This is a genomic window from Streptomyces sp. NPDC096079 (assembly GCF_040303145.1).
Taxonomy (GTDB): Bacteria; Actinomycetota; Actinomycetes; order Streptomycetales; family Streptomycetaceae; genus Streptomyces.
This window is the reverse complement of record NZ_JBEOST010000013.1, coordinates 55,805-221,923: the sequence shown is the minus strand read 5'-3', so window position 1 is coordinate 221,923 and position 166,119 is coordinate 55,805. Positions and strand designations below refer to the sequence as shown.

Genomic DNA, 166,119 nt, shown 5'->3' with positions numbered 1-166,119 from the left:
GTCCCGCGCGGGGCGCCTCGACGGGATCTGGCTCGGATACGGCTGGAGGAACGGGCACCCGCGGGTGGTGACGCCGCGTCAGGCGTGCGAGGTCACTTGCCGAGCCACGCGTCGTGGACGGTCACCGTCGACGCGTTGCCCTGCTTGTCCGTGACCTTGGCGGACAGCGAGACGCCGCTGTCCTTCGCCGGGCTCTTCACGACGACCAGACCGCCCACGACCTTCGCGGACTGCCAGGTCTTCCCGCCGTCGTAACTCACGGACACCGCGAGCGACTTGAGGTTCGCACCGGCTGCCGCGCCCTGCACGGTCACCGGCACCAGGACCGGGACGCGCTCGGGGAGGCGCGAGCCGAGGTCGACGGGGGGCGCGAAGCGGACCATGGACACCGGCAGCGCCGTGGTGGCCGCGACCTGCGCCGAACGGAACGTGAAGCCGGTCTCGATCCGGGTGGAGACCGCGCCGGTCTTCGCCGGGCGCTCCACGGAGGCCGTCAGCCGGTACTCGGCGTCGGCGGCGTCGACCGCGAACGGCTCGTAGCCGCTCAGCGGGTCGGTGCTCTCGGCGACCTTCACCCCGTCGCGGTACAGCGTCGAGGTGGACGAGGAGTACGGGACGCTCCCGGAGTGACCCTCGCCGTCGGAGGCGAGCGGCACGGCGCCGACGATCCGCTGCACGCCCGTCACCGGGTCGACCGTACGGAAGACGCCCATGCCCTGACCCAGCAGCGGGCCCATGACACCGGTGTTGAAGGCCTCGCGGTACGTCCGGCCGGCCTCGTAGCGCTTCGGCTCGACCATCTCCCAGGCACCCTCGAAGGCCGGGTAGCCCCACTCGTCCTTGTCGCCCAGCTGGTTGTACCGGGTGAGCCACGTGGCGCCGTCACCCGTGGACACGTAGAAGGTGCGCGTGCCCGGCGCCGGCTGCGGCGCGGAGAAGCCGTTGCCCTCCGGAGCGCCCGGCAGGTGGGCGTACGGGGAGGCGAGCGCCGTCTTGCCGGGCGCGGAGGCACCGAGACCGACCTTCAGGGTGGCCAGCTCGCTCGACTGCACGTGCCGGGTGTAGCCGGTGGCGACCGTGCTCGTCTTCCCGCCGAAGGCCACCGAGTACTGGCTGGTCGCGTCCTTCAGGAAGTGCGCGTCCCAGGTCTGCAGGAGGGAGCCGTCGGTGACGGCCGGACCCATGTGCGCGGTGCGGAAGCCGGTGAAGCCCCGCAGGACCCAGCCGTTGCCGACCCGGCCGATGCCGGTCGCCACCTCGTAGTACGTCCCCGCGTAGTCGGCCTTGTCGAGGCCGGGCACGGTCAGGTCCACCGGCTTGGTGGTGCGCGCGTCGGAGACGACCGTGGTGTCGCCGGTGATCTCCAGCTTCGGCTGGGCGATCCAGTCGGTGCCCGCCGTGTAGTCCGACGGGTCCTGGTAGACGGCCGTGTTCAGCGTGTACGAACCCTTGGGCACCCGGAAGGTGTGGGCGCCGGGCTCGTCGTCGACCCGGGCCTGGAAGTGCGCCGCGGGACCGCCGACGCCGGTCAGCGTGGTGGCGAAGTTCCGGGCGTCGGCGCCGTCACGGCCGAGCGTCCGGACGGTGAGGTCGTACGACTCCGCCTCCCGTACGGCCACCGCGGCCGTGCGGACGGACTGGCCCCCGCCGGTGGCGGTGACGTAGCCCGAGTAGGTGCCGTCGGCCGTGCCGACGCCGGTGTCGGCGACGAGGTCCGCCTCGGCGGTACCGCCGGCGGGCACGGTCACCTTCGAGGCGCCGAGCGAGAAGAACCCGGCCGGGGCGGGCTTGCCCGACGGGTCGAGGGTGGACACCGACAGGTCCAGGGTGACGTCCGTGGTCCCGAGGTTGCGGTAGACGACCTTCTTGGTCACCGGCTTGTCGTCGTCGTGCGGCCAGAGCGCCGTGCCGTAGTTCAGCGACACCGGCTCGGCGACGACGCTCGCCTTCAGCGCCTGCTCGACCTGGATGCGGCCCGTGCCCTGCTGGAAGGCGGTGTAGGCGCCGCCCTTGGCGGAACCGGTCAGCGCGCCCTTGAGCTCGGCGGACTTCCAGTCGGGGTGCCGCTGCTTCAGGAGGGCGGCGGCACCCGCGACGTGCGGGGTGGCCATGGAGGTGCCGTCGATCTGGAGGTAGCCCGGAGCGGGGTGCGGCGTGCCCGGGCGCGTGTCGATGGCGCTGCCGGGCGCGGCGGCCGCCGTGATGGCGACGCCGGGCGCGGTCACGTCCGGCTTGACGGCTCCGTCGCCGACGCGCGGGCCGGTGCTGGAGAAGGGTGCCAGCTTGTCGTCCTTGTCCACGGCGCCGACGGTCAGCGCGGAGTCCGCACTGCCCGGGGAGCCCACCGACGACGGGCCGGATTCGCCCTCGTTGCCCGCCGCGATCGCGAACAGGATGCCCTTCTCGGCGGTCAGCCGGTCGACGGTCTCCTCCAGCGGGTCGACGCCGGGGCTGTCGGGGCCGCCGAGGCTGAGGTTGACGACGTCCGCGCCTTCGGCGGCGGCCCACTCCATGCCCGCGATGACGGCGGAGTCGTCCCCGAACCCCTCGTCGTCGAGGACCTTCCCGCTGATCACCTTGGCGCCGGGGGCGACGCCCTTGAACCGGCCGCCGGACCGGGCACCGGTGCCGACGGCGATCGACGCGACGTGCGTGCCGTGCCCGACGCGGTCCACGGCGTCGGCGGAGGAGGAGAAGTTCTTCTCGCCGACGACCTGCGTCTTCAGGTCGTCGTGGGTCTTGTCGACACCGGTGTCGAGGACGGCGATCTTCACGCCGGTTCCGTCGAACCCGGACTCCCACGCCTTGTCGGCGCCGATCTGCCGGACGCTGCGGTCGAGGCTCGCGCCCCGCACCCCGTCCAGCCACACCTTGTCGATGCCGGAGGCGGCAGCGCGCAGCCCGCTGGTCTGCCGGTTGGTCAGCGCCTCCCACACCCGGGCGACATCGTCCGGGGACGTACGGATGGCGTCCGCGTTCAGCGTCGGGAAGGTACGGCGCAGCTGGGTCTCGCCGGCCGCGCGCACCTCGGCGCGTGCGGCGCCGGCGCCCCCCTCGTACTGCACGATCAGCTTGAGCCCGGCGCGGTGGCTCTTCCGCAGCCGCGGGTCGGTGAGCACGTCGAGGTCGAAGAGCCGCTGGTCGAGGCGGCCCGATTCGATCAGGCGCCGCGCGTCCGCGGGCACCACGAGCGTGTGGTCCCCGGTGCGCCGCACCTCGACGGGTATGCGTTCACGGCCTTCGGCGGACTCGAAGCCCACCATGTCGCCTTCCGCGTCCACCACCACGCGGTCGCCGGTGACGAGCGGGATCCGCTCGGTACCGCCGGGGCGCGGGGTGTCGTCCGGTGCGGCCGCCGTGTGCGCGGCGATCGCCGGCGCGGGGCCTGTCATGCCTGCCACGAGCGCCACCGACGTGGCCGCTGCGATGGTCAGGGCGCGTGCTCTCTGCACGTGTGCGCGCAAGTCTCCCCCAGGAGCTTGGGATGAGGTCGAATGACGGATTCCGGCCGGGGCACGAGGGCGCCCGTCACCGGTCAGCGCAGTATGTGAGGAGCGAAGGACGTGATCAACGCGGGTGGGGGAGCGGGACGTCGAATCCCATGGTTTCCGGCCATCGTGCGCGGGCCGCGTTCGATGGGACGACGATGACCGTGTGACGGCACCGTGACGGCGGAACGATCCTTGCGCGACGGCGGGCCCGCCGGAACCCGCTCCGGGCCAGGTCAGGCACGCTTTCCGGGGGCCGGCGCCGGGGCGACGCGCGCGCGTGGCGGCCGTTGGCCGTATCCGGACCCGTCGCACGGGAGTTCCCTCCGCGCGGCCGACCGCCCGGAGGGAACTCGTGGGTGCCGCGGCCCCGTTACGGTCGGGCGTCGAGCCGGCTCAGCTTGTGCGCGTACAGCACCCGCTGGCAGTAGTCCGTGCCGTCGGGATCTGAGGCGTCCGGGTTCGCCTTGCAGTCGGGGTCGGACCCCGGACGGTGCTCGGAGAGGGACCACAGACGTCCCGTTCCGCGTTCGACGTAGAGGTCCTCGGCGCCCCGGGCGGTCTTCACGGCCTGTCCGCTCGTGACCAACTGCCCGTCGTTCCACGTGTAGCGCCAGAGGTTGCCGGGCTCGTCCGTGCCCTTCGACTCGTTCACGTACAGCGTGCCGTCGTGGGCCGCCGCGCCCTGCGCGCCACCGCCCGCCAGCGGCAGGTAGTTCGCCCAGCCCTGCGCGGTCACGTCCAAGGAGCGCTGCTCCAGATCCGCCACGGGGTACGAGGCGATGCGGCCGGTGGACTCGGCACCGCTCTGCGGCCGGCAGTACTCACCCATGATCAGGCGGTCCGGGGTGGTGCTGCGGTCCAGCGAGATGTAGGAGGCCTTCGGGGCGCCGGTCGGGACGCAGCCGTAGGAACCGGCGGGATTGCCCTGACCCGCCTTGAACTTCCACGCGGCGACCTGCGGCATCACATAGCGGTAGCCGAAGCTGTACCAGACGTTGTCGTGCCGTCCGACCTTGGTCTTGTCCTCGGTGTTCGCGGTGGTCTTCACCCCGTCGGTGTCGCTGCCCATCGCGTCGTGCGTGCCGGGGTCGCCGTCCGGGTCGAGGTCCATGATGGTGCGCATGTCGAAGACGCGCAGGCCGTTGCGGGTGTCGGCGACGTACAGGTAGTTGCCGTACCAGACGATCCCGCCGGCGTGGACGCCCTTCTGGATCGGGTACTCCGAGGCGTGCAGTCCGTCGAAGGAGACGTGGTCGGCCGAGTTGACGTAGGTCCAGCCCAGCAGGACGTGCCGGTACTTGATCTCGGAGATGCCGGAGGCCGGGTTGACCCGGCTCTGGACGAACGTGATCCGGACGCCCTTCTGGTTGCAGGCGTCGTTGGCCTCCGTCTCGGCCGCGGTGCAGTCGCCGGTCGCCGGGTCCGGGTCGTCCTCCCGGCCCGGGTCCCAGCCGTCGTACGAGGCGAACAGCTGGATGTTCCCGGCCGTGCCCCACAGTTCGTCGTCCTGGGCGTCGGAGACACCCGAGAAGCCCTGCGGGACCCACTCCCGCGAGGTGGAGTCGTCGTTCTGCAGGCAGTACTTGATGTCGGGATCCGGGGCGGTGCCGAACGGATCGCGGGAACACCACGGCGAGACGTCGCGGTTCGCCCCGATCAGGAGGTTCTGCACGCCCGACTTGGGGAGCACCGAGTCCAGGCGGGTGACGCGGGCGGTGGTCTCGGCGTTCAGCGCGCCGGGCGACAGGGTGAAGTCACCGGGCGAGGCCGGACCGCCGGGCGTCCAGGCCGCGGTCGCGAGCGGTGCGGGAGCGGTCTCGGTCGCCAGGGGCTCCTGGACCGTGGCGGACGTGACGTCCTGCGGGGCGTCCTCGGCCTGGGCCGGGGCCGTGAGGCCGGTGAGCGCGAGCGAGGCCGCGGCGGCGGCCGTGAGCCAGGCGCGGCGTATGCGCGGTGAGGGCATGCGGGGTTGCCTCCGTCGTTCGGGTGTGGGGGGAGCCCGACGGAGGCTTCCAGAACGACGGAACGAAAGGCAACGACGCCGAGGTGCCGCCAACACCCCGCTATGTCCGGGGCGGTTGGTGCGAAGTCGCCCCTTTCGACCCTTCCCGGTGCAGGACCTGCCGCCGATCCGCACGAGATCCACACGGTGGCCGGCGGGCGGCGTTCTCCTATGATGAGCGGATGTGCGCCCACCGGATCGACCGCCCGTCCGACCTCGACGTGGTCCGTGAGTCCTACGACCGGGTGGCCGACACCTACGCCGAGATGGTGCGGACGACGGGCATGGGCGACATCCGCCGCCACCCGTGGCTCAAGGCGTCGATCGACGCCTTCGCCGACAGCGTGGGCGGCTGTGGACCCGTCCTGGACGTCGGCTGCGGACCCGGCACGGTGACCGCCTACCTCGCCGAGCGCGGCCTCGACGTGTCCGGGGTCGACCTCTCCCCCCGCATGATCGAGAACGCGCGCAGGTTGCACCCCGAGTGCCGCTTCGCCGTCGCCTCCGCCACCGAACTCGACCTCGCCGAGGAGTCCCTCGGCGGCGTCCTCGGCTGGTGGTCCCTGTTCAACCTGCCGCGCGAGGTCCTCCCCCAGGTCCTCGCCATGTTCGCGCGGGCCCTGAAGCCGGGCGGCCACCTCATCGCCGCGACCCACGTCGGCGAGGAGGACATCCGGCGCACCGAGGCCTACGGGGGCGTCCCGGTCCGGTGGACGACCCACCAGTGGAGCCCGGACCGGCTCGTCACGCTCATCGAGGAGTCCGGCCTCCACCCCACCGCCGAACTCCGCCTCCCCGCCGACGCCCACTCGGGCCCGGGCGTGGTCGTCACGGCCCGACGCCCGGGCTGAGAACGGGACGACGGCCGCGGTCCGGCACCGCGCCCGCCTCCGGGCCCGCCCGGTCAGTCCGTGAAGGCGCCGCCGTCCAGGGTCCAGTGGGGGTCGGGCGCGATCCCGAGCGCCGTGTACACGTGGGCCGCGACATCGGCGTGGCCGAGGCGCGCGGGGGCGCGGCCGGCGGTCAGGCCGGGTCCGCACGCGGCGATCCAGGCGGTGCGCTCCTGGAGGCTCCGTCCCCCGTGACCGCCCTCGTCGCGGTGGCCGTGGTCCGTCACCACGACGACCGTCCACGACTCCGTCCCGTGCCCGGGGCGCTCGCGCACGGCGTCGAGCAGCCGGCCGAGACGACGGTCGGCCGCCTCGATCGCCCGGCGGTACTCCTCGCCGCAGCCGCGGAAGTGCGCGGTCTCGTCGACGGCGCCGAGGTAGACGAAGCCGGCGTGGAGGTCCTCGTCCAGGCCGAGGAGGTGCACGGCGTCGTCGGTGACGAGGTCGTCCACCTCCTCCCACGCCCCGGGGGTGTCCTCGCGGGGAGCGACGTAGCGGAGCCGGGTGGGGGCGACGAAGAGCGGGCCGCCCTGCTGGGCGAGGAAGAGGGGCGCCCAGCCGCCGACCGCGAAGGTGCGGCGTCCGAGGTCACGCGCGAGGCGGGTCGTGAAGTCGGGGAAGACGTCGAGCCGGTTGCCGTCCAGGCGGTTGCCCCACACCCCGTGCTTGGTGACCCCGACACCGGTGACGACGGTGGTCCAGCACGGCCCCGACATCGTGGGCGTCACGGGGTCCACCTCGACCGGGGCCAGGAAGCCGGCGCGGGCGACCTCGTCGAGGCGCGGGGTGTGCAGGTCGGGGAGGAGGTCGAGGCGTACGCCGTCGATGCCGACGACCAGGACGCGAGCGTTGTCCATGGGAAATTCCAGGGGAGTCGGGGGCGGGGCGGGGGGCCGCCGGGTCGCGGGGGAGGAGCCGCGGGGCTTCAGGAGCCGACGCGGCGGAGCCGGATCAGGCTGCCGGCGTGGTCGCCGGCCGGCAGCCGCGGGTCGATCCCGTGGCGTACGAGGGCGGCGCCGCTGTGGACCCGGTCGGAGTCGAGGTCCCGGTAGCGCGCCCCGGGGTCGAGGGCGGGCAGCCGCACCGGGGCGGCGGGGTGCCCGAAGCGGGTCGTGGGGCGCCAGGTGAGGAGCGCGTGCTCGCTGTCGTCCGGTGCGGCGTAGTGGACGGCGGTCACCGGGCCCTCGGCGACCCGGTACTGGAGTCCGCGCTGCACCAGCGGACGGATCTCCTTGTACACGGCGACGAGTTCGGCGGTCGCGGCGAGCTCCTCCTCGGACCAGGACGTCAGGTCTCCGCCGAGACCCAGGGCGCCCGCCATGGCGACGTGGAAGCGGAAGCGCAGCGGGGTGCGGCGGCCGGTGGCCGTGTTGGGGCTGTCGGTGACCCATGCGGCCATGGCCTGGGCGGGGAACAGCTGGCCGAAGCCGTGCTGGATCCCGATCCGGTCGACCGGGTCGGTGTTGTCCGAGGTCCAGGCCTGATCGGTACGGGCGAGGACGCCGAGGTCGACCCGCCCGCCGCCGCCCGCGCAGGCCTCGATGCGCAGCCCCGGGTGGGCGGCGCGGAGCCCGTCCATGACGCGGTGGACGGCCCGCGTGTGGTCGATCCAGAGCCGGTCGGGATCGGGGTGGCCGTCCCAGCCCGCCTCGGTGAAGGCCCGGTTGGCGTCCCACTTGAGCCAGTCGACGTCGTTCTCGCGCACCAGCCGGTCGAGGGTCTCCGCGGCCCAGGCCTCCACCTCGGGCCGGGCGAAGTTGAGGACGAGCTGGTTGCGGAGTTCGGTCGCGTCGAGCCGGGGGGAGTGGAGGACCCACTCCGGATGGGCCCGGTACAGCGCGCTGTCCCGGTTGACCATCTCGGGTTCGACCCACAGCCCGAACTCCATGCCCAGGCCGTGCACTTCGTCGACGAGCGGGCGCAGTCCCCTCGGGAAGGCCTCGGGCCGGGGAGTCCAGTCACCGAGTCCCGAACGGTCGTCGCGGCGGGTGCCGAACCAGCCGTCGTCCAGGACGAACAGTTCGGCACCGACGCGGGAGGCCAGCCGGGCGAGGCGGATCTGACCGGCCTCGTCGACCTCGAATCCGGTGGCCTCCCACGAGTTGTAGAGCACCGGCCGGTCCCGCTCGGGCTCGGGCAGGACGTGCGCGCGGACGTACTGGTGCCAGGCGCGGCTCGCGGCGCCGAAGCCGTGCGCCGTGTAGAGCCCGGCGTACACCGGGGTGCGCAGGGTCTCGCCCGGCCGCAGGGTCCACTGGAGCCCCTCGTGTCCGAAACCCCCCGTCCAGGTGGTGCGCCCGCCGGGGTCGCGGTGCACGGTGACGCGCCAACTGCCGCTCCAGGCCAGTGCGGTGCTCCAGACCTCGCCCCGGTCCTCGGCCGCGGTGCCGTCGTCGAGCGCCAGCCAGGGACTGGCGTGGTGTCCGGTGAGTCCGCGACGGCTGGTCAGGACGGTCTCGGCGACGGGAAGCCGGTCGCGCTGGAGCCGGAACTCGCTGTTCCAGCCGCCGACCAGGTGGCTGAGCCGGTAGTCGGGAAGCGGGGGAGCGGTCCAGGAAGCCGAGTCGAGCCGGTCGACGGTGACCGGGTCCGGCGGCCCGTCCGCGGGCCCGGTGTGGGTCAGTTCGGTCCAGCGCTCGATGACGTCGGTGTCGCTCCGGACGCGGTAGCAGAGGGCGGCGCGCAGGGGCCGGTGCCGGTCGTCGAGGAGAAGTCGCAGTTCGCCGCCGTCGACGCGGTGTCCGGCGAACCGCCACTGGGCGCCCCGGGTCCCGTCGGCGAAGCGGACCTGGAGGCCGGCGGGGCCGAAGCGCGCCCCGGTCTGCGGCGCGAGTTCGTCGGCGGCCGCGTCGGACTCGAAGCTGCTGGCGGCCGGGGAGACCGCGTCGGGGACCTCGGCGAGCGTCGAGGTGTCCACGGGCGGACCCCAGGAGAGGTGCCGGGGGCTGCCGTCGGCGGCGAGGCGCAGCGCGTAGAGGCTGTTCGGGGTGCGGAGGACCGCGATGCCGTGGTCGGGATCGAAGGAGACGGGAGGGAGCGTGGCGTGCACGGAGGGGACCCCTGGGTGTGGTGAGTGACAGGAGGCGCGGAGGCGGGCCCGAGCGTAGGACCGGCCCAACTCCCAAATCAATACTGGAAGAAGTTATTTATTTGCTCTATGTTGCTCCCGTGTTTCGACATCACTCCCAGCCTCTGGTCAGTGCGCCTGCCGAGACCGCGGTCCTCGCCCTGCTGCTCGCGGAGGGCCCCCTCAGCAGAGTGGAACTGGCGCGGCGGACCGGGCTCTCCTCCACGGCCGTCACCAAGGCGGCCAGGCCCCTCATCGACGACGGCTATCTGTACGAACTCCCGCCCGAGCGCACCGCACCCGGTGCCGGCCGGCCGGTCAACCCCCTCGCGGTCGCACCCGACCGCGAGTACTTCATCGGGCTGAAGATCAGCTCCGACCAGGTCTTCGGCGCGGTGTGCGACCTGCGGGCCGGCATCCGGGCCACGGCCGCCCTGCCCCTCGACGACTGCACCCCCGAGGCGGCAGCGGCCGTCACCGCCGCACTCGTCGACGAACTGCTCGACTCCGAACCGGCGTTCCGGGCTCGGACGCGTCACCTCGGCGTCGCCGTGAACGGGGACGTCGACCGGGACAGCGGACGGCTCCGTCACTCCGGCCTCCTCGGCTGGCGCGACGTGCCGCTCGCCGAACTCCTCACCGCCGCCACGGGCCTGGCCGTCACCGTCGAGAACGACGTCAGGGCCCTCACCGTCGCCGAGCACTGGTTCGGCGAGGGCATCGGCACCGAGTACTTCGCGCTCGTCACCATCGGCGCCGGCATCGGTTCCGCCCTGGTCGTCAACGGCCAGCTCCTGAGGGGGGCTTACGGGGTCGCCGGCGAGGTCGGACACCTCTGCGTCGACCCCACGGGGCCGGTGTGCCGCTGCGGTGCGCGCGGCTGCGTCGAGGCCATCGCCTCGACCGGCGCGATCATCACGGCGGTCCGCGAGGCCACGGGCCGCCCACGACTCACCTTCGAGGAGGTCGCCGACCTGGCCCGGGACGGACACATGCCGGCACGGGAGGCCTTCGCCCGGGCCGGTCAGGCCATCGGCGTCGGCATCTCCACGCTCGTGAACCTCGTGGGTCCGGAACGCGTCGTCGTCAGCGGCGAAGGCGTCGACGCCTACGACCTGTTCAGGCGCCACATCCAGGACGCCTACGCCGAGCACGCCTTCGGAGCGGCCTCCCGGTGCCCGCTGTCACTGCGGCCGCTGCCCTGGGAGGAGTGGGCCCGCGGCGGTGCGGCCGTGGCGATCCAGGCGCTCTTCCCGCAGTACGCGACCACCACCACGATCGGCGCCGGCTGAGCGTCCCGCAGCCGTCCCGTACGACTCCCTGGCCGACGCCCTCCTCTGCCGGCAAGCACTGACGAAGGCGCCGGCCAGGCAGCACATCCGCCCCGCCACACCCTCACAGAAGGACGCGACATGAGCACACGCAGACCAGAGCTTAGCCGACGCGGATTCCTCACGGGATCGCTGCTCATAGCCGCCGGAACCGTCCTGCCGACCACCGCGTGCAGCACCGACCCCGTCGGGGGCGCCGCCGGTTCCGCGCACACCACCCTCAACGTCTGGTACCACGCGTACGGAGAGGCAGGCACCCAGCAGGCCGTGCTCCGCTACGCCACGGCCTTCACCCGGGCCAACCCCGACATCGCGGTGAAGGTGACCTGGGTCCCCGGCGACTACTCCGGCAAGGTCAACGCCACCCTGCTGACCGACGCCGCCCCGGACGTCTTCGAGATCGGCGACTTCAGCGAGAGCCTCGCCCGCCGCGGCCAGATCGCCGCCCTCGACGACGTGTACGGCACCGCGCGGAGCGACTTCAACACGAACGCCGTCGAGGCCGTCACCGTCGACGGCAAGCTCTACGGCGTCAAGATGATCGACGACGTCATGATGCTCTACTACCGCAAGAGCGCCCTGGCGAAGGCGGGGATCACCCCGCCCACGACCTTCGACGGTCTCGTCGCCGCCGCGAAGGCCCTCACCACCGGGAAGAACAAGGGCCTGTTCCTCGGCAACGACGGCCTCGGCGACTCCGGAAGCATCGCCGTCTTCGCCAACGGCGGCGACCTCGTCTCCCCCGACGGCAAGGTGGCCTTCGGATCGGCGCAGGCCCTCGAAGCGCTCCAAGGACTGAAGCGCCTGCACGACGACAAGTCGCTGCTGCTCGGCTTCACCACCGACTGGTGGGACCCCGCCGCCCTCAGCCAGGGCGTCGTCCCCCTCCAGTGGAGCGGCCTGTGGGCGATGCCCGCGATCAAGGACGCGCTCGGCGACGACTTCGGCGTGCTGCCGTGGCCCGCCTTCAAGGCCGGCGGCGCCCCCGTCGTCCGCGTCGGCGGCTGGACCAGCTGCGTCAACGCCAAGGGGAAGAACGTGGCCGCGGCGAAGAAGTTCGTCCAGTGGCTCTGGGTCCACCAGGCCGACCTGCAGAAGGACTTCGCCGAGAGCTACGGCTTCCACGTCCCGCCGCGCCGGTCCGTCGCCGCCACCGCCGAGAAGCTCTCCCAGGGCACGGCCAAGGAGACCGTGCAGCTCGCCGAGCGGTACGGGAAGCACTTCCCGGGCACCTGGGACACCGCCGTCAGCAGCACCTTCAACGCCGCCGCGATGAAGATCGTCACGGGTGACGGCGACCCCGCCGCCCTCCTGGCCGACGCGGTGAAGAAGGCCCAGAGCGAGATCGACAAGCAGCTCGGCCGATGACCCCGACGACGGACCTCGCGGTGCGGCGCGGGCGGGATTCCGCACGCGGGGCCGGGCGCCCCGCGGCGCCCCCGCGCGGCGCCGCCCGGACCGGCCGGGCACGTCCCGGCCGGTCCGGCTGGGCCGCCTTCGTCCTGCTCACCGCACCGATGCTGATCGGACTCGGCGTCTTCAAGTACGTCGCCATCGGCTGGAGCTTCCTGCTCAGCCTCAGCGACGCGCGGGGCACCATCGCCCTCGGGCACTGGGTCGGACTCGACAACTACCGCCGGCTCCTGGCAGACCAGGCGTTCCGCGACTCGCTCCTCCAGATCCTGCTGTTCACCGCCGTCATCGTGCCGCTCACCTTCGCCGCCTCGCTCGGCCTCGCCCTGCTCGTGCACCGGATCCGACGCGGCCGGGCCCTGTTCCGCACCACGTTCCTGCTGCCGGCGGCCGTCTCGTACGTCGCCGCGTCACTGCTGTGGAAGATGTCCCTGTTCAACGGCCTTCCCGCGGGGATCGCCAACACCCTCGGAGGCCTGTTCGGAGCGGAACCCGTCCCCTGGCTCCAGACCACCTCGCCGCCCCTCTACTGGGTCGCGCTCGTCACCCTGCGGCTCTGGCTCCAGGTCGGCTTCTACATGGTGCTGTTCCTCGCCGGACTCCAGGCCATCCCCAAGGAGCTGTACGAGGCCGCCGCACTCGACGGCGCCACCGGCCGGCGACTCCTCACCAGGATCACCCTGCCGATGCTCCGCAACACCTCCGTCGCCGTGCTCATGCTGCTCTTCATCGCCGCCTTCCAGGCCTTCGACGAGTTCTACAACCTGTTCAACAGCGGCCTCTCCGGAACGGGCACCGCCCCCGTCCAGACCCCGCTGGTCCACCTCTACAACACCGCCATGGGAAGCCAGAACTACGGCATGGGCTCCGCCGGGGCCTTCGTGCTCACCGCCCTCATCGTCGGAGTGACCCTGCTCCAGGGCCGGTTCACCGGATTCGGCAGGAGCGGAGAATGAGACGCGCATGACCACCCTGCCCGCACTGTCCCGCACCGCGCGCCTCCTCGCCCGCGGACTGCTCGTCGGCCTCCTCACCGCGGCCTTCCTCGCCCCCTTCTACCTCATGCTCCGCAACGCGCTCATGGACTCCCGGAGCCTGACCGCGCCCGAGTGGACGTGGTGGCCCTCGACGATGCACGTCGAGAACTTCACCGAGCTCTTCGCCGACCCCGCCGTCTCCATGGGACGGGCCCTCGGCAACTCGCTGCTCATCGCCGCCGTCACCGCGCCCGTCTCCACGCTCCTCGCCTCCGCCGCCGGCTACGCCCTGGCCCGGATCCCGGTGCCCGGCCGCGGAGCCGTCCTCGCCCTGATCGTGGCCACCCTGATGATCCCCGGTTCCGTCACCTTCGTCCCGACGTTCGTCGTCGTCGGCTCCCTGGGCGGCGTCAACACGCTCTGGGGCATCCTCGTGCCCGGTCTGTTCAACCCGTTCGCGGTCCTGCTCTTCCGCAACTTCTACCTCCAGTTCCCCGCCGAGATCGAGGAGGCGGGACGGCTCGACGGCCTCGGCTGGCTCGGCCTGTACCGCCGGATCGCCCTGCCCAGCTCCGGCGCCATGCTGGCCTCGCTCGGCGCGCTCTCCTTCATCGACAGCTGGAACTCCTTCCTGTGGCCGCTGGTCATCGGACAGGACCCCTCCGCCTGGACCGCGCAGATCGCCCTGTCCACCTTCCTCACCTCGCAGACCGTCAACCTGCCGGGCCTCTTCGCCGGTGCCGTCGTCACCATCACGCCCCTGGTCGTCATGTTCCTCGTCGCCCAGCGGTACATCGTCGAAGGCATCGCCACCAGCGGCCTCAAGGGCTGACCGACCCCGAAACCGCACCACGCGTTCCGCACCCGCACCACGCGATCCGTACGGCGCACCACGCGTTCCGCACCCGCACCACGTCCCACGAAAGGCACCCGCCCCCACCCCTAAGGAGCCCCCGTGACCTCCCGCTTCACCCTGCTCCGACGCGCGACGGCAGTCCTCGCCACCTCGTCCGCACTCCTCCTCGCCACCCTCACCCCGAACCCGGCCGCGGCCGACACCGGTACGGCGCCGCCCCCGGCGCTCACCGGCGCCCAGCTCGCCGCCTCCTGGACCGCGCCCCTGTCCACCCGGGACCGGTACGTCGTCGACGCCGACGGCGACCGGTTCAAGCTCAAGTCCGGCAACTGGGCCGGCGCCCAGGGCACCTGGCAGGGCAGCGGCGACGTCGCCGACGTCGCCAACCACCAGGCCCGGCAGATGTCGCACAACATCCCGCTCGGCCTGGACAGGACGCCGATCGACCGGATCCTGGCGGACTTCCACACCCTCGGTCTCAACAGCATCCGGCTCCCCTTCGCCAACGCGCTGATCCACGACACGAGCGCCGTCCCGGACGCGGCCGTCGCCGCCAACCCGCAGCTCAAGGGCAAGACCCCGCTCCAGGTCCTCGACGCCGTCGTCGCGGCCCTGACCGCCGACGGCTTCGCCGTCATCCTCAACAACCACACCACCAGCTACCGCTTCTGCTGCGGACTCGACGGCAACGAGCGCTGGAACAGCGGGCAGTCCACCCAGCAGTGGATCGACGACTGGGTGTTCCTGGCGAAGCGCTACCAGTCCGACAAGCGGGTCGTCGGAGCCGACCTCCGCAACGAGGTCCGCCGCGACACCTGGAACGACCCCAACTGGGGCTGGGGCAACGACCACGACCTCAACAAGGCCCTGGAAGAGGCCGGCAACAGGATCCTCCAGGCCAACCCCGACCTGCTCGTGATCATGGAGGGCATCAACTGGCAGGGCATCCCCACCGACATCACCCCGCACGGCCGCCCGACCCTCACCCCGGTCGCCACCCTCTCCAACACCCTGATCCGCTCCGACAAACTCGTCTACGCCGCCCACTTCTACGGCTACACGGGCCCGAACCACACCGGCGCCACCGGCACGGGCGAGACGCACGACCCGCGTTACGAGGAGTTCACCCCCGCCCAGCTCGCCCAGGTCGTCGACGACCAGGCCCTGTTCGTCACCCGATCGGGCCAGCACTTCACCGCACCCGTCTGGATCAGCGAGTTCGGCGCCGCCGGCCGTGGGGACGCCGACGCCAGGGAACGCGCCTGGTTCGGCAACTTCACCGACATCCTGGTGCGCAACGACACCGACTTCGCCATCTGGCCCCTGGTCGGCTGGACCGACGCGAGCGGCACGCCGCAGGACAACTGGGCCATGGTCAACTACAGCGCGAACGGCACGCGGCTCGGTGTCATGGACGCCGGTGACTGGCGCGCCACCGACTGGAACAAGCTCGTCGGCGCCCCCGCGCGGACCGGCAGGATCGCCCCCGCGACCCGCTGGAACATGCTCAACCTGGACTACGCCGACTACGACGTCTCCGCCACCATGCTCGCCGGGCCGGACTGGTCCCCCGGCAACCGCAAGGGCAACTGCCCGGACACCCAGCGCGTGACCGGCATCGCCCGGAGCAGCGGCCGGGGCCTGTGCACCGACGCCGGACAGCCCGCGAAGGCGAGCGGCCCCTGGACCGTCGTCACCGACGAGCGGTACGTGACCGGCGGCGACTGGGCGAGCGGCTACAACAAGCTCCAGTGCCCGGACCGCACCTTCGCCGTCGGCTACAGCGTCAAGGGCAACGCCATGGCCGCGCTCCTGTGCGCCCCGGCCGCCGCCGCCCTGCCCACCACCGGCCGCGTCCTGTGGTTCGACCACGGCGACAACCGTCCCGCGACCGGCGGTTCCACCGCCAGCGACTGGGCACCCGGCTTCTACAAGGGCCAGTGCACCGACGGCGAGTTCCTCGCGGGCGTCGCCTACACCTGGAAGTGGAACCACGGCGGCGTCCCCGACGCCCTGCTGTGCCGCCCGCTCGCCTGACCCATCCCACCCCTCCGGGCCGGCCGACCCGCACCCGGGCGGCCGGCCCGTCCTCCGCACCCGAGGAGCACCACCGCCATGCCCCGACTGGAGATCGTCGACGACGGATTCCGTCTCGACGACCGCCCGTTCCGCATCATCTCCGGCGCCCTGCACTATTTCCGCGTCCACCCGGAGCAGTGGGCCGACCGACTCCGCAAGGCCCGTCTCCTCGGCCTCAACACGGTCGAGACCTACGTGCCGTGGAACCTGCACGCCCCGCGCCGCGGGGAGTTCCGCCTCGACGGCGCCCTCGACCTCCCCCGCTTCCTCGACACCGCGGCCGCCGAGGGACTCCACGTCCTCCTCCGGCCCGGCCCGTACATCTGCGCGGAATGGGAGGGGGGCGGACTGCCCTCCTGGCTGCTCACGGAGGACGACATCGTCCTGCGCAGCCGCGACCCCCGCTTCCTGAGCGCCGTCGACGAGTACCTCGGCGCGCTCCTGCCGCCGCTCCACCCCCACCTCGGCAGCAACGGCGGGCCGGTCCTCGCGGTGCAGGTCGAGAACGAGTACGGCGCGTACGGCGACGACACCGCCTATCTCGCCGCACTCGCCGCCCTGCTCCGCCGGCACGGCGTCGACGTCCCGCTCTTCACCTGCGACCAGCCCTCCGACCTCGCGCGCGGCGGTCTCGACGGCGTCCTGGCCACAGCGAACTTCGGCAGCCGCACCGCCGCCGGGCTCGCCGCGCTGCGCGAGCACCGGCCCGAAGGCCCGCTGATGTGCGCGGAGTTCTGGATCGGCTGGTTCGACCGCTGGGGCGGCCTCCACGCCCGCCGCGACCCGGCCGACGCCGCCGCCGAACTGGACCTCCTGCTCGGTGCGGGCGCCTCCGTCAACATCTACATGTTCCACGGCGGCACCAACTTCGGCTTCACCAACGGCGCCAACGACAAGGGCACCTACCGGCCCACCGTCACCTCCTACGACTACGACGCCCTCCTCGACGAGGCCGGTGACCCCACGCCCAAGTACGCCGCCTTCCGCGAGGTCATCGCCCGCCACGCGCCCGTGCCCGCCGACCCGCCGCCGACCGCCGCCCCCAAGGCGGCGTTCGGACCCGTCGACCTCACGCTCACCGGGGGCCTCCTCGACCTCGCCGACGCCCTCGGCACCCCGAAGGCCGCCGACCGGCCGCTGACCCTGGAGGAGCTCGGCCACCCCTTCGGGTTCGTCCTCCACGAGACGGACCTGCCGACGCCGGGGCCGGTGCTGCTGCACGCCGAGGACGTCCGCGACCGCGCCCAGGTCTTCGTCGACGGCCAGCCGGTCGGCGTCCTGGAGCGGGAGAACCACGAGCACACCCTCGCCTTCACCGTGCCCCGCCCAGGAGCCCGGCTCGCCGTCCTGGTGGAGAACCAGGGCCGCGTCAACTACGGACCGGGCCTCCACGACCGCAAGGGCCTGCTCGGACGCACCACCCTCAACGGCACCGCGCCCGCGCTCTGGCACAGCCGCGCCCTGCCGCTGGACGACCTGGAACAGCTCGACCTCCGGCCCTTCGACCCGGCCCGGCCGCCGGTCGGACCGGCCTTCCACCGGGGCACCCTCGTCGTGGACGAGCCCGCGGACACGTTCCTCCACCTCGACGGCTGGACGAAGGGCCTCGCCTGGATCAACGGCTTCCCACTGGGACGCCACTGGTCCCGGGGCCCCCAGACCAGCCTGTACGTCCCCGGTCCCGTCCTGCGCCCCGGGGCCAACGAGGTCACCGTCCTCGAACTCCACGCCGCCGCCACCCGCCGTGTCCACCTGCGCGACACGGCCGCCCTCGGGGCCACCGAGGAATGAACCGGCGCTCCGCTCCCGAGCCCGCCGGACTCCAGGCAGTCCTCTTCGACATGGACGGCACGCTCGTCGACACCGAACGGCTCTGGCGGCGGGCCGTCGAGGAGGAGGCCCGCGGCCTCGGCCTGACCCTCACGGAGGCGGACCTCGCGTTCGTCCTCGGCCGGGCGATCGGGGCCTGCGCGGAGCACCTCTCCGCCCGCGCGGCGGGACGCGCGCGGCCGGAGCGGCTCGCCGACTCCCTCGAACGCCGCTTCACGGAGCTGGTGGAGGGCCGGGTCGAGCCCTTGCCCGGTGCACGGGAACTCCTCGCGGCGCTCCGGGCGGCGGGGGTGCCCACGGCCCTGGTCTCCGCGTCACCGCGGCCGGTCGTGGACACCGTCCTCGACGTCCTCGGCCGCCGGAACTTCACCACCTCCGTCGCCGAGGGGGAGACACCGCGCACCAAGCCGTTCCCCGACCCCTACCGGGCGGCCCTGGCCGGCCTCGGCGCCGATCCGGCCCGCTGCGTGGCCGTCGAGGACACCCCGACCGGTGTCGCCTCGGCCGAGGCGGCGGGCTGCGCGGTCCTCGCGGTGCCCTCGTACGTACCCCTTCCGCCGGCGCCGCGCAGGAAGGTCGTCCGCACGCTCCTGGAGGTGGACCCGGCACTCCTCCGACGGCTGGCCGCCGTTCCGTGAGCCGGTGGGGTGGCCCGGATCACGGAGCGGCGGGGACAATGCGCGCCATGCGGATTCTGATCATCACCGCCGGTTCCCGCGGAGACGTCGCGCCCTTCACCGGCCTGGGGCGGCGGCTGCGCGACGCGGGCCATGAGGTCGCCGTCGCGGCCCACGACTCCTTCGCCGGGCTCGTCCGCGGGTGCGGGCTCGAACACCGGACCGTGCCCGGGGACCCACAGGGGCTGATCCGGGACTGGTCCCGGGCCGCCTCGCGCGAGGAGGTCCAGGCGCTGACCCGGGCGTACGCGGACGGGATCGCCGACGGGGTGGCCCAGGCGGTGGCGGGCGGAGCCGACCTGCTGCTCACCGCCCACGGTCCGGCTCCGCTGAGCCGCACGGCCGCCGCGGCCTTCGGCATCCCGGTCATCGGCACCTACCTCGTGCCGTCCTTCGCCACCCGGAGCTTCCCGCTGCCCAACGCGCGGGGCGCCGTGGACCCGGGACCCGAGGGCAACCTCGCCGCGGGCCGTGACGTCCTGCGGCGGGCCGAGAGCGTCTTCGCGGGCGCCGTGACCCGGCTGCGCGACCGCCTCGGGCTGCCCGACGGCACGCCCTCGTCGGCGGCGGCCATCCGGCCGGCGTTCCACGGCTACAGCCCGCTGGCGCTGCCTCGCCCCGAGGACTGGCCGGCCGGCGTCGAGGTGACGGGCTACTGGTGGCCGGCGCGGCCGGACGGCTGGGAACCCCCCGCCGAACTGGCCGACTTCCTCCAGGCGGGACCGCCGCCGGTGTTCCTCGGCTTCGGCAGCATGGCGCCGGGGGAGGGGGAGCGGCTCGGCGAGCTGGTGACCGGGGCGGTGAAGCGGGCGGGCGTGCGCGCGGTGGTGCAGGCGGGCTGGGCGGAGCTGAGCGGTCGTGGCGCCGACGTCCTGGCCATCGGCGACGTCCCGCACGACTGGCTGTTCCCGCGCACCGCCGCCGTCGTCCACCACGCCGGGGCGGGCACCACGGGGGCCGGACTGCGGGCGGGCGTACCCGCCGTGCCCGTCCCCGTCATGGCCGACCAGCCCTTCTGGGCGTCCCGTCTGCACCGGCTGGGCGTCGCGCCCCGGCCCCTGCCCTTCCAGGACCTGACCGCCGCATCGCTCGCCGACGCGATCACGGCGTGCCTGTCGGAGCGGTCCCTCCGTCACCGCGCGGCCGAACTCGCCCGGGGGATCGCCGCGGAGGACGGAGCGGCCCGGGTGCTCGCCCACGTCGACGCGGAGCACTGACCAGGGCCGAACCGTTCCAACATTTCCCTTGAACAAGGGGGTTGGCATGTGGCTAAGGTGATCTCCGCGCGTCGATCGGGGTCCGACCAACCTCCGGGGCGACGCTCACATCACCGGCGGCCGGGGGAACAGTGCCGCCCACGGGGAGGGACGGACCACCATGCCGCGACCACGGTCCGGCACGCCCTGAGCGAGGCCGCCGAGGCCCCGCTCCGCTTCCGGGCCGGCGGGTGAGCCCGTCGCGCGCCCGGAGCTCCTTCTCCTGACGGACGCCCCCACCGTCCTCGTTCCGTACGAAGGATGCAGTTTTGCGTTCCAGACCAAGGATGTTCGCATCCGGATCGCGGTTGTCCGCGGTCCTCACCCCCCTGACCACCTCCGTGGTCGGACTCGCCGTGCTCGGCGGCGTGGCCCTCCAGCCCGGCCTCGCCGCCTCCCCGCGCATGGGCACGGTCGGAAACGACTACGACTGGTACACGGACACCGAAGCCGAGAAGCTGCGCCAGGACCAGTGCCTCATGGCCGAGGTGCTGCGCCGGGGCGGTCCCGCCATGGCCGGCGTCGCCCAGGGCGCCCTCGGCCTGTCGGCCGAGGGGCTCCGCACGGCCGCCGACCGCCAGTACTGGCAGAACACCCCGCTCTCCACGGCGTTCGACAAGGACAAGGCCGCGGCCGACAAGGAACTCGCGGACATCTACGCCCTCCGGGAGAGCTGGGAGAAGCCGCTCTACGGGCTGAGGACCGTCGCCGGCATCAACGACTCGACCTTCCACTGGCCCCCCGGCACCCGGGACGGCGAGGACTTCCACACCCAGACCGGCCTCACCAAGTGGATCTCGGACCAGTACTGGAAGGACGAGGGCGACTTCTACGCCGACCCCACCCCGAAGGCCGACGAGAAGACCCGCACGGCCGTCACCGATCTGGGCACGCCCCTCTACGGCAAGGCGCCCGACCCGCAGACCAGCACCGACTGGTACCGCGACGGCGCCGAGCACGACGGCTTCGAGCGGCTGAAGGGGGCCGCCTTCGAGCCCACCGGCGCGGACAACGCCCGTCTCTTCCTGGCCAACGGCGGCTTCCCCCGCACGGGCCCGGTCCCGGGCAGCCCGGAGTACCGCATCGCGGTCGAGGACCTCAAGACGCGCTTCTCGACCTGCGCCTGGCGCGACCCGATCGACCCGAACAAGGTCACGGGCCCGGTCGCCGACACCGCCGCCGCCGAGTGGCAGCGGGAGATCGCCTCCCAGGCCGCCCAGCGCAACAAGGTCGTGGACGCGAGCGAGGACGCCACCAAGGCACTCGCCGCAGGCGCCCGTGCGCTCGGCCAGATGCTCGGCCATTCCTGGGTCGCCGACCGCCTCACCCGCTGGCAGGACTTCTGGTCCGCGGGCGGCGTCGGCTGGATCGGCGATTCCGCCGCCACCATCGAGCTGAAGGGCGCGGCCGGCAAGTGCCTGGAGGTCCAGGGCGGCGCGACGGCCAACGGCACCCCCGTCCAGGTCTACACCTGCAACGGCACGGCCGCGCAGCAGTGGCGCATGGAGGGTGACGACCTCGGCCTCCACCTGCGCAACGTCAAGTCCATGAAGTGCCTCGACGTCGCCAACAACGGCTCGGCCGTCGGCACGAAGATCCAGATCTACGACTGCAACAGCAACTCGAAGGCGCAGACCTGGGCGTACACCCCGCGCTCCACCACGCAGCTCAAGGGTGTCGGCTCCGGCAAGTGCCTGAACTTCGCCACGTACGACCTCGGCAAGGACGCGCTGCTCGCCACGTGCGCCACCGCCGCCTCGCAGCAGTTCACCATCAAGCCCTCCGGTCACACCGGCGAGGTGCAGCCCAAGGCCCACCACGACCAGGCGGCCAAGGGCATCACGGACGCCCGGACGGGTGCCAAGGCGCAGCTCGCCGTCATCAAGCAGCAGGCCGCCGCGGCCAGGACGGCCGCGGCCGCCTCCGACGCCGCCGAGCAGGCCGCGTACGCCATCGCCGACGCCGGCGGCGCCCCGCGCGGCCGGGGACTCCTCGTGGGTCTGCAGAAGGCCCAGGTCACCAAGGGTGCCGTCGCCGCGCTCGACGCGATGGTGAAGGCGGGAGAGACCGCCGAGGCCGCCACCCGCGCCGCCGCTGCCGACAGCGAGACGATCGCCCAGCGCGCGCTCGCCCAGGCCGCCCTGTCGAAGGCCGAGTTCCGCAAGGAGGCGGCCCGCGCCGCCGAGGCGCAGGCCAAGGCCGCGGCTGAGGGTGCCAAGTTCCAGCGCGACACCGCCAAGAAGGAGAAGGAGACCGCCGAGGCCAAGCTCGCCGTCGCCGTGCAGGCGGAGGCGGACGCCAAGGCCGCCGCTGCCGAGGCCCGCGCCCGCAGGCTGTCGGCCGAGGCGCAGGAGAAGACCGCCGAGAAGGAGAAGCTGACCGCCGCCGCCAAGCAGGGCGAGGCCGCCGAGCACCGCAGGAACGCCGAGGCAGAGGCGGTGAAGGCGGACGACGCCAGGAAGCTCGCCGAATCCGCCGAGTCCACCGCCGTCAAGAAGAAGGACGACGCCGTCGAGGCCAAGGACAAGGCCCGCGAACTGCGGGACGACGCCTGGGCCGCCGAGCAGCGGGCGGACGCCGCCCGCGCCAAGGCCGACGCCAAGGAGGCCTACGCCCAGGCCCACGAGTCCGACGCCGCCGCTCAGGAGTCACGGGCGGCCGCGGACGCCGCGGACACGCACGCGGACAACGCGGAGGCGGCCGCGACCCGGGCCCGCGGTGAGGCCGACGCGGCGACGCAGGCCGCCGCCGAGGCGGACGCCGCGGCCGGCCGCGCCGAGGCCGCCGCGAAGCGGGCCCGCGCCGACGCCGACGCCGCCCAGGCCGCCAAGCTCAAGTCCGAGGCCGCGGTGAAGACCGCGACCAGCGCCGTCGCCGACGCCCTCGCCGCCTCGCAGCGCGCCGCGGACGCGGCCTCGACCGCGCTGAAGCTCGCCGACGAGGCCGACGCCCGGGCGAAGGAGGCCAAGACCCACGCGGACGAGGCGGACAAGGAGGCGGGCAAGGCTCTCGCCGCCGCCGCCAAGGCCGCGGGCTTCGCCCACGTCACGGCCCAGGCCGCGGTGGACGCGGGGAACTCCGCCGCGCAGGTCGCCCAGCCCGCCAACGACGCGATCCAGCTGGGCTCCCCGTACGTCACGACCGACTCGGCCGCCGGCCTCGTCGTCCTGACCGGCCAGGCGTCCAAGACGATCGCCGAGCAGCAGAAGGCCGTCGCCGACGCCCACGCCAAGAACGCGCAGGAGGAGGCGGCCGCTGCCAAGGCCCTCGCGGACGCGGCCACCGGCGAGGCCAAGCAGGCCTATGTCCACGCCGCCAACGCCGCCGGCTACGCGGCCGAGGCGCGCGGCTACGCCAAGGAGGCCCTCGGCTACGCCGCCGACGCCGCCCGCGCCGCCGCCAAGGCCGCCGATTCCCTGGCCCGTACGGTCGAGTGGGACCGCCAGGCCGGCGAGGACGCCGCCGCCGCCGACAAGGCGGCCGGACGCGCGGAGGGTCATGCCAGGGCCGCCCGCGACTCCGCCGACCAGGCCGCCCTCGACGCCGACGCCGCCCGCGACGCGGCGAGCGCCGCCGAGCAGGCGGCCAGGGACGCGCGCGCCGCAGCCGACCGCGCCGACTCCGCCGCGACCGCGGCCGAGGAAGCGGCCAAGGACGCGCTCCGGTACGCCAAGGAGGCGCAGGAGGCGGCCGAGTCCGCCGCCCGGAAGCAGGCCAACCAGCGGATCAAGGACGGGGCGGGGACGGGAGGACTCGGGAGCACGTTCTACGTCGTCGACGAGGACACCCTCAAGATCACCGACTCCCAGCAGAAGAACCCCTGCGAACTCAAGCCGGGCTTCACCGGCTGCACCGTGACCTTCGCCCTGACGTTCGACGTCGACGTCGAGTTCTTCCTGTGCGGCAACCCGGACGTGCCGGCGACGGAGGAGGGCTGCCCGTCCCAGGACACGCTGCTCCTGGAACGGCAGTCGTTCAAGGGGCTGAAGAAGGAGGTCACCCGCTACTTCAGCAAGTGGGACCTCATCCAGGAGACCATCGCCTACAAGCTCCTCAAGGCGATCCTGCTCCAGGACTTCATCGACTGCTGGAAGGGCAGCGCCGGCGGCTGCGCCTGGGCCGCCAGCAACTTCATCCCGGGCAAGGCGTTCACCAAACTCGGCGAGGCGATCACCGCCCTCCACGCCGCGCTCAACACCGGGATCGGCGTCCGTGACGCGTTCAACGCGCTCAAGAAGCTGGACGGTCTCGACCCGGCGACCCTCGCGCGGCTCGAGAACACGGTCAATCTGTACGAGGACCTGCTGACGTCCTGCAGGGTCAACAGCTTCCCGGCCACCACCCGGGTGCTGATGGCGGACGGAAGCCACAAGGCCATCGGCGACGTCCGGCGCGGGGACCGCGTCCTCGCCGCCGACCCGGAGACCGGGCAGCGCCGCTCCCAGGAGATCTCCTCGACGTTCGCGCACGACACCGAGCGGCTCGTCGACGTCACGCTCGTCGACGGGTCCGTCCTGACGAGCACCGCCGGACACCGCGTGTACGTCGACGGGCGCGGCTGGACGGTCGTCTCCGAGCTGCGCACGGGCGACGCCCTGACCACTCCCGAGGGCGCTTCGGTCGCCGTCGGCGGGCTCAAGGACCGCTCGGGGCTCGCCCCGAGCAAGGTGTACGACGTGACGGTCGACGGCCTGCACACGTTCTACGTGCGTCCCGAGGGCCCGCGGGCGAAGGACCTCCTGGTCCACAACTGCATGAACCTCACGGACGAGCTCCTCTTCCCGAGCACCGAGGCGCACACGCTGAGCCGGCACGTCAATGTGACGCCCCAGCAGGCCGCCGACTTCGCCGCGGAGAACCTGCGCAAGGGCCGGCCGGGGATCAGCAGCGTCTGGACGGACCAGGACATCGCCCAGCAGGCGGTCGACCGGGTCGTGTCGAGCTACTTCTTCCCGAACGGGAAGCGGAGGCAGGCCAGCTTCGACGCCCTGGACAACTGGCTCAACAAGCGGGGCCAGTGGGCGAACAAGGACGAGTTCCCGATCACCGGCTCGTGGGGCGAGTACCCGTCCCTCGGCAAGGTGTACCGGCCGGACGGCTCGTGGACGGCCGCCGGGAACGAGGTCAAGGTCGTCCTCAAGCGGATGAAGAAGAACGGTCACATGGGATACATCATCTACACGTCGTATCCGGTCTGACCGGCTCGGCGGTCGGCCGGTGGCCGGGGATGACCTGACGCCCGGCCGGCCCGCGACGAGGGCCCGCCCCCTGCTCGGGGGCGGGCCCGCTCCATGGCCGGGCGGAATGCGCCCGGCCCGATACCGAGGGAAGTGGCTGATGGCGCGGCGGCGCGAGCGGTACGGGGATTTCTACGAGGGGGACTTCGGTCTCAGCGAGCTCACCGCGCGGGTGTGCGCGTCCCCGGGTCCGCCGCACCTCGATCTCCCGGCGGTGCTCCGGCTCGCCGCGGACGTGGCGGAGGTGTGCGAGGGGGAAGGCGCCGTCGAGCTCGGGAACGACGTCCGCCTCCTGCGGGACTCCGGGGTCCGCGAGGACTCCGTGCGCGCGGTGTGGCTGGCTGCGGTGGGCGGGCGCTTCGATCCGTCCGAGCACGGTCTGGACATGCCCGGCTGGCTGCGGACGCTCGCGGAGCTGTACCCGGCCCGGACCCGCCCGGAGAGCGGCGGGAGCGGCTTCGCCCGGCCCGAGTTCGACGAGGCGCGCTTGCGGCAGGAGGTCGTCACGGAGATCCGGACGGCCGCAGCCGAGGCCGGGGGCGTTCCGGCGCCCGACGCCGGGCCGATGCCCGACGCCGGGCCGATGCCCGACGCCGGGCCGATGCCCGACGCTGGGCCGGCGCCTGACGCCGGGCCGATGCCCGACGCTGGGCTGCCTGACGCCGGGCTGCCTGACGCCGGGCCGATGCCGCCCGGGCCCGGCGGCGCGTCCCTCCCCGGAGTGCCGTCCGCGTCCGCCGTCCCTCCCGCCGGGGCGGCACGGGCGGCGTTTCCCGGGGAGGCGCTGGAGTCGATCGCGGTGGAGGCCGACGCCGACCTGGCGCTGCGTCTCTGTCTGCGGGTCCTCAAGGCGCGGCGCATCCCCGTCGGCACGGCGCAGTTCGACCGGCTGAGGGCGCTCGACGAGCGCCTCGCCTATCCCGGTCCCCTGGTCCAGGACGGCCTCGCCGTGCGCTGGCCCCCCGTGGACCCCGCCCGCCGTGACGCCGAGGGGGACGCCGGTCTCACGGCGCTGGCGTCCCGGTTCGCCGGAGCCTGGCACGCGTCCGCGGCCTCCGTCGTCCTGGACCTGGCCGTGGCCGACGACGAGGCCGGACAGACCCCGGGCTCCGCCGCGGCGCTGCTCCTCCAGGACGTCCTCCGGCTCCTGGACTCCCCGCTGCCCACCGGCACGATCACCACCGTGTGGGGGGCGGCGTCGGAACAGGGGTACGACATCGAGTCGGCCGGGACCGACGGGCGGGAGTGGCTCCGGACCGTCGCGGCGGCCTGCCGCGACCACCTCGCGCGGGTCGCCCCCGCCTATGAGCCCCGTACGGCCCCGATCAGACCCGAACTCGCCGACGCCGTCCTGGACGTGCTGCGGGAGTCGGCACCGGAGCTCGCGCACCGGACCGTGAGCCCGCACGCGCGCCCGCTCGCGGGCGCCGACGCGGCCGAGGCGGTGGCGCGGGTCGTCACCGAGGTGGACCCGGACCTCGGTTTCCGGCTCCTCGTCCGTCTCCTCTCCGTCCTCGCCGTCCCGCTCACCGAGGAGCGGTACGTCCGCTGCCGCACGCTGGGCGAGCGCTTCGGCCTCGGCGCCTGGCACCTGTCCGAGTCCCTCGAACGGCTCGTCGGGCACGAGCGCGGACAGGGGACCTAGGGGGTGTTTCGGAAGTCCCGCACAGCACCCGCGGCGCCCGGCACGCCGAGGGCACGCACCGGACACCGCGGGCACCGCACAGGACTTTCGAAACACCCCCTAGTCGACGGCGTGGCCGGTGTTCCGGAGCATCTGCCGGAGCACCTTCAGAGCGGTGACGTAGTCGGCGTCGTCGATGCCCTCGTGGATGTGCGCGCGGATCGCGGGGGCGTGCCGCTTGAGGTCGACGCGGGCCGCCTCCCCGGCCTCGGTGATCCACAGCCGTCCCTCGTCGTCGAGCCGGAGCCAGCCGCGCTCGACGAGGGTGTGGGCCTCGGTCGTCAGGTCGTCCTCGGACCGCAGGTAGGAGCGCATCGCGTGGCGCAGTTCGGGGAGGGTCATGCCGTGGCCGTCGGCCGAGATGTCGTGCACGGACAGGTTGCGAAGGAGCCAGAACTGGGGCTGGGTGAAGCCGTGTTCGGCCTGGCGGGCCCGCGTGAAGGAGATGAGGGCCTCGTAGGCGAGACCCGTCCAGTAGGCGGCCGGCTGCGTGGCGAGCTGGGCGTCGGAGAGGGGCGTGGTGGTCATGTCGGGTGCTCCGTTCGATCGTTCGCGACGAAGATCACCGTAGAACCTGAAGCAAAGTTGAGGTCAAGTCGCGAGCGGGGCGGGGGAACCGCGGGTCTTCCGGCGCCCCCACCCCCTGTTCACGCCGCCGTCAGGCCCAGTTCGGCGGCCAGACGGGCCCGGTGCCAGGCCGGGGGGCCGAAGAGCTGCGCCGAGCCGTGCGCCCGCTTGAAGTAGCGGTGGGCGTCGTGCTCCCAGGTGATGCCGATGCCGCCGTGCAGCTGGATCATCTCGCCCGCCACCGCCGAGAAGGCCTCCGAGCAGGCGGACTTGGCCGCCGCCGCCAGCCGGCTCAGCTCCGGATCGCCCGCCGCGGCGGCGAAGGAGGCGCCGAGCGCCGCCGAACGGGCCGACTCCACCAGGACGTACGCGTCCGCGAGCCGGTGCTTGACCGCCTGGAAGGAGCCGATGGGCCGGCCGAACTGCACCCGCTCGCGCGCGTAGTCCAGCGTGACGTCGAGGCAGCGCGCGGCAGCCCCCACCTGCTCGGCGGCCAGAGCCACGCACGCCAGGTCGAGGACCTCGGCGAGGATCCGGCCGCCCGCGCCCTCCGCGCCGACGAGCCGGCCCTCCGCCTCCGTGAGCACCACCCGCGCCTGTGCCCTGGTGGAGTCCATCGTCACGGCCGTCTCACGGGTCACACCCGGCGCGTCCGAGGGCACCTCGAAGAGCGAGACCCCCGCTCCGGTACGGGCCGCCACGAGCAGCACCCCGGCTCCGGCGCCGTCGAGGACGTGCTCCTTGGTCCCGCTGATCCGCCACCTCCCGCCGGGCCCCGCGGTGGCCCCGGCCGCTACGGCCGAGGCGTCCCAGGAGCCGTTCTCCGCCCAGGCCAGGGCCCCGACCAGCGAGCCCGAGGCCAGGTCCGGCAGCAGCCGCGCGCACGCCTCGGCGTCGCCGGAGGCGAGCAGCGCCCGCACCACGAGCACCGCGGAGCCGAGGTACGGGACGGGGCTCAGCTCCCGGCCCAGCTCCTCCATCACCACGTGGACCTCCCCGGCCCCGTACCCCGCGCCGCCGTACTCCTCGGGAACGGCGAGCCCCGCGACGCCGATCTGCCCGGTCAGCGGCCGCCAGGCCGCCTCGCCCGGATGGCGCCCGAGCACGGCCCGTACCGCGGACCGCAGTTCCTCCTGCTCCTCGGTCGTCCTCATGCCTCGGCTCCTCTCGATGTCGTACGGGTACGGGTCTGGGCGGGCGGCTCCGCCGGGTCCTCCGCCGAGAGGTCCCGGCCCGTGGTCTCGGCCGTGCGCCAGACGGCGAGCGCGGTCACGAGACCGCAGACGACGGCCAGCACGGCGAGGGGCGCGCTCCGGGCCCCGTCGGAGGAGGAGAGCAGGCCGCCGGCGAACATCGGGGTGAATCCGCCGCCGATCAGCGCGGACAGCTGGTAGCCGAGCGAGGCGCCGGTGTAGCGGACCCGGGTGCCGAACATCTCGGAGAGCAGCGGGCCCAGCGGCGCGTACATCGCGGACTGCACCACCTGGCCGACGACCATGCCGAGGACCAGCAGCGCGGGCGAGCGCGCGTCGACCAGGGCGTAGACCGGGAAGGCCAGCAGCACGACGCCCGCCGCGCCGGACAGCACCACGGCCCGGCGCCCGACGCGGTCGGAGAGCGCGGAGAAGAGGGGGATGGACACGAGACCGGCGACCGAGGTGAAGAGGAGCCCGGTCATCACCTCCGCAGTGGCGTACCCGATGGTGGTGGCGTACGTCAGCATGAACGTGCTGATCAGCGCCGTCAGCGCGAAGGGGCCGATGCCCACGGCGCAGGCCAGGACGAGGGTCCGGGGCCTGCGCAGCACCTGCGCCAGCGGCACCCCGGGGGCCCCGGCCGCGTCCCCGTCGCGCGCGGCCTGCCGGAACAGCGGGCTCTCGGTGACGCTGACCCGCACGTACAGGCCGATGCCGAGGAGCACCGCGCTGAACAGGAACGGGACGCGCCAGCCCCAGGACAGGAAGGACGCGCGGGGGAGCAGCGAGGCGAGGGTGACGGCGACCGTGGAGAGCAGGAAGCCGATGGGGGAGCCCATCTGCATGATGCCGCTCCACAGTCCGCGGCGCCTGGGATCGGCGTGCTCGACGACCATGAGGGTCGCCCCGGCCCACTCGCCGCCGATGGCGAGTCCCTGGACGACGCGGAACAGCACGAGGAGGACGGGAGCGGCGACGCCGATCGTCCCGTACGTCGGGAGGACGCCGATGAGGAAGCTCGCCGCGCCCATGAGGGCCATCGTGAGGACGAGCATGGACTTGCGGCCGAGCCGGTCGCCGAAGTGACCGAAGACGGCGCCGCCGAGCGGGCGCGCCACATAGCCGGCGGCGAGCGTGCCGAAGGCGGCGATGGTGCCGACGGCGGGATCGGACGCGGGGAAGAACAGCTCGCCGAAGACGAGCGCGGCCATCGTGCCGTACAGCAGGAAGTCGTAGTACTCGATGACGGTGCCGAGCAGGCTCGACAGCGCCACCCTGCGCAGCAGGGCGGGGTCCGAGGGTCTCTCGGGGACGTGCGGGGACGGTGCGGGGGACACGCTGACTCCCGGGTGCGGTAGGGATGCTGGGGACGGGGGTGCGGTACGGGGCCCGAGCGGGAACGGACGCCCGCTGCCCGGCGGGGCGGCGGGCGCCGCTCGGGGTGCGGGGGCGCGGGGAGGCGCGGGGACGCGGGCGCCCTCGTCGGGCGGGATCCGGGGACGCGGGCTCCCCCGGGCGAAGGGGCCCGGCGGCGCGGGTGCCCTCGGGCGGGGGGACGCGGGCGCCGTCAGGGTGCGAGGACGCGGGCGCGGCAGGCCGCGGGGGTGCCCCAGGCGTCGCGCAGCGGTCGGGCCTTGCGGATCCACAGGGCGAGGTCGAGTTCCTCGGTGTAGCCGACGGCCCCGTGCAGTTGCAGGGCCGTGCGGGCGGCGGCGTACGCGGCCTCGCCCGCCGTGACCTTCGCCGCGGCGATCTCGGCGGCGCCGTGGTCCGCGCCCTCGGCCAGGGCCAGCGCGGCCGAGTGCAGCAGCGGCTGGGCGAACTCCAGGGCGATGAGCGCGTCGGCGAGGCGGTGCTTCACCGCCTGGAAGGAGCCGATCGCGACCCCGAACTGGGTGCGCTGCTTCACGTAGGCGACGGTCCGGTCGAGCAGGGCGCGGCCGAGGCCCAGGGACTGCGCGGCGGTGGCGAGCGCGGCGACCTCGGCGGCGTGCGCGGCGGCGGCCGCCACCGCCGGCCCGCGCGTCAGGACGGTCCCGCCGAGCGGGCGGGCGAGGCGGCGGGCGGGGTCGGCCGAGGGCTGCACGGGACCGGTCGTCCCGGCCAGGCGCAGGGTGTCGCCCTCGACGACGAGCACGGAGTCCGCGACGTCGGCGTCCAGGGCGTAGGGGGTTCCGGAGGCCGGCAGGCACAGGGAGACGACGGCCTTCCCCGAGGCGATCCGCGGCAGCAGGGCCGCGGCCGCGTCGTCGCCCAGCCGGTCCAGGAGGGCCGCCGCGGCGACCGTCTCCACCACGGGTCCGGGCACGGCGTGGCGGCCCAGCTCGGTGAAGGCGACGGCCAGTTCGACCGGCAGCGGGCCGAGTCCGTCGTGCCGCTCCGGCACGGCGAGGGCGAACACCCCCGCCTCGGCGAGCCGCGCCCACAGCGCCCGGCCGGGTGCGGCGTCGCCCGCCGCCCAGGCCCGTACGGCCGCGGGGGTGTCGGCCGCCGTGAGCATGCCGTCGAGGGAGCGGGCGAACTCCCGCTGCTCGTCGTCGAGGAGGAACCGCATCACCGGCGTCCCTTCGGGAGGCCGAGCAGCCGCTCGGCGATGATGTCGCGCTGGATCTCGTTGGTCCCGGCGTAGACGGGTCCGGCGAGGGAGAAGGTGTGGCCCTCGGCCCAGCCGCCGTGCGCGGGCGCGTCGTCGGCGCCGTCGGACAGTTCCCCGTAAGGTCCGAGGAGGTCGAGGGCGGTCTCGTGGAGGGCGATGTCGAGCTCGGACCAGAAGACCTTGTTGAGGCTGGACTCGGCGCCGATCGCGCCCCCCGCGGCGATGCGCGAGACGCCGCCGTACGCGAACAGCCGGTAGGCGCGCGCCCCGATGACCGCGTCGGCCACCCGGTCCCGCAGGGCCGTGTCGGAGGGGTCGGCGGTCTCCCGCCACAGTCCGGTGAGCCGCTCGGCGGCGGCGGTGAACCGGCCGGGGCTGCGCAGGGTGAGCCCCCGCTCGTTGCCCGCGGTGCTCATCGCGACCCGCCAGCCCTGCCCCGGCGCGCCGATCACGTCCTCGTCGGGCACGAACACGTCGTCGAGGAAGAGTTCGGCGAAGGCGGGCTTGCCGTCGAGCCGCCCGATGGGCCGTACGGTCACGCCGTCGGCGTCCAGCGGGAACATCAGGTACGTGAGGCCCTGGTGCGGCTTCGGGGTGTCGGGCTCGCTGCGGAACAGTCCGAAGGCGCGGTCCGCGAAGGCCGCCCGGGACGACCAGGTCTTCTGGCCGCGCAGCAGCCAGCCGCCCTCGGTCCGCTCGGCGGTGGAGCGCAGCGAGGCGAGGTCGGACCCGGACTCGGGCTCGGACCAGGCCTGGGCCCAGATGACCTCGCCGCTCGCCATGGAGGGCAGGACGCGGGCGCGCTGTGCGTCGGTGCCGTGCTCGAAGAGGGTGGGGGCGAGGAGGTTGATGCCGTTCTGGCTGACCCGGCCGGGGGCGCCGGCCGCGTAGTACTCCTCCTCGAAGACCAGCCACTGGAGGAGCGAGGCCCCCCGGCCGCCGTACTCCTCGGGCCAGGAGACCACCGACCAGCGGTCGTCGGACAGGGTCCGCTCCCAGAGCCGGTGGGCGGCGAAGCCCTCCTCCGTCTCCAGGGAGGGCAGGGGGGTGTCGGGCACGTGGGCGGTGAGCCAGGCGCGGGCCTCGGCCCGGAAGGCGTCCTCCGCCGCGGAGAAGTCGAGGTCCATCAGGCTCCCGCCGCCTTCATCGAGGCGATGTCCATGCCGCCCAGCGCGTCGGGGGCGGTCTCGGCGTTGTGCGCGTGCGCCAGGTGGTGCAGGCCGAAGACCGAGTCCATGCCGGTGTGCAGGCCCTGGAGGTCCTCCGCCTGGTTGACGGCGCGCTTGGTGAGGGCCAGGCCCATCCGTGGCATCTCGGCGACGCGGTTCGCCAACTCCATCGTCCTTTCCCTGAGTTCGCCGGGCGGTACGACCCGGTTGACCATGCCGACCTCGTAGGCGCGCCGGGCGTCCATCCGGTCGCCGGTGAAGAGGAACTCCTTGGCGATGCGCGGGGGCATGACCCACGGGTGCGCGAAGTACTCGACGCCGGGGATGCCCATGCGGACCACCGGGTCGGCGAAGAACGCGTCCTCGGCGGCGACGATGAGGTCGCACACCCAGGCGAGCATCAGGCCGCCGGCGACGCAGGCGCCCTGCACCGACGCGACCATGGGCTTGGGCAGTTCGCGCCAGCGTCGGCACATGCCCAGGTAGACCTCGGACTCGCGGGCGAAGCGGCTCTCCGCGCCCCGCTTGTCCGAGTGGTCCCACCAGAGCCCGGCCCGGCGGTCGAACGGCAGGTGGGCGTCCCGCTCGGGGGTGCCGATGTCGTGGCCGGCGGAGAAGTGCCTCCCCGCTCCGGCGAGTACGACGACCTTGACCTCGTCGTCGTCGGCCGCGCGGTAGAAGGCGCGGTCCAGGGCGTAGGTCATCGCGGAGTTCTGGGCGTTGCGGTAATCGGGCCGGTCCATGGTGACCACGGCCACCGGGCCGAGTCGTTCGTAGCGGACCGGGGCCGTGGATGCGGTGCGGGCAGCGGACATCCGCCCTCCTTCCCTAACAAGTGTTTGGTAGGTTAACGTACGGCCATGAGCAACGTCGAGGAGTTCCGCAGAGAGGTCCGCGGCTGGCTGCGCGCCAACCTCACGGGCGAGTTCGCCGCCCTGCGCGGGCGCGGCGGCCCCGGACGGGAACACGAGGCGCACGCCGAACGCCTCGCCTGGGAGAGGCACATGGCCGCCGCCGGATGGACCTGCGTCGGCTGGCCCAAGGAGTACGGCGGACGGGGCGCGACGCTCGAACAGCAGGTCGCCTTCCACGAGGAGTACGCCCTCGCCGACGCCCCCGCCCGCGTCAGCCACATCGGCGAGCAGCTCCTGGGACCCACCCTCATCGCCTTCGGCACCCCCGCCCAGCGGGAGCGCTTCCTCCCGAGGATCGTCAGCGTCGAGGAGCAGTGGTGCCAGGGCTACTCGGAGCCGGACGCCGGCTCCGACCTCGCCAACGTGCGCACCCGCGCCGAACGCGACGGCGACGACTGGGTGGTCACCGGACAGAAGGTGTGGACCTCACTCGCCCACGAGGCCGACTGGTGCTTCGTCGTCGCCCGCACCGAGCCCGGATCGACACGCCACCACGGACTGTCCTACCTGCTCGTCCCCCTGGACCAGCCCGGCGTCGAGATCAGGCCCATCGTCCAGCTCACCGGCACCTCCGAGTTCAACGAGGTCTTCTTCGACGGGGCCCGCACCCACGCCTCCCACGTCGTCGGCGCCCCCGGCGACGGCTGGAAGGTCGCCATGGCCACCCTCGGCTTCGAACGCGGGGTGTCCACCCTCGGCCAGCAGGTCGGCTTCCGCCGCGAACTGGAAGCCGTCATCGCCCTCGCCCGGCGGAACGGCGCCGCCGGCGACCCGCTCATCCGCGACCGCATCGCCCGCGCCTGGATCGGCCTGGAGACCATACGGTTCAACGCCCTGCGCATGCTCGACGGCGTCGCCGCCGGAGCCCCCGGTCCCGAGGCCTCCATCGGGAAGATCTTCTGGGCCACCTGGCACCGCGAGCTCGGCGAACTCGCCATGGACGTCTGCGGAGCCGCGGGGATGCTCGCCGACGCGGAGCCGTACGACCTCACCGACTGGCAGCGGCTCTACCTCTTCTCCCGCAGCGACACCATCTACGCCGGCTCCAACGAGATCCAGCGGAACATCATCGCCGAGCGCGTCCTCGGCCTGCCCAAGGAGGTCCGCCCATGACCGGCACCCCACCCCCCTACGTGCCGGGCCACGGTCTGCTCGCCGGGCGCGACGCCGTCGTCACCGCCGCCGCCGGCGCCGGCATCGGAGGCGCCACCGCCCGGCGGCTCCTGGAGGAGGGCGCCCGCGTGGTCGTCTCCGACGCCCACGCCCGCCGGCTCAAGGAGACCGAGGCCGAACTGGCCGCCGAGTTCGGCGCCGACCGCGTCGCCGCCCTGCCCTGCGACGTCACCGACGAGACCCAGGTCGCCGCCCTGTTCGACCTCGCCGTCGAGCGCCACGGACGCCTCGACATCGTCGTCAACAACGCCGGCCTCGGCGGCACCGCCGACCTCGTCGACATGACCGACGACCAGTGGGACAGGGTCCTCGACGTCACCCTCAACGGCACCTTCCGCTGCACCCGCGCCGCACTGCGCCGGATGAAGGACGCGGGCGCGGGGGGCGTCGTCGTCAACAACGCCTCGGTGATCGGCTGGCGTGCCCAGAAGGGACAGGCCCACTACGCCGCCGCCAAGGCCGGCGTCATGGCCCTCACCCGCTGCGCCGCCCTGGAGGCCGCCGCGTACGGCGTGCGCGTCAACGCCGTCTCCCCGAGCCTGGCCATGCACCCGCACCTGGTGAAGGTCACCACCCCCGAACTCCTGGAGGAGCTGACCTCCCGCGAGGCCTTCGGACGCTACGCGGAGCCCTGGGAGGTGGCCAACGTGATCGTCTTCCTGGCCAGCGGCTACTCCTCGTACCTGACGGGCGAGGTCCTCTCCGTCAGCAGCCAGCACCCGTGAGACCGGCGCCGGAGCGGCGCCGCGAGATCCTGGACACGGCGGCCGAGGTCTTCGCCGCCCAGGGGTACGACGCCACCACCGTCCGCCGCATCGCCGACGCCGCCGGACTGCTCGCGGGCAGCCTCTACTACCACTTCGACTCCAAGGAGTCGATGCTCGACGAGATCCTCCGTGCCTTCCTGGACGAGCTGTGGGCCCGTTACGACGCCGTGCTCGACGCGGCACTCGGCCCCAGGGAGACCCTGGAGGCCCTCGTCACCGAGTCGTTCCGGGAGATCGACCGGCACCGCGCCGCCGTCGCCATCTACCAGAAGGAGTCCAGGCACCTGCGCGAACAGCCCCGCTTCGGCTATCTCGCCGGCTCCCAGCGGAGGTTCGAGGAGGCCTGGCTCAGGACCCTGGAGCGCGGCGTGGCCGCCGGGGTCTTCCGCACCGACCTCGACGTCCGGCTCACCTACCGCTTCGTGCGCGACACCGTCTGGGTCGCCGCGTCCTGGTACCGGCCGGGCGGACAGCACAGCCCGGAGGAGATCGCCCGCCAGTACCTGTCGATGGTGCTGGAGGGCGTCGCCCTCCGTGACGGACATCGGACGTACGCATCCCGTACGAAGAAGGAGTGACCATGGCCGAGGCCTACATCGTCGAAGCGGTACGGACCCCGGTCGGCCGGCGGAACGGCGGCCTGTCCGCCGTCCACCCGGCCGACCTCGGAGCCCACGTCCTCAAGGCCCTGATGGAACGCTCGGGCGCCGACCCGGCCGCCGTCGAGGACGTCGTCTTCGGCTGCCTGGACACCGTCGGCCCGCAGGCCGGCGACATAGCCCGCACCAGCTGGCTGGCCGCCGGACTCCCCGAGGAGGTGCCCGGCACGACCGTGGACCGGCAGTGCGGCTCCTCCCAGCAGGCCCTGCACTTCGCCGCCCAGGGCGTCCTGTCCGGCACCCAGGACCTCGTGGTCGCCGGCGGCGTGCAGAACATGTCGATGATCCCCATCGCCTTCGCCAGCCGCCAGGCCGCCGACCCGCTCGGCCTGACCGAGGGCCCGTACCTGGGCTCCGAGGGCTGGCGCGCCCGCTACGGCGACCAGCCGGTCAACCAGTTCCACGGCGCCGAACTCATCGCCGCCAAGTGGGACATCTCCCGCCGGGACATGGAGGAGTTCGCCCTCCGCTCGCACCAGCGGGCCGCCCGCGCGATCGACGAGGGCCGCTTCGCGCGCGAGATCGTCCCCTACGGCGACGTCACCGCCGACGAGGGCCCGCGCCGTGACACCACCCTGGAGAAGATGGCCGGGCTGAAGGCGCTGGTCGAGGGAGGCCGGCTGACGGCCGCGGTCTCCTCGCAGGTGTCCGACGGGGCCTCGGCGATGCTGATCGCCTCGGAACGCGCCGTACGCGAACACGGCCTGACGCCGCGCGCCCGCGTCCACCACCTGTCGGTGCGGGGCGAGGACCCGATCCGCATGCTGTCCGCCCCGATCCCGGCGACGGCGTACGCGCTGAAGAAGGCCGGAATGACGCTCGACGACATCGACCTGGTGGAGATCAACGAGGCCTTCGCCTCGGTCGTCCTCGCCTGGCTGAAGGAGACCGGTGCCGACCCGGAGAAGGTCAACGTCAACGGCGGCGCCATCGCGCTGGGCCACCCCCTCGGCGCGACCGGCACCAAGCTGACCACCACCCTCCTCCACGAACTGGAGCGCACCGGCGGCCGCTACGGCCTCCAGACGATGTGCGAGGGCGGTGGCCAGGCGAACGTGACGATCATCGAGCGTCTGTGAAGCCGGCGCCGAAGATCTGCTGCCAGACCGCGTGATCGGTGCGGGGGCCTCCCGGGGTCTCCGCGCCGTACACCTCGATCTCCGCCTCGATGTCCAGGGGGAGCGTGGGGGAGGTCATCGTCGTCAGCTCCCCGGCCACCGCGTGGTCGGGGACCAGCCAGCACACCTCGAACTCGATGCCGTCCGGGTCCCGGGCGTACAGGGCCTTCGTGGAGGCGTGGTTGCTCGCCCCCGTCAGGGCCCCCGCCTCCGCCAGGCGGGTCCGCATGCGCCGCAGCTCGGCCAGGGTGTCCACCTCCCAGGCCAGGTGGTACAGGCCGACCCGCCCGGTGGCGGGCCCGGGGCCGCCACCGGGGGACCGGAACAGGCCGAGGTCGTGGTCGTTGGCGGAGCCCGCCGCCTGGAGGAAGGCCGCCCCGGGGAAGGCCTGCGGCAGCGGCCGGAACCCGAGGACGTCGCGGTAGAAGGCGAGGCTGCGCTCCAGGTCGGAGACGAAGAGGACGGCGTGGTTCAGCCGCTGGATCGGCATGGCGGTTCCGTTCGGTCGGTGCGGTGGGGATCGGTGGAGACACGTGTCCGCCGGGGTGAAGGTACCCCGGCGGACACGTGCGTGAGCGGTCAGTCCGTGGTGGGCAGAGCGCGGAGCGCGGTGTACGCCTCCGCCATCAGCCGGTCCACCAGCTCGGCGCAGGACGGCAGGTCGTCGATCAGGCCGGCCACCTGCCCGGAGGCCATCACGCCCAGATCGGTGCGGCCCTCGACCATGGACGCCTTGAGCAGCATCGGCGTGTTCGCGGCCAGCAGGATCTGGCTCCACGTGAGGTCCTTGCCGTGCTTCATCGCCAGGCCGTCACGGACCATCTGCGGCCAGCTCATGCCGGACTCCCGCCGGAAGGCCGCCGCGTGGCGGACCGCCCGCAGCAGCGAGGCGGCCCGGCCGGAGCGTTCGAGGGCGTCGACCAGCTCGGTGCGCAGCATCCGGTGCGGCAGACCGTCGACCTTCGTGGTGACGGTGACGTCCGTGACCGCCGCCGCGAGATAGCGGGCCTTCACCGCGTCGGGGACCGTGCTGTCGGAGGTGAGCAGGAAGCGCGTGCCCATGGCGATGCCGGCCGCGCCGTAGGCCAGCGCGGCGACCAGGCCACGTCCGTCGTGGAAGCCGCCGGCCGCGACGACGGGGATGTCGACGGCGTCCACGACCTGCGGGAGCAGGACGGTGGTGGCGACGCTGCCGGTGTGGCCGCCGCCCTCCCCGCCCTGCACGATCACCGCGTCGGCCCCCCAGGCCGCGACCTTCTCGGCGTGCCGTCTGGCTCCGATGGAGGGGATGACCACGACCCCGGCGTCCTTGAGGCGGGCGATCAGCTCGCGGGACGGCGCGAGCGCGAAGGAGGCGACCTTCACGCCCTCGTCGATGATGATCCCGACGCGTTCTCCGGCGTCCCCGGCGTCCGCGCGCAGGTTCACGCCGAAGGGCGCGTCCGTGCGGGACTTGACCTCGCGCACCGCGGAGCGGAGCTGGTCGACGGTCATGGTCGCCGAGGCGAGGATGCCCAGGGCGCCGGCGTTCGCGGTGGCCGAGACCAGGCGGGGACCGGCCACCCACCCCATGCCGGTCTGGACGACGGGGTGGCGCACCCCGACGAGCGCGGTGAGCCGGGTGGGGATCGACGCGTCGCTCACGACGGGACCTCCCGGTCGCGCAGCCCCTTCGGGTCGATCTCCTCGCGGATCAGACGCAGTTCCTCGGCGGTGGGCTCACGGGTGTACGGCACCTCGACGGGGACGGTCAGCGCGAAGCCGGTGGCCTCCCGGACCTCCTCGACGGTGACGCCCGGGTGCAGCGAGCGCAGCCGCATGGTGCGGTCCGGGGTCTCGAAGTCGAAGACGCCCAGGTCGCTGATGACGTCCGGGATCCGGTGGTAGCGGGTCGCGGAGGGACCGGCCGCGGCGGCCCGGTCGTAGCCGACGCCGGAGACCATGTCGACCCGCTCGACGAAGACCCGGGCGGAGTGCTTGGGCACCCAGTAACTCGTCGGGTTGTTGAGGGTGTTGACCGGGGCGCCGCGCACCCCGAGGAGCTGGCGCTTCGGCCGCGCCCAGGCGCCGATGCAGCTGATGTTCTGGTTGCCGTACCGGTCGAGCTGGCTCGCGCCCATCATCACGTGCCGGCGCCCGGTGGTGACCAGGGCCAGGTGCTGGCGGTACGGCAGCCAGCCCTCCACCACCCGGGGCGCGGCGCCGACCGCGGGGACGTCGGCGATGAGCAGCGCCTCCCCGTCGGTCAGCAGCAGCTCGGGGGAGAAGGTGAGCTTCGCGAGGCGGGCGCCGATCATCGGGACGGTGCCCATCGGGCTGGCCAGGACCTCGCCCGCGGCGCGCCACGCCTCGGCGCAGGCGATGACGCAGTACTCGGCCCGGGTGGCCGGCGCGGCCTTCGTCGTGATGTCGGTCCCGCTCACGCTTCCTCCTTCTGGAACGCCGCGACCGCGGCCTGGTAGGCGTCCTCGTCGCCGGACAGGAAGCGGGCGGTGAACTCCCGCCAGGCCTCCGGGTCCCGGGCCGCCTTGACGTAGGCGCGCTGGAAGGCCTCGTCCCGGTCGTAGTCCGGGGCGCAGGAGGTGAAGTGCGCGCCGTTCGGGGTCTCGACGACGCCGTCGACGAAGGCGCGCTTGACCAGCAGCGACTGGGGCCCCGCGTCCTTGAGCAGCTCCGAGGTCTCCACGATCCGCTCACAGGAGACGTACGCGGTGTCGGCGGCCTCGCAGAACAGGTCGTCGAAGTACGGGTCGGGGCCCAGGTACTGGCCGTTGCCGTGCGCGTCGGCGCGGTTGAGGTGGACGAGCGCCGCGTCCAGGCGCAGCGCGGGCACGGCGACGAGCTCCTCCCGGTCGTCGTACGGCGAGGTGACCGTGCGCAGCGTGGAGTTGACGGTCATCACGTCCGAGGCGAGACCGGCCCGTATGGGCATGAAGGGCAGCCGGTGCACGGCGGCCGTCAGGCCCCACATGACCATCGCCTCGTCCAGCTCCACCAGTTCGAGGTCGCCGCGCTGGCGGGCCGCGCCGAAGTGCGGCTCCAGGGGGACGGTGTCGAGCGTGGCGAAGGCCGCGACCAGCTTGCGGATCTTCCCGGCCGCGGCGAGGAGGCCCACGTCCGGGCCGCCGTACGACACCACGGTCAGATCGGTGAGGTCGGAGCGCAGCAGTGCCCGTACCAGCGCCATCGGCTTGCGCCGCGAGCCCCAGCCGCCGATGCCGATCGTCATCCCGCTCCGGAGCCGGCCCACGACCTCCTCGGCGGTCATCGTCTTGTCCCTGCTCACGACTGCTCCTTGTCCGTGTCGTCCGTGGCGACGGTGCCGCCCTTGCCGAAGGTGTCGCGCACCCGGTCGGCGACACCGCTGAGGTTGGCCTCGAAGGTGAAGCCCTGCTCGAAGCGGTAGCTGCGGTGGACGTCCACCGGGTCGATGCCGTTGATCGCGGCCTTGGCGAGCCGGATCAGCTGACCGTCCTTCGCGGCGATCTCCCGCGCGAGGCCGAGCGCCGCGTCGAGGAGCTCCTCGCGGGGGACGACCCGCCAGACCGAGCCGTGGCGGTGCAGTTCCTCGGCGGTGACCGTGCGCGAGGTGTAGTAGAGGGCCCGCATCAGCTGCTGCGGGACGAGCCGGGCCAGATGGGTGGCCGCGCCGAGCGCGCCCCGGTCCAGTTCGGGGAGGCCGAAGGTCGCGTCCTCGGAGGCGACGATCGCGTCGGCGTTGCCGACCAGGCCGATGCCGCCGCCGAGGCAGAAGCCCTGCACGGCGGCGACCACCGGCACCGCGCAGTCGTAGACGGCGGCGAAGGCCTCGTAGCAGCCGCGGTTGGCGCCCAGGAGGGCGTCGTGGCCCGTGGTGCGCTGGATCTCCTTGATGTCGACGCCGGCGTTGAACCCCCGGCCCTCCGCGGTGAGCACGACGCAGCGCACCTCGGGATCGGCGCCGGCGGCGCGCACCGCGGCGGCGAGGTCGTACCAGCCCTGCACGGGGAGGGCGTTGACCGGTGGGTAGTCGACGGTGACGACGGCGATGCCCTTGTCCGGGGCGGAGGTGGAGACACCCATGAGCAGATCAGCTACCTTTCCACCAAACGTTTGTTAGGTGGAAGATAGCAGCGGTTCGCGCGCTGCGGGAGGTGTCCCTTGCCAGTCACCATCGATCTGACGGGAACCGTCGCCGTCGTCACCGGCGGCACCCGGGGCGTCGGCGCCGGGATCACCCGGGCCCTGCTCGACGCCGGAGCGGAGGTCGTGACCTGCGCCCGCCGGGCCCCCGAGAAACCCGTCGAGGCGGCGGGGCGCACGGCCCGCTTCCACCCCGTCGACCTGCGCGACCCGGCCGCCGTCGGCGACTTCTTCACCCGGGTCCGCGACGACCACGGCAGGCTCGACGTCCTGGTCAACAACGCCGGGGGGACCCCCTTCCGGATGCTCGGCGAGGGGAACGCCGAGCAACAGGCCCGGGTCGTCGAACTGAACCTCGTCGCCCCGCTGACCGCCTCCCTCGCCGCGTACGAGGTGATGCGGCGGCAGAGCGGCGGCGGCTCCATCCTCATGATCGGCAGCGTCAGCGGCACCCGCCCCTCACCGGGCAGCGCGGCCTACGGGGCGGCCAAGGCGGGCCTGGAGAACCTCGCCCGGTCCATGGCCGTCGAATGGGCGCCCCTGGTCCGGGTCAACACGCTCGTCCCCGGCATGGTCCGCACCGAACTCTCCCACCTGCACTACGGGGACGAGGACGGCATCGCCTCCGTCGGCCGCACCGTGCCGCTCGGCCGGCTCGCCGAACCCGGCGACATCGGCGACGCCTGCGTCTTCCTCGCCTCCGACCGGGCCGCGTACATCAGCGGAGCCAGCCTCCTCGTCCACGGCGGCGGAGAACGGCCGGCCTTCCTCGACGCGGCCACGGTCAACCACTGAAACCCCCTCACCGAAAGGCACCCACCATGACCGGACTCTGCAACGGACGCGTCGTCGTCGTCACCGGCGCCGGCCGCGGACTCGGCCGCGCGCACGCGCTCGCCTTCGCCGCCGAGGGCGCCAAGGTCGTCGTCAACGACCTCGGCGTCGGCCTCGACGGCACCGGAGGCGGCGCGGGGCCCGCGCAGCAGGTCGTCGACGAGATCATCGCCTCGGGCGGCCAGGCGGTCGCCCACGGCGGCGACATCGCCACGACGGACGGCGCGGCCTCCCTCGTCGCCACCGCCCTCGACTCCTTCGGCCGCCTCGACACCCTCGTCAACAACGCCGGGTTCCTGCGCGACCGCATGCTCGTCAACCTCGGCGAGGACGACTGGGACGCCGTCATGCGCGTCCACCTCAAGGGCCACTTCCTGCCGCTCCGGCACGCCGCCGCACACTGGCGCGCGGAGGCCAAGGCCGGACGCGAGCCCGTCGCGCGGGTCGTCAACACCAGCTCCGGCGCGGGGCTGCTCGGCAGCGTCGGACAGGGCAACTACTCCGCCGCCAAGGCCGGGATCGTCGGCCTCACCCTCGTCGCCGCGGCGGAGATGGGCCGGTACGGGGTCCAGGTCAACGCGATCGCCCCGGCGGCCCGCACCCGGATGACCGAACAGGCCTTCGCCGAGACCATGGCCGCGCCCTCGGGATCCGGCTTCGACGCGATGGCCCCCGAGAACGTCTCCCCGCTCGTCGTCTGGCTGGGCTCCGCCGCCTCCGCCGGCGTCACCGGGCGCGTCTTCGAGGCCGAGGCGGGCCGGATCACGGTCATGGAGGGCTGGCGACCGGGCCCGACGGCGGACAAGGGCGCCCGGTGGACCCCGACGGAGGCGGGCGAGACGACCCTGAAACTCCTGTCGGCGTCGGAACCCCCGCAGCCGGTGTACGGCACGAACTGACGCCGGGCGCGCGGGCCCCGCGCGGCGCACCCACCCGGCCCGGCGGGCCCCGCGCCCGGCCGGGCGGCGCGCCCCGCGCCCGCGTGTGCCCGCGCCCGGGCGGGGCGGCGCGCCCCGCGCCCGCGTGTGCCCGCGCCCTGGTGGGGCGGTGCGCCCCGTGCCCGTGTGTGCCCGCGCCCGGGCGGGGCGGTGCGCCCCGTGCCGTGTGTGCCCGCGCCCGGGCGGGGCGGTGCGCCCCGTGCCCGTGTGTGCCCGCGCCCGGGTGGGGCGGTGCGCCCCGCGCCCGCGTGTGCCCGCGCCCTGGGGGGCGTCCCCGCGCCCGCGTGTGTCCGCGCCCGGGCGGGTCGGTGCGCCCCGCGCCCGCGTGTGCCCGCGCCCGGGCGGGGCGGGGCGGTGCCCACCGCCGTGTGGGCAGGTGTCCCGCAGGGCGGGACGGGTGGGCACACGGGACGGCGCCCCTCGCGGCGCCTCCGCGTTCCGCGCCTTGGCCCGCACCGCATGTGTGCCGTCGCCAGGGGTGCGGGTCCAGGCTCAGCAGCCTCTGGCGCCGGCAAGGGCGCCGTCCCGTTGTGCCCACCCGTTCCGCCCTGCGGAACGCCTGCCCACAACGGGCCCCCGCCGGGTTTCCCGCTCACCGGGAACGCGCGCTCCCGGCGGCCCGCGGCACCGGCCTAGCCTCGCCGGACAGCCCCAACCGCCCGCAGGAGGGACCCGCCATGCTCACGGACCGCCAGAGACACGAGGCGGCCGAGCTGCTCCGCTCCGCCGAACAGCACGTCACGCCGGTCGCCCCGCTGATCGAGGCGTATCCCGGCATCGGCACCGAGGACGCGTACGAGATCCAGCTCGTCAACATCCGGCACCGGATCGCGGCCGGCGCGCAGGTGCGCGGTCACAAGGTCGGCCTGTCTTCCCCGGTCATGCAGCGGATGATGGGCGTCGACGAACCGGACTACGGCCATCTGCTCGACGGCATGGAGCTCCGGCAGGAGACCCCCGTCCCGGTCGCCCGCTACTGCCGGCCCCGCGTCGAGGTCGAGGTCGGTTTCGTCCTCGGCGACGACCTGCCGGGCGAGGACTGCACGGCCGAGGACGTCCTGGCCGCCACCGAACGCGTGGTGCCCGCCCTGGAACTGATCGACAGCAGGATCCGCGACTGGCGGATCACGATCGCCGACACGATCGCGGACAACGCCTCCTCCGCCGGGTACGTCGTCGGCGAGGGCCGGGACCCGCGCGAGCTGGACCTGAAGGCGATCGACGCCCGGCTGAGCAGCGGCGGCGAGCTCCTCGCCGAGGGGCGCAGCGACGCCGTGCTCGGTGACCCGGCCCTGTCCGTCGCCTGGCTGGCCCGTACCGTCGCCCGCTTCGGCGTGCCCCTGAAGAAGGGCCACGTGGTGCTGCCGGGCTCGTGCACCCGGGCCGTCGACGTGGCGGCCGGGGCGACCTTCACCGCCGAGTTCACCGGCCTTGGCTCCGTCTCCCTCTCGTTCATCTGAGGTGATCATGACCATCAAGACAAAGGCGACCGCCGCCATCGTCGGATCCGGCAACATCGGCACCGACCTCCTCTACAAGCTCCAGCGCTCGGCCCACGTCGAGCCCCGCTGGATGATCGGCGTCGACCCCGGGAGCGAGGGCCTCGCCCGCGCCGCCCGGGCGGGCCTGGAGGCCAGTCACGAGGGCGTCGACTGGCTGCTCGCCCAGGACGAGCGGCCGGACATCGTCTTCGAGGCCACCAGCGCCTACGTCCACCGGGCCAACGCCCCCCGCTACGCCGAACTCGGCATCAAGGCGGTCGACCTGACGCCGGCAGCCGTCGGCCCGGCCGTCGTCCCGCCCGCCAACCTCCGCGAGCACCTCGACCGCCCGAACGTCAACATGATCACCTGCGGAGGCCAGGCCACCATCCCCATGGTGTACGCGGTCTCCCGGGTGGTCCCCGTGGCGTACGCGGAGATCGTGGCCTCCGTGGCCTCCGTCTCGGCCGGGCCCGGAACCCGCGCGAACATCGACGAGTTCACCCGCACGACCTCGCGCGGCATCGAGACCATCGGCGGCGCCGGGCGGGGCAAGGCCATCATCATCCTCAACCCGGCCGATCCGCCCGTGATGATGCGGGACACCGTCTTCTGCGCCATCCCGGAGGACGCCGACCGGGACGCCATCGCCCTCTCGGTCAAGGAGATCGCCGAGCAGGTCGCCTCGTACGTCCCCGGCTACCGGCTGCGCGCCGAACCGCAGTTCGACGACCCGAGCCCCGAGAACGGCGGGATGGCGCGCGTCGCGATCTTCCTGGAGGTGGAGGGCGCGGGCGACTACCTGCCGCCCTACGCCGGAAACCTCGACATCATGACCGCCGCCGCCACCAAGGTCGGCGAGGAGTTCGCCCGGGCGATCCTCGCCCCGGGCGCGTAAGGAGCACCCCGCATGCCCTACTCGGACACCCTCGACATCCGCGTCACCGACTCCTCGCTGCGCGACGGCTCGCACGCCAAGCGCCACCAGTTCACCACCGACGACGTACGATCCGTCGTCGCCGCCCTCGACGACGCCGGCGTCCCGGTGATCGAGGTGACGCACGGCGACGGCCTCGGCGGATCCTCGTTCACCTACGGGTTCTCCAGGACTCCGGAACAGGAACTCATCAAGGTCGCCGTGGACACCGCGCGGCGGGCCCGGATCGCCTTCCTCATGCTCCCCGGGCTCGGCGTCAAGGACGACATCCGGGCCGCCCACGGCAACGGGGCGGGCATCTGCCGCATCGCCACCCACTGCACCGAGGCCGACATCGCGGACCAGCACTTCGGCCTGGCCCGGGAGAGGGGCCTGGAGACCGTCGGCTTCCTGATGATGGCCCACTCCACGACCCCCGAGGAGCTGGCCCGGCAGGGCAGGATCATGGCCGACGCGGGCTGCCAGTGCGTGTACGTCGTGGACTCGGCCGGCGCCATGGTCATGGACGACGTCACCGCCCGGGTCGAGGCCCTGGTCGCCGAGCTCGGCGACGACGCGCAGGTCGGCTTCCACGGACACGAGAACCTGGCCCTCGGCACCGGCAACTCCCTCGCCGCGATCAAGGCCGGAGCCCTCCAGATCGACGGCTCCACGCGTCGGCTCGGCGCCGGTGCGGGCAACACCGCCGTCGAGGCGCTGGTCGCCGTCTGCGCCAAGATGGGCATCCGCACCGGCATCGACGTACTGAAGATCATCGACGCGGCCGAGGACGTGGTCCGCCCCGTCATGGACGACGAGTGCCGGCTCGACCGCCTCGCCCTGCTGATGGGCCACGCCGGCGTCTACTCCAGCTTCCTCAAGCACGCCTACCGGCAGGCCGAGCGCTACGGCGTCTCCGGCGCCGAGATCCTCCTGCGCGCGGGCGAACGCCGCCTGGTCGGCGGCCAGGAGGACCAGCTCATCGACATCGCCGTCGAACTCGCCGCACAGCGCTGAACCGAACCGAGACAGAAAGAAGGACGAGATGACTGCTCTCCACGACGAGGTCCGGGTCATCGAGACGGGCAGGCCGCCGGCGCGCTTCGCCCGGGGCTGGCACTGCCTCGGCCTCGCCGACGCCTTCAAGGACGGACAGCCGCACGAGATCGAGGCCTTCGGCACCAAGCTGGTGGTCTTCCAGGGCCAGGACGACGGCCTGCTGCACGTCCTGAACGCCTACTGTCCCCACATGGGCGGCAACCTCGCCCAGGGCAGCGTCAAGGGCGACGCCGTCGCCTGCCCGTTCCACGACTGGCGCTGGTCGGGCGACGGCCGCTGCGCCGGCATCCCGTACGCCCGGCGCGTCCCGCCGCGCGCCAGGACCCGCGCCTGGATCTCCCTGGAGCGCAACAGGCAGCTCTTCGTCTGGAACGATCCCGAGGGCAACCCGCCGCCCCCCGAGGTCACCGTCCCCGAGATCGCGGGCATCCACGGCCCCGAAGCCGACCAGTGGAGCGACTGGACCTGGAAGACCCTCCGGGTCGACGGCGCCAACTGCCGCGAGATCGTCGACAACGTCGTGGACATGGCGCACTTCTACTACGTCCACTACGCGTTCCCCGAGTACTTCAAGAACGTCTTCGACGGTCACGTCGCCACCCAGTACATGGAGAGCAGCCCGCGCGGCGACATGGAACTGGGCACCCTCAGCTCCGGCCGGCTGCGCTCCGACGCCTCCTACTTCGGCCCCTCCTACATGATCGACCACCTCTACAGCGACGTCGGCGGCGGCGCCGAGATGGAGATCGTCCTCATCAACTGCCACTACCCGATCGACGAGAACAGCTTCCTGCTCCAGTACGGGGCCATCGTGCGGCGACTCCCCGGGATGACGGACGAGCAGGCCGCCGAGGCGGCACGGCTCACCGCCGAGGGCGCCACCGTCGGCTTCGAACAGGACGTGGCGATCTGGCAGAACAAGACCCGGATCGACAACCCCCTGCTCACCGAGGAGGACGGCCCGGTGTACCAGCTCCGCCGCTGGTACGAGCAGTTCTACGTCGACGTCGCCGACGTCAGGGACGAGATGACCCGCCGCTTCGAGTTCGAGATCGACACCCAGCGCGCCAACACGGCGTGGCGCGCCGAGGTCGAGGAGAACCTCGCGCGTCGCGCGGCGGAGACGGAAACCGGAGCCTGACATGCGAGCGGTGGAGTGCGCGGCCTGCGGCAACCAGGTCCTGTGCGAGAAGTTCAGCGTCGCCCACACCTCCGTGCAGTGGACGGCCGAAGCGGCCGTCGCCTGCGCGGAGTTCCGTGACCGGGTGAGCCCCGGCGGGACCACCGCCCGGATGCGGACCTGCCGGTCGCTGCGGGCGAGCATCGCCCGCGCGGCCGAGGACGGAACCCTGACGGTGAGCACCCTGGAGTCCCCGGAGGCCCTCGATGCCTGAGCCCACCGCCGGGCCCCGCACCCACCGGCTGCGGATCGTCGAGGTCATCGCCGAGACGGCCGACGCGCACTCCCTGGTGCTCCAGGCGCCACCGGAGAGCGCCGACCGCTTCTCGTACCGCCCCGGGCAGTTCCTCACCCTGAGGCTGCCCGGGGCGGACGGGAGGCCCGCGGCCCGCTGCTACTCCCTCGCCAGCTCGCCGCACACCGGCGAGCCCCTGAAGATCACCGTCAAGCGCGTCGCCGGCGGATACGGCTCCAACTGGGTCTGCGACCGGCTCGCGGCGGGCGACGAGCTGGAGGTGCTGCCCCCGGCCGGCACCTTCACCCCGGACTCCCTCGACGGCGACCTGCTGCTCGTCGCCGGGGGCAGCGGCATCACCCCCGTCCTGTCCATCGCCAAGTCCGCCCTGGCCGAGGGCCGGGGCCGGGTGGTGCTGCTGTACGCCAACCGCGACGAGTCCTCCGTCGTCTTCCGCGACGAGCTGCGGACCCTGGCCCAGGACCATCCGCACCGGCTGCTCGTCGTCCACTGGCTGGAGACGCTCCAGGGCCTGCCGTCCGTGGACCGGCTGGCCGCCGCGCTCGCTCCGTACGCCGACCGCGAGGCCTTCGTCTGCGGCCCGCAGCCCCTCATGGACGCCGTCGAGCAGGCCCTGCGCTCGCTCGGCGCGCCCGGCGACCGCATCCACCGGGAACGGTTCTTCTCCCTCGGCGCGGACGTCTTCGACGCCCCCGCGGTACCGGTGGACGCGGAGACGGAGGGCGGGGCCACGGCCGAGGTCGAGCTCGACGGCGAGACCCGCACCGTCGCCTGGCCGGCGGCGGCACCCCTCCTGGACGTGCTCCTGGCCGCGGGCGTGGACGCGCCGTACTCCTGCCGGGAAGGCGCCTGCAGCGCCTGCACCTGCCGGGTCGTGGCGGGCGAGGTCAAGATGCTCCGCAACGACGTCCTGGACGACCGGGACATCGCGGAGGGCTACGTCCTGGCCTGCCAGGCCCTCCCGCTCACCGAGCGGGTCGAGATCACCTACTCCTGACGAGGAATCCGCCATGTCCCGTACCTGTCTGGTCACCGGAGCGGCCTCCGGCATCGGCGCGGCCACCGTCGCCCTCCTGCGGAGGCAGGGCCACACCGTCATCGGCGCGGACCTCGCCGACGGCGACATCCGCGCCGACCTGTCCACGGCCGACGGCCGGGCCGAACTCGTCGCCCGGGCCCGTGAACTGACCGGCGGCCGTCTCGACGCCGTCGTCTCCTGCGCGGGCATCGCGCACTTCGACCCCCGCACCGTCCAGGTCAACCACTTCGGCGCCGTGGCCACGCTCGACGGACTGCGCCCCCTCCTCGCGGCCGGCGCCGATCCCCGGGCCGTGGTCGTCGGCTCGGTCGACTCCGTCCACCCGACCGACCCCGCGATCGTGGACGCCGCGCTCGCCGGGGACGAGGCGGCGGCGGTGGCCGCGTCCCGCGCCGCCGTCGGACGCGGCGAGGGCCACCTCGTGTACTCCTCCTCCAAGGCGGCCGTCTCCCGCTGGGTCCGCCGCGCCGCCCCCACCGACGCGTGGGCCGGCGCGGGCGTCCCGCTCAACGCCGTGGCCCCCGGAGTGGTCGTCACGCCCCTGACCCGGCCGCTGCTCGACGACCCGGAGATGCGGGGGCTCGTGGAGCGGAGCGTGCCCATGCCCCTGCACGGCCACGCCCGCCCCGAGCAGGTCGCCCCGCTGATCGCCTGGCTGGCCTCGCCCGAGAACTCCCTGGTGACCGGGCAGGTCGTGTTCGCCGACGGGGGCGCGGACGCGGTCCTGCGGGGTGACAGCACCTGGTGAGGACGACGGAACCGGATGCGGCCAGGGGCACCCCTGGCCGCACACCCGTACCCGGACCCGAGTCCGTACCCGTACCCCTAGCCCTCCGCGCATTCGTCACGAGGAGACGCCCGTGAACCCCCGTACGCTCGAACGCTCCGCCGTCCTCCCGGCCGCCCCCGACGCCGTGTGGGCGGTCGTCGGGGAATTCGGCGCTCTCGCCGACTGGCACCCCCACCTGCCGCCCTCCACGATCGAGGACGGCGGCGACCCCGCCGCTCCCGGCGCGGTCCGGGTCTTCGCCGTCGACGGCGTGCCCGTCGCCCGGGAGCGACTGCTCGACCGGGACGAGGCCGGCCGCTCGTACCGGTACGCCCTCCTCGACCCCGTCCCGCTCCCGGTCCACGACTACGTGGCGACGCTCGCCGTGCGTCCGCACCCCGAAGGCGCCGAGGTCCGGTGGTCCGCCGCCTACCAGAGCGCGGACGACGTCGCCGCCCGGGTGGAGGAGGTCTTCGGGGACGGCACCTACGGCACCGGGCTCGCCGCCCTGCGGGAGCGCTTCACATCCATTCGCTGACGCGCAGCCAGGCCATCATGCTGTCCATCGAGGGCTGCGCCGGACCCGCGTCGGCCTCCGCTCCGGCCGTCCGCGCCCGCTTCTCGGACTGCCGTCCCGGGCCGAACATCGACTGCCACACCGCCCGCGCGCAGCCGCGCACGGCCGGCGCGAGCCGGTCCATCTCCCGGTGCACACCATGGCCGCTCACCGAGATCGCGGCGATGGCGCGGCCCGCGCCGCGCAGCGGGGCGGCCACGCAGAAGACGCCCCGGTACCCCTCCTCGTGGTCGAGGGCCACACCGCGCTCCCGCGTCATCGCCAGCTCGCGGCGGAAGGACTCGGGCCGGGTCAGGGTGCGCGGGGTGCGTGGCCGCAGCCCGTCCCGGATCACCCGGTCCACCGCCGCCCCGTCGCCGAAGGCCAGGATCGCCTTCCCCGAGGCCGTGCAGTACGCCGGCTGCCGCCCGCCCGTGCGGGAGGGAACCACGGAGTCGTCCGAGCCGCCGATCCGCTCCAGGTACACCACCTCGGAGCCGTCGAGCACGGTGAGGTGCACCAGATGGCCGGTGGACTCGTGGAGCGCGTGCAGGTGCGGCAGCGCGGCCCGGCGGAGCCGGTTGTGGTGCGAGGCCATGGCGCCGAGTTCCAGCATTCCCATGCCCAGCCGGTAGTCGCGGCCCTCCCGCTCCAGCCAGCGCAGCTGCACCAGCTGGTCGAGGATGCGGTGCGCGGAGGAGCGGCGGATGCCCGAGCGCTGCACGACCTCGGTGAGGGTGAGCCGTGGCCCGGCGCTCTCGAAGGCGCTCAGCACCTTCGCCGCCTTCTCCAGCAGGGACAGCGGCGCCATCCCGGCCTCGGCGGCCTCGACAGCACTGGTCGTCATCGGCACCTCCCACACGGACAGCACAGCCGATCGACCCCTGGCCGGGTCCGTAATCTCCGGTATTGCGTGGAGATTGCCAGAGGATGACGGCGCTGTGAAGAGGGAGTTCCGTCTCGGAACAGTAACGCGTAGGTTCCCTGTCGTCACGGCACGACGAGACCGGATTCCGAGAGGGGCACCCATGCGCGACGAGGACGTTCTCGCGGCGGTCCGCGCCCTCGCCCCCGCCCTGCGCGAGCGCGCGGCCGAGGCGGAGGAGCTCCGCAGGATCCCCGACGCCTCCGTGGAGGAGCTCGCGGAGGCCGGCTTCTTCCGGCTGCTCCAGCCCCAGGCCTTCGGCGGCCGGGCCGCCGACCCGGCCGTGTTCTACGCGGCCGTGCACGAGATCGCCAAGGCATGCGGATCCACCGGCTGGGCGGTGTCCGTCCTCGGCGTCCACCCCTGGTACGTGGCGCAGTTCGACCCACGGGCCCAGGAGGAGGTCTGGGGCGCGGACACGTCCACCCGGATCTGCTCCTCCCACGCCCCCACCGGAGACGTCACCGCCGTCGACGGCGGTTACCGGCTCTCCGGCCGCTGGCACTTCTCCGCGGGCGCCGACCACGCCCGCTGGGCGCTGCTCGGCGGCGTCGTCACCGACGAGACCGGCCGGCCCGTCGACATGCTGACGTTCCTGGTGCCGCGCGCCGACTACCGCGTCGACGACGTGTGGGACACCGTCGGCCTGCGCGGCAGCGGCAGCAACGACATCCTCGTCGAGGACGCCTTCGTCCCCGCCCACCGGACCCTCGGCTACGGCCCGGTGACCCTGCTGCGCTGCCCCGGTCACGAGGTCCACACCGCACCGCTGTACCGGCTGCCGTACGCGGCCGTCTTCACCACCGCCATCTCCACGGCGATGGTCGGCATCGCCGAGGGCGCCCTGGAGGACCAGGTCGGCGCGGCCCGCGACCGCCTGCGGTCCCCGCACGGCCGCAGGACCGCCGAGGACCCCTTCGCCCAGACGCGCATCGCCCGGGCGGCCGGCGAGATCGACGCCGCCCGGCTCCAGCTCGCCCGCAACACGGCCGAGCTGTACGCGGTCGCACGCGCCGGCGAGGAGATCCCCAGGGAGCTGCGCGCCCGCGCCCGCCGCGACCAGGCGCTCGCCACCGAACGCGCCCTCACCGCCGTGGACCTCCTCATGGAGAACGCCGGCGGCGGACCGCTCCGGGTGGGCGACGACGTCCTCCAGCGGGCCTGGCGCGACCTGCACACCGGCCGCGGTCAGGCGGCCAACGACGTGGAACGGGCGCTCGTCCTCTACGCCCAGGACGCCCTCGGCATGGACGTCCACGACCCCATGCTCTGACCCCCGGAACCCCCGGGCGCGGGGGGTTCCCGCTCAGTGGGAGCAGCGCATTTCGCTGCCGTACGGCACGCCGTACGGTCCTGGCATTCCCCCACCACGACCCGAAAGGGGATGCCCCATGGCCGATGACGTCCTGGCAGCGATCCGTGACCTCGCCCCCGCCCTGCGCGACCGCGCGGCCGAGGCCGAGACGCTGCGCCGCGTGCCCGACACCTCCGTCAAGGAGCTGGAGGACACCGGCTTCTTCCAGCTCCTCCAGCCCAAGGCCTTCGGCGGCCGGGCCGCCGACCCGGTGGTCTTCTACACGGCGGTCAAGGAGATCGCCAAGGCGTGCGGCTCGACCGGCTGGGTCGCCTCCGTGGTCGGCGTCCACCCGTGGCACGTCGCCCTGTTCGACCCCCGCGCCCAGCAGGAGGTGTGGGGCCAGGACCCCAGGACCCGGATCGCCTCCTCGTACGCCCCCACCGGCAAGGCCACCGCCGCCGACGGCGGGTTCCGGCTCTCCGGCCGGTGGCACTTCTCCTCCGGCTGCGACCACGCCCGGTGGGCCCTCCTGGGCTGCATCGTCACCGACGGCGAGGGCAACCCGGTCGACATGCGCACCTTCCTCGTCCCCCGGTCCGCGTACCGGATCGACGACGTGTGGGACACCGTCGGCCTGCGCGGCACCGGCAGCAACGACGTCGTCGTCGAGGACGTGTTCGTCCCCGAGCACCGCGCCCTGAGCTTCGGCCCCGTCACCGCCCTGAAGGTGCCCGGTCACGAGGTCAACCCCGAGCCGCTCTACCGGCTGCCGTACGCCGGGGTGTTCACGACCACCATCTCCACCCCGATCGTCGGCATCGCCGAGGGTGCCTTCGAGTCCTACACCGAGGCCACCCGGCAGCGCATCCGCGTCTCGTACGGGCAGAAGGTCGCCGAGGACCCCTTCGCGCAGGTCAGGATCGCCCGCGCGGCCAGTGACATCGACGCGAGCTGGCTCCAACTGACCCGTAACATGGGCGAGATGTACGCCCTCGCCGAGCGCGGCGAGGAGATCCCGATGGAGCTGCGCACCCGCGCCCGCCGCGACCAGGTGCTCGCCACCGAACGCTCCGTCGCCGCCGTCGACCTGCTGATGGAGAACTCCGGCGGCAACGCCATGCGCACCGGTCCCGGCCTCGTCCAGCGCGCCTGGCGCGACGCCCACACCGGTCGCGGACACGCCGCCAACGACCCCGAGCGGGCCCTCGTCATGTACGGGCAGGCCGCTCTCGGCATCGACATCCAAGACACCATGGCCTGAGAGGCGTTGACGATGGCAGAGCTCACGTACGAGTCGACCTCCCGCACCGTCAAGGCGGCCGGACTCACCCTCCACCACCACGAGGCGGCCCCCGCCGGCCGCGACGACGCACCCGTCGTGATCATGCTCCACGGCGGCGGCCCCGGAGCCTCCGCCTGGAGCAACTTCGGCCGCAACCTCCCCGTGTTCGCCGCGCGCTTCCGTACGCTCCTCGTCGACCAGCCCTGCTTCGGCCGCTCCGACAAGCCGGTGCTCGACAAGGACTACTTCAGCTTCAGCGCGGACGCCGTCGCCGCCCTCATGGACGAACTCGGCATCGAACGGGCCCACTTCGTCGGCAACTCCCTCGGCGGCGGCACCTCCGTCCGGATGGCCCTGAACCACCCCGACAAGGTCGGCAAGCTCCTCCTGATGGGCCCCGGCGGCGTCTCCGTGAACCTCTTCGCCCCCGACCCGACCGAGGGCATCAAGCGCCTCTTCGAGTTCAACGCCTCGCCCCGGCCCACCAAGGAGCAGATGCGCGCCTTCCTCGGCGTCATGGCGTACGACCAGTCGATCATCACCGACGCACTCGTCGAGGAACGCTTCGCCTCGGCCACCGACCCCGACACCCGGCTCGGCAGCGCCCGCATGGGCGCCTCCTTCGCCGACCCCGCCTGGGCCGAGGACACGATGCTCTGGCGCGAGGCCCACCGGATCACCCAGCCGGTGCTGCTCACCTGGGGCCGCGAGGACCGCGTCAACCCCCTCGACGGCGCGCTCGTCGCCCTCAAGACCATCCCCGACGCGCGCCTGCACGTCTTCCCGCACTGCGGCCACTGGGCCCAGACGGAGCAGGCCGACGAGTTCAACCGGCTCGCCGTCGACTTCTTCTCCCACTAGGGGGGCGTTTCGGAAGTCCCGCACGGCACCCGCGGCGCCCGGCACGCCGAGGGCACGCACCGGAGACCGCGGGCACCGCACAGGACTTTCGAAACACCCCCTAGCCCCCCTTCCCGACCTTCCGTCACGACACGAGAGGTGCACACCATGGACATCCGTGCGCTCGGCTACCTGCGCCTGGAGACCACCACCCTGGACGAGTGGCGCCGCTACGCGCTCGACGTCCTGGGCATGGTCGAGGCATCCGGCACCACCGAGGACACCCTCTGCCTCCGCCTGGACGACCGCGCCTACCGCATCGTCATCCAGGCCGGCGAGAGCGACCGGCTCCTCGCGGCCGGCTGGGAGGTGGCGAACGCCGCGGCCCTCGCCCGCGCCGCCGAGGAGCTGGAGGCCGCCGGGGTCGCCGTCAAGGCCGCCGACCCCGCCGAGCTCGCAGAGCGCCGCGTCCAGGGCCTGATCCACGTCACGGATCCGGGCGGCAACCCCCTGGAGATCTACTGGGGCCAGGCCCAGGACCACAGCGCGCTCGGCACCCCGTACGGCAACCGCTTCGTCACCGGGGACCTCGGCCTCGGCCACGTCGTCGTGCCGGTGCCGGACATCGAGGCCGCGCTCGACTTCTACGAGAACCTGCTCGGCTTCCAGCTCCGCGACTCCATGAAGCTGCCCCCGCAGGCCGTCCCGACCGCCACCGAGCAGCGGGACTTCCACTGGATGCACTTCCTCAGCCCCAACAGCCGCCACCACAGCCTCGGCCTGTACCCCGGCGCCCTGCCCCCCGGCATCGTGCACTTCATGGTCGAGCTGGAGACCCTCGACGACGTGGGCCGCGGCCTCGACCGCATGCACGCCGCGGGCATCCCCATCGCCTCCAGCCTCGGCCGCCACACCAACGACCGCATGGTGTCCTTCTACGCGCAGGCCCCCGGCGGCTTCCAGGTCGAGTACGGCTGGGACGGCCTCGTCGTCGACCCCGCCACCTGGGTCGCGAAGGAGATCACCGCCGACAGCTTCTGGGGCCACCAGTGGAACGGCTGATCCCGCCCTCCGAGTTCCGGGACGTCCTCGGCCGCTTCGCCAGCGGCATCACGGTGGTGGCGACGCTCGACGCCGGCACCGGGGAACCCGTCGGATTCGCCTGCCAGTCCTTCGCCTCGCTCTCCCTCGACCCGCCGCTGGTGATGCTGGCCGTCGGCAAGCACTCCACCAGCTGGCCGAGGATCGAGCGCTCGGGCCGCTTCTGCGTCAACATCCTCGCCGAGGACCAGCAGGGCACCTGCGCCGCCCTCGGCCGCAGCGGCCCCGACAAGTTCGCCGGGGTGCCCTGGAGCACCGGCGAGCACGGCACCGTGCGCGTCGACGGGGCCCTGGCCCACGTGGAGTGCGAGCTCGACGCCGTGTACGAGGCCGGCGACCACCACCTGGTCACCGCCCAGGTCGTGGCGCTCGACGCGGGCGAGGACGGCCGGCCGCTGCTGTTCTTCCGCAGCCGTTACGCCGTGGGCGCCTTCTGATGCCCCTCGACGTCGACAAGGCGACCTCCGCGCCGCCGGTGCGCACGGAGGTCGCCTGGGACGAGCGCGACGTACGGCTCTACCACCTGGCGCTCGGCGCGGGCGTCCCCGAGACCGATCCGCGCGAACTGCGCTACGTGTACGAAGGACACGAGCGGGGCCTCCAGGTCCTGCCGACCTTCGGAGTCGTCGTCGGCGGCACCGGCGGTGTCGGCTTCCAGGTCTTCGACCTGCCGGGCGTCGACATCGACCTCGCGCACGTGCTGCACGGCGGGCAGGAGATCACCGTGCACCGCCCGCTGCCCGCCGCCGCGCGGGGCACGGCGGTCACCCGGGCCGCGGCCGTGTACGACAAGGGCAAGGCCGCCGTCATCGTCCAGGAGTCCACCCTCCTCGGCGCGGACGACGAACCGCTGATCACCCAGCGGAACCAGATCTTCGTGCACGGGGAGGGCGGTTTCGGCGGCGACCGCGGCCCCTCCGAGCGCCTCCCCGCTCCCGACCGGGAACCCGATCTGGTGACGGAGATCCCGACGCTCCCTCAGCAGGCGCTGCTCTACCGGCTCACCGGCGACTGGAACCCGCTGCACGCCGACCCCGCCACCGCCCGCCGCGCGGGGCACGACCGGCCCATCCTGCACGGTCTGTGCTCCTTCGGGATGGCGGTCAAGGCGGTCACCGACCGGCTGCTCGGCGGCGACGCGAGCGCGGTCGCCGGCTGCCGCACCCGCTTCGCCGGGGTCTTCTTCCCCGGCGAGACCCTGCGGCTGCGCGTCTGGGACACGGCCGACGGCTACCGGCTGACGGCCACGGCCGCCGAACGCGGCGACGCGCCGGTCCTCAGCGACGCGCGGATCACCGCACGATGACCCGGCGGCCGGGGCGGGGGACGGCCCGCCCCGGCCGCCGACCCACCCGGGGGCCTGCCGGGCAGGCCCCGTCACGACCAGGGAGAACACGATGAACGACACGTGGGACCACTCGTACGACGTGGTGGTCGTCGGCTCCGGCGCCGCCGGCATGGCCGCTGCCCTCACCGCCCGGCTGCGCGGCCTGACCGCCCTGGTCGTGGAGAAGACCGAGGCCTACGGCGGCTCGACCGCCCTGTCCGGCGGCGCCATCTGGGTCCCGAACAACTTCCACCTGGACGAGGCCGGACTCGGCGACACCCCCGAGAAGGCCCGCGCCTACCTGGACGCCACGGTCGGCGACCGCGTCCCCGCCGCGCGCAAGGACGCCTACCTCACGCACGGACCGCGGATGGTCAGGGAACTCCACGACCGCACGGCCGTGCGGTTCGTCTACACCCCCGGCTACTCCGACTACTACCCCGAGCGGCTCGGCGGTTACCCGCAGGGCCGCTCCGTCGAACCGCAGGTCTTCGACTTCCGGACGCTCGGCCCCGAGCAGCGCGCCACCATGCGCCGCGCGGGACTCCCCACGTACGGCCTCACCATCACCTCCAAGGACTTCCGGCAGCTGAACATGGTGGGACGCACCTGGTCCGGCCGGCGCACCGCCGTCAAGGTCGGCGCCCAGGCGGTCAGGGCCCGGGTCACCGGCCGCGAGCTGCTCTCCCTCGGCGAGGCGCTGATCGCCCGCATGCGGCACTCCCTCGACGCGCTCGGCGCCGACCTGTGGCTCTCCGCCCCCCTCACCGGACTCGTCGAGGAGGACGGCCGCGTCACCGGCGTCCGCGTCACCAGGGACGGCAGGGAGCTGACCATCCGGGCGACGGGCGGCGTCGTGCTCGCCTCCGGCGGCTTCTCCCACGACCAGCGGCTCCGCGAGAAGCACCTGCCGGCGCCCACGTCCACCGAGTGGAGCTCCGCCTCCGACGGCCAGACCGGCGACGCCCTGGAACCGGCCGTGGCGCTCGGCGCCGCGACCGACCTGATGGACAAGGTCTGGGGAGCGCCGTCGGTGGTGCCGCCCGGGAGCAAGCCGTTCTTCCTCGTCGCCGACCGGGGCATCCCCGGCATGGTGATCGTGAACGAGGCGGGGGAGCGCTACGCCAACGAGGCCGCCCCGTACCACGAGTTCGTCGACGCCATGTACGCGAACGACCGGCCCGGCGCGAGCACCGTGCCGTCCTGGCTGATCCTCGACGCCACCGCCAAGGCCCGCTACCTCTTCATGGGCCTCTTCCCGGGCCAGCCGTTCCCGAAGCCGTGGCTGGAGAGCGGCTTCGTGAAGAAGGCCGCCACCGTCGAGGAGCTGGCCGCGCGCATCCGCGTCGCCCCCCGGCGGCTGCGCGCCACCGTGGACCGCTTCAACGGCTTCGCCCGCGCCGGCCGCGACGAGGACTTCCACCGCGGCGACAGCGTCTACGACCGCTACTACGGCGACCCGACGCTGCCCCACCCCAACCTGGCGCCGCTGGAGAAGGGCCCGTACTACGCGATCCCCGTCCACCCCGGCGACATCGGCACCAAGGGCGGCCTGGTCACCGACGCCACGGCCCGCGTGCTGCGGGAGGACGGCAGCGCCATCGACGGCCTGTACGCCTCCGGCAACGTCTCGTCCGCCGTCATGGGGGAGACCTACCCGGGCCCCGGCGCGACCATCGGCCCCGCCATGACCTTCAGCTGGCTCGCGGTCGACCACATCACCCGTACGCGCTCCGCCGATCCGCGGTGACCGGCCCGATGACGGAACCGCGGGAACCGACGGACCTCACCGGCAGGACGGTGATCGTCACCGGCGGGGCCCGGGGGATCGGCGCCGAGGCCGCGAGGCTGGCCGTCGCCCACGGTGCCCGTGTCGTGCTGACCGACGTACGGGAGGAGGAGGGGCGGGCCACGGCCGAGCGGCTCGGCGGCCACGCCCGGTTCCTCCGCCACGACGTCACCTCCGAGGAGGACTGGCGCGAGGTCGTCGACGCCGCGACCGACACCTTCGGGCGGGTCGACGGCCTCGTCAACAACGCCGGGATCTCCGGCGGTTCCCACCGCCTCGAGGAGCAGCCGCCCGAGGCGTTCCGGCGGGTCGTCGACATCGACCTCACCGGTGTCTTCCTCGGCATGCGGGCCGTGATCCCCGCGATGCGGGAGAGCGGCGGCGGCTCCATCGTCAACATCTCCTCCGCCGCCGGCCTCTTCGGCCTGGCCGGCACCGCGGGATACGGCGCGGCCAAGTGGGGCGTGCGCGGGCTCACCAAGCTCGGCGCGGTGGAGCTCGGGCCCGACCGGATCCGCGTCAACTCCGTACACCCCGGCATGATCCACACTCCGATGACCGCGCACGTGGGCATCGAACGGGGTGAGGGGAAGTATCCGGACACACCGATGGGCCGGGTCGGCGAACCCCACGAGATCGCGAGGGCGGTCGTCTTCCTGCTCTCGGCCGCCGCCTCCTACGTCACCGGCGCCGAACTGGCCGTCGACGGCGGCTGGACGACCGGCCCGGCCCTCCGACCGATCGAGGAGAACCCCTGATGCCCGTCGATCTGACAGGAAAGGTCGCGCTGGTCACCGGCGCGGCACGCGGCATGGGCGAGGCCGAGTCCCGTCTGTTCACCGCCCTCGGGGCGAAGGTCGTCCTCACCGACGTCCTGGAGGCGGAGGGCGAGGCGACGGCCGCCTCCCTCGGCGCCGCCGCCCGCTTCGTACGCCACGACGTCACCGACGAGCACTCCTGGGCGGCCGCCGTCGCCGCCGCCCAGGATGCCTTCGGCCGGCTGGACGTCCTCGTCAACAACGCCGCGATCTACTCCACCTCGCCCATCACCGAGGAGGACCCGGCCCGCCTGGAGGCGATTCTGCGCGTCAACCTGATCGGCCCGTTCCTCGGCGTCCGCGCCGTCGCCGCCGCGATGAGGGAGGGCGGCGGCGGCTCCATCGTCAACATCTCCTCGCAGGCCGGCCTCCAGGGCATCTGGGGGCACGGCGCCTACGGCGCCGCGAAGTGGGGGCTGCGCGGCCTGACCAGGACGGCCGCCCTGGAACTCGGCCCCGACGGCATCCGGGTCAACTCCGTCCACCCGGGAGCCATCGCCACGGCGATGACCGCCCACCTGGGCACCAGGGAGCACCCCGCCGCGCCCCTCGGGCGGGTGGGGGAGCCCGAGGAGGTCGCCCGCCTCGTCGCCTTCCTCGCCTCCGACGACTCCTCGTACCTGTCCGGCGCCGAACTCGCCGTGGACGGCGGCGCGTCGGCGGGCCGCATGCCGGCCCTCGCACCGAAGGGAGAGCACGAGTGAACCGAGCCCCGAACGGAGCGGACACGTGAACCGACCCGACCCGGAGGTCCAGGCGGTCATCGACCTGGCCACCGCCGGATTCCCCCCGCTGGCCACCGAGATGACGGACATCGCCGAGGTGCGCGCCTTCTTCGCCGCCCGCCCCGGACCGCACGCGCCCCCGCCGCACGTCGCCCGCGTCACCGACGAGGACGCCGACGGCGTGCCCGTGCGCGTCTACGACCCCGGTCTCCACGAGGCCGCCCCCGTGATCGTGTTCTGCCACGGGGGCGGCTTCGTCCTGTGCGACCTGGACAGCCACGACCCCTTCTGCCGCTCCCTGGCCCTGGCCACCGAGGCCACCGTCGTCTCGGTGGACTACCGCCGCGCCCCCGAGCACCCCTTCCCCGCCGCCCCCGAGGACGCCTACACGGCCCTGCTGTGGGCGTCGGCGGCCTTCCCGGGCCGCCGGATCGCCGTCGCCGGGGACAGCGCGGGCGCCAACCTCGCCACCGTCCTCACCCTGCTCGCCCGCGACCGGGGCGGCCCCGAGATCGTCTGCCAGGCGCTCTACTACCCGATGCTCGACCCCACCCGCTCCCGCCCCTCGCACCGGGAGAACGCCCAGGGCTACTTCCTCACCGCCGACCACCTGCGCTGGTACTGGGACGGCTATCTGTCCTCCCCCGCGGACCGCACCAGCCCCTACGCGGCCCCGCTGGCGGGCGCCGACCTGTCCGGGCTCCCGCCCGCCCAGCTGGTCACCGCCGGCTTCGACCCGCTGCGGGACGACGGCCTGGCGTACGCGGAGGCCCTCACCGCCGCGGGCGTCCCCGTGACGGCCCTTCACCACGCGGGGATGTTCCACGGCTTCCTCTCCATGGCGGGCGCCCTGCCCGCCGCGGCCGAGGCCCGCGCGACGGCCTTCGCCGCCCTGCGCGAGGCCCTCACCGCCCCCTGACCGCCGGTACGCGCACGCGTGCGCCCCGCCCCCTCTCCCGACCGGGAGAGGGGGCGGGGCGCTGTCCGGCGGATGCCGCGGTCAGCCGCGTATCAGCTCGAACCCCTCGTACCCCGAGGCCGCGACGTCCGCGATGATCTCCCCGTACACCCCGAAGCCACCGATGAACGGCATGAACACCCGCGGCTTGCCCGGGATGTTCGCCCCCAGGTACCAGGAGTTCGCCTCCGGGAACAGCGTGGCCGCCGCCCGGTCGCGGCACTGCGCGACCCACTCCTCGACGGCCTCCCCGGTCGCCTCGATCGCGCGGTAGCCGTGCTCGTCCAGATGGCGCAGACAGTCGCCCAGCCAGTCGCCGTGCTGTTCGGCACAGAGCACCACGTTCGCCATGACGGACGGGCTGCCGGCCCCCGCGAGGCTGAACAGGTTCGGGAAGCCGTCGACGCCCAGCCCCAGATAGGTGCGGGGACCCCCGTTCCAGGCGTCCTTCAGACTCCGGCCGCCCCGTCCCCGGACGTCCACCCGGTCGACCGCCCCGGTCATCGCGTCGAAACCGGTCGCGAACACGAGGACGTCCAGCTCGACCCGGGCGCCGTCGGCCAGCACGATCCCGGTCGCGTCGATCCGGTCGACCGGGTTCTCCCGCAGGTTCACCAGCTCGACGTCGTCACGGTTGAACGTCTCGTAGTAGTGCGAGTCGGTGACGATCCGCTTCGTGCCGATCGGGTGGTCCGTCGGCACCAGCGCGTCGGCGGTGGCCGGGTCCTCGATGAGGGCGCGGACCTTCTCCTCCCAGAACGCCCGCGCCTCGTCGTTCGCCGCGCGGTCGGTGAGCTGGTCCGGGAACGTCTTCGAGTACAGGACGCCGCCGAGCGCCCAGCGCTCCTCGAACGCGGCCCGCCGCTCCTCGGCGGACACCGCGAACGTCGCCGACGGGTGCGCCGCGTGCGGCGAGCCGCCGCCGCTGAGCCGCGAGAGCCGCCGCCGCTCCGCGTAGCCGGCCTTCTGCCGGCGGCGCGTCTCCTCGTCCAGGGGCTCGTTGCCCGCCGGGATGCTGAAGTTGGCGCTCCGCTGGAACACGGTGAGGTGCGCCGCCTGCTCGGCGATCAGCGGGACGGCCTGGATGCCGGAGGAGCCCGTGCCGATCACCCCGACGCGCAGCCCCGTGAAGTCGACGCCCTCGTGCGGCCACGCGCCCGTGTGGTACGTGGCACCGGTGAACCCGTCGGCACCCGGGATGTCGGGCACGTGGGTGCTGGACAGGCAGCCGACCGCGAACACGCAGAACCGGGCCGACACCACCTCGCCGCCGTCCGTGCGGACCGTCCAGCGCAGCGCCTCCTCGTCCAGCTCCGCCGAGACCACCGAGGTGGAGAAGGAGTAGCTGCGGCGCAGGTCGAAGCGGTCGGCGACATGGCGCAGATAGCGGATGATCTCCGGCTGGGCGGCGTACTTCTCGCTCCAGTCCCACTCCTGCTGGAGCTCCTCGTCGAAGGAGTACGAGTAGTCCACGGACTCCACGTCGCAGCGGGCGCCGGGATAGCGGTTCCAGTACCAGACGCCGCCCACGTCCCCGCCCCGCTCGAAGCCGCGCACGGCGAGGCCGAGGCCGCGCAGCCTGTGCACGGCGTACAGGCCGGTGACGCCCGCTCCGATGACGACGACGTCGACGGACTGGATCTTGCTGTCGTTCACGTTCCTACACTCCTCGTCGGGTGGTGGTGTGCTCCGCCGACCGCCGCAGCGCCTTCTTGTCGACCTTGCCCGCCGCGTTGTGGGGGAGGGCCGGGAGGGCGTGGAAGGCGCGCGGGACCTTGAAGTTGGCCAGTCGTTCGCGGGTGTACGAGGTCAGCTCGGCAGCGTCGATCGACGCGCCCGCCACCGGCACGCAGTAGGCGACGCCGACCTCCCCGAGCCGGGCGTCGGGCGCGCCGACGACCGCCGCGTCCAGGACGGCCGGGTGGCCGCGCAGGATCTGCTCCACCTCCGCCGGGTACACGTTGAACCCGCCCACCACGAACATGTCCTTCAGCCGGTCGGTGATCCGCAGGAACCCCCGCTCGTCGAGCACCCCGACGTCCCCCGTGTGCAGCCAGCCGTCCGCGTCGACGGCCCGTGCGGTGGCCTCGGGGTCGTCGAGGTAGCCGTGCATCACGTGGTAGCCGCGGGTGAGGATCTCGCCCGGCTCTCCGGGCGGGGCGTCGATCCGCAGCTCCGTGCCCTCCAGGGCCGTCCCCGAGGTGCGGGCCAGGGTCTCCGGCGACTCGTGCGGCGGGCAGATCGCGACCACGCCCGTCGACTCGGTCAGCCCGTACGCGGTGTTGACGCTCCGCGCGCCGAGGCAGGTCCGGATCTCCTCGATGAGCGCGGTGGGGATGTTCGCCGCTCCCGTGACCGCCATCCGCATCGACGTCAGGTCGTACCTCTCGCGCTCCGGATGGCGGATCAGGGAAGTGAAGACCGTCGGCGCGCCGGTCAGGACGGAGATCCGCTCGTCCTCGATCCGGCCGAGGACCGCCCCGGCGTCGAAGACCCGCTCCGGGACGATCGTGGCCCCGTGCAGCAGACAGGCGAGGACGCCGGCCTTGTAGCCGAAGGTGTGGAAGAACGGGTTGACGAGGAGGTGGCGGTCGCCGCGCCGGAGCGTGACCGTGCGGGCCCAGGCGTCGTACACGCGCAGGTTCTGGCCGTGGGTGGTGGGCACGCCCTTGGGGCGGCCCGTGGTGCCGGAGGTGAAGAGGACGTCGGCGGTGTCCGAGGGGTACACCCCGGCCGACCGCGCCAGGCGCTCCTCCCCGCCGACCCGGTCGGCGGCGGACAGGAAGTCCGGCCAGTCCGCCGAGTGCAGGGTCACCGTCCGCTCCAGGAGCGGGAGTTCCTCACCGGACGCGGCGAGCAGCGCCCGGTAGTCCGTGCCCAGGAAATCGTGCTCGGTGAAGAGCAGCCGGGTACGGGAGCGGCGCAGGATGTCAGCCGCCTCGGCGGCCTTGTAGCGGGTGTTGACCGGCACGAGCACCGCGCCGGCCGTCACCGCGCCGAGCGCCGCCAGCACCCAGCGGGCGCTGTTGGGCGCCCACACGGCGACCGAGTCGCCCGGGCGCACCCCTCGCGCGATCACCGCGCGGGCCACCCGATCGATCCGGTCGCGCAGTTCCGTGAACGTCCAGCGCTCCTCGCCGAAGACGAGGGCCTCCTCATCCCCGTACCGCTCCGCGGCCCAGTCCGCGAGCCGGGCGATGGTCTGCGCGCCCCTCATGATCTGTCACGTCCTCCCTGCTGCCCCGCCGCCCCGGTGGGGCGCGGGCGGTGGAATCACAGCGGATCGGAGCCTGTCAGGCGGGGGCGTCCCGGCGCAGGGGGCGGTTCCCGCTCACCGGGAAGGTGCCGGGACTTCTTCGCTCCTCGCGCCGCCCGCGAGGCGACACGACGACGCCGCCGCCCCCGGGGAAGGGGGCGGCGGCGCGTGGTCGCCGCGGTGCGGGACGCGTCAGACGGTGGTCCCGGCCCGCGTGGCGTCGGCGGACGGTGCCGTGAGCGGGGCGGAGGAGCGCGGGGCGGCCGCGCGACGGAGACGGAGGGTGCACCGGATGCCGATCGCGGAGATCACCATGAGCAGGGCGGCGGCCGGCCAGTAGTGGCCGCCGGCCAGCGCCGACAGCGAGACCGCGGCGAGCGGGGCGAATCCGCCGAAGATCATGTTGCAGACCTGGTAGGAGAGCGAGATGCCGGTGTAGCGGACGCGGGGCGCGAAGCCCTCGGCGAGGATCGCGGCGATCGGTCCGTACAGGGCGGACATCACGAGCCGCATGCCGAGCATGGCCGCGTAGACGAGGACGACGCTCCCGGTCTCCAGCGCGAGGAACTGCGGCACGGACAGCACGATCACACCGGCGAGTCCGGCCACGACCACCTTGTGCGCGCCGACCCGGTCGCCGAGCCAGGACAGGGCGGGCGTGACGAGCAGCTCCAGGAACGCCGCCAGCGTCAGGCCGTTGAGCAGCATCGACTCGGAGAGCCGGAGTTCCCCGGTGCCGTACGCGAGGAGGAAGCTGGTCACCACGTAGTAGCCGCCGGTCGCGGTGGCGAGGGCGAAGACACCCGTCAGGACGGTACGCCAGGCGGACTGGAGGACCTCGACGACCGGGAGCTTGTCCTCCTCGGTGTGCTCGGCCCGGATCTCGTCCATGAGCGGCGCCTCCTCCAGACGGAGCCGGATCACGAGGCCGATGATCACGAGGATCGCGGAGGCGAGGAACGGCACGCGCCAGCCCCAGCTGTCGAAGGCCTCGTCCCCCCACAGGTTCATCAGGGAGAACGCGCCGGTGGAGAGCAGGGCGCCGACGGACGAGCCGAGCTGGGCGAACGAGCCGAAGAAGGTCGCCCTGCCCTGCGGGGCGTTCTCGACGGCGACGAGGACGGCGCCGCCCCACTCGCCGCCGATCGCGATGCCCTGGACGAGCCGGAGCACGATGAGCAGGACCGGCGCGAGGACGCCGACCTGCGCGTACGTCGGGAGCAGACCGATGGCGAAGGAGGCGATGCCCATCATCATCAAGGTGATGACCAGGGTCTTCTTGCGGCCGACCCGGTCGCCGATGTGACCGAACACGATGCCGCCGAGGGGCCGGAGCAGGAAGCCGACCGCGAAGGTGCCGAAGGCGGAGAGCGTCCGCAGGAACGGCGGCATGTCGGCGGGGAAGAACACGTCGCCGAAGACGATCGCCGCGGCGGTCGCGAACGCGTAGAAGTCGTACCACTCGATCGACGTGCCGACGAGTGCCGCGAGCGCGGCTCTCATCGGGCTCTGCGGGGCGGGGGTGGGGCGAGGCTGGGACAAGGGTGCCTCCGGGCAGGAGCGGGGGAGCGGAGCGGGCGGGGAGGGTGGGGACGGGGGTGCGGCGGTGCGGGGCGGCCACGGCCGGGGAGCCGTGGCCGGGGGGACCCCGGGGCGCGTCAGCGGCCGGGGGCGGCCCAGGCCCGCGCGCCGCCGATCCAGGTCTCGCGGACGCCGATGGAGGTGAGCTCCTCCGGCGCGGCCTCCAGCGGATCGGAGTCCAGGACGACGAAGTCGGCGAGCATGCCGGGCGCGAGGGCGCCGACCGCGTGCTCGCGGTGGAGCGCGGCGGCCGCGGCGGCCGTGTGGGCGTGCAGGCCGTCGGCGACGGGCAGGCGCAGGGACGCGTCGCCCAGGAGCGTACCGAGGACCGTGCGCCGGGTCGCGGCGGCGGAGACCGCCTCCAGCGGGGCCGGCGGGGCGACGGGGGCGTCCGAGCTGAAGACGACGGGGACGCCGGCGGGCAGGCAGGGGCCGGCCGGGTTGTAGCGGTGGCCCAGGTCGCCGATCGCGGTCAGGGTGCCGTCGCCGGTGCGCAGGTGGTGCTGGGGCTGCATCACCGGGACGACGCCGAGGGCACCCATGCGCGCGATCTGTTCGTCGGTCGGCAGTCCGCAGTGCTCGATGCGGTGCCGCATGTCGGCGCGCGGGACGTCGGCCTGCGCCTTCTCGATCGCGTCGAGGACCATGCCGATCGCGAACGGGGACTGCGCGTGCGTGGCGGTCTGGAGTCCGGCGCGGTGGGCCTTGGCGACGATCTCCGCGTACTCCTGGGCCGAGTGGTAGAGCTGCCCGTGGTGGCAGCAGTCGGCGGCGTACCCCTCGGGGAAGTAGGCGGTCCAGCCGCCCAGCGTGCCGTCGGCGTAGAACTTGACGCCCTGGATCCGGAACAGGTCGTCCCCGAAACCGCGCACGGCGCCGAGTTCCAGCGCGGTGTCGAGGAGCGCCGAGGTGAGGTACGCGGAGACGCGCATCCGCAGCGAACCGTCGGCGCGCGCCCGCAGATAGGTCTCCGTCTCCCGCCGCGAGGCCTGGGCGTCGCCGACGGTCGTCACACCGGCGGCGAGGAAGGTCTCCTGGGCGCGCAGCAGATGGTCGGCCATGATCGCGTCGGGCTCGGAGAGGTGGAAGTTCGGGCCGTGGTTGCCGATCTTCACTCCTCCGGGACCGGTGAGCATGTCGCAGGCGGCGTCCCAGAGCTGTCCGTCGGGCTCACCCGAGGCGAAGCGGCCGACGGAGCCGCCCTCGGGGTCCCGGGTGCCGGCCGTGATGCCGCAGGTCCGCAGGGTGTGGGAGTTGACGACGCCGCCGTGGCCGGAGGCGTTCATGACGTACACCTCGCGGTCGTCGGCGATCCGGTCGAGGTCGTGGCAGGTGGGGTGGCGGCGCTCGGCGAGCCGGCGGTGCTCGTAGCCGAAGCCGCGCACCGGCACTCCGGCGGGCAGGTCGCGGGCGGCCTCGGTCAGGACGGCGACGAGGGTGTCGATGTCGGGGACCCGCTCGGGACGGCAGTCGACCCAGGCGAGGGCCTGGCCGTACATGACGGGGTGGCAGTGGGCGTCGACGAAGCCGGGGTGGACGAGGCCGCCGTCCAGGTCGAGCGTCTCGTCGGCCCGGCCGCCGAGGGCGGCGCGGGCGTCCTCGGCGGTGCCGACGTGGACGACGCGGTCGCCGCGGACGGCGAGCGCCTCGGCCCGTACCGGCGTCCCGGCGGCGGCGACGGCGGCGCCGGTCACCAGCAGGGTGCGATCGGTACGGGACGCGATGAGCGGGTCGTGCATGAGGGGAGCCTACTTTCGGCCAAGGGGTAGCCAGAACGGCTGATTCGTTCGTGAGGAACATAGGCAACGAACGAGAGATTGGCTAGAGGCTCCGTGAAATCATTTTTCGGAAGTGCATGGGGTGGCTGGCTTACGGATCATCCGTGCGCCCGTCAGGGGGTGGAGTTGCCGAGGTCGTAGCGCTCCTTGATCAGCTCCAGATGGATCCAGCTCTCCACGCCCCGCACCCCGTCGAGGGCCCGCATGGCGTCGAGCGTGGCCCGGATCGACCTCATCGAGTCGGCGGTGACGGTGCCGACGAGCTCGGCCCGGCCGACGCAGGCGGACAGGAACGACACCTGCTCCCAGCCGTTCAGCTCCTCGGCGACCGGCTCGCGCGCGCCGTCGACGCGCACGGCGAATCCGCACAGGAAGCCCAGCCCGAGCAGCTCGGGCCTGACCAGCGCCAGCACCTTCACGACCCCGCCGTCCAGGAGGCGCAGGGTGCGGGCGCGGGTGGCGCCCGCCGAGAGGCCGGTGATGGCGGCCAGGTCGGCGAAGGGCAGCCTGCCGTCCCGCTCCAGCGCGTCCAGGATCTGCAGGTCGGTGGCGTCGAGGTCGGCGACGGTCGGCTCGCCGGCCAGTAGGTAGGGGTCCTTCAGGTGTCGGGTGCTGATCAGCGGGTCCACGGCCGAGACCCCCGGCACCGAGCGGACGTGCTCGATCGCCCGGTCCAGTTCGGCGAAGCCGTCGGTCCGCAGCTCGGCCATGATGGCGCGCTGCCCGGCCGTGACCGTCACGAACGGCGCCTGCGGCATCGCGGCGATCTCCCGCGCCACCTCCTCGGCCGCCCCGTCCACGTCGACGGAGAGATGGGCCGAGGCCGTGAGGCCCCGCACGGCCGGGTGGACCACGGCGACGACCCGGACGGCGCCCGAGTCGAGCAGGCGCTGCACCCGGGCCCGGGTCGCCGGTCGGGAGAGCCCGACCCGCTGCGCCAGCGTCTCGTACGTGAGCCGGCCGTCGCTCTGCAGCTCGCGGACGACGGACAGGTCGATGTGGTCCAGGTCCACCTGATGATCCCCTCGGTTCGGCGGCTCCGGGCTCTCCCGGGGCCGCTTCATTGTCGCCCCAGGGGTGCGGACCCTTGATCGATCGTGACACGGGTCACGGACTTCCGCCCCGACTCCGCCTGGACGTCACGCCAGATGAATCGTAAGTTCATGCCATTCATGGCGAACGAATCGCCAGTCCTGACCGAGAGGGGGTCGGGTGCACCCGCCCGTCGCCGTTTTCACCGACACCGAGGACCTCGACCCGGAACCCGGCATGCGCCTGCTCGCCGAGGCCGGCTTCGAGGTGAGGGTCGCCGGGAGCCGTGACCCGGACGTGCTCGCGGCCGCCGCCGAGGACGCCGTCGCGCTCATCGTCGGGTACGCCCGCGTCGACGCCGCGCTCCTGGACCGGCTGCCCCGGCTGCGCGTCCTCGCGACGATGTCCGCCGGCCACGACATGATCGACACCGAGGCGGCGCGCCGGCGCGGACTCTGGGTCGCCAACCTCCCGGACGCCGCGACCGAGGACGTCGCCGTCCACGCGCTGGCCTCCGCCCTCTCCCTCGTGCGCCACCTGCCGCGCGCCGACGCCGTCGTGCGGGGCGGCGGCTGGAGCGCCGAGTTCGTCGCCCCCGGGGAGGGCCTCCCGCTGCCGCGACGCGCGAGCGAACTCACCCTCGGCCTGGTCGGCTTCGGCCGCATCGCCCGCGCCTTCGCCGCCCTCGCCGCACCCGTCTTCGGCCGCGTCGCCGCGTACGACCCGCACGCGGACCCCGCGCACTGGCCCGCGGGCGTCGAGCGGTGCGGGAGCCTCGACGCGCTCGCCGCGACCAGCGACGTCCTCTCCCTGCACCTCCCGCTGACCCCGGCCACGCACGGCCTCGTCGACGCGGAGCTCCTGCGCCGGATGCCGCCCGGCGGCTTCCTCGTCAACGTGGCGCGTGGCGAACTCGTCGACTCCGAAGCCCTCCTGGAGGCCGTCGACACCGGCCGCCTCGCGGGAGCCGCCCTCGACGTCCTCCCCGTCGAACCGCCGCCCGCCGACGACCCGCTGCGCCGTCACCCGCGCATCCGGCTCTCCCCGCACAGCGCCTACCTCTCGGACGCCTCGCGCCGCGCGTACGTGTGCGAGCCCGCCGCCAACGTCGTCGCCTGGCACCGCACCGGCCGCCCGCTGACCCCCGTCGTCGACCCCACCACCGAAGGATCGCCCGCATGAGCACGATCGCGCCCACGCCCGCCGCGCAGACCCTCGCGGACGAGGAGCTGCGCCTGCGGCGCGAACTCGCCGCCGTCTACCGGCTCGTCGCGCACTTCCGGATGACCGACCTGATCTTCACACACATCTCGCTGCGCCTCCCCGGCCCCGACCACCACTTCCTCATCAACCCCTACGGGCTGCTCTTCGAGGAGATCACCGCGTCGAACCTGGTCAAGATCGACCTGGACGGCAACCCCGTCGGTCCGTCGCCTTACCCCGTCAACCCCGCCGGGTTCGTCATCCACAGCGCCATCCACGCGGCCCGCCCCGACGCCCACTGCGTGCTCCACACCCACACCAGGGCGGGCTGCGCCGTCGCCGCGCAGAAGGACGGCCTGCTGCCGCTCAACCAGATGTCGATGGAGTTCCACGACCGGATCAGCTACCACGACTACGAGGGCGTCGCCCTCAACCTCGACGAGCAGCGGCGCCTGGTCGCCGACATCGGCGACCACCCGGCCCTCGTCCTGCGCAACCACGGCCTGCTGACCGTCGGCGAGAGCGCGTCCCGCGCCTTCCTGCGCATGTACTACCTGGAGAAGGCCTGCGAGATCCAGGTGACCGCGCAGGCCGGCGGCGCCCCGCTGGTCGTCCCGCCCGCCGAGGTCTGCGCGTACACGGCCCGGCAGCTCGCCGGCGAGGCCGAGAGCGACTTCGAGGACCTCGACGCCTACGACCTCGCCTGGGCGGCCCTGCTGCGCATGCTCGACCGGACCTGCCCCGACTACAAGGACTGACCCGGCGGACCGATAACCGGGTGCAGACGATACGTATCGTCTTGTACCGTGGGGGCATGCGTCACCACTACTTCCTCTGAGTCCGGACACGGCCGTCGCCGCCGTCTCCGCTGCCCCTCGACACCCAGACTCAGGGAAGTACTACCGCCATGCGCGAACGCGCCCAGCTCGCCGTCCAGGACGTCACCAAGTCCTACGGCCTCCGGACCGTCCTCGACCAGGTCTCCTTCACCGTCCGCCCCGGCGAGAAGGCCGCCGTCGTCGGCGAGAACGGCTCCGGGAAATCCACCCTCCTGCGGCTGCTCGCCACCGCCGAGAAACCGGACGCCGGGGAGGTCACCGTCGCCTTCCCCGGCGGCACCGGCCACCTCGGCCAGACCCTCGACCTCGCCGCCGACCGCACGGTCGGGGACGCCGTCGACCTCGCCCTCCGCGAGATCCGTGCCATGGAACGCCGGCTGCGCGCGGCCGAGGAGCGCCTCGGCGAGGCATCCGCGGACGAACTCGCCGCGTACGGAGAGCTCCTGACCGCCTACGAGGAGCGCGGGGGATACGAGGCGGACGCCCGCGTCGACGCCGCCCTGCACGGCCTCGGGCTCGCCGGGATCACCCGCGACCGGGCGCTCGGCTCGCTGTCCGGCGGCGAGCAGTCCCGGCTCGCCCTCGCCGGCGTCCTCGCCGCGGCCCCGGAGCTCCTGCTCCTGGACGAGCCGACCAACCACCTCGACGCGCCGGCCGTGCACTGGCTGGAGGAGCGGCTGCGCGCCCACCGCGGCACCGTCGTCGCCGTCACGCACGACCGCGGCTTCCTGGAGCGCGTCGCCACCACCGTCCTGGAGGTGGACCGGGACACCCGGAGCGTACGGCGGTACGGCGACGGCTGGGCCGGATACCGCGCCGCGAAGGCCGCCGCCCGGCGCCGCGCCGAGCAGGACCACGCCGCCTGGCTCCAGGAGACGGCCCGCGCCGAGGAGCTCCTCGAAGCAGCCGGACGGCGCCTGGCGACCACCGGCAAGGACCCGGGACAGGGCTTCGGCAAGCACCGCCGCTCGCACGAGGCGAAGCTCGGCGGGCAGGTGCGGGCGGTCCGCGAGCGCCTCGCCCAGCTGCGGCGCGACCCGGTGACGGCGCCGCCCGAGCCCCTGAGGTTCACGGCGGCGCCGCTCGGCACCGAGGACGGGCACGCCGGGGACGGCCCCCTCGCCGAACTGCGCGACGTCGCGGTCGGCGGGCGGCTGCGCCTCGACGGGACGCTGGCCGTCGCGCCCGGTCAGCGGCTGCTCGTCACCGGCGGGAACGGGGCGGGCAAGACCACCCTGCTGCGCGTCCTGGCGGGCGACCTCGCCCCGGACGCGGGCACGGTACGCCGCCCCGAGCGGCTCGGGTACCTCGCACAGGAACTGCCCGAGCGCTCCACCGGGCTGCCCCTGCTCGCCGCGTTCGCGGCCGGGCGGCCCGGGCGGCCGGAGGAGTACGCCGCACAGCTCCTCGCGCTCGGCCTGTTCCGCGAGCAGGACCTGGACGTCCCGGTCGCGGACCTGTCCGCGGGGCAGCGCCGGCGGCTGCAGATCGCCCGACTGGTGGTCCGCCCCGCGGACCTCCTCGTCCTCGACGAGCCGACGAACCACCTCGCGCCCGACCTCGTCGAGGACCTGGAGACGGCACTCGTGGGCTATCCGGGCGCGGTGGTCGTGGTCTCCCACGACCGGGGCTTCCGCGACCGCTTCTCCGGCGAACGCCTGGAGCTGCGCGCGGGCCGGAGGAGCGGCGGAGCCTGACGGCGGCGAGTCGGGGTGGCGAGTCGGGGCGGCGACTCCGTGGCCGCGCGCCGGGGGCGGGGCCGTCGGGGGCCCGGACGTCGGAGCGGCGGCCGGTCGATCGGCCGCCGCACCCCCCGGACGGGGCGGGCGCGCGGCGGGACGGGCCGCCGCGCGCCCGGGCTCGTCAGCGCGTGACGAGTCCGGGGACGACCGTGCGCAGGACGTCGGCGGACAGGACGCCCTCCCGTACGAGCACGGGGGCGTCGCCGGTCAGGTCGACGATCGAGGACGACACCGCTCCGGCCGTCCGGCCGCCGTCGAGGTACACGGCCACGGATTCGCCCAGCATCCCGAAGGCCGCGTCGCAGTCCTCCGGCGAGGGCCGGTCGGTGAGGTTCGCGCTGGAGACGGCCATCGGGCCGGCCGCGGCCAGCAGCTCCAGGGCGAGGGGATGGTCGGGCATCCGCACGGCGACCGTGCCGCCGGTCTCGCCGAGGTCCCAGGAGAGCGACGGCCGGTGGCGGAGCACCAGCGTCAGACCGCCCGGCCAGAACGCCCCGATCAGGTCCTCGGCCGTCCTCGGCAGCTCCGCGACCAGCTCGTCGAGCGCCTCCTTCGAGCCGACGAGCACGGGCGAGGGCTTGTGCCGGCCGCGGCCCTTCGCGGCCAGCAGGCCGGCGACGGCCCGCGGATCGAAGGCGTCCGCGCCGATGCCGTACACGGTGTCCGTGGGGAGGACGACGAGCCGTCCCGCGCCGAGGGCGGCCACCGCCGCGTTGATGCCGGCGGCGCGGTCCGAGGCGACGGCGCAGTCGAAGCGCCGCGTCACGGGTTCGCTCACGCCGGGACCTCCACGCCCTGCGTGGTCACGAGGCGGGCGTCGCCCTCGGCGAGCTGGTAGGCCAGTCCGACGACCGCCACCTCGCCCGTCTCCACCTGCTCCGCGAGGACACGGGACCGGTCCACGAGCAGCTGCACGGTGTGCCTTATGTGCTCGTCGATGATGTCGCTGTCCTCCGTGAGGCCGGCGGCGCGGGCGGCGAGCACGCTCGGCGTCACCCGCTCCACCACGTCCCGGACGAAGCCGGCCGCCGGCAGGCCGTTCTCCACCGCGGCGCGGGCCGCCGCGACGGCGCCGCAGGAGTCGTGGCCCAGGACGACGACCAGCCGGCAGCCGAGCACGCTCGTGGCGTACTCGACGCTGCCGAGCACCTCGGCCCCCAGCACGTGGCCGGCGGTGCGTACGACGAACAGGTCACCGAGGCCCTGGTCGAAGATGATCTCCGCGGCGAGCCGCGAGTCGGAGCAGCCGAGGATGACCGCGAACGGCTCCTGGCCGGGTGCGAGCTGCGCGCGACGCGCGGCGTCCTGGTTGGGGTGTTCCGGCGTTCCGGCGACGAAACGCCGGTTGCCGGCGAGCATGGCGTCGAGTGCGACCGCGGGAGAGGTACGAGGCATGCCACCCACTGTAACGAGCCGTGCCGGGCCCGCCTCCGGGCGGTCCCCGCGCAGGTCGGGGCCGATCCGTTCCGCACCGGCCTGGACGGATGCGGCCGCTTCTGTCGCGTACGCGAAGAGCGGGGTCGTGGAGCGGAACACCGCCGACCGGGTGACGAGAGCCTGGCCGGCGGACCTCCGCGGGTCACGGGCGGGGAGATTTTGCCCGCCCGTGGTTGCCGCCCCGACCGCTCCGTCGGATCTTGGTCACCATGCCCTCGGGCAGCTGGTTCTGCTGGTCACGGGGGGTGCAAGGGGCCCTTCGCCCTGAGCGGGGAATGTTCATGCAGCTCGAGTTCCGGCACCTCCGTGTCCTGCTCACCGTCGCCGAGGCCGGCAGCATCCGCAAGGCCGCGGCACGCCTCCAGCTCTCCCAGCCCGCCACGAGCGCGCAGTTGAAACGGATCGAGCACGAGCTGGGCGGCCCGCTCTTCGTCCGCGGCGCGGACGGGGTGAAGCCCAACGAGACCGGCCAGTACGTGCTCCGCTGCGCACGCGACCTCGTGGTCGGCTTCGACCGGCTGCGCGAGCACGCGCGCGCGGCCGCCGAGGCGGACACCGGCACCGTCGCGCCGCTGCGCGCGGGAGGCACCGCCGGCCCGCTGGTGTCGCTGCTCGTCTCCGCCCTCTTCGAACTCGTCCCGGAGAACCGGCTCACCATCGACGCCCGGCGTTCCGTGCACACCCTGGTGAAGGCCCTGAGCCAGTCCAAGTGCGACATAGCGGTGTTCGGTGAGTTCCCCGGCTTCCCGCTGCCGGTGGGCGATGCCGTGATGACGCGCACGCTGCTGCGCGAGCCGGTCTTCGTCCTGCTCGCCGAGGACCATCCCCTGGCGCGCCGGGAGCGGGTGAGCCTGCGTGAGCTGAGCGACGAGGAATGGGTGATGCCGGAGGCCGACGAGAGCGGGGTGCACGCGTACCTCCATCTGACCTGCCAGGCGGCGGGGTTCACCCCGCGCGTCGCGCATGTGACGCCTGACCTGTCGGTGGCGCAGATCCTGGTCGCCGGACGGCGTGCCGTCTGCGGGGTGTGGCCCAGCGCCGAGGTCCCCGCCCAGGGCACGGTGCAGCGGCCGCTGGCGGACGTCCCCTTCCACCGGAGGCTGCAGCTGGCGTGGAACCCGGAGTCGGTCCCGGCCGAACTCGCCGACGCGGTGGGCGAACGGCTCCTGACGGCCTATCTGTCGCTGGTGCGGGAGCGACCCCGGTACCTGGCCTGGTGGCAGGACGGCGGGGCGGACTTCGCCCTCGGCACGGAGGGCTGACCAAGGACGCCGCCGCACGAGAGCCGCGCTCGGCGGGGCCGTACCGGCGCTCCCCTGCCCGCCCCCTATAGCTCCCCGGTTGTATCCCACCTGGGATCACGTCAGGAACATGTCACCTGGTGAACACTTCGCGTCAACGTCCCAGGACGTCGTCACCCCCCACGACGAGCGAAGGAACACCCCGTCATGTCCCGTCCTCTCCTTGCCCTCTCCACGATGGTCGCCGCCGCCGTCATCACCACGGGCACCCTGGCCGCACCGGCCTGGTCGCAGCCCGACGCGGCCCAGCGGGGCACGTCCGCCCGCGACACGGCGATATCCCGGGCCGAGGCGAACGTCGCCCGGCACGCCGACACCTTCGGCTTCGGCGCCGGTCAGAAGCTCGTCGTCAAGGACGTCGTGCTCGACGCCGACGGCACCCAGCACGTGCGCTTCGAGCGGACCTACCGCGGCCTCCCCGTCGTCGGCGGCGACTTCGTCGTCCACCAGAAGGCCGACGGCTCGCTCAAGGGCTCCTCCCACGCCAAGGCCCACAAGGTCGCCCTCGCCTCCGTCACCCCCGGCGTCGACGCCAAGGGCACCGCGGCCGGCGCCCTGAAGCGCTCCGCGGGACTGGTCGACGAGGCCCGGTCCACCCCCGAGCTGATCGTGTGGGCCGCCGACGGCACCGCCCGCCTCGCCTGGCGCACCACCGTGCAGGGCCTCGGCGACAAGGGCCAGCCGCACGGCGAGGTCTTCGTCACCGACGCCGCCACCGGCGCCGCGATCGAGAACTACGACACCGAGCGCGAGGCCACCGGCACCGGCCACTCCGAGTACACCGGCGACATCACGCTCGACACCACCCAGCAGGCCAACGGCACCTTCGCGCTGATCGACCCGCTCCGCGGCCACATCACCAAGGACGCGCGCAACGTCTCGTCCTCGTCCCTGAACAGCTCCTCGGGCACCCTGTTCACCGACGCCGACAACGTCTGGGGCGACGGCCGGAAGTTCTCCACCGACCGCGCCACCGCCGCCGTCGACGCGCACGCCAACACCGCGAAGACGTACGACTACTACAAGTCCACCTTCGGCCGCAACGGCATCAAGAACGACGGCCGCGGCGCCACCGTGTTCGTCCACGTCGGCACCAACTGGGACAACGCCCAGTGGTCGGACGCCTGCTTCTGCATGATGACCGGCGACGGCGACGGCAGCGTCGATCCCGAGCAGGTCGACCTCGACACGATGGGCCACGAGATGACCCACGGCGTCACCTCGGCGACCGCCAACCTCCGCTACAGCGGCGAGTCCGGCGGCCTCAACGAGGCCACCAGCGACATCTTCGGCACCATGGTCGAGTGGTACGCCGCCAACGCGGTCGACACGCCCGACTACCTCTTCAGCGACCAGTCCACCCCGCCGTGGCTGCGCCGCATGGACAAGCCCTCCCTGGACGGCCGCTCGGCCGACTACTGGTCCAAGTCCGTCGGCCGGCTCGACGTCCACAACTCCTCGGGCGTCGGCAACCACTGGTTCTACCTCGCCAGCGAGGGCAGCGGCAGCAGGACGATCAACGGCGTGACCTACAACAGCCCCACGTACAACGGCTCCACGGTCACCGGCATCGGCAACCAGAAGGCCGCCGCCATCTGGTACCGGGCGCTCACCGTCTACATGACCTCCACCACCGACTACAAGGGCGCCCGCACCGCGACCCTGAGCGCGGCGAAGGACCTGTACGGCGCCACGAGCACCGAGTACGCCACCGTCGCGAAGGCCTGGACCGCGGTCAACGTCGCCTGACGCCCCGGAGGGGGATCCCCGTCGGCCGCCTCCCGCGCGGAGGCGGCCGACGGGCCGGGAGGCCGCCCGGTACGGCGTCAGACCACCGACAGGACGATCTTCCCGGTCGTCCGGCCCCGCTCCCCGAGCTCGTGCGCCCGCGCCGCCTCCGACAGCGGCAGCACGGTGTCGACGACCGGGCGCAGCGCGCCGCTCTCCACCAGCGCGGCGATCTCCCGCAGCCCGAGGTGGTCGGGCTCGACCAGGACCCACGCGGCCCGCACGCCGTCGGGGGCGGCCGGGACGTCGTCGGGGCCGGGCAGCGTGATGAGCCGGCCGCCGGTCCGCAGCACCTTCAGGGAGCGCTCGGCCGTCTCGCCGCCGAGCCCGTCGAGGACGACGTCGACATCGGAGACGACGTCCTCGAACCGGGCCTCGCGGTAGTCGAGCACCTCGTCCGCGCCGAGCTCCCGCAGCAGCTCGTGCTTGGCGGCGCTGGCCGTACCGATGACGTACGCGCCGCGCGCCTTGGCGATCTGCACGGCGAAGTGACCCACCCCGCCGGCCGCGGCGTGCACGAGCACCCGCTCACCCGGCCGGACGTCCGCGGCGTCGACCAGGGCCTGCCAGGCGGTCAGCGCGGCGAGCGGCAGCGCCGCCGCCTCCACGTGCGTGAGCGAGGCCGGCTTCGGCGCGAGATGACGGGCCGGGGCCACGACGTACTCGGCGTAGCCGCCCGCCTGCCGGGGGAACAGCGGCATCCCGAAGACCTCGTCGCCGGGCCGCAGGCTGCCCACGCCGGGCCCCACCGCCTCGACCGTGCCGGACACGTCCCAGCCGACGATCGCCGGCGCGCCCCAGTCGATGAGCCCGCCGCTCGCGCGGGTCTTCCAGTCCACCGGGTTCACCCCGGCGGCGTGGACCCGGACGAGGACCTCGTTCAGACCCGGCTCCGGGCGCTCCACCTCGCGCTCGACCAGCTTCTCGGGACCGCCCCACTGCTCCACGACCACCGCACGCATGCTCTTCGCCTCGTTCCTTCTCGATCGGCGCCCGCCGGAACCTCTCCGGCGTCGACCCCTTCACCTTCCCGTCTCCGTGTCCCGCACGGTATTGGCCCTCGGGCCACTATGTGACAGGATTTGGCCATGGACGAGACAGCCCCGCGGACGACGACCATCCGCGGGCACCGCGTCGCGGTGCTCGCCCTGCCCGGCGTGCCGCCCTTCGAGCTCGGCATCCCGTCGCGGGTCTTCGGCAGCGTCCAGGACGCCGACGGCCGCCCCCTGTACGAGGTCACCGTCTGCACCGCCGACGGCGCGCCCGTCCTCAGCGACGCCGGGTTCGTCGTCCAGCCGGCGGCCGGCCCCGAGGCGCTCGCCGCCGCCGACACCGTCGTCGTCCCGCCGACGCACGCCATGCCGGAGCTGGAGGACGGCGGCCCGCTGCCGCCCGAGGTCGCCGCGGCCATCGCCGGGATCCGGCCGGGCACCCGGCTGGTGTCCATCTGCACCGGGTCGTACGTGCTCGCCGCCGCCGGCCTGCTCGACGGCCGGCCGGCCACCACCCACTGGAACCTGGCGCCGCAGTTCCGGCGGGCCTACCCCGGGGTCAAGCTCGACGAGGAGGTGCTCTTCGTCGACGACGGCGACGTGCTCACCTCGGCCGGGGTGGCCGCCGGCGTCGACCTGTGCCTGCACATGATCCGCCGCGACCACGGCGCGGCGGCGGCCAACCGGGCGGCGCGCATGTGCGTCGTACCGCCCTGGCGGGACGGCGGGCAGGCCCAGTTCATCGACCGGCCCGTGCCCGAGCCGACCCTCGCCAGCACGACCGAGACGCGCGCCTGGGCCCTCGAACACCTCGGAGAGCCGCTCACCCTCGGGCGGCTCGCCGAGCACGCCCGGATGAGCCTGCGCTCGTTCACCCGGCGGTTCCGGGACGAGGTCGGCATGACGCCCGTGCAGTGGCTCACCGCGCAGCGCCTGGAACTGGCCAAACAGCTCCTGGAGACCACCGACCTGCCCATCGACCTGGTGGCCCACCGCGCGGGCATCGGGTCCGGCAACTCCCTGCGCGCGCACATGCGCACGGCCTTCGGCGTCTCGCCCGCCGCCTACCGACGGGCGTTCGGCGCCTCCGATCCGGTCGGCGCGGCCGAGGGCGCGTAGGGCCTGCCCCTCGGATCGTGCCGGGCTCGCGGGGCCGGCCGGTCAGCCGGCCCAGCGCCCGGAGAAGAAGGTCACGGCGAGGACGACGGAGAGCGGGACCGACAGACAGAACCAGGCGTGCGAGCGCCGGGGCCCGCGCGAGGCCCAGGAGGCGAGACCGATCCACAGCGGCCACCACAGGAGCGTGGCGCGGGGGATCGACATGTACCAGTACGAGGTGCCCAGGGCCCAGAGGCTGAGCGCGACGTAGACCGCCTCGGGCCAGCGGCGGGCGCGCGCGAGGAGGCCCACCGTGACCAGGCCGACGACCATGGCGAGGAGCTCGGCCTGCCACATGAGGGCGTACGGAGCGGGGTAGCCGTGGCCGAAGGCGGCCTCCCAGGTCGTGCCCCAGGCCTCCCAGGGGGTGTGGAACTCGCGGTACCAGCCGCGCTCCTGGGCGTGCTTCCAGGCCATCCAGTCCCCGGTGCGCCCGTGCAGGTACCAGGAGTAGACCAGCGGAGGCAGCGCGGGCAGGGCCAGCCACGGCAGCCGTCGCAGCCCGCCCCGCGACCGGGCGGTCAGGGCGAAGTGGACGACGAGCGCGGCGACGAGGAAGAGCCCGCTCACGCGCACCGTGGTGGCGCCGGCCGCGAGGAGCGCGGCGAGCCGCCAGTCCTGCCGCCGGGCGGCGAGCCAGGCCGGCAGGGCGAAGGCGAGGAACAGGGCCTCGGTGTATCCCACGGCGAGGAACACCGCGCACGGCGACACCAGCAGCAGGAGGACGGCCCGGCGGGCGTCGGCGACCCGGGGGAGGTCGAGCCGCGCGATGCGGCCGAGGGCGAGGCAGGCGACGGCTCCGGCGACGAAGGAGACGAGGAGCCCGGTGGCGGTCCAGTCGCGCACGAGGGGGTGCAGCGCCCTGAGGAGGAGCGGGAAGCCGGGGAAGAACGCCTCCCTGTTGTCCCACTCCTCGGGCCGCGCGGCGGGGTCGTCGGGGAAGTAGCCGTCGCGGGCGATGTGCAGGTAGTGGTTCCAGTCCCACTGCCCGACCACCGGGGCGAACGCCCCCGGCCGGTGCGCCTCGGGGTCGCGCGGGAAGAGCCAGGCGGCGCAGTAGGCGGTGAGGAGGACGGCGACGCGCGTGAACACGTAGAGGGTCAGGACGTCACGGTCGCCCGCGTCGAGCCGCGGCCGGGTCCACCGTGCCGTCGGAGGTGCGGTGGTGCGTATGGCGCGAGCGTCGCGATCCAGCAGGGTCATGGGGGTCGGTCCGCATCTCTCTGAGGGCGTGGCGGGGCGCGGGACGGCCCGGTGTCGCGTGGCGGTCCCGTGTGGACGGGGTGGGGTGGGGCGGCTCAGGCGGGCGGCGGTCCTAGGGCCTGATACGAAAGACAGGCCCTAGCCCGCGCCGCCCGGGGGAGTCGTGGTCGTGGAGGTGCCGGTGGGCGTTCCGAGCGGGGGGCCGCCGGCGGTGGCGCTCTGCGGCGGGGCGGTGGTGGGCGGCGGGTACGTGGCCTCGGTGGTCGCGCTCGTGCCCGCCGGGGTCGGACCGCCGACCGACGGGGTCGTCGCGGGCAGGACCGGCTGGGACGGGCCGGGCAGCAGGGTGGCGAGCGCGGCGCCCGCGCCGCCCACGACGAGGCACGCGCTCGCGGCCAGGAGCGCCAGGCGGCGTCGGTGGGCCCGCAGGCCACGGGCGGTGATCTCGGCGGCCGGCGCGTAGGAGGCGCCGGCCCGGCCGGCGGCGGCGGCCTCCTCGAAGAGCGACTTCAGCGGGTCGTGGGACTCATGCACCGGGGGCCTCCTCGCTGGACGAACGGTCGGTACGGGGGCGCGCGTCCGGCTGCTTCCCGCTGTCCGGGCGCGCTCCCCGTGGGTCCTCGATCCGGTGGGCGAGCGCCGCCCGGCCGCGGGACAGATGGGTCTTGACGGTGCCGGTCGACAGGCCGGTCTCGGCGGCGACCTGGTCGACGCTCAGGTCGCACAGGTAGTGGAGGGCCAGGGTGCGCCGCTGCTGCGGAGGGAGACCGCGCAGGGCGTCGACGAGCACCAGGTGGTCGGGCCCGGGGCCCTCGACCGTCGGCGGCGGCGCCCCGCGCCGCCACGCCTCGCTCGACCGCCGGCGGAAGCGCCAGCGGCTCACCGCGAGCCGCCACGCGACCGTGCGGATCCACGCCTCGGGCTGTCCGTCACGGTCGAGCCGGCGCCGCCGGTCCCAGGCCTTGACGAAGGCCTCCTGCACGACGTCCTGCGCCTCGTGCAGGTCGCCCAGCATCACGTACAACTGGCCCGTGAGCCGCGCCACCGTGTGGGCGTAGAACTCTTCGAACTCCTCGACGGTCAACGAACACTCCCGGATCTCCGACTACACCCCGCATACGCCTGCCGTGGGTCCTCCGGTTGACATGGAATCCCACGGACAAGAGTGATCGTGATCACGGAACCGAACCCGGAGGACACGCGTCGGGAGGGCGTCGGCGGGCAACAGGACACGCCGCGTCGGCTGCGGTATGCCTTTCCCATGGGGTCCCGCCGCAGAGCCTTGGTCCCGCGTCTCTCCCGGCGCGGCGGGCTGCTGCTGCTCGCCGTGCCCTTCGCGCTGATCGCCCTGGTCACCGTGGTGGACGTGCTGGTCCCCCCGGAGGTGCACCTGGGACCGTTCCTGATCGCCGCGCCCGCGGTGACGGCGTCGTTCGCGGGGCCCCGCATGACGGCCTTCGTGGGCGCGGTCGCGGTGCTCGCCCAGTCGGTGGTGGCCATCGTGCGGACGAGCTTCACGGACCTCAACCACACCTACCAGATCGTCGCGCTGGTCCTGATCTCGGTCATCGCGACCTTCTTCGCCCATCTGCGCGAACGGGACGAGAGCCGGGTGACGCGGCTGCGGTCGATCGCGCACGCCGCCCAGAGCGTCGTGCTGCGGCCCCTGCCGCACCGGGCGGGGCCCCTGCACATCGCCTCGGTCTATCTCGCGGCCGAGGAGGAGATGCAGATGGGCGGCGACCTGTACGCGGCGGCCCGCACGGTGTCCGGGACGCGGCTGCTGATCGGCGACGCCCGGGGCAAGGGGCTCGACGCGATCAGCGAGGCCTCGCTCGTCCTGGGCGCCTTCCGGGTCACGGCCCGGCGCGAGCGGGAGCTGCCGGAACTCGTCGGGCACCTGGAGGCGGGGGTCGGCTCGGAGGAGGAGTCCCGGTACGAGGCGGGGGCGGGGCCCGAGGCCGGAGCGGACGCCGACGACGCGGACGAGGCCTTCGTCACGGCGCTGGTCCTGGACATCCCCGACCACGAGCCGGTGGTGCGGCTCGTGAACCGCGGCCACCCGCCGCCGCTGCTCATCCGGGCGGGGCGGGTGATCGCGCTCGACACGGCCGAGGCGGGTCCTCCGCTGGGTCTCGCGGACATCGTGGCCCCCGAGGTGACGGTGGAGACCTTCCCCTTCGACGTCGGCGACGTCCTGCTGCTCTACACGGACGGCGTGGTGGAGGCGCGGGACAGGACGCGCGCCTTCTATCCGCTGACGGAGCGGCTCGCGGCCTGGGCGGGCCACAAGGACGACCCGCCGGCCCTGCTCGACCGTCTGCGGGCCGATCTGCAGGCGTACGCGGGAGGTCATCTCGGCGACGACGCGGCCCTCGTGGCGATCGAGCGGCTGGCCACGGAGCCGTAGCCGCGCCGGTCCGTGACGGTCCGTGCGCGACGTGCATGGATTGCATCGGTGGCATGTTTTGCCACCCGCCCTCGCGGGGGCGGTTTCCGGCCATGCCGCGTTCACGGCGCGTTCGCCCCGGCCGCCCAGTCTCACCGCCATGAACAAGGCAACCCTGTCCGCGACCGCCGTCGTCTCCGCCCTCGCCCTCGGCCTTCCCCTCGCGCCGACGGCCACCGCCTCCGAGCGGGGCCACTCGCAGGCCTCCGGGCACCACCCTTCCGGCTCGTCCATCCCGTTCACCGAGGCCACCGTCACCGCGGGCGCCGACGGTGCGTACTCCCTCAGCTGGAAGGCGGAGGGCGTACGGCGCGTCGAGATCCGCGCGAACGGCAGGGTCGTCGCCCGGGGCGGCGACACCGGCCGGGCCGTGGTCACCGGCCTGCCCGCCGCCGACCGCCAGTGGTTCCGGTTCGAGGCCGACCACGGCCAGGGCCTGCGGCTCGCCGACCGTCTCGTCAAGCTCTCCGGAACCGTCAACCTCCGCGACGCCGGCGGCTACCGCACCACGAACGGCCAGTGGGTCACGATGGGCGAGGTCTACCGCTCGGACGCCCTCGCCAACCTCACCACCGAGGACCTGGCCAAGCTCCGGCGCCTCGGCATCAGGACCGTCTTCGACCTGCGGATGGCTGACGAGCGAGCCAAGGACCCCGACCAGGTCCCGGCCGGCGCCGACTACGTCGTCGCGGACGTCTTCGCCGGCTCCGGCTCCTTCCAGCAGATGCCGAAGAGCCCCGCCGAGGCCGAGCGGATGATGATCGACGCCGAGAAGACCATGGTCAGCGGCGAGGGCGGCAGGAAGGCGTACACACAGGTCCTCGACGGCATACGCGAGGACGACGCGCACGCCGTGCTCTTCCACTGCACCGCCGGCAAGGACCGCACCGGCTGGTCCAGCGCCGCCCTGCTGACCGCCCTCGGGGTGCCGAGGGAGACGGTCATGGCCGACTACCTCGCCAGCAACACCTACCGCAAGGCCGCCAACGACGCCGTGCTCGGCCACCTTCCGCCCGCGCAGGCCGCCGTCTACAAGCCGCTGCTCGACGTGCGCCCCGAGTACCTCAACTCCGGCTACGACGAGGTCGAGGCCGTGTACGGCTCCTTCGACCGCTACCTGAAGGACGCCCTCGGCATCGACCACCGCGAGCTGAAGCGCCTCAGGAAGGACCTCCTGGTCGGCTGAGCCCCGCCGGTCACCCCCGGGGCGGGTGCGTGGTGAGCCAGTGGCGGGCGATCCGCTCGCGGGTGGCGACCCACGCCCCGCCGCGCGACATGATCGCCGCCGCCGTACCGGCGATGTCGGCGTGCTCCCCGCCCTCCTCGTCGTCGAGGACGAGGCCGACGGCCGCACGGGCGCGCGGATCACCTGTTCAGGGACTGTGCGCGGGCGCCCGTCGATGGCTCCATGGGAGGGGCGTCCCCCGGTGGCGACGCCCGGACGACGGTGTGACCGACGAGGACGAGGTGATCGGCGTTGACGACCGACCGGTACGGCCACGACGTGCACGACGGCACGGCGGAGGCCGTCGCGCATCTGGACCGCGCGGTGGAGGACCTGCTCTTCTTCCGTCCCGCGGTGGCCGACGCCGTCGACGACCTCCTCGCGGCCGCCCCCGCCGCACCGGTCGCGCACGCCCTCGCGGCCTACCTGGGGGTCCTGGGCACCGAGCCGGCCGCCGCCGCGGAGGCGCGGCGCCGCTTCGGCGCCTTCCGCGCCGGCCTCGACCCGAGCGGCCTGCCCCTGCGGGAGCGCCTGCACACGGCCGCCGCCGAGAGCCTGCTCGCGGGCGACCTGCGGCGGGGGAGCGCCCTCCTGGAGGAGCTGACCGTGGCCCACCCGCGCGACGCGCTCGCCCTCTTCGTGGGGCACCAGCTCGACTTCCTCACCGGTGACGCGCAGCGCCTGCGGGACCGGATCGGCGGTGCTCTGTCCGCGTGGGACGAGGACGACCCCCACCGGGGCCCGCTCCTCGGCATGTACGCCTTCGGCCTGGAGGAGTGCGGGCACTACGGCCACGCCCGGGACACGGGCGCGGCCGCCGTCGAGCGCAACGGCCACGACGTGTGGGCCATCCACGCCGTCGCCCACACCTACGAGATGGAGGGCCGCTTCACCGAGGGCACCGCCTATCTCGACGCGCGCGCCGACGACTGGTCCGCCGGCACCTTCCTGACCGTCCACACCTGGTGGCACTACGCCCTCTACGCCCTGGAGGCGGGCAGCACCGACACGGCGCTCGGCGTCTACGACGCGGCCCTGCACCACGAGGACTCCCGGGGCGTCGCGATGGAGCTCCTCGACGCGGCGGCCATGCTGTGGCGGTTCCACCTCGCGGGATCCGACCAGGCCCGGCGGTGGGAGGCGCTCGCGGACGCCTGGTCGGCACGGGCCGATCCGCCGTTCTACGCCTTCAACGACGTGCACGCCGTCATGGCCTACGTCGGCGCCGGCCGGGTCGCCGAGGCCCGCGCGCTGATCGCCGACCGCAGGCGCTGGCTGGCGGAACCGGCCGCGCGGGCCGTCACCAACCGCGCGATGACCGCCGACGTGGGCCTGCCCGTGTGCGAGGCGCTCCTCGCGCACGCCGGGGGAGACCACGGCACCGTCATGGAGCTCCTGTGGCCGCTGCGGCGACGGCTGCACGAGTTCGGCGGCAGTCACGCCCAGCGGGACGTCCTCCAGAAGACCCTCCTGGACGCGGCCCTGAGGTCCGGTCGGCACGACGAGGCCCGGGTGCTCATCAGCGAGCGGACCGCGCTGCGTCCGGACAGCCCGTACAACTGGCTGAGCGGGGCCCGGCTCGCGGACTCCCTGGGCGACGTGCCCCGGGCCGCCGCCGCGCGCGACCGGGCGGGCCGGCTGGGTCGGAGCGGAGACCTCGCCTCGGACCGGTTCTAGGGGGTGTCCTGCCGCGAGCCCGGCCTGATCGGCGGGACACCCCCTAGGGGCGTGTCCCGCACGTCGTGACGACCGGGAGCAGCCAAGCGGCCGGAAAAGGTGCATGCTGGGCACCGACACAGGTCGCGTTCCTGTCGGGAGGTCGAACGAGTGAACGGCGGCGACGGGAGAAGGCGCCTGACCGCCCGCGCTTCGACCGGAAGAGGCTCCGCGGTGTACCGCCCGGCCGGTGCCCGCGGGCGGCTCGCGCGGAGCGGCGGCGAGGTCCCCCTCGACCGGCTCACCACGCGCGGCCGGCTGGCCTGGCTGAACTCCGCGGGCTCCAGGATCGGCACCACGCTCGACCTGGAGCGCACGGCCCAGGAGCTGGCCGAGTTCACCGTGCCCCGGTTCGCCGACGGCGCCGCCGTCGACATCCTGGAGAGCGTCCTGAGGGGCGACGAGGGCGCGCGCTGGACGGGCACGGGCACCCCGCTCATGCGGGCCACCGCCCTGAGCTGCGTCGAGGCCCTGTCCTCCCTGGAGCCCACTCCGGTGGGCGAGACGACCTCGGCCCGCCCGGAGGAGTCCCACGAGACGCTGCTGCACCGCTACTGTCTGCGACAGGGCCGGCCGGTGCTGGTCAGCCGCATGCGTGACGACGACTTCGTGAAGGTCGCACCGACGGAGCGGGCCGCGGCGAAGATGCGGGCCGCCGGGGTGCACAGCTACCTCGCCGTCCCCCTGATCGCCCGCGGGCTGCTGCTCGGCAGCGCGGACTTCGTCCGCGGCCCCGGGACGCGGCCGTTCTCCGCCACCGACCTCGCGCTGGCGGAACAGCTGGCCTCCCAGGCCGCCGTCTACATCGACAACGCCCGGCTGTACGGACGCGAGCGCGAGCACGTCGTCTCGCTCCAGCGGGCGCTGCTGCCCCGCGCGACCCCGGTGACGCCCGGACTGCGCGTACGGGCCGAGTACGCGCCCTCCGCGGCCCACCACGGCGTGGGCGGGGACTGGTACGACGTGATGGCCCTGCCCGGCGGCCGCACGGCCCTCATGGTGGGCGACGTCATGGGCCACGGGCTGCCCGCGGCCGCCACCATGGGGCGCCTGCGGGCGGTGGCCCGCACCCTGATGACCCTGGACATGGCTCCCGAGCGCGTCCTGGCCCGGCTCGACCTCGCCACCCGCGACCTGGAGGACGAGCAGGTCGCCACCTTCCTGTGCGCCGTGTTCGACCCGGCCGACTCCACGTACACGCTGGCCAGCGCGGGCCACCTGCCACCGCTGCTCCTCGACGGACAGGGCTCCGCGGAGTTCGTGGACGTGCCCGTCGGCGCCCCGCTCGGCGCGGGAGTGATCCCGTACGACCCGGTCCGTCTGAAGGTGCCGCGGGACGGCAGCCTGGTCATGTACACGGACGGGCTCGTCAAGTCCCGGGACGCGGACATCGACGACCGGCTGGACCGTCTGCGCTCCGCCGCGCGCGGCCTGGCACCCGAGGCCCTCGAACGCGGCGGCCTGATCGCGTGCGCCCCCGCCGACGCCGCCCGCTTCGACGAGGCCGTGCTCCTGATCGCGACGACGGCCTCGGAGGAGCCCGACGAGCTGCGGGAGTGGCAGCTGCCGCAGGAGGGCCGGGCCGCGTCCGTCGCCCGGCACCTGGTCACCGACCAGCTCGCCGCGTGGAACCTGACGGAGCTCGCCGACGTCTTCGAGCTCGTCGTGTCCGAACTCGTCGGCAACGCCCTGCGCTACGGCAACGGACCCGGCAGCATCCGGCTGCTGCGCGGCGACCGCCTGGTGGTGGAGGTCTCGGACACGGGCCCCGACCTGCCCCAGATCCAGCACGCGGAACTCAGCGACGAGGGCGGCCGGGGCCTGCAGCTCATCAACATGCTGTGCCGCCGCTGGGGCTCCTGCCGCACCGTCACCGGCAAGGTGGTGTGGGCCGAGCAGAACCTGCCCTCCTGAACGGGGCCGGGGGTGATCCCCGGCCCCGTCCCCAGGCGTCCGTCAGCCGCGCAGCGCCGAGGCGAAGATCCTCGGCAGGGCCGTCCACCGGGGTGCCGCCGCGGACACCGGCGGACGGCGGCGCGGCGAGGACGACGACGCCTTCGACCCCGCGCAGCCCGGAGGCGGGCGACGCGTCGTGCGCGGGCGCGTCGGGTCGGACGGCCAGTCCCGCCGCAGCGAGCGCGGTGCTCACTCCGGCGGGAGTCTCCGTCGCTGGGTCACGCACCACGACCACGGACACCGCGCACTCCTCCTCTGCCGCCGCCCCGGGCGATTCCTTCCGCCGAGCCGGTGCGCGCAGTCAAACAGGGCGCGCGCCGTCGAGACCGCTGGTCCCGACCACGGAAAAGATCCTCGCGAGCCGCGTTCCCACGGTGGATCCTCCAGGACCTCGCCGAAGGAGCGAGGGGAATGCGTCCATCCGGCTGGTGGATGCGACGGGTGGTCCTGCGGCTGTGCCCCATTCCCGTAGCGTCGGTCGAGACGCAGGTCACAGAAGTGACGACTGCTCGTTTCCGGCTTTGTGAGGCGTGAGTTCCATGACCCTGTCCATCCGTAACCAGCTCCCCGGCACCGTCACCGCCGTCACGACGGGCGAGGCCATGGCATCCGTGAAGGTGCGCCTGGAGGGCGGTCAGGACATCACCGCCGCCATCACCGCCGACGCCGTCAGGGACCTGGGCCTGGCCGAGGGGTCCGCGGTGAAGGCCCTGGTGAAGTCCACCGAGGTCGCCCTCGCGACGGGCCCCGTCGAGGGCATCTCCATCCGCAACCAGCTCGCCGGCTCCGTCACCGAGGTGTCGACCGGTGGCGCCATGGGCTCCGTGAAGGTCTCCGTCGCGGGCGGCGAGCTGACCGCCGCGATCACCAAGGACGCCGTCGAGGACCTGGGCCTGAGCGCGGGCACCTCCGTCGTCGCCCTGATCAAGTCGACCGAGATCTCCCTCGCCGGAGCCTGATCACACCCCCCGGGGTCAGTAGACGTCGCGGACGTAGCGCCTGTCGGCGGTCATCTGCTTGACGTAGGCGGTCGCCTCCTCGGCGTTCATCCCCCCATGGCGGGCGATGACGTCGAGCAGGGCCGTGTCGACGTCCTTGGCCATGCGGGTGGCGTCGCCGCACACGTAGAAGTGGGCTCCGTCGCGCAGCCAGGACCAGAGGGCGGAGCCGTGCTCGCGCATGCGGTCCTGGACGTAGACCTTGTTGCGCTGGTCGCGGGAGAAGGCGACGTCGAGCCGGTCGAGGTGACCGGACGCCACGTGTGACGCGAGCTCCTCGCGGTAGTAGAAGTCGGTGGCCTCACGCTGCTCGCCGAAGAACAGCCAGTTGCGGCCGGTGTGGCCCCGGGCCAGGCGGTCCTCCAGGAAGCCGACGAAGGGTGCCACGCCGGTACCGGGGCCGACCATGATCGCGGGAGCGGCGGCATCGGCCGGCGGGCGGAAGTGCGGGGAGCGCTGCACGAACACCTGGACGGGACCGTCGTCGGCGTGGTCGGCGAGGTACGCCGAACAGACCCCCGTGCGGTCCCGCCCCCGGTCGTTGGCGTAGCGGACGACGGAGACGGTGAGCCGGACCTCGCCCGGGTGGGCGAGGGGGCTGGAGGAGATCGAGTACAGGCGCGGCTGCAGCCGCTTGAGGACGCCGGTCCACTCGGCGGCGGAGGCCCGGACGGGGAAGGCGTCCATCACGTCGGCCATCTGCCTGCCCCAACTCCATTTCGCCAGCTCGTCCTTGTTGCCGGGGCGCAGCAGCCGCCGGAGGTCGGGACTGCCGCCGCGCTCGGCCAGGAACCGCAACAGGTCCGGCGTGAGGCGGGTGATGTCGAAGCGGGTTCTCAGGGCCTCGGCCAGGGGAAGCGGGTCACCGGAGTCGACCGGCTCGTCGGGGTCGAGTCCCGTGAGGGCGAGCCATTCGGCCACCAGGGCGGCGTGGTTGACCGGCCACACGCCGAGGGCGTCCCCCGCCTCGTAGGCGAGTTCGCCGCCACGGGTGTCGAAGGAGAACTGGCGCACTTCCTTCTGCGAGCCCGGCAGGCTCAGGAGGCGGTTGCCGATCAGGAGCGTGGGGAACGGAGCGGCCTTCGTGTACGGCACCGTGTCCGCCGGTCCGGAGACCGGGGGCGCGGGGGACGGCGTCCCGGACCCGCCGGCCGGCACGGCGGCGGGCCGCGGCTCCGGAACCGGTGCGGTGAGCAGCGGCAGGAGCGCCGAGAGCCAGGCGCCGGAGCTCTGTTCGTGATCGGGTTCGCAGTCGGTGCGGGCCTGGAGGCGGACGCCTCCCAGCTCGGCGAGGCGCGCGTCGACACGGCGGCCGTGGCCGCAGAAGTCGTCGTAGCTGGAGTCGCCGAACGCCAGGACGCAGTAGCGGAGGCCGTCGAGGCGCGGAGCGTCGGGGGAGGCCAGCGCCTGCCAGAAGGCGGCTCCGTTGTCCGGCGCGTCGCCGTCCGCGAACGTACTGGTCACCACCAGCAGGTCCGTGTCGGGCCCGAGCTCCGTGACGTCGGTGCCGTCCATCGGGAGGAGGGCGGGGGCGTGCCCCTCCGCGGTCAGCCGCGCCGCGGCGGAGGCGGCGAACTCCTCGACGGTGCCGGTCTGGGAGGCCCACAGGAGCAGGAGACGCCGTGCGGGCGCCTCGGGCACGGGGGGTGTCGACGCGGGACGCGCGGGTGGGTCGGCGCGGGAGAACATCCCGGCCAGGACCCCGTCGACCCAGAGCGCGTGCTCCTGCCCGAAGGGTGCGGAGGCGGGGAGAACCGGGACGCCGCCCCCGGCGGGCGCCGCCGCGAGCCCGGACAGATAGCCCGAGAGGTAGCGCCGCTCCGGCTCGGTGAACGGCGGCGGGGTGAGGTCCGCGACGCCGAGCAGGGCGGCGAGCACGGGGACGGCCGGGGCGACGGAGCCCGGGGCCCCCGCCGCCGGGCCCCGCTCCGCACTCGGGGCCTCGTCGGCCGGTTCCCGCTCCGGTCCGGGCGCCGTGCCGACCGGTTCCCGCTCCGGGCGCGGGGCGACGGGCACGGGCGCGGCGGTCCTCGCGAGCGTCACCGCGCACGCCTTGAACCCCGGCTGGAAGGAGACCGGATCGACGGCGTCGTGGGTGACGGCGTTGACGCTGAGGTACTCGCCGAACAGGTCGTTCCAGTGGAAGGGCGCGAAACAGGTGCCGGGCAGGACCCGGTCGGTCACCACCGCCGGAAGGACGGCTCGGCCGCGCCGTGAGGCGATCTCCACGTGGTCGCCCTCGGCGATCCCGAGCGGCGCCGCGTCCTCCGGGTGGATCTCGACGAAGGGGCCGGGGGCGAGCCTGGTCAGCTTCGCGATCTTGCCGGTCTTGGTCATCGTGTGCCACTGGTGCTGGAGGCGCCCGGTGTTGAGGACGAACGGGTAGTCGTCATCGGGGAGTTCGGCGGCGGGAAGATGCGGGCGGGCGAAGAAGCGGGCCCGCCCGGTCGGTGTCGGGAAGACCAGGCGCGGGCGGCTGCCGTCCTCGCGTACCAGCGGGGTCTGGCTGACGCCGTCGTTCAGGTAGCGGATCGGATTGCGGTCCGGGCCGTCGCCCGTCGGCGCCGGCCACTGCACGGGGGTGTCGCGGAGCCGTTCGTACGAGACACCCCGCAGGTCCCAGCCCGTCTGGGGGTTCCACGCGCGCTTCAGCTCCTCGAAGACCTCCTCCGCCGAGCCGTACGTGAAGCCCTCGGCGAAGCCCATGGCACAGGCGACCCGGGCGATCAGCCGCCAGTCGGGCAGCGCCTGGCCGGGCGGGTCGACGACGCCCCGGACGAGCGTGAGGTTCCGTTCGGAGTTGACCATGACGCCGTCGGACTCGGCCCACAGCGTGGCGGGCAGCACCACGTCCGCGTAGGCGGTGGTCTCGGTCTCGGCGAACACGTCCTGGGCGATGACGAGTTCGGCGGCCTCCAGGGCGGCGATCACGGTCCTGCGGTTGGCGACCGAGGCCACCGGGTTGGTGCAGATGACCCAGCAGGCCTTGATGTCGCCGGCGGCCATCCGTTCGAACATCTCCACGGTGCCCCGCCCCACGTCGGTGCGCAGCGAGTCCGCGGGTATGCCCCACAGCTCCTCGACGAAGGCACGGTCGGCGTCGACGAGGACCGACCGCTGACCGGGAAGGCCGGGTCCCATGTACCCCATCTCCCGGCCGCCCATCGCGTTGGGCTGCCCGGTCAGCGAGAAGGGCCCGGAGCCGGGGCGGCAGATCGCGCCGGTCGCGAGGTGCAGGTTGACGAGCGCGTTGGTGTTCCAGGTGCCGTGCGTCGACTGGTTGAGCCCCATGGTCCAGCAGCTCGTCCACGCGCCGGCCTCGCCGATCCACCGCGCCGCCCGCCGGATGTCCGCCTCGGGAACGCCGGTGATCTCCGCGACCTTCGCGGGCGGGTGGTCGGCGAGGAACGCGGGCATCGACTCCCAGCCCTCCGTGAACTCCTCGATGAACTCCTCGTCCACGTGCCCGTTCTCGACGAGCAGGTGCAGCAGGCCGTTGAGGAGGGCGAGGTCCGTGCCGGGCCTGATCTGGAGGAAGAGGTCGGCCTTCTCCGCCGTGGCGTTGCGCCGGGGATCGACGACGATCAGCTTCGCCCCGGCGGACTTCACCCGGTCCGTCATCCGGAGGAAGAGGATCGGATGGCAGTCGGCCATGTTGGCGCCGATCACGAGGAACGCGTCCGCGCGGTCGAAGTCCTGGTACGAGCCGGGCGGGCCGTCCGCGCCGAGGGACAGCTTGTAGCCGGAGCCGGCGGAGGCCATGCACAGCCGGGAGTTCGATTCGATCTGGTTCGTCCGTACGAAGCCCTTGGCCAGCTTGTTCGCCAGGTACTGCGCCTCCAGCGACATCTGCCCGGACACGTAGAAGGACAGCGCGTCGGGGCCGTGCTCGTCCAGGATCGCGCGCAGTCGCGCCGCGACCTCGGCGACGGCGGCGTCGACGTCCGTCCCGACCGCCTCGCCGCCCCGCTCGGCGCGGACCAGGGCCGTCGTGGCGCGCCCGGGAGCCGCCAGCATGTCGGCGCTCGTGGCGCCCTTGGTGCAGAGGCGGCCGAAGTTGGCGGGGTGGGCCTTGTCGCCGGCGGCCTTCACGGCGCGGCGCAGGCCGGTGGCAGGATCGCGCGTGACGTCGAGGACGATCCCGCAGCCGACCCCACAGTACGAGCAGACGGTCCGGACATCCTCGGTCCTCGAACCCGGCGAAGGCACGGGCGGCCCTCCTCTCGACACGGTGTGGGAAGGTACCCCACGGCCACGACGGTAGGAAGCAGCGGTTTCCGGACGATCACGCTCACCGGGCGCCCGGGGTTACACGGCCCGCACGGCGCGAGCCGGGGCGCGGTGAGCGGCGGGGGTCCGGACCCCGCCGACGGTCCGGGGCGGGCGGCGAGGGGTTCGCCGAGCGGGGATGATGGAGGCGTCACGACGGAACGCGAGGTCAGGAGCCCCCATGGCGCAGCAGTTGCACCGGCCCCGTGAGGACGCGGAGTTCGACTTCATCCTCCGGGTGAGCCGGGTCCCGGTCCTCGCGTACTTCACGGGTACCTGGCCCAAGGCGGTCGAGGCCTGCCGGGCGATGGACCTCGTCGTGGGCGGCATCGCCGACGCGTACGCGGGCCGTCTGACCGCCGTCCGCACCGACATCACGCGCTGCCCGGACGCGACGCGGCGCTACGGGGTCACCGGAGCCCCGTCGTACGTCCTGCTGAAGGAGGGCGAGGCGGTGGCCCACGCCACGGGCCGCCTGACCACCACCGAGGTGCGCGACCTCCTGGACGCCCACCTGTAGGGGGCGGGCGCGTGCCCGTCCGCGGCTACGGCTGCTCGAAGTGGAAGGAGCGGATGAAGCAGTCCCGGGGCTGGTTGATCGCGAAGAGGACGCAGTCGAGGACGGATCGCGCGGTCAGCGGGTCGTCCGGGGTGCGGGAGGCGCTGTCCCAGGCGGGGTGGAGCGGGTCGCCGTCCGTGAAGTCCGGTGGGTAGAGCGAGATGACGCGGATGCCCTCGGGGCGCAGCCGGTGCGACAGGACGTCGGCGAAACCGGCCTGGGCGGCCTTGGCCGCGTAGAACGCGGGATGCGCGGGGGACCGGTGGTTGCGGGTCTCGGCCGCCGAGGAGACCAGGTTGACCACGTCCGCGCCCGCGGAGGCCCGCAGCAGGGGCAGGAAGTGCTTGACCGTCAGCAGCGTGCCGGTCGCTCCGGAGGCGACGGTGTCGCTGATCGCCTCGTCGTCGGCGTCCCACAGGTCGGGGCCCGGCAGGTAGCGGGCGCCGTTGTTGACCAGGACGTCCACGTGGCCGGTGTGGGCGGCGACGTCGTGCGCGAAGGCCCGCACGGTGGCCGGGTCGGCCAGATCGCAGGCGAAGGCGTCCACCTGCGCACCGCTGTCGGCCGCCACCTCGTCGGCCACCTCGCGGGCGGCGGCCAGGGAGCGGGCGGAGACGAACACCCGCGCCCGCTCCCGGCCCGCGTGCAGGGCCAGCGCCCTCCCGAACCCCCGCCCGGCCCCGGTGACCACCACCGTCTTCCCCGCGAGCTCCATCCACGCCTCCCCGCTTCTCGTGTCGATCATGGAGAGCGTAGCCGTGCCGTCGGAGCGGCCTCCGCTCAGGCGTGGGGCTCGGCGGTCGTGGCGAGGGCCGAGGGCAGTTCGGCGGAGGTGGCGCGGAGGCGTCGTGCGAGGTCCTCGGCGGTGTGTCCGGTGGGCTGGGCCACCCAGGCGTCCAGTGCCCGGTTGAACAGGACGACGAGCAGGTCGAGCGCCAGCCGGGCCCGCAGCGGGTCGTCGGGGCCGGGGAGGGAGAAGCGCCGTTCGGCCACGGCGAGCGCGGATCGTGTGGTGCGGTCGCAGAACGCGAGGCAGTGCGCGTCCATGGAGGGCGTGAGCGCGGCGAGACGCCGCCCGGCCAGGGCGCGCTCGGCCCATCCGTCGGCCGGCATCCGGCCGATGGCCTCGGCGAGGGCGTCCTCGAACAGCGCGAGGAGCGGTCGCCCGTCGGCCGGACAGCTCTCCAGGACGTCGAGGAAGGTCGTCCACAGGTCCTGGGTGGGGGACATGGCGACGTCCTCCTTGCCGGCGAAGTAGCGGAAGAAGGTCCGCTTCGACACCTCGGCCGCCTCGCAGAGCCCGTCCAGGGTCACGCCGTCGAATCCGTGTGCGCCGAACAGGTCGAGCGCGGTGTCGATCAGCGTCTGCCGGGTGCGCTGCTTCTTGCGCTCGCGCAGCGGGAGCGCGGGGGAGTTCTCGGCCGTCATCCGCCCACTGTAGCGGGGAGGCGAATGCCACCTATAGGCTTGTGCCACTCAGTGGCACATTCATGGGAGGTCCTTCATGCGCGCGCTCCTCGTCGACCCCTCGGCGCCCGGCGGCCTCAGGCTCGGCACCGCGCCCGACCCCGAGCCCGCCCCCCACCAGGCACTCGTCCGGACCACCGCGACCTCGCTCAACCACGGTGAGATCGCCTTCGTCCTCGGCGGCGCACCCACGGGCTCGGTCCTCGGCTGGGACGCCGCCGGAGTCGTCGAACGGGCCGCGGCGGACGGCTCCGGTCCCATCGCCGGCACACCCGTGGTGACGCTGATGCCCGACGGTGCCTGGGCCGAACTCCGCGCGGTCGACACCGCGCTGATCGGCACCGCCCCCGCCGAAGCGGACCCCGCCGCCCTGGCGACCGTCCCCGTCGCCGGTACGACTGCCCTGCGCGCCCTGCACCGCCTCGGCCCGCTCCTGGGGCGCGACGTGCTGATCACCGGGGCGACCGGGGGCGTCGGGCGCTTCGCCGTCCAGCTCGCCCGTGCCGCGGGCGCCCGCGTCGTGGCGTCCACGAGCTCCCCGCACGACAACGGCGACCTCCTGCGTGCCCTCGGCGCGCACGAGGTGGTCGGAACGCCGAAGGAGGCCTCCCGGCCGATGGACGGCGTGCTCGACGTGGTCGGCGGACCGCTCCTGGTGGAGGCGTACGACACGCTCGCCGCGGGCGGGACGCTGGTCGCCCTCGGGCATTCGGCCGGCACGGGCGAGGACTTCCCGTTCGGCGCGCTCTTCGGCGACCAGGGCCGGCACGACCGGTCCGTGGTCACCTTCTTCCTGCTCGACTGCGTCGGCCTCGGCCGCGACCTCGGCTGGCTCGCCGGCCGGATCGCCGACGGCACCCTCGACCCGGGCATCACCTGGCGGGGCGGCTGGGACGACGCGGCGGACGCGGTCGCCGCGGTGCGCGCGGGAGGCCTGCGCGGCAAGGCGGTCCTGACCCTGGACTAGGGAATGTCCCGTCGATCGGACCCTCCCCGCCGTCGGACCCGACGGGGCCCGACGCGGGCGGGGAGGACCGGGGCGGTCAGTGCTCGCAGAGCGAGAACTCCCTTTCGTACAGCTGCTCGTTGTGCTCGTCCACGAAGAACGTGCGCTCCTGCATGAGCTGTTCGCGGAAGGTCCTGGCCTGTTCCAGTGTCATGGTCGACGTCTCGGACCACGGCTGCTGCGGCGGCACGTCGGACGTCGAGACGATCGTCTCCGACGGGTCGACGAGGAAGAACGCGAGGATCTTCCGGTGCCCCGGCCGCGCGGGGTCCGCGAGGCGGAACGAACCGACGCGGTGCTGCAGGACGTTCGGGAAGGCCAGGCAGCGGCCCGCCGGGGTCGCGGCCGAGCCGAGCACCTGGTTCAGCGCGTCCTCGTCCTCCAGGCCGTAGACCTCGCGCAGGCCGTCGTCGTCGTTCTGCTCGTACTCCGGGTCGTCGAGCGCCGTCCGGAAGCTCAGCCGGCTCTCGGTGATGTTCTCGCTGTCCCAGTAGTAGAGGCCGGTGGAGACGATCCGCTCGTTCAGCATGCCCTCGACGTGCCAGGAACCGCCGGCGTACTCGGGCCTGTCCGGGGTGAGGTGGATGGTGGCGAGCTTGACGATGACCTGGAGGCGGCGGCCGCGCAGATCGACGCGGGCGGACTCGTCGGGCAGCTCGGGCGGGGTGAAGTCCGGGGCGTCCGGGACGACCGGGACGCGGTTCTCCCACCAGTCGTCCTGGGCCACGCTCCACGCGTCGAGGGCGTCCCGGTAGGCCCCGTCGTCGCTGTAGTCGGACTTGTGCGGATACACCGGCTCCGAGTCGTACCACCCGTAGGGATCGGCCGTGATCCGCAGCGGCCGCGGATGGCGCAGATCGGTCAGCACGTTCTCGAAGAGCGGGCGCAGGCGCCCGAACAGGTCCGGCAGGACGGCGGCCAGTTCGTGATGCGCCTCGGGGTGGACGTTGTTGACGTACGAACGGAACGAGACCTCACCGTCGTCACTGACGTCGACATCCGTGGGCAGCCACTGGAACCGCTCCGAGAACTCGTGCTTCGTGTAGTGGTTCGTCGGGTTCCGCCAGGCCCGCTCGGGGGCGCCGCTCACCTCGCGCACCAGGCAGAACAGCGAGGGATGGACCAGGTCGAGCACCTGGCCGCCGGAGCCGGGATGCCAGTCCCGCTCCGCCTCGGGGACCTCCTCCAGAACCCGGACCGCCTCGCGCAGCCGGGACCTGAGCTCGTCGTCGACGAGCGCGTCCGAGTGCCACACCCCGTCGACGGCCGACACCTCGATGCCGGTCCGGTCGTCCCGCAGCGCGGCGTAGTGCGCGAGTTCGTCCCGTACGTAACGGACTTGGGCCTCGGTGAGACCCTGGGCGATCGCCTCCCGCGTCCACCGGGCGACGATGCCGGCGTCGTCCCTCTTCTCGAACCACCGCGGCTTCGCCCGGATCTGCGCGCTGCACTGCGTCATCTGCAGCTCCCGCAGTGTCCGGGGCGTCGCGAACGTGAGGGCACGGGAAGCGCGGAAGGGCAGCGGGAAGGCAGACAGGCCGGTCAATGCTCTTGGTCCTTCGTGTCGGTGTGCGGTGGCCGGAAGGATATGTCAGCGGACCGACAGCGCGGCCGTGGTCCCCCGCCGTGATCGTTCTCGTCCGCCGCGGGCGGCCGGGGGACGCGTTCGCCCGTGTGCCCCACGGGCCCCGGCCCGCCGTGGGACGGACTGCTCCGACTGGCGCTCTCCGGTGGTGGGCGGTGCACCGGCGGCCGACGCTGGCCTGGCGGTGGCCGCCACCCGGCACGGCCGGGGTCGTGCGGAGCCGCATCGCATCGCATCGTCGTCGGTCTCGGCGCGGCCGAGGCCCTCGGAAAGACGGGAACACATGGCGGAACAAGGCATCGGAACAGGCTGCCTGCCGTTCGCTCGTGGGAGCGGCAGGTCCGTACGGAGGAGGAAGCCGGGCCCCTCCTCACCACGAGGCTCCCGGCGGCCATCCGCCAGGGCGGCGCTGCTCGCCGCCGGCCTGACCCTCCTGGGCGCGGTCGGCACGGCACCGAGCGGCGCCGCGACACCGCCCCCCGTCGGCCCCCGTCCGGGAGGCCCCGCCCGGTTCGTCCCCGGCCCCTGCCCGGCCACCCCCGAACCGATCCCCGGGGACTGCGGGACCCTGGAGGTGCCGGCGAACCGGTCCCACCGCGGCGGGCGGACGATCAAGCTCACCGTCGCCGTCGTCCGGGCCGCGTCGACGAGGCCGGCCCAGGACCCCGTGGTGTTCATGGAGGGAGGCCCCGGGGGCGAGGCGATCAGCGCCATCCCCTTCCTGATCGACTCCGGAGTGAACCGGGACCGCGACCTGATCGTCATGACCCAGCGCGGCGCGCTCCACTCGCAGCCGAACCTCGCCTGCCCGGAGATGGACCGGTTCAACGCGCGAGCCGTCGGGCTGCCCTACGACGCGCCCTCCACCGGGCGGCTCCTCGTGCGTGCCGCGAAGGAGTGCCGGGACCGCCTCACGGCCGACGGAATCCGACTGAGCGACTACAACACCACCGAGAACGCCGCGGACTTCGCCGACCTGCGCACGGCGCTCGGCATCAAGAAGTGGAACGTCTACGGCTACTCGTACGGCACCGACCTCGCCCTCACCTACCTGCGCCGGCACCCCGAAGGCATCCGCTCCGTGACGATCGACTCGGTCGTGCCGCCGCAGATCGTGAGCCTGCCCTGGGCCTGGGACAGCGCACAGGAGGGCGTCCACGCGATCTTCGCGGCCTGCGAGGCCCAGCCGGCCTGCAACAGCCGCTACCCGCACCTCTCGCGCACCCTGACCGAGCAGGTCCGACGCCTGGAGGCGAACCCCCTCAGGCTGACGGTGCAGCCGCCCGGCGGCGGAGCGCCGGTGGACGTCGTCCTCGACGGAGGCACGCTGATCAACCTGCTCGTCACCGACGGCGGCGCCCTGCCCGCCGTCGACGTCCCCGCCGCGCTCGACGAGCTCGCCCACGGAAACCCGGAGCGCTTCGCACAGGCCAAGGCGGCCGGGGCGACGCCCGTCATCGGCGAGTTCGCCCACGGCCTGACGCACTCGGTCGCGTGCGCCGAATGGGTACCGGGCTTCTCGAAGGCCGACCTCCTGCGGGCCGGTCGCCGGGCGTTCCCCGGATGGCCCGACACGGTCCTGGCCCACGCGCCGCAGCTCCCCTTCGAGCACGACCTCTGCCGCGTCTGGAACGTCCCCGACCGCACCGCGATCCAGCGCGTGGCCACCCACAGCGACGTGCCGACGCTGATCGTCTCCGGCACCTTCGACGCGAAGACGGGCGCGAGCTGGGGACCGTACACCGGCCGCACGCTGCCCCGCTCGACCGCCGTACTGATCCCCGGGATCGGCCACTTCGTCGTCCCGCAGTCGCCCTGCGCGCAGCGCGTCCTCGCGTCCTTCCTCGCCCGTCCGACCGCGCCCGACACCGGCTGCGTGGCAGGACTCAGGCCCGCCCCCTTCACCCTCACCCCCGAACCGGAGACCCGATGACGTCCCTCAGCCCACCCCGCCACCCGCGCTCCCCGCGCCGCCTTCCGGCCGCGCTGGCCGGAGCCACGGCCGGTGCCCTCGTCCTCGGCCTGGCCGCATTCCCCGCCCGGGCCGAGTCCGGCACCGGAGCGCCGCTCGGCACGGTCGCCCGGACGGTGGGCGACGCCCACTACGAGCCCGGGCCCTGCCCGAGGACGGCGGACCCCGTCCCCGACCTGGCGCGCGCCCGCTGCGGAACGCTGACCGTGCCCGAGAACCGTTCCCGGCACAAGGGGCGGAAGATCACCCTCGCCGTCGCGATCATCCCCGCCGCCGCCAAGCGACGGGCGCCCGACCCGATCGTGTGGCTCGCCGGAGGCCCCGGCGACGACGCGGTCTCCGAGATCCCGATGGCGCTCGCCGGCGGTCTGGACCGCGACCGCGACCTGGTCTTCATGTCCCAGCGCGGGACCTACTCCGCCGATCCGGAGCTCACCTGCCCGAACATCGACGCGTTCAACGCCCGCGCCCTCGGCCTCGTCTCCAACGCCCCGTCCACCGGACGCCTGCACGTCGAGGCGACCAGGGAGTGCCGTGACCGGGTGGCGAGCCAGGGCGCCGACCGCAGTGCCTACAACGACATCGAGAGCTCGGCCGACTACGACGCCCTGCGCAGGACGCTGGGCGTCGCGAAGTGGAACGTCTTCGGGATCTCCTACGGCACCCACCTGGCGCTCAACTACATGCGCCTGCACCCGAAGGGCATCCGCGCGGTCGGCATCGACGGTGTCCTGCCGCCGTCCATCGCCGGCGGGGCCGTGACCTGGAAGGCCGCCCGCGAGGGCTTCGACGGCCTCTTCAAGGCCTGCGAGGAGCAGCCCGCCTGCGCCACCCGCTACCCGCACCTGAAGGACACCTTCCTCCGCCTCGTCAGCGAACTGGAGGCCCGGCCGGTCACCACCACCGTGACGGTCCCGGACCGGCCGGAGCCGGTGAAGGTCGTGCTGGACGGCGGCAACCTGGTCGGCTGGCTGACCTCGGCCACCCACGTGGCGGCCGGAGTGCCCCGTTCCCTCGACGAACTGGCCCACGGGAACCCGCAGCGGATCGCCGAGCAGCTCGCGGGCGGCAAGTACAGCCCGCAGGCCATGGGGCGGGTCGCGCACGGGCTCGTCTACGGCATCTTCTGCAGCCAGTGGACCCCCTACGAGAGCCGGGCCGACGTCATCCGGGGCGGGCGCCGCGCCTTCCCGTCGTTCCCCCGCTCGATGCCGGCCAACGCCCCGCAGCTGGCCTGGCTGCACGACGACTGCCGCGCCTGGGACGTCCCCGCGGCACCGCCCTCGATCCGGGACGTGACGCGCAGCGACATCCCGACGCTCCTCCTGTCCGGCGGGTTCGACGCCCAGACCGCGCCGAGCAACGGGGCCTACGCCGCCCGTACGCTCAGCCGGTCCGTCGCCGTGACGGTCCCGTACGTCGCGCACGTGGTCTTCGCCGACTCGACGTGCGCGCAGACGATGACCGTCTCGTTCTTCGACCGCCCGGACGCGCCGGACACGCGGTGCCTCGCCGGGCTCAGGCCGCCCGCCTTCGAGATCGCGCCGTAGACCTTCCTACGCGGGATCCTCGTCCGCGCGGAGGGCGGTGCGGACGCCCGTGACCACCACGGCGATCAGGCACAACGCGATGATCGTCTCGGCCCACAGGAAGGCGAACCAGTCCAGCACACAGCCGATCGGCGGCGTGCCGGGAGCGGTGTTGCGGAACGCCGAGAGGGCGAACAGCGTGGCGGCCATCCAGGCGAGGGCCGGCCAGACCAGGCCCTTGCCACGGGTCGTCAGGTACCAGGCGCCGATGACCACGGACGCCGCCAGCGCCCACATCACCGCCATCATGAAGACCGCGAAGACGGTCAGGCTCGCCGATCGGGCCACCCACAGCCCCACGGCGGCGTCCTCCGGTGAGGCCGTGGGCGTCGCCGAGATCGAGAAGAGCGTGTCGTTGTTGGACAACGCCACCCGCACCGGGACGTACTCGCCACCGAGCTGAGCCCAGAACTCGACGTCGGTCTCATAGGCGTCGAAGGGGTAGTCGCTGATCGATCCCCCCGCGATCGCGACCTGCACGTCCCGGGTCGTGAGCCGTTCGTGCGCCTTGAACGCCAGGTCGCCGAGCGTGGCCGTGGACGTCTGGAGGACGAGATCGGCCACCGGCGCGGTCCCGTCCTCCTCGGCGTACGCCCCCCGCGGGGTGACCCGCACCCGCAGCACCAGCTCCCGCGCCAAGGCGTCGACGTGCTGGACGGTGGCCTGCACGTCGACACGGTCGGCGGCACTCGACCCCGCCGTGTGCACCGCGTCGACCGCCTGCCGCTCGGCGAACTGCAGCCGCGACCCCACGGACACCGCCACCATGATCAGGACCGCGATGGGGATCAGGACCGGCAGGATCGACGCCCCGAAGCGGTGCGGTCGAGGTGCGTCCGAGGGTGGGGCCATGGTGACTCCGACGGGCTGGGAGGGGAGCGGCCTGGTCTGCGATCCTCGCCGACCGGGCCTGCCGATCACCGCATCCGCCCGGGTGTGTCGGCCCTGCCGGGGCGACGCGAACGCGCCCGCCCCTGGTCCTCCAGGGCACCGCCCGTCGGCTGACCGCCCGCGACGCCGGTGTTCAGGTCCCCGGGCCGGTCGCGTCGTGGCCCGTGAGGCCCGCTCTGCGCAGGGCCGAGCGCCATGCCAGGGCGACCGCCGCCTCGGCCAGGCCCATGAGCACGAGCCACAGCCCGAGCAGTCGGGTCAGGGCGCGGGCCGACTCCGCAGGAAGCGCCAGGACCACGATGCCCGCGACGATCCCGAGCACCGCGACGGCCATGACGATGCCGCGGTGCGGCATGTCCTTGGAGGCGATGGCGGAGTACAGGCTGACGATGCCGGACACCAGCCAGACGGCGCCGACGATGAGCGAGAGCGCGGAGATCGTCTGGAGCGGGTTCCTCAGGCACAGCACGCCGCCCAGGACGCACAGGGCGGACACGATCAGGCCGGGCACGCGGGACCCGCTGTCGCGGCCGAACACGGCCACGAACTGGAAGGCGCCCGTCACCAGCAGGTAGAGGCCGATGAGCACGGCCAGGACGTGCAGGGTCACGTCCGGCCAGACGAGTGCGAGGACGCCCGGCACGAGCGTCGCCAGGGCCATGCCGAGAAGCCAGGTCCAGGAACGGCCGAGACGTGCCAGCTGGTCCGCCGGGTCGGCCCCCGGAGGGGCGGGTGACCCGCCGGCCGCGTCCTCCGGTACGGCGCCGGGCGCCGGACCCCGTGGCGTGGTCATGTGTCCACCTCCCGCTCGCGCGAGTGGAACGCCCCCGGGACTCCTCCACCGGCGGGAGGCCGGAAGCGGACCCCGCGGGGCTCCCGTACAAGTCTGCACCCGTCGTGGGCCCGCCGCCTCACCTCGTGGGGACGGACGGGTCCGGCGAGCAGCCGGGGTCGTCCGAACCTAGCGTGGAGGAGGGAACCGATCGGACGGAGGGCCGCGAGCATGAGCGACGCCATGGACAAGGCCAAGGGCAGACTCAAGGAGATCGCCGGGAAGATCACCGGTCACGAGCGCCTGGAGGCCGAGGGCAGGACGGACCAGGCGAAGGCCAGGCTCCGTGAGAAGGCGAGGAGCGTCCGCCACCGGGCCGAGGGAGTCATGGACTCGCTCAAGCGCGACCGCTCGTAACCCCCGACTCCGGTGTCCCGTCACGGTCCCGACGGCGGCCGGCGACGCGCCGCGGCAGGGCCCCGCTCGGCGGACGGCCCGCCGCGGGGCCGGTGGCGCGGACCCCTCGGCACCGTGCCGGCCGTCGTCCTCACGGTAGCCGTCCTCGTGGTGGCCAACGTGCTCCTGCACCGCTGGACCGGCCCGGTCCGCCTGGTCGCGGCCGTCACCGTCGCCGCCGTGCTCCTCGGCGTGCTCCGCTGGGCGGGCGGCACGGCGGCGGACGCGGGGCTGGCCCCCGGGACACGGGCGCGCGGTGCCCGCTGGGCGGCGGCGCTCATGGGGCTCGTCGCGGTCGTCTGCCTCGTCGGGGCGCTGCTGCCGGCGACCCGCCCGCTGTTCGAGGACCGGCGGTACGACGCGATGACGGGGAGCGAGCTGGCGGTGCGCGTCCTCGTGGTGGTCCCCGTCGGCACCGTGCTCGTGGAGGAGGTCGCCTTCCGCGGGGTGCTCTACGGGCTGGTGCGCCGGGCCCGCGGGACGGTCTGGGCGACCGCGGTGTCCAGCCTGCTGTTCGGCCTCTGGCACATCCTTCCGTCGCTGGGTCTGGCGACCGCCAAACCCGCGCTGACCGGGGTCGTCGGGGGGTCCGGGCTCGGCTCCGCGCTCGCGGTCGTCGGGGCCGTGCTGTTCACGGCGGGGGCGGGCGTCCTGCTCTGTGAGCTGCGCCGCCGCAGCGACAGCCTGCTCGCGCCCATGGGCCTGCACTGGGCGGTGAACGCCTTCGGTTACGTCGCGGGGTTCCTCCTGCGCTGACCGGCGACCGCCCCCGGGGCGCCCGCGCGGTGTCAGTGCTGCGGCTGGATGATCTCCCGCAGCCGGTCCAGGTCCTGGGGGGTGAGGCCCGAGGGCCGCATGACGGCGTTCCAGCCGTCGACGTACGCGGCCTTGTACGTGTGACCGTGGCCGTCCGGCACGCCCGTACTGAACGGCAGGTCCGCGGTCACCTGCCAGAAGGTCACGAAGGGGATCCAGACCATGTCCTCGAGGACGTCGCCGCCGGGCGCCTCGCCGATCCAGTCGGGCTCGGTGAGGGCCAGGTCGGGGCTCCACCAGACGATCGGGTCGGACGGGTGCATGAGGTACAGCACCCGTGGACCGTTCCACGGCGCGTCCTTCGGCGGGATCCCGCCGGCCGGGTCGTCGGTGAACCGCACGGTCCGCCCCTGCTTGTACACGGGTTCGATCTCCGGGCTCCCCGCGTCGCGGTGGTCGCTGAAGTCGCGGAACAGGGTGTTGAAGTTCGGCGGACCGGCGAACAGGGTGCCGGCCGTGCGGTTGCGCAGGTCGTACTCGCCGCTGAAGGCCGTCTCCCCGCCGAACGACCCGAGGCTCTCGCCCGCCACGAACAGCCGCGGACGCTGGTCCTGGGGGAGCTTGGACCAGACGTCGTACACCGCGTCGAAGAGTTCGCGGCCCGCCGCGCGGGCCTTGGACTGGTCCACGAGGTAGGACAGCCACGACGGCAGGTACGAGTACTGCATGGCCACGGTGGCCGCGTCCCCGTCGCCGAGGTACTCGAAGGAGTCGACGGCGGCGGGATCGGCCCAGCCGCTTCCCGTGGTGGTCATCACGAGCAGGTTGGCGCGCTCGAAGCCGCCGGCCCGTTCGAGGTCGGCGACGGCCCGTGCCGCTCGCGACTCGGTGTCGTCGGAGGTCGCGAGTCCGGCGTAGGCCCGCACGGGCTCCAGTGCCGGGCGGTGGGTGAAGGCGCCGATGTCGGCGGCGGAGGGACCGCTGCCGGTGAAGGCCCGGCCCTGCCGGCCCAGCGTGTCCCACGGCACCAGCGACCCCGGCCCGCCGGACCGCAGCGTCGAGGTGGGCTGGTGCACGCCCTCGGGCGTCTCGGTGTCGCGCAGCGAGAACGCCTCGTTGGCCGCGTTCACGAACCCGGCCAGGAGGACCCCGCTGACGACGGCCCAGGCGAGGCCCGCCACGACGACCCAGCCGACCACCCGCGCGGCGCGGGGTCCGATCCAGCGGCGGAGGAGGCCGGCGAGCCACCGGTACAGGCGCCGGAGCCCCCGGGCGGCGAGCAGCAGCAGCCAGAAGACGAGCGCGGCCACGAACGGGCAGGCGACGGTGGCGAGGACGTTGTAGTCGGTGACGCCCATGAGCCGGCGGATCTCGTGCTGCCAGTACTGGCCGAGCCCGAAGGCCAGGGCGAACAGGGCGACGGCACAGATGATCAGGACCCGCCACGAACGGCGTGACGCGCCGCGCGCCTCCCGGTCGGCGAAGGCCCGCCACACGTAGGCCGCGATCACACCGAGGCCGTACCCGATGGCCGCGCTGATGCCGCAGATCAGGCCCTGGAGGATCCCGCCGCGCGGCAGCAGCGACGGGGTGAAGGAGAGGCAGGCGAGGAGGAGGGCACCCCAGCAGCCGGGGAGCGTGAGGCGGAGCGAGGGCCGACCGCGCTTCGGTGAGCCGGCGGTCGGCTCGGCGTCGTTGCTCTCCGTCTCCTCGCGGCCGGGGGAGTCCCCTGGCGGGGGCTCGTGCGGGTCAGGGCCCATGGCTGTCCTCCCGGGGGATGCGTTACCAAGGCCCGACCCGCCGTGCCACCCGGCCGGTCAGCCGAGGATCCTGCGCTTCTGTTCCTCGAACTCGGCTTCGGTGAGCACGCCCTGCTGCTTGAGCTCACCGAGCTGCTTGAGCTGGTCCAGCTTGTCCTCCATGCCGCCGGCCGGTTGCGGCGCGGCGGCGGGAGGGGGCGGCGGTTCGGCCGGCTGGGTCTGGTACCCCTGCTGAGCGGCCCAGCGGCCCTGCTGGCGGCGTGACACGCGGTTGGACACGGCGGTCGCCGTACCCGCGACGACCGCGGTACGGGCCACTCCGCGAAGTAGACCTGGCATCGCGTTCTCCTCTTCCTGTCTCTCCTGAACCGGGTCGCACCCGGGGGTGTCACACGACGACTCGTCGGCTCCGTGGCCGAGAGCGAGGGGTCACGCCGTTTCCTCGGCCGCTTCGAGCGAGGCCAGGAGTGCTTGTACGGGCACGCGCCCGGAGGCGACCAACTGGGCTCCGCCCCGCCGCAGGGCGGTGGCGAACGGCGCGGCCCACACGTTCTCGTAGATCAGCAGGCCGGCGGAGTTGCCCGGTTCCACGGCGGCCGCGGCCTCCTCCAGGTCGTCCTGCCCGAGCAAGCCGGACTGGACGCCTTCGAAGACGGAGAGGTCGAGACTGCCGTCCCCGTCGAGATCCGTGATCTCCAGGGCCGTCACCGAACCGTCCTCCCCCTTGCTGATGAACATCAGGTCGAGGATCCGGATGATGCCGCGGTCCACCAGGTCGACCAGGAGCGGGAACCCCTCGCCGGTCATCCGGTTGCCGGGGAACTCGACCACCACGTAGTCGATGGGCCCGATCTCGTCGAATTGCTCGCTCACAACGTCACCTCTGATCCTGGAGACCCCTGGTCGCCATTCCAGCACCGGACGTCGAGTGGTGCATCCGGGGGAGTGAGGTCGCGGGGGAGGGACGAAGGCGCCCCCGCCCCGTGGCCCGGGGAGGGGGCGCCGTTCCGTTCCGCCCCTGCGTGCCGTTCCGTTCAGCCGACCCGGGCCGTTTTCGTACAGCCGACCCGTGCCGTTCCGTTCAGCCGACCCGGGCCGTTTTCGTACAGCCGACCCGCGCCGTTCCGTTCAGCCGACCCGGGCCGTACGGGCGAGGGCGTCCCGGGCCGCCTCCTCGGCCAGGGCGCGGTCCTCCGGGACCAGACCGATGCGGGTGCGGCGGTCGAGGAGGTCGGAGGTGTCGAGGGCGCCTTCGTGGCGGACCGCCCACACGAGCTCGGCGCCGGTGACGGTGTGGCCCGGGACGACGGGTGCGGCGAGCGCGGGGTCGGCGAGGCCGAGCGCGTGGACGGCCGGTGCCTCGGAGCCGTAGCGCTGGACGAGACGCGCCGGTACGCCGAGCCCCGCGAGGGTCGCCGGCCGTGCGGCGCCGACGAGGGGGAGCGAGGCGGTCCGGCACGGGCCCGCGTCCAGGCCGCGGGCGGCCACGGCGGCGTCGACGGCGTCCTGGGCCATGCGTCGGTAGGTGGTCAGCTTGCCGCCGACGACGGTGACGATGCCGTCGCGTGAGGTGAGCACGGCGTGCTTCCGCGAGATGTCGGCGGTGCGGCCCGCCGCGTCCCGGGTGTCGAGCAGCGGCCGCAGGCCGGCGAACGCCCCGACCACGTCGGACCGGTGGACGGTGACGTCGAGGGCGGAGCCGAGGACGTCGAGGAGGAAGCCGATGTCGGTCTCGGGGACCTCCGGGACGTCGGGGACCTCGCCGTCGACGGGTTCGTCGGTGAGGCCGACGTACACGCGTCCGTCGCCCTGGGGCAGCACGAGGACGAAGCGGTTCGTCTCGCCGGGGATGGGGATGTGCAGACCCGCGGAGAGGGGGCCGAGGGTCTCGGAGCGCAGGACGAGATGGGTGCCGCGCGACGGCCGCAGGCGTACCTCGTCGACGAGGCCGCCCGCCCAGACGCCGGCCGCGTTGATCACCGTACGGGCGCGCAGGCGCAGCTCCTGGCCGGTGGTCTCGTCGCGGACCAGGGCGCCGTCGCCGTGGAGTTCCAGGGCGCGCGTACGGGTGAGGACGCGGGCGCCGTGGGCGGCGGCGGTGCGGGCGATCGCCGTGACCAGGCGCGCGTCGTCGGTGAGGCGCCCGTCCCAGGAGAGCAGCCCGCCGCGCAGCCCGACGCGGCGCAGCGCCGGGGCGAGGTGCCGGGTCTCGACGGCGGACAGCGTGCGCGGCTGCGGCAGCGTGCGGCGGGAGGTGCGGGCGCCGACCCGCAGCATGTCGCCCGCGAGGAACCCGGCGCGGGCGAGGGCCGCCTGGCCGCGGCTGACGAGCGGGGTGAGCGGCAGCACGAACGGCTGGGCGCGCACCAGGTGGGGGGCGGTGCGCTCCATGAGGACGCCGCGCTCGACGGCGCTCTCGTGAGCCACGTCGAGCTGCCCGGACGCGAGGTAGCGCAGCCCTCCGTGGATCAGTTTGGAGCTCCAGCGGGAGGTGCCGAACGCGAGGTCGTGGGCGTCGATCGCGGCGACCGTGAGTCCGCGCGTGGCCGCGTCGAGCGCGGCTCCGGCTCCGGTGGCGCCGAGTCCGACGACGAGGACGTCGACGGTCTCGCCGTCGGCGAGCCGGTCGAGTTCGCGCCGGCGCCGCTCGGCGTCGAGCGAGGAACCGGGGAGTGCGGTGCTGCTCGTGGGGGTCATGGGGTGAGGGTCCTCTCCAGCAGGGTGTGCAGCTCTTCGAGGAAGGCCGCTTCGCTCAGTTCGGGATCGGTCTCGTCGGCCATGGTGCGCAGCGAGAGCGTGAAGGACTGGACGACGAGGAGGAGGGACCGGGCCTGGAGGTCGGGGTGGACCTGGCGTACGGATCCGTCCTCGTGCCCGTCCTCCAGCGCGGTGAGGAGCAGCCCGAGCAGGGCGTCCTGGCTGGCGCCGCGCCGGTCCAGGACGTACGGCAGCAGCAGCTCGGGGTCGACGTCGAGGATCTTCCGGAACAGCGGATGGGCCCGGAACGCGGCGACTCCCGCCACCAGGCCCTCGACGATCCGCTCCCGCTCGGGCCGGCCCTCGTCGGAGGGCGGCATGGCGTCGGCGGCGACGGCGATCCACTCACGGGTCATCAGGTCGCCGACGAGGGTGCGCACATCGGGCCAGCGCCGGTACAGCGTCATCCGGGACACGCCTGCCCGCCGGGCGACGTCGGTGAGGGTGGTTCGCCGTACGCCGACCGCCAGCACGCAGTCGCGTGCGGCGTCGAGTACGGGATCTGCGTCCGCATGGTTGTGACGAATGGGCGTCATCTGTCACAGTGTAATGCCAGCGCAGGCCGCGTGGCAGCGCCGTTCGTGAAACAGACCGTGAGGAACCTCTCGAAGTGGACATGTTGTGGAGCGGCTGGGGCGACCCGGCCAAGGCGGCACCCCTGCCCGAATCGGTCACCGGACTGCTGCGGGACCTGCTCGGGGTCACCCCGCGGGAGAGCGGCCCGTCCGTCCTCGCCGACATCGACGTGCCCGCCCCGGCACTCACCGGTGAGGCGATGAGCGCGCTGCGCGCCGCCGTCGCCGCACCCGACGGCCTGCGGGACGACGCCGAGAGCCGCATCCGGCACACCCGGGGCAAGTCGACCCCCGACCTGCTGCGCATCCGCGCCGGCGAGGTCGAGGACATCCCGGCCGCCGTCGTCCTCCCCGCCGACCACGACGAGATCCTCGCCGTCCTGCGCGCCTGCGCGGACCACGGTCTGTCCGCCGTCCCGTTCGGCGGCGGCACCTCCGTCGTCGGCGGCCTCGCCCCCACCACGAAGCGGCCCTTCGTCGCCCTCGACCTCCGTCGGCTGGACCGGCTCCTGGCCGTCGACGAGGTGTCGCGAACCGCGACGCTGCAGCCCGGTCTGCGCGGCCCGCGGTGCGAGGAGCTGCTCAACGAACAGGGCTGGACGCTCGGCCACTTCCCGCAGTCCTTCGAATGGGCGACCGTCGGCGGCTTCGCCGCGGCCCGCTCCAGCGGCCAGGCCTCGGCCGGCTACGGCCGCTTCGACGAGATGGTCGTCGGCATGAAGGTCGCCACTCCCGAAGGCACGCTGTGGAGCGGCCGGGCCCCGCGCTCCGCGGCCGGCCCCGACCTGCGCCAGCTGATCCTCGGCTCCGAGGGCGCCCTCGGCGTGATCACCTCGGTGACCGTCCGCATCCGCCCCCTGCCGGAGAAGCGGATCTACGAGGGCTGGCGCTTCGCCTCCTTCGAGGCGGGCACGGCGGCGCTGCGCCGCCTCGCCCAGGACGGCCCGCGACCCACCGTGCTGCGCCTCTCGGACGAGTCCGAGACCTTCATCGGTCTGGCGCAGCCGGACGCCATCGGCAGCGCCGAACTCCCGCAGAACCCCGGCTGCATGGCCATCGTCGGCTTCGAGGGCACCGAGGCGGACACGGCCGCCCGCCGCGCCGCCGCGCGCGAGGTCCTCCTCGCCTGCGACGGCGAGTTCATCGGCGAGGAGCCCGGCGACAAGTGGCAGCACGGCCGCTACGACGCGCCCTACCTCCGCGACGCGCTCCTCGACGCCGGCGCCTTCGCCGAGACGCTGGAGACGGCCGCCTTCTGGTCCGCGATCCCCGGCCTCTACACGGCGGTGCGCGACGCGCTGACCGGCACCCTCACCGAGGCCGGCACGCCGCCGCTCGTCATGTGCCACATCTCGCACACCTACGAGAACGGCGCCTCGCTGTACTTCACCGTCGTCTCCGCGCAGGGCGAGGACGCCGTCGCGCACTGGGCGCCGGCGAAGCGGGCGGCGAACGACGCGATCCTGGCGGCGGGCGGCACCATCAGCCACCACCACGGCGTCGGCACCGACCACCGCGACTGGTACGCCCGCGAGATCGGCCCCCTCGGCATCCGTATGCTGCAGGCCGTCAAGGCCGAGGTCGATCCCTCCGGCGTGCTGAGCCCCGGGGTCCTCATCCCCGTCCGCTGAGCACCACCCCCGCACCGTCCCCTCCCGAACCTCTCCTTCTGCCGCCCGGAGGTCAGATCCATGCGACAGTTCACCGCCGTCGTCAACCCCACCGCAGGGGGCTCCAGCGGCACGGCGAGCCTGCTCCCTCTGGCCCGGCTGTTGCGGGAGGCGGGCGCGGAGCTCGACACCGTCTACAGCCGCAGCCTGGAACACGCGCGGGAGGTCGCCCGGGAAGCCGGTGCGAAGGGGCACGTCGTGCTGGCCGTCGGCGGCGACGGCATGGCCGGCACCGTCGGCGGCGCGCTCAGCGGTACGGACACGGTCTTCGGTCTCGTCCCGGCGGGGCGCGGCAACGACTTCGCGCGCGCCCTGGGGCTGCCCGCCGACGCCCAGGGGCTCGCCGAGGTGCTGCTCGGCGGCGAACCGCGGGCCGTCGACACCATCAAGGTGGAGTCCGCCGCGCACCCGGGGATCCACGTCCTCGGCAGTGTGTACGCGGGCGTCGACGCGGTGGCCAACCGCCACGCCAACACCTCCCGGCTGCTGCGCGGCGCGGCCTCCTACTACGCGGGGGGCCTCCGGGCCGTCCTCGGCTGGAAGCCCGCCGCGTACCGCGTCACGATCGACGGGGTCCGGCACGAGCGCACCGGATACACCGTCGTCGCCGCCAACTCCGGCTACTACGGGTTCGGGAGGAACATCGCCCCGGGCGCGCGGGTCGACGACGGCCTCCTCGACGTCGTGGTGATCAAGGAGGCCCCCAAGCGCCTCTTCTTCGCGATGATGAACGAACTGAAGACGGGCGCGCACGTGAACCGCCCCCAGATCGAGATCCTGCGCGGCAGGGAGGTCCGCATCGAGGCCGACCGTCCCCTGCCGTACGGCGCGGACGGCGAGGTCGACGCGACCCTGCCGGTGACCCTCAGGGCGATGCCCGCGGCCCTCCGCGTGCTGGCCTGAGGACCGCGCGGGGCGGCCCGTGAGCACGACCCGCCGGTCCCGCCGGTGCGGGACCCTGCCTCAACGCGGCCCGTGGGTCTGGAGGAAGACCACCGGGCCGCCGTCCAGCCGGCCGGCCGCGTCCAGGTCGAGCAGGGCCGCCAGGGCCTTGGCGGTGTAGGCGCGTTCCAGGGTCAGGCCGGCCCGCGCCGCCGCGAGGGCGAGCGCCCGGTCGCCGGCGGCCGTGGGGTGGGCGTAGCCGTCCCCGAGCCAGGCCGTCTCGACACGGATCGCGCCGGAGGACGGCCCGGCGTCGCCGAGCACGGCCCCCCGCGCCCTGAGCAGGGCCGTGGCGCGGCGGGCCAACCGGAGCAGGGCGGCCGTGTCCAGCCGCAGCGTGTCGTTGACGACGACACCGAGGACCCGGGTGCGGAGCCCCGCGAGCCGCAGTCCGAGCGCGAGGCCCGCGGCGGTGCCGCCGGACCCGACGGCGGTCACGAGCCACGCCGGCTCCGGCAGCTCCCCGGCCTCGACCTGCGCGCCCAGCTCCAGGGCGATCTCGACGGCGCCGAGCGTGCCGAGCGGCGAGGAACCGCCCGCCGGGAGGTAGTACGGCGGGGTGAGGCCGTGGGCGTGCCGGGCGAACAGCCAGGGCGCGGCCAGGATCAGCCGCGTCTTGCCGTGCAGGAAGTGCAGCGTCGCGCCCGAGGCGCGCAGTCGTGCCAGCTGGGCCCGCACGTGCTCGTCGACCGGGTGGTCGATCAGGCCGAGGGCCACGCCGAGCCCCGCCTCCCGCGCGTACGAGGCGGCGGCGAGACCCCAGTTGGTGCCGAGGCCGCCGACCGTGAGGAGGGTCCGCGCGCCGCGCCGCCGCGCGTCCGGCAGCAGCCACTCCAGCTTGCGGACCTTGTTGCCGCCCCAGCCGCCCTCGCCGTAGCCGCTCTCGTCCTTGACCCACAGTGCGGAGCGCTCGGCCAGTCCCGGCAGCCGCCGCACCGGCGTCGGCCCGTCGCCGAGCCGGAGGAAGGGCAGCGAGTCGGCCAGTTCGGGGCAGCGCCGGTGCAGGAACGGAGGGGACATGGACGAGACGGTAGGGCACGGGACCGTCGGCCGCACCGGGTGCGGCGGGCCTCGACGCCCGCCGCCCTCCGGCCCGTTCACGGGGTGACGATCGGGAACTCCGGCTCGGGGTCGTCGAGGACGCCGAGCAGCCGGGGCAGCAGCGTCCGGTCGCCGGTCATCGTGACGCCGTCGGTGCCCCGTCCCGCGAGGAGCGCGATGAGCTGGGTCTTGCTCATGGTCAGCGTCAGGTCCGCGTCGGGATCGGGCCGGGTGTCCGCGGTCCAGGTGAGCAGTCCGTTGACGAGGCGCAGATGCCAGTGGTCGGCGCCGATGTGCCAGTCCATGGCGATCCGCAGGTCCCAGGCCTTCGGGCCGTCGACGCGGACGGCGAGGCTGTCGATGATCTGGCCGACGGAGAGGGCCAGGTACATGTCGGGTCCGAGGGTGGCGGTGGCGTGCGGCGTGATGCCGTGGAGGAGTTCCTGCGCTCCGGTGAGGTAGAAGTTCCGCCAGACGGCGTTCTCGACGGCCTGGCCCAGGCGGGTGTAGAGCGCGGCGAGCTGACGCTTCGCCCGGCTGTCCCCCGGGTCGTTGAAGACGGCGTGGTTGAGCAGGGTGACGGCGAAGCGCAGCTCGCCCCGGTCGGCGTAGTGCCGGGCGCGGGCACGGACCGCGGCCTGGCCGCCGAGCGACTCGACCCAGAGCCGGGCCTCCGCCACGGGCGGATGCTCCCAGAGGTGGGCCGGATTGCCGTCGAACCAGCCCATGTACCGCTGGTACACCGCCTTGACGTTGTGGCTCAGCGAACCGTAGTAGCCGCGGTTGGCCCAGACGCCTTCGAGCCGGGGCGGGAGCCGGAACGTCTCCGCGATCTCGGTGCCCGTCATGCCCCGGTTGATCAGCCGCACGGTCTGGTCGTGCAGGTAGCCGTACAGGTCCCGCTGGTGGGTGAGGAGGGCGACGATGGCCTCGTTGCCCCACGTGGGCCAGTGGTGGGAGGCGAAGGCGACGTCGGCGGCGTCCGCGTAGAGGCCGATCGACTCGGTGAGGTAGCCGGCCCACGCGTGCGCGTCGCGCACCTGGGCGCCGCGCAGGGTGAGGACGTTGTGCATGGTGTGGGTGGCGTTCTCCGCCATGCACACGGCGCGGAGATCGGGGAAGAGGAAGTTCATCTCCTCCTGGCACTCGGTACCCGGAGTCATCTGGAACCGGATCCGGACCCCGTCGAGGACGACCTCCTCGCCCGTGGCGCCGATGAACCGGGTGGGGGCGATGAGCCCGACGGTGCCGAGCGAGACCGTGAGGCCGAGCCCGCAGCCGACCTGCGCCCCCGCGTTCCTGGGGAGCGTGGAGCCGTACATGTAGGCCGCGCGGCGCGCCATCGCCGTGCCCACGTACACGTTCTCGCTGACCGCGTGCTCCATGAAGCCCTTCGGGGCGAGGACGGGCACGTCGCCGGCGCCGTCCGGCAGCACGCCCCGGCAGCCGCCGAAGTGGTCGACGTGCGGATGGGTGTAGATCATCGCCCGGACCGCGCGGTCGCCGCGGTGGGTGCGGTAGAGCTTCAGTGCGGCGGCGGCGGTCTCGGCGGAGATGAGCGGGTCGATGACGATGATGCCCGTGTCGCCCTCGACGATCGTCATGTTGGACAGGTCCAGGCCCCTGACCTGGTAGATCCGGTCGGTGACCCGGTAGAGGCCCTGGCGCGACAGGAGCCGCGCCTGCCGCCACAGGCTGGGGTCGACAGTGCCGGGGCCGTCCCCCCTGCCGGGCCGGCCGTCCGCGGCCTCGGTCAGGAAGCGGTAGGCGTCCGGGTCCCAGGCGGTCTTTCCGGCCGCGGTGGTGATCGGGCCGCCGGTGAAGGCGGCGACGAAGCCGCGGTCCGCGTCGGCGAAGTCGGCGGCGTCCTCGTACGGGAGCCCGTCGGTGCGCGTGGGTGTCCGCGGCCCCTCGGCGCCGGTCCCGGGTCCGTGCCCGGTGAGCGCCTGGGCGGTCTGCGGGTTCAGGGAGACGGAGGCGGCCGCGGCGCCCATCGCGGCGGCGGCCGCGACGAAGCCGCGCCGGTTCATCGGAGTCATGACAGTGCACGTCCTTCTCGGCTCTCGGTGAGGACGCCACTATTGCAGTCTGACTGCAATACGAGTCAAGGGGTGTGCGGCGCCCCCTTCAGCAGCGCCCGCACGGTGCGGCCGATCGCCGCCCCGGCCGCCGTCCCGTCGAGCCCCCGGCGGGACCGCAGATGGTCCCAGGCCGCCCAGGACGAGCAGGCCTCCAGCGCGTCGAGCAGCCCGCCCGGCTCCCCGGCGCCCGGCACCCGAGCCAGCTCCGGCGCGAACACCGCGGCGAGATCCGCCCGGAACCAGGCGTCGCCGTCCGCCATCACCCCCCGCAGCCCCGGCGAGTCCGGCTCCAGAGCGAGCCCGATCCTGCGGATCGGCGTCATCACCTCGTACATCCGGCCGCGCTGCGACACGAGGGCCTCCACCTTGCGCGGGGTCTCCCACCCGGGCTGTACGGGCTCCGCGTGGGCGCGCCACCGCTCGGCCTGCCGCCGGGCCGCCGCGACGTACAGCGCCTCGCGGTCGGCGAAGTGCACGAACACCGTCCGCTCGGACACCCCCGCCCGCTCCGCGATCGCCTTCCTGGTCGGTTCCCGGCCACTCTCCGAGATCAGCTGGAGCAGCGCGTCCAGCAGCGCCGCGTACGTCAGTTCCGGGTCCCGCCGACGCCGCTCCCGCGGGCGTCCGGGTCCCTTTCCGGCCTCAGTGTCGTTCACCGGGACATGGTGGCAGAGGGGCGCGGGCACCTCGTGCGAGCCGCGTCGCCACGGACCCGCGGCATGCGCGCCGCCCGGGACGGGATCACACTGGACAGGGTGAGCAGCCGCACGGAACCCGGTCCCCAGCCCCGCCCCGCGCGGCAGCGCGGCGGCCGCCTCCCGAACCAGACGGTGGCACTCGCGGCGATGATGTTCGCGGTGGCGATGACCTTCATCGACCAGACCATCGTCTCCATCGCCGCCCCCGACATCGTGCGCGAACTGGGACTCTCCAGCTCGGGCATGCAGTGGGTGGTCAACGCCTACCTCCTCGCCCTCGCCGCGTTCTTCGCCCTCGGCGGCCGTCTGGCCGACCTGTACGGGCCACGGCGCATGGTCGTCATCGGCACCCTCGTCTTCGTCATCGCGTCCGTCCTGTGCGGCTGCGTCCCCTCGGGCGACTACGCCCAGCCCTGGCTGATCGCCTTCCGGGCCGTGCAGGGTGTCGGCGCGGCCCTGCTCTTCCCGGCCGCGCTGGCCGTCGTCGTCGCGGTCTTCCCGGTCGAACGGCGGGGCAGGGCCCTCGCCCTGTTCTTCGGGATCTCCGGGGCGCTGACCGCCGTGGGGCCGCTGCTCGGCGGCTGGCTCACGGCCTCGTGGACCTGGCGGGCCGTCTTCTGGGTCAACGTGCCGGTGGCGATCGTCGCCCTGGTCCTCACCGGCCTCGCCCGCATCGCGGACCGCCCCCGCCCCGGAACCCTCGACGTGCCCGGCGCGGCCCTCGTCGCCGCGGGCATGGGGCTGAGCGTCCTCGGCTTCCAGCAGGCGTGGACCTGGGGATGGGGGAGCTGGGCGACCTGGCTGTGCGTCGCCGGCGGCCTCGCGATCCTGTACGTGTTCGTGCGCTACGAGCGCGGCCTGCGCCACCCGCTGATCGACCTGCGGGTCTTCCGGGACAAGGCGTTCGCGGTGGACACGGCCGTGCTGTTCTTCGCGATGCTCGCGTTCGTACCGGTGTTCTTCTTCTCCTCCGTCTACGCCCAGGTGTCCCTCAGCGCCTCGCCCAACCAGGCGGCGCTCTTCCTGCTGTACTTCTTCGTCGGCTTCGCCCTCGCCTCGCAGTGGGGCGGCAGGATCCTCGACAAACGGGGAGCCCGTCCCGCGCTGAAGGCGGGGACCGTCCTGGGCGCGGTCGGCTTCGCCCTGTGGGCGAACGAACTGACGAACCTGTCCATGCACGACCAATGGCCCTACGCGGCCCTGGCCGGCGCGGGCATCGGATTCATCCTGGCCCCCGCGTCGACGGACGCGGTCAACCGGGCCATCGGCGCCTCCTACGGCGAGGTCACCGGCATCACCCAGACCGTACGCAACTACGCGGCGAGCGTCGGCCTCGCGGTGTTCGGCACCCTGCTGTCCCGGGCCATGACGGAGAACGTCACGGACACGCTCCGGGCACGGGGCGTCGCCCCCGCCACCGCGGACCAGGTCGCACGCGGCATCGCCGACTCCGTCTCCGGCCACGGCGACTCCACCCCGCCCACCGGCACGGGCCCGGTCGCCGAAGCCACCCGCGACGCCATGTCGTCCATCCAGCTGGACTTCGCCCAGGCCAACCAGTGGGTCTTCTACGGCATGGCCGTCGCCCTCGGCCTCGGCTTCCTCTGCGCCCTGCGCCACCCGGGCGACCGCGCCGTCCCGGAGCACCCGGATCCGACCCCACCGGGCTGACCCGGACCCGAGGAGGAGCCTGGTGGTGTGGTGAAGCCAAGGAAGGCGGCGACAGGACCGTACCGACGGGGCTGGCTGCGCGGAGCCCCGCCACCCCGCTGGGTGCGGGTCCTGCCCGTGCTGCTGCTCGTCGGCGTCGGAGCCGCCTCCCTCAGCGACTCCGTTCCGGTGGACATCGGCTTCCTGCTCGGAGCGGTGCCCCCGCTGGCCGTCCTGGCCTACGGACCGTGGGCCACGGCCGCCCTCGGCGCCGCGACGATCGGGCTGCTGACCATCCCCGCCTTCCATCTGAACCAGCCCGGCAACACCGACCTCTTCACCCTCGGCTTCGTCGCGACCCTGAGCATCTTCGTCTCGTTCGTCCGCGGGCGCCGCGACGAGCAGCTCGACCTGGAACGCACCGTCGCCGAGACGGCCCAGCGCGCCATCGTCCCCGACGTACGGCACCGGGTCGGACCCGTGCGCTGCGCGAGCCTGTACCGCGCCGCCGAGCGCGGCACGCTGGTGGGCGGCGACTTCTTCGACGTGCGGCCCGGCCCGCACGGCGTACGGGCGGTCCTCGGCGACGTGCAGGGGCACGGCCTGTCGGCCGTCGCGACGGTCGCGTCCGTCCTGGGGGCGTTCCGCGAGGCCGTCCTCGACGACGTGGACGCGGAGGCGATCGCGGCCCGCCTCGACCGCAGGCTCGTGGTCGATTCGGCGCGGACGGAACACGCGGAACTCTTCGCCACGGCCGTCCTCCTGGACTTCGCGCCGCACGGGCCGGAGGTCCGCGTCCTGGCCTGCGGCCACCCGCCGCCGGTCCTGCTGCGCGGCGGAGCCGTGAGCACCGTGGAAGTCGACCCGGGACCGCCCCTCGGCCTGGGGCTGGCCGGCGTCGTGCCCGGAGCCGCCGCCGAGATCTCGCTGCTCCCCGGGGACCGGCTGCTCCTGGCGTCGGACGGCGTCCTGGAGGCACGGAACGCCTCCGGCGCCTTCTACCCGTTCGTCGAGCGTCTCGCCGGCATGACCGGTGTCGGCCTGGAGCGGCTGCCGGACGAGATCTGGGCCGACCTGAGCCGCTACGCCCCCAGCATCCAGGACGACGTCACGCTCCTGATCCTCACCGTGGACTCCCCCCGTCCGGGCTGACGGGGGCCGGCCCCACCGACGTACGGATGCGTGAGCTCCGGGCGCGGCGATGACCCGGCGGCCCGCACGCGGTCGGTACGTTCCCTGTACGCCCCTCAACGCGGATCGGAGCGCGGGAACGACATGAGCACGGACCCCGGACAGCAGCCCCACCTCGTGGACCTCGAACCCGAGACCACCGCCGTCGTGCGCGGCGTCGTGTCCCCGGGTGACCTGCGCACCTTCTTCGACGAGGCCTTCGGGGCACTCGGGCGGGTGCTGCACGAACAGCAGGTCCCGCCGAGGAGCGCCGCGTTCGGCCTGTCCCACGGGAGTCCGGGGGAGACCTGGGACCTGGAGGTCGGGTTCGTCACCGGGCGAGAGGTACGGGCCGAGGACGGGGTCGTCCCCGGCCGGCTCCCCGGCGGCCGGGTCGCGCGGATGACGCATCACGGCGGGTTCGACGGGCTCGCGGAGGCCTGGGAGCGCCTCGGGGACTGGATCCTGACGCAGGGGCTGCGGGCCGGTGAGGACCGGTGGGAGGTGTACGTGACCCGGCCGACGCCGGACATGGACCCGGCCGACCTGCGCACCGAACTCAACTGGCCGATCGCCGGCTGACGCCGCCGCCCCACCCCGGCGCGCCCCAGACCGGGAACCACCGCTCCATGTCCGGCTCCATCGCGAGATCCCCCGCGAGCAGGCCCCTGACCTGGAGCTCAAGGGCGTTGTCACGGCTCTCCGCGCGATCGCCGCGCGGCGCGAAGGGGTAGAAGGTGCCGCGCTTGTAGAGGTACACGAGCGCGAGGTCACGCGCCCCCTGGCGGTCCGCCTCCGGCACGTCCGCCGGGACGCGGAACGCGACGAGGGAGCACAGCAGGTGGGACCCGAAACCGGCTTCCTCCAGGAGCGCGTTCACGGCGTGCAGGTCGTTGACCAGCGTGATCAGGTCCTCGACGGGACGTCGCACGGTGAGCCAGGTGTATCCGTACGCGTCCGAGGCGTACGTCACGGGGTGCGCCCCCGCCTCCGCGCTCCGGCCCTCGCCGCCGCCCGCGCCCCTCTCGGGCCCGGACACCACCTCGACGTCGAGGAGACCGCGCACGTCGTCCTTCAGGCGTGCGAAGGCGCCGCCCTCCACCGCGGCGAAGCACACCGAGCCGACTCCGGCAGGGACGAAGCCGGTGCCCGCCTGGAGGGTGAGCGCGGCGGCCGGCAGCCCGAAGAGCCGGTCCAGATCGGGCCGGACCGGACGGCTGCGCCCGAGGATGCTGTCGAGGAGCCCCACGGCCGTCACGCCCCACCGAGCTGCGCCGAGATCCGCGCGAGCTGTTCGAGGCGCTGTTCCAGGGTGGGATGGGTGGAGAGCAGCCGGCTCAGGCTCTCCTTGGACGAGAAGGCGGGCGCGAACCAGAAGGCGTTGTACGGCTCCGCCTTGCGCAGGTCCTGCGTCGGGATCCGCGCCATCTCGCCGCTCACCTTGGTGAGCGCGGAGGCGAGCGCGGAAGGGCGGCCGGTCAGGAGCGCGGCGGCGCGGTCGGCGGCCAGTTCGCGGTAGCGGGACAGCACGCGCGTCAGCAGGAAACTGACGACGTAGACGGCCGCGCTGACCACCGGGACCAGGATCACGGCGAAGCCGGTGGTGCTGTCCCTGCTGCGCCCGAGACCGCTGTAGAGCGCGACCCTCGTCATCATGCCCGCGAGGACGCCCAGGAAGGACGCGATGGTCATGACCGCGACGTCCCGGTGCGCCACGTGGGACATCTCGTGCGCGAGGACGCCCTCCAGTTCCTCCGGCTCCAGGCGCCGCAGCAGCCCCGTCGTGACGCAGACCAGCGCGGTCGTCTCACCGCGGCCGGTCGCGAAGGCGTTCGGCACGTCGCTCTCGGCGATCGCCACCTTCGGCTTCGGCATGTCGGCCAGCGCGCAGATCCGGTCCACCGTGCCGTGCAGCTCCGGCGCCTGCTCACGGGTCACCTCGCGGGCCCCCATGCCGAGGGCCGCGATCCGGTCGCTGAACCAGAACTGCCCCACGAACAGCGCACCCGTGATCAGCAGGATGATCGGCCAGGATCCGCGCAGCAGGACCAGCAGGACGCCGACGAACACCACGTACAGCAGGCCGATCAGGAACATCGTCGTCGCCATGCGGGTCGCGAGGCCCCGGTCGGGGGCGTAGCGAGAGCGGGACGAGACCCGGGTTCTGGGCATCCGCGCACCCTCTTCCACGAGCGGGCGGGACCGGCCGCGCCCCGGTCGGGGCAAGCCTTCCGCCCCCTCCTGCCAGTGTGCGCCCTCGCCCGCCGGAACCCATCCGCTCGGACGTCCGCCCTATCATCTCGGTGACCGGCAGGGGGCGCCGGCGGGCGAAGGGACGGGCATGTCGTCGGTGGACGGAGCACGTGCGTGGCTGCTGCTGTGCCCCGGCCTCGGCCGCGGCCGGACGGGTACGGCCGGCGGAAGCCCGGGACCGGTCACCTCGTCGCTCATCGACGCCTTCGCCGCCGAGCTCGGGGACCGGGCCGAGGTGGTCCACAGCAGTCGACTGGTACTCGGCGTGGAAGGCGGACGGCTCACCCTCACCGACACCGACGGGCGGCCCGTCGCCGCGCCCGCCGTGGCCTACGCCCGTCTGTCGACGCCCCGGCTGTCAGCCGACCGGGAGGTGACGCTCCTGCGGCACCTGGCCGCGATGGGCACGCTGCTGATCAACCCCGCCGAGGCGGTCCTGACGGCGGTCAACAAGTTCTGGCAGCTCCAGCGGCTCGCCGCCGCGGGCATCCCCGTCCCCGACACCCGCACCCACACCGACGCGCCCCTGGAGCAGGTGATCGACGCCGGGGTCCCCGAGCCGTGCGTGGTCAAGGCCGTGCGCGGCCACCGCGGTCGGCGGGTCTTCCTCGCCGCCGACGGGAACGCGCTGCGATCCGTGGCCGGCAGCCTGGACGACCGCCACCCCTACCTCGTCCAGCGGTACGTCGCCCACTCCCACGGCCGGGACCTGCGCGTCCTCGTGGTCGACGGCCGGGCGGTGGCCGCCGCGGAGCGCACGGCCGCCGACGACCGCCTCGTCTCCAATCTGGCGCAGGGCGGGACGCACGCCGTCCGCACGGGCCGTCATCCGGACGCGGAGGCGCTGGCCGTCGAAGCGGCGGCCGCCGTCGGTCTCGGCGTCGCCGGGGTCGACCTGCTCTTCGAGGCCGACGGCTCCTTCACCGTGTGCGAGGTGAACTGCAACCCCACCTGGCGGCCCGACATGCCCGGTGTCGCCGAAGCCGTCGCCGTCGCCTGCCGCGACCGTCTCGAAGCGGCGGGCCGGTGACTCCCCCTCACGGCGACTCCTCGGGGGGAACGCACAGCACCGGGACGGTGGACATGTGCAGGAGCTTGTGCGGGGTCGATCCCAGGAGTGCCCCGCGCATCGGACTCTCGCCCCAGCTGCCGACCACGATGACGCGCGCGGCATGACGGGTCGCCGCGTCGATGAGGGCCTGCGCGGGCTTGTCGTCGAGCACCTCGACGACGGTCGGCACGCCCGCCCGGTCCGCCTCGGTGACCGCGTGCTCCAGACCCGTGCGGCCCGCCTGCCGGATGGCCCGGTAGTGGGACGCGTACTCCTCGCCGACCGGCCCCGGGGCCGCCGCCCCGAAGACGAGCACGAGCTGCTCGTCGAAGGCCGCCGCCACCTCGACCGCGATGCGCAGCGCCCGGGCGGCGCCGGGGGACTCGTCGTAGCCCAGGACGACCGACATCTCAGGCCTCCTCGCGCGGGCCGTGGGAGTGGACCAGGTCGGGGTCGGCCACGCTCGGGCGCTCCCGCCAGAACGCGGGGGCCCGCAGACGCCACACGATCATGATGACGACTCCGGCGAGGGCGATGCCGATGCCGATCACGAGCGGGGGACCGAGGCCGAACCACGACGTGCCGCTGTACGAGTTCGCCGGATCGGACATGTCGGCGACCGACCGCACCAGGAGCCACGCCAGCAGTCCCGCGCCGACCAGCGGACCGAGCCCGATGAACAGGAAGTTGTGCAGGCTCGTGAACAGGTGGCGACGGTAGTAGACCACGCAGGCGATCCCCGTCAGGGCGTAGTAGAAGGCGATGAGCAGGGACAGCGCGGTGAGCGAGTCGAACAGGGCGTTGGAGCTGATGTGGCTCACCACGAGGTACCAGGCGATGGCGATCCCGGCGACCCACCACGTACTCACGTCAGGGGTGCGGAAGCGCGGGCTGATGTGACCGTACGAGGAGGGCAGCGCCCGCCGGCGGGCCATGGAGAGCGCGGTCCGCGAAGCCGGGATGATCGTCGTCTGGGTGGAGGCGATGGCGGAGGTGGAGACGGCCAGGAGCAGGATCCAGTCCCAGCCGCCCATGACGTCCGTGGCGAGCTGGGCGAAGACGAACTCCTCCTCGTCCGCGTTCTCGGCCAGGAACGTCGGCCCGGCGTACGCCACGACGGCGAACCCCACGGACACGTAGGTCACCAGCAGGATGACGGTCGACCAGAGCCCGGCCTTGCCGGGGGCCGTCGCGGAGTCCTCGACCTCCTCGGTCAGATTGACCGCCGACTCCCAGCCCCAGTAGATGAAGACACCGAGGAGGAGCCCGCCCGTGAGCGCCGCGCCACCGGCGCCGAACGGGTTCAGCCAGCTGAGTGCGGGCTCCGCGGAGTCGTACTTGCTCGTGCCGGCGTAGACGCTGTAGAGCGCCACGCCCACGAAGATCAGCAGGCAGGCCACCTGGGCCAGGATGAGGACGTTCTGCACATGGGCCGACAGCTCGGTGCCGATGACGCACACGGCCGTCATGACGAGGATGAGCAGCACGGTGAGCAGCTGACGGACGAACGTGTTGTCGACCCAGCTGTCCAGGCCGAAGGCGAGCAGGGCGAAACTGACGGCCACGTCGGCGAGCGAGCCGACGACCAGGACCCCGGTCATCGTGATGGCCCATCCGCCGAGCCAGCCGGCCCACGGGCCCATGGCGCGCGTGACCCAGGAGAAGGTGGTGCCGCAGTCCTGGTCGACCTTGTTCAGGTAGTAGAACGCCGACGCGATGAGCAGCATCGGGACGAAGGACGCGACCATGACGCCGGGCGCGTAGATCCCCACGAGGGCGACGACCGGACCGATCACGGCCGCCAGGGAGTACGCGGGGGAGGTGGCGTTGAGCCCGATGACCAGGGCGTCGACGAATCCGATGGCGTTGGGCTTCAGACCCACGGGCCGCTCGGCGGGTGCGGCGTCCTCTGCGGCCATGTTCTCTCGCTCCCGTGAGCCGGACAGAACGGCGTGACCTACGCCTTCATCGTAGGGAGGCTCGATCAGGCCTGCACGCGGGCACCGCCACTCGGGGGTGTGCGGTGCGGCGGCCGGAAGGCCGCGTCGCCAACCCGTGGCCGGGCAGCGGACGCGGAGACGGTGCCGCCCCCGCTCCGCCGCCCCGGTCCCGGCCTCAGGCGGCCGGCCCGGCCAGGAACCGCGCCGGAGCCAGCTCCAGGAACCGCGCCATCGCGACGGCCAGCGGGGCCGCCTCGGGGCTGCCGGGCTCGGCCGCCAGGCTGCGGAACGTCAGTTCCAGCACCCGGCCGCCGTCGCGGACCAGAAGCGTGGTGATCCGGGCCTGCTCCCCGACCGTGCCGGCGATCATCGTGCGCATCAACGCCTCGTCGCCGAACTGCTGTTCGAGGTCGAGCGGCTTGCTCGGGTCGTCGGCGGGCTCCGTCACCTGGACCGGGATCTCCTGGTCGCCCAGGCTGATCGTCCACGCGGCGCACTCGGCGTACACCTGCCGCATGTCGGCCATCCAGGCGGCGGCCGTTCCCGCCTCGCGCTCGGAGACGCCCTCGTCCACGACGATCGAGGAATCGGCGTTGACGAACGAGGTCCTGACCTCCCGCGCGGGCTTGTCGGTGAACGCCCGGTTCAGCAGCGCCGTGCTCTCCGGGGTCGGGCCCGTCATGGGCGGCGGGTCCTCGTCGGACGAGGGCGCGGACATCTCGCTGAAGTCCTCCAGGCCCGCCTTCTCCAGGTCACCGCCGCGCACCAGCAGCTGCCTGAGGTCCTCGGACCCGGTGTGCAGGGAAGTTGACGATTCCTCAGAGACGCTCATGGGTCTTCCTTCGTGAAATGAGGGACGCGGGGGATCTCAACCGGGCCCGGATCAGCGCGGGTTCCGCCGCCTCCCGGGGAGGGCGCGCGCGCCTGGACACCCACCCACGCCGAGAGCACCCCCGTCGGGCGACTCTAGACGATCTTCCCCCCGGGGTCACCGGGGACGGACGGGCCGGCGTGAGCGACGAGGGCGACCGCGTTCCTCACGGGGCCGGGTCGGGCGGCGGAGTCCCGGGGGCCAGGCGCCGGATGGCGACGACGGCCGCGTCGTCGTCGAGGTGTCCGGCGACGTGGGCCAGCAGGTCGTCCTGGAGGTGACGCAGCAGGTGCTCGGGGTCGTCCGCGGTCCACCGCGGCGCGCGTTCGGTGAACGGGTAGAAGCGCCCGTCGGTGTCACGGGCCTCGATCACGCCGTCGGTGTAGAGCAGCAGGAGGTCGCCGGCCTCGAAGGGGAACGTCTGGACGCGGTAGTCGGCGATGCCGAAAGCCCCGCCGAATCCGATCGGAAGGTGGCTGGCCTCGGCCACGAGCGGAACGATCCGGTCTCCGCGCAGGACGAGCGGCGGCGGGTGACCGCAGCTGATGAGGTGGACGACCGGATCGTGGTCGGGGATGTCGAGCAGCATGGCGGTGGCGAAGTCCTCGACGGTGTCCTGCTCCGTCTGCGGACGCCACTGGCTGGTGTCCCAGCGGAAGGCGGCGTCCAGGTGGACGGCGAGCCGGGGAAGGGTGGCCTGCCGGTGCGCGGCCGCCCGGAAGGCGCCCAGCAGCAGGGCGGTGTTGCTGATGGCGCCCAGGCCGCTGCCGCGTACGTCGCCGATGAGGAGCCGGGTGCTGTGGTGGTCGGTGCGCGCGGCCGCGTACAGGTCGCCGCCGAGTTCGGCCTCCTGCTCGGCGGGGATGTAGAGGCCGGCGATCCGCAGGGGGCCCGCGCGGACCGGCAGGGGCCGCAGCAGCACTCGCTGGGCCGCCTCGGCCACCGACCGGACCTGGAGCAGCTGTCGCTCGCGCCGCCCCCGCAGCACACAGACGGTGACGCAGACGGCCGAGACGACGATCAGGGCGGCGATCTGGGCCTGGAGGTTCGTGGTGTCCGAGACCCCTCTGAGCACGCCGATCAGCACCTGGGCCGCCACCGCGAGAGCACCCATCACCGCCGTCGTCCGGGCACCGGCGAACGCCACCGTGATCGCGGGCGCCGCCACGAGCAGGGGGCCGAGGTGGACGTGCGGCGGGGACAGCACATCCACCACGCACACGGTGACGATCAGCGCGAGGGGGATCACGAGAAGCGCGGGCGCGTGCCCCTGCCGCCAGGAACGCCGGGCGTCCGACCATGCGCGAAGGACCATGCCCCAAGCCTTCCACCCGCCTCGGCACGCACGCGCACGCCGCTCCGACGGACCCCGGCCCATGGCAGCGTCCCCTGGCTCGGTGGGACTTGGTGAACGAGGGCGTGGGGACATGATTCGGCAGGTTCGACTCCGGGACCCGGTGCCGAAGCCCGTGGCGGGGGACAGGGCGTTCTCAGGTCTCCGGCTTCGGGTCCGGGCCAGGCGGGTGGAACGGTTGCTGTAGCCGAGCGACGCCTCCGGGGTTGGCTCCGGGGATCCTCGCGAAGTAGTACGAGTCGGGGCTGTCGCCGACCAACGTGCCCAGTCCGAGGCCCTTGTGGGGGTCGTCCAGCGAGACGAGCACCGCACCCGAGTCACCGGAGTCGACCCTGCCTCCGACGGGGCCGACGCGGATGAGGTCCCTGAAGAAGTTGCATCGCTTCGTGTCGCCGGAGAACACCCTCAGGAGGCTGTGCACGGATCTGACCGTCCCGTCATGCCGTCCCGTCATCGTTCCGGCGAAGGCCACGCGAAGGCCGTGTCCGGGCCCCACGTAGGGACGCGCCTTGAGGTCCGGCGGTCCCACTGTGCCGATGTCGGAGAGTCTGATGCTCTGCTCGTCACTGGGCCATACGGCGGATCCGGACGCCGGGTCGCCGATGACGTAGCTCGTCTCTGCCGTCGGAATCGCCCACGCCAGGTCGTAGGTGTTGAAGAGGAAGGGCCCTTCGTGGTTCGCCGGGTACTCGAGGACGGGGTAACTGTTCTCCACCACGCCCAACCGCATGGTGTCGAGACGCCACTGCGTCCTCGCGGGGTCTCCCTTCCTCGGGCGTGGCGGCTGGTAGACCGGCATCGAGGGCTGGGATACCAGCCGGTCGGGGAGGCCGGGTTCGAGCAGGACGCCGGCGACGTGCCCCGCGGTGAAAATTCGGGCCCCGCCACCCCAGTCGGCGACGGTCATCGTGCCCTTGTGCGCATTCTGGTTGTGGAGGAGGCCTACTTCGAGCCCGCCCCAGGCCGGTCGGCGGTGCCAGCCCGCCCATCGCTCACCTGCGCACAGGACGGTCGGTTCGACCTCCCTCACGTCCGTGGGTGTGTACGTCCTCGCCGCGGGATGTCCCGGATCGGCCGTCAGCGTCTCCACGAAGGGAGGAACGCCGAGTTCGTGAGCGGAGAGACCGGACACCGGTTTCTTCTCCAGCACCTGGACGCAGATCGCCCAGTCGCGTGTCTCGCGACCGGCGACGACCTTGAATCCCATGTCGAGCCCGACGATGTTCGGATCGCACATCCAGTGCGCTACGGATTCGTGCAAGCGACAGCTCGGGAGTGCCTTCACGACAGCCGTCCTTCGTGGCCGGACCGTTCGACGACGAGCCCCTCGGCCCGGCGATTCCGGAGGATCGCGATCCCGTCGCCTTGCCGGGGCCACCCGGGTCCGTCGGTGCTGACGACGGCCCGTCGTCGACAGCCGATGGGGTCGGCTGCGAGCCCTCAGTCCATCTACCCACCCCGCGCGGTCCTCCGCATCTTGCGGCGGAGGAGTTCCCGCCCGGAGCGCGGATTCCCCCGTCGCCTCAACTTCCGCTGCTCACCTGCCAGTCGGCCTCGGCCCGGATGCGGTGAAGCCCACGAGGGTGCACCGTGGATTCGAGGGGCGGTGTCAGCGGTCCGAACTCCGCGGGGCGGGACCGGTCGGGGAGGCCGGACCGCTGTGGTGTCCACGCCCGGCGGACGCGAGGGACAGGGGCGTGAGAAGGATGGCCGAGAAGGTCTTCAGCATCATCGAGGTGGCCGAGCAGGACGGCACATGGGGGTACTCGGACATCAATTTCTCCGAGGAGCGCACGCCCGGTTCCCCGGCTCCCGTTGAGGGACCGCTGTGGCGGCAGGTCAGCCCGGTGGCGATCGCGGGGACCGGTCTCGCGGCCGTGGGATCCGTCGGGGACGACCGGCGCGTCTACTACCAGGACCTCGACCGGAGCGTGGTCGGAACCGCCTACCGGTCGTCGCCGCCGACGGGACGGTGGACCGGGTACGAGGTGTTCACCAGCGCCGTCGGCGCCCCCAGCGCCGACGGGGGAAGCGCGCTGGCGGTGACGGGAGAGATCGGCGACCTGCGGGTCTACTACCTCGACGACGGCCGTCGTCCGGTGCGGCTGCGGGAACGGGACCAGGAGTGGACGTACGACGTGTGCGCCGACGCCCCGCCGGGTTCGCCGATCAGCCCGCTGGCCGCTGTCACCGCAGGGCAGGTCGAGTACGTCTACTACCTGGACGTGCGCGGTCATGTCGTCGAGGCCTCCTGGCACGGGGCGGAGGGCTGGTCGTTCGACGATCTGACGTCCGGGACCGAGGGGTGCCCGATGCCTTCCCCGCTCGGCCGGCTGACCGCTGTCCGCCGCGGCTCCGCATCCCGGACCGTGTACTTCCTGGACGAGACCGACAGGCCCGTACAGCTGGAGCACGTGGTCGTCGCCGGCACGAAGAAGGACCCGGAGGGCCGGACGGTGTGGCGCGTGCAGCGCCTCTCCGCGTACGGGGCTCCGGCCGCCGTCGCCGGCAGCCGCCCGGTCGTCGTGCCCACCGCCGACGGGCATCCACGGCTCTACTACCCGGACGCCGACCGGCTGGTGGTCGAGGTGGGGTTCAACGGCCTCGGCTGGGACGTCCACCACGCCGGTGCCGAAGCCGACCGGGGCGCGGGCGCCCCCGCGGCCGCCGAGGGCACGTCACTGGCCGCGGTGGCCCGTGGCGACCACCGGGGGGTCCAGGTCTACTACCTGGGCGCCGCCGACGCGGGGAACGGCCCGGACGAGGGCGACGGCAACCTGATCGAACTGGAGGGGTCCGGGGCCGAGTGGACCGCCCGCCACCTGGGCGCCGAGCTGGGCCTGCCCGAGGTCGCCACCGGAGTGCCCAGCCCGATCACCGCCATCTACACCAGTGGTCCGCGCGTCTACTACACGACCGTGGAGTAGACGTCCGCGCGGGGCGTGGGCGCACCCGGCCCCCGGACGAAGGAGGAGCACCCCGATGCGTATGAACGACACCTACCGGGAGGCCGTGAGCGGAGCGCTCAAGTCCGCGGACGAGGGAATCCGGACGAACATGACGGTCACCAACGGCACGCCGGTGCACCTGCTGGTCTACTGGGTCGGGCTCGACGGCCTGCTGTACGGGCGCAACAAGCGGACCCGCAAGCTGGCCCCGGGCCACGCCGGCCAGGTCCTGGACCCGGGAGCGACCGCCACCTGGAGCAACGTCGACCGCGGCTACTGCTTCGTCGCGAAGGTCGGATACTCGGGTGCCTTCGCCGCCGTCTGGCGGGTCGACCGGGACAACGCCGCCGTGACCCTCACCGGCCGTGACCTGCTCGACCCGGACGACATCGGGGAGGTCCCCGTCCCCACCGGCTCCATGATCATCCCGCCGAACGGGCCGAGGATCCTGGTGGGGGCCGGGGTGCTGCGCAAGGACAGGTTCGTCACGCGGGAGCAGTTCTGGCAGCGGCTGCCGAACTCGTACAGCCTCGCGGCCGGTGAGGAGAAGGTCGTCAACTACACGCAGACGCAGGGGATGCAGGAGAGCTCGTCCGACGCCCGGACGGTGACGGGGTCGGTCAGCAGCAGCGCCAGCGCCGGCTGGGGCCCGTTCAGTGCCTCCGTCAACGCCTCCCTGAGCACGTCCTCCACCAAGACGCAGCAGGTCACCGTCTCCACCCAGACGACCAGCTTCACGTCGAACAGCTACTCCAACGACACGTCCCACGGATGGCTGTGCCTGTACTGGCAACTCACCGACACCCTCACGGTGTTCGACGACACCGGCACGCCGCTGTCCTCGGTCGTCTCCGGCGTGGGCCCCTCCGTCGTCTGGGGCCCCGTCGAGGTCGACACCCTCGCGGACGAGGATCCGGACGCGCCGGCCGCGCGCGCCGCGATCAGAGCCGACACGCCCGAGATCGTCTCCGTCCGGCCGTCGCCGGAGCCGCTCCGAACCCCTTGAGGTCGGTCCGGAAAGTCCCGCCCGGCCCCCCCGGTTCTCCCGGACAGGTCGATCGCACGGCGGCACACCACCGCGCAGGGGCGGATGCCCCACCCGACAGCTGGAGGGAATCATGGTGACAGCGGGTGCCCGCCCCACAGGTGTGATGCCGGGCGGAGGCTACACGGCGGTCATCGAAGTGGCCCGGGAGCCGGACGGCACGTTCCACTGGACCAACCTCAACATCGCCGCGGCCGGCGACGAGGGACGCGGCATCCTGAGACCCGCTCCCTTCCCGGCCCTGACCAGCGGCCTCGTCGCCGACGGTTGGGGACAGGACGACCGGTCCGTCTACTACGCGGACACCGACGGCGCCATCATCGAGCTGAGGACCGACGGGACCTCCTGGGCCTTCAAGAACCTCACCAGCCGCGTCGGCGTGCCCGTGGCCGCGTGGAACAGCCCGTTCGCCCTCGCCGGGACGCGCTCCAGGACGATGATGCTCTATTACGTGGAGGAGGACGGCCAGTTGGTCGTCATGAAGGCCAGGGGCACCTGGAGCTTCATGGTGAAGCGCCGCATCCCCAAGGTCCCGGCGAAGAGCGCGCTGGCCGCGCTGCAGAACGGCAGGGGCCGGTTCCTCTACTTCCTCGACAAGCGCGACCACGTCATCGAGGTGGAGGGCTTCGGGCAGCCGGCGACCAGGATCACCGATCTCACCGCCTACGCGCGGCTCCCCGCGGCCTCCCCGCTCAGCGGGCTGACCGCGGTGGGGTGGGGCTACGACCACCGGCGCATCTACTACACGAACACCGACGACAACCTCATCGAGATGCTGGGCTTCGGGGGCGAGGGCGAGAACGGATGGCAGTGGCAGAACCTCGGCTGGAAGGGGGTCGGACAGCTCAAGGACGGAAGCCCCCTCTCGGCCGCACCGACCGCAGGCCCCGTGGAGGGAGTCGCCCTGTGGGGCAGGGAATCCGCACCGCTGTGGGCGAAGGGCGGGTCCGGCTGGAACACCCAGGAGATCCACACGACCCGTGAGGGAGCCCGTCCGGTGGTGGCCGCCCACAGCTCCGTCGCCTGCGCGGCGGGCACCGACCACCGCCCCTGGGTGTCCTACCTCGGCGAGGACGGTCACCTCGCCCTGTGGCGGGGGCCGGAGTCGGACTGGCTGTGGTGGGACCTGACCGCAGACCTGAAACTTCCGGCCGCCGCCCAAGTGGCCCCGCAGGGGCCGCTGGCCCTCATCCACACGGAGCGGGGACCGCGCCTCTACTACCTCACCGACGAGCCCGAGTTCTGAGGGGCTGTGCCGCGCGCGTGGGTGCGCGGCGGGTGATCGGAGCTCATCATGCGCATGAACGACGACTATCTGCGGGCCCTCGACGGGTCCCTCGTCTCGCCCCCCAGGAAGGCCAGGGCCTCGGTCCTGGTCATCAACGACCTCTCGATCCCCCTCGACCTCTTCTCCGTCGACGAGTCGGGTGACCTGTGCGGGCCGGACGCCGACGGGAACTGGGTCGCGGGACTGCCGGGCCTCGTCATGGGGCCCGACGGCGACAACGTCGTGATCACCGGTGACTGCTGGGCCGACAGCTACTGGCTGGCCAAGTCCCACTACTCCGGAGCCTTCGCGGCGGTCCTGCGGAACCCCGGGGGCAAGAGCACCCTCACCTTCTCCGGGTCAGACCTGCTCGACCCGAACGACATCGGACCGATCCCCGAGCCGAGCGCGGACATGCTCATCCCGCAGGACGGACCGAGCGTCCTGCTGGCCACCGGTCTCGTCCAGCACGGCACCACGTCCCGTACCCCGGTGACCGTGTTCGGGGACGAACAGGTCGGGCTCGGCGTGGCCGTCACCCGTGAACAGTTCTGGCACTGCACGGGGGAGTCCTACAGCCTGGCGCCGGGCGAGTCGAGAACCGTCAACTACACCGTCTCGCAGGGCATGCAGGAGAGCAGTTCGGACGCCGAGACCACGAACGCGTCCGTCGGCGTGAGCGCGAGCGCGGGATGGGGCCCGTTCAGCGCGTCCGTCTCCGCCTCCCTGAGCGAGTCGTCCACCACCAGCCAGCAACTCACCGTGTCGACGGAGACGACGTCCTTCGTCTCCAGCACCTACCAGAACCTCGGCGACTACTCCGAGCTCAACTTCTTCTGGCAGCTCATGGACGTCGTGACGGTCTACGACGAGGACGGCCACCCGCTCTCCTCGGTGATCTCCGGCGAGGTCCCCTCGGTCGTCTCCGGCCCCTGGAACGTCATGGAGATCGAAGGCGACAGGAAGAAGCGAGAACTGAAGAGAAAACCCACTCACGACCGCCCGGGCAAAGGCTGAGTCCGCGTGCGTTGGCGGGCGGTGCGTCGGGGTCAGTGGGTGGGGCCCGTGCTGTCGCGTGGCATCAGGCGGGGGAGCAGGAGGCGTCGTCGACGGCCGGGCGGTGGCGAGCCGCCGACCGCGGCCAGCAGCAACTCGACGGCCTCGCGGGCCATCGCCCGGGTGGGCAGGGCGACGCTGGTGAGCGTGGGGCGGGTGAGCAGGCCCTCCGTGGTGTCGTCGTGCGCCACCACCGACAGGTCGCCCGGGATCGAGCGTCCCGCGTCACGGGCCGCTTCCAGGGCCCCGACCGCGAGCACGTCATGCGTGGCGAAGAGCGCGGTCAGCGAGGGGTCGGCGGCCAGGGCCGCCGCCGCTGCCGCGACACCGCCGCTGAACGAAGGCTCCGGAGCCATGTGCACGGCGCCGTCCGGGACGTCCAGGCCGTCCTCGGCGAAGGCGCGGCGGAAGCCGTCCACGCGTACGGTGTGGGCGGGGCTGGCGAGCACGGCCACCCGCTCGTGGCCCAGTTCGCGCAGATGACGGCCGGCGAGGTGGCCGCCGTGTTCGTAGTCGACGGTGACGACGGGGAACCCGGCGGGCGCCGTCGTCTCCCAGGCGCACAGGGCGACGGGGAAGCGTTCGCGGGACAACAGCGGCAGGTGGTCGGTCAGTCCCTGGTCGCCGGCGACGAGGAGCGCGTCGACCGAGCGGCTGGTCAGCCCGGCCAGATGCCGTCGGGCCCGCTCGCCGTCCCTGCGCGTGGTGCACAGCAGCAGGTGGTAGCCGTGCGCGTCGAGCACGTCCTCCACCTCCTCGACGACCTCCGCGTAGAACGCCGTGGACACGGTCGGGACGATGAGGCCCACCGCGCGCGTGCTGCCGGTGGCCAGGGAGCGGGCCACCAGGTTCGGGACGTAGCCGAGGTCGGCGATGGCGGCGCGTACCCGGGCCTCCGTGGCGGGGCGTACCGGCACGCGGCCGGAAATGACGTTGGAGACGGTCTGCTTGGTGACGCCGGCGCGCTCCGCCACGTCCTGCATCGTCACCATCGCCCACCTCGACTTCGCCGATCAGAAGGGCTTCGCAACGTATCCGTGCCATGAGGGGCGGTCAAGGAAGGTCCCTGCGGGGCGGGGGCGGCGGCCCGGAGGGCTGCCTGCGCGTGCGCTGTCCGGATGGCAGAAGTTTCCGGTCCGAAGCCCTTGTTTTACCGGTCAAATGAGCCGTACGGTCCACCCCATCGGACGGCTGCACATCGAAGACCCCCCTCAGTCAACTCCTCCGAGCAGGGAGTATCCGTGACCACTCCTCCACGCAGAAGGGCAGCCGCACTCGCCGCGGCCGCGCTGCTCGCCACCGCCGGCACCGCGCTGACGCCCACGGCGTCCGCGGCCCCGGCCGCCGCCTCGTACACCGTCACCGTCGGCGCCAAGGGCTCCTGGACCACACCGGACGACACGCCGGCCGGTACGTACATCGACAAGGACGGCACGTTCTACTTCCAGCAGGCACACGCGCTGTACGGCGCGGCGGACGGCCGCAGCTGGAGCTTCTTCAGCGGGACGAACCTCGACACCGCCACCCGGTCCGGTGCGATCAGCGACGCGGTCGACCCGGCCAACTCCAGCGACCGCAACAACGACACGACCTGGCGCTGCAACAACAGTCCGACCGGCCTGACGGCCACTCAGGCGCCCGCCGGGTCGGGGTACGCCCACCGCAACTACTGCGACCTCGCGGGCGTCTGGGTCGACCCGGACACCGGGGACTGGTACGGCCTCGTCCACAACGAGTTCACCCCGCAACCCTTCGGCGACGGCCTGCACTTCGACGCCATCGACTACGCCGTCTCCAGGAACCAGGGCCGGACGTGGACGATCAAGGACCATGTGATCACCTCGCCCTACAGCACGAAGCGCGGCGACACCACGGCCTTCCCCCAGCAGACGTACGACTACGGCGACGGCGACCAGCGGCTGTTCGTCGACACCGGCTCCGGCTACTTCTACGCGTTCTACGGCTCCCGGATCGTGAACAAGGGAGGCAGCTGGGCCGCGTTCTACAGCCACGTGGCCAGGGCCCCGATCTCCGCGAAGATGGCGCCCGGCTCCTGGCAGAAGTGGTACGCCGGCGCCTGGTCGGAGCCCGGAACCGGAGGCCGTGAGAGCAACATGGTCCCGGTCGGCTCCGGCAGCACCACCGGCTACACCCCGCCGGCCAAGGAGTACGCCCCCGCCAACAGCGGCACCGTGAGCCAGCAGGTCGCCGCCGGCCTCATGCCCCCGACCTCGCCGCTGTTCGTCATGGACATCACCTACAACGCCCACCTGGGCCTGTACATCGGCGAACCTCAGGCGGTCGACCAGAGCGGGAACGCGCCGCAGGAGATCTACGCCACCGCCGATCTGACCACCCAGAAGTGGTTCCGCCTCGGCGACACCGGCAGCCACAGGAACGCGTCCTGGTACCGCTGGTTCCTGGACGGCGGCAACAAGACCAGCTCCACCATCGTCGGCAGGAACTTCCGCTCGTACTGCTCCTTCGGCTGCTCCAAGGGCAGCAGCGGCGAGTACGTCAACCTGGCGATCGACACGTCGGCACCGGACGCGCCGGTCGACACGTCCCAGGCGTACCGCATCTCCAGCGCGGGCGGACGGATCCTGGCCCAGGTCTCCGGCAGCTCCTCGACGACCTCCCTCGCCACCGCCACGGGCTCCGGCCTGGAGTCGTGGACCTTCGACTCCAACGGCGACGGCTCCTACCGCATCGCCAACTCCTCCACCGGGCAGCTCCTGGGCGTGGGCGCCACCTCCCCGAGCACCCGCGCCTGGGGCACCAAGCCCACGGTGACCGCCGCGGGCACCGGTGGACCCACCGTCGGACAGCAGTGGTTCGTCATCCGCGGCACCTCGCCCGCCGACGGCACCCCGACCGGCACGTACAAGATCGTCAACCGGTACAGCGGCCTCGTCATCGGTCTCTCCGCCGACTCCACCCGCCTCGCCGAGACCACGCCGACCCGCAGCTGGACCAACACCACCGGCAACGCCGTCGGCGGGACCCGGACGGCCGGCGAGCAGACCCTGACGCTGACCCCCACCGCGCAGGCCCCCGAGACGGTGACCGTCGACAACCCGGGCAACCAGGCCGGCACCCCGAACCGGGCGGTGTCCCTGCAGCTCACGGCAGCCGACTCCGCGCACAAGCCGCTCACGTTCACGGCGACCGGCCTCCCCGCCGGTCTCACCATCAGCTCCGGCGGCCTCGTCTCCGGCACCCCGACCACAACCGGCGCGACGAACGTCACCGTCACGGCGTCCTCCGGCACCGCCACCGGCACGGCGACGTTCACCTGGAGCGTGTCCGCGCTCAACGGCACCCACAGGCTGACCGCCGCCGGGAAGGCACTCGACGACCCCGACCACAGCACCACGAGCGGCACCCAGCTCATCACCTGGACGCCCAACGGCGGGGCGAACCAGAGCTGGGCCCTCACCCTGCTGACCGACGGCGCCTACGAACTCAAGAACGTCGAGTCGGGCCTCTGCACCACCGTCGACAACGGCTCCACCACCGCGGGGGCCCGGATCACCCAAGCGACCTGCACCGGAGGGTCCAGCCAGCGCTGGACCCTCACCCGCCGGACGAACGGCAGCCACACCGTCGCCTCGGCGGCGAGCGGGCTGCTCCTGACCACCGCCTCCTCCGCCGACGGAGCGCTCGTCACCCAGCAGGCCGACACCGGCACGACCCTCCAGCAGTGGACCGTCACCTGACACCCACACCAGCCTGAGCCGGCCCACCACCCCCCCGTCCGGCGTCCACCGGACGGTCAGGTGCGGCCGGCCGGGACGGGGGGCCGCACGATGTCCTCCGGGTGGGCGGTGTGCAGCACGGCCTCCTCGTACGCGATGACGCCCGCCCCGACGAGAGCGTTGATGCCGGTCTCCAGGGTCCGCATGCCGTCACGGTGACCGGTCGAGATCATGTTGCGGATCTGGCGGGACTTTCCCTCGCGGATCAGGTTGCGGATCGCCGACGTGCCCACGAGCACCTCGAAGGCGGCCACGCGGCCCCCGCCGATCCGCGGAATGAGGGTCTGGTTGAGGATGCCGACCAAGGTGTGCGCCAACTGGAGCCGGATCTGCGGCTGTTGCTCGGCGGGGAACACGTCGACGATGCGGTCCAGCGTCTGCGACGTGTCGTTGGTGTGCAGGGTGGCGAACACCAGGTGCCCGGTCTCGGCGATGGTCAGCGCCGCGGAGATGCTCTCCGGGTCGCGCATCTCGCCGAGCAGCAGGACATCGGGATCCTCCCGCAGGGCGGAGCGCAGCGCGGCCGGGAACGAGTCGGTGTCGGTGCCGACCTCGCGCTGGCTGACCGCCGAGCGCTTGTGCCGGTGCAGGTACTCGATCGGATCCTCGATCGTGAGGATGTGCACCGGCCGGTGCGTGTTGACGTGGTCGAGGAGCGCCGCGAGGCTCGTCGACTTGCCCGAGCCGGTCGGCCCGGTGACCAGCACGAATCCGCGCGGCATGCCCGCCCACCCGATGACGACCGGGGGGAGCCCGAGCTGCTCGGCGGACGGCACGGCGAACGGGATGATCCGCAGCGCCAGCGCCGACGCGCCGCGCTGCACGAAGGCGTTCCCGCGCAGCCTGGCCTTCTCCCCCCAGCTGAACGCGAAATCGACCTGCTTCTCCCGGCGGAACCGCTCCGTGAGGTCCTCGCCCAGCACCCCGGTCACCAGCCGATCGACCTCCGCTTCGGTCAGTGCGGCGCCCTCGACCGGCCGCAGGGCGCCGTCGACGCGGAGGAACGGCGCCGAACCGGCGCTGAGCAGCAGGTCGCTGCCGCCCCGCTCCCACAGCTCGCCCAGCAGGTGGTCGATGGTCGCGGAACTCGGCCCGGACATGGTGGTCTCCTCGGTGCTGTGCTCGCTCATGGCAGGACCGTCCACTGCTTGACGGTGCCGGTGTGGCCGTCGAAGGACACGGCGGCCCGGACGAGCGGTCCGGACAACAGGTCGATCCGGGTGCCGCCGAGACGCTCGGTCGCGCCGCCGCTCCCGGCGGTCACGCGGTAGGTGACGGTCAGCCCGGCCAGCTGGGAGGCCCTGGTCAGGCCGCACGGTGCCAGGTCGATCCGGTCGGTCACCGGGCCGCTCGATCCGCGACGGACCGGCACGTCCAGTGAGGTGGCACCGGTGCAGGTGCTCCCGGTGAAGTCCACCGACAGCCTCACGGACTCCACGTCGCCGTCGTCGTGGTGCGTCACCTGCAGGACGACGTGGTCGAGCGGTCCGGTCGCCGCCGAGGCCGGCGGGGCGTAGCCGCCCCAGGTGAGGGACGCCCGGCCACCGCCGGGGAGGGTGGCGTCCGTGACGTCGACGGGCGCGCCGGGAGCCGGGGTCGTGAACCCGGTGGTCGCGGTGACCGACGCCGGTGTGGCGATCACGGCCGGATAGGTCGTGAACAGCACCGGCTCCGGTGGGATTCCGATCACCGGACGGAGGTAGCGGGTGGCGGGGCTGATGCCGAGGTCGATGGTCCGGGCGATGATGCCGCGGGTGACGACCTGGGAGCCGACCTGGCCCATCGACAGGTCGACGGCTGCGGTCGGCGCGTAGACGGTGCCGTTGATCACCAGACGGCTGTGATCGGTGGCCGTGTCGGCGTCGTCGGTGGACTTCAGCACCGCGCACCGGTTGCCCGCGGTGAGGCAGCCGGACAGGGCCCTGAGGGACGGGGCCCGGAACACGATGTCGAACTCGACGCCGTCGAGCCGGCCGGTGGCGCCGGTACTGCCCGTGCCCAGCTCCACCGCGTAGTCGACGGCGAGCCCGGCCACCTGGTCGTCCTGCGTCACCCCACAGGCGCGGAGGTCGACCACGTCGACGCCGAGGGCTCCTGGACGGGCGGCGAGGGCGTGTCGCGCGTCGCAGGCCGTACCGGTGCCGGACACGGTCAGCGTGGCCGTGGGCGGTTTCGCCGGCGGCGGTGGCTCCGTCGGGGGCGTCGGCTCCGTGGGTGTGGGCGGGTCCGTGGGTGGGGGCGGGTCCGTCGGCGCGGGCGGTGCCGGAGTGGTGTCGTCGTCCTGGTGCGACACGCGCAGCAGCACCGTGTCGATCACCGACCCCGGCGGCAGCGGCGGCATCGCGAACGTGCCGAGCCGGATCGACGCCGACGGGGTGACGGTGGCGAGCGCCGCGGCCGAGGTCGTGGTGCCGTCGATCGCCTGCGCGTTCCTCGGGTCGAGGAACGCCGCGGCGGTGGGCGTCGCGGTGCTGATCGCCGTGGTGGGCCGTACCGAGACCGGCGGGCGGTAGTCCAGTTCCAGGGTGACGCCGTCGAGCCGAGCGGTACCGGTGGTGCCGCCGGCGCCCAGGGCGGCGGTGTACGTCACGACCAGGCCGGCCAGTCGGGCGGGGTCGGTCAGCCCGCAGGCGGCGACCAGGTCCAGGGTGTCGGTGGTCAGCGCGCCCTGGCGCGCGGCGAGCTTCCTCGGGGCGGTGCAGGAGCCGGGCAGCCCGGGCCCGGTCAGGGCGACCGCGACCGTCGGCGGCGGTCCTCCGGGAGCCCCGGGATCCTCGCGGTGGGCGATGTGGAGCAGCGCCCCGTCCAGGTCCGAGCCGGGCGGCACCGCGGGCGTGTCGTAGCCGCCGAGGTCGATGGCGGCGGTCGGCGTGGTGACCGCGTCGAGCGCGGCGCGGGCCGTGTCGGCGCCGTCGATCGTCCTGGCGGCGGCCGCGGGGAGGAACGTCGTCGACTCCGCGCTCGTCGCCGGCCGGGGCGGCGGCGGGTCGTGGACGACTTCGAGCCAGGCGCCGTCCAGGGAGTCGGCGCCGGTGGCGCCGTCCTCGCCCAGCCCGGCGGTGTAGGTCACGGTCAGTCCGGTCAGCTGGGCGGCGTCGGTGATGCCGCATGCCTTCAGGTCGACGCGGTCGTCGCCGAGAGCGTCCCGCGCGGTGAGCGGCACCTTCGTACAACCGCCGCCTCCGCCCGCGGGGGTGACGTCGATCCTGGGCGCAGCCGCGTCGCCGGTCTCCCGATGGGCCACCCGCAGGACGGCGGAGTGGACCGTCGACCCCGGCGGCAACGGCGGCCGGCCGAACCCGGCCAGGGTGGTCGACGCGGACGGGGCCGCCGTCGTCAGATCGGCGCCGGCCACCGACGGGGTCGGCTGTTCGCCGATCTCCAGGGCGTTGTCGGGGGCGGTGAAGCCGGTCGACGCGGTCACGGAGGTCGGCTTGAACGTGGTCGGCGTGCGGTAGGCGACCTCCAGCCGGATGCCGTCGAGACGTTCCGTGGCGGTGGCGCCGTCCGCGTCCAGGGAGGCGGTGTACGTCACGGTCAGGCCGGCCAGACGGGCCGGGTCGGTGAGCCCGCAGGCGCCCAGCAGGTCGATCGGGGGGTCCACGGCGAGCGCCGTGTGCCGCGGCAGGTCGTCGGTGCGGCAGGTCTCCCCGCCGACGGCGGTGCTGATCTTCACCGCGCCGGGGGCGGTCAGGTCGCCTTCGTCCGCGTGCCTGACACGGAGCGTCGCGCCGGTGATGACCGAGCCGGGCGGTACGCGCGGGGTGAAGCCGGCGAGCTGGGTCGAGGCCGAGCGACGTCGCGTCGGGTCGAGGAGGGCGTCGGCCGTGCAGCCCGCGGTGCCCGTCGGCTGGGGGCACCCGGGCAGGGTCGGCCGTTCGCCGCTGGTCAGGGCCTGGGCCGGGTTGGCGAATCCGGTGTTCGTGACCACCGCCGTCGGCGTCAGGGTGTGCGAGGGCTTCGGCGGCCGGACCCCGTACACCGCGACCTGCTGCGCGTCCGGGGTCACCGGGGCGCACAGCTCCACGTGTCCACGGTCGACCTGGAGCCGGCTGCCGCCGCCCATCATGACCTGGACGCCTTCGGGCCGCGTCGCGGCGCAACCGCCCCGCTCGGGGACGGTCGGCCGGGTGGGGGCCTCGGGGTCCCAGCCCGCCTGCGTACCGCCGACCACGCTGACCGTGGGGTCGTCGACCGTCCAGACCGCCGTGCCGCCGGCGAAGGTGAAGTCGAAGGCGTAGACACCCGGCTGCAGCCACACGACGACCCGGGGGCAGGCCCCACCGGTGAGACGGGTGAGGGCGAGGGCGTCGTCGTAGTAGCCGGGCTGCAACCGCACCAGCCAGGAACCGGGGCCGGGGCACGCGGGGACCGTCCGCCGGACCGGGACGGCCGTGGCGGGCGGGGTGTAGTCCGGGTCGGCGCCCACGACCTCGTCGGCGGGGGCCGAGGGGGTGTCGTCGGCGCAGCCGTGCACGTACGGCGTCTGGGTCGGTGGCAGCCGGGGCTGTGACACGGCGGGGGAGCAGTCGCCGACGGCGGACACGTCGCCCGACACCACCATCGAGGCGCCGGCACCGGTGGTGATGTTTGCGTGGGAGAACACGCCGCCCTGCACGCGCAGACGTGGCGTGGTCACGTGGATGCCGTCCCCCTCCGCCCGGCCCAGGCTGCGCAGCGCGTCCTGCGGTTGGGTCGCGCGCGTGGTCACCGGAGACGCGTGGAGGGGGTCGCAGCGGACGATCATCCGCCGGTCGTTGATCGGCGGTGCGGTGTAGTCGGCGCACGGGTTGCCCTGCGAGAAGTTCTTGATCGCGAGCTGCGTGGCCCCGTCGGCGCTGTATCCGCGCTTGCCCTGGTCGACGTACACGCTCGCGGCCTTCAGCCCCGTGCCGGCGAAGGACAGGACCGACACGGCGACCACGCTGAAGACGAGGACGAAGGCCAGCGCCAGGACGAGTACCGCGCCTTGTTCGTCGTCGTCGCGCGGGCGGCGCGGGTAGGGGAGGAGTGGACGCGGGCCGGGCGGATGCGGGCGGCGCGTCTGCGGGCGGCCGGTCATGACGCGCTCGATCGTCGGACGGCCGTGAGGGCCGTCGGGGGCACGGCGGGGTCGCTCTGCACGGTCAGCGTTACCTCCATCGGCGAGGCGCACGAGGTCTCGGCACCGCAGCTCAGAGTCACGGGACGGGGGGATGTGGTGGGGTCGAACCGGCCCAGCAGCGTGGTGACGGCGCGTCCGTCGGCACACCTCACCCGCTGGAGGGCGCCGGTCGGCCGGTCGTAGGTGTAGACGACGTCGGTGCCGGACCCGCTCAGCTGGACGATCACGTCGGCGACGCCGCACGCGGGGTCGGTCGTGACCTCGTCCGCGCTCTGCACGTCGCCGTAGAAGTAGCGGTTGAGGGTGCCCACCGCGCTGGTGGCGGCCACCCGCCTCTTGGTGTCCGCGGTGAACCGCAGTCCCAGGAGGATGGCCTTGGGCAGCAGGAGCCCGATGACGCCCAGGATGACGATGGTGACCAGCAGCTCGGTCAGGGTGAACCCCGACTCCGGGCGCTCGGTCGTCCGTTGCGTCCTCATGACAGCATCGCCTCCCGCTTGACCACGTCGAGCGTCGCGTCCCTGACGGGGTGCGGGCCGGTGGCGTGCACGGTGAGGGTCACCTTCTGCACCCCCGTGTCGGCCGGCGGGCAGGCCCGGTCGAACGCCGCCACTCCGTCCCAGTACTCGACGGTGACGGTGACGGTGTACCCGGCCGGCGGCGTCGGCGTCTCGTAGCTCCTGGCGCAGGGCACGTACGGGGCGCTGACGATCCTCTCGGCCGCGCTGCGGATGACCGAGTCGGCGCTGGTCACCTTCTGCTGCGTGACCGAGCTGATGATCGCGGTGCCGAGGCCCCCGAGGATGGTCACGAAGGCGATGCCCATGAGCACCACGGCGACGAGTACCTCGACGAGTGTCTCGCCCTCTTCGCCACGGGGGAGCCGTGGACGGCGTGCCAGGGCGGTCACGGGACCTCGACCTGGTTGTAGACGCCGTAGATCGCCGAGAGGAGGGCGACGGCCACGAATCCCACGACGACCCCGACCATGATCACGATGGCCGGCTCGAACAGGCTGGTCAGCCGCTTGAGTTTGTGCTGCAGTTCCTTCTCGTAGAAGTCCGACACGTTGTCGAGCTGGTCGTCGAGGGTTCCGGTCTCCTCGCCCACGCGCATCATCTGGGTGACCGCGCCGGGGAAGAGCCTGGTGCGGGCGATCGGCCCCGAGATGCCGCCGCCTTCGAGCATCTCCACCCGGGCCTTCCCGATGGACCGTTCGTAGATCAGGTTGTTGGTGCCCGCGCCGGCCAGGCCCAGTGCCTCCGGCAGGGGCACGCCGGCCTTGATCATCGAGGTCAGGATGCGGCAGAAGCGTTCGATGACCATGTAGCGGACCACGTCGCCGACCACCGGCATCGCCAGCAGGAACCGGTCGCGCAGGGCCCGTCCCCCCTCGGTCCGCAGCCCGGCGATCACCGCCGCGACGAGCGCGACGAGCACGCCGACGATGACCGGGTACCAGGCCGTGACGAAGTCGGTGAAGCCCAGCAGGATCCGTGTGGGCAGCGGCAGTTCGGCGTGGAACGACTCGAAGAACAGCTTGAAGCGGGGCAGTACGAAGACGACCAGGACGAGTACGACGCCGACGGCCAGGGCCGTCACCAGGCTCGGATAGGTCAGGGCGGAGCGGATGGTGCGCCGCGCCTCGACGTCCCGCTCGATGTATCGGCCCAACTGGGCCATGACGACGTCGAGTTCACCGGTCGCCTCCGCCGAGCGGAGGACGGACGTGTAGAACGGGGGGAGTGCCTTGGTGTGGACGGCCATCGCGCCGGCGAAGCTCTCGCCGAAGCGGAGCGCGTCCATGACGTCGACGAGCACCTTGCCCAGCTTCTTGTCCTTGGTCTCGGCGCGGATGATCTCCAAGGCGTCCAGGAGGGGGACGCCGGCCTTGATGAAGGCGGCCATCTGGCGGGAGAAGTTGCTCAGTTCGACCAGGTCGACCTTCTCCGCGGTGAGTTCGAGCTGGAGCAGGTTCCGGCCCGCGGCCTTGACGGACCGCACGTCGTAGCCCTGCCGGGTCAGGCTGTCGGTCACGCCGTCGACACTGGAGCCCGCCAGCACGCCGGTGGCCTGTCTCCCGTCCGGGCCGACCGCGACGTACTTGAAGGTGGCCATGCCGGTGCCCTCCTGGTTTCCGTGTCAGAGGTTCGTGTCGTCGGTGTGTGTGGGGCGTCCATGGACCCGGTCGCCGGGGGGCTTGCCGGTCAGGCCGGGCCGGCGGCGGTCGGCCCGGGCTCGCGGCGTGATGGACGGGCCTAGGCCACGTACACGCCGGCCATGATCTCGGCGATGGTCGTGACGCCCTGCTCCACCAGGCGGACGCCTCCGTCCAGAAGGCTCTCCATGCCCTGTTCGCGGGCGGCCTCGCGCAGGCTGCTGATCGACGCCTTCTCGACGAGCAGCCGCTTGACCGTGTCGCTCATCACGAGCAGTTCGAAGACGCCGATCCGCTCCTGATAGCCGGTCCGGGAGCAGAAGGTGCAGCCCCGGCCCTGCCAGAAGTCGGTGTCGGTCGACCCGCCGGCCTTGGCGAAGAAGGCCAGTTCGTCCACGCCGGGCCGGTGGGGCTCGCGGCACTGGTCGCAGATCCGCCGTACCAGGCGCTGGCTCACCACCCCGGAGACCGTGGAGGTGATCAGGAACGGTTCGATGCCCATGTCGGCGAAGCGGTGCAGTGCGGAGCAGGCGTCGGCGGCGTGGATCGACGACAGGACGAAGTGGCCGGTGAGGGCGGACTCGACCGCGATGCGTGCCGTCTCGGCGTCCCGGATCTCGCCGACCAGGATCACGTCGGGATCCTGCCGGAGGATCGAGCGCAGCCCGGTCGCGAAGGTGACGCCCGCCTGTTCGTTGATCTGTATCTGGTTGACCGACGGGACCACGTACTCCACGGGGTCCTCGATGGTGGTGATGTTGCGCTCGCTCTGGTTCAGCTCGCCGAGCGTGGCGTACAGGGTGGTCGTCTTGCCGCTGCCGGTCGGTCCGCCGCAGGCGACCATGCCGTAGGGCGAGCGCAGCAGGGAGGAGAACCGCTCGTAGGTCGCGGCGGGCATGCCGAGCTCGGCCAGCCGCAACAGCGTGCGGTTGCTGTCGAGCAGTCGCAGCACGGCCTTCTCGCCCCAGATGGTGGGGGTGGTCGCGACCCGGATGTCGACCGACCGGCCGTCGATCTCGGTGGCGATCTGCCCGTCCTGCGGGCGCCGCCGGTCGACGATGTTCATGTTGGCCATGATCTTGATCCGGCTGACCACGGACGGGCCCATGTTCTCCGGAAGGCTCAGTACGTCATGCAGCGCGCCGTCGATGCGGTACCGGACGCGGACCCGGTCGCCGTGCGGTTCGATGTGGATGTCCGAGGCCCGGTCGCGCAGGCCCTGGGTCAGCATGAGGTTGACCAGGTGCACGACCGGCGCGTCCTCGCTCACCACCCGGGCGCCGGAGTGGGCGTTGCGGGCGGTCTCGGCCGCCTCGAAGGCCTCGACCAGACTGCTGACGCCGCTCAGCGCCCGGTAGGCGCTGTCGATCGAGCGCCGGATGTCCGAGGGAGCCGCGATCGCCCACCGCACCTGATCGGGCGCGACGGCCCGGCCGACCTCGTCGAGCACGCGTGGGTCGGCCGGGTCACCCGCCGCGATCAGCAGGGTTCCCTCGGACCGCCGCACCGCGACGACGCCCAGCGAGCGGGCCAGCGCCTCCGGCACCCGGGCGGCCGCCTCCGGATCGGGTTCGCTCTGGCGCAGGTCGGCGACCGGGACGCCGAGTTGCACCGACAGCGCCTCGATCAGCGGCCGCTCGTCGACCATGCCGAGTTCGATTAGCAGGGCGCCCAGACGCTTGCCGGACGTCGACTGCTGCAGGAGCGCCTCGTCCACCTGCGCCGGGGTCAGCACCCCGCGCAGCACGAGCAGTTCACCCAGCCGCGAGCGCTTCTCTCCCGCGGGTGACGTCCGCTCGTCGACGGACGGATCGCCCTGGACCGGCTCGCCCGACGGGACCGGGTACGGCGCCGGGCTCCCCGCTCCCTCGTGCGGCGTGACGTCCTCGACCGCAGGGTCGGTCGTCGCCGCGCGGCGCCGGAGAAGTCGGCGATTCGCCAAGGAACCCACCCCTTTCGCGCTTCGGTGCAACGGCTCGTCGTTCGCCGGGAACACGTCCACGGAATCGTCAGCCGCTGATTAGTCAGCTGCACACTACATCACGTCTCGGGGCTGTCATCTGCGGTACCGAATCGCCGATACCTGCCGCAGTCGCCTCTTGTGTGTCCCTCGGGTGCTGCGTAGTCTGCCGCTGATTAATCAGGCTGTTACTAGTACTCGGTTCCGCTGAACCGGTCGCTGTAGATGGAGAAAGATGTCCACATACCTGCACGTCACGCCGCGCCGTCGCCTGCGCGCGCCGAACGAGACGGCGGACGCCGGCTTCACGCTCATCGAGCTTCTCGTGGTCATCGTGATCCTCGGCGTCCTGTCCGCCATCGTCGTCTTCTCCGTCCGAGGCCTCAACGACAAGGGCCAGGGCGAGGCATGCAAGGCGGACCGGGCCACGATCGAGACCGCGGAGGAGGCGTACTTCGCGGCCGGCAACAGGGGCAAGTACGGCACCATGGAGCAGCTGGCGGACGGCGGGTTCCTGTCCGCCGTGTCCAGCTGGCACGACGTCAACCCCGTGGGCGACACGTTCAAGATCACGCCGCTCGACGCGTCGAGCCCCTGCGCCTGATCCGGGGAGGTGGTGCCGGGCGGCAGCGCAAGCGCCGTCCGGCGCACCGCCGTCCGCGCGCGGCGGAGGTGCGCGGAGCCGGTCCGGACTGCCGCACCCTCTCCTGTGGCGACTGATCCATCCGGTACGGCACCATTGCGCCCATGTCATACGCATATGCCGCGTTCATCGGTCTGTTGGGGCTCGCGGTGGGGTCGTTCCTCAACGTCGCCGTCTCCCGGGTGCCCGCCGGCCGCTCGGTCGTACGGCCCCGCTCCGCCTGCCCGCGATGCGCCACCCCGATCGCGGCCCGGGACAACATCCCCGTCGTGTCCTGGCTCCTGCTGGGCCGGCGCTGCCGCGCCTGCCGGGTTCCGATCCCCGCGCGCTACCCGCTCGTCGAAGCACTCACCGCGATCCTGTTCGCCGCCGAGGCGCTGCGTTTCGGGCGGTCGGAAATGCTGCCGGCCGCACTCGTCTTCACCGCGGGGCTGCTGGCCCTGGCCGCCTGCGACGCCGAGCGGTTCCTGCTCCCCCGGCGGCTGGTCTACCCCACTCTCGGCCTCACCGCCGCCTGTCTCCTCGCCGCAGCCGCGGCCACCGGCCAGTGGCATCGGCTCGTCGTGACCGCGGCCTGCGGAGTGGGCGGGTTCGCCGTCTTCCTCGCCCTGCACGGGGTGCGGCCGGCCTGGCTCGGGTTCGGCGACGTGCGCCTGGCCGGCCTGCTCGGCACCGGGCTGGGCTGGCTCGGTCCTGGACATCTCGTCTTCGCGCTGATGGCCGGCAGCGTCGCGGGACTGGTCGTGGCCGTCGTGCTCATGGCGGCGGGGCGGGCGAACCGCCATACCCGTCTCCCCTTCGGCGTGTTCCTCGCCGCGGGCGCCATCGCCGCGCTCCTCGTCGGCGCTCCCGTCGTCCACTGGTACGAGACCGTGAGCGATCCCTACGCGACAGGCGCGCCGTTCTCCCTGGTCCGCCCCTGACTCCGCCCCCGGCCGGAGGGCCTTCCGCACGCGGAAGACGCGGTCCGTCCTCCCGCGATCCGCCCCTCGCCCGGCCGCGCTGGCCTCCCGCGATCCGCCCCTCGCCCGGCCGCGCTGTCCTCCCGCGATCCGCCCCTCACCCCCTCGACCGGGCGCTCCGGACCCCCACCGGGGCGACACCGCGAACGCCCGCGACGCCCCTTACCCTGTTACCCATGGGAAACCCTGATCTGCCACTCGCCGAGTGGATCGTGCTCGCTCTCATGGCCGAACGCCCCACCCACGGCTTCGCCATCGCGGCACTCACAGCAGAAGGCGCCGCGATCGGCGAGTTCTGGTACGTCTCGCGCCCCATGGTCTACCGGTCGATCACGAGGCTGGTCGAGCGCGAACTGATCACCCCGGTCGGTGCCGAGGAAGGCAATCGCGGCCCGCAGCGCATGATCTACGCCGCCACCCGCTCGGCGAAGACGGCGGTCAGCCGGTGGCTCGGTGAACCCGTGGTCCAGCTGTTCGACGTCCGTGCCGAGCTCACCTGCAAGCTCCTGCTGCTCCAGCGCCGTGAGGCCAGCCCGGCTCGCCTGGTCGAGCGTCAGCGGGTCGTCATCGACGAGATCGAGGAGTCGCTGCGCGCCAAGGAGCACACCGGCGACTACCTCACCCGTGCGATCTACGCCTGGCGGTTGGAACACGTGCGCGCCGCGGGCCGGTTCCTCGACGCCGTCGACGTCGACGCGACGCGGCCGGCGGTCAAGAGCGGCTGACGTCACGCTCGCTCGCACAGTCCGACGGGCCCGGCGGTCGCCTCTTCGCGATCGCCGGGCCCGTCTCGTACATCAGGGTCTTCCGGGAGCCGCCCGGAGCGGCTCGCCGGCTACGGCACCTCGACGACGGTCTCGCAGGAGCCGCCGACCGCGATCGCGTCCGTGCCCGGCAGCGTCGGGCCGCCGTTGGCGTCGCCGGCGCAGACGTCCGCGCCGCTGCCGCCGGAGAGGGTGTCGCTGTCGGCGCCGCCGATCACGGTGTCGTTGCCGTTGCCCGCGGAGAGCGCGTCGTTGCCCGCCCCGCCCTTGACGGTGTCGGTGCCGTCGCCGCCGCTGACCGCGTCCTTGCCGTCCCCGCCGTCGACGTGGTCGTTGCCGCTGCCGGCGGACACGGCGTCGTCGCCGCCGAACGTGCAGATGGTGTCGTTGCCGCCGTTCCCGCTGACACTGTCGTTCCCGTTGCCGGTCACGATCACGTCGGAGCCGCTCGTGCCGGTCACGGTCCCGTTTCCGGTGATCGTGGCGGCGAGGCCGTTGCAGCCGGCCGAGACGCCGATGGTCACCGTCGCGATGTTGGAGTCGACCGTGCCGTCGGTCGCCTTGTACGTGAAGCTGTCGCTCCCCACGTAGCCGCTGCCCGGCTGGTAGCCGAACGAGCCGTCCGGGTTCAGCGTGAGGGTGCCGTGCGTCGGCCCGGTCACGACCGAGGCCGTCAGCGCGGAGCCGTCGGGGTCCGTGTCGTTGCCGAGGACACCGGGAGCGGCGACGGTGAGCGGGGTGTCCGCGCCGACCTTGCCGTACGACTCGTCGGCGGCGGTCGGCGTCCGGTTCGTCGCGTTGAGGAGGACCGACGCGTCCTTGACGAACGCCGCCAGGCTGTTGCTGTTGGCGGTGACGACATCGGGGCGCCCGTCGCCGTCGAGGTCGGCCACCGCGATGGCCTGCGGGTTGCTGCCGCCGTTGAGCCCGAACGCGAGCGGCTCGCCGAACGCGCCGGTGCCGTCGCCCTCGAGCACCACGACCTGGCTCGACTCGGAGCCGGCGGCGACCAGGTCGACGTGCCCGTCGCCGTTCAGGTCGGACACGGACACGGAGGTGAGGTTCGCCCCCGCCGACAGGACGCTCGCGGTGCCGAACCCGCCCGCGCCGTCGCCGAGCAGGACGGCGACGCTCCCCGGGCCGGGTGCCACGAGGACCGCGTCCAGCGCGCCGTCCTCGTCGACGTCGGCGAGCTTGAGCTCGGACGGCAGTGTCACCCCGGCCGGGACGCTCGACGCCGTGCCGAAGCCCCCGGTCCCGTCGCCCGCCAGCACGGAGAGCGTGCCGTTCGCGGTGTTCGCCGTGACGAGGTCCTGATGGCCGTCGCCGTCGAGGTCGGCGGCGGCGATGCCCTGCGGGCCGGTGCCGGCGCCCAGTGCGTGCTGCGTCGCCGCGCCGAACGTGCCGTCGCCGTTGCCGCGCACCACGGAGACGTTGTGCGTGTTCGTGTTGGACGTCGCGAGGTCCGGCTTGCCGTCCTCGTCGAAGTCGCCGACGGAGACGTCGGTGGGGAAGCGCGCGACACACGGGTTGTCGCCGGTGGTGTCGCACCCGGGCGTCGGGTTGAGCTGCAGCGCCGTGCCGGCGCCGAGCGCTCCGGAGCCGTCGCCGAGCCAGACCAGGGCGACGTTTCCGCGCGCGTCCTGGCTGACGACGTCCTGGTCGCCGTCGCCGTCGACGTCGCGGATCACCGCCGAGTGGAGGAAGAGGCTCGACGAGGTGCGGGGCGCCGCGTACTTCGTCACGGCGCCGAAGGTGCCGCCGCCGGTACCGAGGAAGACGCCGATGCCCTCGGTGCGGATGCCCGTCACCAGGTCCGGCGTCCCGTCGTCGTCGAGATCGCCGATCGCCACGGCGGAGCCGCCGCGGCCGTTGTCGTCGAGGTTCACCGCGGTTCCGAAGCCGGTCGTGTTGGCTCCGGTCGCCGAGGCCGCGGTGGCGACCATGGCGACGGTCGCCACCGCGAGGGCGAGCGCCGGGATCCGGCGTGACCGCAGGCGCGTGACCGTGGCCGCGCGGCCGTCCGGGGTGAGGTGACGACGTGGTGATCTGCTCATGATGAGGCCCCTCCTCAGGGCCTGGAATGCGGAGAGTCGGTGACGCGCTCGGCGGGGCTGCCGCCGAGGGATGAGCTGCCGTGCCGGCCGTTGCCGATCCGGCCGGCACGCGTGGCCGGGCGGCGTTCCCGCCCGTTTCCACTAGTCAACGATTGACAACTAAGGCAGGCGGACGCGGTCGGCGCCGTGAGGTCGGGGGCGCGGGCCCGCGGGCCGGGACCGCCGGCGGGGCGCCCGCGCCCGGCCGGCGGTCCGCTGCCCCGCTCGTGGCCTAGTAGCCGTAGGCGGCGAGGGTCGACTGGATGGTGCTGTCCGTCTCCCACTTGTTCCTGAACAGGTCGCTCCAGGCGGCCGCCGCACCGGTGTTGCCGCCGGTCAGGGCGACGCCGAACTGCTGGATGTCGCCGTATCCGGAGTACTCGCTCGCGTCGACCTCGGACCACACGTTGGGGTCGTTGGACGTGGTGCCGTTCAGCGAACTCGACGTCCAGCTCACGTTCACGACGTTCGACTTCGCGACGAGGCCCAGCTGGGTGTTGCCGCCGGCGTTCGCCGTGACCGCGCCGCGGACCTGGCTGATCCCCGACTCCACGCGCACCTTGCACGCCGTGCCCGCGCTGTCGCACGCGCTGCCCCGGAACACGTTCTGGCCCGCACCGCTCTCGGTCCAGGTGAACCCGTTCTGGATCAGCGCCTGCTTGGAGGCCGCGCCGAACGGAGCGGAGGCCGGGTCGGCGACCGCGACCCGGCGCCCGCTCGTCCCGAGCCACGTCACCAGGTCCGAGACCGTCGTGGGAGCACCGCCGGAGACCGGCGTGGCATCACAACGGGGCGACTGCGCCTTGCCGTTGCCGCTGCCGTTGGCGTCGGCGCCGAGCGCCAGCGGCGGAGTCCCGCCGTTGGACGGGTCGTCGCCCTTGGTCGAGCCCGCCCAGTTTCCGCTGCAGCTGTAGATCGCCAGGTGCCCGATCGCCACCGGGCGCTTGCTGTCGGCGTCGCCGTTGCACTCGACGCCCGCGCTCGCCGTGCACGTCCCGCCGTCCGAGGTCGGGATGACCGCGTCCACGTTCGCCTCGTCCGCCGACAGGAACGCGTCGATGTGCAGCGGGCCGTCGACGCAGTTGTTCGACGAGGAGGGGTTGCACGTGGTGTAGGGGCCGGCGCTCTTCAGCTGCTGGCGCAGGCTTCCCGACGTGATGCCCCGCATCGTCGAGGTGTCGATCGCCGGCTTGTTCCAGTACCCGCCGACCTGCGACGCGGTGTTCGCGGTGAACGCGGTGAACCCCTGGATCGTCGCGATCCGGCCCTTCATGTCCTTGAGGGCGGGGTACATGTTGTTCGCGACCCCGACCTGCGAATCCGTCGTGGCGGACGCCACCGGCGCCGCGGTGGCGATCAGCGCGGTGGCGAGGGCGCCCGCCGCGAAGACCTTCCGCATCCGGCGCATCGCGGTGAGGCCGGAGCCCTTCGCGCTCCGGGCACGCATGGACTGTCTTTGCATGTGCTACTCCTAGTCGATCCGGTTGGCGGCGGCTGCCGCGTGAGAGCCCCGCTGGGGGGAGTGAGCGGATGTCCGAAATCTCTTATGCATCTGCGTCACTCTCGGCGTGACGGTGCCGCACACGCCTAGATGGTGCTCACGCGATCACTCAGTAGTCAATGATTGACAACTTTGCTCACTGTGGGTGTAATGCACACGTCCAGCCCGCAGCGGGCCGACGGGTGAGTGCCGTCGGCCCGCTGCGGCGCGCAAGGGAAGGGCTGGCGGCACGATGAGCAGAGGCGTCCTATGGCAGTGAAGAGAAGACTGTCGCGCTCGCGCGCGATCGGGCGGGGCGTACTGGTCCTCGCGGCGGCCGCGGTGGTGCTGGTCGTGGTGGTGCTGGTGCGCGACGGGTCGGATTCCGCGCCGCAGGGCCGGAATTCCGCACCCGCCTGGTGCACGCCGGGCACCCCGCGTTCCGCGCTCTGCCCCGACAGCGAGGTGTTCGACGCGAAGGAGTACGCCACGCACGGCAACGCCTTCGAGTGCGTCAACTTCGCCAGTCAGGCGGATGCCCAGGCGGTGTTGCGGGCCGACCCCCGCGATCCGAACCGCCTCGACGACGGAGGCGGCGTCGCGTGCCGCGGACTGCCGGAACCGCGCGACACCGAACCGGTGGCCCGCGAGCGGAAGTTCACGTGCGGTCCCGGCGACCCGCGCAGCGCGCTGTGCCCGCAGCCGAAGCGGGCCTTCGACGCCCGCTGGTTCCTGCGCTTCGGCAACGACGCCTACGACTGCTCCGACCTCGCGAGCCAGGCGGACGCGCAGGCCGTCCTGCGCTTCGAGCAGGCCGACCCGAACCGTCTCGACGACGACGGGGACGGCATCGCGTGCCCGGACCTGCCGGGCCCCGAGGACGACAAGCCGGTGCGACGGTGAACACCGCGCCGCGGCAAGGGCTCGCGCGTGCGCTCGGGCCGGACGTGACCCATCGATCGAAGGAAGCCCCGACCGTCATGACACCGGACCACCGCCCGCTCTCCTCGCGCGCCAGACGCCAGGACGGCTTCACGCTCATCGAGTTGCTCGTGACCATCGTGATCCTCGGTGTCCTCGCCGCGATCGTGGTGTTCTCCGTCAGGGGCATCGGCGACAAGGGCCGCAAGAACGCGGTCGCCGCGGACGCGGCGACCCTGCGAACGGCGGAGGAGGCCTACTGCGCGAAGCACGGACGCTACGCGTCGATCGACGACCTGATCGACGCCAAGCTGTTGCCCGGCGAACCGGAGTACAACTCGGTGGCGGTCGGCAACGGGAACAAGTGCGGCCGAGGCGCCAGTTCGTCGTTCACCCTGTACGGAACCTCGCCGATGCAGGGCGCGGCGGACGGGATTCCGGTGGGCGCCGGTCCGGTCGACCTCGCGGTCGACGAGAAGGCCGACCGCGTGTACGTCGTGGCCTCCGGCAGCGGCGGCCGCGGCAACGTGACCGTGATCGACGGCAAGACCGACACCCCCATCGGTCCCCCGATCGACGTCTCCGGCGCCGTGTCGGACCCGACCCGGATCGCGGTCGACCCCGGGACGGGGCGGGTCTACGTCGGAGGTGCCGGCGGCCTGGCGGTCATCGACACAGCGAACGCCGATCGAGTGAGCCACATCGACTTCGCGGCCACCGTGAGCGCCGTGGCCGTCTCCCCCGAGAACGGCGACGTCTACGTCGCCGGCGGTACGGGCGGCAAGTCGACGGTCGCCTACATCGCGGCCGGCACCTCGACGGCGACGCCGATCCCCCTGCCCGTCGCGGGGCTCGTGGGCGCGAGCGGCGGCACGGACTTCTCCTTCGACACCGCCCGCCACGCGGTGTACCTCGCCAAGAACAGTGTCGGCGCCGGCGAGAGCGACGCGGCCGGCATCGGCCTCTTCGCCATCTCCTCGACGACCCACAAGGCCTCACTCGTCTGGAAGTTCCGGACGAAGACGGCCTGCGGATCCACCTACACCGGGAACTTCCTCGCCGCGGGCACGGCCGTCGGCCGGACCGTCGTCGATCCCCACCTGAACCGCGTCTACCTCCTGGCACGGAGGTGTGTCGCGGGACAGACGACCGCCGTCGCGACGACGATCGCCATCAACCCCGCCGACGGCAGCTCGACGGCGATCGACGACCCCGCGACGGGAGTGGCCTCCGTTCCGGTCACCGCCGTCTACAGCGCCGCGTCGGGGTCGGTGTACGTCTACACCAGCACCAACGTCGCGGAGCGTTGCGGCGGCGTCGCCGGACGCGTCGGCCGCATCACCGGGACGACGGCCACGCGGCAGGCGGCGGTCTGCGGGCCGGCCCTGTCCAACGTCGGGAACAGCGCACACAAGATGGCCGTGCTGGACAGCTCCAACCGGGTCCTCGTCGCGCAGACCTACGGCACCGACACGGCCGGCAACGTCGTCGCGCCGGGCGGCATCTGGGCGGCGGACGGCACCACGCTCCTGACGCAGGATCCGCTCGCCGAGTCCCGCCAGTTCGCCGTGCTGGCCGTGAACGGCAGGTCGGCGAAGGCGTACGCGGTCGATCCGTCGCTCGCAACGGTCACGGTGTTCCGGACGGGATCGGCCTGAGACCATGAAGGACCAGTCACACACCCTCCACCGGCGCGGGATGCCCTTCCGCGCGACGGTCGGGGTGATCACGGCGATCGTCCTGGCCGGGTGCTCCGGCAACGAGGCCCCGCAGCACACGTTTGACGTCGCTCCGTACGTGCACAAGGGGCACGTGGTCGACTGCGACGGGTTCAAGGCCCAGGCCGACGCCCAGGCGGTGCTCCGAGCGGACGTCTACGACCCGAACGGACTCGACCGGGACGGCGACGGCATCGCGTGCCCGGACCTCCCCGGGCCGACGGACAGGAAGCCGGTCCACCGCGACTTCATGACCGACAAGGACGGAGCACCCATCACCGGACCGACCGGACCTCCGGCCTCCTGAGCCGGTCGAGTGCCGCCGCCGCGAGGCAGGCGACGGCGGCCGGTCCGCGACCCGAGCGGCCTCCCCGTACGGTTCTGGAGGCCGTCCTGGCGGGGGAAGCCCGTACACGAGGGCTCGTGCCGTCGTGGACGCGGACTCGCCACGGGACCGAGCGCACTGCGGCCACGACGGCTCAGAAGGATGATGGGACCATGGAAGGGCTGCCTTTCACCCCTCTCGCCGGGGCGGACGACGGCGGGCACCTCGGTCCGCCCCCGGCCGCTCTCGCCCTGCTCGCCCCGGACGGCGTCGTCGTCGGGTGGAGCCGCGAGGCCGAGGCCCTCGTGGGCTATTCCGCCGCCCAGGTGGTGGGACGCCGGGCCGCGGACCTGCTCGTACCCCCGCACGCCGATCGCGACGGAACGGAAGAGCGACGGCCGGACCCGCGGCTCGACGGAACACGCAGCGCCGTCGTGGACGTGCGCCACCGCGACGGACACACCGTCCGCGTGGCGGTGACCCTGCGCCCCCTGGCCCCCGCCTCCGGAGCGGACCCCACGGGCCGGGCCCCCTCCGCCGTCCTCATGGCCGCCGAGCTGGACGAGCTCCGCTGGTGGGAGACCCGGCAGGCGATGCTCCAGGGGCTCGTGACCCAGTCGCCGGTGACACTCACCATCTACGGCCCCGGCGCGCGCCTCCTGTGGGCCAACGAGTCCAGCGTCCGGGAACTCGGCGGCGACCTCACCGCGTCGCTGGGCCGCTCCATGACCGAACTCTTCCCCGGAGACGTCCTCACCACCCAGCACCTGGAGCCGCCCGAGGACTTCGTCCAGCGGATCCTGGACACCGGTGAGCCGGTCATCGACGTGCACTTCCGCGGGCGCGCCCCCTCGGACCCGCGGCGTGAGCACGTCTGGTCCTCGTCGTACTTCCGGCTGCTCGACGGCCGGGGCGAGCCGGTGGGCGTGTGCGAACAGTCCATCGACGTCACCGACCACTACCGTGCGCAGCAGCGCCTCGCGCTCCTCGCGGAGGCCGGTGCGCGGATCGGGGCGACGCTCGACCCGTCCGGTACGGCGGCGGAGCTCGCCGAGACCGCCGTACCGAGGTACGCCGACGCCGTGCTGGTCGACGTGGCGGCGGAGGTGCTCGAAGGGGAGGAACCCAAGCCCGTCACGGCAGGGGACCTGGTCCGCGTGGCCGATTCCGAGGCGGAACCCGCACGGGTGGGCGAGCGGGTCGCGTACGCCCCCGGATCGTCGCAGGCCGAGAGCCTCGCCGGGGGCCGTACGACCGCGGACGCCGTGGCCGGGACGACACGGCTGTACGTCCCGCTGATCGTGCGGGGGACGCCGTGGGGCCTCGTCACCTTCGTGCGGGGCGAGGCCTCGGAACCCTTCGACGACGGCGATCGGGCGGTGGCGGAGGAACTGGCCTCGCGCACCGCCGTGTGCATCGACAACGCCCGGCGGTACCGCCGGGAGCGCACCTCCGCCTTCATGCTCCAGAGCAGTCTGCTGCCGCGCTCGCTGCCCGAGCTGAGCGCGGTCGACGCGGCGAGCCGCTATCTGCCCGCCGACAGCCACCTCGGCGCTGGCGGCGACTGGTTCGACGTCATCCCGCTCTCCGGCGCACGCGTCGGACTCGTCGTGGGGGACGTCGTCGGCCACGGGCTGGGAGCCGCCGCCACCATGGGGCGCCTGCGCGCGATGGTGCGCACCCTGGCCGAGCTGGACCTCGCGCCCGACGAACTGCTGGCCCGGCTGAACGACCAGGTCGCCAGGGACGCCTCGGACCAGCACGCGAAGGGCCCGGACGGCAGTGGCGCCGTCGGAGCGACGTGCCTCTACGGGACCTACGATCCGGCGTCCCGGACGAGCACCTGGGCAGCGGCGGGACACCTGCCGCCCGCCGTGGTGCAGCCGCACGGCCCCGTCAGCCTCCTCCGGCTGCCGCCGGGGGCTCCGCTGGGCGTGGGGCGGCTTCCCTACGAGGGCGTGGACGTGGCGCTCGCCGCGGGCAGCCTGGTCGTCCTGTTCACCGACGGCCTCGTGGAGGCCCGGGGGCAGGGCGTCGACGTCGGGCTGGACCGCCTGGCGGCCGTGCTGGGGGAGCAGCGAGGATCGTCGCCCGACCTCCTGTGCGCGCAGATCGTCGCGGAGCTGGCGCCGGAGCACGTACGGGACGACGCGACGCTCCTCGTCGTGCGCACCCGCGCGCTGGACGCGCGCAGGGTGGCGGCCTGGGAGCTGCCCTCGGACCCCGCGCTCGTCGCACGCGCGCGTGCGATGGCCTCGGAGCAGCTCGGGCGGTGGGGACTGGACGATCTGGCCTTCACCACGGAACTGGTGGTCAGCGAACTGGTCACGAACGCGATCCGGCACGCCTCGGGCCCGATCGGGCTGCGCCTGATCCGGGACCGTTCGCTCATCTGTGAGGTCTCCGACTCGCAGCACACGTCACCGCACGCCCGTTACGCCGGCAACGACGAGGAGGGCGGACGCGGACTGTTCATGGTCGCCCAGCTCACCGAGCACTGGGGTACGCGTTACATGCCGACGGGCAAGACGATCTGGGCGGAACAGGCCTTGCCGGTGGGGTGAGCGCCTCCCGGGATCGTGGGGCGGCACGGGCCCCACGGGCCTGGCTCAGGGCGTGTGCAGGCGTACGGCCAAGGCGGCGATGTCGTCGTCGAGGGTGCCTCTGCTGTGCCGCAGGAGATCGTGGTGCAGCGCCGTGAGCAGGTCGCGGGGCGGTGTGGGGGGCTGCCGGCGCATCCATGCCGTCAACGGGAAGAACTCGCCGTCCCGGGCGCGGGTCTCGGCGATCCCGTCCGTGTAGAGGAGGAGGAGCTCACCGGGAGCGAAGGCGAAGGCGTCCGCGCGGTACTGGTCGCCGATCAGTTCCGCGAGGCTGAGCAGGGGCGAGGGGACGGACGGTTCGAGGGTGCGCACGTGCGTGCGGCTGTGGACCAGGGGCGGGGGGTGTCCGCAGTTGACGATGGTGATGTGGCTGCCCTGATGCGGGATCTCGACGAGCAGCGCGGTGGCGAAGCGCTCCATCGGTGCCTCGGGTGGGTGGGCGGCGTTGTGCCGGGCACAGCTGGCGTCGAGCTTGCGGGCGACGTCGGCCATGGACGCCTCGCCGTGTGCCGCCTCCCGGAAGGCGTTGACGATCGCCGCGGCGGCCCCCACCGCCGGCAGGCCCTTTCCCCGCACGTCGCCGATGAGCAGCCGTACCCCGTACGGAGTGTCGATCACCTCGTAGAAGTCCCCGCCGATGCGGGCCTCCGCGGCGGCCGCGAGGTACAGCGACTCGATCTCGACGTTCCGGAAGCGGTGCGGCAGGGGCCGCAGCACCACCTGCTGGGCCGCGTCCGCGACGAGCCGCACCTGGATGAGCGTCCGCTCCCGCTGGAGCCTGACGTGGCTTCCGTACGCGGCGGCCACGGTGACCGCGACGATCCCCCCGCACGTCCACCACGTCCCGAGATCGGGGAAGACGAAGCTGAGGCCGATCATCAGGAGGAGGCAGACGGTCCCGAGGAGAACGGTCGGCAGGACCGGCCACATGGCGGCGGCCAAGGCCGGCGCCGCCGGCAGGAGGCGGCTGAAGGCCATCTCCGGCGGAGTCGCGTAGGCCAGTCCGGCGATCACGACGGTCAGAATCACCGGCGACAGCCGCACGAGCCTGCCGTAGCCGTAGCTCCGACTGAGCCGCGGCCGTCCGGACTCGATCATGAATCCCAGAGTATCCGCGAGGGGCCCGCTCAGCGACGTGACGAGGGGGCTACAGGTGCGACAGGGCCCGCCCGCCCGCCGGCGAGGGCGCGCCCCCTGCCGTGTTACTGACCGGGAGGCCGAGAGCGCCGCCCGTGGAGCGGCCGGGCGTGGTGGGCCACGGAGCTGATCTTGAGACCACGAGCAGCCCATGGCAGGCTCACCCCACATGATCGACGAGTTCGCGAAAGACACCCTGCACGGGAGACTCCGACGGGACCGCGAGGCGCTGCTCTGGAAACTCGACGGCCTGTCCGCATACGACGCCCGCCGACCGCTGACGGCGACCGGCACCAACCTCCTCGGTCTGGTCAAACACGTGGCCACCGTCGAGGCCAGGTACTTCGGCGAGGTGTTCGACCGCCCTTCCCCGGAGCCGCTGCCCCGGTGGCAGGACTCCGATGGCAGCGATCTGTGGGCGACCGAGGACGAGACCCGTGAACAGATCATCGGGTTCTACCGGCGCACGTGGGAACACTCGGACGCGACGATCGACGCGCTTCCCCTCGACGCCCCCGGCCACGTGCCGTGGTGGCCGGAGCCCCACGCCACCACGAACCTGTTCGCCGTCATGGTGCACGTCCTCGGCGAGTCCATCCGGCACGCCGGGCACGCCGACGTCCTGCGCGAGGGCGTCGACGGCCGGACCGGGTTGCGCGCCGAACTCGAGAGGCGGATCGACGAGGAAGCCCGCGCGGCCCACTGGGCGAAGATCGACCGGGCCGCCAGGTCGGCAGCCGCGTCCGTCGAGGCGTAGAGGTCACCGTAGTGACCCCGGTCGTGGTCGTCGCCAGTCGCTTGACCCGACCCACCTGAGCACCCCCGTCCGACCGTGTGGTCCCGGTGGCCCCCGTGGCGGTGCGGGGCTCGACCGGTTGCGGCAGCATCGACCTGACCTGGGAGAGCGCGGGATGCGGGAAAGAGACGGAGGCGGTCATGGCTGAAGGTTGGGAGCCCCGGCCCTCGACGGACGCGGAGGGGGTCGAATGGCGGCCGGCCCTGGACGTGCCCCCGCCGGGGCGGCAGCGCCGCTGGACGGTGCTCCTGCGCTGGCTGCTGCTCCTGCCGCAGTTCGTCGTCGTCGCCCTGCTGTCGATCGCCGCGTTCTTCGTCACGATCGTGGCCTGGTTCAGCGCCCTGGTCCTGGGCCGCCTGCCCGACCCGATCGCGTCCTTCCTGGGCTCCGTCCTCGCCTACCAGACGCGGGTCTCGGCCAGTGCGGCCCTCCTCGTCGACCGCTACCCGCCGTTCTCCTTCGAGGCCCCCGGCCACCCGGTCAGGATCGAACTGCGCGCCACGTCGCTCAACCGCCTCGCCGTGCTGTTCCGGCTGATCCTCATGATCCCGGCGGCGATCGTCAGCAGCCTCGCGCAGGCCGGCTGGTTCGCCGTCAGCTGGGTGTTCTGGCTGATCGGCATCGTCCTGGGACGCCTTCCCGAGCCGGTCTTCGAGGCCACGGCGGCCGTCGTCCGGTACCGGATGCGGCTGGCGGCCTACGCGACGATGCTGACGCCGGTGTATCCCAAGGGGCTCCTGGGCGACACCCTCGACCCGGCCGCGCCACGCGCGTACTCCGCGACGCGTCCGCTGCGCCTGAGCACCGCCGCGCAGGTCCTGGTCTGGCTCTTCCTGCTCCTCGGGCTCGCGGGGCACCTGACCTCGGGCACGATCGACTACGAGGACGGGGACGACGACCGCACCGGGGCGGGCACCGTGCGACGCACCGCCGCCGCGGCGGATCCCGGCGACGGGGCGTACCGATTCGGCCGCCGGGCCGGCTGAGCGACCGTCAGCGGTGGTTGCCGCGCAGCCTGCCGAGGAGGCGCCGCGCCTGGCTGCGCCTGCGGGGGTCGGCGGCGGCCCGGCGGAGGGTCGCGGCCGCGTCGCGGCCCTGGGGGCTGCGGGCGAATCGCTTGATGCGGGCCAGCAGTGCGGTCATGGGATGCTCCTTCGGTCGAAGCGACGGAACGTCGTTGCACGGGGCACGTCGTGCCACCGGGCGTAGTGCTCTGTCACCCCGTGTTGCCCGTCGCGGCCGTCTCACACCTGGCCGCCGACGTCGTAGGCGAGAACCCGGCACCCTCCGGCCGGAGGGTGCCGGGCTCGTCCGCGTGCTCAGGCGGTCAGCGCCGAGTCGTCCTCGGGGCGAGCTCCCGGCAGCCGGTGCCTGGCCGCGATGAGTGCCGTGTCCACGTCACGCGTACCGGTGGAGACGCACAGCGTGTACGCGAGGTCGTCCATGCGCCGCCGTACCTCCTCGCCGCCGTTCTCCGCCCGGAGCGCCTTGAGGGTCTCGTACTGCTCGATGAGGTTGCGCAGGACCACGGGATGGGCCATCAGCACGTGCTGCTCCTGTCGTCGGCAGGGCGGCGACCGCCCTGTTCCGGGCAGCGCGTACCCCCGGACCCGGGTCGCATGCCAGGGAGCCGTCCAGCGGACCGTCGGGTGTCCGGAGGGCGCCGCCTCCAGGCCGCGCATCGCGCCGTGAGGTCGGGCGGACGGCGGGTTCCGGCCGTATGACGCGGCACCGCCCTCCTCGTATGGATCACGGAGGGGTAGTGTCGTCATCATTGCCGTACGGCAACGATCGCGGTCGGAAACGCCCTGGGGGGAGCGTGTTCGTCCGGCTCGTGACCGAGTCCGAACGGCCGGGAAACGGAATCCTTTCGGGGAACGAGGATGGGGCATGTCTGAGACGACGACCGAGGAGTCCTCGACCCGGGTCAGGACCGCTCCGGCCGAGGTGGGCGAGCCGGAGCTCCGACAGCTCCTGGCCGGGCTCACGGCGGTGCGGGACGGCGACTTCGGGACCCGGCTGCCCGACGAGGCGGACGGCCTGATGGGCGAGATCTCCCGGGTGTTCAACGGGATGGTCGACCAGCTCTCCCTCTTCACCTCCGAGGTCACGCGGGTGTCCCGTGAGGTCGGCACGGAAGGCACCCTGGGCGGGCAGGCCGTGGTGCCCGGGGTCTCCGGCACCTGGGCCGACCTCACCGACTCGGTGAACGCGATGGCCGGCAACCTCACCACCCAGGTCCGGGACATCGCCCAGGTGGCCACCGCGGTCGCCAAGGGCGACCTGTCGCAGAAGATCGACGTGGACGCGCGCGGCGAGATCCTGGAGCTCAAGAACACCATCAACACGATGGTGGACCAGCTCTCCTCCTTCGCCGACGAGGTCACGCGCATGGCCCGTGACGTGGGCACGGAGGGCATCCTCGGCGGCCAGGCCGACGTGAAGGGCGTCTCCGGCACCTGGCGCGACCTGACCGACTCGGTGAACTCCATGGCCGGGAACCTCACCGCCCAGGTGCGGGCGATCGCCCACGTCGCCACCGCGGTCGCCACCGGCGACCTGTCCAAGAAGGTCGACGTGGACGCCCGGGGCGAGATCCTGGAGCTGAAGACGACCATCAACACGATGGTCGACCAGCTCTCGGCCTTCGCCGACGAGGTCACGCGCGTGGCCCGCGAGGTCGGCACCGAGGGGAACCTCGGCGGCCAGGCCACGGTCCGGGGCGCCTCGGGCACGTGGAAGGACCTGACGGACAACGTCAACGTGATGGCGTCCAACCTCACCGGGCAGGTGCGTTCGATCGCCCAGGTCGCCACCGCCGTGGCCCGGGGTGACCTCTCGCGCCGGATCACCGTGGAGGCGAAGGGCGAGGTCGCGGCGCTCGCCGACACCATCAACACGATGGTGGACACCCTGTCCGCCTTCGCCGACGAGGTGACCCGGGTCGCCCGCGAGGTCGGCACCGAGGGCCGCCTCGGCGGCCAGGCCCGGGTGCCGAACGTGGCCGGCACCTGGAAGGACCTCACCGACAACGTCAACTCCATGGCGAACAACCTCACCGGTCAGGTGCGGAACATCGCGCAGGTCACCACCGCCGTCGCCAACGGCGACCTCTCCAAGAAGATCGACGTGGACGCCCGGGGCGAGATCCTGGAGCTGAAGACGACCATCAACACGATGGTCGACCAGCTCTCCTCGTTCGCCGCCGAGGTGACCCGTGTGGCCCGTGAGGTCGGCAGCGAGGGCCGGCTCGGCGGCCAGGCGGAGGTCGAGGGCGTCTCCGGGACCTGGAAGCGCCTGACCGAGAACGTCAACGAGCTGGCCGGCAACCTCACCCGCCAGGTTCGCGCCATCGCCGAGGTCGCGAGCGCCGTCGCCGAGGGCGACCTCACCCGCTCGATCACCGTCGAGGCCTCCGGCGAGGTGGCCGAGCTCAAGGACAACATCAACGCGATGGTCGGCTCCCTGCGCGAGACGACCCGGGCCAACCAGGAGCAGGACTGGCTGAAGTCCAGCCTCGCCCGCATCTCCGCGCTGATGCAGGGCCACCGCGAGATGGACGTCGTCGCCGAGCTCGTCATGGACGAGCTGACGCCGCTCGTCGCCGCCCAGTACGGCGCGTTCTACCTGGCCGAGGACGGAGCGGACGGCGTCGAGCTCCGCCTCGTCGGCTCCTACGGCCGGCCGGCGGGAGGGGGCCGGGACCGCTTCCGGCTGGGGGAGTCGCTCGTGGGACAGGCCGCCCGCAGCCGCCGCACCATCGCGGCCGAGAACGTCCCCGCCGACTACGTCACCCTCTCCTCGGGACTCGGCAGCACGGCCCGGGGCAGCCTCGTGGTCCTGCCGGTCGTCGTCGAGGACCAGGTGCTCGGCGTCATCGAGCTCATGTCCTTCAGCCCCTTCACCTCGGTGCACCGGAACTTCCTGGCACAGCTCATGGAGACGGTCGGCGTCAACCTCAGCACCATCGTCGCCAACGCCCGCACCGACGAACTGCTGGACGAGTCCCAGCGCCTCGCCGGTGAACTGCGCTCGCGCACCGAGGAACTCCAGGTGCAGCAGGAGGAACTCCAGCGCTCCAACGCCGAACTGGAGGAGAAGGCGGCCCTGCTCGCCACGCAGAACCGCGACATCGAGGCCAAGAACCTCCAGATCGAGCAGGCCCGGCAGGAGTTGGAGGACCGCGCCCAGCAGCTCGCGCTGGCCTCGACGTACAAGTCCGAGTTCCTGGCGAACATGAGCCACGAACTGCGCACCCCGCTCAACAGCCTGCTGATCCTCGCCCAGCTGCTGGCCCAGAACCCCACGCGCAACCTCACGGCCAAGCAGGTCGAGTACGCCGGCATCATCCACTCCGCCGGGTCCGACCTGCTGCAGCTGATCAACGACATCCTCGACCTGTCCAAGGTGGAGGCCGGGAAGATGGACCTCAACCCGGAGCGCGTGCCCCTGCGCAGGCTCCTCGACTACGTCGAGGCGACCTTCCGCCCGCTCACCTCCCAGAAGAGCCTCGCCTTCGCGGTCTCCACGGCCGCCGGCGTCCCCGTCGACCTGGTCACCGACGACACCCGCCTCCGGCAGGTGCTGCGCAACCTCCTCTCGAACGCAGTGAAGTTCACCGAGCACGGCGACGTCACGCTCCGCATCGAGCCGGCGTCCGACGACGAGCTCCCCGTGTCGGTCCACCGGGGCGGCCCCGTCGTCGCCTTCCGCGTGAAGGACACCGGCATCGGCATCGCGGCCGAGAACCTCGAAGCCATCTTCGGTGCCTTCCAGCAGGCCGACGGGACGACCAACAGGAAGTACGGCGGCACCGGACTGGGCCTGTCCATCAGCCGCGAGATCGCGTATCTGCTCGGCGGTGCCCTCACGGTCAGCAGCGTCGCCGGCGAGGGCAGCACCTTCACCCTCTACCTGCCCGTCACCCGCACCGACTTCACGGAGAAGCCCGCCCCCGCGGACGGTGCGGCCACCGCGCTCCCGGTGCCGTCCGAGGGCGCCGCCCTCGCCCTGCCGGCCGGGCCCGGCACACCGGCCGTCCGGTCGCCACGGCGCCTCCTCGTGATCGAGGAGCGCCCGCGCGGACTCCTCGCGGTCGTCGCCGAGAACGCCGTCGCGCAGCTCGCCGCCGACGCCGGGCACGCCGCGCGGCCGGACATCGAACTGATCGCGGTCGTCGGCCCGCAGGAGGCGGCCACCGCGCTGGCCACCCAGCCGTTCCACTGCGTCGTGCTGGACGTCGACATGGCGGACGGCGACGCCCTGCGCTTCCTCGACGCCATGGACGGCGACGAGGCCCTCCGCACCGTCCCCGTGCTCGCCCACAACAACCGCCGCCTCCCCGCCGACGAGGAGGGAGCCCTGCAGGAGCTCGCCCACCGCCGTCCGCTGGAGCTCCTCTCCAGCCTCGACGAACTGCGCGAGCGGATCGCCCTGCACCTGTCCGCCGAGCAGCCCGGCGACGTCGTACCCCTGGTCCGCGGGGACCACCGGGCTCCGGCACCCCAGGCCATCGACACCACGCTGCGCGGCCGGACGGTCCTCGTGGTCGACGACGACGCCCGCAACCTCTACGCCCTCAGCGGCATCCTGGAGCTGCACGGCATCACGGTGCTGCACGCCGAGAACGGCCGTAAGGGGATCGAGACGCTCCAGGCGCACCCGGCCGTCTCCCTCGTCCTGATGGACGTGATGATGCCGGAGATGGACGGCTACACCGCGACGGCACGGATCAGGGAGCTGCCCGAGTACGCGGAGCTGCCGGTGATCGCGGTCACCGCGAAGGCCATGCCCGGTGACCGCGAGAAGAGCCTCGCGTCGGGCGCCAGCGACTACGTGACCAAGCCCGTCGACGCCGACGAGCTCATCGCGTGCGTGGGCCGCTGGCTGAACGGCCGGTAGGCCCGTGACCGTCACCCCCGCACCGGCGCGCGCTCCGCGCCGGTGCCCGCGCCGAACCGGCGCCCCCCGTCCCCGTCCGTGTGGCGGCCCCGAGGCCGTCCTGACCGAGGATTCGCCGACGTGAGTGACCCCCGCCTCCAGGACGCAGACCCGTCCGACGGCTTCGCCGGGCATGCCGGTACGACGCCCGGGCCGCCGACCGTCGGCACGGGCACGCCCTCCGCCGACGGCGCACGGCGGGCGCCCGGCGGCGACGTCGACGGCCGGCTGGCCGCCACGGTGGAGCGGCTGCGTGGCGAGGTGCGCGCCGCGCACGCGGCGGCCGAGGGGCGCGCCCTGATCGAGCTCGCCAAGGGCGTGATCGTCGAGCGTCTCGGCTGCGGTCCGGCGCAGGCCGCCCGGCAGCTCGCCGAGCTCGCCGAGCGGGCCGGACTCTCCCGCCTGGAGCTGGCCGCGGACATCATCAACCAGGCCGCCCGGGACCAGGTCGCCGAGGTGGCCGGGGAGTTCGTGCGGACGGCCATGGGCGAGCCCGGCCCCGCCGGGCCCGCCGCCTCGGTCGCGGTGCGGCTCCGCACGGCGGAGAGCGCGGCGCTCGGCGCGGGGGACACCCAGGCCGTCGCCGAGTCGCTCCTCGCGCACGCCCTCGAACCCCTGGGCGCCGTCGCCGTGGCCATCTGGACCACCGGCCCGGACGGCTCGCTGAGCCTGCGGGGCCACGCCGGGTTCGGCTCCGAGGAGGCGGACCGCTGGCACTACGTACCCCCCGGGGTGACCACGGCGGCCCGGCAGGCGCTGTCCGGCCGCTGTACCGTCCGATACCGCTCCCTCGCGGCAGCCGGCATCCCGTCGATCGGACGCGCGCGGCACCCCGACGGCGGTCGTGTGGTCGTCCCCGCGGGGACGGGCGGACGCATCCACGGCGTCCTGGAGATCTGCTGGCCCCGCCCGCTGGAACCCCAGCCGCAGGCCGTGGACCGCCAGATCGAGGCCCTCGCGGAACTCTGCGCGCACACCCTGGAGGCCCTGCCCGCCCAGGCGGGCCCCGCGGGGCTTCTCCTCCCCGCCGTGGACGGGGCGCGGGAGCTGGCCGAGCTCTCCGACGGGCTCTACGACCCCGCCCTCGTCCTGACGCCCCACCTGGACGAGGCGGGCGCGCTCGTCGACTTCCGCATCCGGCACGCCAACGCCCACTTCCAGGACCCGGCGGGCCGGCCCCGCGCCGCCGTCGACGGGGCGCTGCTCCTGGAGGCGTACCCCGCGACCGCCGGGGAGAGCGAGCTCTTCGAGCGGATCGAGCGCGTCTACGCGACGGGCGAGCCGTTCCGCGCCCGCCGGGCCCGGCTCACCGCCCTGGTGGACCAGGTGCCGCTCACCTCGTCGGCGGACATCAGCATCAGCCGGTACGGAGCGGGCGTCCTCCTCATCTGGCGCGTCGAGGACGAGTCGGCGCGCCTCGCCAGCCTGCTCCAGCACGCCCAGCGCCTGGGCCGGGTCGGGGCGTTCGAGGAGGACGTCCTCACCGGC

General features: G+C 73.3%; 134 protein-coding genes (1 of these 134 running past the window's edge). 74 read left to right on the top strand and 60 right to left on the bottom strand.

The genetic code is table 11. The features are described 5' to 3' along the window. Positions 1–92 precede the first annotated feature (92 nt). Positions 93–3,392, bottom strand: coding sequence for a S8 family peptidase (locus tag ABTY59_RS25430; RefSeq protein WP_352021351.1), 3,300 nt, complete (start codon positions 3,390–3,392; stop codon positions 93–95). Positions 3,393–3,861: 469 nt separating this feature from the next. After that, complete coding sequence (locus ABTY59_RS25425; RefSeq protein WP_352021341.1) at positions 3,862–5,454, bottom strand: hypothetical protein; 1,593 nt, start codon at positions 5,452–5,454, stop codon at positions 3,862–3,864. Between the two features lie 221 nt (positions 5,455–5,675). Between ABTY59_RS25425 and ABTY59_RS25420 the strand changes: the two genes are divergently transcribed. Further along, positions 5,676–6,344, top strand: coding sequence for a class I SAM-dependent DNA methyltransferase (locus ABTY59_RS25420; protein WP_352021340.1), 669 nt, complete (start codon positions 5,676–5,678; stop codon positions 6,342–6,344). Between the two features lie 53 nt (positions 6,345–6,397). Here ABTY59_RS25420 and ABTY59_RS25415 read toward each other — a convergent pair whose 3' ends face one another. Further along, positions 6,398–7,240 (bottom strand): alkaline phosphatase family protein, encoded by an 843-nt coding sequence (locus ABTY59_RS25415; RefSeq protein WP_352021339.1) that lies wholly within the window; start codon positions 7,238–7,240, stop codon positions 6,398–6,400. A 68-nt stretch (positions 7,241–7,308) separates the two neighbouring features. Then, positions 7,309–9,432 carry an alpha-galactosidase gene (locus ABTY59_RS25410; RefSeq protein ID WP_352021338.1) on the bottom strand — a complete coding sequence of 708 codons (2,124 nt, stop codon included), beginning with the start codon at positions 9,430–9,432 and terminating at the stop codon, positions 7,309–7,311. A gap of 119 nt (positions 9,433–9,551) precedes the next feature. Between ABTY59_RS25410 and ABTY59_RS25405 the strand changes: the two genes are divergently transcribed. The 10 genes from ABTY59_RS25405 to ABTY59_RS25360 all read left to right on the top strand — a co-directional run bounded on the left by ABTY59_RS25405 (position 9,552) and on the right by ABTY59_RS25360 (position 26,751). Continuing rightward, positions 9,552–10,742, top strand: a complete 1,191-nt coding sequence (locus tag ABTY59_RS25405; RefSeq protein WP_352021337.1) for an ROK family protein — start codon at positions 9,552–9,554, stop codon at positions 10,740–10,742. 120 nt (positions 10,743–10,862) lie between these two features. After that, positions 10,863–12,149 carry an ABC transporter substrate-binding protein gene (locus tag ABTY59_RS25400; protein ID WP_352021336.1) on the top strand — a complete coding sequence of 429 codons (1,287 nt, stop codon included), beginning with the start codon at positions 10,863–10,865 and terminating at the stop codon, positions 12,147–12,149. Continuing rightward, positions 12,146–13,150, top strand: coding sequence for a carbohydrate ABC transporter permease (locus tag ABTY59_RS25395; RefSeq protein WP_352021335.1), 1,005 nt, complete (start codon positions 12,146–12,148; stop codon positions 13,148–13,150). Before ABTY59_RS25400 ends, ABTY59_RS25395 begins: the two co-directional genes overlap by 4 nt. A 7-nt stretch (positions 13,151–13,157) precedes the next feature. Next, positions 13,158–14,003, top strand: coding sequence for a carbohydrate ABC transporter permease (locus ABTY59_RS25390; protein WP_352021334.1), 846 nt, complete (start codon positions 13,158–13,160; stop codon positions 14,001–14,003). Positions 14,004–14,126: 123 nt separating this feature from the next. Beyond that, positions 14,127–16,064 carry a glycoside hydrolase family 5 protein gene (locus tag ABTY59_RS25385; RefSeq protein WP_352021333.1) on the top strand — a complete coding sequence of 646 codons (1,938 nt, stop codon included), beginning with the start codon at positions 14,127–14,129 and terminating at the stop codon, positions 16,062–16,064. A gap of 78 nt (positions 16,065–16,142) precedes the next feature. Then, positions 16,143–17,897, top strand: a complete 1,755-nt coding sequence (locus tag ABTY59_RS25380; RefSeq protein WP_352021332.1) for a glycoside hydrolase family 35 protein — start codon at positions 16,143–16,145, stop codon at positions 17,895–17,897. Next, entirely contained in the window at positions 17,894–18,574 is a 681-nt protein-coding gene (locus tag ABTY59_RS25375) for an HAD family hydrolase (RefSeq protein WP_352021331.1), read from the top strand. The genes ABTY59_RS25380 and ABTY59_RS25375 overlap by 4 nt, the downstream gene beginning before the upstream one ends. Positions 18,575–18,621: 47 nt before the next feature. Continuing rightward, entirely contained in the window at positions 18,622–19,830 is a 1,209-nt protein-coding gene (locus ABTY59_RS25370; protein ID WP_352021330.1) for a glycosyltransferase, read from the top strand. Between the two features lie 326 nt (positions 19,831–20,156). Then, positions 20,157–25,067, top strand: a complete 4,911-nt coding sequence (locus ABTY59_RS25365; RefSeq protein ID WP_352021329.1) for a ricin-type beta-trefoil lectin domain protein — start codon at positions 20,157–20,159, stop codon at positions 25,065–25,067. 139 nt (positions 25,068–25,206) lie between these two features. Beyond that, complete coding sequence (locus ABTY59_RS25360) at positions 25,207–26,751, top strand: hypothetical protein (protein WP_352021328.1); 1,545 nt, start codon at positions 25,207–25,209, stop codon at positions 26,749–26,751. Positions 26,752–26,850: 99 nt separating this feature from the next. Here the strand turns inward: ABTY59_RS25360 and ABTY59_RS25355 are convergent, their stop codons facing one another. The 6 genes from ABTY59_RS25355 to ABTY59_RS25330 form a co-directional block, all read right to left on the bottom strand. Then, positions 26,851–27,318, bottom strand: coding sequence for a winged helix DNA-binding protein (locus tag ABTY59_RS25355; RefSeq protein WP_352021327.1), 468 nt, complete (start codon positions 27,316–27,318; stop codon positions 26,851–26,853). Between the two features lie 119 nt (positions 27,319–27,437). Continuing rightward, positions 27,438–28,511, bottom strand: a complete 1,074-nt coding sequence (locus tag ABTY59_RS25350; protein WP_352021326.1) for an acyl-CoA dehydrogenase family protein — start codon at positions 28,509–28,511, stop codon at positions 27,438–27,440. After that, on the bottom strand, positions 28,508–29,890 hold the full coding sequence (locus ABTY59_RS25345) for an MFS transporter (RefSeq protein ID WP_352021325.1): 1,383 nt from the start codon (positions 29,888–29,890) through the stop codon (positions 28,508–28,510). Before ABTY59_RS25345 ends, ABTY59_RS25350 begins: the two co-directional genes overlap by 4 nt. Before the next feature lie 230 nt (positions 29,891–30,120). After that, a complete protein-coding gene (locus ABTY59_RS25340; RefSeq protein WP_352021350.1) occupies positions 30,121–31,107 on the bottom strand; it encodes an acyl-CoA dehydrogenase family protein in 987 nt (328 codons plus the stop codon). Next, positions 31,107–32,276 carry an acyl-CoA dehydrogenase family protein gene (locus tag ABTY59_RS25335; protein ID WP_352021324.1) on the bottom strand — a complete coding sequence of 390 codons (1,170 nt, stop codon included), beginning with the start codon at positions 32,274–32,276 and terminating at the stop codon, positions 31,107–31,109. The genes ABTY59_RS25340 and ABTY59_RS25335 overlap by 1 nt, the downstream gene beginning before the upstream one ends. Further along, positions 32,276–33,133: an enoyl-CoA hydratase gene (locus tag ABTY59_RS25330; protein ID WP_352021323.1), complete on the bottom strand. Its 858-nt coding sequence runs from the start codon at positions 33,131–33,133 to the stop codon at positions 32,276–32,278. Before ABTY59_RS25330 ends, ABTY59_RS25335 begins: the two co-directional genes overlap by 1 nt. 45 nt (positions 33,134–33,178) lie before the next feature. On the opposite strand from ABTY59_RS25330, the gene ABTY59_RS25325 reads away from it, so the two are divergent. The 4 genes from ABTY59_RS25325 to ABTY59_RS25310 are packed head-to-tail and all read left to right on the top strand — an operon-like array spanning position 33,179 to position 36,910. Then, complete coding sequence (locus ABTY59_RS25325; protein ID WP_352021322.1) at positions 33,179–34,345, top strand: acyl-CoA dehydrogenase family protein; 1,167 nt, start codon at positions 33,179–33,181, stop codon at positions 34,343–34,345. Continuing rightward, positions 34,342–35,130: an SDR family oxidoreductase gene (locus ABTY59_RS25320; RefSeq protein ID WP_352021321.1), complete on the top strand. Its 789-nt coding sequence runs from the start codon at positions 34,342–34,344 to the stop codon at positions 35,128–35,130. The genes ABTY59_RS25325 and ABTY59_RS25320 overlap by 4 nt, the downstream gene beginning before the upstream one ends. Next, positions 35,127–35,750, top strand: coding sequence for a TetR/AcrR family transcriptional regulator (locus tag ABTY59_RS25315; protein WP_352021320.1), 624 nt, complete (start codon positions 35,127–35,129; stop codon positions 35,748–35,750). Before ABTY59_RS25320 ends, ABTY59_RS25315 begins: the two co-directional genes overlap by 4 nt. A 2-nt stretch (positions 35,751–35,752) precedes the next feature. Beyond that, positions 35,753–36,910 (top strand): acetyl-CoA C-acetyltransferase, encoded by a 1,158-nt coding sequence (locus ABTY59_RS25310; RefSeq protein WP_352021319.1) that lies wholly within the window; start codon positions 35,753–35,755, stop codon positions 36,908–36,910. Here the strand turns inward: ABTY59_RS25310 and ABTY59_RS25305 are convergent. The 5 genes from ABTY59_RS25305 to ABTY59_RS25285 form a co-directional block, all read right to left on the bottom strand. Then, complete coding sequence (locus ABTY59_RS25305) at positions 36,894–37,439, bottom strand: VOC family protein (protein WP_352021318.1); 546 nt, start codon at positions 37,437–37,439, stop codon at positions 36,894–36,896. The genes ABTY59_RS25310 and ABTY59_RS25305 overlap by 17 nt on opposite strands. A gap of 89 nt (positions 37,440–37,528) precedes the next feature. Next, positions 37,529–38,578, bottom strand: coding sequence for an NAD(P)H-dependent flavin oxidoreductase (locus ABTY59_RS25300; protein ID WP_352021349.1), 1,050 nt, complete (start codon positions 38,576–38,578; stop codon positions 37,529–37,531). 11 nt (positions 38,579–38,589) lie between these two features. Further along, positions 38,590–39,372 (bottom strand): CoA-transferase subunit beta, encoded by a 783-nt coding sequence (locus ABTY59_RS25295; RefSeq protein ID WP_352021317.1) that lies wholly within the window; start codon positions 39,370–39,372, stop codon positions 38,590–38,592. Further along, entirely contained in the window at positions 39,369–40,217 is an 849-nt protein-coding gene (locus ABTY59_RS25290) for a CoA transferase subunit A (protein WP_352021348.1), read from the bottom strand. Before ABTY59_RS25290 ends, ABTY59_RS25295 begins: the two co-directional genes overlap by 4 nt. Before the next feature lie 14 nt (positions 40,218–40,231). Next, positions 40,232–41,011, bottom strand: coding sequence for an enoyl-CoA hydratase family protein (locus ABTY59_RS25285; protein WP_352021316.1), 780 nt, complete (start codon positions 41,009–41,011; stop codon positions 40,232–40,234). 78 nt (positions 41,012–41,089) lie between these two features. Here ABTY59_RS25285 and ABTY59_RS25280 point away from each other — a divergent pair, with 78 nt between their 5' ends. The 10 genes from ABTY59_RS25280 to ABTY59_RS25235 all read left to right on the top strand — a co-directional run bounded on the left by ABTY59_RS25280 (position 41,090) and on the right by ABTY59_RS25235 (position 50,081). Then, the gene (locus ABTY59_RS25280) at positions 41,090–41,866 is read left to right on the top strand and encodes an SDR family oxidoreductase (RefSeq protein ID WP_352021315.1); all 777 of its coding nucleotides are present in this window, start codon (positions 41,090–41,092) and stop codon (positions 41,864–41,866) included. A 26-nt stretch (positions 41,867–41,892) separates the two neighbouring features. After that, positions 41,893–42,804 (top strand): SDR family oxidoreductase, encoded by a 912-nt coding sequence (locus ABTY59_RS25275; protein ID WP_352021314.1) that lies wholly within the window; start codon positions 41,893–41,895, stop codon positions 42,802–42,804. A gap of 716 nt (positions 42,805–43,520) precedes the next feature. Continuing rightward, a complete protein-coding gene (locus ABTY59_RS25270; protein ID WP_352021313.1) occupies positions 43,521–44,303 on the top strand; it encodes a 2-keto-4-pentenoate hydratase in 783 nt (260 codons plus the stop codon). Between the two features lie 7 nt (positions 44,304–44,310). Continuing rightward, complete coding sequence (locus ABTY59_RS25265) at positions 44,311–45,222, top strand: acetaldehyde dehydrogenase (acetylating) (RefSeq protein WP_352021312.1); 912 nt, start codon at positions 44,311–44,313, stop codon at positions 45,220–45,222. 12 nt (positions 45,223–45,234) lie between these two features. Further along, positions 45,235–46,257, top strand: coding sequence for a 4-hydroxy-2-oxovalerate aldolase (gene dmpG / locus ABTY59_RS25260; RefSeq protein WP_352021311.1), 1,023 nt, complete (start codon positions 45,235–45,237; stop codon positions 46,255–46,257). 28 nt (positions 46,258–46,285) lie between these two features. Continuing rightward, positions 46,286–47,440, top strand: a complete 1,155-nt coding sequence (locus tag ABTY59_RS25255) for a 3-ketosteroid-9-alpha-monooxygenase, oxygenase component (protein WP_352021310.1) — start codon at positions 46,286–46,288, stop codon at positions 47,438–47,440. Between the two features lies 1 nt (position 47,441). Beyond that, positions 47,442–47,693: a hypothetical protein gene (locus tag ABTY59_RS25250; protein ID WP_352021309.1), complete on the top strand. Its 252-nt coding sequence runs from the start codon at positions 47,442–47,444 to the stop codon at positions 47,691–47,693. Further along, the gene (locus tag ABTY59_RS25245) at positions 47,686–48,732 is read left to right on the top strand and encodes a 2Fe-2S iron-sulfur cluster-binding protein (protein ID WP_352021308.1); all 1,047 of its coding nucleotides are present in this window, start codon (positions 47,686–47,688) and stop codon (positions 48,730–48,732) included. Before ABTY59_RS25250 ends, ABTY59_RS25245 begins: the two co-directional genes overlap by 8 nt. 13 nt (positions 48,733–48,745) lie before the next feature. Beyond that, positions 48,746–49,522, top strand: a complete 777-nt coding sequence (locus ABTY59_RS25240) for an SDR family oxidoreductase (protein ID WP_352021307.1) — start codon at positions 48,746–48,748, stop codon at positions 49,520–49,522. A 112-nt stretch (positions 49,523–49,634) separates the two neighbouring features. Next, positions 49,635–50,081 carry an SRPBCC family protein gene (locus tag ABTY59_RS25235; protein WP_352021306.1) on the top strand — a complete coding sequence of 149 codons (447 nt, stop codon included), beginning with the start codon at positions 49,635–49,637 and terminating at the stop codon, positions 50,079–50,081. On the opposite strand, the gene ABTY59_RS25230 is transcribed toward ABTY59_RS25235, so the two are convergent. Then, positions 50,065–50,946 (bottom strand): IclR family transcriptional regulator, encoded by an 882-nt coding sequence (locus ABTY59_RS25230; protein WP_352021305.1) that lies wholly within the window; start codon positions 50,944–50,946, stop codon positions 50,065–50,067. The two genes, ABTY59_RS25235 and ABTY59_RS25230, sit on opposite strands and share 17 nt — an antisense overlap. Before the next feature lie 181 nt (positions 50,947–51,127). On the opposite strand from ABTY59_RS25230, the gene hsaA (ABTY59_RS25225) reads away from it, so the two are divergent. The 10 genes from hsaA (ABTY59_RS25225) (at position 51,128) to ABTY59_RS25180 (ending at position 61,122) form a co-directional block, all read left to right on the top strand. Continuing rightward, positions 51,128–52,297 carry a 3-hydroxy-9,10-secoandrosta-1,3,5(10)-triene-9,17-dione monooxygenase oxygenase subunit gene (gene hsaA, locus ABTY59_RS25225; protein ID WP_352021304.1) on the top strand — a complete coding sequence of 390 codons (1,170 nt, stop codon included), beginning with the start codon at positions 51,128–51,130 and terminating at the stop codon, positions 52,295–52,297. Positions 52,298–52,415: 118 nt separating this feature from the next. Continuing rightward, positions 52,416–53,582 (top strand): 3-hydroxy-9,10-secoandrosta-1,3,5(10)-triene-9,17-dione monooxygenase oxygenase subunit, encoded by a 1,167-nt coding sequence (hsaA, locus tag ABTY59_RS25220; RefSeq protein ID WP_352021303.1) that lies wholly within the window; start codon positions 52,416–52,418, stop codon positions 53,580–53,582. 12 nt (positions 53,583–53,594) lie between these two features. Beyond that, complete coding sequence (hsaD, locus tag ABTY59_RS25215) at positions 53,595–54,464, top strand: 4,5:9,10-diseco-3-hydroxy-5,9,17-trioxoandrosta-1(10),2-diene-4-oate hydrolase (protein ID WP_352021302.1); 870 nt, start codon at positions 53,595–53,597, stop codon at positions 54,462–54,464. 147 nt (positions 54,465–54,611) lie between these two features. After that, positions 54,612–55,505 (top strand): VOC family protein, encoded by an 894-nt coding sequence (locus ABTY59_RS25210; protein ID WP_352021301.1) that lies wholly within the window; start codon positions 54,612–54,614, stop codon positions 55,503–55,505. Continuing rightward, positions 55,493–55,981 carry a flavin reductase family protein gene (locus ABTY59_RS25205; protein ID WP_352021300.1) on the top strand — a complete coding sequence of 163 codons (489 nt, stop codon included), beginning with the start codon at positions 55,493–55,495 and terminating at the stop codon, positions 55,979–55,981. Before ABTY59_RS25210 ends, ABTY59_RS25205 begins: the two co-directional genes overlap by 13 nt. Next, the gene (locus tag ABTY59_RS25200; RefSeq protein WP_352021299.1) at positions 55,981–56,850 is read left to right on the top strand and encodes a MaoC/PaaZ C-terminal domain-containing protein; all 870 of its coding nucleotides are present in this window, start codon (positions 55,981–55,983) and stop codon (positions 56,848–56,850) included. Before ABTY59_RS25205 ends, ABTY59_RS25200 begins: the two co-directional genes overlap by 1 nt. Before the next feature lie 91 nt (positions 56,851–56,941). Further along, the gene (locus tag ABTY59_RS25195) at positions 56,942–58,621 is read left to right on the top strand and encodes an FAD-dependent oxidoreductase (RefSeq protein WP_352021298.1); all 1,680 of its coding nucleotides are present in this window, start codon (positions 56,942–56,944) and stop codon (positions 58,619–58,621) included. 8 nt (positions 58,622–58,629) lie between these two features. Beyond that, positions 58,630–59,418, top strand: a complete 789-nt coding sequence (locus ABTY59_RS25190; protein ID WP_352021297.1) for a glucose 1-dehydrogenase — start codon at positions 58,630–58,632, stop codon at positions 59,416–59,418. After that, positions 59,418–60,182 carry a glucose 1-dehydrogenase gene (locus ABTY59_RS25185; protein ID WP_352021296.1) on the top strand — a complete coding sequence of 255 codons (765 nt, stop codon included), beginning with the start codon at positions 59,418–59,420 and terminating at the stop codon, positions 60,180–60,182. The genes ABTY59_RS25190 and ABTY59_RS25185 overlap by 1 nt, the downstream gene beginning before the upstream one ends. Before the next feature lie 25 nt (positions 60,183–60,207). Beyond that, positions 60,208–61,122, top strand: a complete 915-nt coding sequence (locus ABTY59_RS25180; RefSeq protein WP_352021295.1) for an alpha/beta hydrolase — start codon at positions 60,208–60,210, stop codon at positions 61,120–61,122. 81 nt (positions 61,123–61,203) lie between these two features. On the opposite strand, the gene ABTY59_RS25175 is transcribed toward ABTY59_RS25180, so the two are convergent. The 5 genes from ABTY59_RS25175 to ABTY59_RS25155 all read right to left on the bottom strand — a co-directional run bounded on the left by ABTY59_RS25175 (position 61,204) and on the right by ABTY59_RS25155 (position 68,789). Beyond that, on the bottom strand, positions 61,204–62,817 hold the full coding sequence (locus ABTY59_RS25175; protein WP_352021294.1) for a flavin-containing monooxygenase: 1,614 nt from the start codon (positions 62,815–62,817) through the stop codon (positions 61,204–61,206). A gap of 4 nt (positions 62,818–62,821) precedes the next feature. Continuing rightward, positions 62,822–64,378, bottom strand: coding sequence for a FadD3 family acyl-CoA ligase (locus tag ABTY59_RS25170; protein WP_352021293.1), 1,557 nt, complete (start codon positions 64,376–64,378; stop codon positions 62,822–62,824). Positions 64,379–64,609: 231 nt separating this feature from the next. Beyond that, the gene (locus ABTY59_RS25165; protein WP_352021292.1) at positions 64,610–65,959 is read right to left on the bottom strand and encodes an MFS transporter; all 1,350 of its coding nucleotides are present in this window, start codon (positions 65,957–65,959) and stop codon (positions 64,610–64,612) included. Positions 65,960–66,075: 116 nt separating this feature from the next. Further along, positions 66,076–67,737, bottom strand: coding sequence for an amidohydrolase (locus ABTY59_RS25160; protein ID WP_352021291.1), 1,662 nt, complete (start codon positions 67,735–67,737; stop codon positions 66,076–66,078). 152 nt (positions 67,738–67,889) lie between these two features. Beyond that, complete coding sequence (locus ABTY59_RS25155; RefSeq protein WP_352021290.1) at positions 67,890–68,789, bottom strand: Lrp/AsnC family transcriptional regulator; 900 nt, start codon at positions 68,787–68,789, stop codon at positions 67,890–67,892. 199 nt (positions 68,790–68,988) lie between these two features. Between ABTY59_RS25155 and ABTY59_RS25150 the strand changes: the two genes are divergently transcribed. From ABTY59_RS25150 to abc-f, 3 genes are all read left to right on the top strand, one after another. Further along, complete coding sequence (locus ABTY59_RS25150; RefSeq protein ID WP_352021289.1) at positions 68,989–69,990, top strand: C-terminal binding protein; 1,002 nt, start codon at positions 68,989–68,991, stop codon at positions 69,988–69,990. Continuing rightward, complete coding sequence (locus ABTY59_RS25145; RefSeq protein ID WP_352021288.1) at positions 69,987–70,769, top strand: class II aldolase/adducin family protein; 783 nt, start codon at positions 69,987–69,989, stop codon at positions 70,767–70,769. The genes ABTY59_RS25150 and ABTY59_RS25145 overlap by 4 nt, the downstream gene beginning before the upstream one ends. 149 nt (positions 70,770–70,918) lie before the next feature. Continuing rightward, positions 70,919–72,547 carry a ribosomal protection-like ABC-F family protein gene (gene abc-f / locus ABTY59_RS25140; protein WP_352021287.1) on the top strand — a complete coding sequence of 543 codons (1,629 nt, stop codon included), beginning with the start codon at positions 70,919–70,921 and terminating at the stop codon, positions 72,545–72,547. A 166-nt stretch (positions 72,548–72,713) separates the two neighbouring features. Here abc-f and ABTY59_RS25135 read toward each other — a convergent pair whose 3' ends face one another. Next, positions 72,714–73,358: an L-threonylcarbamoyladenylate synthase gene (locus ABTY59_RS25135; protein ID WP_352021347.1), complete on the bottom strand. Its 645-nt coding sequence runs from the start codon at positions 73,356–73,358 to the stop codon at positions 72,714–72,716. 8 nt (positions 73,359–73,366) lie between these two features. Further along, on the bottom strand, positions 73,367–73,987 hold the full coding sequence (locus ABTY59_RS25130) for a carbonic anhydrase (protein ID WP_352021286.1): 621 nt from the start codon (positions 73,985–73,987) through the stop codon (positions 73,367–73,369). A gap of 323 nt (positions 73,988–74,310) precedes the next feature. On the opposite strand from ABTY59_RS25130, the gene ABTY59_RS25125 reads away from it, so the two are divergent. Further along, positions 74,311–75,291, top strand: a complete 981-nt coding sequence (locus ABTY59_RS25125) for a LysR family transcriptional regulator (protein ID WP_352021285.1) — start codon at positions 74,311–74,313, stop codon at positions 75,289–75,291. 186 nt (positions 75,292–75,477) lie between these two features. Next, positions 75,478–77,079, top strand: a complete 1,602-nt coding sequence (locus ABTY59_RS25120) for a M4 family metallopeptidase (RefSeq protein WP_352021284.1) — start codon at positions 75,478–75,480, stop codon at positions 77,077–77,079. Between the two features lie 77 nt (positions 77,080–77,156). Here ABTY59_RS25120 and ABTY59_RS25115 read toward each other — a convergent pair whose 3' ends face one another. After that, the gene (locus ABTY59_RS25115) at positions 77,157–78,080 is read right to left on the bottom strand and encodes an NADP-dependent oxidoreductase (protein ID WP_352021283.1); all 924 of its coding nucleotides are present in this window, start codon (positions 78,078–78,080) and stop codon (positions 77,157–77,159) included. 126 nt (positions 78,081–78,206) lie between these two features. Between ABTY59_RS25115 and ABTY59_RS25110 the strand changes: the two genes are divergently transcribed. After that, positions 78,207–79,229, top strand: coding sequence for a GlxA family transcriptional regulator (locus ABTY59_RS25110; RefSeq protein WP_352021282.1), 1,023 nt, complete (start codon positions 78,207–78,209; stop codon positions 79,227–79,229). A 42-nt stretch (positions 79,230–79,271) separates the two neighbouring features. On the opposite strand, the gene ABTY59_RS25105 is transcribed toward ABTY59_RS25110, so the two are convergent. The 3 genes from ABTY59_RS25105 to ABTY59_RS25095 form a co-directional block, all read right to left on the bottom strand. Then, complete coding sequence (locus ABTY59_RS25105) at positions 79,272–80,471, bottom strand: mannosyltransferase family protein (RefSeq protein ID WP_352021281.1); 1,200 nt, start codon at positions 80,469–80,471, stop codon at positions 79,272–79,274. A gap of 138 nt (positions 80,472–80,609) precedes the next feature. Then, the gene (locus ABTY59_RS25100; protein WP_352021280.1) at positions 80,610–81,005 is read right to left on the bottom strand and encodes a hypothetical protein; all 396 of its coding nucleotides are present in this window, start codon (positions 81,003–81,005) and stop codon (positions 80,610–80,612) included. Beyond that, positions 80,998–81,555, bottom strand: coding sequence for a SigE family RNA polymerase sigma factor (locus ABTY59_RS25095; protein WP_352021279.1), 558 nt, complete (start codon positions 81,553–81,555; stop codon positions 80,998–81,000). Before ABTY59_RS25095 ends, ABTY59_RS25100 begins: the two co-directional genes overlap by 8 nt. 177 nt (positions 81,556–81,732) lie before the next feature. Here ABTY59_RS25095 and ABTY59_RS25090 point away from each other — a divergent pair, with 177 nt between their 5' ends. From ABTY59_RS25090 to ABTY59_RS25070, 5 genes are all read left to right on the top strand, one after another. Further along, the gene (locus ABTY59_RS25090) at positions 81,733–82,881 is read left to right on the top strand and encodes a PP2C family protein-serine/threonine phosphatase (protein ID WP_352021278.1); all 1,149 of its coding nucleotides are present in this window, start codon (positions 81,733–81,735) and stop codon (positions 82,879–82,881) included. Positions 82,882–83,020: 139 nt separating this feature from the next. Further along, the gene (locus ABTY59_RS25085) at positions 83,021–84,106 is read left to right on the top strand and encodes a tyrosine-protein phosphatase (RefSeq protein WP_352021277.1); all 1,086 of its coding nucleotides are present in this window, start codon (positions 83,021–83,023) and stop codon (positions 84,104–84,106) included. 291 nt (positions 84,107–84,397) lie between these two features. Continuing rightward, positions 84,398–85,822, top strand: a complete 1,425-nt coding sequence (locus tag ABTY59_RS25080) for a tetratricopeptide repeat protein (protein ID WP_352021276.1) — start codon at positions 84,398–84,400, stop codon at positions 85,820–85,822. Positions 85,823–85,972: 150 nt separating this feature from the next. Beyond that, positions 85,973–87,775 carry an ATP-binding SpoIIE family protein phosphatase gene (locus ABTY59_RS25075; RefSeq protein ID WP_352021275.1) on the top strand — a complete coding sequence of 601 codons (1,803 nt, stop codon included), beginning with the start codon at positions 85,973–85,975 and terminating at the stop codon, positions 87,773–87,775. Between the two features lie 581 nt (positions 87,776–88,356). After that, positions 88,357–88,776, top strand: a complete 420-nt coding sequence (locus ABTY59_RS25070; RefSeq protein WP_352021274.1) for a TOBE domain-containing protein — start codon at positions 88,357–88,359, stop codon at positions 88,774–88,776. Positions 88,777–88,791: 15 nt separating this feature from the next. On the opposite strand, the gene ABTY59_RS25065 is transcribed toward ABTY59_RS25070, so the two are convergent. Further along, entirely contained in the window at positions 88,792–93,024 is a 4,233-nt protein-coding gene (locus ABTY59_RS25065) for a bifunctional nitrate reductase/sulfite reductase flavoprotein subunit alpha (protein ID WP_352021273.1), read from the bottom strand. 241 nt (positions 93,025–93,265) lie between these two features. Here ABTY59_RS25065 and ABTY59_RS25060 point away from each other — a divergent pair, with 241 nt between their 5' ends. Next, positions 93,266–93,604: a thioredoxin family protein gene (locus ABTY59_RS25060; protein WP_352021272.1), complete on the top strand. Its 339-nt coding sequence runs from the start codon at positions 93,266–93,268 to the stop codon at positions 93,602–93,604. 25 nt (positions 93,605–93,629) lie between these two features. On the opposite strand, the gene ABTY59_RS25055 is transcribed toward ABTY59_RS25060, so the two are convergent. Next, complete coding sequence (locus ABTY59_RS25055; RefSeq protein ID WP_502995424.1) at positions 93,630–94,358, bottom strand: SDR family oxidoreductase; 729 nt, start codon at positions 94,356–94,358, stop codon at positions 93,630–93,632. Positions 94,359–94,423: 65 nt separating this feature from the next. Next, positions 94,424–95,071: a TetR/AcrR family transcriptional regulator gene (locus tag ABTY59_RS25050; protein WP_352021270.1), complete on the bottom strand. Its 648-nt coding sequence runs from the start codon at positions 95,069–95,071 to the stop codon at positions 94,424–94,426. A gap of 76 nt (positions 95,072–95,147) precedes the next feature. On the opposite strand from ABTY59_RS25050, the gene ABTY59_RS25045 reads away from it, so the two are divergent. Then, on the top strand, positions 95,148–96,077 hold the full coding sequence (locus tag ABTY59_RS25045; RefSeq protein WP_352021269.1) for a zinc-binding dehydrogenase: 930 nt from the start codon (positions 95,148–95,150) through the stop codon (positions 96,075–96,077). 76 nt (positions 96,078–96,153) lie between these two features. On the opposite strand, the gene ABTY59_RS25040 is transcribed toward ABTY59_RS25045, so the two are convergent. Continuing rightward, positions 96,154–97,662: a DUF4246 domain-containing protein gene (locus ABTY59_RS25040; RefSeq protein WP_352021268.1), complete on the bottom strand. Its 1,509-nt coding sequence runs from the start codon at positions 97,660–97,662 to the stop codon at positions 96,154–96,156. Positions 97,663–98,275: 613 nt separating this feature from the next. Here ABTY59_RS25040 and ABTY59_RS25035 point away from each other — a divergent pair. Continuing rightward, on the top strand, positions 98,276–99,634 hold the full coding sequence (locus ABTY59_RS25035) for an alpha/beta fold hydrolase (protein WP_352021267.1): 1,359 nt from the start codon (positions 98,276–98,278) through the stop codon (positions 99,632–99,634). Continuing rightward, the gene (locus ABTY59_RS25030; RefSeq protein ID WP_352021266.1) at positions 99,631–101,223 is read left to right on the top strand and encodes an alpha/beta fold hydrolase; all 1,593 of its coding nucleotides are present in this window, start codon (positions 99,631–99,633) and stop codon (positions 101,221–101,223) included. Before ABTY59_RS25035 ends, ABTY59_RS25030 begins: the two co-directional genes overlap by 4 nt. 6 nt (positions 101,224–101,229) lie before the next feature. Here the strand turns inward: ABTY59_RS25030 and ABTY59_RS25025 are convergent, their stop codons facing one another. Then, positions 101,230–102,114, bottom strand: coding sequence for a DUF4436 family protein (locus ABTY59_RS25025; RefSeq protein WP_352021265.1), 885 nt, complete (start codon positions 102,112–102,114; stop codon positions 101,230–101,232). A gap of 172 nt (positions 102,115–102,286) precedes the next feature. Continuing rightward, entirely contained in the window at positions 102,287–102,946 is a 660-nt protein-coding gene (locus ABTY59_RS25020; RefSeq protein ID WP_352021264.1) for an HdeD family acid-resistance protein, read from the bottom strand. 210 nt (positions 102,947–103,156) lie between these two features. Between ABTY59_RS25020 and ABTY59_RS25015 the strand changes: the two genes are divergently transcribed. Together ABTY59_RS25015 and ABTY59_RS25010 are read left to right on the top strand one after the other, a co-directional pair. Then, positions 103,157–103,342, top strand: coding sequence for a CsbD family protein (locus tag ABTY59_RS25015; RefSeq protein WP_352021263.1), 186 nt, complete (start codon positions 103,157–103,159; stop codon positions 103,340–103,342). A gap of 114 nt (positions 103,343–103,456) precedes the next feature. After that, positions 103,457–104,137 (top strand): CPBP family intramembrane glutamic endopeptidase, encoded by a 681-nt coding sequence (locus ABTY59_RS25010; RefSeq protein WP_352021262.1) that lies wholly within the window; start codon positions 103,457–103,459, stop codon positions 104,135–104,137. A 32-nt stretch (positions 104,138–104,169) separates the two neighbouring features. On the opposite strand, the gene ABTY59_RS25005 is transcribed toward ABTY59_RS25010, so the two are convergent. From ABTY59_RS25005 to ABTY59_RS24985, 5 genes are all read right to left on the bottom strand, one after another. Then, on the bottom strand, positions 104,170–105,897 hold the full coding sequence (locus tag ABTY59_RS25005) for an alpha/beta hydrolase (RefSeq protein ID WP_352021261.1): 1,728 nt from the start codon (positions 105,895–105,897) through the stop codon (positions 104,170–104,172). A 57-nt stretch (positions 105,898–105,954) separates the two neighbouring features. Next, the gene (locus tag ABTY59_RS25000; RefSeq protein WP_352021260.1) at positions 105,955–106,236 is read right to left on the bottom strand and encodes an SHOCT domain-containing protein; all 282 of its coding nucleotides are present in this window, start codon (positions 106,234–106,236) and stop codon (positions 105,955–105,957) included. Positions 106,237–106,326: 90 nt separating this feature from the next. Further along, on the bottom strand, positions 106,327–106,770 hold the full coding sequence (locus ABTY59_RS24995) for a DUF6325 family protein (RefSeq protein ID WP_352021259.1): 444 nt from the start codon (positions 106,768–106,770) through the stop codon (positions 106,327–106,329). 255 nt (positions 106,771–107,025) lie between these two features. After that, positions 107,026–108,594, bottom strand: coding sequence for a glycerol-3-phosphate dehydrogenase/oxidase (locus ABTY59_RS24990; RefSeq protein WP_352021258.1), 1,569 nt, complete (start codon positions 108,592–108,594; stop codon positions 107,026–107,028). After that, a complete protein-coding gene (locus ABTY59_RS24985; RefSeq protein WP_352021257.1) occupies positions 108,591–109,190 on the bottom strand; it encodes a TetR/AcrR family transcriptional regulator in 600 nt (199 codons plus the stop codon). Before ABTY59_RS24985 ends, ABTY59_RS24990 begins: the two co-directional genes overlap by 4 nt. Before the next feature lie 74 nt (positions 109,191–109,264). Here ABTY59_RS24985 and ABTY59_RS24980 point away from each other — a divergent pair, with 74 nt between their 5' ends. After that, positions 109,265–110,860, top strand: a complete 1,596-nt coding sequence (locus ABTY59_RS24980; RefSeq protein WP_352021256.1) for an FAD-binding oxidoreductase — start codon at positions 109,265–109,267, stop codon at positions 110,858–110,860. A 60-nt stretch (positions 110,861–110,920) separates the two neighbouring features. After that, positions 110,921–111,802 carry a diacylglycerol/lipid kinase family protein gene (locus tag ABTY59_RS24975; protein ID WP_352021255.1) on the top strand — a complete coding sequence of 294 codons (882 nt, stop codon included), beginning with the start codon at positions 110,921–110,923 and terminating at the stop codon, positions 111,800–111,802. 60 nt (positions 111,803–111,862) lie between these two features. Here ABTY59_RS24975 and ABTY59_RS24970 read toward each other — a convergent pair whose 3' ends face one another. From ABTY59_RS24970 to ABTY59_RS24960, 3 genes are all read right to left on the bottom strand, one after another. Beyond that, entirely contained in the window at positions 111,863–112,861 is a 999-nt protein-coding gene (locus tag ABTY59_RS24970; protein ID WP_352021254.1) for a pyridoxal-phosphate dependent enzyme, read from the bottom strand. Between the two features lie 77 nt (positions 112,862–112,938). Next, positions 112,939–114,921 (bottom strand): alkyl/aryl-sulfatase, encoded by a 1,983-nt coding sequence (locus tag ABTY59_RS24965; RefSeq protein WP_352021253.1) that lies wholly within the window; start codon positions 114,919–114,921, stop codon positions 112,939–112,941. 65 nt (positions 114,922–114,986) lie between these two features. Continuing rightward, the gene (locus ABTY59_RS24960) at positions 114,987–115,619 is read right to left on the bottom strand and encodes a TetR/AcrR family transcriptional regulator (RefSeq protein WP_352021252.1); all 633 of its coding nucleotides are present in this window, start codon (positions 115,617–115,619) and stop codon (positions 114,987–114,989) included. A gap of 189 nt (positions 115,620–115,808) precedes the next feature. Here ABTY59_RS24960 and ABTY59_RS24955 point away from each other — a divergent pair, with 189 nt between their 5' ends. From ABTY59_RS24955 to ABTY59_RS24945, 3 genes are all read left to right on the top strand, one after another. Then, positions 115,809–117,332 carry an MFS transporter gene (locus ABTY59_RS24955; protein ID WP_352021346.1) on the top strand — a complete coding sequence of 508 codons (1,524 nt, stop codon included), beginning with the start codon at positions 115,809–115,811 and terminating at the stop codon, positions 117,330–117,332. Between the two features lie 27 nt (positions 117,333–117,359). Further along, on the top strand, positions 117,360–118,463 hold the full coding sequence (locus ABTY59_RS24950; RefSeq protein WP_352021251.1) for a PP2C family protein-serine/threonine phosphatase: 1,104 nt from the start codon (positions 117,360–117,362) through the stop codon (positions 118,461–118,463). Positions 118,464–118,586: 123 nt separating this feature from the next. After that, complete coding sequence (locus ABTY59_RS24945) at positions 118,587–119,063, top strand: GyrI-like domain-containing protein (protein WP_352021250.1); 477 nt, start codon at positions 118,587–118,589, stop codon at positions 119,061–119,063. Here the strand turns inward: ABTY59_RS24945 and pspAB are convergent. Then, complete coding sequence (pspAB, locus tag ABTY59_RS24940; RefSeq protein WP_352021345.1) at positions 119,041–119,730, bottom strand: PspA-associated protein PspAB; 690 nt, start codon at positions 119,728–119,730, stop codon at positions 119,041–119,043. The genes ABTY59_RS24945 and pspAB overlap by 23 nt on opposite strands. Before the next feature lie 5 nt (positions 119,731–119,735). Then, entirely contained in the window at positions 119,736–120,653 is a 918-nt protein-coding gene (gene htpX / locus ABTY59_RS24935; RefSeq protein WP_352021249.1) for a zinc metalloprotease HtpX, read from the bottom strand. 169 nt (positions 120,654–120,822) lie between these two features. Between htpX and ABTY59_RS24930 the strand changes: the two genes are divergently transcribed. After that, positions 120,823–121,764: a RimK family alpha-L-glutamate ligase gene (locus ABTY59_RS24930; RefSeq protein WP_352021248.1), complete on the top strand. Its 942-nt coding sequence runs from the start codon at positions 120,823–120,825 to the stop codon at positions 121,762–121,764. Between the two features lie 7 nt (positions 121,765–121,771). Here the strand turns inward: ABTY59_RS24930 and ABTY59_RS24925 are convergent, their stop codons facing one another. The 5 genes from ABTY59_RS24925 to ABTY59_RS24905 all read right to left on the bottom strand — a co-directional run bounded on the left by ABTY59_RS24925 (position 121,772) and on the right by ABTY59_RS24905 (position 127,235). Then, on the bottom strand, positions 121,772–122,194 hold the full coding sequence (locus ABTY59_RS24925) for a universal stress protein (protein ID WP_352021247.1): 423 nt from the start codon (positions 122,192–122,194) through the stop codon (positions 121,772–121,774). 1 nt (position 122,195) lies between these two features. Then, positions 122,196–123,704, bottom strand: coding sequence for an APC family permease (locus tag ABTY59_RS24920; protein ID WP_352021246.1), 1,509 nt, complete (start codon positions 123,702–123,704; stop codon positions 122,196–122,198). Positions 123,705–123,900: 196 nt separating this feature from the next. After that, a complete protein-coding gene (locus tag ABTY59_RS24915) occupies positions 123,901–124,557 on the bottom strand; it encodes a hypothetical protein (RefSeq protein ID WP_352021245.1) in 657 nt (218 codons plus the stop codon). A gap of 205 nt (positions 124,558–124,762) precedes the next feature. Continuing rightward, positions 124,763–125,911, bottom strand: coding sequence for a PP2C family protein-serine/threonine phosphatase (locus ABTY59_RS24910; RefSeq protein WP_352021244.1), 1,149 nt, complete (start codon positions 125,909–125,911; stop codon positions 124,763–124,765). A 175-nt stretch (positions 125,912–126,086) separates the two neighbouring features. Continuing rightward, positions 126,087–127,235 carry a hypothetical protein gene (locus tag ABTY59_RS24905; protein ID WP_352021243.1) on the bottom strand — a complete coding sequence of 383 codons (1,149 nt, stop codon included), beginning with the start codon at positions 127,233–127,235 and terminating at the stop codon, positions 126,087–126,089. Positions 127,236–127,647: 412 nt separating this feature from the next. Between ABTY59_RS24905 and ABTY59_RS24900 the strand changes: the two genes are divergently transcribed. From ABTY59_RS24900 to ABTY59_RS24885, 4 genes are all read left to right on the top strand, one after another. Continuing rightward, positions 127,648–128,877: a hypothetical protein gene (locus ABTY59_RS24900; protein WP_352021242.1), complete on the top strand. Its 1,230-nt coding sequence runs from the start codon at positions 127,648–127,650 to the stop codon at positions 128,875–128,877. Positions 128,878–128,932: 55 nt separating this feature from the next. Further along, positions 128,933–129,904, top strand: a complete 972-nt coding sequence (locus ABTY59_RS24895) for a hypothetical protein (protein WP_352021241.1) — start codon at positions 128,933–128,935, stop codon at positions 129,902–129,904. Between the two features lie 112 nt (positions 129,905–130,016). Beyond that, positions 130,017–131,189, top strand: coding sequence for a hypothetical protein (locus tag ABTY59_RS24890; RefSeq protein ID WP_352021240.1), 1,173 nt, complete (start codon positions 130,017–130,019; stop codon positions 131,187–131,189). A 48-nt stretch (positions 131,190–131,237) separates the two neighbouring features. Then, positions 131,238–132,227 (top strand): hypothetical protein, encoded by a 990-nt coding sequence (locus ABTY59_RS24885; protein WP_352021239.1) that lies wholly within the window; start codon positions 131,238–131,240, stop codon positions 132,225–132,227. Positions 132,228–132,259: 32 nt separating this feature from the next. Here the strand turns inward: ABTY59_RS24885 and ABTY59_RS24880 are convergent, their stop codons facing one another. Further along, entirely contained in the window at positions 132,260–133,258 is a 999-nt protein-coding gene (locus ABTY59_RS24880) for a LacI family DNA-binding transcriptional regulator (RefSeq protein ID WP_352021238.1), read from the bottom strand. A gap of 249 nt (positions 133,259–133,507) precedes the next feature. On the opposite strand from ABTY59_RS24880, the gene ABTY59_RS24875 reads away from it, so the two are divergent. After that, positions 133,508–135,985, top strand: coding sequence for an RICIN domain-containing protein (locus tag ABTY59_RS24875; RefSeq protein ID WP_352021237.1), 2,478 nt, complete (start codon positions 133,508–133,510; stop codon positions 135,983–135,985). Between the two features lie 56 nt (positions 135,986–136,041). On the opposite strand, the gene ABTY59_RS24870 is transcribed toward ABTY59_RS24875, so the two are convergent. The 6 genes from ABTY59_RS24870 to ABTY59_RS24845 all read right to left on the bottom strand — a co-directional run bounded on the left by ABTY59_RS24870 (position 136,042) and on the right by ABTY59_RS24845 (position 145,228). Continuing rightward, positions 136,042–137,154, bottom strand: a complete 1,113-nt coding sequence (locus ABTY59_RS24870; RefSeq protein WP_352021236.1) for a type IV pilus twitching motility protein PilT — start codon at positions 137,152–137,154, stop codon at positions 136,042–136,044. Next, a complete protein-coding gene (locus ABTY59_RS24865; protein WP_352021235.1) occupies positions 137,151–141,086 on the bottom strand; it encodes a hypothetical protein in 3,936 nt (1,311 codons plus the stop codon). Before ABTY59_RS24865 ends, ABTY59_RS24870 begins: the two co-directional genes overlap by 4 nt. Next, complete coding sequence (locus tag ABTY59_RS24860) at positions 141,083–141,607, bottom strand: type II secretion system protein (RefSeq protein ID WP_352021234.1); 525 nt, start codon at positions 141,605–141,607, stop codon at positions 141,083–141,085. The genes ABTY59_RS24865 and ABTY59_RS24860 overlap by 4 nt, the downstream gene beginning before the upstream one ends. Beyond that, positions 141,604–142,038 (bottom strand): prepilin-type N-terminal cleavage/methylation domain-containing protein, encoded by a 435-nt coding sequence (locus ABTY59_RS24855; protein WP_352021233.1) that lies wholly within the window; start codon positions 142,036–142,038, stop codon positions 141,604–141,606. Before ABTY59_RS24855 ends, ABTY59_RS24860 begins: the two co-directional genes overlap by 4 nt. Further along, on the bottom strand, positions 142,035–143,246 hold the full coding sequence (locus ABTY59_RS24850; protein ID WP_352021232.1) for a type II secretion system F family protein: 1,212 nt from the start codon (positions 143,244–143,246) through the stop codon (positions 142,035–142,037). Before ABTY59_RS24850 ends, ABTY59_RS24855 begins: the two co-directional genes overlap by 4 nt. Before the next feature lie 140 nt (positions 143,247–143,386). Further along, complete coding sequence (locus tag ABTY59_RS24845; RefSeq protein ID WP_352021231.1) at positions 143,387–145,228, bottom strand: GspE/PulE family protein; 1,842 nt, start codon at positions 145,226–145,228, stop codon at positions 143,387–143,389. A gap of 253 nt (positions 145,229–145,481) precedes the next feature. Here ABTY59_RS24845 and ABTY59_RS24840 point away from each other — a divergent pair, with 253 nt between their 5' ends. The 3 genes from ABTY59_RS24840 (at position 145,482) to ABTY59_RS24830 (ending at position 147,576) form a co-directional block, all read left to right on the top strand. Next, the gene (locus ABTY59_RS24840; protein WP_352021230.1) at positions 145,482–145,850 is read left to right on the top strand and encodes a competence type IV pilus major pilin ComGC; all 369 of its coding nucleotides are present in this window, start codon (positions 145,482–145,484) and stop codon (positions 145,848–145,850) included. A 143-nt stretch (positions 145,851–145,993) separates the two neighbouring features. Then, a complete protein-coding gene (locus ABTY59_RS24835; RefSeq protein WP_352021229.1) occupies positions 145,994–146,812 on the top strand; it encodes a prepilin peptidase in 819 nt (272 codons plus the stop codon). Between the two features lie 215 nt (positions 146,813–147,027). Then, positions 147,028–147,576: a PadR family transcriptional regulator gene (locus tag ABTY59_RS24830; RefSeq protein WP_352021228.1), complete on the top strand. Its 549-nt coding sequence runs from the start codon at positions 147,028–147,030 to the stop codon at positions 147,574–147,576. Between the two features lie 110 nt (positions 147,577–147,686). Here the strand turns inward: ABTY59_RS24830 and ABTY59_RS24825 are convergent, their stop codons facing one another. Next, the gene (locus ABTY59_RS24825; RefSeq protein ID WP_352021227.1) at positions 147,687–149,672 is read right to left on the bottom strand and encodes an FG-GAP-like repeat-containing protein; all 1,986 of its coding nucleotides are present in this window, start codon (positions 149,670–149,672) and stop codon (positions 147,687–147,689) included. A gap of 271 nt (positions 149,673–149,943) precedes the next feature. Further along, positions 149,944–151,173, bottom strand: coding sequence for a type 2 periplasmic-binding domain-containing protein (locus ABTY59_RS24820; RefSeq protein ID WP_352021226.1), 1,230 nt, complete (start codon positions 151,171–151,173; stop codon positions 149,944–149,946). Between the two features lie 288 nt (positions 151,174–151,461). On the opposite strand from ABTY59_RS24820, the gene ABTY59_RS24815 reads away from it, so the two are divergent. The 4 genes from ABTY59_RS24815 (at position 151,462) to ABTY59_RS24800 (ending at position 156,719) form a co-directional block, all read left to right on the top strand. Further along, a complete protein-coding gene (locus ABTY59_RS24815; protein WP_352021225.1) occupies positions 151,462–152,094 on the top strand; it encodes an excalibur calcium-binding domain-containing protein in 633 nt (210 codons plus the stop codon). 77 nt (positions 152,095–152,171) lie between these two features. Then, positions 152,172–153,770 carry a prepilin-type N-terminal cleavage/methylation domain-containing protein gene (locus ABTY59_RS24810; RefSeq protein ID WP_352021224.1) on the top strand — a complete coding sequence of 533 codons (1,599 nt, stop codon included), beginning with the start codon at positions 152,172–152,174 and terminating at the stop codon, positions 153,768–153,770. A 4-nt stretch (positions 153,771–153,774) separates the two neighbouring features. Then, positions 153,775–154,137, top strand: coding sequence for an excalibur calcium-binding domain-containing protein (locus ABTY59_RS24805; RefSeq protein WP_352021223.1), 363 nt, complete (start codon positions 153,775–153,777; stop codon positions 154,135–154,137). 191 nt (positions 154,138–154,328) lie between these two features. Continuing rightward, on the top strand, positions 154,329–156,719 hold the full coding sequence (locus tag ABTY59_RS24800) for a SpoIIE family protein phosphatase (RefSeq protein ID WP_352021222.1): 2,391 nt from the start codon (positions 154,329–154,331) through the stop codon (positions 156,717–156,719). Between the two features lie 45 nt (positions 156,720–156,764). Here ABTY59_RS24800 and ABTY59_RS24795 read toward each other — a convergent pair whose 3' ends face one another. Continuing rightward, on the bottom strand, positions 156,765–157,856 hold the full coding sequence (locus tag ABTY59_RS24795; protein ID WP_352021221.1) for a PP2C family protein-serine/threonine phosphatase: 1,092 nt from the start codon (positions 157,854–157,856) through the stop codon (positions 156,765–156,767). 208 nt (positions 157,857–158,064) lie between these two features. Between ABTY59_RS24795 and ABTY59_RS24790 the strand changes: the two genes are divergently transcribed. Both ABTY59_RS24790 and ABTY59_RS24785 read left to right on the top strand, forming a co-directional pair. Then, positions 158,065–158,652: a DinB family protein gene (locus ABTY59_RS24790; RefSeq protein ID WP_352021344.1), complete on the top strand. Its 588-nt coding sequence runs from the start codon at positions 158,065–158,067 to the stop codon at positions 158,650–158,652. Positions 158,653–158,831: 179 nt separating this feature from the next. Further along, entirely contained in the window at positions 158,832–159,677 is an 846-nt protein-coding gene (locus tag ABTY59_RS24785) for a DUF4389 domain-containing protein (RefSeq protein WP_352021220.1), read from the top strand. A 7-nt stretch (positions 159,678–159,684) separates the two neighbouring features. Here ABTY59_RS24785 and ABTY59_RS24780 read toward each other — a convergent pair whose 3' ends face one another. Together ABTY59_RS24780 and ABTY59_RS24775 are read right to left on the bottom strand one after the other, a co-directional pair. Beyond that, positions 159,685–159,834 (bottom strand): hypothetical protein, encoded by a 150-nt coding sequence (locus tag ABTY59_RS24780; RefSeq protein ID WP_352021219.1) that lies wholly within the window; start codon positions 159,832–159,834, stop codon positions 159,685–159,687. Positions 159,835–160,010: 176 nt separating this feature from the next. Continuing rightward, on the bottom strand, positions 160,011–160,238 hold the full coding sequence (locus ABTY59_RS24775; RefSeq protein WP_352021218.1) for a DUF5133 domain-containing protein: 228 nt from the start codon (positions 160,236–160,238) through the stop codon (positions 160,011–160,013). A gap of 343 nt (positions 160,239–160,581) precedes the next feature. Here ABTY59_RS24775 and ABTY59_RS24770 point away from each other — a divergent pair, with 343 nt between their 5' ends. Then, positions 160,582–164,592 carry a HAMP domain-containing hybrid sensor histidine kinase/response regulator gene (locus ABTY59_RS24770; RefSeq protein WP_352021217.1) on the top strand — a complete coding sequence of 1,337 codons (4,011 nt, stop codon included), beginning with the start codon at positions 160,582–160,584 and terminating at the stop codon, positions 164,590–164,592. 120 nt (positions 164,593–164,712) lie between these two features. Beyond that, positions 164,713–166,119: the 5' portion of a SpoIIE family protein phosphatase gene (locus ABTY59_RS24765; RefSeq protein ID WP_352021216.1), read on the top strand. The gene runs 1,059 nt beyond the window's last position; 1,407 of the gene's 2,466 nt are visible here — the first part of the coding sequence; its start codon is at positions 164,713–164,715; the stop codon falls past the right edge of the window.

Bases quoted from the DNA above. Each gene is read 5' to 3' on its own strand.
- ABTY59_RS24815 (WP_352021225.1), top strand. From the start codon at position 151,462: ATGGCAGTGAAGAGAAGACTGTCGCGCTCGCGCGCGATCGGGCGGGGC.
- ABTY59_RS25375 (WP_352021331.1), top strand. From the start codon at position 17,894: ATGAACCGGCGCTCCGCTCCCGAGCCCGCCGGACTCCAGGCAGTCCTC.
- ABTY59_RS25270 (WP_352021313.1), top strand. From the start codon at position 43,521: ATGCTCACGGACCGCCAGAGACACGAGGCGGCCGAGCTGCTCCGCTCC.
- ABTY59_RS25360 (WP_352021328.1), top strand. From the start codon at position 25,207: ATGGCGCGGCGGCGCGAGCGGTACGGGGATTTCTACGAGGGGGACTTC.
- ABTY59_RS24840 (WP_352021230.1), top strand. From the start codon at position 145,482: ATGTCCACATACCTGCACGTCACGCCGCGCCGTCGCCTGCGCGCGCCG.
- ABTY59_RS25430 (WP_352021351.1), bottom strand. From the start codon at position 3,392: ATGACAGGCCCCGCGCCGGCGATCGCCGCGCACACGGCGGCCGCACCG.
- ABTY59_RS25330 (WP_352021323.1), bottom strand. From the start codon at position 33,133: ATGTCCGCTGCCCGCACCGCATCCACGGCCCCGGTCCGCTACGAACGA.
- ABTY59_RS24865 (WP_352021235.1), bottom strand. From the start codon at position 141,086: ATGACCGGCCGCCCGCAGACGCGCCGCCCGCATCCGCCCGGCCCGCGT.
- ABTY59_RS25230 (WP_352021305.1), bottom strand. From the start codon at position 50,946: ATGACGACCAGTGCTGTCGAGGCCGCCGAGGCCGGGATGGCGCCGCTG.
- ABTY59_RS24825 (WP_352021227.1), bottom strand. From the start codon at position 149,672: ATGAGCAGATCACCACGTCGTCACCTCACCCCGGACGGCCGCGCGGCC.
- ABTY59_RS25390 (WP_352021334.1), top strand. From the start codon at position 13,158: ATGACCACCCTGCCCGCACTGTCCCGCACCGCGCGCCTCCTCGCCCGC.
- ABTY59_RS24975 (WP_352021255.1), top strand. From the start codon at position 110,921: ATGCGACAGTTCACCGCCGTCGTCAACCCCACCGCAGGGGGCTCCAGC.
- ABTY59_RS24800 (WP_352021222.1), top strand. From the start codon at position 154,329: ATGGAAGGGCTGCCTTTCACCCCTCTCGCCGGGGCGGACGACGGCGGG.
- ABTY59_RS24780 (WP_352021219.1), bottom strand. From the start codon at position 159,834: ATGACCGCACTGCTGGCCCGCATCAAGCGATTCGCCCGCAGCCCCCAG.
- ABTY59_RS24830 (WP_352021228.1), top strand. From the start codon at position 147,028: ATGGGAAACCCTGATCTGCCACTCGCCGAGTGGATCGTGCTCGCTCTC.
- ABTY59_RS24965 (WP_352021253.1), bottom strand. From the start codon at position 114,921: ATGACTCCGATGAACCGGCGCGGCTTCGTCGCGGCCGCCGCCGCGATG.
- ABTY59_RS24870 (WP_352021236.1), bottom strand. From the start codon at position 137,154: ATGAGCGAGCACAGCACCGAGGAGACCACCATGTCCGGGCCGAGTTCC.
- ABTY59_RS25105 (WP_352021281.1), bottom strand. From the start codon at position 80,471: ATGACCCTGCTGGATCGCGACGCTCGCGCCATACGCACCACCGCACCT.
- ABTY59_RS24880 (WP_352021238.1), bottom strand. From the start codon at position 133,258: ATGGTGACGATGCAGGACGTGGCGGAGCGCGCCGGCGTCACCAAGCAG.
- ABTY59_RS25250 (WP_352021309.1), top strand. From the start codon at position 47,442: ATGCGAGCGGTGGAGTGCGCGGCCTGCGGCAACCAGGTCCTGTGCGAG.
- ABTY59_RS24770 (WP_352021217.1), top strand. From the start codon at position 160,582: ATGTCTGAGACGACGACCGAGGAGTCCTCGACCCGGGTCAGGACCGCT.
- ABTY59_RS25415 (WP_352021339.1), bottom strand. From the start codon at position 7,240: ATGGACAACGCTCGCGTCCTGGTCGTCGGCATCGACGGCGTACGCCTC.
- ABTY59_RS24795 (WP_352021221.1), bottom strand. From the start codon at position 157,856: ATGATCGAGTCCGGACGGCCGCGGCTCAGTCGGAGCTACGGCTACGGC.
- hsaA (WP_352021303.1), top strand. From the start codon at position 52,416: ATGGCCGATGACGTCCTGGCAGCGATCCGTGACCTCGCCCCCGCCCTG.
- ABTY59_RS24990 (WP_352021258.1), bottom strand. From the start codon at position 108,594: ATGACCCCCACGAGCAGCACCGCACTCCCCGGTTCCTCGCTCGACGCC.
- ABTY59_RS25380 (WP_352021332.1), top strand. From the start codon at position 16,143: ATGCCCCGACTGGAGATCGTCGACGACGGATTCCGTCTCGACGACCGC.
- dmpG (WP_352021311.1), top strand. From the start codon at position 45,235: ATGCCCTACTCGGACACCCTCGACATCCGCGTCACCGACTCCTCGCTG.
- ABTY59_RS25005 (WP_352021261.1), bottom strand. From the start codon at position 105,897: ATGGGCCCTGACCCGCACGAGCCCCCGCCAGGGGACTCCCCCGGCCGC.
- ABTY59_RS25265 (WP_352021312.1), top strand. From the start codon at position 44,311: ATGACCATCAAGACAAAGGCGACCGCCGCCATCGTCGGATCCGGCAAC.
- ABTY59_RS24790 (WP_352021344.1), top strand. From the start codon at position 158,065: ATGATCGACGAGTTCGCGAAAGACACCCTGCACGGGAGACTCCGACGG.
- ABTY59_RS25310 (WP_352021319.1), top strand. From the start codon at position 35,753: ATGGCCGAGGCCTACATCGTCGAAGCGGTACGGACCCCGGTCGGCCGG.
- ABTY59_RS25060 (WP_352021272.1), top strand. From the start codon at position 93,266: ATGGCGCAGCAGTTGCACCGGCCCCGTGAGGACGCGGAGTTCGACTTC.
- ABTY59_RS25255 (WP_352021310.1), top strand. From the start codon at position 46,286: ATGACTGCTCTCCACGACGAGGTCCGGGTCATCGAGACGGGCAGGCCG.
- ABTY59_RS25395 (WP_352021335.1), top strand. From the start codon at position 12,146: ATGACCCCGACGACGGACCTCGCGGTGCGGCGCGGGCGGGATTCCGCA.
- ABTY59_RS25275 (WP_352021314.1), top strand. From the start codon at position 41,893: ATGACCGGACTCTGCAACGGACGCGTCGTCGTCGTCACCGGCGCCGGC.
- ABTY59_RS25055 (WP_502995424.1), bottom strand. From the start codon at position 94,358: ATGGAGCTCGCGGGGAAGACGGTGGTGGTCACCGGGGCCGGGCGGGGG.
- ABTY59_RS24860 (WP_352021234.1), bottom strand. From the start codon at position 141,607: ATGAGGACGCAACGGACGACCGAGCGCCCGGAGTCGGGGTTCACCCTG.
- ABTY59_RS25425 (WP_352021341.1), bottom strand. From the start codon at position 5,454: ATGCCCTCACCGCGCATACGCCGCGCCTGGCTCACGGCCGCCGCCGCG.
- ABTY59_RS24925 (WP_352021247.1), bottom strand. From the start codon at position 122,194: ATGTCGGTCGTCCTGGGCTACGACGAGTCCCCCGGCGCCGCCCGGGCG.
- ABTY59_RS25305 (WP_352021318.1), bottom strand. From the start codon at position 37,439: ATGCCGATCCAGCGGCTGAACCACGCCGTCCTCTTCGTCTCCGACCTG.
- ABTY59_RS24895 (WP_352021241.1), top strand. From the start codon at position 128,933: ATGCGTATGAACGACACCTACCGGGAGGCCGTGAGCGGAGCGCTCAAG.
- ABTY59_RS25110 (WP_352021282.1), top strand. From the start codon at position 78,207: ATGGACGAGACAGCCCCGCGGACGACGACCATCCGCGGGCACCGCGTC.
- ABTY59_RS25050 (WP_352021270.1), bottom strand. From the start codon at position 95,071: ATGACGGCCGAGAACTCCCCCGCGCTCCCGCTGCGCGAGCGCAAGAAG.
- ABTY59_RS24920 (WP_352021246.1), bottom strand. From the start codon at position 123,704: ATGGCCGCAGAGGACGCCGCACCCGCCGAGCGGCCCGTGGGTCTGAAG.
- ABTY59_RS24785 (WP_352021220.1), top strand. From the start codon at position 158,832: ATGGCTGAAGGTTGGGAGCCCCGGCCCTCGACGGACGCGGAGGGGGTC.
- ABTY59_RS25185 (WP_352021296.1), top strand. From the start codon at position 59,418: ATGCCCGTCGATCTGACAGGAAAGGTCGCGCTGGTCACCGGCGCGGCA.
- ABTY59_RS24850 (WP_352021232.1), bottom strand. From the start codon at position 143,246: ATGGCCACCTTCAAGTACGTCGCGGTCGGCCCGGACGGGAGACAGGCC.
- ABTY59_RS25370 (WP_352021330.1), top strand. From the start codon at position 18,622: ATGCGGATTCTGATCATCACCGCCGGTTCCCGCGGAGACGTCGCGCCC.
- ABTY59_RS25210 (WP_352021301.1), top strand. From the start codon at position 54,612: ATGGACATCCGTGCGCTCGGCTACCTGCGCCTGGAGACCACCACCCTG.
- ABTY59_RS24930 (WP_352021248.1), top strand. From the start codon at position 120,823: ATGTCGTCGGTGGACGGAGCACGTGCGTGGCTGCTGCTGTGCCCCGGC.
- ABTY59_RS25115 (WP_352021283.1), bottom strand. From the start codon at position 78,080: ATGCGTGCGGTGGTCGTGGAGCAGTGGGGCGGTCCCGAGAAGCTGGTC.
- ABTY59_RS24835 (WP_352021229.1), top strand. From the start codon at position 145,994: ATGTCATACGCATATGCCGCGTTCATCGGTCTGTTGGGGCTCGCGGTG.
- ABTY59_RS25190 (WP_352021297.1), top strand. From the start codon at position 58,630: ATGACGGAACCGCGGGAACCGACGGACCTCACCGGCAGGACGGTGATC.
- ABTY59_RS24890 (WP_352021240.1), top strand. From the start codon at position 130,017: ATGGTGACAGCGGGTGCCCGCCCCACAGGTGTGATGCCGGGCGGAGGC.
- ABTY59_RS25170 (WP_352021293.1), bottom strand. From the start codon at position 64,378: ATGAGGGGCGCGCAGACCATCGCCCGGCTCGCGGACTGGGCCGCGGAG.
- ABTY59_RS24945 (WP_352021250.1), top strand. From the start codon at position 118,587: ATGAGCACGGACCCCGGACAGCAGCCCCACCTCGTGGACCTCGAACCC.
- abc-f (WP_352021287.1), top strand. From the start codon at position 70,919: ATGCGCGAACGCGCCCAGCTCGCCGTCCAGGACGTCACCAAGTCCTAC.
- ABTY59_RS25020 (WP_352021264.1), bottom strand. From the start codon at position 102,946: ATGACCACGCCACGGGGTCCGGCGCCCGGCGCCGTACCGGAGGACGCG.
- ABTY59_RS24955 (WP_352021346.1), top strand. From the start codon at position 115,809: ATGATGTTCGCGGTGGCGATGACCTTCATCGACCAGACCATCGTCTCC.
- ABTY59_RS25090 (WP_352021278.1), top strand. From the start codon at position 81,733: ATGGGGTCCCGCCGCAGAGCCTTGGTCCCGCGTCTCTCCCGGCGCGGC.
- ABTY59_RS25030 (WP_352021266.1), top strand. From the start codon at position 99,631: ATGACGTCCCTCAGCCCACCCCGCCACCCGCGCTCCCCGCGCCGCCTT.
- ABTY59_RS25000 (WP_352021260.1), bottom strand. From the start codon at position 106,236: ATGCCAGGTCTACTTCGCGGAGTGGCCCGTACCGCGGTCGTCGCGGGT.
- ABTY59_RS25070 (WP_352021274.1), top strand. From the start codon at position 88,357: ATGACCCTGTCCATCCGTAACCAGCTCCCCGGCACCGTCACCGCCGTC.
- ABTY59_RS24885 (WP_352021239.1), top strand. From the start codon at position 131,238: ATGCGCATGAACGACGACTATCTGCGGGCCCTCGACGGGTCCCTCGTC.
- ABTY59_RS25285 (WP_352021316.1), bottom strand. From the start codon at position 41,011: ATGGGTGTCTCCACCTCCGCCCCGGACAAGGGCATCGCCGTCGTCACC.
- ABTY59_RS25160 (WP_352021291.1), bottom strand. From the start codon at position 67,737: ATGCACGACCCGCTCATCGCGTCCCGTACCGATCGCACCCTGCTGGTG.
- ABTY59_RS24970 (WP_352021254.1), bottom strand. From the start codon at position 112,861: ATGTCCCCTCCGTTCCTGCACCGGCGCTGCCCCGAACTGGCCGACTCG.
- ABTY59_RS24805 (WP_352021223.1), top strand. From the start codon at position 153,775: ATGAAGGACCAGTCACACACCCTCCACCGGCGCGGGATGCCCTTCCGC.
- hsaA (WP_352021304.1), top strand. From the start codon at position 51,128: ATGCGCGACGAGGACGTTCTCGCGGCGGTCCGCGCCCTCGCCCCCGCC.
- ABTY59_RS25125 (WP_352021285.1), top strand. From the start codon at position 74,311: ATGCAGCTCGAGTTCCGGCACCTCCGTGTCCTGCTCACCGTCGCCGAG.
- ABTY59_RS25320 (WP_352021321.1), top strand. From the start codon at position 34,342: ATGACCGGCACCCCACCCCCCTACGTGCCGGGCCACGGTCTGCTCGCC.
- ABTY59_RS25045 (WP_352021269.1), top strand. From the start codon at position 95,148: ATGCGCGCGCTCCTCGTCGACCCCTCGGCGCCCGGCGGCCTCAGGCTC.
- ABTY59_RS25350 (WP_352021326.1), bottom strand. From the start codon at position 28,511: ATGAGGACGACCGAGGAGCAGGAGGAACTGCGGTCCGCGGTACGGGCC.
- ABTY59_RS25120 (WP_352021284.1), top strand. From the start codon at position 75,478: ATGTCCCGTCCTCTCCTTGCCCTCTCCACGATGGTCGCCGCCGCCGTC.
- hsaD (WP_352021302.1), top strand. From the start codon at position 53,595: ATGGCAGAGCTCACGTACGAGTCGACCTCCCGCACCGTCAAGGCGGCC.
- ABTY59_RS25240 (WP_352021307.1), top strand. From the start codon at position 48,746: ATGTCCCGTACCTGTCTGGTCACCGGAGCGGCCTCCGGCATCGGCGCG.
- ABTY59_RS25420 (WP_352021340.1), top strand. From the start codon at position 5,676: ATGTGCGCCCACCGGATCGACCGCCCGTCCGACCTCGACGTGGTCCGT.
- ABTY59_RS25325 (WP_352021322.1), top strand. From the start codon at position 33,179: ATGAGCAACGTCGAGGAGTTCCGCAGAGAGGTCCGCGGCTGGCTGCGC.
- ABTY59_RS25015 (WP_352021263.1), top strand. From the start codon at position 103,157: ATGAGCGACGCCATGGACAAGGCCAAGGGCAGACTCAAGGAGATCGCC.
- ABTY59_RS25200 (WP_352021299.1), top strand. From the start codon at position 55,981: ATGCCCCTCGACGTCGACAAGGCGACCTCCGCGCCGCCGGTGCGCACG.
- ABTY59_RS25130 (WP_352021286.1), bottom strand. From the start codon at position 73,987: ATGCCTCGTACCTCTCCCGCGGTCGCACTCGACGCCATGCTCGCCGGC.
- ABTY59_RS25400 (WP_352021336.1), top strand. From the start codon at position 10,863: ATGAGCACACGCAGACCAGAGCTTAGCCGACGCGGATTCCTCACGGGA.
- ABTY59_RS24820 (WP_352021226.1), bottom strand. From the start codon at position 151,173: ATGCAAAGACAGTCCATGCGTGCCCGGAGCGCGAAGGGCTCCGGCCTC.
- ABTY59_RS25245 (WP_352021308.1), top strand. From the start codon at position 47,686: ATGCCTGAGCCCACCGCCGGGCCCCGCACCCACCGGCTGCGGATCGTC.
- ABTY59_RS25085 (WP_352021277.1), top strand. From the start codon at position 83,021: ATGAACAAGGCAACCCTGTCCGCGACCGCCGTCGTCTCCGCCCTCGCC.
- ABTY59_RS24910 (WP_352021244.1), bottom strand. From the start codon at position 125,911: ATGGTCCTTCGCGCATGGTCGGACGCCCGGCGTTCCTGGCGGCAGGGG.
- ABTY59_RS25335 (WP_352021324.1), bottom strand. From the start codon at position 32,276: ATGGACCTCGACTTCTCCGCGGCGGAGGACGCCTTCCGGGCCGAGGCC.
- ABTY59_RS25340 (WP_352021350.1), bottom strand. From the start codon at position 31,107: ATGCGGTTCCTCCTCGACGACGAGCAGCGGGAGTTCGCCCGCTCCCTC.
- ABTY59_RS25290 (WP_352021348.1), bottom strand. From the start codon at position 40,217: ATGACCGCCGAGGAGGTCGTGGGCCGGCTCCGGAGCGGGATGACGATC.
- ABTY59_RS25195 (WP_352021298.1), top strand. From the start codon at position 56,942: ATGAACGACACGTGGGACCACTCGTACGACGTGGTGGTCGTCGGCTCC.
- ABTY59_RS24915 (WP_352021245.1), bottom strand. From the start codon at position 124,557: ATGAGCGTCTCTGAGGAATCGTCAACTTCCCTGCACACCGGGTCCGAG.
- ABTY59_RS25025 (WP_352021265.1), bottom strand. From the start codon at position 102,114: ATGGCCCCACCCTCGGACGCACCTCGACCGCACCGCTTCGGGGCGTCG.
- ABTY59_RS24810 (WP_352021224.1), top strand. From the start codon at position 152,172: ATGACACCGGACCACCGCCCGCTCTCCTCGCGCGCCAGACGCCAGGAC.
- ABTY59_RS25365 (WP_352021329.1), top strand. From the start codon at position 20,157: ATGTTCGCATCCGGATCGCGGTTGTCCGCGGTCCTCACCCCCCTGACC.
- ABTY59_RS25355 (WP_352021327.1), bottom strand. From the start codon at position 27,318: ATGACCACCACGCCCCTCTCCGACGCCCAGCTCGCCACGCAGCCGGCC.
- htpX (WP_352021249.1), bottom strand. From the start codon at position 120,653: ATGCCCAGAACCCGGGTCTCGTCCCGCTCTCGCTACGCCCCCGACCGG.
- ABTY59_RS24985 (WP_352021257.1), bottom strand. From the start codon at position 109,190: ATGACGCCCATTCGTCACAACCATGCGGACGCAGATCCCGTACTCGAC.
- ABTY59_RS25145 (WP_352021288.1), top strand. From the start codon at position 69,987: ATGAGCACGATCGCGCCCACGCCCGCCGCGCAGACCCTCGCGGACGAG.